Origin of the sequence: Paenibacillus sp. FSL K6-0276 (genome assembly GCF_037977235.1) — a bacterium.
In the GTDB taxonomy this organism is placed as follows: domain Bacteria; phylum Bacillota; class Bacilli; order Paenibacillales; family Paenibacillaceae; genus Paenibacillus_AQ.
In genome coordinates this window covers 576,200-806,885 of record NZ_CP150276.1, presented here as the reverse complement: position 1 = coordinate 806,885, position 230,686 = coordinate 576,200, and the positions used below count along the sequence as shown (strand labels likewise).

At 44.5% G+C, this 230,686-nt stretch carries 173 protein-coding genes, 3 rRNA genes, 6 pseudogenes and 4 riboswitches (2 of these 186 cut by a window edge); of the genes and pseudogenes, 41 read left to right on the top strand and 141 right to left on the bottom strand.

What is annotated here, in order from left to right:
• The 5 genes from MHH52_RS03600 to MHH52_RS03580 all read right to left on the bottom strand — a co-directional run.
• Window positions 1-1,932: the beginning of a carbohydrate-binding protein gene (locus MHH52_RS03600; protein ID WP_340006698.1), read on the bottom strand. Its footprint begins 2,319 nt before the window's first position; 1,932 of the gene's 4,251 nt are visible here — the first part of the coding sequence; its start codon is at window positions 1,930-1,932; its stop codon lies beyond the left edge, outside the window.
• Window positions 1,933-1,995: 63 nt separating this feature from the next.
• Entirely contained in the window at window positions 1,996-2,256 is a 261-nt protein-coding gene (locus tag MHH52_RS03595) for a hypothetical protein (RefSeq protein WP_340006695.1), read from the bottom strand.
• Window positions 2,257-2,428: 172 nt separating this feature from the next.
• Window positions 2,429-4,027 (bottom strand): ABC transporter substrate-binding protein, encoded by a 1,599-nt coding sequence (locus MHH52_RS03590; RefSeq protein WP_340006694.1) that lies wholly within the window; start codon window positions 4,025-4,027, stop codon window positions 2,429-2,431.
• Between the two features lie 314 nt (window positions 4,028-4,341).
• Complete coding sequence (locus tag MHH52_RS03585; protein ID WP_313640749.1) at window positions 4,342-5,247, bottom strand: carbohydrate ABC transporter permease; 906 nt, start codon at window positions 5,245-5,247, stop codon at window positions 4,342-4,344.
• Between the two features lie 25 nt (window positions 5,248-5,272).
• The gene (locus MHH52_RS03580; RefSeq protein WP_313640748.1) at window positions 5,273-6,262 is read right to left on the bottom strand and encodes an ABC transporter permease subunit; all 990 of its coding nucleotides are present in this window, start codon (window positions 6,260-6,262) and stop codon (window positions 5,273-5,275) included.
• A 247-nt stretch (window positions 6,263-6,509) separates the two neighbouring features.
• Here MHH52_RS03580 and MHH52_RS03575 point away from each other — a divergent pair, with 247 nt between their 5' ends.
• On the top strand, window positions 6,510-8,777 hold the full coding sequence (locus MHH52_RS03575; RefSeq protein ID WP_340006693.1) for a helix-turn-helix domain-containing protein: 2,268 nt from the start codon (window positions 6,510-6,512) through the stop codon (window positions 8,775-8,777).
• A 101-nt stretch (window positions 8,778-8,878) separates the two neighbouring features.
• On the opposite strand, the gene MHH52_RS03570 is transcribed toward MHH52_RS03575, so the two are convergent.
• From MHH52_RS03570 to MHH52_RS03545, 6 genes are all read right to left on the bottom strand, one after another.
• Window positions 8,879-9,835, bottom strand: coding sequence for an HAD family phosphatase (locus tag MHH52_RS03570; protein WP_340006691.1), 957 nt, complete (start codon window positions 9,833-9,835; stop codon window positions 8,879-8,881).
• Window positions 9,836-9,887: 52 nt separating this feature from the next.
• A complete protein-coding gene (locus MHH52_RS03565) occupies window positions 9,888-12,740 on the bottom strand; it encodes a glycoside hydrolase family 38 C-terminal domain-containing protein (RefSeq protein WP_340006690.1) in 2,853 nt (950 codons plus the stop codon).
• 296 nt (window positions 12,741-13,036) lie between these two features.
• Window positions 13,037-17,740: an Ig-like domain-containing protein gene (locus MHH52_RS03560; RefSeq protein WP_340006689.1), complete on the bottom strand. Its 4,704-nt coding sequence runs from the start codon at window positions 17,738-17,740 to the stop codon at window positions 13,037-13,039.
• Window positions 17,741-17,798: 58 nt separating this feature from the next.
• A complete protein-coding gene (locus MHH52_RS03555) occupies window positions 17,799-19,394 on the bottom strand; it encodes an S-layer homology domain-containing protein (RefSeq protein ID WP_340006687.1) in 1,596 nt (531 codons plus the stop codon).
• A gap of 671 nt (window positions 19,395-20,065) precedes the next feature.
• Complete coding sequence (locus MHH52_RS03550; RefSeq protein WP_340006685.1) at window positions 20,066-21,862, bottom strand: DUF1565 domain-containing protein; 1,797 nt, start codon at window positions 21,860-21,862, stop codon at window positions 20,066-20,068.
• A 211-nt stretch (window positions 21,863-22,073) separates the two neighbouring features.
• Window positions 22,074-24,443, bottom strand: a complete 2,370-nt coding sequence (locus tag MHH52_RS03545) for an AraC family transcriptional regulator (protein ID WP_340006684.1) — start codon at window positions 24,441-24,443, stop codon at window positions 22,074-22,076.
• A 223-nt stretch (window positions 24,444-24,666) separates the two neighbouring features.
• Between MHH52_RS03545 and MHH52_RS03540 the strand changes: the two genes are divergently transcribed.
• The 7 genes from MHH52_RS03540 (at window position 24,667) to MHH52_RS03510 (ending at window position 37,342) form a co-directional block, all read left to right on the top strand.
• The gene (locus MHH52_RS03540) at window positions 24,667-25,638 is read left to right on the top strand and encodes an ABC transporter permease subunit (protein ID WP_340006682.1); all 972 of its coding nucleotides are present in this window, start codon (window positions 24,667-24,669) and stop codon (window positions 25,636-25,638) included.
• A gap of 103 nt (window positions 25,639-25,741) precedes the next feature.
• A complete protein-coding gene (locus tag MHH52_RS03535; RefSeq protein WP_340006680.1) occupies window positions 25,742-26,629 on the top strand; it encodes a carbohydrate ABC transporter permease in 888 nt (295 codons plus the stop codon).
• Between the two features lie 50 nt (window positions 26,630-26,679).
• Window positions 26,680-28,281, top strand: a complete 1,602-nt coding sequence (locus MHH52_RS03530) for an ABC transporter substrate-binding protein (protein ID WP_340006678.1) — start codon at window positions 26,680-26,682, stop codon at window positions 28,279-28,281.
• A gap of 101 nt (window positions 28,282-28,382) precedes the next feature.
• The gene (locus MHH52_RS03525) at window positions 28,383-30,590 is read left to right on the top strand and encodes a hypothetical protein (RefSeq protein ID WP_340006676.1); all 2,208 of its coding nucleotides are present in this window, start codon (window positions 28,383-28,385) and stop codon (window positions 30,588-30,590) included.
• A gap of 15 nt (window positions 30,591-30,605) precedes the next feature.
• Window positions 30,606-31,820 (top strand): Gfo/Idh/MocA family oxidoreductase, encoded by a 1,215-nt coding sequence (locus tag MHH52_RS03520; RefSeq protein ID WP_340006674.1) that lies wholly within the window; start codon window positions 30,606-30,608, stop codon window positions 31,818-31,820.
• Window positions 31,821-31,844: 24 nt separating this feature from the next.
• Window positions 31,845-34,823, top strand: a complete 2,979-nt coding sequence (locus MHH52_RS03515; RefSeq protein WP_340006673.1) for a glycoside hydrolase family 2 TIM barrel-domain containing protein — start codon at window positions 31,845-31,847, stop codon at window positions 34,821-34,823.
• Between the two features lie 107 nt (window positions 34,824-34,930).
• Window positions 34,931-37,342, top strand: coding sequence for a glycosyl hydrolase (locus tag MHH52_RS03510; protein ID WP_340006672.1), 2,412 nt, complete (start codon window positions 34,931-34,933; stop codon window positions 37,340-37,342).
• Window positions 37,343-37,404: 62 nt separating this feature from the next.
• Here the strand turns inward: MHH52_RS03510 and MHH52_RS03505 are convergent, their stop codons facing one another.
• From MHH52_RS03505 to MHH52_RS03485, 5 genes are all read right to left on the bottom strand, one after another.
• Window positions 37,405-37,593 (bottom strand): hypothetical protein, encoded by a 189-nt coding sequence (locus MHH52_RS03505; RefSeq protein ID WP_340006670.1) that lies wholly within the window; start codon window positions 37,591-37,593, stop codon window positions 37,405-37,407.
• Window positions 37,594-37,659: 66 nt separating this feature from the next.
• Window positions 37,660-39,033 carry a hypothetical protein gene (locus tag MHH52_RS03500; RefSeq protein WP_340006669.1) on the bottom strand — a complete coding sequence of 458 codons (1,374 nt, stop codon included), beginning with the start codon at window positions 39,031-39,033 and terminating at the stop codon, window positions 37,660-37,662.
• Between the two features lie 156 nt (window positions 39,034-39,189).
• Window positions 39,190-39,393, bottom strand: coding sequence for a hypothetical protein (locus MHH52_RS03495; protein WP_340006668.1), 204 nt, complete (start codon window positions 39,391-39,393; stop codon window positions 39,190-39,192).
• 357 nt (window positions 39,394-39,750) lie between these two features.
• Window positions 39,751-40,320: a hypothetical protein gene (locus MHH52_RS03490; RefSeq protein WP_340006667.1), complete on the bottom strand. Its 570-nt coding sequence runs from the start codon at window positions 40,318-40,320 to the stop codon at window positions 39,751-39,753.
• Window positions 40,321-40,800: 480 nt separating this feature from the next.
• Window positions 40,801-41,871 (bottom strand): hypothetical protein, encoded by a 1,071-nt coding sequence (locus tag MHH52_RS03485; RefSeq protein ID WP_340006666.1) that lies wholly within the window; start codon window positions 41,869-41,871, stop codon window positions 40,801-40,803.
• Window positions 41,872-42,060: 189 nt separating this feature from the next.
• Here MHH52_RS03485 and MHH52_RS03480 point away from each other — a divergent pair, with 189 nt between their 5' ends.
• Both MHH52_RS03480 and MHH52_RS03475 read left to right on the top strand, forming a co-directional pair.
• Window positions 42,061-42,459 carry a (deoxy)nucleoside triphosphate pyrophosphohydrolase gene (locus MHH52_RS03480; RefSeq protein WP_340006664.1) on the top strand — a complete coding sequence of 133 codons (399 nt, stop codon included), beginning with the start codon at window positions 42,061-42,063 and terminating at the stop codon, window positions 42,457-42,459.
• 1 nt (window position 42,460) lies between these two features.
• Window positions 42,461-45,352 carry a DEAD/DEAH box helicase gene (locus tag MHH52_RS03475; RefSeq protein ID WP_340006663.1) on the top strand — a complete coding sequence of 964 codons (2,892 nt, stop codon included), beginning with the start codon at window positions 42,461-42,463 and terminating at the stop codon, window positions 45,350-45,352.
• Between the two features lie 376 nt (window positions 45,353-45,728).
• Here MHH52_RS03475 and MHH52_RS03470 read toward each other — a convergent pair whose 3' ends face one another.
• Entirely contained in the window at window positions 45,729-50,765 is a 5,037-nt protein-coding gene (locus MHH52_RS03470; RefSeq protein ID WP_340006662.1) for an AAA domain-containing protein, read from the bottom strand.
• Window positions 50,766-51,253: 488 nt separating this feature from the next.
• On the opposite strand from MHH52_RS03470, the gene MHH52_RS03465 reads away from it, so the two are divergent.
• Window positions 51,254-51,604 (top strand): hypothetical protein, encoded by a 351-nt coding sequence (locus MHH52_RS03465; protein WP_313641037.1) that lies wholly within the window; start codon window positions 51,254-51,256, stop codon window positions 51,602-51,604.
• Window positions 51,605-52,069: 465 nt separating this feature from the next.
• Here the strand turns inward: MHH52_RS03465 and MHH52_RS03460 are convergent, their stop codons facing one another.
• The 4 genes from MHH52_RS03460 to MHH52_RS03445 form a co-directional block, all read right to left on the bottom strand.
• Entirely contained in the window at window positions 52,070-54,484 is a 2,415-nt protein-coding gene (locus MHH52_RS03460; protein WP_340006661.1) for a restriction endonuclease-like protein, read from the bottom strand.
• On the bottom strand, window positions 54,456-56,645 hold the full coding sequence (locus MHH52_RS03455; protein ID WP_340006660.1) for an AAA family ATPase: 2,190 nt from the start codon (window positions 56,643-56,645) through the stop codon (window positions 54,456-54,458). The genes MHH52_RS03460 and MHH52_RS03455 overlap by 29 nt, the downstream gene beginning before the upstream one ends.
• Window positions 56,646-56,691: 46 nt before the next feature.
• Window positions 56,692-57,378 carry a nuclease-related domain-containing protein gene (locus tag MHH52_RS03450; RefSeq protein ID WP_313641035.1) on the bottom strand — a complete coding sequence of 229 codons (687 nt, stop codon included), beginning with the start codon at window positions 57,376-57,378 and terminating at the stop codon, window positions 56,692-56,694.
• 471 nt (window positions 57,379-57,849) lie between these two features.
• A complete protein-coding gene (locus MHH52_RS03445; RefSeq protein ID WP_340006658.1) occupies window positions 57,850-63,354 on the bottom strand; it encodes a DUF4855 domain-containing protein in 5,505 nt (1,834 codons plus the stop codon).
• A gap of 646 nt (window positions 63,355-64,000) precedes the next feature.
• On the opposite strand from MHH52_RS03445, the gene MHH52_RS03440 reads away from it, so the two are divergent.
• A complete protein-coding gene (locus tag MHH52_RS03440; RefSeq protein WP_313641031.1) occupies window positions 64,001-64,183 on the top strand; it encodes a colicin E3/pyocin S6 family cytotoxin in 183 nt (60 codons plus the stop codon).
• A gap of 417 nt (window positions 64,184-64,600) precedes the next feature.
• Here MHH52_RS03440 and rlmD read toward each other — a convergent pair whose 3' ends face one another.
• The 4 genes from rlmD to MHH52_RS03420 form a co-directional block, all read right to left on the bottom strand.
• The gene (gene rlmD / locus MHH52_RS03435; protein ID WP_340006656.1) at window positions 64,601-66,094 is read right to left on the bottom strand and encodes a 23S rRNA (uracil(1939)-C(5))-methyltransferase RlmD; all 1,494 of its coding nucleotides are present in this window, start codon (window positions 66,092-66,094) and stop codon (window positions 64,601-64,603) included.
• 80 nt (window positions 66,095-66,174) lie between these two features.
• Window positions 66,175-67,065: a diacylglycerol kinase gene (locus MHH52_RS03430; protein ID WP_340006654.1), complete on the bottom strand. Its 891-nt coding sequence runs from the start codon at window positions 67,063-67,065 to the stop codon at window positions 66,175-66,177.
• A gap of 183 nt (window positions 67,066-67,248) precedes the next feature.
• Window positions 67,249-68,025, bottom strand: a complete 777-nt coding sequence (locus MHH52_RS03425) for a CbiX/SirB N-terminal domain-containing protein (protein WP_340006652.1) — start codon at window positions 68,023-68,025, stop codon at window positions 67,249-67,251.
• Window positions 68,026-68,028: 3 nt separating this feature from the next.
• Window positions 68,029-68,319 (bottom strand): YerC/YecD family TrpR-related protein, encoded by a 291-nt coding sequence (locus MHH52_RS03420; RefSeq protein WP_313641027.1) that lies wholly within the window; start codon window positions 68,317-68,319, stop codon window positions 68,029-68,031.
• Between the two features lie 361 nt (window positions 68,320-68,680).
• Between MHH52_RS03420 and MHH52_RS03415 the strand changes: the two genes are divergently transcribed.
• A complete protein-coding gene (locus tag MHH52_RS03415) occupies window positions 68,681-69,241 on the top strand; it encodes a tyrosine protein kinase (protein ID WP_313641026.1) in 561 nt (186 codons plus the stop codon).
• 115 nt (window positions 69,242-69,356) lie between these two features.
• Here MHH52_RS03415 and corA read toward each other — a convergent pair whose 3' ends face one another.
• Window positions 69,357-70,316 (bottom strand): magnesium/cobalt transporter CorA, encoded by a 960-nt coding sequence (gene corA / locus MHH52_RS03410; protein WP_340006651.1) that lies wholly within the window; start codon window positions 70,314-70,316, stop codon window positions 69,357-69,359.
• Between the two features lie 544 nt (window positions 70,317-70,860).
• A complete protein-coding gene (locus MHH52_RS03405) occupies window positions 70,861-70,995 on the bottom strand; it encodes a hypothetical protein (RefSeq protein WP_340006649.1) in 135 nt (44 codons plus the stop codon).
• A 170-nt stretch (window positions 70,996-71,165) separates the two neighbouring features.
• On the opposite strand from MHH52_RS03405, the gene MHH52_RS03400 reads away from it, so the two are divergent.
• Complete coding sequence (locus tag MHH52_RS03400) at window positions 71,166-72,386, top strand: IS4 family transposase (RefSeq protein ID WP_340006648.1); 1,221 nt, start codon at window positions 71,166-71,168, stop codon at window positions 72,384-72,386.
• A 145-nt stretch (window positions 72,387-72,531) separates the two neighbouring features.
• Here MHH52_RS03400 and MHH52_RS03395 read toward each other — a convergent pair whose 3' ends face one another.
• The 7 genes from MHH52_RS03395 to MHH52_RS03365 form a co-directional block, all read right to left on the bottom strand.
• Complete coding sequence (locus MHH52_RS03395) at window positions 72,532-72,687, bottom strand: hypothetical protein (RefSeq protein ID WP_340006646.1); 156 nt, start codon at window positions 72,685-72,687, stop codon at window positions 72,532-72,534.
• A gap of 74 nt (window positions 72,688-72,761) precedes the next feature.
• Entirely contained in the window at window positions 72,762-73,754 is a 993-nt protein-coding gene (locus tag MHH52_RS03390) for an inorganic phosphate transporter (RefSeq protein ID WP_313640298.1), read from the bottom strand.
• 13 nt (window positions 73,755-73,767) lie between these two features.
• Window positions 73,768-74,385: a DUF47 family protein gene (locus MHH52_RS03385; RefSeq protein ID WP_313640297.1), complete on the bottom strand. Its 618-nt coding sequence runs from the start codon at window positions 74,383-74,385 to the stop codon at window positions 73,768-73,770.
• Window positions 74,386-74,587: 202 nt separating this feature from the next.
• Entirely contained in the window at window positions 74,588-75,688 is a 1,101-nt protein-coding gene (locus MHH52_RS03380) for a DUF3048 domain-containing protein (RefSeq protein ID WP_340006645.1), read from the bottom strand.
• A gap of 151 nt (window positions 75,689-75,839) precedes the next feature.
• A complete protein-coding gene (locus tag MHH52_RS03375; RefSeq protein WP_340006643.1) occupies window positions 75,840-76,616 on the bottom strand; it encodes a class III extradiol ring-cleavage dioxygenase in 777 nt (258 codons plus the stop codon).
• A gap of 85 nt (window positions 76,617-76,701) precedes the next feature.
• Complete coding sequence (locus MHH52_RS03370) at window positions 76,702-77,532, bottom strand: alpha/beta fold hydrolase (protein ID WP_340006641.1); 831 nt, start codon at window positions 77,530-77,532, stop codon at window positions 76,702-76,704.
• 196 nt (window positions 77,533-77,728) lie between these two features.
• Window positions 77,729-77,932, bottom strand: coding sequence for a hypothetical protein (locus tag MHH52_RS03365; protein ID WP_340006640.1), 204 nt, complete (start codon window positions 77,930-77,932; stop codon window positions 77,729-77,731).
• Between the two features lie 183 nt (window positions 77,933-78,115).
• On the opposite strand from MHH52_RS03365, the gene MHH52_RS03360 reads away from it, so the two are divergent.
• Window positions 78,116-78,781, top strand: coding sequence for a DUF1129 family protein (locus MHH52_RS03360; protein WP_340006638.1), 666 nt, complete (start codon window positions 78,116-78,118; stop codon window positions 78,779-78,781).
• Window positions 78,782-78,922: 141 nt separating this feature from the next.
• A complete protein-coding gene (locus MHH52_RS03355; protein ID WP_313640292.1) occupies window positions 78,923-79,864 on the top strand; it encodes a hypothetical protein in 942 nt (313 codons plus the stop codon).
• A gap of 85 nt (window positions 79,865-79,949) precedes the next feature.
• Here the strand turns inward: MHH52_RS03355 and ilvA are convergent, their stop codons facing one another.
• From ilvA to MHH52_RS03265, 18 genes are all read right to left on the bottom strand, one after another.
• Entirely contained in the window at window positions 79,950-81,212 is a 1,263-nt protein-coding gene (ilvA, locus tag MHH52_RS03350; RefSeq protein WP_313640291.1) for a threonine ammonia-lyase IlvA, read from the bottom strand.
• A gap of 161 nt (window positions 81,213-81,373) precedes the next feature.
• Window positions 81,374-82,669: an SEC-C metal-binding domain-containing protein gene (locus MHH52_RS03345; RefSeq protein WP_313640290.1), complete on the bottom strand. Its 1,296-nt coding sequence runs from the start codon at window positions 82,667-82,669 to the stop codon at window positions 81,374-81,376.
• 286 nt (window positions 82,670-82,955) lie between these two features.
• Entirely contained in the window at window positions 82,956-84,221 is a 1,266-nt protein-coding gene (purD, locus tag MHH52_RS03340; RefSeq protein WP_313640289.1) for a phosphoribosylamine--glycine ligase, read from the bottom strand.
• 24 nt (window positions 84,222-84,245) lie between these two features.
• The gene (purH, locus tag MHH52_RS03335; protein ID WP_340006634.1) at window positions 84,246-85,793 is read right to left on the bottom strand and encodes a bifunctional phosphoribosylaminoimidazolecarboxamide formyltransferase/IMP cyclohydrolase; all 1,548 of its coding nucleotides are present in this window, start codon (window positions 85,791-85,793) and stop codon (window positions 84,246-84,248) included.
• Window positions 85,794-85,954: 161 nt separating this feature from the next.
• Window positions 85,955-86,572, bottom strand: a complete 618-nt coding sequence (gene purN, locus MHH52_RS03330) for a phosphoribosylglycinamide formyltransferase (RefSeq protein WP_340009480.1) — start codon at window positions 86,570-86,572, stop codon at window positions 85,955-85,957.
• Entirely contained in the window at window positions 86,572-87,612 is a 1,041-nt protein-coding gene (gene purM / locus MHH52_RS03325; protein WP_313640286.1) for a phosphoribosylformylglycinamidine cyclo-ligase, read from the bottom strand. The genes purN and purM overlap by 1 nt, the downstream gene beginning before the upstream one ends.
• An 831-nt stretch (window positions 87,613-88,443) precedes the next feature.
• Complete coding sequence (gene purF, locus MHH52_RS03320) at window positions 88,444-89,940, bottom strand: amidophosphoribosyltransferase (RefSeq protein ID WP_340006633.1); 1,497 nt, start codon at window positions 89,938-89,940, stop codon at window positions 88,444-88,446.
• The gene (gene purL / locus MHH52_RS03315) at window positions 89,925-92,171 is read right to left on the bottom strand and encodes a phosphoribosylformylglycinamidine synthase subunit PurL (protein WP_340006632.1); all 2,247 of its coding nucleotides are present in this window, start codon (window positions 92,169-92,171) and stop codon (window positions 89,925-89,927) included. Before purL ends, purF begins: the two co-directional genes overlap by 16 nt.
• A complete protein-coding gene (gene purQ, locus MHH52_RS03310) occupies window positions 92,149-92,838 on the bottom strand; it encodes a phosphoribosylformylglycinamidine synthase subunit PurQ (protein ID WP_042124034.1) in 690 nt (229 codons plus the stop codon). Before purQ ends, purL begins: the two co-directional genes overlap by 23 nt.
• A gap of 5 nt (window positions 92,839-92,843) precedes the next feature.
• Entirely contained in the window at window positions 92,844-93,089 is a 246-nt protein-coding gene (gene purS, locus MHH52_RS03305; RefSeq protein ID WP_036680912.1) for a phosphoribosylformylglycinamidine synthase subunit PurS, read from the bottom strand.
• A 126-nt stretch (window positions 93,090-93,215) separates the two neighbouring features.
• The gene (locus tag MHH52_RS03300; protein ID WP_340006630.1) at window positions 93,216-94,106 is read right to left on the bottom strand and encodes a phosphoribosylaminoimidazolesuccinocarboxamide synthase; all 891 of its coding nucleotides are present in this window, start codon (window positions 94,104-94,106) and stop codon (window positions 93,216-93,218) included.
• Window positions 94,107-94,485: 379 nt separating this feature from the next.
• Window positions 94,486-95,781, bottom strand: a complete 1,296-nt coding sequence (gene purB / locus MHH52_RS03295; RefSeq protein ID WP_042124027.1) for an adenylosuccinate lyase — start codon at window positions 95,779-95,781, stop codon at window positions 94,486-94,488.
• 5 nt (window positions 95,782-95,786) lie between these two features.
• Window positions 95,787-97,022 carry a 5-(carboxyamino)imidazole ribonucleotide synthase gene (gene purK, locus MHH52_RS03290; RefSeq protein ID WP_340006629.1) on the bottom strand — a complete coding sequence of 412 codons (1,236 nt, stop codon included), beginning with the start codon at window positions 97,020-97,022 and terminating at the stop codon, window positions 95,787-95,789.
• Complete coding sequence (purE, locus tag MHH52_RS03285) at window positions 97,019-97,504, bottom strand: 5-(carboxyamino)imidazole ribonucleotide mutase (protein WP_340006627.1); 486 nt, start codon at window positions 97,502-97,504, stop codon at window positions 97,019-97,021. The genes purK and purE overlap by 4 nt, the downstream gene beginning before the upstream one ends.
• 212 nt (window positions 97,505-97,716) lie before the next feature.
• Window positions 97,717-97,818, bottom strand: a riboswitch (purine riboswitch).
• Window positions 97,819-98,094: 276 nt separating this feature from the next.
• Window positions 98,095-98,529: a universal stress protein gene (locus MHH52_RS03280; protein WP_042184737.1), complete on the bottom strand. Its 435-nt coding sequence runs from the start codon at window positions 98,527-98,529 to the stop codon at window positions 98,095-98,097.
• Window positions 98,530-98,569: 40 nt separating this feature from the next.
• Window positions 98,570-98,833 carry a DUF1294 domain-containing protein gene (locus MHH52_RS03275; RefSeq protein WP_042193264.1) on the bottom strand — a complete coding sequence of 88 codons (264 nt, stop codon included), beginning with the start codon at window positions 98,831-98,833 and terminating at the stop codon, window positions 98,570-98,572.
• A 110-nt stretch (window positions 98,834-98,943) separates the two neighbouring features.
• Complete coding sequence (locus MHH52_RS03270; protein WP_340006626.1) at window positions 98,944-100,182, bottom strand: MFS transporter; 1,239 nt, start codon at window positions 100,180-100,182, stop codon at window positions 98,944-98,946.
• Between the two features lie 93 nt (window positions 100,183-100,275).
• Entirely contained in the window at window positions 100,276-102,411 is a 2,136-nt protein-coding gene (locus tag MHH52_RS03265) for a DNA topoisomerase 3 (protein ID WP_340006624.1), read from the bottom strand.
• 127 nt (window positions 102,412-102,538) lie between these two features.
• On the opposite strand from MHH52_RS03265, the gene tsaA reads away from it, so the two are divergent.
• Complete coding sequence (gene tsaA / locus MHH52_RS03260) at window positions 102,539-102,985, top strand: tRNA (N6-threonylcarbamoyladenosine(37)-N6)-methyltransferase TrmO (RefSeq protein WP_340006623.1); 447 nt, start codon at window positions 102,539-102,541, stop codon at window positions 102,983-102,985.
• 50 nt (window positions 102,986-103,035) lie between these two features.
• Window positions 103,036-103,905: an AraC family transcriptional regulator gene (locus MHH52_RS03255; protein WP_340006622.1), complete on the top strand. Its 870-nt coding sequence runs from the start codon at window positions 103,036-103,038 to the stop codon at window positions 103,903-103,905.
• A 161-nt stretch (window positions 103,906-104,066) separates the two neighbouring features.
• On the opposite strand, the gene MHH52_RS03250 is transcribed toward MHH52_RS03255, so the two are convergent.
• The 19 genes from MHH52_RS03250 to MHH52_RS03160 form a co-directional block, all read right to left on the bottom strand.
• On the bottom strand, window positions 104,067-104,582 hold the full coding sequence (locus MHH52_RS03250; protein ID WP_340006621.1) for a hypothetical protein: 516 nt from the start codon (window positions 104,580-104,582) through the stop codon (window positions 104,067-104,069).
• A 76-nt stretch (window positions 104,583-104,658) separates the two neighbouring features.
• Window positions 104,659-105,414: an acyl-ACP thioesterase domain-containing protein gene (locus MHH52_RS03245; RefSeq protein ID WP_340006620.1), complete on the bottom strand. Its 756-nt coding sequence runs from the start codon at window positions 105,412-105,414 to the stop codon at window positions 104,659-104,661.
• Between the two features lie 238 nt (window positions 105,415-105,652).
• A 5S ribosomal RNA gene (gene rrf, locus MHH52_RS03240) occupies window positions 105,653-105,769 on the bottom strand.
• 146 nt (window positions 105,770-105,915) lie between these two features.
• A 23S ribosomal RNA gene (locus MHH52_RS03235) occupies window positions 105,916-108,844 on the bottom strand.
• 270 nt (window positions 108,845-109,114) lie between these two features.
• Window positions 109,115-110,672: ribosomal RNA gene (locus MHH52_RS03230) — 16S ribosomal RNA — on the bottom strand.
• The 16S, 23S and 5S rRNA genes sit together here, the layout of an rRNA operon.
• Window positions 110,673-111,038: 366 nt before the next feature.
• Window positions 111,039-111,848 (bottom strand): transglutaminase-like domain-containing protein, encoded by an 810-nt coding sequence (locus MHH52_RS03225; protein WP_313640657.1) that lies wholly within the window; start codon window positions 111,846-111,848, stop codon window positions 111,039-111,041.
• Between the two features lie 13 nt (window positions 111,849-111,861).
• A riboswitch (cyclic di-GMP riboswitch) is annotated at window positions 111,862-111,942 on the bottom strand.
• Between the two features lie 107 nt (window positions 111,943-112,049).
• A riboswitch (cyclic di-GMP riboswitch) is annotated at window positions 112,050-112,130 on the bottom strand.
• Between the two features lie 124 nt (window positions 112,131-112,254).
• Window positions 112,255-112,905 (bottom strand): class D sortase, encoded by a 651-nt coding sequence (locus MHH52_RS03220; RefSeq protein WP_340006618.1) that lies wholly within the window; start codon window positions 112,903-112,905, stop codon window positions 112,255-112,257.
• 34 nt (window positions 112,906-112,939) lie between these two features.
• Window positions 112,940-113,344, bottom strand: coding sequence for a GtrA family protein (locus tag MHH52_RS03215; RefSeq protein WP_340006617.1), 405 nt, complete (start codon window positions 113,342-113,344; stop codon window positions 112,940-112,942).
• Window positions 113,334-114,314 (bottom strand): glycosyltransferase family 2 protein, encoded by a 981-nt coding sequence (locus MHH52_RS03210; protein ID WP_340006615.1) that lies wholly within the window; start codon window positions 114,312-114,314, stop codon window positions 113,334-113,336. The genes MHH52_RS03215 and MHH52_RS03210 overlap by 11 nt, the downstream gene beginning before the upstream one ends.
• A 97-nt stretch (window positions 114,315-114,411) precedes the next feature.
• The gene (locus MHH52_RS03205) at window positions 114,412-116,190 is read right to left on the bottom strand and encodes a phospholipid carrier-dependent glycosyltransferase (protein ID WP_340006614.1); all 1,779 of its coding nucleotides are present in this window, start codon (window positions 116,188-116,190) and stop codon (window positions 114,412-114,414) included.
• The gene (locus MHH52_RS03200; protein WP_340006613.1) at window positions 116,180-118,234 is read right to left on the bottom strand and encodes a glycosyltransferase 87 family protein; all 2,055 of its coding nucleotides are present in this window, start codon (window positions 118,232-118,234) and stop codon (window positions 116,180-116,182) included. Before MHH52_RS03200 ends, MHH52_RS03205 begins: the two co-directional genes overlap by 11 nt.
• Complete coding sequence (locus MHH52_RS03195; protein ID WP_340006611.1) at window positions 118,231-120,210, bottom strand: glycosyltransferase family 39 protein; 1,980 nt, start codon at window positions 120,208-120,210, stop codon at window positions 118,231-118,233. Before MHH52_RS03195 ends, MHH52_RS03200 begins: the two co-directional genes overlap by 4 nt.
• Before the next feature lie 154 nt (window positions 120,211-120,364).
• Window positions 120,365-121,765: an NCS2 family permease gene (locus MHH52_RS03190; protein WP_340006609.1), complete on the bottom strand. Its 1,401-nt coding sequence runs from the start codon at window positions 121,763-121,765 to the stop codon at window positions 120,365-120,367.
• A 122-nt stretch (window positions 121,766-121,887) separates the two neighbouring features.
• A riboswitch (purine riboswitch) is annotated at window positions 121,888-121,987 on the bottom strand.
• Between the two features lie 183 nt (window positions 121,988-122,170).
• Complete coding sequence (locus tag MHH52_RS03185) at window positions 122,171-122,638, bottom strand: hypothetical protein (RefSeq protein WP_340006607.1); 468 nt, start codon at window positions 122,636-122,638, stop codon at window positions 122,171-122,173.
• Window positions 122,639-122,807: 169 nt separating this feature from the next.
• Window positions 122,808-123,251 carry a CPBP family glutamic-type intramembrane protease gene (locus MHH52_RS03180; RefSeq protein WP_340006606.1) on the bottom strand — a complete coding sequence of 148 codons (444 nt, stop codon included), beginning with the start codon at window positions 123,249-123,251 and terminating at the stop codon, window positions 122,808-122,810.
• Between the two features lie 589 nt (window positions 123,252-123,840).
• A complete protein-coding gene (gene pgmB, locus MHH52_RS03175) occupies window positions 123,841-124,476 on the bottom strand; it encodes a beta-phosphoglucomutase (protein ID WP_340006605.1) in 636 nt (211 codons plus the stop codon).
• Window positions 124,473-126,173 (bottom strand): glycoside hydrolase family 3 N-terminal domain-containing protein, encoded by a 1,701-nt coding sequence (locus tag MHH52_RS03170; protein WP_340006604.1) that lies wholly within the window; start codon window positions 126,171-126,173, stop codon window positions 124,473-124,475. The genes pgmB and MHH52_RS03170 overlap by 4 nt, the downstream gene beginning before the upstream one ends.
• A gap of 29 nt (window positions 126,174-126,202) precedes the next feature.
• On the bottom strand, window positions 126,203-127,552 hold the full coding sequence (locus tag MHH52_RS03165; RefSeq protein ID WP_313640669.1) for a glycoside-pentoside-hexuronide (GPH):cation symporter: 1,350 nt from the start codon (window positions 127,550-127,552) through the stop codon (window positions 126,203-126,205).
• 205 nt (window positions 127,553-127,757) lie between these two features.
• The gene (locus tag MHH52_RS03160) at window positions 127,758-130,292 is read right to left on the bottom strand and encodes a helix-turn-helix domain-containing protein (protein ID WP_340006603.1); all 2,535 of its coding nucleotides are present in this window, start codon (window positions 130,290-130,292) and stop codon (window positions 127,758-127,760) included.
• 233 nt (window positions 130,293-130,525) lie between these two features.
• On the opposite strand from MHH52_RS03160, the gene MHH52_RS03155 reads away from it, so the two are divergent.
• A complete protein-coding gene (locus tag MHH52_RS03155; protein ID WP_340006601.1) occupies window positions 130,526-132,103 on the top strand; it encodes a carboxylesterase family protein in 1,578 nt (525 codons plus the stop codon).
• A 182-nt stretch (window positions 132,104-132,285) separates the two neighbouring features.
• Here MHH52_RS03155 and MHH52_RS03150 read toward each other — a convergent pair whose 3' ends face one another.
• The 7 genes from MHH52_RS03150 to MHH52_RS03120 all read right to left on the bottom strand — a co-directional run bounded on the left by MHH52_RS03150 (window position 132,286) and on the right by MHH52_RS03120 (window position 142,664).
• The gene (locus MHH52_RS03150) at window positions 132,286-133,029 is read right to left on the bottom strand and encodes a GntR family transcriptional regulator (RefSeq protein ID WP_313640672.1); all 744 of its coding nucleotides are present in this window, start codon (window positions 133,027-133,029) and stop codon (window positions 132,286-132,288) included.
• A gap of 128 nt (window positions 133,030-133,157) precedes the next feature.
• Entirely contained in the window at window positions 133,158-134,336 is a 1,179-nt protein-coding gene (deoB, locus tag MHH52_RS03145; RefSeq protein WP_340006600.1) for a phosphopentomutase, read from the bottom strand.
• Window positions 134,337-134,752: 416 nt separating this feature from the next.
• On the bottom strand, window positions 134,753-135,466 hold the full coding sequence (gene deoD / locus MHH52_RS03140; protein ID WP_313640676.1) for a purine-nucleoside phosphorylase: 714 nt from the start codon (window positions 135,464-135,466) through the stop codon (window positions 134,753-134,755).
• Between the two features lie 244 nt (window positions 135,467-135,710).
• The gene (gene guaA / locus MHH52_RS03135) at window positions 135,711-137,249 is read right to left on the bottom strand and encodes a glutamine-hydrolyzing GMP synthase (RefSeq protein ID WP_313640674.1); all 1,539 of its coding nucleotides are present in this window, start codon (window positions 137,247-137,249) and stop codon (window positions 135,711-135,713) included.
• 159 nt (window positions 137,250-137,408) lie between these two features.
• Window positions 137,409-139,793, bottom strand: a complete 2,385-nt coding sequence (locus MHH52_RS03130) for a transglutaminaseTgpA domain-containing protein (protein ID WP_340006597.1) — start codon at window positions 139,791-139,793, stop codon at window positions 137,409-137,411.
• Window positions 139,762-141,192: a DUF58 domain-containing protein gene (locus tag MHH52_RS03125; protein ID WP_340006595.1), complete on the bottom strand. Its 1,431-nt coding sequence runs from the start codon at window positions 141,190-141,192 to the stop codon at window positions 139,762-139,764. Before MHH52_RS03125 ends, MHH52_RS03130 begins: the two co-directional genes overlap by 32 nt.
• Window positions 141,193-141,251: 59 nt before the next feature.
• Complete coding sequence (locus MHH52_RS03120; RefSeq protein ID WP_340006593.1) at window positions 141,252-142,664, bottom strand: polysaccharide deacetylase; 1,413 nt, start codon at window positions 142,662-142,664, stop codon at window positions 141,252-141,254.
• Between the two features lie 110 nt (window positions 142,665-142,774).
• Between MHH52_RS03120 and MHH52_RS03115 the strand changes: the two genes are divergently transcribed.
• Window positions 142,775-143,443 (top strand): DedA family protein, encoded by a 669-nt coding sequence (locus tag MHH52_RS03115; RefSeq protein ID WP_340009477.1) that lies wholly within the window; start codon window positions 142,775-142,777, stop codon window positions 143,441-143,443.
• A 113-nt stretch (window positions 143,444-143,556) separates the two neighbouring features.
• On the opposite strand, the gene MHH52_RS03110 is transcribed toward MHH52_RS03115, so the two are convergent.
• A complete protein-coding gene (locus MHH52_RS03110; RefSeq protein WP_340006592.1) occupies window positions 143,557-143,721 on the bottom strand; it encodes a hypothetical protein in 165 nt (54 codons plus the stop codon).
• 208 nt (window positions 143,722-143,929) lie between these two features.
• On the opposite strand from MHH52_RS03110, the gene MHH52_RS03105 reads away from it, so the two are divergent.
• Window positions 143,930-144,874, top strand: coding sequence for a YafY family protein (locus MHH52_RS03105; protein WP_340006591.1), 945 nt, complete (start codon window positions 143,930-143,932; stop codon window positions 144,872-144,874).
• 97 nt (window positions 144,875-144,971) lie between these two features.
• The gene (locus MHH52_RS03100; RefSeq protein WP_340006590.1) at window positions 144,972-145,283 is read left to right on the top strand and encodes a zinc ribbon domain-containing protein; all 312 of its coding nucleotides are present in this window, start codon (window positions 144,972-144,974) and stop codon (window positions 145,281-145,283) included.
• An 89-nt stretch (window positions 145,284-145,372) separates the two neighbouring features.
• Here the strand turns inward: MHH52_RS03100 and MHH52_RS03095 are convergent, their stop codons facing one another.
• On the bottom strand, window positions 145,373-149,656 hold the full coding sequence (locus MHH52_RS03095) for an acyl-CoA dehydratase activase-related protein (protein WP_340006589.1): 4,284 nt from the start codon (window positions 149,654-149,656) through the stop codon (window positions 145,373-145,375).
• 123 nt (window positions 149,657-149,779) lie between these two features.
• Window positions 149,780-150,286 carry a thioredoxin-dependent thiol peroxidase gene (gene bcp, locus MHH52_RS03090; RefSeq protein ID WP_340006587.1) on the bottom strand — a complete coding sequence of 169 codons (507 nt, stop codon included), beginning with the start codon at window positions 150,284-150,286 and terminating at the stop codon, window positions 149,780-149,782.
• A gap of 66 nt (window positions 150,287-150,352) precedes the next feature.
• On the opposite strand from bcp, the gene MHH52_RS03085 reads away from it, so the two are divergent.
• Together MHH52_RS03085 and MHH52_RS03080 are read left to right on the top strand one after the other, a co-directional pair.
• Complete coding sequence (locus MHH52_RS03085) at window positions 150,353-151,399, top strand: LCP family protein (protein ID WP_340006585.1); 1,047 nt, start codon at window positions 150,353-150,355, stop codon at window positions 151,397-151,399.
• A gap of 132 nt (window positions 151,400-151,531) precedes the next feature.
• The gene (locus tag MHH52_RS03080) at window positions 151,532-152,848 is read left to right on the top strand and encodes a glutamate-1-semialdehyde 2,1-aminomutase (RefSeq protein WP_340006583.1); all 1,317 of its coding nucleotides are present in this window, start codon (window positions 151,532-151,534) and stop codon (window positions 152,846-152,848) included.
• A gap of 77 nt (window positions 152,849-152,925) precedes the next feature.
• Here MHH52_RS03080 and MHH52_RS03075 read toward each other — a convergent pair whose 3' ends face one another.
• The 9 genes from MHH52_RS03075 to MHH52_RS03035 all read right to left on the bottom strand — a co-directional run bounded on the left by MHH52_RS03075 (window position 152,926) and on the right by MHH52_RS03035 (window position 160,707).
• Window positions 152,926-153,543 (bottom strand): hypothetical protein, encoded by a 618-nt coding sequence (locus tag MHH52_RS03075; protein WP_340006582.1) that lies wholly within the window; start codon window positions 153,541-153,543, stop codon window positions 152,926-152,928.
• 176 nt (window positions 153,544-153,719) lie between these two features.
• Window positions 153,720-154,271: a peptide deformylase gene (gene def, locus MHH52_RS03070; RefSeq protein WP_340009475.1), complete on the bottom strand. Its 552-nt coding sequence runs from the start codon at window positions 154,269-154,271 to the stop codon at window positions 153,720-153,722.
• Between the two features lie 100 nt (window positions 154,272-154,371).
• Complete coding sequence (locus MHH52_RS03065) at window positions 154,372-155,664, bottom strand: stalk domain-containing protein (RefSeq protein ID WP_340006581.1); 1,293 nt, start codon at window positions 155,662-155,664, stop codon at window positions 154,372-154,374.
• A 127-nt stretch (window positions 155,665-155,791) separates the two neighbouring features.
• Window positions 155,792-156,052: a hypothetical protein gene (locus tag MHH52_RS03060; RefSeq protein ID WP_313641204.1), complete on the bottom strand. Its 261-nt coding sequence runs from the start codon at window positions 156,050-156,052 to the stop codon at window positions 155,792-155,794.
• 15 nt (window positions 156,053-156,067) lie between these two features.
• Complete coding sequence (locus MHH52_RS03055; RefSeq protein WP_340006579.1) at window positions 156,068-156,952, bottom strand: inositol monophosphatase family protein; 885 nt, start codon at window positions 156,950-156,952, stop codon at window positions 156,068-156,070.
• A 237-nt stretch (window positions 156,953-157,189) separates the two neighbouring features.
• Complete coding sequence (gene uvsE / locus MHH52_RS03050; protein ID WP_340006577.1) at window positions 157,190-158,197, bottom strand: UV DNA damage repair endonuclease UvsE; 1,008 nt, start codon at window positions 158,195-158,197, stop codon at window positions 157,190-157,192.
• On the bottom strand, window positions 158,194-158,511 hold the full coding sequence (locus MHH52_RS03045; protein ID WP_340006576.1) for a hypothetical protein: 318 nt from the start codon (window positions 158,509-158,511) through the stop codon (window positions 158,194-158,196). Before MHH52_RS03045 ends, uvsE begins: the two co-directional genes overlap by 4 nt.
• Before the next feature lie 47 nt (window positions 158,512-158,558).
• Complete coding sequence (locus MHH52_RS03040; protein ID WP_340006574.1) at window positions 158,559-159,650, bottom strand: D-alanine--D-alanine ligase; 1,092 nt, start codon at window positions 159,648-159,650, stop codon at window positions 158,559-158,561.
• Window positions 159,651-159,672: 22 nt separating this feature from the next.
• Window positions 159,673-160,707: an amidase domain-containing protein gene (locus tag MHH52_RS03035; protein ID WP_340009473.1), complete on the bottom strand. Its 1,035-nt coding sequence runs from the start codon at window positions 160,705-160,707 to the stop codon at window positions 159,673-159,675.
• A 288-nt stretch (window positions 160,708-160,995) separates the two neighbouring features.
• Here MHH52_RS03035 and acnA point away from each other — a divergent pair, with 288 nt between their 5' ends.
• Window positions 160,996-163,737, top strand: coding sequence for an aconitate hydratase AcnA (gene acnA / locus MHH52_RS03030; protein ID WP_340006572.1), 2,742 nt, complete (start codon window positions 160,996-160,998; stop codon window positions 163,735-163,737).
• Window positions 163,738-163,871: 134 nt separating this feature from the next.
• Here the strand turns inward: acnA and MHH52_RS03025 are convergent, their stop codons facing one another.
• Window positions 163,872-164,615: an IclR family transcriptional regulator gene (locus MHH52_RS03025; RefSeq protein WP_313641210.1), complete on the bottom strand. Its 744-nt coding sequence runs from the start codon at window positions 164,613-164,615 to the stop codon at window positions 163,872-163,874.
• 273 nt (window positions 164,616-164,888) lie between these two features.
• Between MHH52_RS03025 and MHH52_RS03020 the strand changes: the two genes are divergently transcribed.
• The gene (locus MHH52_RS03020; RefSeq protein WP_313641211.1) at window positions 164,889-165,929 is read left to right on the top strand and encodes an alpha/beta fold hydrolase; all 1,041 of its coding nucleotides are present in this window, start codon (window positions 164,889-164,891) and stop codon (window positions 165,927-165,929) included.
• Here MHH52_RS03020 and MHH52_RS03015 read toward each other — a convergent pair whose 3' ends face one another.
• Entirely contained in the window at window positions 165,930-166,136 is a 207-nt protein-coding gene (locus tag MHH52_RS03015) for a hypothetical protein (protein ID WP_340006569.1), read from the bottom strand.
• 62 nt (window positions 166,137-166,198) lie between these two features.
• On the opposite strand from MHH52_RS03015, the gene MHH52_RS03010 reads away from it, so the two are divergent.
• Complete coding sequence (locus tag MHH52_RS03010) at window positions 166,199-167,377, top strand: Fe-Mn family superoxide dismutase (RefSeq protein ID WP_313641214.1); 1,179 nt, start codon at window positions 166,199-166,201, stop codon at window positions 167,375-167,377.
• Between the two features lie 119 nt (window positions 167,378-167,496).
• Here the strand turns inward: MHH52_RS03010 and folE are convergent, their stop codons facing one another.
• From folE to MHH52_RS02985, 5 genes and pseudogenes are all read right to left on the bottom strand, one after another.
• The gene (folE, locus tag MHH52_RS03005) at window positions 167,497-168,090 is read right to left on the bottom strand and encodes a GTP cyclohydrolase I FolE (RefSeq protein WP_313641215.1); all 594 of its coding nucleotides are present in this window, start codon (window positions 168,088-168,090) and stop codon (window positions 167,497-167,499) included.
• A gap of 45 nt (window positions 168,091-168,135) precedes the next feature.
• Window positions 168,136-168,387, bottom strand: coding sequence for a YneF family protein (locus tag MHH52_RS03000; protein WP_313641216.1), 252 nt, complete (start codon window positions 168,385-168,387; stop codon window positions 168,136-168,138).
• A gap of 135 nt (window positions 168,388-168,522) precedes the next feature.
• Window positions 168,523-169,713: pseudogene (gene queG / locus MHH52_RS02995) on the bottom strand (tRNA epoxyqueuosine(34) reductase QueG); the annotation flags it as partial.
• A 36-nt stretch (window positions 169,714-169,749) separates the two neighbouring features.
• Complete coding sequence (lepB, locus tag MHH52_RS02990; RefSeq protein ID WP_313641217.1) at window positions 169,750-170,358, bottom strand: signal peptidase I; 609 nt, start codon at window positions 170,356-170,358, stop codon at window positions 169,750-169,752.
• 190 nt (window positions 170,359-170,548) lie between these two features.
• Window positions 170,549-170,968: a GNAT family N-acetyltransferase gene (locus MHH52_RS02985; protein ID WP_340006565.1), complete on the bottom strand. Its 420-nt coding sequence runs from the start codon at window positions 170,966-170,968 to the stop codon at window positions 170,549-170,551.
• Between the two features lie 480 nt (window positions 170,969-171,448).
• On the opposite strand from MHH52_RS02985, the gene MHH52_RS02980 reads away from it, so the two are divergent.
• Together MHH52_RS02980 and MHH52_RS02975 are read left to right on the top strand one after the other, a co-directional pair.
• The gene (locus MHH52_RS02980) at window positions 171,449-172,057 is read left to right on the top strand and encodes a superoxide dismutase (protein WP_313641219.1); all 609 of its coding nucleotides are present in this window, start codon (window positions 171,449-171,451) and stop codon (window positions 172,055-172,057) included.
• Between the two features lie 829 nt (window positions 172,058-172,886).
• Complete coding sequence (locus MHH52_RS02975; RefSeq protein ID WP_340006563.1) at window positions 172,887-174,083, top strand: IS4 family transposase; 1,197 nt, start codon at window positions 172,887-172,889, stop codon at window positions 174,081-174,083.
• A 445-nt stretch (window positions 174,084-174,528) separates the two neighbouring features.
• On the opposite strand, the pseudogene mutY reads toward MHH52_RS02975, so the two are convergent.
• Both mutY and acpS read right to left on the bottom strand, forming a co-directional pair.
• Window positions 174,529-175,778: pseudogene (gene mutY / locus MHH52_RS02970) on the bottom strand (A/G-specific adenine glycosylase).
• Between the two features lie 177 nt (window positions 175,779-175,955).
• Window positions 175,956-176,354, bottom strand: a complete 399-nt coding sequence (gene acpS, locus MHH52_RS02965) for a holo-ACP synthase (RefSeq protein WP_340006562.1) — start codon at window positions 176,352-176,354, stop codon at window positions 175,956-175,958.
• Window positions 176,355-176,560: 206 nt separating this feature from the next.
• Here acpS and MHH52_RS02960 point away from each other — a divergent pair, with 206 nt between their 5' ends.
• Entirely contained in the window at window positions 176,561-177,382 is an 822-nt protein-coding gene (locus tag MHH52_RS02960) for an alpha/beta fold hydrolase (protein WP_340006561.1), read from the top strand.
• A 172-nt stretch (window positions 177,383-177,554) separates the two neighbouring features.
• Here MHH52_RS02960 and nadE read toward each other — a convergent pair whose 3' ends face one another.
• The 3 genes from nadE to MHH52_RS02945 form a co-directional block, all read right to left on the bottom strand.
• On the bottom strand, window positions 177,555-178,364 hold the full coding sequence (gene nadE / locus MHH52_RS02955) for an ammonia-dependent NAD(+) synthetase (RefSeq protein ID WP_313641162.1): 810 nt from the start codon (window positions 178,362-178,364) through the stop codon (window positions 177,555-177,557).
• 169 nt (window positions 178,365-178,533) lie between these two features.
• Window positions 178,534-178,968: a BrxA/BrxB family bacilliredoxin gene (locus MHH52_RS02950; protein ID WP_313641163.1), complete on the bottom strand. Its 435-nt coding sequence runs from the start codon at window positions 178,966-178,968 to the stop codon at window positions 178,534-178,536.
• A 114-nt stretch (window positions 178,969-179,082) separates the two neighbouring features.
• Window positions 179,083-180,804: an ATP-binding protein gene (locus tag MHH52_RS02945; RefSeq protein WP_340006558.1), complete on the bottom strand. Its 1,722-nt coding sequence runs from the start codon at window positions 180,802-180,804 to the stop codon at window positions 179,083-179,085.
• Between the two features lie 178 nt (window positions 180,805-180,982).
• Between MHH52_RS02945 and MHH52_RS02940 the strand changes: the two genes are divergently transcribed.
• Window positions 180,983-182,251 carry an NAD(P)/FAD-dependent oxidoreductase gene (locus MHH52_RS02940; RefSeq protein ID WP_340006557.1) on the top strand — a complete coding sequence of 423 codons (1,269 nt, stop codon included), beginning with the start codon at window positions 180,983-180,985 and terminating at the stop codon, window positions 182,249-182,251.
• Between the two features lie 63 nt (window positions 182,252-182,314).
• Here the strand turns inward: MHH52_RS02940 and MHH52_RS02935 are convergent, their stop codons facing one another.
• The 3 genes from MHH52_RS02935 to MHH52_RS02925 form a co-directional block, all read right to left on the bottom strand.
• Window positions 182,315-183,577 carry an ABC transporter permease gene (locus MHH52_RS02935; protein WP_313641166.1) on the bottom strand — a complete coding sequence of 421 codons (1,263 nt, stop codon included), beginning with the start codon at window positions 183,575-183,577 and terminating at the stop codon, window positions 182,315-182,317.
• Window positions 183,574-184,314 (bottom strand): ABC transporter ATP-binding protein, encoded by a 741-nt coding sequence (locus tag MHH52_RS02930; protein ID WP_313641167.1) that lies wholly within the window; start codon window positions 184,312-184,314, stop codon window positions 183,574-183,576. Before MHH52_RS02930 ends, MHH52_RS02935 begins: the two co-directional genes overlap by 4 nt.
• A 201-nt stretch (window positions 184,315-184,515) precedes the next feature.
• Window positions 184,516-185,856, bottom strand: a complete 1,341-nt coding sequence (locus MHH52_RS02925) for an MFS transporter (RefSeq protein WP_340006555.1) — start codon at window positions 185,854-185,856, stop codon at window positions 184,516-184,518.
• Between the two features lie 345 nt (window positions 185,857-186,201).
• Here MHH52_RS02925 and MHH52_RS02920 point away from each other — a divergent pair, with 345 nt between their 5' ends.
• The gene (locus MHH52_RS02920) at window positions 186,202-186,669 is read left to right on the top strand and encodes a MarR family transcriptional regulator (RefSeq protein WP_313641169.1); all 468 of its coding nucleotides are present in this window, start codon (window positions 186,202-186,204) and stop codon (window positions 186,667-186,669) included.
• A 198-nt stretch (window positions 186,670-186,867) separates the two neighbouring features.
• Here the strand turns inward: MHH52_RS02920 and MHH52_RS02915 are convergent, their stop codons facing one another.
• From MHH52_RS02915 to MHH52_RS02900, 4 genes are all read right to left on the bottom strand, one after another.
• A complete protein-coding gene (locus MHH52_RS02915) occupies window positions 186,868-188,319 on the bottom strand; it encodes an IS1182 family transposase (protein ID WP_340006552.1) in 1,452 nt (483 codons plus the stop codon).
• A 377-nt stretch (window positions 188,320-188,696) separates the two neighbouring features.
• A complete protein-coding gene (locus MHH52_RS02910; RefSeq protein ID WP_340006550.1) occupies window positions 188,697-190,205 on the bottom strand; it encodes an MDR family MFS transporter in 1,509 nt (502 codons plus the stop codon).
• Window positions 190,206-190,235: 30 nt separating this feature from the next.
• Window positions 190,236-190,790 carry a GNAT family protein gene (locus tag MHH52_RS02905; protein WP_340006548.1) on the bottom strand — a complete coding sequence of 185 codons (555 nt, stop codon included), beginning with the start codon at window positions 190,788-190,790 and terminating at the stop codon, window positions 190,236-190,238.
• Window positions 190,791-191,063: 273 nt separating this feature from the next.
• Window positions 191,064-191,336 (bottom strand): hypothetical protein, encoded by a 273-nt coding sequence (locus MHH52_RS02900; protein ID WP_340006546.1) that lies wholly within the window; start codon window positions 191,334-191,336, stop codon window positions 191,064-191,066.
• Between the two features lie 227 nt (window positions 191,337-191,563).
• Between MHH52_RS02900 and MHH52_RS02895 the strand changes: the two genes are divergently transcribed.
• Entirely contained in the window at window positions 191,564-192,043 is a 480-nt protein-coding gene (locus MHH52_RS02895) for a GAF domain-containing protein (RefSeq protein ID WP_340006544.1), read from the top strand.
• A 147-nt stretch (window positions 192,044-192,190) separates the two neighbouring features.
• On the opposite strand, the gene MHH52_RS02890 is transcribed toward MHH52_RS02895, so the two are convergent.
• From MHH52_RS02890 to MHH52_RS02880, 3 genes are all read right to left on the bottom strand, one after another.
• Entirely contained in the window at window positions 192,191-194,623 is a 2,433-nt protein-coding gene (locus tag MHH52_RS02890; protein ID WP_313641174.1) for a glycogen/starch/alpha-glucan phosphorylase, read from the bottom strand.
• 95 nt (window positions 194,624-194,718) lie between these two features.
• Window positions 194,719-195,822, bottom strand: a complete 1,104-nt coding sequence (glgD, locus tag MHH52_RS02885) for a glucose-1-phosphate adenylyltransferase subunit GlgD (protein WP_313641175.1) — start codon at window positions 195,820-195,822, stop codon at window positions 194,719-194,721.
• A gap of 122 nt (window positions 195,823-195,944) precedes the next feature.
• Window positions 195,945-197,108, bottom strand: a complete 1,164-nt coding sequence (locus tag MHH52_RS02880) for a glucose-1-phosphate adenylyltransferase (RefSeq protein ID WP_340006541.1) — start codon at window positions 197,106-197,108, stop codon at window positions 195,945-195,947.
• Between the two features lie 460 nt (window positions 197,109-197,568).
• On the opposite strand from MHH52_RS02880, the gene MHH52_RS02875 reads away from it, so the two are divergent.
• From MHH52_RS02875 to MHH52_RS02865, 3 genes are all read left to right on the top strand, one after another.
• Entirely contained in the window at window positions 197,569-198,252 is a 684-nt protein-coding gene (locus MHH52_RS02875; protein ID WP_340009471.1) for a response regulator transcription factor, read from the top strand.
• Window positions 198,249-199,832 (top strand): HAMP domain-containing sensor histidine kinase, encoded by a 1,584-nt coding sequence (locus MHH52_RS02870; RefSeq protein WP_340006540.1) that lies wholly within the window; start codon window positions 198,249-198,251, stop codon window positions 199,830-199,832. The genes MHH52_RS02875 and MHH52_RS02870 overlap by 4 nt, the downstream gene beginning before the upstream one ends.
• 309 nt (window positions 199,833-200,141) lie before the next feature.
• Entirely contained in the window at window positions 200,142-200,708 is a 567-nt protein-coding gene (locus MHH52_RS02865) for an FAD-dependent oxidoreductase (RefSeq protein WP_340006538.1), read from the top strand.
• A 384-nt stretch (window positions 200,709-201,092) separates the two neighbouring features.
• Here MHH52_RS02865 and MHH52_RS02860 read toward each other — a convergent pair.
• The 11 genes and pseudogenes from MHH52_RS02860 to MHH52_RS02810 all read right to left on the bottom strand — a co-directional run bounded on the left by MHH52_RS02860 (window position 201,093) and on the right by MHH52_RS02810 (window position 211,475).
• Window positions 201,093-201,877: pseudogene (locus MHH52_RS02860) on the bottom strand (UTP--glucose-1-phosphate uridylyltransferase).
• Window positions 201,863-202,515 (bottom strand): annotated as a pseudogene (locus MHH52_RS02855) (glycosyltransferase family 2 protein); the annotation flags it as partial. The pseudogenes MHH52_RS02860 and MHH52_RS02855, both read right to left, overlap by 15 nt.
• Before the next feature lie 78 nt (window positions 202,516-202,593).
• A pseudogene (locus MHH52_RS02850) lies at window positions 202,594-204,607 on the bottom strand (glycosyltransferase family 39 protein).
• Window positions 204,608-204,931: 324 nt separating this feature from the next.
• Window positions 204,932-205,477: a DUF1697 domain-containing protein gene (locus tag MHH52_RS02845; RefSeq protein WP_340006536.1), complete on the bottom strand. Its 546-nt coding sequence runs from the start codon at window positions 205,475-205,477 to the stop codon at window positions 204,932-204,934.
• A 27-nt stretch (window positions 205,478-205,504) separates the two neighbouring features.
• Window positions 205,505-206,323 carry an aminoglycoside phosphotransferase family protein gene (locus tag MHH52_RS02840; protein WP_340006535.1) on the bottom strand — a complete coding sequence of 273 codons (819 nt, stop codon included), beginning with the start codon at window positions 206,321-206,323 and terminating at the stop codon, window positions 205,505-205,507.
• Window positions 206,324-206,337: 14 nt separating this feature from the next.
• A complete protein-coding gene (locus MHH52_RS02835) occupies window positions 206,338-206,634 on the bottom strand; it encodes an antibiotic biosynthesis monooxygenase (RefSeq protein ID WP_340006533.1) in 297 nt (98 codons plus the stop codon).
• A 19-nt stretch (window positions 206,635-206,653) separates the two neighbouring features.
• Entirely contained in the window at window positions 206,654-207,280 is a 627-nt protein-coding gene (locus MHH52_RS02830; protein WP_340006531.1) for a hypothetical protein, read from the bottom strand.
• A 124-nt stretch (window positions 207,281-207,404) separates the two neighbouring features.
• Window positions 207,405-208,514: an endospore germination permease gene (locus tag MHH52_RS02825; protein ID WP_340006529.1), complete on the bottom strand. Its 1,110-nt coding sequence runs from the start codon at window positions 208,512-208,514 to the stop codon at window positions 207,405-207,407.
• Window positions 208,515-208,540: 26 nt separating this feature from the next.
• Entirely contained in the window at window positions 208,541-208,744 is a 204-nt protein-coding gene (locus MHH52_RS02820) for a hypothetical protein (protein ID WP_340006527.1), read from the bottom strand.
• A 14-nt stretch (window positions 208,745-208,758) separates the two neighbouring features.
• Window positions 208,759-209,904, bottom strand: coding sequence for a Ger(x)C family spore germination protein (locus MHH52_RS02815; protein WP_340006526.1), 1,146 nt, complete (start codon window positions 209,902-209,904; stop codon window positions 208,759-208,761).
• A gap of 2 nt (window positions 209,905-209,906) precedes the next feature.
• On the bottom strand, window positions 209,907-211,475 hold the full coding sequence (locus MHH52_RS02810) for a spore germination protein (RefSeq protein ID WP_340006525.1): 1,569 nt from the start codon (window positions 211,473-211,475) through the stop codon (window positions 209,907-209,909).
• Window positions 211,476-211,681: 206 nt separating this feature from the next.
• On the opposite strand from MHH52_RS02810, the gene MHH52_RS02805 reads away from it, so the two are divergent.
• Window positions 211,682-211,999, top strand: a complete 318-nt coding sequence (locus tag MHH52_RS02805) for an MGMT family protein (RefSeq protein WP_340006524.1) — start codon at window positions 211,682-211,684, stop codon at window positions 211,997-211,999.
• Here the strand turns inward: MHH52_RS02805 and MHH52_RS02800 are convergent.
• From MHH52_RS02800 to MHH52_RS02770, 7 genes are all read right to left on the bottom strand, one after another.
• On the bottom strand, window positions 211,996-212,697 hold the full coding sequence (locus MHH52_RS02800) for a DUF1361 domain-containing protein (protein WP_340006523.1): 702 nt from the start codon (window positions 212,695-212,697) through the stop codon (window positions 211,996-211,998). The two genes, MHH52_RS02805 and MHH52_RS02800, sit on opposite strands and share 4 nt — an antisense overlap.
• 134 nt (window positions 212,698-212,831) lie before the next feature.
• A complete protein-coding gene (locus MHH52_RS02795; protein ID WP_340006521.1) occupies window positions 212,832-214,610 on the bottom strand; it encodes a SulP family inorganic anion transporter in 1,779 nt (592 codons plus the stop codon).
• A gap of 99 nt (window positions 214,611-214,709) precedes the next feature.
• Window positions 214,710-215,036 (bottom strand): metalloregulator ArsR/SmtB family transcription factor, encoded by a 327-nt coding sequence (locus tag MHH52_RS02790; RefSeq protein ID WP_313639932.1) that lies wholly within the window; start codon window positions 215,034-215,036, stop codon window positions 214,710-214,712.
• A gap of 74 nt (window positions 215,037-215,110) precedes the next feature.
• A complete protein-coding gene (locus tag MHH52_RS02785; RefSeq protein WP_340006518.1) occupies window positions 215,111-215,488 on the bottom strand; it encodes a hypothetical protein in 378 nt (125 codons plus the stop codon).
• 201 nt (window positions 215,489-215,689) lie between these two features.
• Window positions 215,690-215,983, bottom strand: a complete 294-nt coding sequence (locus MHH52_RS02780) for a putative quinol monooxygenase (protein ID WP_340006516.1) — start codon at window positions 215,981-215,983, stop codon at window positions 215,690-215,692.
• Between the two features lie 27 nt (window positions 215,984-216,010).
• On the bottom strand, window positions 216,011-216,658 hold the full coding sequence (locus tag MHH52_RS02775) for a nitroreductase family protein (protein ID WP_340006515.1): 648 nt from the start codon (window positions 216,656-216,658) through the stop codon (window positions 216,011-216,013).
• Window positions 216,659-216,695: 37 nt separating this feature from the next.
• Window positions 216,696-217,124: a MarR family winged helix-turn-helix transcriptional regulator gene (locus MHH52_RS02770; protein ID WP_340006513.1), complete on the bottom strand. Its 429-nt coding sequence runs from the start codon at window positions 217,122-217,124 to the stop codon at window positions 216,696-216,698.
• Between the two features lie 185 nt (window positions 217,125-217,309).
• Here MHH52_RS02770 and MHH52_RS02765 point away from each other — a divergent pair, with 185 nt between their 5' ends.
• The gene (locus MHH52_RS02765; RefSeq protein WP_340006511.1) at window positions 217,310-218,089 is read left to right on the top strand and encodes a carbon-nitrogen family hydrolase; all 780 of its coding nucleotides are present in this window, start codon (window positions 217,310-217,312) and stop codon (window positions 218,087-218,089) included.
• Window positions 218,090-218,159: 70 nt separating this feature from the next.
• Here MHH52_RS02765 and MHH52_RS02760 read toward each other — a convergent pair whose 3' ends face one another.
• A complete protein-coding gene (locus MHH52_RS02760) occupies window positions 218,160-219,089 on the bottom strand; it encodes a hypothetical protein (protein ID WP_340006508.1) in 930 nt (309 codons plus the stop codon).
• Window positions 219,090-219,281: 192 nt separating this feature from the next.
• On the opposite strand from MHH52_RS02760, the gene MHH52_RS02755 reads away from it, so the two are divergent.
• Window positions 219,282-220,169, top strand: coding sequence for a CHAD domain-containing protein (locus MHH52_RS02755; RefSeq protein WP_340006506.1), 888 nt, complete (start codon window positions 219,282-219,284; stop codon window positions 220,167-220,169).
• 24 nt (window positions 220,170-220,193) lie between these two features.
• Here the strand turns inward: MHH52_RS02755 and MHH52_RS02750 are convergent, their stop codons facing one another.
• The 7 genes and pseudogenes from MHH52_RS02750 to MHH52_RS02720 all read right to left on the bottom strand — a co-directional run bounded on the left by MHH52_RS02750 (window position 220,194) and on the right by MHH52_RS02720 (window position 226,066).
• Entirely contained in the window at window positions 220,194-221,399 is a 1,206-nt protein-coding gene (locus MHH52_RS02750; protein ID WP_340006505.1) for a Ger(x)C family spore germination protein, read from the bottom strand.
• A complete protein-coding gene (locus tag MHH52_RS02745) occupies window positions 221,396-222,487 on the bottom strand; it encodes a GerAB/ArcD/ProY family transporter (RefSeq protein WP_340006502.1) in 1,092 nt (363 codons plus the stop codon). Before MHH52_RS02745 ends, MHH52_RS02750 begins: the two co-directional genes overlap by 4 nt.
• Before the next feature lie 27 nt (window positions 222,488-222,514).
• Entirely contained in the window at window positions 222,515-224,200 is a 1,686-nt protein-coding gene (locus tag MHH52_RS02740) for a spore germination protein (protein WP_313639955.1), read from the bottom strand.
• A gap of 219 nt (window positions 224,201-224,419) precedes the next feature.
• Window positions 224,420-224,844, bottom strand: a pseudogene (locus MHH52_RS02735) (pirin-like C-terminal cupin domain-containing protein); the annotation flags it as partial.
• Between the two features lie 8 nt (window positions 224,845-224,852).
• Entirely contained in the window at window positions 224,853-225,488 is a 636-nt protein-coding gene (locus MHH52_RS02730) for a ThuA domain-containing protein (protein WP_340006500.1), read from the bottom strand.
• Window positions 225,489-225,531: 43 nt separating this feature from the next.
• A complete protein-coding gene (locus tag MHH52_RS02725; protein WP_340006499.1) occupies window positions 225,532-225,675 on the bottom strand; it encodes a hypothetical protein in 144 nt (47 codons plus the stop codon).
• Entirely contained in the window at window positions 225,656-226,066 is a 411-nt protein-coding gene (locus MHH52_RS02720) for an SDR family NAD(P)-dependent oxidoreductase (protein WP_340006497.1), read from the bottom strand. Before MHH52_RS02720 ends, MHH52_RS02725 begins: the two co-directional genes overlap by 20 nt.
• A 227-nt stretch (window positions 226,067-226,293) precedes the next feature.
• Here MHH52_RS02720 and ytxJ point away from each other — a divergent pair, with 227 nt between their 5' ends.
• Both ytxJ and MHH52_RS02710 read left to right on the top strand, forming a co-directional pair.
• Entirely contained in the window at window positions 226,294-226,620 is a 327-nt protein-coding gene (gene ytxJ / locus MHH52_RS02715) for a bacillithiol system redox-active protein YtxJ (RefSeq protein ID WP_340006495.1), read from the top strand.
• Window positions 226,617-226,856: a glutaredoxin family protein gene (locus MHH52_RS02710; RefSeq protein WP_313639944.1), complete on the top strand. Its 240-nt coding sequence runs from the start codon at window positions 226,617-226,619 to the stop codon at window positions 226,854-226,856. The genes ytxJ and MHH52_RS02710 overlap by 4 nt, the downstream gene beginning before the upstream one ends.
• Window positions 226,857-226,958: 102 nt before the next feature.
• On the opposite strand, the gene MHH52_RS02705 is transcribed toward MHH52_RS02710, so the two are convergent.
• The 3 genes from MHH52_RS02705 to kdpB all read right to left on the bottom strand — a co-directional run.
• Window positions 226,959-229,283, bottom strand: a complete 2,325-nt coding sequence (locus tag MHH52_RS02705) for a histidine kinase (protein ID WP_340006492.1) — start codon at window positions 229,281-229,283, stop codon at window positions 226,959-226,961.
• 206 nt (window positions 229,284-229,489) lie between these two features.
• Window positions 229,490-230,098 carry a potassium-transporting ATPase subunit KdpC gene (gene kdpC / locus MHH52_RS02700; protein ID WP_340009470.1) on the bottom strand — a complete coding sequence of 203 codons (609 nt, stop codon included), beginning with the start codon at window positions 230,096-230,098 and terminating at the stop codon, window positions 229,490-229,492.
• Window positions 230,099-230,153: 55 nt separating this feature from the next.
• A protein-coding gene (kdpB, locus tag MHH52_RS02695) for a potassium-transporting ATPase subunit KdpB (RefSeq protein WP_340006490.1) crosses the window boundary here: on the bottom strand, window positions 230,154-230,686 show its end. It continues 1,501 nt past the right edge of the window; the window shows 533 of its 2,034 coding nt (coding positions 1,502-2,034); its start codon lies off the right edge, out of view; it ends in the stop codon at window positions 230,154-230,156.

Below are 230,686 nucleotides of genomic sequence, written 5' to 3'. Positions count from 1 at the left end.
GTTGATTAATGCATATTTTGCATTATAGCCGCCAACTTCAAAATTAAAATGCTGCGGATTTACGATTTTAACATTTCGCAATTCAAATCCGGAAGTACCCATATCCAGATTCATGCCATTGGGGGCGATGTCTGTCATGCTTGTATTTGCTCCCACATTGTCAATGACCATCTGATTGATATAGTTGGGCTTATAATTGGTTTGGCCCTGATATAAATAGCAGGCGAAGAATGCACCGTCATCTCCACCATCCTGCTGCATGTCATGCAGATAAACATATTCAAACGTGTTATGATGCGAATACAAATCAGTCATCGGATTGTAGTTCTTATCGCCGTTCGGAAAGGCAACGTTCGGATTACGGTTCCAACCTCCTGTTACAAAAATCCCTCTTCTTGGCGAGTTGTAGATTTCAAGATGCGAGAACGTATTATAGCCGGAATTATTGATGGTAATCCCTGCGGATTGACCAACCAGCTGTCCAATATCATGGATCATCGTATTGGTAACCGTATTATGATGGCTGTATCCGTCCCCGTTTGCGTCCCCGGCTACCCCGGGATATCCGCCTTCAATATTCACACCGCCATGTCCGGTATATTCGATCAGGGAGTTATTGATATTTGTATACTGGTTCGCTAGATAGAGTTCGATCCCGAACATGCCCGCATTTTTAATATGCGAATTGCTGATCGTGATGTTACTCGTATTGGTCAACGTAATGACACCAACCTGGAACTCCACTCTTTCGCTCTGCTCGGCGTATGACGGCTGTGTGCTTCCCGCCGCAGCCGGCGGATAATAACCTAATCCTGCACCAGCATCGCCCCAGTTCCACCCGTAGCTGTAGTAGTCCGAGAATTCCGTATCTTTAAATTCCAAGCCATTAAAAGTGATATGCGATACCATGCTTGTACGGGAAGCGCCTTTGATATCAATGATTTTCTGGACAGCAGGGATCACGATGTCCTGATTGTCAATGCTTCCTGAACCTGCTAGTGGATAGTAGTATAAATATCCCGTTTTTTTGTTGAAATAGTATTCACCGGGTTGATCCAAGAACCCCAGATTGCCCTGCAAGAAGTATCTTGCATTCGTACCGGTCTTATATTTGGGACGGTATGCCGCAGCATTATTCGGATTGGTTTTAAATTGAACAGTACGCGTAGAAGTATTAATACCAGCAATCGGGATGGTATCCGTCATCCAATCCCAATATCCGCCGTCCCACATATACACCTGTGCGTCTAAGTCGCTGCGTGTTTGCGCGTTCACTAATCCGGCTAAGGATACCGCATCAATATCGCCGGAGTTATAGATTAAGGTGCTGATTCCACCGCCGGCGGATCTCATATAATCCGTTTGAGAGGCAGGAAATCTAGGATCGACATTTAAATTACTAGTTCTGGCCATGACAGCCCTGGTATCGTTGACGTATAGTGTATTGAACTGAATCCCTGTGCCGACATAGGTTTTATAGACGTTCCCAACGGAACTGACGGGCAAGTCTGCATCGGCGCCTGTACGGGTTACCGGACTCCAAGCAGAGGTCACTTTATTGCCACCAATGAATTTCGCCGTACCGAGGCCGTCCAAATTCGTGTAGACAACATTATATCCATTGGTGCCCGAATCTCTTTCATCAAAGGAAATCGTGTTGTTTACGTAATAATTACCTGAAGCCACGTATACATTGATATCTCCTGTCATATTGCTGTTAATCGCCCTAACCACATCGCGGGATTTCGTAAGCGTAGCAAACGGCTGAGACTGTGTGCCCGGATTGGAGTCGCTGCCATTCGGGGCTACATAAAATGCCGTCTGAACGGCTGCTTGAACCGTGGCCGGAAAAACAGGTACTACCGTAGCAAAAAGCATGAAAAGACACATGACAAAGCTTGCTTTGTTGTACAGTTTGACATGGAATACCATGAGAAAAAACCTCCTATTCTTAAATCGTTTATAAATAAGGTCCTTCTCCTTTTAGAAATAAGGCTACTTCTGCACCAAAATATACTGTGCGTCTCGCCGCAAATATTCCGCCGCTTCGCTTGAAATATGCTTCCTAATTTGCGCCTGCACTTCATGTACAAAGCTGTTCAAATTGTTGTTCTTCAATTTGGCCTGAAGACTATTGGCAATGCCAGTATTGTCGATTTCTTTGTTGCTCGCAAAATATTTAACCAAAGCCTGTAAAGAATCGATGCTAGTTCCCGTCTCGAACTGAACCGTCTTGCTCACCTGATTGCCGACCATAAAAGGTCAAAGAAAAATTAGATACAGAAAAATGCGTACCTTCCTTTGATAATTTGCATTAACATTCTCCAAAAAGTGTATATTTCACTATGTTTTAAGATTTTTAAAATCAAAAAAATGAACCCCCTATCAAATGACTATTGTTCATGATAGGGGGCTATAATGTGCTCTCTTATTTACCGTTCGCTTTTCTCCATTCGTCAATTTGCTTCTGCTTTTCAGCAATAATGTCGTCAGCTCCGGCTTTTTTCAGTTTGTTTATAAATTCATCATAGTACTTGTCAGGTTCTACTGAACCGGAATTGAGCGTGTAGAGGTATTCCTTCAAGGTCGCGTCCACGTTGGCAATTTGGGTCTTCACAGGTTCCGAGTCGAAAACGAAGCCCATCACCGGGGATACCGTAGCCGTTTTATCAGCTTCGTAAATGATGGCCAGCATCTTCTCCTGAGTTTCTACATTGGTATTTTGATCCCACAGCATTCTGCCGTACGACTGTCCAATTTCCCACTCGCTATAATTAAAATTGTACATGTCCGGAATCATTTCAACTTGCTTCTCGCCTATTTTCTTGTAATCCTTTCCTTCTTCGCCGAAAGCTATAAGATGGAACAATTCATCGTTGGTATTTATCAGTTCAATCAGTTCAACCGCCTTCTCCGGATGCTTTGAATTAGCCCCAACCGCGACTAGAGCGGTGGAAGGACCATTTGCAGATATGAATGGCTCGGTGAACCTTTTGGAGTAAGAGTATACCTTATCCTCCACCGGCGCCATAGACATAAAGCTTTGAGCCTCCAACTCAGGCATATCAACCAGGTCAGGATACGGGTTGGCGTATAATGCAGCAATCCGTTTAGCTTTCCTATCCGGGACATAATCTTTCATCGTTGCGGCATCATTCTTGATGTATCCATTCACATACCAGTTTCTGAACGTCTTCAGATAACCCTTATATTCCTCCGTTTCATACTGGTTGAATACCTTAATATCCTTATCGTTAATCCTGATCCATCCGGGAATTTTATTGTCGGCTACTGCATCCATGCCATACATGATCGGCATATCTGCAAAGTTATCGGCTTGGTTGCTATATTCCCAAGGAATGATGCCGGGCTCTCCCTTTTTCACAGCATCCAGAAATGGGGTTAAATCTTCCCAATTCTTCATTGACTTCCAATCGAAATTATATTTGTCGGCAAAATCTTTTCTTAACTGTACACCTTTTGCTCCAGCCATTCCCCATACCTGATAGTTAATGGAACCGTAAATTTTTCCGTTTACTTTAACTCCATTCCAAATACTGTCGGGTACTCTTGATTTTGTCACCGGCGCGTACTGATCCAGCAGCTCAGTGATATCTTTATAGGCTCCTTTGGAGGCATTCTGGAAGTAGTTCAATTCTCCGAAGCTGCCGGTAAAGGCAAGGTCAAACGATTCTCCGGACGATATCATCAGATTTAATTTTTGCGGATACGCGCTCCAATCGGTAACGACAAGCTTTAACGTAGCATTGATCTTTTCCTTAATAATCTTATTTGCAGCCTCCATAATTCGATCCATATCTTTCACCGGAGAGTTTGCGATGTAAAATGATAATTCTACAGGCTCTTCTTGCTTCGCCGGTTCATTCGTGGGTTTATTCGTGGATTTATTCGTGGGTTCATTCGAAGGCGCTTCGGATTCGGATTTCGATCCACATCCGCTAAGCGTTAGAACCACAATGAACATGAATATGATTGAAGTAGTTAAAAGTTTTTTCAATTTAAACATATTGACCTCCTTTTTTCTCTTCAACAAGGATTTGTATGACCTATCCGTAACCCTGAGCTGTAAGTTGAACATTTGTAAGGAAGTTATGAAGAAGATCCTAAGAGGTATATTTCAACGCCACCTTGCCGCCTTATGGTATGTTCCCGGTAAGCATCACCTCCATCATGGTAGAAGCTATAGTGTTTCTCATTGCTATTTTCACATTACTGCCCGGAAGAATAGTTGCCTACCGAAAAAAGTATATTTTCCTTCAATTAAGAAACCATTAAACTCTTTAAAAAGGATACTTTTCATGAAATTTATGTTTTTGGGTTCTAAGCTTTCACAGCACCAAGTGTAAGACCCTTTACAAAATACCGCTGCAAAACCGGATACATTACAATAATGGGTCCAATCGAAAGGATACAGGCAGCCATTCTGGCGCTTTCTCCCGGAAGGATACCCACGGCCTTTTCAATAGATCTGGATGCACTGTCATTACTAAGTAAATACTGAATATTCGTTAATAAGGACTGGAGCAAATATTGGAGAGAATAAAGTTTGTTATTCTCGATGAAGAGCGCACTGGTAAACCAGTCATTCCAATAGGCGATGGCGATAAAGAGTCCGATCGTTGCAAGAACTGGAGTAGACAGCGGTAGTACAATCCGAAAAAAAGTGTTGAACTCCCCTGAACCGTCGATTCTCGCCGCTTCCGTAATGGAGTCTGGCAGTGCCTTGAAGAAGTTGCGCATGATCATTACATGCACTGGGGACAGTAGCAATACGACGATCAAGACAAACAATGTATCCTTCAAATGGAGATATTTCGTGATCAATATGTAATATGGTGCTAATCCCCCATTAAACAAAATCGTAAAGAATACCAAAAAGGCGATCTGATTTCTGTACCTCACCTCAGGTCTTGAAATGGCATACGACAACATGGAGGTGATAAGCAAATGAAGAATCGTACCAACGACCGTTACAAGGATGGTTATCTTGTATGCATTCAGGATGGATGTAGAGCCGGAGAATGCATACCAATAGCCCGCGAGACTAAAGTCTTTTGGGAAAAGGTGATATCCCTCTGTGATAATCGATTTTTCATGAGTTAAAGAAACGGACAGCACCATCCATATCGGAATGAGGCACATTAAACTGTAAATAATGAAAATTATATTGACTACAAGCTTCGTGAATGTTCCCCTTCTTTTTACTAGAGACAGAGACCCTTCCATATCAACACGCTCCTTCATCAGCAGTCTAGAACATTGCGCTCTCGGGATCATATTTTTTCACCAAATAATTACAGATAAGGACAAGGATCAATCCTACAACAGCCTGGTATAAGCCTACCGCTGAGGACATCCCGATATCATTCACGGTTCGTAATGCTCTAAACACATACGTATCGATGACGTCCGTCGTCGAGAATAATATCCCCGATTCCCGTGGCAACGTGTAGAACGCACTCCAGTCACCAAGCCCGCCGTTGAAAATTCTCCCCAGCGACAGAAGCGTCAGAATAATCACTACAGGCATCAAGAGCGGAATAGTCACATACCATGCTTTCTGCCACTTGCTAGCGCCATCTATTTCGGCCGCTTCATAGTATTCAGGTGAAATCCCTGTTATTGCCGCAACATAAATCACTGAAGTATATCCCACTTGCTTAAGAAGGTAGGCTAGCGGCATAATAAATCGCCAGTATGAAGGTTCTCCATACCACTGAATGGCTTCAAGTCCTAGTGATTCACGAATTCCATTCACTAGCCCCTGATCCGTATTCAGTAAGGTATAAACAATATACTCTCCTACCACCCATGATAGAAAAAACGGCATGAGCATAATACTTTTGTACAATCCCGTACGAAGCTTACTTCCTGTTTCCTGCAAGAGGATGGAAAACACAATAGAAATGCTCGTAACCAATCCTAGAATGACCAAGTTGTAAAAGATCGTATTAAAGGTAACTCTCCAAGCAAGATCAGATTCGAAGAAAAATTCAAAGTTTTTAAATCCGATCCATTCACTTGCCAGTATTCCCGCTACAGGATTATAGTCCTTGAAAGCAATAATCACCCCGAACATCGGTAAGTAATTGAATATGAGAATAAAAAGCAGTCCTGGCAAAACCATGACATAAAATGGCCAGCGTTTTACTATCTCTTTAAAAAAAGTGAACCGAAACCGGTGTTGAGGCTGTTTAAGCTTTCCCTTTACGACAGTTGTAGCTGGCATATTATTGTTCATAAACCTTCTCCTTCTTTCTAGAGTCACTCGAGCAACCTCATCATAGCCGTTTACTCATTTGCTTCAAACCGAAAAAAACATCGTTTTCTTTAATTCCTTGTGGACATCGTTTTATTAAAAAATATACATTTCATTAAATTTTTGATATTTAAACAGATATGGTTCAATATACTTATTTCAGGAAGGTAAGTGAGAGGGAACGTCGAAATATAATGAAGGCAGCACCAAGGAGGGGAGTGAATATACTATGGGTGTGCCTATAAAAAGCTTTAAACAAACAAACTTGTACATCAAAATGCTGCTAACTTTTACTGCAACCGTTACGCTGCTCATTCTAGGGTTGTCAGCCCTCTTGTATTACAATTACGTAAGAGCCTCGTTGGCTAACGAGAGCCGAAAAGACACTTCCATACTGTATCAAATTAGCTACAGTATGAATTACATGGATAGCCTTGCTCAAAAATTCATGTCTTCGGCCATTGTCGGACCTCACGTTTCCAATCTTTTGTATAATCCGAACGGAGACAAGATGCTACTCGATAATGCTCTACGAAATTTGGACCAGCTTGTCGTTACGACGGATTACGTTCATTCGGTATACACGATTTCTATACCTTTAGATCGGATTACCTCCACAGAAAACGGTGGTTACTATTCGCTCAAACAATTTTACGATCAAGATGCAGTAAACTTACTGCGGAATTGGGATACCCAATCTTCAACCACAACACCGATCGCTCGTAAAATTCCAAGCCCTAATTCGTTAACCAGAGTTGGAAACGTTTACACGTATGTGCTTCCTTACAAAACAAGTTTTGAAAAAAAACCGCGTGAAGCGGTTGTTGTTAACATTAAAGCTAATGTTCTACGGGAACTCATCGCTTCCTTAAACATCAAAACCTCCGTTACCGGAAACGATATTGTCGTGATCGACGCAAGCGGAACGGTGATAAATCACGCTTCGGAAAATATGTTCCTACGGAATATTCGGGATGAGGAGTATGTCCGGACCGTTTTAGCTTCAGAACAGGCATCAGGCAGTTTTAAATCGAATATCGATGGACAATCCTACAATATTACTTACGTGTCCTCAGAAACACCAAAGTGGAAATTTATAAGCCGAACTTCATACAAATCCTTCATGTCACCATTAAATGCCGTCAAATCGTCGACCATATTCACAAGTTTGATCGTACTGCTATTAGGGTTATTATTTTCATATATCATGTCGAGATCTTTATATTCTCCGTTCAGAAGACTTATAGAGAACGTTCGTCTTAAGAATGATGAATTGGAGCGTAAGCAGCGTGATCAACGTCAATCCCTAAAAAACAACTGGTTAAAAGAGTTAATCTTAGGCATTAAGGACGTCATCCACAAGGAGTTAAAATCCCAAAAAGCGGAACTCGGCATCAACATAGATTTGAGCGCTCCACTCCGGATGATTGTATTCCGGATTGACCACTATCCATTATTCCTGGACCGTTATAATGAGAGAGAACGTAACCTGCTGAAATATGGAATCGCTAACATTATTCAAGCGATTGCTTCAGCAAAATGCACAAGTGATGTCATTGATATGGATACCGATAAACTCGTGTTACTCTTACAATGTTCAGGATCGGATAATGAACAAGAACAAGGCATCATAGCGATGGTGCAAAGTATACAGCATTCCGTGTGTGAATATTTGCATTTCTCTCTTTCCGTTACGATCAGTGAGCCAATCGAATCCCGTGATCTTTTAAGCGAGACGTATTCTGACACGCTTACCCTTTCTTTAAACCGTCTGACAGCCGGACATGGCAGCATCATTACCCCCGCCTACCGAGCAGGCATCAGTGGAAGTCCGTTGTCTTTCCCTGAAGCAAAGGCTAGACTGCTTCTGGATTCGTTAAAGCTTGGACATATTGAGAAAGCAACGAGATACTATTACGAGATTGTTGAAAGCTTGAAAGGTACACCTTATGAAACGATGCTCTCCTCATTTATGCATCTTATGTTTATGATCAGCAGTTCCTTCCACTCCGTTGCAGACAACAACAATCCCCGTATATCGGGTGTATTTCGTACGTTTTACTCCGAAATAGACTCTTTTGAGATTATCGAAGAAATCAACCAGACCTTTGAATCTTTATTTGCTGAAATCAGCTCGACTATAGATGTCATGAAGTACAACAAACGCAATAACATCACCAGTCGCATCAAGAAAATGATCGAAGAACAATATCAGGATAAGAATCTAAGCCTAAACATTATTGCCGATGAACTTCAAATGTCCAAGGTATATTTGGGAAGATTATTCAAAGAAGCAACAGGTAAATCGGTTGCTGAATATATTACGGACGTACGAATGACTCGGGTAAAAGAATTGCTGAACAAAAACAATCTAACGACCAAAGAGATTTTGGAGGAATGCGGTTGGGAAGATTTGAACTATTTTTATACATTGTTCAAGAAGTATTTCGGAGTACCCCTCTCTCATTATAAGATTTCAATGAAAAACGATAGTTAACTAGGTTAAATCTGAATCCGATGGGAAAGAAAAAGCCGAACGAAAATCAGGAGTGGATACCTGGATTTCGCTCGGCTCAACGCTTACTAACTAAGGTATATTTAGGATGAAATTAACGGCAGTGCATCACAAAGATTATCATATTCTTTTAAGCATAAGGACTGCACTCCACTCTTTCTGATGTTTCCTCCATTGATTCCAATAGCTGAAAAACCAGCCAGCCTGATCGATACAACCCCGGCTGATGAATCTTCAAATCCCAATACATGTCCCTTGTCTTCTTCAGTTAGACCAAGTCCAACTCTTGCAGTTTCAGAATACAGCCATGGATGAGGTTTTGGGGCGAGCTCTCCCATCGTTCCTACTTGCCCTTTTACCAATGCTTGCCCTGCTGTAATGATCGCATCATAAAAATCTAGCGGTTCTCCCATTCCCAGCGTTTTGAAGGCAGATATGATCTCAGGCATCGCCTTATTATATAGGCCTGAAGTGACTAAACCTATTTTGATGTTTTTGGCTTTCAACTCATATAAGAAATCTTTAAGTCCAGGAGCAGGTGTGAATGCATCTGTCTTTCCCCTGCCATGCAGTATCTCATTCATTTCATATTCTGTAATTGCAAAGTAGTGTTTTCTTGCCTCTTCTACTGTCTGATTAGGGCAATATTTGTCTATACAGTATTGCAAATGCTCGGACACCGAATGCCCCGAAACATGCGGTTCATCACTAGCCTCTAATGTAAATTTAGCATTTTTGGTAAGTCTCGATACAGTCTGCTCTATAATCCACATCCAAAAGCTTTCACTATGCACACTTGTACCGTCTAAGTCCATCAGTATAGCTTTTGCATTTCCTTCATACTTCGGTTTATATACCGGATATATGGCTGGATAGCCCATTGCAGATTTTACATAACATAAGGTTTTATCTTCAAATAAAATAAATTCTACTTTTTTGTCAAGAGGAGTTAAAATTTCTTTAACTCCGTCTTTTCCAAGTTGAAATAGTCCATCTCCGCCAGTTTCAAGATTGATAAACCCAATTAATTCATCTTTCATATTATATTGTTGCAGCATTGTAATTTCCTTTCTATCTATCAGATTTTAAACTTTACGCTAGATCTAACTTCAGAGTTACGATCTTATTAGGCTTGATATTAAGTTCTACAGTGTTATCAATAATATTTAAACTTGAAGCGGCCATTTCTTCCTCATTCAGATTCGTCATGCACACGTTTTGTACATCACATCCAAAAATAATACTTCCACTTTGCTCCGTAGGATATGGGTTAAATAAACGTACAATGATGCTGTTGCTATCCTCAGCCTTTTTGATACAGGATACGCTTAACTTACCTGTTACTTGATAGAAGCTATGTTTAGGCGGCAGGATTCCTTCTGATTTCTCGACTAGCATCGCTGGAACACATGTCTGAACAGGCTTTAATGGAATATTGAAGCAATCCGCCATTTCACTTAGATCACTATTTTCCCAACTTGAATTCATAGGGCAAATCGCATAGTTGTACACCAGCTTTTGTTGCAATTGTCCACCCTCTTGATTTGGGAATACCCCTGCACTTCTCCATTCAGTACAGATAATATTTTTTACAGCTCTAAACAGAGTCATGGACAGCGTTCCATCTCCACCATCTTTATGTTCACAATCCGGCGATACACTGTATTCTCCTAAGCAATCGGTAACAATTCCAAAGCCCTTATGATCATCTGCTATACTCACAAAGTTCTGCAATGGTTGGGTTAGTAATTCATTATAATAGTGACCTCTGTCATCCTTAAGTGGTGTAACATCTCTGTTGTCTACTGTAAAATGCCCTTGCGCATCAACAGATCTCGCTCGGATTCCTGTATCAAACAGAACACTCATACGATGGTCTTTACAGTTATTATCGATCTCAACCTTAACTTCTACATTTTTGGTGTCTTTCTTTAATGTATAATAAGTCGTTATGGTCAAATGCTCTGTTTGTTCAGAACGCTCACTCTTGCCTCTTACATAGTTATCCGGACGATAGGCATATTTAGGTAACTCCATGGTAAGCTTAACCCCAATAGTAGCTGCAAGATTGCCATTCTCCATTAAGAAAATGCTGGCATTACAGCCTTTGCTGTTATACGTCTGATTATGATATGGAGGATAGTACATCCAATAATCGCCTACATCTCCCGTACTTTCAAAGTAATTGAGATTATCGAAGCAGTTTCCATTTTCTTTATCCAGAATGGAAATGGTTCCGTTCGGATTCACTTCAACCTTGATAAATTCATTTTGCATACATGTAGAAGATGTAGCTATTTCTTTCCCATCCGTTGTTCTAGTCTTTGCCCAAAATTCTGTTTTTCTACTAAACTCTACTTTATTGCACAATCTATATACCTTATAGCCGCCTGCTGGTATTTCTCCCGTATTAAATACTACACAATGACGGTCGGAGTAATAAGGGAACGGCCTTGTCTGAAGTTGTACCACTGGGGATGTTACCTCTGTTCTGGATATATGCTGCAACTCACATACATTTCCATCACAGTCCACAATGTCAAACTCCCATATATTTTGAACTTGCGGGGTATCAATATAGGCCTTTACCATTTCATTTCTTGGCTTTGCATATGGATTGAACACCACGAGTAATATATCCTCGCGATTATATTGTGACAGATCAATATGTCTGATCAGATCCTGACAGCTTTTATTGGATATCGCATTTGATATTTCCAAAGCTTGGTTTAATCGATAGAGTACATCGTCTACCGTTTTATCTTGGGTTACTCCATTTATGGAGTCATGCGCATGGGATAATAACATGTAATCTAAAGCTAATTGCAAGAATGACTCATCATACTTGCCACCTGCCATCATATTGGCTACAGATAAAGGCTCCGCCTGATTAAACATGCTGTTTTGAACCTTTTTATTCAGTGTTTTGATATGTGGTCTTGTCATTAGAGCATTCCCAGACAACGAGGTTGTTGGTCCGTCTCTCATTTCACCGTGGATCTCAATCAACTCATCCAAGCTGAGCTTTTCCTTGAGAATCTTCACATATTCTCCTAATGTGGAGCTTTTAAACTCGATGTCGTCAAATTGTTCATTGATTGCCTGTATCAGATTCATTAATTGAGGTTGAGCCGTTGTGGAATCCGTACCATCCATCATTGCTCTGTCATCTGGTATAAGTGTGTCCTTCATACTATTCCATGCCTTAGTAACCGCTTCTTTTATAACCTCTGGGTGTATTTTTTCTGTATCCTCAATCTTGAAATAGTCTTGTATATAGTTCTCGCTATCCGCCTGATGATAGACTTGACCATAATTCCCCATGTCAAAATTGTAGTCATCCGACTTGTAAGCTACACCGTTCATAATATGAATATAGGCATTCATAAAAAAGTTAGCTCTTGCATCTTCACCTAATCTTGTTGCATAGACGCTTGTACCATCCTTGCCTGTCCACTTGAACTCACAGTGTGGAGCTCGTTTTTTGTCTACATTCTTGGATACGATAACCGTATCTATTCCAAATTCCTTATAGATCTGCGGAAGCTGTGACGGCTGTCCCCATCCGAAGGACTCATAGCCGATATCCAAACAATTCCCTAGTTTTTCTGCCTCTCTTCTTCCCTTTAGAAGGTTACGTACGATGGATTCCCCGCTAATGGGGTAAAGGTCTGGCAAGGTATACCATGGCCCTACATCTATTCTTCCATCCTTAATCAATTTGACAAGCTTATCTCTGTTTTCTGGTCTTACCTGTACGTAGTCCAAAATAGGAATAACCTGTCCGTCTAGAAGAAATGTTTTGTAATCCGGGTTATTTTCTAAGGTCTCAATTAATTCGTCCATTAGCTTTACAAGGTACAATCTATTTTCCCATATAGGGTAACGCCATTCTCGATCCCAATGTGTATGGGGGATGATATATCCTGTCTTTGTTTTGTTCATGGTTCCTATCCCTTCCTTTATGAACTTTATCCTGAGTTACTTGCATTGTAGCCGTGCTGATCTCAAATCAGCAATCTCAAAAACTGAACTATTTGATGTTTTTTGCTTTTTCTACAACTTTAACTTTGTGCTGTAACTCATGTTTTTAATAATTCCTCTAAAAAGTCTCTTTTGTAGAAATCTCAACAGGTTAATCTACACAGGTTAAAATGTAAACAGCCCCGTTTCCATTAGGAAAAGGGGCTGTTTGGAAATTTATCACATTTTCACACTAGGGGTTCAGTAAGCTAGCGATCTTAGTTGCTTTTTATAAAAGCAAATACTTCAACACCAATGTTCTCTCCTATCAAGTTTGGCATTCCGCTTGTTAACCAAGTCTCTATTTCAGTACCTTGTTTCTGATAGGATATAGTAACTTCATTTTTTTGTGGCGCGATCATCACTACGGATACCTTAGCATTAACGCCTGTTCCTTCCGTAAATTGAACTACCAGATACTTACCCGTTAAATCATTACCTTTGTCCCCACCAATCGTAATATCACGAGTATATCCAGCTCCACCTGCAGTCTCATTACCAATTGCAAGTGTATATCCGCTTTCTGCACCAGGTGTATACTTAGGAATCTCCATCTTTAATACTTCACTCACAACATCACCGTTTTTAACCACAATATAAATATCTTTGGCAGTTACGGTTTTTAAGCCTTCTATACTAATTAGCACTAGTCCTTTTTTACATGGAGCACCGGCCTTACTAGTATCAATTACTGGTATTTTAGCTCCACTTTCAACTACTTTATAATAATATTGTCCGTCTTTACTTGTTGTAAATGAAACGGAAGCTGTAGTCTCACTTAAACGAGTCACTTGCCCTGCCGTTAATATAGGTTTAGGATCATTATTATCCTGTACCTCTACTACTTGCAAAATATCTCCTGCATATCCTTCTGCTGTACCAACTGCAATAATGGTACCTTCTTGTGCATATAAGGAAGTATCCAATTGTGCAAAAGTAAGTGGCAGCACTCTAGTGTCGTTTAGATACTGTGCATTTACTGTTGTCGCCAATTCTGGTGCTACACCAGCAAGAGTAGTAACATTACCTAGCTTATCAATTGATTTTATACCATCTACTGATACATTTACGCTAAATGTGCTTAATGTTCCTTTTAGATTTGCAAGCTGACCCTTTACTGTAAATGTACCTGGTTCTTTATACAATGATGGATTTACTGTATCCCAGTTCACTTTAGCAATCTGAGAATCACCATTATCAAAAGTAACTGTAACCTCTGCTGGTAAATTTGGAGCATGATCAACAACTGTTGATACATTATCTTCTAAACCTTCTATGGAAGTGATCTTATAATCCTTATTCATATAAATGGTATAGTCTTTACTTCCTGCTGAAGAAATTTCTGATAATATCAGAGCATTCTTACCATTAACTAATTGATCTGGTGAAATAGATGCACTGCCATCTACAAATGGAATCTCTTCGCCATTCAGCTGCAATTTAATCTCTGCACCATCTAGTACGATATGAGGTTTTTGGATTGTAACAGGGTTCTCAGCATGCGTTATAGCAGCATAATAAGTATAATAATCAGGATTAAAGTCGCCGTTTAATACCGCATTGCCTAGTCCGAGATCTTTCTCATAATCTACGTATTTAGGATTGGAAATGATCTCAATATCGTCCAGGTAAACATTTGCATTGATTCCTCCAAAGCCAACTCCACCTGATTTATACTGACCATCATTAGCAGAAAGCATTTCTTGTCCATCCAAAACAAAGCCAACTTTGCCATCAAAGGTTTGAATCTGCAATTTATGCCACTCATTCGGATTAAATCCTTCTGGCACCCCTACTTTACCTAATGATGTATCTGAGCTGGCACTATGTTTCGATATTTCAAAATAAGGTGTCCCCGCTGCAAAGCCAGTAGTTCCATTTTTATTCCTTCTGTAAACTACTTGATAGGATAATGGTGCTTTACCAGGTGTTAAACCTTTATTGGATGCCATTACATAAATCGTAAAGTTATCATACACACCACCAAGAACATCCGTTGTCCCCCATCCTTCAAATTTCCATTTCATATTGACCAGATAATTATTCCAAGGGGCATTCAATTCATAGAAATCATTTCCATCTCTAATCTCATCCTTTAAAACTTGATTTCCACTATTTCCATTATCATATACAACACTTGTTACAGATGGATTACCACCTACTTTGTCAAAAGCAGGAACTTCTCCATCTTCAAAATCCAGCATGAGTTGTTTCTTATTGACATCTGAACCATCATATGCTGGAGGTGCCGGAATATTGGATGGCGGGATTGGCAATGTTGCTTCGTTTCCTCCAAATACATAAAGCTCATCGTAGAAAGCTTGTCCTATGCCATTATCAGAACCAAGCGAGATATAATCAAATCCGGAAGCAGGTAAGGTTTTAACTAATTGATTATCAATATACAGCTTTACATCGGTACCTGATGTATAGTCGAACTTTAGCTCATGCCAACCAAAAGTCCTAACGATGACAGTAGGTTCCTTTTGATCTCCCATTTGAATTATATATTTATCTGCAGTATCATAATCCAAACCTATACCGATAATATTGCCACCATCATCTACTCGTGCAATGGATGAAACCCGAGCCGAATTTTGATGCCCTGAATCGTACGCTGCCAAATTATTATTTTGTCTGTCAAACATCTTAACAGTAACGACTTTATTCAGCATTTCAGGGAAATTCTTGTATACTTGACTTTTATCTAACAGTTCCAGACTTGATTTACCATTTATTGGTCTTTCAGACATGAATTCGGTTGAAATTTTTGCCTGACCATTTAGAGTTGACCAAGCCGTATCATCTAGTCCATTTTCAAAGTTCTCTTTGAAATAAATAGATTCTGGCTCTGTGATAACATCTCTATCTGTTAAATATTCCTTAGGATAATTCGATGTTACTCCAATTTTGTCATACTCCATCTTGGAGTCGTCAAATTCCTTAATATGATTTGCAATTTTCCCATAATTAACATTCGTATTATCAAACTTTATGACATCACCATATTGAAGAATCGTATTAACTTCAATATTAAAGTTCATTGGATTAGTCGCTTTAACATTGCTTAATTCTAACCCTGAGGCTCCCATATCCAAGTTAATGTCATTAGGCCCAAAATCAACCATAGTAGGATTTGGGCCCGTATTATCAATAATAGCTTGATTTAAGTAGTTAGGCTTGTAATTTGCACCCTTATACAAATAACATGCAAAGAAAGCTCCATCATCTCCACCATCTTGTTGAGCATCATGCAAATATACATATTCAATTTTATTATGGTGAGTGTACATATCCGTCATAATATTGAAATCTTTATCACCATTTGGGGCAGATACATTAGGGTTACGGCTATGTCCGGCAGTTAGAAAAATTCCTCTTCTTGGTGAATTATAGACCTCTACATGAGATACCGTATTATAGCTTGACTGCTGAATCGTGATCCCTGATGCCTGACCAATAAGCTCGCCAATATCATGAACAATCGTGTTCGTTATCGTATTATCTCTGCTATAGCCATCTCCGTTTTTATCTCCAGCCACACCAGGGTAACCGCCATCTACGCTTATTCCTCCATGACCTGTATATTCAATAAGGCTATCCTCGATCACTGTGTTTTGATTAGCCAAATAGAGATTAATTCCAAACATGCCTGAATTTTTGATATGCGCTTTGGAAATCGTAATATTTTTAGTATTCGTAAGTGTAATCACACCGTATTGGAACTCTATTCTTTCAGCTTGCTCAGCATAGGATGGTTGTGTGCTTCCTTTAGCCTCCGGAGGATAGAAACCTAAACCTGCTCCTGCATCTCCCCAGTTCCAACCATACGCATACCAATCCGTCGTATTTGTATCCTTCAATTGCAAGCCACTGAATTCAATATTTGAAACCATATGATCCTTATCTGAGCCTTCGACACGGATCACTTCTTTGACTTTAGGGATTATAAATTCATTTTCATTTATATTTCCTTCGGGATAATAATACAAATCGCCAGTCGTTTTATTGAAATAATATTCACCTGGAACATCCAAGAAGCCTAAATTTCCTTGTACAAAATATCTTGCATTTGTACCTGTATTATATTTAGGTCTGTACATTTCCGGTTTTCCTGGAACGGTTTTATAGGTAAGCTTACGACTTGCAGTATCAATTGCAGAAATTGGAATCGTATCTGTCATCCAATCCCAGTAGCCGCCATCCCACATATAAACAGAGGCATCTAAGTCTCCACGTACTTGGGCGTTTACGATTCCGTTAATTGACTCTTGATCAAGATCCCCATTTGTATAAATCAAGTCACCAATTCCGCCACCTGCACTTTTCATATATGGAGTTAAAGCGGAAGGGAAGTCTTTATACTTATCTAAATTTTGAGTACGCGCTAATGTTGCACGTCTATCATTTACATAAAGAGTATCAAAAATCACATCAGTGCCAACGTTAGTTTTGTAAACCTTACCTACTGCAGCAGCTGGTAAGTCAGCATCAGCACCGGTTTTTCCAACTAATTGCCAATCTGTATCAACAGGCTTACCACCGATAATTTCAGCACTAGCCAAATCATCTAAATTTCTATAGATGATCTTATGACCATTCGTACCAGAGTCGCTTTCATTGAAAGTAATCGTTTCATCAAGATAATATTTACCTTCTGAAATAAATACGTAAATATCACCTGTCATGTTCTGATTAATTTTTCGAACCGCATCTCTTGCAGCTTGTAAAGTTGCAAACGGCTTATCATATGAACCTTTATTTTCATCTTTTCCATCTGGTGACACAAAGAATTGCGCTTGTATTCTGTTAAGAGAATATTCTGTTCCTTCTGCTGCTTTAACACTAAAAGTAGGGACAAATAATGAAGTACATATCATACATAATGCAATCATGGAACTAAAGATTTTTTTCTTATTCATAATTGTATAATCATTCCCTTCATTTTACATTTTATAATGTTTGAGATGTTAATAGGGCTTATCTGTTATACAACTTATACAATATTACGGCAGCCTCAGCTCTTGTTGTCTTGCCAGTTGGATTGATCCTGCTGCCATCTCCTGTAATAATTCCTTCTTTAATTAAGGATGCTACACTATTTCGTGCATAACTTGCGATCTTGTCCGTATCATTAAATCTCTGAAGATCCTCATTGTTTCCTTCTACACCTGGTTTACCCGCAATTTGAAGTGCTTTCTCTACCATTACCATCATGTCTTGTCTACTAATTTGCGCACTTGGTTCAAATTTATTGTTTCCTAAACCAGATGTTATGCCTAGTGCTTTGGCTATAGCGACTTCGTTAGAGTAATGAGCATTTGCTGCGATATCATCAAAGTTTCCATTGATATCTGTTTTAAGTCCTAATGTATTTACTAGCAGCTTCAAGAAGTCTGCTCTCGTAATATTCTTTTGAGGAGAATAGGTTATTTCACTTGTTCCTCCTATGATGTTTTTGGAAGCTAGTACAGATATCTGTTTTTCTGCCCATTTATGCTTGGCGGTGTCTTCAAACGTTTTCTTTACAAAACCTATCGCATAGGTTCCATTCGCCACGCCATTTACAGTAACTTTGCCTGTTTCTTTGTTATATCTGCCATTTGAAACGATGGTCAAGCTGCCATCCTTAGCTACTTGATATACGACGATATGTTCATAATCTGCAGCTTCATTTCCTACAGGCTTGTAAGCAATGGCGATCTGAATATCCGCATTTACAGGCTTGCCTTCTTGTAACACAGATACTTGAATACCTGCTCTATTACCTATCGTTTCGCTTGCAATGGGTGTAAGGCTACTCTTATTCAGTGAGCTAATGATGACATCGACCTTACTATTCACATCTTTGGCTAGAGAATGAATCGTATCATTTGTTAATACAATGTCCCCAAAGCCAGTGCTTACTGTGACATCCATCTTTCCAGTCTTTGCTGCTATTTTCCCTACAGGGATCGTTACCGTATTTCGCTTCGCATTATCTGTAGTTCCTATTTTTATGGTGAGTTTCTTTACTCCAAGTTCATCTGTTGCAGCACTATTAATCGCCGAATCTACATGGTCATCTTTAATTTCAACACTTACATTTCCGTCCTTATCAGGCTTTACATGATCATAAGAGATGCAACCATCTTTAATTGTAGGCTCTTGACTCGGATTTGGAACCGGATTTGGCGTTGGTGTTGGTGTTGGTGTTGGTGCTGGTGCTGGTGTTGGTGTTGGTGTTGGTGTTGGATCAACCTTTCCAGTCAACGTTGCTGATGAAACCAATTTACCATCCATTCCATTCACATATACAATATGCTCTTCTACCTTTTCCAAAGCACCTGTCGTAATCAAACCTGAAATGGTACCATTCGCATTTGCTTGAACCTGTCCCATCGCTTTAAGGGTGTCATTTACTTTATCAACTACTCTTACCATATAATCCTTACTTGCTTCATATCCTTTACCATCTATAGCAACAACGCCCTTATTATAAGTTGCTTTTAGATTAGTAGAAGCTGCTAAACAATTTACAGGCAATATTGCTATACATAGTATTACTGCAAATATTACGGAGATTCGTTTACGCATACTCTATCCTCCCGATGTCTTGTTTAACGAACTTTAAATTACTTGATGCATATGCATATACAGAGAGTGTAGCGCTTACATTTTTTCTCACTGAAATTTTTAAATGTTTTGCTTTGCTGCAATAATCTTATTTTTTAATCCCCTCCCAGGTTGTTTGATTAAATAAATCAGCTATTCACAAAATATGCGCAGCTAAGTTACTTAGCATTGTAGCCGAGCTGATCTCTAACCAGCAATCTCAAAAACTGAACTATTTGATGTTTTTTGCTTTTTCTGCAACCTTAATTTTTGTGCTGTAACTCATATTTTTAATACATTCTCTAAAAAGTTTTTTGTAGAAATTTACATAGGGTAAAATTAAACAGCCCCGTTTCCATTAGGAAAAGGGGCTGTTTGGCATTGCGCTTGTTAACCAACTCTCTATTTCAGTACCTTGTTTCTGATAGGATATACTTCAACCATAAACAGCCTCTCTATAAGAAAAAGAGGCTGTACTTATAACTATGTGATATGAAATAAATCTGCTTAATTTCTACGAACACAACGCAATTTTTTCCACACTGGCTTATAAAGCTTACCTTCATAATCTTCTAAACCTTTAAAATCGATTTTGATTTCTGTCATATGATTGTTCTCCCTGTTTTGGATCCTACTTAGCTTAAAATTATGATTTATGCATGAGGCCAAACTTTTATAACCATCCGGCCCTCTCCCATCATTTCGAAAGGACCAGGGTAAGGATTACTTTCATCTCTTGCAACCCCTAAATAATCAGTGTCCAACCTAAACTGCTTGCCGTCAGTATCCTCATAAGGCAACTTCGATATCTGGGTTTGATCAAGGAGCTCTGTTGTTACTAATTTGCGGCTCTTTTGATTTTTCCAATCCATCTGACATGTCAGATGTAGATAAACAGAATCTTCTTCGATTACAAACTTGATACTCGGATCAAACCAGTCTGCTTCAAGTGGCGCCGTCTCGTGTATACAAGGTTTCGCTCCATTAAGAAACACGTTCCCATCCATAAATACAGAATAAGCCGCAGAATCATACTTACTTAACCCATTCTGATCCTTCTGAGCAACAACTAAATTGTTATATAGGCGGTCATCTCCGCATTCAAGCGTATGATGTCCTGCAATTTCAGTGGAATGTGCTCGAAGATATGGCGTAGAGCGGCCTAAGTCGGGCAATATTGAAACTGCTCCCATAAACAGATTATGAACGTAGGCTCCACCTTGAGAAACGTTCAGCAACATATCCTTGGAATCTGTAGAGAGACAAAGGTTATGATCCACCATAAACGGACCGTGATTGACTTCAACGAACAGATCACTTGTATAATTGTCATATAGCAGGTTCCTCGATACACGTGTTCCCTGAGTCATCCAGTCAAACCAAAGCCCAATCACCGAACGATAGATACGGTTGTTACTTACCAAAGTATCAATGGCGCCGTGAAACTTAATGGCGGCCATCTCCTCTCCTGTGAAGGAGCGCTGTACATGAATATCATGAATTATATTTTCAGTTATGACGCTGAAGCAAGCCCCCAAACTGCCGGCAATACCAGCCATCTCACAGTGAGAAATGGTATTACCTCTAACGATATGATGGCCGATTTGTTCTTTGTTCCAACCATTCCCCAATGCGCGATCAATCGTTCTGTGATAAGCTTCGGTGGTTGTCTCAGCATTATCCCACTCGTCACCATATTTGCCGAGGGAAATCCCCGTGCATCTCGAATGACTGATGACATTATTCTCAATAATCCACCCTTTGCTCCAGTTAGTTCCTATCAATGCAACCTGTTCGGCAGTCGGTGGAGCCCAAGGCGTTGCCGCATGACGCATCGTAAATCCTCTGACGGTTATATAGTTAATGCCTGACTGCTTCGGATAGAACACGGATTGTCTTACATTAATCTCAACTAATTCCTCATTCGGGTTGGAGTTGCCAAAATTAGCCCAGATCATCGTGTTCTGCTCGTCAACTGTTGCGAACCAGAGCATTGTGTTTCCTTCATGATGGATGACATCATTGAATTCCGCTGCTTCTACCAGCCAATTCCCGTTTAAATAAATCGCTCCAGTATGGTGATCCCGCCCCTTCGGAGTAAACCAATCCCCTTGAATAAGGTCAGCGTATGGATTAAATCCCTTAAAGAAAGAATTAGGTAGGATTACCTTCCACACATCCCCTTGCACCTTTTCCCAATTAGTAATAATTTCGGAGCCCTTTATTTCAACCTTTTCACCAACTGCGGCTTGATATACAATTCTATTATCATCCGATTCTCCTCCACACGGAGGATTGATTCTCTCCCGATAGGTGCCCTCATGTACAGTGATTACATCCCCCGGCAGCGCCATTTCAGCTACCGCTGAAATGGTTCTTAATGGAGCTGATCGTGTACCTTCCCACGAATCGTTACCCACCAATGAAACATGATATTCTATTCCTGACATACGTAATCACTCCTTAAATAGGATGTAAATAATTTAATAAAACATACATATTGTAGTCAGCGAGATTTCAAACCATCAATCTCAAAAATAGTACTTTATTATGTTTTTCTGCTTTTTCAAAACGAATAATTGTAACAAAAAAGCCCGCGTCTCCAACGAAAGAGATAAGGGCCGTTAATCAAAAATTTAATTATGCTGTACAAGCCTGAATTCAATCATCATCATCAACATCGTGTCCCAGATGCAGCCTGTATTCGCTGAGAGACATGCCAAAATGCTTCTTGAATCGAGTATAAAAATAATTGTTCCTTTCAAGGCCAATCTTCTCTATAATCACCGACAAGGTCAGATTGGTGCTTCGCATATAATCATCAAGCTTTTTCATTCGCAAATCAAAGATGTATTGTGCAATCGACTGCCCGTATGACGTTTTAAACAATCGACCTACATAATTCGGAGACATACGCAACTTTTCAGCAATTGAACTTAAACATAAGCCAGTATCGGAATATTCCTGTTCTACAATTCCGATAATGCGCTGAATTAAATAATCGTTATTGTTTGACGAGTTTTTTAACATCATTACCTTACTGCAGAGCTTTGTCAAAAAGGTATTCATTACATCATCGATATCCGTGCTCACTTCTGCATCTTGCAGATTGTGCAACAACTCCTGCAGAAATAGATCTTGATTATCCTTTATGGCAGGCATCTTGCTAAGTACACCGGAATAAAGACAATAAATCAAATATATAATGCATGATATGATTTCATTGTAAGAACAATTATACAACTGCTTTTTGATAGATTGATATATGACAACAACACCTTCAATATCTCCTTCAAGTACTTTTTCGATCAGCTGTTCTTCCTTCTTCACAGGTACATGGAAATCATCCATATTGATTTCATCCATCATATAAGGAGAAATAATGCATCCATGTCCATAACGAATCTTGAGTTGAATCGAACCCTTCATACTGTTATACATGCTAGGCAAATGTTCCATTCCCTTAAACAAGGTGCTGTACGTCATAGATAAAGATATACGAATAAATTGTTGCGTTTTACTTTGTACTTCGCGTAAATATCGCTCTATTTTTTCCTGCACTAACTTAAATTGCGTTACTTCTGCACAATCAACTAACACTACGAATTTATCAGAATCACAACTGAATATTTCACACGGAATTTCCTCCGCTATTTCTGCTGCAATATTCACAATGGCATAACGCAATGCCCAACGCTCTTCTTGACTATTTTCTGACCTAAATACACTGTAATTATCTATTTTGAATAGACACATACACAGCTGGTTGGAGGCGATATAATCCAAGTCCAGATCATGAAGCTTGTCCAGAATGGTATTCATCGAATACGTTGAACTTTCACTTAACAGGGAATTTAGTAAATCTTGTTTGGCAGCATAGCCGGTTTCGCGCATGAGTTTATCAAGCCGCAAATTTTGCTCCTTCATCGATTCAAATACCGATAGAATAACTTGAAATTCTTCCGTGTCAGACACGAGTGGATTGCTTTTTTCAGGAGCTTCCCCATTTATGATTTTCGTAATGGCTTGAATAGGATTGTTCAGTCTGCGTGCCAAGAACAGGCAAATGACCGCGCAAAAAATAAACACAGCTGCTACGATCCCCGCCGACACGAATGATGCGGTGATTACATCCTTGTAAATTTTTTTGAAGGGTGTAACGCCCATGATGTACCAGTTGTTTGCATTACTTTTACTGCTCGAAACAAGATAACTGATTCCGTCAATTTTTTGCACCTGATTCATATTGCCGTCCAGTTCCTGCGCTTTCCGGCCTAATGTCCGCACTTCACTCATGTCATGAGCAAAATCCGGTGAGAGGGCCATGCTTAAAATAGAACCGCCCGAGTCAACCACAAAAAAAGATGTTTCAGGAACTGAATCACTACTGTTAATCGCTTGGATAGAGTTCGTAAGCGCTTTTGTTCGAATGTTGACAACGATAGCATTTTTTAGGCCAGATTCCGTGCTCCCTGGTTCAAATAATATATATGAACACACATTTGCCGATTGTGTTGCTTCATCAACAGATGCCACAATGGGACGACCATGATAATCGGCCACAAAATTTTTGTCAGTTAACAACTTTGCAATCACCTGATCAGAAAATGCAGATGTTGATTGACGTTCACCGCTCCGTGAGGAATAAAACAAATCCAATCCCGCATTGTAAAGATACACACTGTCGATATCTTTCAGAGTCAGAAAGTGTTTGTCAATTACCCTGCTTGCTGCAATTGCAACACGCACATCATTCTCTTCCATGTTTAAATAGGAAATGATATCTTTGTCGGTGTAAAGAGCATTTCCAAATTTTTTGGCGGTCTCGTCGAGATAGGTGATACTGTAATTGGATTGAGCAATCAGTTTTTCGTTAAAGCCGTTAATTAATGAAATCGTAGTGCGTAAATAAGTAAATGACAAAAAAGTCGTAAGTAAAACAGTGATGATGAACGAGATAATCAAAAAAGAGAAAAAAGATTTACGTAGAAAGCTCGTACTACCTTTTTTGGTTTTATTTGAGAGCTTCATTACGACCTCCTAGTGACAGCTTCCTAGTATATATTGATCTTAATTATAGTTATAAATAAATAATACCTCAACGATTTATTACACTTTGTAGAAATCGCTATTTTTTAGAGATGCCCAGTGTTGAAAAACAAAAAGAACAACATATTTGTTTGTTGAACACCACCCCCCTCTTAGCTACAGTAATAGCAGACGTACAAACAATGCAGAGAAAGGGGGTGAAACAATGAAGACGATTACAAATGCAATTCCGAATCGCACGGGTAAGCCTCGCAGAACATTGCGCAGCGCGCGACGTCAGACGCCTTTCTATTTAATGATGGCACCCGGATTAATTTTTGTTGCGATCTTATTTTACATCCCGATGGTCGGCGTTATCATTGCCTTCAAAGATTACAATGCACGCGATGGTATTCTCGGAAGTCCATGGATGGACCCGCTATTCAAAAACTTTGAGTTTTTCTTTAAATCCGACGCTGCGAGAAACGTTACCTTCAATACACTTTTTTACAATGTAGTACAAGCAGTTGCCGTTACGCTTTGCGCATTGGCACTGGCTATTCTATTAAATGAAATAAAAAACAAATTTGTATCCGCTACCTATAAGGGATCGATTTTGCTACCGACCTTCCTCTCATGGATTGTCATCCAGTTCATTCTTTTCAGCCTATTGAGTGTTGACCGTGGTATTGTCAACAGCATGATTACCGAAAACGGCGGAGAGACCATTTACTGGTACAGTGAGCCGTCTTACTGGCGATACATCTTGCCAATTGCTTATATATGGAAGAACGTCGGTTACTATTCGGTGCTGTATGTAGCGGCCATTGCCGGGATTAACACCGACTACTATGAAGCTGCGCAACTGGACGGTGCTTCAAAGTGGCAACGTATTAAACATATTACATTGCCGCTTTTACAACCGACCATCATTGTTCTTTCACTGCTGTGGGTTGGGAAATTGTTCAATGGCGGTCTGGGTGACTGGAACGGATTCTACACGCTTCCAAATGATGCGGGTGCTCTTTACCCAGCAACAGACGTTATCGACACACTTGTATTCCGCTCGCTGAAAAAGGTCAATGACTACGGCATGGCGTCGGCAATTGGTTTATATCAAGCGGTAGTTGGTTTCTTCCTTGTGTTGATCTCGAATTACATCATTAAAAAGAAGGATCCCGATAGCGCACTATTTTAATCGATCCGAAAGGATGAAATTTGCACTTTCTGATCGATCTGCAGAAACGGAATACTGTCTTTGAAAAAAGACTTAAATCCGTTTCTAATTGGGAGGAAAATACATGCTTCTGAGAAAACTACATTTTTCAAAATTAGTGATTCATCTTACGTTTATTGCCATGAGCCTAGCCTGCATCCTTCCTCTGCTTTTGGTTGTATCCATATCGTTTACGGACGAGCGATCGTTGATGCTTGACGGATATCGCTTCTGGCCCCAAGAGTTCAGTCTGGCTGCTTACCAGTATGTATTCAGTGGAGCAGGCTCTATTCTAAATGCATATGCCGTTACGATTTTTGTGACGGTTGTCGGCACACTTTTACATCTGCTGATTACTTCCATGCTGTCGTATTCACTGACACGTCCCGAAGTGACTCACCGCAAAGCGCTCACTTTCTTTGTGTATCTTCCGGTTCTGTTCAACGGCGGTCTTGTTCCGCAGTACATTTTGCTGACGCGCATCCTGCATCTGAAGGATACCATCTGGGTGCTGATTATCGTCTATCTGGTGTCGACGGTTAACATACTGATTATGAAAAATTTCTTCCGTACGATTCCAGATTCATTAATCGAGTCAGCGCGTATCGATGGCTCGGGTGAAATCCGTACTTTTTTCCGGATTGCATTACCGCTTTCCAAACCGTCGCTTGCAACCATCGGTTTGTTTGTAGCCATTGCCTACTGGAATGACTGGATGACCGCATCATTGTATATTGAATCACAAAATCTACGCCCCCTACAATATCTGCTGCAATCTTTGATGAACAACATTGGATATTTGCAGTCGAACGCACAAGCTTCACAGTCAATGGAGGCTGCTATTGGAATGCTGCCTAGTGAAGGCGCGCGCATGGCAACTTGCGTACTCGCCATCGGCCCTATTATTTTGCTGTATCCTTTACTGCAAAAGTACTTTGAAAAAGGCTTGACAATAGGCGCTGTAAAAGAGTAATTTTACCGGTAAACCACCGGAAAATTAAATAAATATTAGGGGGAAATACAATGAAAAGATTTTCCGCAATTCTGTTGTCTGTAACGATGCTGTTTACCATGATGCTGACCGGCTGCGGGCAGAAAGAAGCAGGCTCTACCGACGATTCTGCTTCGGCTTCTGCTCCGGCTTCTGCTCCAACTGATGAAAAGTTGGTTGAGCTCAAATTCTACATGATGAACAGCCCTGTCAATGACTTTGACCGCGTCATGAAGAAAGCGAACGAAATCATTGGCAAAGAAATCAATGCAAAACTGGATCTGATTCTTGTAGACAGCAGCACATATGCCGAGAAAATGAACCTGATGATCAATTCCGGCGACGATTGGGATCTCAGCTTCACTGCAAACTGGGGTGGCATTAACTTCTTTGAAAACGCAGCCAAAGGTGCTTATGCTGATCTGACTGACCTCCTCCCTAAATATGCGCCTGAAACTTATTCCCGTATCCCTGAAGGACTGTGGGAAGGCGTTAAAGTAAATGGTAAGATCTATGGACTCGTGAACTATCAACAGTGGGGCACTGCTAAACGACAGGGCTTTAAGTTCCGTTCTGATCTTGTAGATGAAACCGGTTTTGACTGGAAAGCCTTGAAAGGCAAGCCTACAATTGAGGTACTCGAAAAGATCGGACCTTTCCTTGGCGATACTCTAGCAAAACACCGAGAAATGATCGGGTTTGAAACGAGCTCCGTTGAAAGTGAAAACATGTTTGCCAGCAATCCGCTGTTATGGAACATGGAAGCCGTAGGTGATACTAGCATCCCTGGCTGGATTAACCTTGACAATCAAGACAAAGTCATCAACCAGTTTGAGACGGAAGATTTTGCGAAGTACACTGAAATTATGCGCGACTGGTTCGTCAAAGGTTATGTTCGCAAGGATGGCGCAACAGTAAAAGATACTTCTCCTGACCGTAAAGCAGCCAAATTTGTCGCTGAGAAAACGGGCAGCTGGCCTGACAGCATTGAATATCCTGGTAATCCTGATGCCAGCAATATGTCTATGACTAAAAGCGCAGGTAATGCTCCTGCAGTAACCGTTTCCACCTCTCGCACGATGATTCCTGCGGGCGCAGCTTCTACTGCTGCTATTGCAATCAATTCCGAATCCAAACATATTGAAAAAGCTTTGCAGTTAGTTGAACTGCTCAACACCAACGATGAGCTGTACAAACTGATTACGCTTGGTGAAGAGGGCGTTGACTACAATTACGATGAAAATGGCAAGTTTACTATGGTTGAAGGCAAATACAATTTCAACTTTAACGAATGGCAAATTGGTCAATCTTACAGCCCTAACTTCAACCGTACTAACTATGACAAGAACAAAGATGGTGAGATTCAAAGAGAGACTCAAAAAATCATCTATGAAGCTGACAAAACAGCAGAAATTTCACCAGTATCGGGCTTCGTGTTCGATTCGACACCTGTAAAAACTCAGCTTGCAAACTGCTCTGCTGTTACCACCGAAATGATTCCGGCACTCAGCTCTGGTTCAGTTGACCCTGCTAAAGTATTGCCAGAATTCCTCAAGCGCCTGAAAGCTGCAGGTGTGGACGACATCATCAAAGAAAAGCAGGCTCAATATGACGCCTGGAGAACAACCAAATAATCTCGCACTCCTTTATGAAATCCGGTGTATTGCAATATCTTACACCGGATTTCTATTTAATAAGCGATAATAGAAAGGAACCCGCTATGCGTTATTCTCTTATGTGTAAATCCTTTAACGGCAGTGAAGTACTAGACTGTGAGAAATTTTCCGTGAATCTAGAAAACAGTCAATATACTTTTTCCCGCTACCCTTGCAGTGCTTCGATTACAACGCATACCCTGCCGCAGGGCCAACGTTTGGATATTACCTTGTCATTTCACGAAGAAACAATAGTTCCGATGAATTTTTCGTTTTCGATGGAGGCCGGGCAATGGGAAAAAGGCAACTATGTGTTGATGCCAGGTGCGGTTTATAATGGTAACCGCTTTACAAGCTTGCCTCTTCCCTATCCGCCTTATTATGCACCTCCCCAAAATAGCCCACTTACAGATGCCGAAGTCATAACCAGCATTCCTCATCTCGATATTGAGAAAACAGAATCGCGAATTTCTTTGCTTTCTGGTGATATGGCATCTTCTTTGTGCGGATTTTATGATCTCAACGATCAATCAGGTTCTGTCCTGTTAGGTGAGCATCAATGCGGGGGGTATTATACAGGCTTTACCGTCGATGAAAATCAAGTCGATCGCCAAGCCTCTTTTGTACTGTCCGTTCCGGGTGTACGCGAAAATACACAATATTTTTTTGGAGATCAAAACGACGGACAGGGCTTTCGTCCAGATGTCTCAGCTCCATCTCAGGATACCGGAGCTTTGTTCAAGCAAGGTGAAACATTGACTCTTACTGCTTGTGTCTTTCATTGGCAGCAAATATCTTTGCCTGACTTTTTCAAACAGGTGAATGGTTCGAAAACAACGTTGGAGATTCCGGAGCTTTTTTATAACGTTCCATTTTATAAGGCATATATAAGTATCAAAGAAAAATACCAAAGAGAAAACTTTATAGAAGAAGGATATTACTCCGTAGGGACCGATTGGAATATACCTCAACAGTGTTGGCAGGCAGGCTGGATTGGTGGAGGCATGAACAGCTATCCGTTCTTACTGGAAGATACATCCGAAGCACGGCAGCGCGCACTGTCTACCCTTCGCTTTATTTTTTCACGGTTGCAGCATCCCAGCGGATGGGTGTTCGGCATGTATGGAAACGGAAAATTTTATGGTGACGGCTTCGACAGTAACTCTGACACCATTTTGCTCGTCCGAAAAAATGCCGACTTGCTCTATTTCGTAATGAAGCAGCTATTGTGGCTTTCGGAGAATCACCACTCCACAATCGAGTTTGAGCAACCCGTAAAGGCTCTTTGCGATGCATTTGTACGGTTGTTCCGAAAATACGGGCAGCTCGGACAGTTCATTGATATGGCTACAGAAGAAATAGTAATAGGCAATTCTGCCGGAGCGTGTATGGCTGTAGGCGCGTTGGCACTGGCAAGCGAATATTTTCAGTCTGCGGAATACCTCGATGTCGCCGAACAGCTCGGTGAGCATTATTACAATAACTATTTAGTAAAAGGCATGCTGAACGGCTGTCCAGGAGAAATCTGTCAAGCACCGGATAGCGAAGCGGCCTTCGCCATGCTGGAAAGCTATGTCCAGCTGTATGAAACGACCCGAAAGAGCATCTGGCTATCCTATGCGGAATATACCTGTGAAATTGCCATGACATGGGTCATGAGCTATGACTTTGTGTTCCCTGCACACAGTACAGCTGCAAAGCGTGGTGTGCATAGCAGCGGCACGGTATTTGCCAACGCGCAGAACAAGCATTCTGCTCCTGGGATTTGTACACTTTCAGGCAACAGTCTTCTCAAGCTGTTTCGTTTTACTGGCAATGCAAAATATCTGCAGGATCTACATGCCATTGCACACAGTTTACCGCAGTATGTATCTCTGGCGGAAGATCCGGAGTTTACGCTTGAAAAGAAATATTTACCTCCAGGCTATATGAATGAACGTGTGCAAACAAGTGATTGGGAAGGCATGGAAACCCTTGGTGAATTCCTCTATGGCTCCAACTGGCCGGAAGTTTCCATGCTGCTTACGTTTGTGGAAGTACCCGGCGTCTATGTGGATTTTACCAGCCGCACTCTTCAGGTATTCGACCATGTGGAATGCTATGTTGCACAGTGGGATCAGGATTCCGTACACCTGAAATTGTATAATCCTACAGCGTACAGCACGATGGTTACGCTGCTTGCGGATGAATGCACAAACGCTCGGCGCTTAACGCATAATTACTTCGTTCAAATGAAAATGGTAACTCTTTCCGCTGGTGAGCTTAAACAAATCGAACTAAAAAAATAACAGGAGGTCCTTCTTTTGTTGAATATTGGTGTTATTGGATACGGCGTGCGGATCGACATGCTGATGGATGATTTGTTCGCGCTACCTTATGAAATCCAGATCAAGGCAGTAGCTGATCCCGACCATGAGCGCGTGCGGGCTTTAATGAAGAAAGACGGCTCCAAAGAATCGATGCACCAAATGGGAATCGATAAAATCGACGGACTTTTGCGCAGCTGCGAGATGAATCCGGATACCATTACCTTTTATACGGATGCGGACGAAATGCTGGACAACGAAAAACTGGACGGCGTGATCGTAGGTACGAACTGCAACATGCATACTTATTTCGCCAAAAAGGTGCTGGATCGCAATCTGCCGTTGTTTTTGGAAAAACCGGTGGCGACTACGATGGAGGATCTGAGAACGTTAGCCGACTGCGAAGCGAACGCAACGGCTCCCACAGTTGTTTCCTTCCCCTTGCGCGTCACACCGCTGGTGCAGGAGGTCAAGCGTATTCTAGATGCCGGCACGATTGGCAAGGTTGAGCATGTACAGGCGTTCAACGATGTTCCCTATGGATTTGTTTATTTCCACGACTGGTATCGAGATGAATCCGCTTCTAAGGGGCTTTTCCTGCAAAAGGCAACGCATGATATCGACGTCATCAACTATTTGCTGGGTGAAGAACCCGTGAACGTTTGTGCCATGAAATCCAAACAAATTTATAAAGGCGACATGCCTGCCGGTCTTCGCTGCAGCGAATGTGACCAATGGGAAACCTGTATGGACAGTACTTACAATATCACTCATGTGCGGAATGACACTCCGCGTAACGACTATTGCAGCTTTGCGGTAGACACCGGTAACGAAGACTCCGGGAGCATGATTGTGAAATACGAAAGCGGCATGCACGTCATGTATTCGCAGAACTTCTTTGCCCGCAAAGGGGCTGCGCGCCGAGGGGCTAGGTTATATGGCTATAAGGGCACCGTGGAATTCGATTTCGCCACCAATGAAATCAAAGTATTTGACCACATGAGTGATAAAGTAACCACTGTGCGTCTCGATGATCAAGGCTCGCGTCATGGCGGCGGTGATATTGTACTCATGCGGAATTTTGTACATCTGATGCAGGGCAGAACCACCGAATCCGTTGCCCCTTTGAAAGACGGGATTCGCAGCGCCCTTGTATGTCTGCAAGCCAAAGCGTTTTCCGAAAGCGATCAATTTTATCCTGTCACTTTATAAATCAAATGATAATGGAGAGATAGTATGAATTATAATTATCACCAGGATTTAAATATCGTTCGAGTGAACACAATGCCAGACCGGACTTATTACATTCCCTGTGCACCCAGCAACAACTCCATATCGAAAGAAAATAATGAGCGTGTATTGCTCTTGAACGGAAGCTGGATGTTTACGTATTATCCTTCCTTTGCGGAAGCTACTCTGGAGGGAGTTTCAGACAACGTCCTTCCGGTTCCGTCCAACTGGCAAATGTACGGATACGACAAGCATCAGTATGTCAACATTGATTATCCGATACCGTATAATCCGCCCTTTGTGCCAAAAGAGAACCCATGCGGTGTTTATAAGCGCACCTTCTCCGTGGAGCTTACAGAGGAAATACAGTTTTATTTGAATTTTGAAGGTGTGGATTCCTGTCATTATGTATTTCTCAACGGCGTATTTATAGGCTACAGTCAGGTCTCACATTCCACTGCGGAATATGATATAACTCCATTTTTGCAAGATGGTGAGAATGAAATCGCCGTTATGGTCTTAAAATGGTGCGACGGAACCTATCTGGAAGCACAGGATAAATTCCGCATGTCGGGCATTTTCCGCGATGTATATCTGCTGCAACGCCCGCAACATCATGTACGCCATTATGTTGTACAAACGTCCTTACAACAAGAAAGTGCCACGGTATCATTCAAGTTTGATGATTTCGGCACGGCGCTTGTTAAATCCGTTAAAATCCTGGACGCCGAGGGCAGGGTCGTGGCACAGGGCGAAACATGCGACGACACGCTTAGCCTGACTATAGAAAATCCTGTGCTTTGGAATGCCGAGCAGCCGTATTTATATCAGATGGTTCTTGATACCTTACAGGAGCGAATTATAGACACGATCGGAATTCGTACGATATCCGCTCAGGATAATGTGCTGCTTGTCAACGGTCAGCCGATCAAGTTCAAAGGTGTAAACCGTCACGACAGCTATCCCGATACCGGCTACGTGGCTTCGCGCGAGCAAATAGTACGGGATTTGCAGTTGATGAAGCAGCACAACATCAACGCTATTCGCACATCGCATTATCCAAATGCGCCGGAATTTTATCATTTATGCGATGAATACGGCTTTTATGTGATTGACGAGGGTGACATGGAAACGCATGGCGCATGGACAAGTCATGGTGATCGCGATAATGACTGGTATGCGCTTGTCCATCACGATCCGCGGTTTGAAACGGCTATTGTAGATCGTGTGCAGCGTCTAGTCACTCGCGACATCAACCGCCCTTGTGTAGTAATCTGGTCACTTGGCAACGAGAGTGGATTAGGTGCCAATACGTTAGCTGCTGTTGATGCTGTGCGGAAGCTAGACAGCTCACGTCTCCTTCATTATGAATCAAAAAACTTTATGCCTGAGGATCAGGGGAAATTCAACTTTGATATTCTGGATGTAGAAAGCTATATGTACCCTGATCTAGAATATACAGAAAAGCTGGCTCAGGAGTGCAAAAAGCCATTGATCTTGTGTGAGTTTGCCCATGCTATGGGCAATGGTCCCGGCAGTCTATCCGAATACTATGAGTTGTTCTATCGTTATGATGGTTTTGCCGGCGGCTTTGTGTGGGAATGGTGTGATCATGCCATTCTACAGTATGACTCAAGTGGCAATGCACAGTATCTATATGGCGGGGACTTTGGCGAAAAGCTGCATGATGGCAACTTCTGTGTAGACGGACTCGTTTATCCCGACCGTACGCCGCACACCGGCTTGATGGAGCTGAAGAATTGTGCCCGTCCTGTTCATATAACAAGAGCAGGAAATACATTCTCTGTAGAAAACAAGTTGGACTTTGCAGACCTCTCCGATGCTGTTACTATCGTCTGGTCGCTGGAGCAAAACGGTACTAAAATTGCAGAAGGTAGCATTGCTAACTTCAACCTTGCCCCGCACGCAAAAGTACCATTACCGCTTTCGCTGCCGCCTATAGACGGGGCTCGTGTTTATCTGAAATTCGAATATCTGCAAAAAAACGCTCATCCGCTCATCCCGGCCGGAACGTCGCTTGGATTTGATCAGTTTGATCTTTCCACAGAAGACATGAGTGTGTCCTTGCCTGTATCGCACTCTGCCGTAACGACTGAGCAAACCGAAACCGGATGGCTGATTTGTGGTGAAGCATTTTCTTATCATTTTAATACTGCACTCGGCACGTTTGATTCGTGTGTGATAAACGGCTTAGAGTGTTTTGCCAGACCAGCTGAGTTTGATATTTACCGCGCCCCTACGGATAACGATATGGGTGAGGCTGGGATTTCCAATTACAGCATCAAACATTCCTGGAAAAACCTACGGCTGGATGCGGCTTATACCTATACTTACGAAACATCGGTAGAACAATCTAATACTTGTGTTACCATTACCTGCCCTCTATCACTTGTAGCAGATCGCGCTGCTCCTTTCTGCAATATTCAAGCAGTTTATCATGTGTATGGAAGCGGAGCCATAGAAGTGTCACTGCATGTATCCGTCCGTCAGGACCTAGCCTATCTGCCGCGCTTTGGCATGCGGTATTTTCTGACCGAGGATTTTCAAAATTGTACCTATTTCGGCTATGGCCCGCAAGAGAGCTATAGCGATAAACACGCTGGTAGTTATAAAAGTATGTTTAACGCAACTGTGCCTGAGCTTTTTGAAAACTATATTTATCCGCAGGAGAACGGCTCGCACTATGACACAGAAGAATGTACACTCTCAAATGCGAATACAATACTTAAGGCATACAGCACAAAGCCTTTCAGCTTCTGCGCCTCGGAGTATACCAGAGAAGAACTGGCTGCCAAAAAACATCATTTTGAACTGCAAAAAAGTGGCTACACCGTCTGGAACATTGACTATGCGATGACTGGAGTCGGCTCAGGAAGCTGTGGTCCCTACACATTGGAACAATATCGTTTAAATGAAAAAGAATTTGTGTTCGACTATATGTTTATGCCTAGAAGAAACCTTTAAACAAAAGGAAGTAGGGTGTAACACTCCCTACTTCCTTTATATCTCCTTCCACACATTTGTAATTACATATGATTTATTTTAACAAATTTTATGTTGGAGGTTATCGAATGTCACAACAAAAATTCACCATGTATTTGATTCATCACAGTCACACAGATATAGGCTATACCGATTATCAAGAAAAAATAGAACTGCATCATATTTATTATATTAAAGAAGTCATTGATATTCTAAATGCCATTCATGCGGGGGAAACCAAGTGGGAAGGCTTCAAATGGAATTGTGAAAGCTTCTGGTGCGTAGAGAAATTCCTCGAAACCGCTGATCAATCCTATATCGATGATTTTATTAAATATGTCAAATCGGGTGAGATCGGACTATCCGGCAACTATCTCAACATGACAGAATTAGTTGATTATACCGTTCTAAACAATACAATCGCTCGCAGTGTAACAAGTATGGAGCGTTACTCGATTCAAATGACTTCTGCCATGACCGCTGATATTAACGGCTATGGCTGGGGATATGCTGATGCGCTATATGAGAATGGGATCCGAAACTTGATGTCCTGCATTCATACCCATCATGGCTACCACCCTTTATTCAAGAAGCAAATGCCTTTCTACTGGCAGTCGCCAAAGGGGAATAAGTTGCTTGTATGGAATGGAGAGCATTACCTGATCGGCAATGAGCTGGTTTGTAACGAATATGATTATGAGTATACGATTCATGATGGTCTAATGCATGAACACTTGAGTAGTTTCGATATGGCCGAAAAAAGAATCGAGGCCTATGTAAGAGTGCTAAGAGAGCAGCAGCATCCTTATGATTTCGTACCAGTCAGTATCTCAGGAATAATGAGAGATAACTCTCCTGCAAGTACCAGAATCATCGAATTCATTCATGAATACAATGCGATACACGGTCAGGAAATTGAGCTTCAGATGGTAACACTGGATGAATTCTTTGATATTCTAAACCAAGCTGAAGTTGAAATCCCAACCTATTCTGGCGATTGGACCGATTGGTGGGCTGATGGCGTAGGCTCTACACCAAATATCGTCCAGCATTATCGCGAAGCAAGCAGAAAGCTGTACGCTGCACGTCAGCTGGATCCGGATGGGAAAATTATAGGCAAAGAAGTATTCGACAGTACCGAGTACAATTTATTGTTTTATGCTGAGCACACTTGGGGTTATTCATCATCCATCGATGAGCCATGGCATCCGAATGTAAATAAACTCGATTTAAGGAAAAGCTTATTTGCGCTCAAAGCCAACGAATCTGCTTCAAGAGCTATCAATAAAATAACTTATTTCCATGGTGAAACTCCTACCTCAGTCCATAAGGAACTAACTTTTGGAGCTATTAATCCACATGACTTCCCTGTAATAGATGTCCTGAATGTTAGTTTGGAATCTTTATTTGGACACAAGCATTTTGAGATACTGGAGAAGGATACTGGTCTAGTTGTACCTCATCAAATCGGACATTATGCTCGTGGATACGAAATCAATATCCTAGTGAAGTTAGATGCTAAGCAAAAGAAAAGCTACGTGATCAGAGACATTGCCGCACCTCCTTTAATTTCAGCTGGTAATTGTGCCAAGATAGCAGTCGAGGGTGTAAACGATTTGGCAACAACATATGCCGAAACACTTCAGACGGGCTCAGTTGTAACTCCTTATAAACTGGAAAACAAGTTCTTCCGTATTCAATATGAAGAAGGACAAGGCATCACTTCGATCTATGACAAAATCAATGATAAGGAGCTAATCAAACCAACCAGCAAGTTTAGCGCCTTTACTCCAATTTATGAAGTAACGCCTGTGAAAACAACCCAGTACGAGGAAAGGCGCCTGATGGGACGCAACCGCAAGGCCGTGCATACGCAAAGAGATATCGGAAAACTCCTATCTGCCACTGTGTTAGAAGACGGACCACTTTATTCTCGTGTTGAGCTCGGTTACCAGCTGAAAGGCACCAATGCCAGCTCTCTTATCCTAACTGCATACAAAGAGATTCCTCGAATTGATGTCGATTTCCGCTTCCATAAAACAAGTGTGTGGGAACCGGAAAACTTGTATTTGGCATTGCCATTCACAACAGGCTATGACAATGAAGAATTTTGGGTTGAAAAAACGGGCACGATTTTCCGTCCAAGAATAGACCAATTACCTGGAACATGTACGGATTTCTATGCCTTGCAAGATGGCATGTGCTATCAGTCGTCGAACAGCTCTCTAATCATCACGACACCTGATACACCACTGATCATGATGGGAGATATCAAATCACATGAGATCAAATTATGTGGTGAAGAAGGTGTCAACAATATTGATGATGTATATGCATGGGTAATGAACAATTTCTGGGAAACCAATTTCAAAGTAGATTTAGGCGGATTCCATCAATATCGTTATTCCCTTCTGCTAAATGATTCGAATAACGTAGATGAAGCTTTTCAAGCCGCAAAAGCTACTAACTGTCCTGTTCTAGGATACTATTCTTTCATTTAAAAGCATATTGTACCAAGAAGAGGACATCTATGAATGATGTCCTCTTCGACGTGGGTCATGAGCTATGAAATGACAGAGGTTTGCCAACCATTCCGAACAGAAACCTCTAGCTCCAAACTACCCTCACGGCGTTCGGAATGAATAGGCATTGCATCGTCGCTTCCCGGATGCAAAATTTCGCACACGGCATGCCGCTCCTTCATGGCGAACTCAGGTAGTCGAAGAACAAGACGAACCGTTTCGTATTCCAAACATGTAAGCGAAATGAGGAAACTCTACCATATCAACTGCACTTTCTACGTGTCACGATATGCCCATTACGTGAGCTTTGATAATAATTTTGAACCGGTCATTTCCAGGTAAACTTCATGTTCCTTCTCCCATTGCTGGTATGAATCGATGTTTCTATCGATCAAATCAATAGTGTTGTCTACAACATGCTTGATTTCTTCAATGCTACGGTCATATATAAATGTAATGGAATCAATTTGCGTAAAACAGTATGCTACTTCCTTCATAAGTAAGTTCGCAATGTGACCTGCTTCTTCACTATTAAATTTTGAACGCAATTTCACAAAGTTGATATTCTTTTCCAACAAATTCTTGAAAAACCCAATAAAATTCTCGAAATCCTCCGCATTATTGCCTAGTTCTATTTCAAATAAAACTCGAAAGAATAAGTTCCAATTAAAATCACGATTGATGGACTTTAAGATTGTGCTGCCGATCATATTGCTAAATTCATCTTGAAAATATATATCCTTCTCAAATGTTATTTCACTAGTAAAGCAAACATGATTCCGACTGACATCATTCAACCTATTCAATGTTTTAACTAATGTTCCACTGTAGTCTCCTAGTTCTTCCGCATTATTAGATCGAAAAATATATTTCATGATCGTATCACTGGATTCTTTAAAATCCACGACAAGACCAATGTTATTTTCCATTTTTAATGAATAAATATCATAAATAATCTTTGACAGCAGCTTCTGGATCTGCCATTTCCGATTGGTAGGATTAATCGAATTTTGTTTATTGATTTGATTATCTACTGCCAATAGTTGACTATCAATCATCAAGAGATTTTTCTTAATCGACGTCATTAGGTTTTTTATAAATTCGTCTCCTAAGGTATAATTATTATTTTTGTAGATGACCTTGTGCTCAATCTCTCCCCAGAATATATTCACGAGAGATTTAATTTGCAATTCAAAGCTGATCTTTTTACCCTCATATTGACAATACCCGTCTATCCTGAATATTTCAAAACCATTTTTTTGCCGTTGAGGTTGTTCTCCTGCCAACTTTAATTTTATGTTTTTATTCGTGGAATTGTAAAAATACCCATCTTCATCTTGTTCATGAAAATGTTTTCTTAGTAGCTCACATATTTCTTTTTCATCTTCAATAAATCTGCATTCAATTCGTATCCCAATTAAATCTGACAGGCTCGAAATCAGTTGCTGTGGAGATGTATATTTTTTATAGTAGCCACTTCGAAGGATTTTTTCTTTTAGACTTGATGTAGATTTGACTCTGGAATTAACGTTCAAAGACCCTTCATTATAATCTTCTAATACTTTTTCAAAATATAACCGTATATCTCTGCTTGCTGCATTCAACTCATTTCTGGAATCCTCCAGATACTCTGTAACATTCTCTATAAAATTGAACAATTCTAATTCCATAAAACTCCTCCTTATGATTAATCATGACAAGCCTAAAGCTTCCCTGAATTAAAATCAGGATACCATCCTGCATCGATGGATGCAAAAGCAAAAGCCGTGTCTGATAAACGTATCTCCTGAGAGTCATTTCGCTGCATCTTGCTTTAATTTTTTTGTTCACACTGAATAAACTCCTGCTAAAAAACAGCCCTCAAACCCGCATTCCACCGTTGCTCGTATAAATAAAGCCATGCTACAAATCGAAGCTTTTCTCAATTTTTCACTTCTTTTTTCTATCACGACTTTATTATAATCTGAATAATGTCTTGATACAAAAACAGGGGAAAGGCTTGATGGATCTGGGTTTTCCCCGTTCTCCATTCGTCCCTCCCCCTATTCTACCACGTCTTTATTCGATTTTTAGCACGAGTTTATTTGTTATATCACGGGTTTATTTTTGGGTTACACATTCCTTACAAGTAATACGACGGACTCCACGTGTGTGGAGTGCTCAGTGTGAACAAACTTTATACGATGAGCCCCCATCAATGAAAACCGGCTACGAAAGATCTTAGTCTAACCCGATCCATATGTAGCATATGCGGACATCCCTCCCATCATCATAGCTTTTGTAAGATCATCTGCGGATATAAAATTACATGAAATTCGCTTCAAGAAAAGTCAAGACACTTCCTGACAGTGTATCTACTCTTGAATATTCAATGAAGTTATTTATTTTCATAATGTACTACGCCTTACTTCATAAAAATATTGCACAATTGGATGCTTTAACTTCATCTTCTCACTCATGTTTAAAATTCGCTTTTTTCCAACTCGTCTGTCCACTAAAGCTAGAATATTCAATAAGATATCATTGCTCTCTATGCTTTCCTCTATAGAAGTAGATAAAAACTTATTAGCTACAACGATAAAATTCGATTTACTTAATGATGTCTGTGCTGACAAAAGCTCCTTTGCAACTTCTGATATTTTTCTACTTCTTGCAATTACTATTAGACGATCCTCTGGGATGATCCCCTTACTATCTTTTCTAACCGCTTCAATTTCTTCATGGTTGATAGGAATTTGGAGATCTGAATCATTCTTAATCTCCTGCTCCGTCTGATACCATCTAATTGAGCTAGTTCTATCATTCATATTGAGTACGTTCTTTTTATCTACCGAAATATAACAACTCCCTGATTTATCAGGTAAATAACGGTAACTGGTTGCGCGGTATTCGACCCTTCCATATAATGCAGGACAGAGAAAACTCTCCAGTTGTTGCTTCAATTTGCTCCAGGACATATATCCTCCTATGTTCTATATTATAAATACCTGTTGAGGCAGTCGTTCTATTATCCATAATACAACCCCACTAAATACTAGCAATCTCACGTTTCTCAATTTCCTTCTGAATAGACTTATAAACGTAACGTAGTAGATCATATTAGTCAAATTAACAATACCCGATTCTCTGTCAGTATGAATAATCCCGTGCTACAAAACCTGAACAATATCTTGATATAAAAACAGAGGAACGGCTTGATGGATTTGGTTTTTGTCCCAATCTCCATTCATCCGATCCTCTAATTTATCACATCTTTATTCAATTTCTAGCACGGGTTTATTAAGGAGTTGCACCCTTATAAACCAACGAACGAACTGCTTCCACATGCATTGAATGTCCAGTGTGAACAAACCTTATACGATGAGTCTCCATCAAAGCTTGATACATGTCCGCTTGCGAGATAGCGTAGTCTTTTGAAGCTGATCTACCTGGTGCGTTTACCGATCTTGGCTCTCCACAACCACTATTTTCTCTCCCTTTATGAGTTCAGCGATAGAGTAGTATCGTGCACCAGAGTTATTAATCAATGGCTTGGGTAGATGCTTCAAATGAATTACACCTTTACTACAAAGATTATAGAAACGATACTCTTCTCCTGGATGATTAAATCCATAACCACCATTTATACGATTTGATATGTATTCTTTAATTCTAGTAGCAAAATCTATCTGTATACCTTCTAATAAAACGTCGAGAGAAGGAGACAACGGATCAAGAACAACTATCTCATCAATCTTATATAGAAACTCCATTTCTCCACCGCCACTAGATCTGAAAGTTATATATATTGGAGTTTTATATGAAAACCCTCTCGCAGTATGTGGGCATGCATGAACAAAATGATTCTTCGTTAACTCATGCGTCTTACCCGCTGCAACCGACAGAACTTCAACCTCGTAATATTTCATTCCTTTTCTCACCCCTTTAATAAAATCTATAAATTCTGTTGCAACAGTTACATCCTCACCTCTTCTAATCTCTTGACTAATTACATCGTTTATCATTTCTATAATGTCTGTCCAAGTAAGACTGACAAATCCATTCTCAGGGGGATGAAGCACTCTATACTTTGTTAAGGTTACACCTAGCTGAGGTACATTAGCATCGAGCGGAAAATTTGTTGGATCAAGATACGACTCCAGTTGTCTTGTGATATCCTTTTGCAGTACAGAAGCACTTACGCTCTTAGCTTCAATTACTATAACTAGTATTTTGGTGTTCCCATGGAACAAAGACAAAGTAATATCGCGTCTTATTTTCTTTTCTCCCGCTGATAACATTTCCGCATCTACTTGAACAAAATCAATTTCCTGCTTAAATTCTGCGTACCTATATTTAGTCAGACGATTAATTTCTTTTAGAAAGAGCTGAATCAAGTTAGGATATCTTGAAAATAGGTACGAGAGTCCTTTGGTCTGCTTCGTCTCTGTATCCCCATGTATCAAATCAAAAAAGGTTGAATGGTAATCCGTATTTCCTTCATGATAAAGACGTAGCATAGTTTTCATTATCGATTCTCCCATACATGATAAATAGGTTTCGTATTCACTAGATGCTATCATTCATTCGATGAATAGTCTGTCAGAAATCTTTCATAATATCCCTCAGTAGCCCAAAGCCCCATTACTATAATAGAATAGAATTATAAATGCAGAATTGATTGCATAAATACTAGACTGCATAACCGGAGGGAACTTATGAAAAAGCATATCTACGTAGTTGGAGCTGTCATCATCGAGAATAATAAGATCCTCTGTGCACAGCGCGGAGCTACTAAAACACTAGCTTACAAGTGGGAATTCCCTGGTGGCAAAATCGAAGAAGGCGAAACTCCTCAGGCTGCGCTGAAGCGCGAAATTAACGAAGAAATGAACTGTTCAATTGAGATTGGCGAAGAAATTGAAACTACTGTGCATGAATATGATTTTGGCTTTGTGCATCTGACTACTTTCTATTGCCACTTACTAAGTGGGAAGCCTACCTTAACTGAACATGTTGCTATCCAGTGGTTATCTGCTCATGAACTGATGTCACTAGATTGGGCGCCTGCTGATATTCCTGCTGTACACAAAATTCAGAAGAAGCTGACAATATAACATGGACAATCCTATTCAGCATTTAAAAAGCACCTTGAACTGGGCGTTTATTGACCAACAGCTAGATTCTTTAGATCAATACAAGCCTAGGCTTCTAGTCAACAATAAAGAGACCAGCGATTTTGTTCTTACCCCTTTGCTCGAAGAACTGGATCGCTGTCAGTCCTTTATTTTTTCCGTTGCTTTTATTACAGAGAGTGGACTAGCCACCCTGAAGTCTCATTTAGCTGATCTAAAAATGCGCGGAATATCGGGCAAAATCCTTACCTCAAATTATCTGAACTTCAACCAACCTAAAATTTATAAAGAGCTTCTAAAAATCACAAATGTTAACGTACGGTTGACGGATCTAAGTGGATTTCATGCCAAAGGATACGTTTTTGAGCATGAAGATCATTCCACTATCATTATGGGAAGCTCCAACCTAACCGCCGCTGCATTAAAAGCCAACTATGAATGGAATGTGAAGCTAACCTCTTTTAAACATGGAGGGCTCTTAGGACAGTTTCATAATGAATTCAAAAAAGTATGGGAAAACGCAGTCCCACTAACGGATAAATGGATTGAATTGTATCAAATTCTCTATGACGAGGTTCAAAAGGCAAACCGTAACCATCCATTGACGCTACCCTTAATTCCTGAAGCGATCCCGCAAACTGTTTTTAGTACAATTTCACCTAATAAAATGCAGCAGAGTGCGCTGATGAATCTACAAGCTCTTCGCAGCACTGGAGCGCAGCGAGGATTGGTCATTTCGGCAACAGGAACAGGAAAAACCTATCTCTCTGCTTTTGACACGAGGAACTTCGCACCAGGTCGAATGCTATTTATTGCACACCGAGAACAAATTTTGCACAAGGCAATGACTGATTATCAGCGAATTCTAGGGGGCAACGATAGTGACTACGGTATTTTATCCGGTACTAGTAGAGATACAGATGCCAAATACCTTTTTGCCACTATTCAGACGATTTCTAAACTCTCGACATTAACAAATTTTGATCCAAAGGCATTTGACTACATACTGATTGACGAAGTCCACAAAGCTGGAGCTCATTCTTATCTTAAAGTTATTGAGCATTTTGAACCTAAATTTCTACTCGGCATGACCGCTACACCCGAACGAACGGATGACTTCAATATCTATGAGCTTTTCGACTATAACATTGCCTACGAGATCCGTCTGCAGGAAGCTTTGGAAGAAGATATGTTGTGTCCATTTCACTATTTTGGCGTCACTGACTTTGAATATAACGACCAAATGATTGACGATACAACGATGCTCTCTCAATTGGTCACGAACGAAAGGGTTACATACTTAATCGAGAAAATCGAATATTACGGACACTCCGGCGAAACGGTAAAAGGGCTAATTTTCTGTAGTCGCAAAGAGGAGACCATCGAGCTATCCCGCATGTTAAATGCAAGGGGTTATCGCACAAAAGCATTAACAGGAGATGACTCTCAGGAAGTCCGTATGCAGTGTGTAACAGATCTTGAAGCGGGGAACCTCGACTATATTCTGACGGTCGATATTTTTAACGAAGGGATCGATATTCCTTGTATTAACCAAGTCGTAATGCTTCGACAAACCCAGTCTAGTATTGTATTTGTTCAGCAGTTAGGACGCGGTCTGCGTAAACACTCGGATAAAGAGTTCGTCACCATCATCGACTTTATTGGTAACTATAAGAACAACTATTTGATTCCGGTAGCCCTCTCCGGCGACAAGTCTCAGAACAAGGATAATATCCGTCGTCATATGAAGGACACTAGTTATATTAAAGGCGTCTCAACAATTAATTTCGAAGAGATTGCAAGGCAACAAATTTACCGATCGATTAGCAACAGCAATTTAACAGCGCTCAAAATCCTTAGAGAAGAATATTTCCAACTCAGAAATAGACTGAATCGAATCCCCCGATTAATCGATTTTATTGATAACGATTCGATCGATCCACTGATCTTTACTGAGGAGCACTTTAGCTATTATCACTTTTTGCAGAAAATCAAAGAAACCGTGCCACATCTATCCGAGCAAGAGAAAATGATTATAATGATGTTGTCCGCCGAGATTCTTAATGGAAAACGCAAATATGAAATCCTACTATTAAAGCTACTTTTAGCAAAAGATCAAGTTACCTATGAAGAATACATAAATGCCCTGCAAGAAAGGGGTTGCTCAACAGATTCCGAAACGATCGATTCGGTGAAACGTGTTTTAGACTTGTCTTTTTTCACTGAAGCAGTGAAGAAGAAATATGGAAACACCGCTATCGTGGAGTTCGCTCCGGATCAGTCCTTTAGATTCCACACGATGATGGCCCAGTCCTTACAGAACAACGCTTATTTCAGAGAAATGATCACAGATATTGTTCAAACCGCAATTCATAAAAATGAGCAGTATGTATGCAGCGAGCCACTAACTCTATATCAAAAATACTCCCGCAAAGATACCTGTAAATTATTGAATTGGCATAGCGACGAAAGCTCTACCATGTACGGATACAAGACGAAGCACAAGACCTGCCCGATCTTTGTAACGTATCACAAGCATGACGGGGTCGAAGCAAGTACGAACTATCAGGAGGAATTTGTGAGTCCACAGGTTCTGAAGTGGTCCACAAGAAGTAGACGAACCCTTGAATCCGATGAGGTTAGAACCATACTTGAGGCAGACCAACGAAACATCGACCTGCATGTATTTGTGAAAAAAGACGATGCCGACGGAACAGAGTTTTATTATCTGGGTAAAGCACATCCCGATCAAGAATGTGCTGTTCAGGCATCTATGGTCGATAAGAATGGTACTTCCATATCCGTTGTGCATATGAATTTGGTGTTGGAGCATTCGGTGGAGAGTAAGTTGTATGGGTATTTGACTTGGGGTTAGGATTAAGCTTTGCTTAATTATGATGGTATAGGTCATAGGTCAATAAATTCGATTAATGCCCTAGCCAGATGGTAATAAGGGGAATTAAAGATGACATTCAATAGAAGGACGTGGTTTTTCAAAAAACAAGATCTCAAGGTTGCTTGGGTTGAACTAAGTCTCAAAATAGCTAAACCGCAGTGTGAAGTTGCATCGTTATCTACATGAATATACTTTTAAAAAATGTGTGCCTCATCGGCTTAGTATTCTTAAAAGTAGCAACGATCTAGCATATTTTTTCTTACACGCTAGATTACTATGCTTGAGAAGTAATGAAAAAGACGACTACAACAGTCGTCTTTTTTCATTACTAGTATATTCATATTTAAATCCAGCTCTAGACAATCGAACTATCCTCCTGATATCCGCTATACCAAGCAGCCCTCCAACGAGTGTCATACGTACCTTCTTTCAAATAAGTAAACGTTACACCTCTTTGTTCCATTGTTGGCAAATGCCTGACCATCTTTAAGTCTTCTATTACCCAGATCATACCATCTTGATCTCTTAAATCTAGGAATTCAAGGCCATGAGACTCCAAATAGTTCGTCAAGCTGAAGGTGGATTCCGTAGAAGTCTCCAGTCCCCCAATCATTTGGGAATCGCTCCAGTAATGTACTTCCAACCCGGCAGCCGTTTCCAGTACCAAAAGCTCTTGTTCAAATGCCGCTTGTCTTTCTTCTTCTGCATCCCGCATTTCTTCTGTCCAATAGTAGACCAAATTCGGTTCCATACTAATTTCTCTGAAAAAGAATTTTTCAGCGTCCTCTTCCTCGGACTGAACGACAATTGATTGTTCTACTCCGAAGTCCGATGGAATTGAAGCGGCTGGAATCGGCTCCTTTTCGAGCTCCTGCCATTCCTGTCTAATTCGCGCCGCTCTATTTACTATTGCATCTTTAAGCATAGCCGACTCGGATTCTCCTGTATGCATGCCCATCTCCTGCTGGTTCAGCTCACGTGGTATGTTCAGTTCCTCTAACTTCCCGAACAACGGAAGCAGTGCCCTCTCCGGATGTCGGAAGAATTCCCCACCTCTGATCCGTACAAAGGTCCACCCAAGTCGCTCCAGTATGGATTGCCTGTCCATATCTTCCTTCAGCTTCTCCGCTGGATGCCATCTGTCCCCATCACATTCAACGGCCAGTCGCTTGCCGCCCCCTTCAATAACCATATCAATTCGATAGGCCCCCACCTTCCATTGGGGACGTACTCTATATCCTTCCTGCAACACACGTTGCATAACCTGTCGCTCGAACTCAGATTCAAGGATAGCTTCATACTGCTTCAAGGCTTCATCGGCGGCATATGGATTTCGGATATACTCAATTAATCGTTTTCGAAGATCGCCCTCTTTAAGTTGCGTTGAGGTATCAAGAGAATGAACAAGCCATATTTGATCACGAGCTCGACTAACGGCTACGTTATAGCGCTTTTTAGTTCGATTCCCGGGATCTGAAATTAGACGCAGTGGTACAGATTCTTCTGATGCATCGACCATGGACAGAAAAATAACATCTCGCTCGTCTCCCTGAAACTGCGCTGAATTTCCGCAGCGTATCTTTCGACGTTTGTATTCCGTGACTGGTATATGTTTCTGTAGATACTGATCAATTAGAATAGCCTGTTCTTCCCCAAGCAGGGTAATCACCCCAAAGGTAGCGTCCTTATACTCCTCTTGCTCAATGGCGGAAAGAATGAGAGAAGCAACTGCCTGCGCTTCCGTCTCGTTCTGTTTGTTATTTCTTACTCCGCTCTCAACACGGTACTCAACAGTATAAGGCTTAGTGGACACCCCACCTGCATCTCTAAGTGGTAGAATCGAACCATTATAGGACAAGCTGTTACTGAACTGGATAATCGGTTCTACACAGCGAAAATGTTCTCTGAGCTGCGTCATTCCCGCAAAGGAGGTTTTGGCTAAATCATAAATTGAAGTGCTCCCGTCATACAGGGCCGAATTAGGGATATCTTCCAGGAGAGTATCCATCAACCTTCTTGTCTCATCCAATCGCTGTCCGATTGCCTCTGGACTTACCTGTTCATCATCACCTACAACTACAATTTGTTTACCCAAATAAAGCGCCGTTAATGCCATAATATCCGCCTGGCTAGCTTCATCCACTATAACTACATCAAAATGGTTCTCAGAAGGATTGAAACTGTCTACCACTCTGTAAGTAGGCATAATCCAGACAGGAACAGCAGTTTGACAGATTGGCATAAGCTTACGGGCCTCGGCAAGAAGATGCGGCGCCGCTTTCCCCGTCCGCTTCCCTGCTTTTTTCATTAAGAGCTTCCAGCCATGGAGAGCGTTCTGCTGCTTAAGCGTAGTCTTTCGTGCGAGAGCGAGCCAAGCCTTTTTCTCGACCAGTTGTAGAGTGACCGATTTAAACTGTTTACGGATTCCCGCTAGTTCTTCTTGCAACTGTTGTGTAGAAATCGCCGCTCGTTGATCCAATTCCATATTTAATTGTTTAAGCAGCCAAATAGTCTGAACATCACTTAGAGCTTGAGCATCACCGTGAACTCCACACCTATTCCTAATCGCCTGTGACCAATCGGGAGCACTCTCTTCCAACTGCTGCAGCCATTCTTGTCGCTGACGAATCAGAGTACTTTTCCCCCATAATTGCTGTAAGGCACGATAAGCTTCTCCATACTTTTGCTGATTTAGCTGCACAATGCTTTCCTGAAGACTACTTAATATAAGTGAATGGGGTTCTGCTAGAGTACTAACGGTCTGTACCACTTCCTGAATACGACAGTTGACTATATTCCATCTCTCTGCGTGGATATATGAATTTATGATTTCTGGAAGTTCTTGCTCTACTAATTGCTGCAGATGAAGCCATTCGGCATTCTTGTCTATCGGAAGCGGCTTGGAATTATACAACGCACGCCACACAAGCCCTTCATTCTCTAAAATCTGTAACAGAGGATTGAAGCTTGATTGTCTCCAGTCCAACAAACCACGGATTTCCGTCTGAACGTTCTCCATATACTCTTCAGGCTGCGGCCCAAATTCGGAGAGATCGTAACCTCCTCTATCGGTTACCTGTCGTTTCCAACGAGCAATCGATTTAGAACGCTGATTTTGGTAACTAATGACCGTTAGTAGGGCATCAAGATAAGCGATATCCAACTCCTCGATCTCCTTGCCAGGAGGTACAATAAGTTCACAAGCCTTCTTCCATTGCCGCTTAAGTAGCAGCTGAAATGAATTTAGTTTCCCTCCATTTTCCAAGTGTCGCTTTATTTCATTCAGCACAGGAAGTAAAGTCTGCAAATCACCCTCGGTCAAATGTTCAAATTCATACTTGTATCTAGCAGATCTCGCTGTACGATATAGCACTAACCACTTCTCTACTTCTTCCAGCAATTCGATCCAGTCGTTCTTTTCATTCTCGTTAGTAAAAATCAGTTCAAGCTTCCAATCCTCATGATTGCCTATGACCAACGTTTGACGCAATTGCATAAGGACAGTACACAGCTTATCCGGTTGTATATCCATGTTTGTTGTCCAATAAGGTAAATGTTTATTCTTATCTGCGCTAAGCAACTTATGATGTTCTTGGACTAGTTCATTAAATTCTTCAGGAGTAATAAGCTTTTCTGTTTGAATAGATAAATATTTGAATTCATTCTCATCTTCTGCTGTAATCTCACCAGAGCTTATATATAGGCTATTCAATTCGGAAGGAGTAAGCGGAAGAGCATGACCTGCCACAATCCTTCCTGGGATTAAGTCCAGCGTTTCCTGTCCTGCTGAGATCATTTTCGCTGCTCTGGAAGGATCATACTCAGAACCCCAAAGTATAATTGGTCGATAGTCGCTCTCTCTAGAGATTCGAAGGCTACTGTTAATCACTTCGATCTGTTCCAGAATTGATCTGCGTTTAGTAGCTAGAACCGCTATATCCTGCTCAGTCTGCTCCAACGATATCGAACTTAATGTCGATGTTATGATGTCAATGGAGTTCTCCAGTTGCTTCTGACCGCTGACATCGTCCAATACGCTGACGCATAAATTTTGAAGGGGTCCGGCCACTTTATCACGCAGAACGCTTAGTGCTCTTGAGGTGTGGCTGGTTACAAGCACACTCTTACCTTCTGCTAGAAAATGACCAAGCAGGTTGGCAATAGTATGTGTCTTACCTGTACCTGGTGGCCCCTGTACCAAAACCGAACCAAACCGGCCCAGCTTCAGGGCAATATCCAACTGCTCCGAGTTTGCCTCTTTGGTAAATAGAATCTCCTCGTTCTCTCCATTAACATTCAAATTGGAATATGAAAAAGCATTTTCTGCCTGTGGTGCCGTTTCTATATCAATTCCGGTGATTCTGGCTATCGCCTGTGGAAAATCTTCTCTTTCATTTAAATCCTTAATGATTTCTTCAATCGCATGATCGAACCCAATAGTACGCTTACGCAAAAAAATCACTGGCTCTCTCCGAATGGACACTGCCTTATTCTCCTGACTTAAAGCCACTTCTTTACTACCATATGGCATAAATATGGCTTTAGCAGACAAGTGGCTGGATACCTTTTTTAAATAATTATCAGTACCAACATGTCCTAAGGGTGAACAAGGTAACTCCGACAAATCTTCGGTGCATTTTTTTATGGATTGCGAACTAACTTCAAGCGTATCTCTAAATAGAGCACTATGAAACATAGGCTCATCTTCAGTAGAAATCAGTGTAAACTCTGGAACATCCGGATTAAAAAACAGTTGGACCTTCTGTAGCAGTACGGGATGATGAATGGTTTCCGGCTGCAGCTCCCAGTGTAGTATCCCATCGCCAATCATTAGCTCCACGGAATCCTTTTCACGATCTATCCATGAATAGAGCATGTACAAATTCTCGAACAACTTAATAGTCTTACGTACGGGCCATTCATTTTTCTTCCATACTTCACGATCCTCAATCCATTTTCCCCAGATCTGTACTCTTTCTTCATCCTGATCGAAACGTTCCTGATATGCTTCATACTCCTCTAGATCCTCTTGCTCACGATAGCTTTCAAGACTTTCAATTCGATCCGGCTGCGTCTGAATTTTCTCCCAATCCGGCTTCAGCCAGCGCTTCAGTACCTCAGGTGGTTTCGGGCAGGGAGTCGGATCAGGTCTCCTAACGGTCAGCAAGACATCAGAAATCAGATCCTCTATACGTTCAGAAGGATTTATTTCGTCCACAAAATCACAGATTACATTGGGATTGCTCGGTAAATCCAAAAAAGATTGTGACCATAAATGACCGGAAATCCTTTTGATTACCGGCTGTTTTAGTTGATTCATAGCTTGCAGGTAGGAAAACACTTGAATAAGCTTCTGTTTAGCAGTACTGCGCTGATCCTCACTGGTTTCCATAAAAGACTTCCTTCTTTCTTTTGCGACAAAAATCCAGTTTTTAAGACTATTATAATATAAACACCCAGCCAAATGAGTATAAAGAATGTCCGTTTAACGATGAATATTGCCAGAAGGTATACAAGAAAAAGTGGATGACTTACTCTAGGGGAAAATCGAAGCTGAGGTCTAACCAGTATTATTCGAGAATATAGAGAAATTGTATCCCGTATAGAAGGTAGCGTGCACCAAACCTCTTCCTCGGATTGACAACCGTATTCACTCCAGTCACCACGGTACAATCTCATAAATTTTTCGCCATTTTTAGCTGCTTGTGCTACATTAGTAGGGTATTCCTATCTTGGTAATACTTTCAGCGTGTATAGCTAAGGATGAAGTTTCTTCCACTCACGAGTACATTGTGATGTTCAGCTACTAGCACTATGATAGATTTATATTTGCTAAAGCTACTTAACAACTAGAGTAACTACATTTCAAGGAGATTAAGGATGAAAAAATTAATTACAAGCGTTATGATGGTGTGCAGCATGCTAATAATGTCACAGATTGTGAGTGCTGCTAGTGTAATCCCAGAAAATGTATTGAAACACAAGTACCCTAAAGAAAAAGTTAAGTTGATCCAAACCACTGACTTGAACCACGATAATAAAATGGAAACGGTCATGCTCACTGAGTCTGGTAACTTTTTTTTACTTAACTCAAAAGGTCTGCTTGTGCTTATAGATACCGGAATTCAAGTGTATGATGATGGAGAAAGCAAGACAAGCTTGACTTTTAACCGTGACGCCGAAAGAACGACAGATTATAATTGCGGTCGATTATCTACCCTCAAATACTGAAATTTACGCATATCGTTTGCAGTACGGGACGCTAGTTAAGACGCTTGAAATGATGGGAGATCTCGGCGTCGAATTTGATAAGCAAGGTCGCATACATCAATATTGGAAAGATATTAGCAATTTTCAAAATGATGGTATATGGAGGCATGCAGAAGGTATTTATACTTGGCAACCATCTACAAACAAATTCAAACCTTCTGGAAATTACATGTTGCAATCAAGTTAAGTCTGATAGGAACACTGCATGATGTAGTGTCTTTTTTTATTTAGAATGAAGAAACTCTCTCACCACAAATAGGGGTAGCTAGAGTAAAGGGCTGAGTTTTCATTTCAGCCCCTCCTCATCAAAGCGTACACTATCTTAAAGATATTGCTAAACCAGCCGTTGATCTGGACCGCAAACTCAAAAAGAGGGGTCAAAATCATCTCTCACGTCTTTGTTAAGCAAACCCTATCACACTAACTTTAAATATTCCGAACTTCCACAACTTTCCCTAAGTCCACATACTGTTCATGATCCAACTTCACCTTCACTCTGCCCTTTCGGCGCTTCTCACGCCATTCACGAAGATCTTCCTCCGTTTCTAAACGGAGCTCTGCAATCTCCAAGGCCCGGTCCAGGATATACTTGCTCGTATAGAGCACCGTATAGATCCCTCGTCCTCCTAATGTAACAGGAGCTGTTAAACTCTCCCATTCCTCAATCGTAAATCGTACATACAGCTCTTCCTCAGTCCCAGGGCGACAATGAACCTCCTTAATCTCCTTACGCCGTAGCACCTTCCAATCGGAAACTTTTCCCACCCAGTGAATGCCCGTTTTTGCAGGATCAATAAACTTTTTTCTAGATTGGCACATGGCTACGAACTCGATCTGTGTAAGGATCTTTACATCCGAAAGGTTCTTTAATGGCATATGGTAAAAAGAATGCTGCCTCGCCACCGCCACTTGTTCAGGTCCACGAACAGAGCCGACAAGAACATTTTTACCCGCGAGTTGGTTGGCATAGTATTCTTTCGTCCCACGTGGACGGGTGGAACGCTCGTAAGCTTTTTCCGGACTATCCTGAATAATCTCATCTAAGAATTGCTCCACCAAGCTTGTAGAATTCGGTAGGAATGGCAAAGCGCCAATATTCAATAGCTCGATGCTTTTGTAAAATTGGTGGGTCTTATACCGCTCCTCATCCGGATAGGGAAATAACACATAGGCACCGAACATGCTTCGTTCGTATTCCCCCGAGCCTTTCTCCTGATACACTATGGCGTCTCGATAGCGGTGCATCGTGTTGATGTCATCCTCTTCAGGTCCAGGTTGTCTATAAGTCCCGTGATAGGAAGTGCCTTCATAAGCCGGATTTAACCGGTATTTTGCATCAAAAACATACTTGTACTCTTTGATTTTGCCAGCATCCTTCTTCTTCAGTGTCAGCACATTATCCGGACGCTGACTGAGCGTCGGTGTCTTATCCGAGCCAGGAATCGTATTATAATACAGGATGAACTGCTCCCCGTTAACTGGATTCTCGTACACCATATTAGCGCTCTGCGAGCGGTCAAGTGTAACAAAAATACCGTTCCGATTCACCTTAATAATATCTTGCTTCATCAGTTTATACTTCTGCCCCAAGAGCTGATTCAGCTTTAAGAAACACCAGTACTCATAGAGCTGAGCAACATCCTTCATGGATAAGCGGAACAGGTCACTTTGAATAGACAAGCCTTTGAGCAGCATGAGATAACAGCGATAGACTTCGCGGTATCCAGGGGCCATCTGCAGCACCAGCGTAACGGACATTTGCTTCAGCACTCCAGCCTCACGCAAGAAATCCATCTTGAGCACCCGCTCTAGCTGAGTGAGCATGGTGTCTAACCTTTTTATAAGTAATGGATCTGGGGTTCGGTTTTTAATCTTCCAGCGACTCTTGAGCTCTTTCAGCTTTCCATGAATGCGTTTCAGCATCCAGCGGATGAACCTGTTCTCATTAGTATCATAGGCGAGGCGTCTTCGTGTCTCCATTAAATGTGTGGCTGTGTAATTTCGGCTGCCGATGGTCAGGAATCCATGGTTCATGTCTTCTCTTAATCGTTCGGGATGCTTCGATAGCTCGCGGATATTTTCTCTTCCTGCCTTTTTGACCCGATTGGCATCCACTAATCGGCGGTCCTGGAGCAGAGCGTAATTAGGATTCTTGTTAATCCGCTCAACGGCATCCAAGAGCTGTCTAAAGACATGCTGTAGTATGGTAAAAAACTCCGTCAAACTCTGATGCTGCGTCTCCCGCAAGCCTGTTAGTTGGTAGGTTTTGCGCAAAAAATCAAAAGCCAAATTATAAATCTGCTCATTCACTTCATTTAAAATATTCTGGTAATCCAGCTTGTAATCCATTTTAGAGGGGAAGATCTCCATCTCTACCCGCAGCAAAGCCTGTCCCGAACTGCGGATCTCCCATTCCGTCAAACCGACCTCATTTCCAAAGTTCAGCACACCGGCATGAATAGACTCACCTAGGGGCTTAATTGCCTGCCGAAGCAGCACATTTTCATGATAAAAAGAGAGGCTAGCAGCGGTCTTCTTCTGAATCACCAGCTCATACGACTGTGTCTCATAAAAACAAGGGAAAACAGACTCCCCCGACTGCCAGTCCACCATCCCGTGAGCTTCAGGGGAAAATACTTTAATCTGAACATTACCAAGCCGTTCGGAGCAAACAAGCCCAAGCTGCGCATTCACCCATTCCTGACTAGAAGAACGATGAAGCTGCAAGGTCTCCACAGTAGGATGATAAGGCCGTCCTTGAAGAAAAAGCGTAAAAAGCTCCGTTTCTACACGGAGCAATTCTACCGTCTGATTAAGAGAGCCAGTATGAGGTGAATCCATCTTCCTCCAGCCTCCTAAGCATAAAAGCCAATTTACGCGCACTTTGTGGATGTTTGGCCGTAGGGGGAGTTTGTCCAGCAGCCCATCTCATATACAGCGGAGTAGCATCATCCATAAAAGCTGGGAAGTCTATCGTCACACCAGATCCGGTACCAAGAGCCCCTTTCATTAAGTTCAATAATACCCGGCGAACCGAAGAATGGCTCCCTTGAATGCGCGGCAGTATCTTTTGCAGCAGTTGCCAGTCAAAAGCTTCTTCCTCACTCATCAGCTTGTACCGTTCGTTATAGATCATATAGAAGCAAATCGCATCCCGCACCCGAAAACCTACATGAGCGTGGATATCCTCAAGCAAAGCATTGATCTTAACCAATCTCTCTGTCGTCCGGACAACAAGCTCTTTGTTGGTATCATAGGCATCCACTAGCTGCAAATAATCGGAGCGCAGAAAAAGATGATTCAGTTCGGCAGCGTCAGAGCTATCACTGGTCTCTACCTGCTCATTGAAATCCGGATACTGTTGCAGATTAATGTAATTGAACTCTAAGGTATTGGCTCGGTCCAGTACCTTTTTGCTAAAAGGATGTGTCGTTTCGTCCATGTTCACAGTCCCGATTAGGAACACATTCTCCGGGATACCCAGGCTGCCAAACTTCACTTGATCCTCAGACGTATCCAGCATGGTAGAAGATATGAGATCCTGTGTCTGGATCTTCCCCTCCTGCCAGTCCTGCGTTTCCAGCACACTTAACAGGTCACTGAAATAATGCTCTACCCGCGCCAGGTTCATCTCATCCATGCAGATAAAATAGGGCTTATGCTGATTCTCCGGCTTCCGCGCCTCTACTAATACTTCTGTGAGCGGACCCGGTTTGAACCTGCCCGAAAGATCCTTGTACCCCAGCAGATCCGCAGGATCACTCCAATCCGGCCGTACTGGGATCAAGGTAAACTGGCCGTTATTCCCCGTTGCACCAAGAGCCTCTGCAAACAGCTTCACCAACCGAGTCTTCCCCGTGCCCGATATCCCCGCCAGGATGACAAAAGGCTTAGTCTTTAGTGAGAGGTAAAAATTCTCAATAAGGTGCTCAGGGAAGAAGAAACCTTTTCGGAGGATGTGGGATTGGATTTGGTGGAGTAATGTTGTAATCGTAGAATCTGTCGGTGGTAAAATAGGAATCACCTCATGCGAGCTCTCCGTATTGGAGTCAGCCTCATCTTGATCTAGAATAGTAAAATCAGGCCAAGTGACCTCTGCAGTTAGCGATTGAAGGACTTGAAGTCCTTGTCCTGAAAAGCGAAACAAATATCCTTGATTAACTCCGCCTCCAGAATGAAGCGGACCTTGGGTTAAGTTCACTTGCATAATTTGCTGATTAAACTGTTGTAGCATAATGGGCGGAATGAGTTCCACATACTCTGTTCGAACCAAACGACCATCCTCTTGCCAGTTCGTATTGGCCATAGAGCCTGGCTTGGGTGCTTCCACCGCAGCATCTGTTACCTGGCTTACATAACGAATAGCTTTATTTGAATAATGGAGGATGATATCTCCTTGTTTAACTTCCTTCATCGTCTCCCAATGATATAGCTTTCGGCCTTGCGAATTCACTAGGGGAGCCCACAGAATCCCCTCTTCCTTCTCCGCTTGAATAGTCGTTCCCTGATTCACCCACCAAACATTAGGCTTCGACTTAAACGTTATAAACTCTAAACGGTATTCGAAAGGAACTCCTGTGGCAAAGAAATCTATGTATTCAGCTTGATCTTCAGGAACAACAACCTGAGGTCTCTTCGCATCATCTGCTTGTTGGTTCGTTCTCTCTTGCATAATGTAGGAATATGAATGCGAGAAGGTTTCAATTAACAAATTCTTCAACGTTTGATTTCCGTTATAGCGGAGTTGAAGGGCTTCCCGACCAGCAGATACTTGATCAATTTTAAATAATGTGGCTTCATAGTTCCGATCTTCATGGACCAGCTTAACTTTTCGCCCTTCACCTAAACTAGGCTGTTGACCTTGGTTAGCTTCCAAAAAATCCGGATGAAACTCAACTGGAATATGAGTGCCATCACGAAAGATGGAAAAGTCCACCTTTTTCCGACCAATTAGGTTAGGGATCTCTGTATCCTTCCACCAGCTTCGTAGTTGTTTGATCATTTATGTTAACTCCCTTAGTACAATGATAGATAACTCACAGGTATTTCTAGTTCTTCCCCTTTATTCTCTGTACATGAAGCTTGCGAATCTCCGCATCGGTTATATTGGCTTGAAGCAAATGCTCATAAATCGTTTGTATTTGCGCCGGAGAGATAGAAGGTTCAGGAGTTCCTGTTTTTAAACTGATCAGCTTCCTAGAGATAAACTCACTTAGTTCCACATCATAGACAACCAGTTCGTCCGAATGAATCTTCCGAAGCTCCGGATCAATACTGAACCGACATCTCATCGTGAATGAAACCATAGAAATGAACTTCACTGCAGCTATACCTTGTATCAGGCTCTCGATGGCCTTAATATGTCCATAGTTTTGCTTCAGCGGATTATACATCTTGTAACGATTGCTCACTGACCATTGTTGATCCGTTCGCCCACCTTTAATTTCTCCATTGTAATTTTTCGTCTCAATGACAAATAAGCAATACGGGGAAATAACGATATGATCAATCTGGGTGTAACCTGTTCGAGACTTGGGATTAGGGAGCATTAGATCGCTTAACGATATACACTCCTTAGGTAACTGGTCGAGTTGAATATTGATTTTATGCTCACCTAACTCTCCAATTCGTATGGAAGCAACCTTCGGTTTCGACTTGGGAGTTTGTGCCTTACGCACTGCCTGTGGTGGCTTAGTGCCGGATTTTTTAAAGAGAGACAATAGCGCTTTAAACATAGCAAAACCTCTTCTGATCTAGATTTACAATATGTATGGTTATTCGACAATATGGGAAGATATCCCTTTATTCAAATCATGAATGGAGGTCTGCCCTCTTTTTGGATGAACAGCATCTAAAAAAAACAAAAATCCCAAATATATATAAAGAAAAAAAGACTGTCGCATTGACAGTCCGAAGATAAGATATGCGTATATCCCCTTTGGTTCCGATACCTATGTGCTTTTCAGCTACCCACAGGGCATGTCTTAGTCCGAGAGAACTGAAGGGGCAGTAAAGGTCATCACCTCTGTACATAGAAACAAGCCGATTAGGTATAGACCCCGTGGTCTGGCACCTAATCGGCTTGTTATGTTACGCCTCAAACGTTCTTACTTCGGTTATTAGTATTACTCGGACAGATAATTCGATAACCGGTACAGGAAGTTTCAGCGCGGGTCGTATTGCTGCTTGGATGGATTATTTCTCCATTACTTATCGTGACCTTTACCCGGGTTTTCTTTTGAGTATTCAAAGGTCACTTTTACAGGCTCGCTCATATAGCCAGTCGAAAGATACGCCTCATTGGTTCCCTTTAAATTACCCGTAAGTTTGAATGTGAATTGGAAGCTTCCCGCGACTGTACTCTTCGTCTCATCTTCGAGATGAACCTTGCCTTTCGGATCAAGCACCTTCAACTTCACATTTGTAAGGACGCCATTCATCAGCAATCCATCAATCGTTACTTTTTTCGCTTCCTCGTCAACCTTTACTTGTATGCCCTCAATGCCCTTCACGTCTACAGCGCCCGAGAGGTTATAGACACCAAACTCGTAGATGGAATATCCGTAATCGGTTGCTCTTTTTATGCCTTGTAACTTCATGTATCTTGCCTTGACCGGGTTGAACTGAATCGTTTCTTTGCCATCATGCGCGGTAATAATTCCGTCATTTGGCATGACATTGATCCAGTTCTGCTTATCGTTCGACACAAGAAGTTTGTATTTATCGGCACGAGCATATTCCCAATCGATTCGAACCGTATCCATTTCCTTCACTTCATCGAGATCGACCAGGAACCAAGTATTATCCACGTATTCGCTCGCCCATCTTGAAGCAGGGAATCCATCGACGGCTTTAGCCGGTGCATAATTCGCATTATTGCCTTCGGTCGACGAAGCTTCTACCGTTTTATTCTGCGCCAAATTGCCTATTAGGTAATAGACGCTTTCCTTCAGCGTATTGTACGCCTCATCTTTTATCGTACCCGCCTTCTTGAATTCATCCAGCTTTGCGTTAAAGCCTTGGAGATACTTGGTGACTTGCGCTGCATCTTTCCCTTCATAGCGCTTCATCATTTCCAAATAGTTGTTCAAAGAACGCACCGTTGCAGAATTCGTAAATTGCTTCGCTTTTTCGAAGCGGTCGACTAACGCTTTCATACCAGATGCATTCGTCGTTGCTTCGATAACATATGACTTTGTCACCATACGCCCCGCCGTAACGGTAATGTTAAGCTCATGCTTGCCAAGCTTGCCTGCAAGCGGAATAACGGTACCCGCTGTATAAGGCTTGCCGTCATACGTCGCCGTCACTTTCGTCAGACCATCATCCGTTCTAAGCTTCCATGTAAAGGATACGGATTCTGAATCCGACAGTTTCATCCCGCTCTGGAACGGCTTGCCGTTCATCTGCACGTCTACCTCGGAAGGCGGAGCCTCGTTGACCTGATACGTTCCTTTAACAAATTGATACAGCCAGTCGTAAAGAACGCGCGTCGCTGGATCTTTACTTACCGCGGTGTTATAGACTGCATTGTTGCCTTGGTAATACGATTTGAAGCCATCCTTCATGAGCCCTGTCTTCGCACCGCTGTTCAAGTAATCGATATACCGCTCGCGGAACACGCCGTCCGTCAGCATCCGATCATCGAACTCGAGTTCATTGGACATGCCATACTGCTTCGCCAGATTCGCAGAATCCTCCAAGCGCTCGATATCCGTCGGCTCGAAGAAGTAGTTCGGCTGGATCGTCACCGCATCGAAGCCGACATCCTTCCACATGAACGCTTTATAAGCGAAGAAGTGCGGAATCCAGAAGAACTTCAGGTCCTTGCCGCTAATTTGCATGTCATGCAGGGTGCTGCTCACCGAACGGATCAGATCCGGTCCGGATTGGCTTGTGCTGATTTGCTCTTCGAACCAGTACATACCTACAAGCTCGAGGTTAGCGTAACCTTTTGCTTCCCATCTCGATTTGACTTGCTGCAGCCACCATTGAACTGCTTTTTCACGGTTCGCAAGGGCTTTCTCTTTGCCAACGGAATCATTGAAGTTCAGCGATTCTCCACCTGGTTCAATAGCTCCGAAATTAGTGATCGATTCACCTGGATCCGGAATCATGAGGACAACCTTTTCCTTCACGCCAGACTCGTTCAGCGCATCGGATACTTCCTTAGCCGCTGCGTTTAACGCATCCATATCGCCGCCTACCGCAAAGGTTTTATCCAGATACCATTTCCAATCTTCCAGATAAGCCCGCCCGCCGAAATCACGACCTGGATTTGGAGAGTTAATGCCAAGATACAGGACGCCGTCGAAGAGTCGATCCTTAATCTTGCCGTCCTTATCGACATAACTAATGTTCGGAATGATCCGTTCTTTCGTCCAGGTGCCTAAGTCATTCGCATATTGCCCGTTATACAAAAGTCCAAGATGCTCGATATCCGCTGTCGCTTCGCCTGCCGCCAAGAATTTCGGCGTCTGCGTTGGAACAGTTACGGCTCCGGCAGCTTTGCCGTCTTCACCGAGGATTTCAATCTCATCCACGAAGGTCATTGCACGCGTATGCATTGTGAATGTCACTTTCACATAGCGAGCATGGGCGATCTTCGCATCTGGGCCGATGGCTTTGATACCGTCCTTACTGCCATCCCATTTATAGGTCTCATCGTACGTTCCATCTCGCCAGAGTTCTTGTGTCGCGCTGTCCTTAAGCAATCCCCAATTCACTTTGTCATCGGAGACATACATCGAGACGGTCAGCGGCACGAGCACATTGTTGGTTGGCCAGCTTTCCAGGAAATGCGCTTTGATCTTCGAGATCGATTTCTTATCACCTAGATCAAACACGACTTCACGAGTTTTCTTCCGCAGATGTCCGACCCACGCCGGATCTTTAATATCCAACTTAGCGTATTTACCATCTGTCAGTTCCTTCTGATCATCCGGATACGCTGCCTCAGGCTCCTGCGACCAGCTATAAGGAAGCCCTAGCGCAAGATTGCGTTCCAGAGATGCCGGCTGACTATAAAGCGAATATACACCGAACTCATAGAAGGAATAACCGTAGAATGTCGCCCGCTTTACGCCTTCGAATTTGATGTATCTCGCCGTAACCGGCTTAAATTGAACCGTTTCTTTACCATCCTGCGCTTTAATAATGCCGTCATTCGGCATTACATTGGTCCAAATCTTCTTATCGTCCGATACGAGCAGCTTATACGTGTCGGCGCGAGCACCTTCCCAACTGATGCGAACTGTATCCATCGCCGTAGGCTGACCCAGGTCGACTAGGAACCAGTTCGCATCATCATAGTGACTCGCCCAGCGTGTCGCTTGGAATCCGTCCACCGCGTTGGATGGAATATAATTCGGACCACCATTTTCAATCGACGATACTTCAACAGGTTTGCCTTGAGCCAGACTGCCTGCCAGGTAATAGACGCTTTCCTTCAACATCGTATAGGCATCGCCCGCAATGTTCTGCTTCAGTTGATCCAGCTTCGCATTGAAGTTCTTCAGCGATTTCGTGAATTCGGCTGGGTTGACGCCTTCCGCCTGTTTCATCGCATCGAGGTAAACTTTAAGGGCCGTTGCATCGTTGTTATTCATTTTTTTGTCATTGACGTAAATGTCCACGAGCGCAATCATTGTCGCGGCATCCGTCTTCACTTCGAACGTAAACGATGTTTTCTTCGATTTCCCCGAAGTGACGGTAACATCCAACACATGCTTGCCAAGCATATTCTTTAACGTGATTTCCGTCCCTACCGTGTAAGGCTTTCCATCATACATCGCAGAAACTTTGATCACACTTGGATCGGCAACATCTTTAAGGTTCCATGTAAATTTCACTTTCTTGGAGTCTGCTAGAACTTCCCCTGCCTTAAACGGCTCACCGTTCATCTGCACTTCCACTTCAGGCGGAGCCGCATTGTTGACTGTATAAGTTCCTTTGACATATTGATGCAGCCAGTCATACAGGATCCGATTGGCCGGGTCTGTGCTCACGGCGCTATCATAAACGGCATTATTACCTTGATAGTAAGCGTTGAAGCCATGTTCCATTAACCCGGTTTCCACACCGCTGTTCAAATAATCGATATACCTCTCCCGGAACACACCGTCCGTCAGCATCCGATCATCGAACTCGAACTCGTTAGTCATCCCATAAAGCTTCGCGATGTTCGAAGCATCTTCAAAACGATCATAACCTATCGGCGCGAAGAAATAGTTCGGTTGGAGCGCTACCGCATCGAAGCCGACATCCTTCCACATATAAGCCTTGTACGCCAAGGAATGCGGAATCCAGAAAAATTTCATATTCTCCGCATGCACTTGCTCACTTACAGCTTTCACCAAGTCCGGACCGGCTGCATCGATGCCGATTTGTTCTTCCAGCCAGTACATGCCTACCAGTTCAAGATTCGGATATTTCCCCTCAGGCCAGAGCGACTTCACCTCATTGATATACCACTGCGTTGCCTTCGCACGATTTGTAAGCGCTTGCGAATTGTGGCCAGTAAAGTTGAGATTTCCGTCACCGAGATCTCCGAAATTGACTACGCCCTCATCCGGATACGGAATCATCAGAACAACCTTTGTCTTATGATTCGGTTCGCCGAGCTTCTGACCGACTTCTTTTGTCGCTTCATTCAACTGCTGCATATCGCCAGTTGCCGCAAACGTTTTTTCCAAATACCATTTCCAGTCTGCAAGAATGGACGGATTACCCGACCCCGCCCCGAAACTGCGTCCTTCTGGAGAGTTCGTCCCGAGATAGAGGATGCCGTCGAAGAGCCATGCCGTCGGATTATTATCCTTATCCACGTAACTGATATTCGGAATAATCCGGTCCTTCTTCCAATTGCCTATTCCAGGTTTATCCGCATAATGTCCGTTATAGAGCAGTCCAAGATCCTGAATGCCCGCCGTCGCTTCGCCAGGCGCCAGGAGCTTCGCCTCCTGCGTCGGCACGGTTACCGCTCCCGCTGCTTGCCCGTCTTGACCGATAATTTCAATCTCATCCACGAGCGTCATCGCCGAAGGATGCATGGAGAATGTCACTTTGACGTACCGAGCATACGCGATTTTCGCAACTGGGCCGATCGCTTTAATGCCGTCCTTGCTGCCGTCCCACACATAGGTCTCCGTGTATTTGCCGTCATTCCACAGCTTCTGCGTGGCATTGTCTTTGAGCAGTCCCCAGTTCACCTTGTCATCGGAGACGTACATCGATACCGTGAGTGGCACGAGTACATTGTTCGTTGGCCAATCTTCGAGGAAATTGGCTTTAATACCCGTGATAGATTTCTTCGCCCCCAAATCAAACACAACTTCGCGTGTCTTACTCAAATGATGTCCAATCCATGCTACGTCGGATCTATTGCTTGCCCCATATATACCATCCGTAAGTGTGTTGCCTTCATCCGGATAGGAAGCTTCCGGCTCTTGCGACCACTCATATGATAAGCCCGCTGCAAGATTGTGATATACTGCCCCATACACTGACGCAATAACACCCTCCGTACCCGCTCCCGGTAGGTCTGATGGATTCGTCACCTCGACCGGATCGGCTTCGCCCGGCGGGTTCACTGGTGTCTGGTCCTTTGTCTGTGTAGGCGGCAGCGCCTCTTCCGCTTGCGCGATCGGCATCATGGTTACGATCATGATCGCAACCATGACGAGAGCTACCCATTTTCTACTCCTCTTCATATCGTACTAACTCCCTTCTGATTCTTGAGTCAAGAAACATCAATCTCCTAAATGGTATGTGCTTCCATTTCAGCTTACCTCGATGCTCTTTCCTCCCTTCCGAGATTCCGACACGTCATAGAAGCTTATAACATATGTCAATGTCCTTATAGTAACATTATGAAAAGTGGCCTTTCTTTCAAATAGATAATTAATGACATTGGGTATACACTTGTTGACATGAAGGCCTTCACGTCGCGTTTTTATAGGTATAAAGATAGCGCTTACCTCCTTAGGTCCTACCTATTTGTAAAAATTTTGGCAATTAACATAAAACGTCTATTTTTTGTGGACGAGCACGGGGAATTAAATTTTATCAGGGATTCCCCTGAATAATAATATCCGATTATATATTGGATTCATTGGCTGGCTATATGCTTTCCCATTATATCTGGCCATTAATTAGAAGCGTTCGCCAACCACATATCTGCATAATAAAGCTCTTACGAAGTAGGTCTATGCCTATTATCCGTGAGGGCTTTTTCTCATTTATTAATGATCCTGCAAAAAGCAGCCCCATATGGAACCTTCGAGGTGACTTGGGCTTTTTTTGTTTCCACAAATTGCGGAAGCATGGCGCAGGGACAAGTTCAAGGAGAGAAGTGCAATGAAAGTAAAAACAGAGTGGAAGAAGGAGAGAATCTATACGGATGGTGACAAGTTTTATCACAAGGATTCCCTGCATGGAGAGGTAGAGATGTACAACAGTCGCAAAAAACATATAGGCGTTCTTACGGCCAAAGGCGATGTACATCCGAAAAAAGGAAAGGTGGAAGGCCGAGTACTGTAAGATAAATAGACCGGTCACAAAGTTCACAACACTAATAGCCCCCTGGACGGCAAAGACACTGCCATCCAGCAGGCTTATTCTTTATGCTTAGAGACGGGGGAAAGAATAAAATAGGAGAAGCTATTCGTATTTTTCGCTTTGGATCTCAAGTCAATACTTTTATTAACTATATATCTGCTTTTACAACTGTGCACGTTTCCAAGCGAAACTAAACAAACTGAGTCCCTATAAATACCGAACTCAGGCGAATAAATATTGCTCTTTATTTAGTGTCTACTTGACAAGGGTTCCTTCAAATTTCCTAGTTTCTTCTTTTCATCAGGCTCAAATCCGGTAGATTTTTACATCAATTTCACATCAAGTCTGATCTCCTCTATCTGTGCCACCAATGTTTCAATCTGTACCACACTGGAAAACTCAAGTAAGTAAAGGGGGTTGAATCACTGTTACATCCCTCACCAACAAAGCTACTGATTCTACATGCACCGTATGCGGGAACATATCCACCGGAGTTACCTCCACTGTCTTATACCCGCCATCCTCCAACACCCGCAAGTCCCTTGCCAGTGTCGATGGATTACACGATACATACACCACACGCTCCGGCTTCATCGCCAGAATCGTCTCCAAAAGTCGTGGATCGCAGCCTTTACGCGGAGGATCGACCACGATAACATCTGCCGTTATCCCCTGCTCTTTCCAGTTAGGGATTACATCCTCAGATGCACCTACCTCAAACACTACATTATCCATACTATTCAAAGTGGCATTCGCCCGCGCATCCTCTATCGCTTCACGTACGATCTCTACACCGTAGACCTGTTTAGCATGCTGCGCAAGGAACAATGAAATCGTTCCGATACCGCAATAAGCATCTATAACAGTCTCGTTTCCCGTAAGTCCTGCATATTCCACTGTCTTACCATAGAGAACCTCGGTTTGAGCCGGATTAACCTGATAAAAAGAACGGGCAGAAATCGCGAATTTCACATCGCCGATATAATCGTAAATAACATCGTTCCCCCAAAGGGTACGTGTTGTATCACCGAAGATTACGTTCGTCTGCTTAGTATTCACGTTCTGGCAGATGCTTGTAACAGCTGGGATTTCACGGCGGATCTCAGTGATCCATTCGTCCAGATGTGGGATGCGTTCGCCATTAGTGACGAGTACGACCATTATCTCACCTGTGCGGAAGGCTTTCTTTACTACGACATGACGCAGTATGCCTTTACCGGATTCTTCGTCGTAAGCAGTAATACCACGCTTCCGTCCGATTTCTTTCACCTTGCGCACAACGTCATCGTTATCTTCATGCTGAATCAAGCATGTTTCCATATCGATGATCCGGTGGCTTCCCCGCGCGTAAAAGCCACCCACAAGGCCACCTTCTGTTACACCGATCGGCACCTGAGCCTTGTTGCGATAGCGCCAAGGCTCGTCCATGCCCAGTGTTGGGCGGACGAGAATGCCCTCTGTCTGATCCGTTCCAGCGTCTCCGCCACCACCACTCACCTGGAGCTTCCCAATCCGCTCCAGGTTGTCCACCACCAGCTGCCGTTTCCACGCCAACTGGGCAGTGTAGTCCATATGCTGCAGCTGACAGCCGCCACACTTATCATAGATCTCGCAAGGCGCCGCGATGCGGGCGCTGCTCGCTTCTACCAAATTCAGCAGCTTGGCGTAGCCATACTGCTTCTTGGTCTTGAGCACCTTTGCCCGGACCTTCTCTCCGGGAAGGGCTCCCTGCACAAAAAGGGTAAAGCCTTCTACGCGGCCTACCCCTTCGCCTTCATGGGTCATGCCGATAATATCGAGCATAACCTCATCATTTTTATTCACAGGCAGTCCGGCGACAGGCGCCTTGCCGACTGGGCGGCTGGTGCTGCGTCCACTGCGGTGTTTACTCATTATTTATAGTTCACTTCTTTCATTATCATCGCTGTATAAACCCACGATATCTTCAATTATTCTTAGCCTTCCATCAAGCCTCAGTTATTCTCAGCAAAAATCCGCAAATGCTGTGGCAAAATCCGGAATCGCCCTGGCAGCTCTCCACCCAGTTCGCCGTCCAAGTTCAATTGGACATGTCCTGGAGAGATTACATCCATCGCATCCGTACGGAAATATATAACCTTCTTATCCTGCAAATGCTCGCCGCGAAGGGCTAATCTGACCAAACGGACAAACTCTGCTAGGTTGCATTTTTTAACCGCAATAACGTCTAACAGACCGTCATCGATTCGAGCGCCAGGAGCAAGCTTTTCGAAGCCGCCAACGGAATTCGTATTTGCGATTAGGAACAGCATGAACTCATCATGAATGACTTCCTGGCCATTGGCTCGGACGATTAGTTCCTGAGGAGATAGGCTGACCATTTTTTCAATACCCTTTAAATAATAAGCAAGCTGCCCTATCATGGTCTTCAGCTTACTGGGAACTTCATATGTCAGTTCGGTTAAGCTACCGCCGCCTGCAATATTAATGAAATAACGGTCATTTGCTTTACCGATGTCAATCAGACGTGACTCTTGGCTAAGGATCAGATCACAGGAATCCTCCCAATTCTTTGGGATCCCCATCGCACGTGCAAAATCATTTGTAGTACCAATCGGCAATACGCCGAGCGGGGGAAGATTAGGCTTCTCCGCCATACCATTAATAACTTCATTTAAAGTGCCATCACCACCGGCTGCTATGATCAGATCATAACCGCGTTCCACTGCATCCGCAGCAGCTAACGTAGCATCGCCTTCTCCGGTTGTTGCATGGCAGGAGGCTTCAATGCCACCCGTATCCAGCCGGTCCAAAATATCGGCGAGCCGCTTCTTCATTTCTTCCCGTCCAGAAGTGGGATTATAAATCAATCTCGCAGTTTTCATTACCGGAACGCCACCTGTTTTTTATAATAGAATAACCTAATTGATTATACCTAATTCGGACCACTACAATCAATATTAAAGGCCCTTTCGTGCAAATATTTCATTATATAGCAATTAATGACACATCGTTAGACTATTTATATGTGTATGCAGCAGATCCCGTATTATCCACGGATGTGGGCACTATTTTTCATGATTATTTCGAATTTGTTCGAGGAGTGTCTCTACCTGTCTCTCAATCCAATGCGGAAAAAGGGGGTGGGGCAGAAGCGTTTGACCGGAATACCTGTAAGTTAATCCATTAAGTTTGTTCGGAACCACATGCTTAGTGAAATAGCCTTCACTCAAAAAAAGCGGCGCCACCAGCACCTCGTGACCCTGCTCCTGCCAATACTCAACCTTGATTCTTACACTATCCGGATTCAACAAACCATAGTCGGCCGCAGCTACGCCGCTCACCTCACGCACACGTCCCGCCAGCGAAGAGATGCCTTGCTGCCAGCGCTGCCGGAAGCCGTCATATACGCTGCCATGACCCACAAGTAGAATCATCTCTCGCTTTGGTTCCGTAGACAGCTCACGCAGCTTGTCCCAGATCATTACAGCGATGTCTGGGTCATCGTCGATAGGATAACCGTAGTGAACCTTAGCTTTCACTGAGAACAGCGCTAAATCCGTCTCACGTTCAGGCTCAGGTTTGGCGCCTAGTGCATATTCTATTTCATCGACATGTGTACTTCCCGAAGAAACGAACAATGGGATCACAATAATATCTGTGACCCCAGCATGTTCCAGTTCATATATTCCATCTTGAATCAGACGGCCCTCTACCAGCTCTAAAAAAGAGACCACAACAAGAATCTCTTCACCTAGCGATAATCCGCTTACAGCTTCTTCCACGATCGAAACCCAAGCCTCGTCGCGGGAGCCGTGACTGATAATAAGTACGCCCGGCAACATAAATTAGCGTCCCAGACGTTCCAACGTTAATTTATATCCATCATTACCGTAGTTCAGACAACGTTTTACACGGGAAATCGTAGCTGTGCTTGCACCCGTCTCTCCTTCGATCTGGTTGTAAGTCGAGCCTTTGCCGAGCATACGCGCTACTTCCAGTCGCTGCGACAGCGCTTGAATCTCGTTCACAGTGCACAAATCATCAAAGAAAACGTAACATTCTTCCATATTTTTTAACGTTAAAATAGCGTCAAATAATTGGTCGATACTTTTATCGTTTAGCTTCTTCAGCTGCATAAGATTATCATCCCCTAATGTGTCTTTATTGCTCTACTATATTGCACTAGAGCGCATTTTTCAAGCATTAACGATTTCACGCTGTAAAGAGTGAAATCGATGGACAAACGTCCACCTGTGACGCACAGTAATTATGTACCAAAGTACGTTCGTTTCTTCCTACATAAGAATTAGCACCTACACTATAGTACTACATAAGCGCCGAAAATCAAGTATGTACACGCTTTTTTCACTTCTCAAGCACGATTATAGGCATTCGCCCTTTTCCGCTCCTATCCCGGGTAACCCGGGCATTCGTCTATACCGTATGTTCGCCCATGACATACAGTATAGCAAACCACTAACAAAGGAATGTGATATTATGCCTGATCATTACTATAATCATTCCCGCCGGGGCCAGCGTTCACTGTCCGATACGTATAATGCATCTGCCTACCCCGGCCTCAGTCCATATGCACCTTCATCCCTCCCAGGAGAGAGCGGTATCCTTCCCGCTTTAGGAGCAGAAGCTACCGCTGAAACGGCGCTAGCGCTTCCCGTCGCTGAAGCCACAACAAAAGCCAGTGGCGGTCTTGCCGGACTGCTTAGCGGCTTAGGCGGCGGTGGCGGAATTGGTGGGAATATGGAGCAAATCAAAGGTATCATCGACCGAATGGGCGGCATTGACGGGATCGTAAACTCTATGGGTAAAGTGCAGAAGGTGATGTCCGGCTTCCAGCAGATGGCTCCAATGGTTAAGCTCTTAATGGGTAGCTTCGGCAAAGGAAAAGGGGCAGCAGGCGCATTAGCAGCCGAAGAAGATGCCGCTCTGTTCAGCCCGAATCGACGCAAAAAAAGACGTTCCACCTCACAACGTCGCAAATCGTCCACAACCACACGCCGGCGCTCTACTCCCTCTACCGGAAAACGTCGCCGCAAATAGCGGTGACGTTTTCTAGCGTGCCTACGGCCATTGCTAGATAGGCATTACAATCAGAAAAACAGCAATTCTCGGGAGAAAGAGTCTTGCTGTTTACGTTTACGTTTACGTTTTATTTTTACTTAAACCATCCACTACGCCGGAACCATCTGAACATACCAACGCCCACCACCAGCATAAACAGCAGAACGCCAAAATAACCATACTTCCATTCGAGTTCAGGCATCACCACAAAGTTCATTCCATAGATCCCGGCGATCAGCGTCAGCGGCATGAATACGGTGGTGATTACTGTTAGTGTTTTCATAATCGAATTCATCCGGTTAGAATTGAGGGAAATGTAGCTATCACGTAGATCCGCGGTCATTTCTCGATCAGCCTCAATCATATCAGACAGTTTTAACAAATGGTCATAGATATCGCCAAAATAAATCCGTTCCTCGCCATTGCTCAGGACATGCTGCGAATTTACGATCCGGTACATCAAATCGCGCATCGGCACAATCGTCCGCCGCATCTTTAGAAGCCTTCCTCGCACATTAAACACTTGGCTCATCAAATCCTCGACCGACTCACTGCTTCCACTGCTCTCCAGATCAGCAAGCTCGTCCTCTAAACTGTAGAGGCATGGAAAATACTTATCTACCAGCTTGTCCATTACTGTATAAGCAGCCGCCATCGGACCGCCCGACCAGCCTTTACGACTATGTATTTCACGCTTCACCTGTTCCCAGGCTTCGTTCATCTCTGACTTTTCTTGATGATGATAGGATACTAGATAATTCGCGCTCAAAAAAAGGTCAACCTCTTCAGCGTCCAGCGTATTCTCATTCAGCGCATGCAGCACAAAAAACTGCACTTCCTCATAATGATCCAGCTTCGGCCGCTGCAGCACATGCATACAGTCCTCAATCGCCAAAGGGTGAAAATGAAAATATTGATCCAGCAGCAGCGTCTCCTCTGCCGTAGGTGTAGCAAAGTCTGCCCATATCCATGCATAATCCTCCCGCCGGATATCTTGTAGAGGCATCTCTGTCAGCACCTCACCTGTATGCGTGACTGCAAGTGTACGTATCATAAAATGTTCCTCCGCTTCATCTTCTTCCATGCATCTATTGTACCGCATGAAGAGGAGTCTTCCAAAGATGTAAAAACAACCATCTCTCCGCTATCCCACAGTTCGGGGTTTCCATCGCTCTACCGATACCAGTGCCATAATCGCAATAATACCTAAGCTACCGTTTATTACCGCTATTTGACGGAACGTTTGGTTGTAAGGAGTACTGAGGTCTAACAATGATTATTTGAGCTTAACCAGACTGACTTAATTTTGTCGAAATATCTGTTTATCGCCTCGCGTACGCTTATTTTTTTGTATCACAGTTTCCACTTTGATCCTATTAACCGTTTGTGGTTAAAAGATTCAATTACTCTTTAGTAAGTGTCGTTCGTCATCTTTTTGCTTTGATCAGTCAGCTCATAGTGTATATAGCGATGCTCCTCCGTGGCAAGTAAAGAATGGATAAAGTAAATAGAGTTGGGTTGGGTTATCACTGAACTGAATCGAGTCGTATCGAGTGATTTGTTTAATGATTAGTTAGTTTAGATTCTAACCCTCCCGCCTAAGATTCGGTAGATGCACAAAAAACGATATCTGGAAGTTCGCTTGAAATCTGCCTTACCCCATCTTTAACACTATCGGCTGTATAAGCGAGCCTCTGCAAATCTGAGGCATTTATGCCCTTCTTTCTGCTCATTCGACGTAATTAAGCACTAGCCTTGCACCAAACCTGACATGAGAAAAATGGATAAAATAATTACCATATTATGAATATAATGGTGTCTTTTCTCTGGTAGTCCATAAAAAAATCCCCTAATGTTAAGGAATAGGCAGGTTACCCATTTCCTCATCAAAAGGAGAATTCGCATGGGTATCGTACCAGACCAAACCGTTATTAGTCAATGTCTTCAATTGTTAGATTTACCAGAAACACTCTGTGACATCTTAGATTATCGGGCTCAAAAGCTTACCGTTCGCGGCGCAATTTTTCTTTTCATCGAAGCTCAATTAGCTCGGCGTGAAGAGCCTATTGCCATAGAAGAGCATTTACGTTCTAATGAAAATTTGCAGGCTCTAGTAGGAACAACATCAATTAGCGCCTCCCGTTTCTCACGTAAATTGAACGAATTACCTACGTTTCTGCTTCAGTACGCTTTTCAAGAAATCAATCGACGTATTGCACAGACTTTGCGAGAATCATCCCATGTACAAGTGCGAGATTTAAAAAAGCTAACGATCATCGACTCCACCACCATCTCTTTACCTAACTTTCACGGTCAGTGGGCCTACTGCAGTAAAAAGCAAAATAGCGTAAAAATGCATACCTACCTCTGCGCAGATTTTCCGGATATGGCTTATCCAAGCAAAGTTATTTTATCGACGGGAGCTGTAGCTGACTCGGAAGTGACGATCGAACTTCTCACAGATAAAAACACAACCTATGTGATGGATCGTGGATACATTAACTATGCTTTTTTCAAGAAATGGGCAGAAGCAGAAATTCGTTTTGTTGCGCGAATACAGACAAATAGCAAGACGAAAGTTATCCATGAACGGCCTATTCTAGAAGAAGACTACGGTCTTTTACGAGACGCCGATGTCGAAATGGTGGTTCCTAAGGAGCCTGATCAAAAAGTAACACTGCGATTGGTTGAATTCAAAGATGATAAAGGCCGACTCTATCGCGTGGTTACAACAAGGTGGGAGATCTCGGCACGAGAAATCGCAAACTTGTACCGAGATCGCTGGATGATCGAGCTTTTCTTCAAATGGATGAAGCAGCACCTTCATCTAGCTAAGTTATACAGTTACAAACCCGATGCTGTATGGAACCAAATCTACATGACACTTTTGGCCTACGGCCTATGCATCCTAGTAAAGTTGCAAACGAAAACAACAAAAAGTACATGGGAAGTGCTAAAGTTAGTTCGCATTTACGTGATGGAGAGCTGGGAAAAATTTCTTGTGGCTTTAAGCAGGCAACCCGCCCGAAGTTCGAAAGGACGTCAAAAGAAGAAAAAGAGTGGGCGGCCTCGTATTCATCCCATCAAGAAAAAAGCGCTGAAAAAGATACTTGAACAGATCTAAATACAATTGAAGTATATATTTGAAAAAAATGGTGATTTGTCTATGTGTATTTGACTGTTACTGTTTTTTCTCTTCTTCGATAAAAGATAACTGTAAAAATATCCCTTATTTATTTTGACGCGCTGATGTCAGCTTTTTTGCAAGGCTAGTGGTTCATTTCCCCTCCAGCGCCCAATTCCGTCATTTCTACGGGATTTATACCGTTCTCTCCCCAATAGAGGGAAGCGTCGATCGCTGGAGCAACAAAATCCTTCCTTCCTTCCTTCCTTCCTTCTGTCTGTCCATCCGTTCGTCCATTCATCTCCCCCACCACCCACACAACAAAAAAAGATGTCCGCAGCCATAGGCTAACTGACATCTTTTTATTAAAGGGATTTAAAAAATGATTTTGAAAATCAGACCAGCTAATACCGCACTGATTGGAATCGTGATAAACCAAGTGATTACAATACGTCCGGCTACTCCCCATTTCACTGCGGAGAACCGTTTCGCGGAGCCAACACCCAAGATCGCCGAAGTGATCGCATGAGTTGAGCTGACTGGCAAATGTAACAGCGTTGCGGTGAAAATAACAGAAGCCGCGGAAATATCGGCCGCGAAGCCGTTGATCGGTTCGATTTTGAAAATCTTCGTTCCCATGGTCTTGATAATCTTCCAGCCACCAATGGAGGTACCGAGCGCCATAGCCGTAGCTGCAGCCACTTTAACCCACAGTGGGATAAAATCCATATTCTCTTGGTGTCCCGAAGTTACGAGGGCAAAGGTAATGATCCCCATCGCCTTCTGCGCATCATTCGTACCATGAGTAAACGATTGTAATGCTGCCGTCACAACCTGCATAGAGCGGAAGCCCTTGTTAACCGAGTGCGGACTGCGTTTTGCAAAAATCCATTTCAAGATCGTCATGATAATATAACCGATAACAAATGCAATCAGTGGGGAGAAAATTAACCCCTCGACGATTTCAACGAAACCACTCCAGTTGATATAGGACGAACCTGCTCCAACATATACCGCACCAGCCATAGCACCGATCAGCGCGTGTGAGGAGGAGGAGGGAATCCCGAGCCACCAAGTGATCAAATTCCAAATAATCGAAGCAATCAGCGTTGCTATTATGATATCAAGACCGTTATCCAGTATGGTGGGGTCTGTGATACTTCCGCCGATCTTTTTGGCTACGCCCGTAAACATCAAAGCTCCGACAAAGTTCATCGTAGCTGCCATTATAATAGCTGTACGAGGTTTTAACGCACGTGTAGAGACAGCGGTAGCAATTGCGTTGGCTGTATCATGGAATCCATTAATAAAGTCGAATGCAAGTGCGAGAAATATAACTATTCCAAGAATCCATATCGATGTTTCCATATTCTAGTGCCCCTTATGAGTTGCGCATGATGATCGATTCCAGCATGTTGGCTACATCTTCACATTTATCTGTAGTAGTCTCGAGCCGCTCATATAATTCTTTACGCTTAATCAGCTCAATCGGGTCTTTAACGGTTTCAAACAAAGCTTTAGTACAAATACGAAGCACTTCGTCCCCTTGATTCTCAAGGTCATTCAGACGGATCGTATATTCACGAATCGCCAGCAACTTCTTCTGGGAGAGCAAATGAACCGCTTTTTGGATTTCATAGGCACTCTGACGAAGGATTTCGGCGAATTGTACAATGTATTCATCCGGGTCCAGCAGGTTGTACATATAGAAACGTGAGGCAGATGCCTCCAAGCCATCAATGACATCATCCATGCTTGTAATCAAGTCCATAATGTCGTCACGTTCAAGTGGCGTAATGAACGTCTTGTTCAATTCCTTAATTACGGTGTGCGTGTAGGTATCACATTGGGATTCGTACTTCTTCATCTCTGCAGCGAAATTATCGACATTATTCCGGAGATCAGTGATATTTTGAGCAAAATAATCTGCAGCTTGGACAATCGTATCCGCCATATTTTCTAGCGTCTCAAAGAATATGTCCTTTTTTCTCAACTTCATTGTTTTAAACCCCTTTACATAATATTACCATGAGTACAGAGCCACCCATATGTAAAAAGCATGAAAATGAATGACAACCCTTGTTATCTTAACATATCCGTAGAAGGTATAGAAGCTATAGAAATGAACTTTTTCACACTCTATTAACACTTACCCTTAATTCCGAACACAAATCTGCATATGACTGGATATTCCGACTTTCTTAGGTTGCACTATCTACCCCGCCGTATACCACATGACTGCTAAATGAAGGTGCATTAGGGACGACCAAAATATGGGTGATTCCTGGATACATCAGCGCCTCTTTGCCATCCTCTTTTACAAACCGGATCACATCATCTGGCTCACGCGACCATCTACCCTTCGTGACCTGTCCCCGCTGAAAGAGTAGCGCTTCCCCGCCAAGCTCCACATCAACCTGAATTCTTCCAACATCATCAAGCACTTTATGATCGGCTCCCATCACCATCACATTTGCCGCTTCTACTGGCTTATCGTTATTCAGATCCAAATGCGGCTTGCCATTCACATAACGCTGATAGGTCTGGTGCTGAGTATCGTATTTATAGTCAATTTTATAACTTTTAAGTAAGAAGTTTACGCTAAATTCAGCGGCTTGCACTCCGCCTGTTGGTATGTAATTTGGATTGTTAAAAAGATACCCCGGCACCTTCACACTTTTCGCAAACCCGAGCTTCTCGGCACCTTCCCGCAGCTTTGCTGCATTACTATAGAGATTATGGGGAGCTTTACGTGCTTTGTCCCGCCAGAAATAGGCTCCGGCACGACCGATCTCGTCCATATCTGCTTTTTTCTCTTTTTGCAAAATCGCATAAGCCGCCGGACTCCCTCCGGCATGCACTGTCACACCACCGTAGCTCTCGCCAATATCCAGCAGATAGGGGCGGATACTGCGAATAGGTCCGATTTTGACCACTCCAGTATGGCTCTGAAAAATACCAATCAACCGCGTGATGCCACCTTCAGCAAGGATCTCATACAAAATATCCGCTTCACTTACCCCCGACTGTGGCCGGGCAGCTGGAGCATTATTAATCATAACGGCCAAGGGACGTGGGAGACTGTCTTTAGAAACCGGAAGACCTGTCAATCCAGATACGAGCTCAGCAGATGGATCTGTAGTAGGCGATGGTTGGATAGTTTCAATAGGCGCAGGATCTGCGGTGGGTTGCTGTGTCGGGGCAATTTCATTATTGGCACTCTGTGTTCCGCAAGCGGAGAGCAATAAGGTAGTCAGTACAATGGCAGATAGCAGACGGGAAGAAGAGCAATTTACTTTCATCAGCTTGTAGTTCCTCCTAAACTTTTATGTATCTTAACTGGTTTCTTCCATTTAATCACAGCCAGTCCCATTTGTCTTGATCAGCTTGTCCCTCTTTGCATTAAAAAGGGTGCAGCCGATCTCGGCTGCACCCTGCATGTATCTTATCCATTTAGTCTAGCTTCCAGCAATTGAGGCTTAATGTCCCGTATTGGTACTCTTGAAATTTCCGTTCTGCCTTCCTGCTGCCATCCGCTGTTCCCATCGCATAAAAGAGAGGTGCAAAATGCTCTCTTCCGTAAGATGGAACCGCATCTCGTACATGCGGAGCTTTTTTCTCATAAGCAAACAGTGAAGGCAAATCCCAGGATTCTAAACCCTTGGCAATCCACGCATCGAATTCAAGCGCCCACTCTTCAGGCTGATCACTTTCATTAAGCATCCGCAAATTGTGAACAAGTCCACCGCTTCCTATCAGCAGTATGCCTTCGTCACGCAGAGGGGCTAGCATCCGCCCGATATTGTACTGCTCCTTGGGAGAACGCAGCGAATCGACGGATAAAGCGACTACTGGAATATCGGCTTGCGGAAATATTTTTTTCAGTATCACCCAGACTCCATGATCGAGTCCTCGCCCCAGAACGGGCTGATGTGAAAGATTGTTACCCTTGAAGAGCTCAGAAATCCGCCTGGTGAGAGCCGGATCGCCTGGGGCTGGATAGGTCAGCGTGTACATTTCTTCAGGGAATCCGTAGAAGTCGTGTTGAGTCTCATGCTGCTCGTCAATGGTGAGTAGCTGTTCGGGGCTATCCCAGTGCGCTGAGAATACTACTATCCCCCGTGGCGTCTCTAGTTCTTGACCAAGTCGCTCCAGAAAACGGGTATACTCGTTATCCTCCAGTGCGAGGAGCGGAGAACCGTGCGCGATAAAAAATGACGGTAATTTCATAGGATGCCAACCTCCATAACCCAGTATATGGTGTGCATCTTTATTTTACCGCTTATTTCAAGTTATTGCGAGTAAAGACCATCACCTATATCATCCAATTTTGCCACTCTGTCTGCACATGCTCCTGCTCGTTCATCCACTCTCTTGTCCGCTTAAGCAGTTGCTGCTGTGCTGGCCCAGAAGAAAAGGTATGATCGCCTTGAAAAATGATCTCTTTATCGCAACGTCCCTCAGGGCGCGTCCAGAATAATTTTTGATAAAGAAAAGCGTAATCCACGGGGATGACATCGTCAGACGTACCATGAATTACGAGTACATCACCGCTGAATTTGCTAGCCTCTTGGAAGGGCTGGAAGGCTGCCAAAGAATTGAAATACACCGGCGTGAAGGAGTAGCCCACGTAATCCGCTGATCCATTTTTCACCGATCGATCATACGCATCCCGTCCTACGATCTTCACAATATCATTGAAGGGGTATCCCACGGAGGCCCAGAGCACGAGATTCTTTACGCAACGGTCACGAATACTTGTCAGTAGCGCAACCGCGCCACCCAGGCTGTGGCCAATGAGCGTCACACGCTGTGGATCCACATCAGCAGAGCTAATTCCGTAATCGAGCACAGCTCTAGTCTGGGCGATCATCGACTCCATATCCTCACCGCCGTAATTACCACTGCTCTCGCCGCAGCCCGCATAATCAAAACGAATGACCATATACCCGTCTTGCGCCAGCTCACGCGCGGCTTTGACAAAGATACGATCAGTTCCAATCCGGTTACCGACAAACCCATGGCAGATTACAGCTAATGGCAATCTGTCCTTGCAACGTGTGGAAGTTCCCTTCTCTTTAATCGGATAATGGATGCTCGCTGTCAATTCTTCGCCGTTATGCCGAATTACAATATTCCGTTCCATTGCCGTAACCTCCTATATTTAAAATTTATTTTAATTTATTAGAATTCCGATTAACTTAGTGTGAATTATATTCTTATTATAAGGTTTTCGTTCTTATTGTCAACAGGAAAGGGACAGTAGAACGTCAAACAGCCAGTCTCCAAATTACGAAGGCTGGCTGTTTTTCAAACTCATGATGAGCTTCCAGGGTCGTCAATCAATCGTAGCTGTCGTTAAACATCCCATGGGTTTCTTGACTGCCTTCCCAATCGTTAAGCACACCCTCTGCTCCAGCTTCTTCCGTAGAATCCCACATGCTGAATCCATCGGAGCCGCCCCAATCCCCCATTGAATTATTGGGCTTAGGCTCGAAACCGTTGCCCATGAATCTTCCTTGTTCTTTCTTGTTCTCATGTTCCATAAAGCTCCCAACCTTTCCCAAAGCTATATTGATCAAGCAACAACATTATCAGTGTTCACTCTTATAAAAGGATTATGCATAGGAAAATAGAAATGCTTGTCCTTGCGCAGACCTGTCAGGCAAACGTATACTCTAGGTTAAAGACTATACCGATTAACACTACTGGAGGTTTACATCCATATTATGAAAGTGAAAGATATGATTAAGGAAAATAACGCCCTGCGTGAGCAGATGACGCCTTTCAATCGGTCATATTTTGAAGATATGATCCTAACGATGCGGGCCAGTCGGGTAGAAGCACTCCGCGCAGAGGAACTTTTACTGGATGCAGCCAAGTTGCTTCTGAAAGAACAACGTAAAGGGAAAAATGCTAAACAGGTATTTGGCGAGAATCCGGATGATTATTTTAAAGAGATCATAGACAGTGTTCCTACACGCCCAGCGCGCAGCAAATGGAACTATTACTTGATGATTCCCTGCGCAGCTCTGACTTGCCTTTTCGGGATATTAGCTATAGGTGGGCTTTTCTTGCAATGGACTACCGGATCACCCGGGATGTTCGAACAGATCAGCCTCTTCACACTCTTCGCAGTGGGGGCAGGCTCCATTATCTTGATCGAACTCATTATGAAATGGATTTCCTCCTTGTCTGAGAACGATGCACCTAAAGCCAAACCATTTGATATCAAGGGCCTTGGCATCTATATCGCAATCGCCGTAGTTGCCATATTCATTGGCATATTCCTTGATCGATTGTTTCCGGTCATTACATTATCCCCATGGGTAAGCTTAATTCTTTTCCTCATCGGAGGAATTGGACTAAAGTTTATATTTTTCAAACAAGAATAAACGACGTTGTCGTCTATTAAAGACGATAACCGTTTCTCGTAGAAATATAAGGATATTATAGTTGCACAACATATAAATTCTTATATTTAAATAAATGTTATGCTCCACCCGCATTCCATTCGATAGACAGGGGGAACTTCCATGATTAAGAAGCAATATATTCTTTATTCTGTTCTAGCAGTTACATTGGGACTAGGCGTTGTACCTATGGGAACGATTCGCGCTGAAGGCGCTGTCAGCCCTCCTGTGGGAGGCGCTAAGGCAAATCCCCTTACAGCTAACAATAATCATGCGGAGGCTGTCTATAAAGCTGCACTACCGTTGCTGTCTTCCTCTGGCAAGTTACCCGAAGCCATTAAGTATTTGAACACCAATATGTATGCGGTTGGTTCATATCGTGCAACGATGATGACACTGAAGCTTGAGAATCTGCACAAGGCGGCGCTTCAGGTATGGGAGAGTAAATTCAGTACCAGCGATGTTCAGCGGAAGCTCACCGCCATATATAAGGCTGACTCTAGCATGAAGACCCTTGCCGATACCTCTCAAGATCTCACACTGCGTACGCTGCTGAAGAGTGCCAGCGAAAGTGGATATAAACTGGAGACTGCGGAGGGCACTTTTTTCCCGGTGATTGATTACGGGGCCTACCGCAAATATAAACTTTACGTCACCAATGATATCAGCGCTTATATATCAATCATGGCCACTGAATCTGATCTGCCCTCCTCCAAGGACAACGGGCTAGTCATTGCTTGGACCGAGGTAGCTGCGCGTGCACTATCTCAAGAACAATTTATTCAAAATCATCCGAAATCGAACCGAATTTCTGCCGTGAAATCCTTATACTCTATGTATGTTAATAATACGTTCTACGGTCAGAACAACACGCCCCTCTTCCATTATGACAATCTAGAGATGGACCTGGAGGCGCAGAAAGCCTACTCCGGCATTCTGACCAAGAATAACGACAGCAGTCCATTCCTGCAAAAACTAGATGGCTTCATGAAATTGATGAAGGACAAAGATTATAAATTAAACGATGAAGTCGAGCAGTACCGTAAGACTACATTGCCACTCTAGTGTGACACATAAAAGGCCCGCCCCATTCGTTCTGGGACGGGCCTTTCTATGTTCATTAACGGAATGATTAAAGTGATGAAAGAAATTAGATAAGGATGTTAAAGAGATTGGAATCCTTATTGATCTCTACATAATCGACGCCCTTCTGCTGCATCCGTTCGATGAGAGGTTCATAGGCTTCCGTTGACAATAATTCAATGCCTACAAGCGCTGGACCATTCTCTTTATCATGCTTCTTGATATACTCGAACCGGGTAATATCATCGTGAGGCCCAAGGATTTCGGCCAAGAACTCACGCAGGGCACCTGCCCGTTGTGGGAAGTTGACCATGAAGTAGTGCTTTAAGCCTTCGTATATCAGTGAACGCTCTTTGATCTCCTGCATACGGTCAATATCATTGTTACCACCGCTAATGATACAGACGACCGTCTTGCCGCGGATTTGATCACGGTATTGATCAAGTGCAGCGATAGGTAAAGAACCCGCTGGCTCAACCACTATAGCATTCTCGTTATACAGTTCCAGAATGGTGGTACAAGCTTTGCCTTCAGGCACCATCACGATGTCATCCAGATGGCGGGAACAAATATCATAAGTCAGTCCACCGACGCGCTTTACAGCCGCTCCGTCTACGAACTTGTTAATTTCTTTTAGAGTTACCACTTCGCCAAGCTTGATCGCTTCAGTCATTGAAGCGGCTCCCAGCGGTTCCACGCCAATCAACTTAGTGGATGGACTCACCGTCTTCACATAAGTGGCTATTCCAGCCGCCAGGCCGCCCCCACCAATCGTTACGAACATAAAATCAGCAGGATTGTCCAGACTCTCCATCACTTCCATCGCAATCGTTCCATTACCTGCAATAATTCTCGGCTCATCAAATGGGTGGATTAACGTCATACCATGATCTATACAAGCTTGTAGCGCTTCATCATAAGCATCATCGAAGGTATCACCCTTCAGAATGACCTCAACAAACTCGCCACCGAACCGCCGAACTTGCTTAACCTTCTGGTTAGGTGTAGTGCTTGGCATATAGACCTTACCCTTAATTCCAAGTGCCTTACAGGAATAGGCTACACCTTGTGCATGATTTCCTGCACTCGCGCAGACAATCCCCTTAGCTCTATCTTCTGCAGATAAACTACGAATCATATTATAAGCTCCGCGGATTTTGAAAGAACGGACAATCTGCAAATCCTCGCGCTTCAAATATACATTGCAATCATACTTGGCCGACAGTACGGCGTCACGTTGTAGTGGAGTCCGGATAATGACCTCCCGCAGTACGTGATGAGCCCGCACTATATCTTCCATTCCTACGATTCGATCTTCCTCTTCTCTCATAACCCTCTCGCCTCACTATCATCTATTCATTCTACTTCTTGTAACATACTCTCCCAAGGACATTTTTTCAAGCATTGTCCGCTGTACGCAATACAAAAAAGAGACTACAGGAATCTCCCATAGTCTCATCAAGTTCATGTACGTTCAAGATCTGTAAGCTACTAATCCTGTTGCTTCAGCATCCACTTCAGCAGATCAGGTAGGCTTGTCCACAAACGCGAGTGTACAATAACATATTCGATAGCTTCATTAGCGTCGCCCATCCCCACAAAATCCGGTAGGTTATGCGGCAATCTTTTGATCCCTAACAGATAATCCGGCACATGCTTGTTCACATTCCGCGCCACGCGGTATAGCATTTTTAGTTGGGAAGTAATCCCATTCTTCTTATATTCTAAGACCATACGGTCGTAAGCTACTGTTGCTGCAGCATCTTTTCCGAATTTCTCCAGCACATGTTCCGTCTCTGTCAGCTTGTTGCTGTAGAGGTATGCTGCGGTCAGAAGGTAACGTGCACCTGTGTTATCTTCTGGGTTAAGCGCTAAAATATGCTCAAGCGTCTTTGCGGCTTCTTCCGCATTTCCGCTAAACCAGCAAGAGTCAGCGTAGCTTTTGCAGATTCGAATGTATGAACGCGTCTCGTGGAGGCCCCAGAAAAGTCCTTTGTTCTCAGCGAAAAAGGCTTCTCCCAGCTCGCGTTCACCCGCATCCATCCCTGCTTTCAGAAAAGCACGGGCATCTGTTTCGTTCTCTGCTTCCTCAGCCAAAATGAGATACGCATCCGGACTGTCCGGATAGACCTCTAGTGCAGCTTCAGCTAACTGTATCCGACGCTTGGAAGAGTTGGTTTCCATCGCCTTTTGCAATAGCGCCTGCTCCTGATCCTTCGGACTGCCTGAGACATTCAGCAAAAGTAATTCTTCCTCCGCACCGCCCATACCATATTCCTCAATATAATTGAGCATCTCTTTGACTTTTCTAGAGATGGTAGGCGTAGTAACCTCATGTTTGGTAGCAAGATCCGCTTGTGTTAGTGAGAAGCCATATTCTTCAGACAAAATAAATTCGATCGCCGCGCAGAATGAGCCCATTTTCTTCACAGCAGGCTTAGTCTTACGGGAATAACCATTCCAAAGAACAAGAGCTTCCCAAATAAGCTCTCTATCATAGCTTTCTCTCATGCTCTCAATAAGGTGCAGTGCCAGTTGTTCATGTGCTGGATGCTCCCATTTCAGATCACGTGCAACCATCTTTTTGAGTTTAGCTAGGGTAAGTTTAGCTTCAGGGCGTACCGCGGATTCCGGCTTCTCAGCCACAGTCTCGCTTGTTGCCGCTTCTTCCTTTGTTACAAGTTGCATGATGGACTCTATTGCAGAAGTTTCTTTACCAAGACAGCATTTCTTATATTTTTTCCCGCTTCCGCAAGGACACATGTCATTTCTTCCAATCTTACTCAAAACGAATTCCTCCTTAAATCTGTGAGTAGCCATTCGCCATAAGCGTATCGCTAGTATGCACTATAAGTATCATCATTTCCAGGCACGAGGCATCCTTTAAAAGGTTACTTCACAAAGTCTGAAGGACTCCGATTTAAAAGGGCCTTCCCATGATCGGAAAGACCCTTATCTGTATATATCCGCACATTTTCCCCCGTACGTGTAGTATTATAGCACTTCTTCTATCACTTGTCAGTCCTTTTTTAGGACTTTAAGCGCAAAAAATGCTAGATACAGTTCTTTATCCTTATACCAAAGCTTTCATAGCGATGTCGCTGCGGCTTTGTTTCCCAGAAAAAGAAATCCCTTCAGCCCTAGCGTAAGCTGCAGCACGAGCTTCAGCAATCGTGGCACCCAGGCCTACCACGCCCAATACCCGACCGCCATTCGTTAGCCAGCTTCCGTCTTCACCACGTGCCGTACCGGCATGGAAGATTAGCCCTCCTTGGCTATCTTCAAGCCCTTCAATCGGCACACCCTTTGGATAATGACCTGGATATCCTCCCGAAGCGAGAACTACGCATACAGCCGCTTCGTCGCTCCATTCAATCTCGATATTTGCAAGTCTACCCTCAGTGACCGCCAGAAAGATTTCTAGCAAGTCACTCTTGAGTCTAGGCAACACGACCTGAGTCTCGGGATCACCAAAACGAGCATTAAATTCAATCGTCTTCGGTTTACCCTCTGGAGATATCATCAGTCCCGCGAACAGTACACCGCTGAATGGACGTCCTTCGTCCACCATAGCTTTTGCTGTCGGCTTAATGATGGTCTCGATCGCTTCTTGGATAATGACCTCATCAATATGTGGTAAAGGCGAATAGGTACCCATTCCACCGGTATTAGGACCTTTATCCCCATCGAACACGGGCTTATGATCCTGAGCAGCAGCCATAGGACGTACCGTCTCTCCATCGACAAAAGCCAGAATCGACATTTCCTGACCAGCTAGAAATTCCTCAATAACAACCTGAGCACCTGCCTCACCGAATACCTTAGTAACCATAATATCAGCGAGCGCTTGCTCTGCTTCTTCCAACGAATAAGCAACTGTCACGCCTTTTCCAGCGGCCAGACCATCTGCCTTGATTACGATCGGCAGCGGTTGTTCCCGCAAGTAAGCTAGCGCAGCTTCATAATCGTCGAATTTTTCATAGGCTGCTGTCGGAATATTATATTTATGCAAAAGATCCTTCATAAAGGTTTTGCTGCCTTCGATCTCCGCCGCATTCTTGCGTGGGCCAAACACAGGAATATCCTGCGCTTCAAAAGCATCCACAATCCCAGCAGCGAGTGGATCATCTGGACCGATTACAACAAGACCTACTTCCTTCTCTTTCGCAAAAGCCGTCAGACGATCGAACTCAAATACTCCGATCGGCACACATTCGGCTAACTGCGCAATCCCGGCGTTGCCGGGTGCGCAATAGATTTTACCTGCCTTGGGGCTTTGGGATAGACTCCAAATAATCGCATGTTCCCGGCCGCCGCCGCCAACCACTAAAATATCCATCCGAATATGATCCTCCTCAGCGTTCTAGTGTTTGAAATGACGGACGCCTGTGAAGACCATTGCAATACCATACTCATTAGCGACCTTAATCGATTCTTCGTCTTTAATGGAGCCGCCTGGTTGAATAACCGCGGTGATGCCAGCTTTTGCGGCCATTTCAAGCGTATCTCCCATTGGGAAGAAAGCGTCGGAAGCGAGTACGGCTCCCTTAGACTTCTCGCCAGCTTGTTCAATTGCAATTTTAGCAGCACCCACACGGTTCATCTGTCCTGCACCAACGCCGACAGTCATATCATCAGCAGCCAGCACAATCGCATTAGATTTCACATGCTTAACTACTTTCCATCCGAACAGCAGCTGTTTCAATTCTTCTTCTGTTGGCTTGCGATCAGTAACGACTTGCAGATCATCCGCATTCACAGAATGCACATCGCTCTCCTGTACAACCATTCCTCCATCAATGGAGGTTACTACGAAACTGCTCTTACGTGCGCCAGCCGCGCTAAGATTGCCAATTTTGAGCAAACGGAGATTCTTTTTCTTCGTAAGGATTTCCAGTGCTTCATCCGTAAAGCCTGGTGCCAATACGATCTCGAGGAAAATATCTTTCAGCAGATTCGCTGTGTCTGCATCAATAATGCGGTTCGCTGCTACAATTCCGCCAAAGATGGAAGTTGGATCCGCGTTGTAAGCTTTTTGATAAGCTTCGTATACACTTTCACCCACACCTACACCACAAGGGTTCATATGTTTAATCGCTACGACAGCAGGCTCTTCGAATTCTTTCACGATTTGCAGTGCTGCGTTAGCATCGTTGATATTGTTATAGGACAATTCTTTGCCATGCAATTGCTCAGCTGCAGTGAGTGTATCCAGTGCCGCCAATGGCTTGCGATAGAAGGCCGCTTTTTGATGCGGATTCTCACCATAGCGCAGATCCTGGATTTTCTCATAAGTCACAGTGTAGCGCTCTGGTAGAGGCTCGCCAGTAACATTAGCCAAATAATCGGAAATCAAGGCATCGTAAGCCGCCGTATGACGGAACACTTTTGCCGCAAGACGTTTGCGTGTTTCAAGCGTTGTATCTCCACCTGCGAGAACCTCTTCAAGTACAGTAGCGTAGTCATTAGCATCCACCACTACACTTACAAAAGCATGGTTCTTCGCCGCAGAACGCAGCATCGTAGGTCCGCCGATATCGATATTCTCGATCGCTTCCTCGTAGGATACGTCAGGTTTTGCGATAGTTTCCGCGAACGGATACAGATTCACAACGACCAGATCGATGTAGTCCAGACCAAGCTCCTTCATTTGACGCGTGTGTTCCTCGTTATCACGAACCGCAAGCAATCCGCTGTGTACAGCAGGGTGCAAGGTTTTGACACGTCCGTCCATGATTTCTGGGAATCCTGTCACATCGGAAATACCGATGACTGGAACACCTTCTTTAGCCAAAAGCGTGCTTGTTCCACCTGTAGAGATAATTTCTACGCCTAATGCAGACAACTCGCGGCAAAAATCCACGATACCTTGTTTATCCGATACGCTGACTAGCGCTCTTTTGATACTCACTTTGAATAGTCCTCCTTCGGGTTGTACGTGCGATTTAATATGAAGAAAACCCACAACGCGACACATAACGCCGCTTATGCAATATTTCCCGAGAAATACCCTGAAACATCTCGGTCTGTCACCAAATGTCGATCCAAAACTCCGAATTGCTGCGGTGCAGCTTACTTTTCGCGGATAATCGTCTTTCTTCCACTCAGTTCCACTTTCCCGCTGGCAAAAGCTCCAACCACTTCGGGATACAATTCATACTCAACCTTATGAATGCGTTCTGCTAATGAATCCGCTGTGTCGTTATCCAACACAACTACGCTGCGCTGTGCAATAACTGGCCCGGTATCCATGCCTCCATCGACAAAATGCACAGTAACTCCTGTCAACTTCACGCCGTAATCCAGTGCTTGCTGGGTCGCATCTTTTCCCGCAAAAGCTGGCAGTAACGAAGGGTGGATGTTAATAATTCGTCCAGCATAAGGCGTCAGTAGCACCGGTGTAATGAGACGCATATAACCTGCCAGCACAATCAGCCCAATCTCCCGCCGCTGAAGCTCTGCAACAATCTCTGCTTCGTAGTCTTCACGGCTGGCGAAGTCTTTTGGCCGCAGCAAGAGGGCGGGAATTCCCGCATCCTCCGCACGCTTTGCTACAGGTGCCTCCGGCTTGTCGGATACCAGCAGCTCAATAATGCCATCACCAAGCAAGCCCGCTCTCTGTGCATCGATTAGTGCAGCAAAATTACTGCCTTGCCCAGAAGCAAAAACAGCGATTCGACTCAATTGCATCACACTTCAGCTCCAGTAAAGGTTACTTTGCGTTCCCCTTCTGTCACTTTACCGATAATATAAGCCTCTTCTCCGCTCGCTTTCAGCAGTTCAAGAGCACGTTCTCCATCAGCAGCACTAACTACCAAAACAAGTCCAATTCCCATATTAAAAGTAGTAAACATATCACGGTTGCTTACGTTACCTTTATTTTGCATCAACCCGAAGATCGGCAAAATCGGCCACGATCCGTAATTAATCTCCACATCTACACCGTCAGGCAATACGCGCGGGATGTTCTCGATGAATCCGCCACCCGTAATATGTGCCATTCCTTTTACCGGAAGCTGCTCCAGCAGTGCCAGCAAAGGCTTTACATAGATCTTAGTTGGTGCAAGAAGTACATCTACAAGCGGAGCTCCAAGCTCTGGAAGTACATCATTCAGACCATAGCCATCTTCCTCAAGCAAAAGCTTACGCACTAGCGAGAAGCCGTTACTGTGCACGCCGCTAGAAGCCAAACCAATCACTGTGTCTCCCGCTGCGATATTAGCGCCTGTTACAAGCTTCGCTTTGTCAGCTACGCCAACTGTAAATCCAGCGATATCATACTCACCTGCTGAATACATACCCGGCATTTCAGCTGTTTCGCCGCCAATCAGCGCACAGCCTGCTTGGTGACAGCCCTCTGCGATTCCTGCTACGATTGCTTCGATTTTCTCCGGCACGACTTTGTCGCAAGCCAGATAATCGAGGAAAAAGAGCGGCTCTGCGCCTTGCACTACAATATCGTTCACGCACATAGCTACAGCGTCGATCCCAATCGTGTCATGGCGATCCGCCGCGAACGCGATTTTGAGCTTTGTACCTACACCATCGGTTCCCGATACGAGCACTGGCTCTTCATACTTATCTTTATTGAGGCCGAACAATGCACCGAACCCACCTAGATCCGTCATTACTTCTGGACGGTAAGTACGTTTTACATGCTTCTTCATGCGTTCTACCGCTTCGTTGCCAGCCGCAATATCCACTCCGGCGTTTTTATAAGCTTCCGACACTTGGGACACCTCAATCTATAATAGTTTAGAGCGCTTTTGCGGGGGCATTCGGGATGACCTCTTGTTTGGTGGTTATGGGGAGTTATTACAAGGAATGTTTGGACTTCCGATCGCTGTTATGTTTGGATTTCCTGATTTAAACCGCTCTTCGCGGTAGAAATCCAAACATAAAGGCGAACGCTAACGCTTCTACAGTTCCAAACTTCCTCTCCATAACTCCCGCTAACCACCGAGGTCAACCCTACTGCAAGCCGCAGTGCGCGCCTTGCACACGGACCTCAAGACCTCGGCGCATGAGCTAAGCCATGCGCCTCCTTAGTGAAACAAGCGGGTCCCGTATTTGCGCAGCAAACAGGGACGAGCTTGGCGAGCTGCTCTTGGCGCTTAGAGCGCAGCCGAGCGCCTCCTTTAGCGAAACAAGCGGGTCCTGCATTTGCGCAGCAAACAGGGACGAGCTTGGGAAGCTGCTCTTGGCGCTTAGGGCGCAGCCGAGCGCCACCTTAGCGAGACTAGCGGGTCCTGCATTTGCGCAGCAAACAGGGACGAGCTTGGCGAGCTGCTCTTGGCGCTTAGGGCGAAGCCAAGCGCCTCCTTAGCGAGACTAGCGACGAGCTTGGCGAGCCAGTCCCGGCGGCGGTAAGCAACCGGGGGGCGGAGCGCCGTAAAGCGTGTCCCGACCGTGCGAAGCACACAGGGACAAAGCGAGCACCTGCACCCACACCCTCTTAGAAAGTTATAACAAAACTCCTACCGCCGAGCTTTCGGGTGGCCGGAGGGCAGAGCCCTTCGGAATCCCCCTTAGCAAGGGGGACTTAGGGGGATGGACCTACGCTAGCAGCCGCATCCGTCCTTCTCCGCCCCGCCAAAATCAACCTGAGTCGGGTAATCATTATCGAAGCAGGAAAGGCATAGCCCGCCTTTGTAATCATCTTTGTTATGACCACCGATGGAAGAGATTAAGCCTTCCGGCGACAAGAACGCCAAGGAATCGGCATTGATCTCTTCGCACATTTCTTCAATCGTTTTGAATGAAGCGATGAGATCGCGGCGGTCTGGGGTATCAATGCCGTAGTAGCATGGATTCTTAAACGGCGGCGATGTAATCCGCACGTGAACCTCAACGGCTCCAGCCTCACGAAGCAGGTTAACGATTCGGCGTGAAGTCGTGCCACGCACGATGGAATCATCGATCATGACGACACGTTTACCATCTACCACACTGCGCACAGCGCTTAGCTTCATTTTCACACCTTGCTCACGCAGCTCTTGACTCGGCTGGATGAAGGTCCGGCCGGTGTACTTGTTCTTAATGAGCCCAAGCTCATAAGGAATGCCCGTCTGCTCTGCATATCCAATCGCTGCCGAAATACTGGAATCCGGCACTCCAGTTACGAGGTCAGCATCTACGAAAGCTTCTAATGCCATTCGGCTACCCATCCGCTTACGAGCGGAGTGTAGGTTAGAGCCGTTCATATCACTGTCAGGGCGAGAGAAGTAGATATACTCCATCGCGCACAGCGCTTTACGTTTGGGCTCGGTAAAACGGTCCTCTAAAAGTCCATTTTTATCGAGCACGAGCAGTTCGCCAGGTTCGATATCGCGAACCAGCTGCGCTCCAATGACTTCTAAGGCGCAAGATTCGGAAGCAAAAATATAGGCATCGCCGATCCGTCCCATTACAAGCGGACGCAAACCATGAGAATCCGAAGCGACAATTAATTTGTCATTCGTCATGAGCAGAAAAGCAAACCCACCAACCAGTTGTTTTAGCGCATCCTTTGCCGCTTCAACAAAATCTTTTGGCGAACGCGCAATCAGATGCGCCAGCACTTCTGTATCACTCGTGGTTTGAAAGATCGATCCGCTTTGCTCTAGCTGTTTACGAATCAACGGTTCATTTACTATGTTACCGTTCGTAGCAATCGCCAAATCGCCGTCACGATATTTGAATACGAGCGGCTGTGCATTGGTTAAGCGACTGTCTCCACTGGTGGAATAACGTACATGCCCAATGGACATGTCTCCAACTAGTGAGGCAATTTTGTCCTTGTCGAATACTTCTTTTACTAACCCCATCCCGCGGTGATAGTTGAAATCACGACCATCTGCTACGCAGATGCCCGCACTTTCTTCCCCACGGTGCTGTAAGGCGTGCAAGCCGTAATAAGACATGGACGCCGCTTCCGGATGTCCGAAGACCCCGAAAACGCCGCATTCTTCTTTTAATGTGTCAAAAATATCTCCCGAGCCCGTTCCTTCATTGTAAAAGTCACCAGTCCACAGGATAGGAGTCTCCTGCTCTTTCCCGGTCTTTATTTCATAAGACATGGAATAGCATCCTCCCAAACGAATTTCAATTCTGCTACAGCTTCATCTAATACGGATGCACCGTCCAGATTTACGCGCAGTCTGTCTCCACCTACAGTTCCGATGATTTCCACTGGAACACCGCTGGCAGCAATCGCTGCTTTCAGCTCTTCCGCATGCTCAGGCGCTGCTGTCAGCACTATACGTGATTGGCTCTCACTGAACAATGCTACATCGGATCTAAGTCCATTAGCAGAAAGTTCAACGTTCGCACCAACGCCACCGCTGATACAACTCTCTGCAAGTGCTACGGCAAGGCCACCTTCGGACAAGTCATGTGCCGAACGCACCAGACCGCCGCGAATGGAGCTAAGCACTGCGCCAAGCAGTTTTTTCTCAGTATCTAAATCCAAAGCTGGAGGACGACCTTCGGTTACACCATGAACAGCGTATTGGAACTCACTACCACCAAGCTCAGCTTTTGTCACGCCTAGCAGAAGGATAGAGTCTCCTTCTTGTTTAAATCCTTGAGTCGTAATATGATCCGTATCCGTTACTAAACCAACCATACCGACAACCGGCGTTGGGTAGATGGATCCCGTTGTATTTTCGTTATAAAGACTGACATTCCCACCGATAACCGGAGTATCCAGCACACGACAAGCTTCAGCCATACCATCAACCGCACGTTCCATTTGCCAGAACACATCAGGTTTCTCAGGGTTTCCGAAGTTTAGGTTATCGGTAATAGCCAACGGTTCAGCACCAGAACAAACGATGTTGCGAGCCGCTTCGCTGACTGCAATACGTCCACCCACTTCAGGATCAAGATAAACGTAGCGACCGTTACAGTCCGTGGTCATCGCAAGTCCTTTACGTGTACCATGAATGGTAACTACAGCCGCATCAGATCCAGGTCGAACAGCCGTACTAGTCCGAACCATGTAATCATATTGGTTGTATACCCATGCTTTGCTTGCTACGGTTGGTGATCCAAGCACTGTACGCAGTGCGCCGCCTAGATCGGTAACTTCCGCGTAACGAAGCGTATCTACCGATTCATTTCCCACATAATAAGCAGGAACCTCAGAAGGTTTGTTATACACTGGGCACTCGTCCACGAGCGCTGTTACTGGCATGTCGCCGACAACCTCACCGTGATGATACAGCTTCAAGCGACCATCATCCGTAACTTTACCGACCTTACAGCAGATTACACCCCAGCGCTCAAAAATCTCTTGCGCCTGAGCTTCATCCTTCGGTTCAACTACGAACAACATCCGTTCTTGCGATTCCGAAAGCATCATTTCATAAGGGGTCATCCCGTCTTCACGTTGTGGTACCTGATCAAGATACAGTTCAAGACCGTTACCCGCTTTACTTGCCATCTCAGCACTAGAGCAGGTAAGTCCAGCCGCACCCATATCTTGAATCCCAATAACGATGCCGCTATCGATCAATTCCAGGCAAGATTCCATTACGAGTTTCTCCATAAATGGATCGCCTACTTGGACAGCTGTACGTTTAGCTTCTGACTCTTCACTTAGTTCCACGGATGCAAAAGTAGCCCCATGAATTCCATCACGTCCAGTAGGAGGACCTACGTAGAAGACTGGGTTCCCTACACCTTTAGCAACACCACGTTGGATTTTGTCATGATCGATCAGACCCACGCACATTGCGTTAACAAGAGGGTTGCCGTCATAACTATCATCGAACATGATTTCGCCGCCCACGGTTGGAATCCCGATACAGTTACCATAACCAGCAATACCAGACACCACATGCTCGAACAAATATTTCACGCGATCGCTTTCCAGCTTGCCGAAACGCAAGGAATTCAACAATGCGATAGGTCTAGAGCCCATGGAAAAAATATCACGAATGATGCCGCCCACGCCTGTTGCCGCACCTTGGAAAGGTTCTACCGCAGAAGGGTGGTTATGACTTTCGATTTTGAATACAACCGCTTGGTTGTCACCGATATCTACAATCCCTGCACCTTCGCCGGGTCCCATCAGGACACGCGGACCAGTAACTGGGAAACGTTTCAACAGTGGCTTAGAGTTCTTATATGCACAGTGTTCGGACCACATTACGCTGAACACACCGATTTCAGTATAGTTCGGCAAACGTCCCATAAAAGACTTGATGAGCTCATATTCGCTGTCCGACACACCGAATTGGCTGTAAATTTTCTGCTCTGCGATCTGTTCTGCGGTCGGTTCCTTAACGGATACTTGCTGCGTCATGACGATCCCTCCAAGTCTTCAGTATGGATGTAAACATCCGTTTGCCGTCCTCTGAACCAAGTAAACTATTAGCCGCGCGCTCAGGGTGAGGCATCATGCCGACTACATTACCCTGCACATTACTAACACCCGCAATATCAGCTACAGAGCCGTTTGGATTATCGCTATATGTGAACACAATCTGATTGTTAGCTTTCAATTCTGCTAAAGTCTCTTCATCACAGTAATAGTTGCCTTCACCGTGAGCGATTGGGATGATGATTTCTTCATCCTTAGCATAGTCAATAGTAAATGGGGTTTCGTTATTAACAACCTTAAGCACTGTATCATGACAACGGAACTTCATTGACATGTTACGACGCAGCGCGCCTGGCAACAAACCAGCCTCAGTAAGAATTTGGAACCCGTTGCAAATGCCTAGCACGAATTTCCCTTGCTCTGCTGCTTTAGCAACTTCAGCCATTACAGGAGCAAATCTTGAAATCGCGCCGCAACGCAGGTAATCACCATATGAGAATCCGCCAGGAACCAAAATGCAATCATACGCCGACAAATCTGTCGCTGTATGCCACACATAATCGACTGGTTCGCCGAGACTGTCCTCTACCGCCTTGTAGCAATCGATATCACAGTTAGAGCCTGGGAAGACAAGTACAGCAAATTTCATGTCGTTTAGTCCTCCAATTCGTAGCGGTAATCCTCGATCACCGTGTTGGCAAGTAGCTTTTCGCACATTTCCTTGAGACGCACTTCTGCTTCAGCACGGTTATCCGTGTCCAAAGTCAGCTCCATATATTTCCCAATACGCAAACTTTCAACTTCTTGAAAACCTACCGAATGAAGTGCTCCTTGCACCGCTACACCTTGTGGATCGAGAACGCTTTTCTTAATGGTGACATATACCGTCGCTTTTAACATATGCTTATAGTTCCTCCTAAATTTTTATGTGTATATACTTTCAGAAAGCTGAAACTCTACTAAAGTAAATCTAGCTTCAAAAACATATACTTAATTTATTCCCATGAGTAAACACACTATGTTGAACTATAAAGACTTGCCAGTAAGACGATGATAAATGTCCAAATAACGTCGAGTAGTTTCTTCAACTACTTCTAATGGAAGTGGATCAGGTTTGCTATTTTTGTCCCAGGAGGATGCAGATAGATACGTACGAACAGGCTCTTTATCCATACTATCAATTTCGATATCAAGAGCGTATTTATCCTTGGCCCAGAAACGTGAAGCATCCGGCGTAAAAATCTCATCAATCAGAATCACCTTGCCATCCAGCAAGCCGAATTCGAATTTGCAGTCTGCAAGAATGATACCCCGCTCAGCACAGTACTCTCTAGCAAAAGCGAATAACTGCAAACTTTTCTCCTGCAGCTCAAGTGCTAGATCAGCACCGATTAACTCCTGCATCTTTTCAAAAGGAATGTCCTCATCATGGCCCACATCATTTTTAGCCGCAGGGGTAAAGATCGGCTGTGCCAGCAGCGCGTTTTTGCGCAAGTCTGCAGGAAGCTCGATGCCATTCACTTTGCCGGTTTCTTGATACTGCCTCCAGCCCCCACCAGTGATGCACCCACGCACTACACATTCGATATCAATTCGCTCCGCTTTGCGTACCACCATAACACGGTTTATGAGCGCCTCTTTGTCCCTAACGATGTCTCCGAGCAGATCCACATCGATATGAACGACATGATTCTCCATTAGCTCTTTGGTTTTTCCAAACCAGAACGCACTCAGACGGTTAAGCACATTTCCCTTTTCAGGTACCGCTGGGTCTAGCACATAGTCAAAAGCAGATATCCGATCCGTGACGACGATCAGTACATTCTCCCCTATATCGTACAGCTCACGAACCTTCCCTTTATAGAGCAGCGGCGCATTGATGAGTTCCACGGCTGTGGATACGGCCGATGATGTCATGACCTTTCCTCCCTTGAACTAATGATCTTGATTTATATCTGCGTAAAAGTCGCTCCAAGCTCGAATTATTCTTCCGAGGAGTTGTGAAGTCTGAAATAAAGATCTGGTTAAAACGGGACCACTGCGAGAAATGTTTGGACTTCCGATCGCTGTTATCCTCAGATTTCTTGATTTAAACCGCTTCTCGCGGTAGAAATCCGAGAATAAAGGCGAACGCTACGCTTCTACAGTTCCAAAAATTCTCTTCGTTCCCTCTTCAACCCTAATCCATATTGCAAACCTCATACCATCCAGCTCTACTGAACAATTACGCTCTTTCCGCAACTCTTCCGCCTATTTATTGCTACGTTCCTTAGTTCACCACTAACCTATCTTTTTTTTAGATAAGCTCTAACTTGCGGAAGATGGTATCCACATGCTTAAGGTGCCACGAAGGGTTAAATGCATCTTCAATTTCTTCTGGGGTAAGAACGTTAGTAATCTCAGGTGTAGCTTCCACGATATCACGGAACTGTTTTTGCTCTTCCCAAGCTTGCATAGCACGCGGTTGAACGGTATCGTATGCTTGCTCACGGCTAAGGCCTTTGTCGATCAGTTTAGTCAAGATCCGACCGGAGAAAGGAACACCGAACGTGCGGTTCATGTTACGTTTCATATTCTCTGGGAATACAGTCAGGTTCTTCACGATATTTCCGAAACGGTTCAGCATATAGTTGAGCAGCATCGTCGCATCCGGAAGGATGATACGTTCCACGGAGGAGTGCGAAATGTCGCGTTCATGCCAAAGTGGTACGTTCTCGTACGCTGTAACCATATGTCCGCGAATGACGCGGGACAGACCGGAAATGTTCTCACAGCCAATGGGGTTCCGTTTGTGAGGCATAGCGGATGAACCTTTTTGGCCTTTTGCAAAGGCTTCTTCCACTTCGCGAATCTCACTCTTTTGCAGGGCGCGGATTTCAGTAGCAAATTTGTCTAACGAAGTCGCTACCAAAGCAAGAGCAGCCATGTATTCAGCGTGACGGTCACGCTGCAGAGTTTGGGTAGAGATTGGAGCTGGGCTTGTGCCAAGCTTGCGGCAAACAAATTCTTCTACGAAAGGATCAATGTTGGCATAAGTACCAACCGCTCCGGAGATTTTACCGAACTGCACACCATTCGCAGCATGGCGGAAACGCTCCAGGTTACGTTTCATTTCTTCGTACCATAGTGCCATTTTCAGACCGAAAGTAGTTGGCTCGGCATGAACACCATGCGTACGGCCCATCATCGGCGTATCTTTGTAAGCAATAGCTTTATCTTTAAGGATCTCAATAAAATTGATGATATCCTTCTCTAGAATCTCATTCGCTTGACGTAGCAAGTAACCCAGCGCCGTATCTACCACGTCAGTAGAAGTAAGACCGTAGTGTACCCATTTACGTTCTGCGCCAAGGCTCTCAGATACCGCACGTGTAAATGCGATTACGTCATGGCGTGTTTCTTGTTCTATTTCATCAATACGTGCGATGTCGAATTTAGCATCTTTACGCAGTTTAGCTGCGTCTTCGTGAGGGATTACTCCCAGTTCAGCCCATGCTTCACAAGCGCAAATTTCAACTTCCAGCCACGCTTTGAATTTATTCTCCTCCGTCCAAATAGCTCGCATCTCAGGTCTACTGTAACGTTCGATCATATTCTTTAGTTCCTCCAAAGTTTAGATTGCTCCACCCAGGATAAGCCGTCTCCGGTATCCTTGCAGAGCAGATTGATATGGCCCATCTTCCGGCCGGTCTTACTCTCAGTCTTGCCATATATATGAAGCTTAGGTACAACACCCAGCTTATTATCTTTTTCGTCTTGTGTACAGGTCGCTTTAATTGCTCCGTCCAAATGCTGACCTAGTACATTTACCATAACTACAGGTGTCAAAAGCGTTGTATCGCCCAGCGGCAGATTACAGATCGCCCGGACATGCTGCTCGAACTGTGAAGTCGCGCAAGCATCCATGGTGTAGTGTCCAGAGTTATGCGGTCTTGGTGCCAGCTCATTGACGAACAATTGTCCGTCCTCTGTGACGAACATTTCCACTGCCAGCAGTCCAACTGCATGAAGTCCAGCGATTAATGTCTCTGCCAATTCGCATGCTCTCCGCTGAATATCCTCTGATACTCTTGCAGGTACAATAGATAGATGCAAAATGTTATTCACATGAATGTTCTCAGCAGGCGGAAAGCTCTTGACCTCCCCAGATGCACTGCGTGCAGCAACGACAGATATTTCACACTCAAAAGCTACGAATTTCTCAAGCACCAGCTCCGGCACAACTGCTCCGGGTGCTACTTGCTGGAAGGCTTCTTCCAGCTCTTCCTCCTGTCGAATCACGGCTTGACCCTTGCCGTCATAACCTCCTGTGGCTGTCTTTAGCACACAAGGTAGCCCAAGTTCAGCCGCCGCCACTTTCAGCTCCGCAAGGCTATCCACCTTACGGTACGGGGCGACGGGTACGCCTGCCGCTTCGATGGCGGCTTTTTCACGCAGCCGATGCTGCGTCGTATACAGCAGCGCGCTGCCCTGTGGCACGTACGATTCCTCCGTCAGCAGCGCGGCTACGCCCGCGTCAACGTTCTCGAACTCGTACGTGATGACGTCCGCGCGGCGGGCTAGCTCCCGCGCCGCGTCCCGGTCGTTATACGCCGCCGTGATCTGCGGCGTAACTTGCCCACAGGGCGCATCCAGCGCAGGGTCCAGCGCCACGAAGCGGTAGCCCATGGCGCTGCCAGCCAGCGCCATCATGCGACCGAGCTGCCCGCCGCCGAGCACGCCGACGGTCGCGCCGGGCAGTAGCGTCCGGACGGTGTCCGTGCCGGACGCATCAACAGCGGCTGGCGAAGCTACGCCGCCAGCCTCCGGCAGCTTCAGCTCGTCCGGTCTCATAAGCTGTCGCTGCTTTCAAGTACTTCGTCGCGGATCGCATCCCGCCGCAGCTGCGCACGCTGCTGCACTTCTGGATCGAACGCTCCGATAATCTGTGCAGCCAACAGGCCTGCATTAACAGCGCCTGCCTTACCAATCGCTACCGTTGCCACCGGAATGCCTCCAGGCATTTGCACGATGGAGAGAAGCGAATCCAGCCCATTAAGCGCCTTCGACTGCACTGGCACTCCAATCACAGGCAGGATTGTCTTTGCTGCCACCATACCCGGCAAATGCGCTGCGCCTCCCGCTCCCGCAATAATGACGCGAATGCCACGGCCCGCTGCTTCCTCCGCATAGCTGAACATCAAGTCCGGCGTCCGGTGCGCGGATACTACCTTCTTCTCATAAGATAATCCCAGCTCTTCAAGCACCGCACAAGCGTGCTCCATCGTATCCCAATCCGATTTACTGCCCATGATGACAGCTACCTGCACAGACATGATTCGACCTACCTTCCGATCACTAGTATGGATATCTTTATCTTGTAAATTCTAATAAAAAAAGCCCGATGACCAGACGCATATTGCTGCGGGAGGATCGGACTAGTAAAGAAATTAGGAAAAAAATAATCCGCATGCCTATCACTAAGCTGGCATTAAGCGCGGAAAATGGCACAATGCATCACTCCGTCACCCGGACCGCATTGCCGCATTCTATCATCCTATTTCCTCATAGTCCGGTAATTTACGGTTCCCGGGTAGAAACTTCCGGGCCATATCCCCGGTTTTATACGAGTTGCTCATGACATCAGTTTAACAATCCCCTACATAGGATGTCAACTCAAACACGAACATTGATATATTCCAATTACTAATTGTTCGCTTTTGGGCGTATTTGAATTCTCAATAGCCACTTATTGGGATGATAAAGACTTCTTTCCGTACACTCCTAGCTCTAACAACACATGTTATATTAACTGTAAAATATGCTTCATCGGATTACATATAATGACTTTATTAGATTCATATTCAGTCTTTTAGTTTCTTAACAATGAAAAAGGAACGCCATCAGCGTCCCTTTTAACTTTATATTATTTTACTACCAGCACTGGAATGCGAGCGCTTTGTACTACATTGTGGCTCACACTTCCCAGGACAAATTCACGTATTCCGCCAAGTCCGCGGCTGCCGATAACAATAACATCTATAGCATGTTCCTTAGCATATTTCAAAATTACTTCAGCAGGAGATCCTTGTAATAGCTCAACCTCAGCATTCAAGCCTTCAGCCTCAAGGCGTCCCTTCACTTCTTCCGTAGTCTGCACAGCTAAATCATAATATTCTTTATTTACTGAAGCTGGTAGTGGTGCAAGAGCTTCTCCGATAAAAAATCTTGGGAATTCAAATGCGTGTACGACATGCATCGTAGAACCTGGAGTTACTTTTGCGAGTTCAATTGCGCGCTCCAAAGCCTGATTGGAAGCCTTAGAACCGTCATAGGCGAGTAAAATTTTAGAGAATAACATGTACGCCACCTCTTTTTCTAGTTTGTAATCATAATGACTATCACCTTAAAAAATAGCTGTACAAAAAAATATTCAGCAACAGAAGTAACGGAATTCCGATCCTAAAGGACATATGTCGCGTCTTGTGGCGCTTACGATACATGGCAATCAGCACGCCTAGTGCCCCGCCCATAGCTGCCAGCAGAAAAAGTGTCTTCTCAGGTACACGTTCTCGCCGTTTACGGGCTTTGTTCTTGTCTTCGGACATAACTACATATCCGATTATATTAATTACCACAAACCACAACATTATAACCTTGACCATTCTCCCGGGCTCCTCCTTGCTTCCTATCTATCTCTATTATATTCCTCTTTTTCACAAAAAACCAATCATCCTTACAAGCTCTGATAACTTCGTTGCCCACCTCTTAGGTTTCATTGCTTCGCATCCTTCATCCATACCCAGGACAATATCGCAGCCAATGCCGCCGCAATCCCGCCCAACCAGAACCCCCCGGTCAAACCATACAGAGCGCTCATCCATCCTGCCACGAACGGGCCAGCCGACATACCTATCGCATAAACAGCCTGATAGAAGCCCATAGCAGTTGCGCGTTTATATGGATCTACTTCTGACACCGACTTGCCTAGCAACAATGGAAAAATAAGTCCCTGCATAAATCCATTTCCTACTTGAGTCAAACAGAGCATTGCTAACGTCGGCATAGAAGGAATAAGAAATGTAAACAATGCACTTCCCGCGAAGCCTAGGAGAAGCGTTCCCCTGTCTTCGAGCAGCCTTCCGAATAGCCGTGAGCCGTAGAGCGTCGCGACAGCATGCGGAATCATAAAAGCGAGCGTTAACCAGCCCAAGCTTTCTTTGCTTGCTCCAATATTCAAAGCTTGGTTCGGAGTATATCCGAACATCGTAATGAATAGCACACAGTGTGCCAATACAGACAGCAGTGAGACTCTTACCAGGAGCGGCTCCTTCATAACACCCGCCAGATCCTTGATCTGTATCGCACTTTGCCGTTTCTCCTGTTTTTGTTCAGGCAATCGCAAAGCAAGTAGCAGTGCTGCAATCGCTACAATTCCGCCAATCAGAAACGGGGCATTCCAGCCCCAATGTTCCACCATATAGCCACTGATCATCATGCTCATCAATTGGGCGATTACCGTAGTGAATTGCAGCATCCCCATCGCTTTTCCAGCTTCCTCTTTCGGGAAATATCCCGCGAACATCACAGTATACACAACCCATGCCGAAGCCGCTATACCGGATACAGCACGCGCCGCCAATGCCCAACCAGGCTGCACCCCCCACATAAAAAGAAAGCAGCTAGCTCCGCTCGCAATCAGTCCTAGATAAATAAACGGTCTCCGCCGATTCAAATAATCCGAACCGATGCCAATCGGCAAACGGAACAGAATCTGCATTAAACCATATACGCCAAGCACCATGCCCACCATAAAATACGATGCACCCAGGTGCTCTACATAAGGTGAAAGCACCGGAACATAAATATAAGAAGAAAACCAGAACATAAATACAATAACGAGAAAGAAAAACCTACTACCTCCCTGCCCCTGTGGACGATCTCCCGCTTTCAACTGATCCACTTGCTGTTCAGCTGCCACCCTGATCACCTGCTCTATGTATTTGCTTAACATTCTAATTCAGAGCCTACCCGTAGACCACAAAAACTTACTTGGACAGAAAAAAGACTGCTGAGCGCACTCAGCAGCCTTCATTATTTCAATACTCTACTTATCCTTCTTTTGCCCTTCAAGCGCTGCTTTCAGCAGCTCCCCAAGGTTAGAACCCATGCTTTCTTGCTTACTATATTGCTGGACCAGCTTTTGCTGTTCACGTTTATTAACATGCTTGTGATCCTTATCCAAGGTTTCTGTGATTCCACAGCCTAGACATTGTACGAACATGCCTGCTTTACCTTCTTTAAGCTCCATTTTCTTATGGCACTGTGGGCAGCGGCGATTCGAAAGTCTTTTCTCACCGGCACGGGTATAGCCGCAGTTATCTGCAGGACACACAAGCAGCTTGCCCCGTTTGCTCTTCTTCTCGAGTAGTCTTGTACCGCATTCCGGACAATTACTGTTAGAGACATTATGCGGTTTGTATTCTGCTCCACTAGTTTTGACACCTGTTACCAGTTCCTGTGCCATACTGCGTATGCCTTGTAAAAAGAGCTCCGGTTTCCCTTGACCACGCGCTATTTTCTCCAGCTCAGCTTCCCAGCGCGCGGTTAGATCCGGTGTCCGTAGCTGAGTGGATACCAACTCGATGAGCTGCTTACCTTTTCCTGTCGGATGCAGGAGATTTCCTTGACGCTCAATCGTATCAGAGCTTACCAGCTTCTCGATAATATCCGCGCGGGTCGCCGGGGTTCCGAGGCCGTGCTTCTCCATTTGCGTCAACAGCGAAGCTTCATTATAACGCTTCGGTGGCTGTGTTCGACCAGCACGCACCATACAGCGGCCAATCGTCACAGTAGCCCCTTCGCGCAGCTCAGGCAGCTTTACACTGCCTGCAGTCGGCTCGTCCGCAGATTCGTCATCGTCATCACTACTCATATCTCCGCCGTATACTTCACGCCAGCCGGCATCTTTTACCGTCGTCCCTTTGACATGGAAGCTTTCCCCTTCCACATTGACGGTTACAGCTACCGCATCATAACGAGCTGGCGGATAGAACAAGCTTATAAAACGCCGCACAATCAGATCATACAACTTACGTTCCTCAGTACTCAGGCCATTTAACAATACGGTCTGTTCTGTAGGAATAATAGCGTGGTGATCGCTGACTTTACTATCATCCACGATCCGCTTCGTGATCGGCAGCGGTTTACGCAGCAGTGGACGTGCCAATGTTGCATATGGACCAACAGCCACACTGTCCAATCTTTCCTTGAGTGTGCCCGTCATATCAGAAGTCAGATAACGGCTGTCTGTACGCGGATAAGTGACGAGCTTGTGCTGCTCATACAGCCGCTGAAGCACACTGGAGGTCTGCTTCGCGGAGAAGCCGAACTTCCGGTTCGCATCACGCTGCAGTTCAGTCAGATCATAAGCGAGTGGATGAGGTTCACTTTTCTCACTCTTCTGTACCTTAATAATACGGCCGCTGCGTCCAGTAAGCTTATCCTTTAGAGTTGCCGTCTTATCCTTTTCGAATATCCGACCATCTCCGTTACCGGCCCGCCAAGCCGCTTGGAAATCTCCGAAATCTGCAGTCAACGTCTCAAAATCAACGGAACGGAAACCAGTAATCTCCCCTTCGCGATCCATAATCATCCCTAACGTTGGCGTTTGTACCCGTCCAGCTGAGAGGGGCGAACCGAACTTGCAAGTCAAAGCTCGCGTAACATTCAGTCCAATCATCCAATCTGCCTCTGCGCGGCAACGTGCAGATTCATACAGACGATCAAACTCACGACCTGGACGGAGCTTTGCGAATCCTTCTTTTATCGCTTTATCCGTCTGAGAGGATATCCATAGCCGCCGGAACGGCTTTTTCCATCCTGCCATATTCATAATCCAGCGTGCTAGCAGCTCCCCTTCACGAGCAGCATCTGTAGCAACAATAAGCTCCTCAATGTCCTGACGTTTCATTAGATGCTGAACAGCCTTGTATTGCTGGTTAGTCTCCCGCAGCACCTTCAGCTTGGTCTTCTCCGGTAAAATCGGCAAATCCTCCAAGGCCCAAGTTGCAAACTTTTTATTATAATCCTCGGGCTCTGCCAGGCCGACCAAATGCCCCAGCGCCCAGGTAACCACATATTTTGGACCTTCAATATAACTCTTCTGTTTATTATTACATCCCATGACTCGTGCAATCTCGCGTGCAACAGACGGCTTCTCCGCCAATACTAATACCTTCATAACGCTCCCCTTTCCACATCAAATTTCATTATAGCATTAAATGAATGTTAGCAAATATCGTCAGGCTTTACCGTAGGACTCCGTTATACACTAGATAATATCTGATACCCGAAAGGAGTCATAGTCAATGAATGAACAAGAAAGCTATAATATAGTACCTATAGGATGGGTTACAGGTATGCCACATAATTTGCGACTTGAAATCAAACCGGAATTTAGCCCGGCACTTAAAGGTTTATCTCAGTTTAGTCATTGCCAAGTCCTTTGGTGGCTGCATGAGTTTGCAGATGATCATTTCCGCCAGACTACACAGATTCCCCCCCCTTATGACGCGACATTAACTGGAGTATTTGCTTCCCGTTCCCCTATTCGCCCTAATCCAATTGGGCTTAGTGTAGCAGCAATCCTGTCTGTCGATGTAGACTCTGGAATAGTAGAGGTGGCCGGGCTTGATGCATATCCTGGCACACCGATCCTCGACATCAAAGCCTATTTTCCTAGTGCAGATCGCGTAATGGAAGTGACCGTTCCCGATTGGGCTGCTAATTGGGGGGACTGGACAGCAAATAATTGAAGTAATCGTGTTGGACACCAATTCTATTAACTGTTATGGGAGGACATCTCTTGAACAATCGCCAACTAATCATTCAAGCATTAGATCTCATTGAGGATCGATTAACAACGTTTCTTCCTGTAGCTGTCCTCTCCAAAGAAATGGGGTATTCACTTTATCATTTTACCCGTCTATTTCAAGCGGTCACTGGGATAGCACCCGGCGACTATATATCCAGACGCAAAATCACTGAGGCAGCCTTGGATATTCATCGAATGCCAGAACGCTCACTCCAGGACATCTCATTAGATTATAACTTCAATAACTATGAGACCTTTACTCGCGCTTTCAAAAGAATGCTGTATACAACTCCTACCCTTGTCCGTAAAAGACTTACTGAAACGAAACTCCCTTTGCTGCCTAGACTATATGAACAGGATCTACTTAAAATAACTCCGGATAGTGATATCTTCCCCCAATCCGTTGATTTCAGGGAAATCATACTTCAGGGACCCGTAGTTAAAGTAGACCATGATTTCTCCGTCATTTCTGATACTTGGCCTTCGCTTTTCAGCAAGGTAGCTACTATATCTGATAGAATACAACCTGAAAAATATTATCAGCTTGGTTTCTGGCCAGACGATTATGAAAGTAATGGATTTTCGATCATGTGTGCTTGTCAGTTAAACCCTACATATGCGGACAACAATCGGGAATTTCCCATTCAAATCTTGCCCCCCATACGCTATCTAAAATTCATCCACAAAGGTCGCTCTTGTGATATCCCTTCTACTTATAAATATATTTACGGAATCTGGCTGCCGAAAACAGAATACAGAATATCCCTCCCTTTTGAATTGGAATATTATGGTGATCTATATCTAGGACCAAACGACGAAAACTCGGTGAGTGAAATCTACATTCCATTAGAACTTTTATAAAAAAAGAGTCCGTATCTGCTATGCAGAAACGGACTCTTCTTAGCTTATTGGATTAACAGTTACTCTTGCTGCACCTGAATCGTTTGTTCAAGCCGTTTATAGAACGTTTTTATTCTTTGACCCTCAGCATCTTTCAAAAGATTCAAATCCTATTTTATCTACTATAAGATGTGGTATAGTCGGATACAAATCGTATCCCTGAAAGTACGGTTCAATGATGTTACCTTGATCATCTTATCTTCTATCTGATAGAACACTTCCGTTGGACTATACTCCCCTGTTTGTTCTGGCGATACAGGAACTTCACCCATACTATTAATAACTATTCTAGTCGTTGCTGGCGTAATATCTAGATTCTGAACGGTATAACTAAACGAACCTCTGCTCTTCGTTTGATATGGAGTAAGCCTAATAACTTCCTCAGTTACTTTTTTCACGGGTACTTGAAACACAAATGGCTCTTCGATTTGGGCTACAGGTACACTTACACTTAACTCAAACTCAAATCCAAATAACTCGGTGTTTTGAACCTCATTAAGTTCTAATAAAAGTGTGTTCGGTTGCCCGTAGATATCGCCTGTTCTTGAAGAACCAAACCTCACTTCTTCCCCACCAGGGAGTTTAACTACAGGCATTCCAAGCAACCCTTTTACAGATTGATCAAAATCATTATTCAAAAAGTTAAAAAGCGACTGGCCCGATTGAAGTTTGGAGTAATCGCTTCTATAATAATATTCCATTTATATAAATTGCTTACTTATCAATGTTCTTCAACTCTACACATGCTTCAAAAAATACAGTATCACTATTCTGCCCACGTACAAATATTCCATCATCCGTTACAGAAGTGCGTAAAATAGATAGTTCGTCCCCGAACTTTGCTTCGTTTAAATAAGTAATCTGGAAGCGTTTGAGCTCAGCACTATCCCATTCCGATAAAGTAAGCGCATCACTACACAAATCACCATATCGTGCATTATTCAAATGCCCGTTAGTGTCGAGACCACTGTATCTAACACAGTATTTGTAAACTTCTTCCAACTTTATATCAGAGGGAATTGCTACTTTATTAGGAAAATCTCCTACTGAATCACCACTATAGTGCTTAAGCTCAACAGGGAGCGCATTAGGTCGAAGGATCTTCCTTTTCTCAATATCCACTAATGCCCAAATCGTGCGGGCTGTAGCGATCTCAATACCATCTCCATCAAAAATACGATAATCGCGTTGCCATAGCGCCCCTTTGGTTCCTTTACTCCAGGTACGAACACTAAGCTGATCATTTGGGCGAGGAATACGCTTAAATTCAAGATCGAGCGTAATCATCATCCAGCCCATTCCCGCATTCAAAATCTCTTCCATACTTATCCCCAACTTACCCACTGCGGAATCCGCTGCACGCTGCATGATATCCAAAATAAAGGATAACTTGCCTTTCGATCGATAATCTGTGTCACTCGCATGAACAGAAAATTGCTCTATCCACACAAGATTAGTATTGTTCTCCATTGTTTATCCTCCTGCCATGCAAAATATCCTTGCATTCACTTGAAGTATCCACATATACCACTACTCTATCCACATAAATTGGGGACTACTTTCAATTTTGAATAAATTCGATTCTTTCATCCACATGTTAGTAACTTTTATGAATCCATTATTTCCTCAAAACTTATCCACATTATTCGAAATAGACGATAAAGGGAACAAAAAAACCATTGTTGATAAATCAACAATGGCTTCGTGTGCTTGGCAACGTCCTACTCTCCCAGGACCCTTCGGTCCAAGTACCATCGGCGCTGGAGGGCTTAACGGTCGTGTTCGGGATGGGTACGCGTGGAACCCCTCCGCTATCGCCACCAAACGGGCATTTGCGGTACAAATGCATTATTCAGGTCTCAGCATCGCCAAATGCTGAAAACAAATTCATCATCATACAGCCACTAGGACCATATGGGTTAGAACTTGATTCCTGAAAACTGAATCCGAATCGAATTTGCGTTTTAAGTATAGGATAAGCCCTCGACCGATTAGTATTGGTCAGCTCCATGCATTACTGCACTTCCACCTCCAACCTATCTACCTCGTCGTCTTCAAGGGGTCTTACTAATTGGGAAATCTCATCTTGAGGGGGGCTTCACGCTTAGATGCTTTCAGCGCTTATCCCGTCCGTACGTAGCTACCCAGCCATGCTTCTGGCGAAACAACTGGTGCACCAGCGGTACGTCCATCCCGGTCCTCTCGTACTAAGGACAGCTCCTCTCAAATTTCCTGCGCCCACGACAGATAGGGACCGAACTGTCTCACGACGTTCTGAACCCAGCTCGCGTACCGCTTTAATGGGCGAACAGCCCAACCCTTGGGACCTACTTCAGCCCCAGGATGCGATGAGCCGACATCGAGGTGCCAAACCTCCCCGTCGATGTGGACTCTTGGGGGAGATAAGCCTGTTATCCCCAGGGTAGCTTTTATCCGTTGAGCGATGGCCCTTCCATGCGGTACCACCGGATCACTAAGTCCGACTTTCGTCCCTGCTCGACTTGTAGGTCTCGCAGTCAAGCTCCCTTATGCCTTTGCACTCTTCGAATGATTTCCAACCATTCTGAGGGAACCTTGGAACGCCTCCGTTACTCTTTAGGAGGCGACCGCCCCAGTCAAACTGCCCGCCTGACACGGTCCCCGTACCCGATTAGGGTACTAGGTTAGAACCTAGATACGATCAGGGTGGTATCCCAACGGCGCCTCCACCGAAGCTTGCGCTCCGATTTCTACGGCTCCCACCTATCCTGTACAGATCGTACCCAAATTCAATATCAAGCTGCAGTAAAGCTCCATGGGGTCTTTCCGTCTTGTCGCGGGTAACCTGCATCTTCACAGGTATTAAAATTTCACCGGATCTCTCGTTGAGACAGCGCCCAAGTCGTTACGCCATTCGTGCGGGTCAGAATTTACCTGACAAGGAATTTCGCTACCTTAGGACCGTTATAGTTACGGCCGCCGTTTACTGGGGCTTCGGTTCATAGCTTCGGGTTACCCCTAACCACTCCCCTTAACCTTCCAGCACCGGGCAGGCGTCAGCCCGTATACTTCGCCTTGCGGCTTCGCACAGACCTGTGTTTTTGCTAAACAGTCGCTTGGGCCTTTTCACTGCGGCCCCCTCGTGCTATTCACACTACCGGGGCACCCCTTCTCCCGAAGTTACGGGGTCATTTTGCCGAGTTCCTTAACGAGAGTTCTTCCGCGCGCCTTAGAATTCTCTTCTCGCCTACCTGTGTCGGTTTGCGGTACGGGCACCTTCTCCTGGCTAGAGGCTTTTCTTGGCAGTGTGAGATCATGACCTTCGCTACTGTAATTTTCGCTCCCCATCACAGCCCAGCCTTAATGATGTGCGGATTTGCCTACACATCAGCCTCACTGCTTAGACGGACATATCCATCAGTCCGCGTCACTACCCTCCTGCGTCACCCCATCGCTCATAGCGGATTACGGTGGTACAGTAATTTCAAACTGTTGTCCTTCGACTACGCCTTTCGGCCTCGCCTTAGGTCCCGACTTACCCTGAGCGGACGAGCCTTCCTCAGGAAACCTTGGGCTTTCGGCGGATCAGATTCTCACTGATCTTTTCGTTACTCATACCGGCATTCTCACTTGTATGCTGTCCAGCGCTCCTTACGGTACACCTTCAACCCACATACAACGCTCCCCTACCCCAGATACATACGTATCTAGCCATAGCTTCGGTGGTGTGTTTAGCCCCGTTACATTTTCGGCGCAGAGTCACTCGACCAGTGAGCTATTACGCACTCTTTCAATGGTGGCTGCTTCTAAGCCAACATCCTGGTTGTCTGTGCAACTCCACATCCTTTCCCACTTAACACACACTTGGGGACCTTAGCTGATGGTCTGGGCTGTTTCCCTTTTGACAATGGATCTTAGCACTCACTGTCTGACTCCCGGCAATAAGTATATGGCATTCGGAGTTTGACTGATCTTGGTAACCCTTGCGGGCCCCGCAACCAATCAGTGCTCTACCTCCACTACTCTTATACCGAGGCTAGCCCTAAAGCTATTTCGGGGAGAACCAGCTATCTCCGAGTTCGATTGGAATTTCTCCGCTACCCCCACCTCATCCCCGCATTTTTCAACATGCGTGGGTTCGGGCCTCCAGTGCGTGTTACCGCACCTTCACCCTGGACAGGGGTAGATCACACGGTTTCGGGTCTACGTCCACATACTAAATCGCCCTATTCAGACTCGCTTTCGCTGCGGCTCCGTCTTCTCGACTTAACCTTGCATGTTAAACGTAACTCGCCGGTTCATTCTACAAAAGGCACGCCATCACCCATAGATAGGGCTCTGACTTTTTGTAAGCACACGGTTTCAGGTTCTATTTCACTCCCCTTCCGGGGTGCTTTTCACCTTTCCCTCACGGTACTGTTTCACTATCGGTCGCCAGGTAGTATTTAGCCTTAGCAGATGGTCCTGCTGGATTCATACGGGGTTTCACGTGCCCCGCACTACTCGGGATCCGTCTCGGAGAGAACACAGTTTAGGCTACAGGGCTTTTACCTCTATCGCGGGCCTTTCCAGACCTCTTCGCCTACCATATTCCTTTGTAACTCCATGTGAGACGTCCCACAACCCCTAAGAGCAAGCTCTTAGGTTTAGGCTGTTCCGCGTTCGCTCGCCGCTACTGACGGAATCACTATTGTTTTCTCTTCCTCAGGGTACTTAGATGTTTCAGTTCCCCTGGTCTGCCTCTACATCTCCTATGTGTTCAGAGATGAGTAACTGCGAATTACCACAGCTGGGTTTCCCCATTCGGACACCCCCGGATCAAAGCTTGCTTACAGCTCCCCGAGGCAGTTTCGTTGTTCGCCACGTCCTTCGTCGGCTCCTGGCGCCTAGGCATCCTCCGTGTGCTCTTATTAGCTTAACCTCAATTTTCTCCGTATGAGAAATATTGCACATTGAATGAATTCAACACACTTTACTTCTTTCGGATTCCATTGTATTCACTAATAACATTTACTTGTTTGCACAAGTTGCTAAAAGATGTTCTAAAACGCAAATTCGTTTCGGTATCCAGTTTTCAAGGATCAAGTTTAAAGATGAGAGCTTAAACTCTCAAAACTGAGCAACGAGTGAGTATTTTGGAAGTTTAACTTCCGATTTGAATGTTTCCATTGCAGGAAACGATTCTCCATAGAAAGGAGGTGATCCAGCCGCACCTTCCGATACGGCTACCTTGTTACGACTTCACCCCAATCATCTACCCCACCTTCGGCGGCTGGCTCCCTTGCGGGTTACCCCACCGACTTCGGGTGTTGTAAACTCTCGTGGTGTGACGGGCGGTGTGTACAAGACCCGGGAACGTATTCACCGCGGCATGCTGATCCGCGATTACTAGCAATTCCGACTTCATGCAGGCGAGTTGCAGCCTGCAATCCGAACTGAGACCGGCTTTGATGGGATTGGCTTCACCTCGCGGTTTCGCTTCCCGTTGTACCGGCCATTGTAGTACGTGTGTAGCCCAGGTCATAAGGGGCATGATGATTTGACGTCATCCCCACCTTCCTCCGGTTTGTCACCGGCAGTCACTCTAGAGTGCCCAACATTACTTGCTGGCAACTAAAGTTAAGGGTTGCGCTCGTTGCGGGACTTAACCCAACATCTCACGACACGAGCTGACGACAACCATGCACCACCTGTCTCCTCTGTCCCGAAGGCCGCCACTATCTCTAGTGGATTCAGAGGGATGTCAAGACCTGGTAAGGTTCTTCGCGTTGCTTCGAATTAAACCACATACTCCACTGCTTGTGCGGGTCCCCGTCAATTCCTTTGAGTTTCAGTCTTGCGACCGTACTCCCCAGGCGGAGTGCTTACTGTGTTAACTTCGGCACCAAGGGTATCGAAACCCCTAACACCTAGCACTCATCGTTTACGGCGTGGACTACCAGGGTATCTAATCCTGTTTGCTCCCCACGCTTTCGCGCCTCAGCGTCAGTTACAGCCCAGAAAGTCGCCTTCGCCACTGGTGTTCCTCCACATATCTACGCATTTCACCGCTACACGTGGAATTCCACTTTCCTCTTCTGTACTCAAGCCACCCAGTTTCCAGTGCGACCTTAGGTTGAGCCCAAGGTTTAAACACCAGACTTAAATAGCCGCCTGCGCGCGCTTTACGCCCAATAATTCCGGACAACGCTTGCCCCCTACGTATTACCGCGGCTGCTGGCACGTAGTTAGCCGGGGCTTTCTTCTCAGGTACCGTCACTCCGATAGCAGTTACTCTACCGGACGTTCTTCCCTGGCAACAGAGCTTTACGATCCGAAAACCTTCATCACTCACGCGGCGTTGCTCCGTCAGGCTTTCGCCCATTGCGGAAGATTCCCTACTGCTGCCTCCCGTAGGAGTCTGGGCCGTGTCTCAGTCCCAGTGTGGCCGTTCACCCTCTCAGGTCGGCTACGCATCGTCGCCTTGGTGGGCCGTTACCCCACCAACTAGCTAATGCGCCGCAGGCCCATCCCTCAGTGACAGATTGCTCCGTCTTTCATTCTTTCTTCAGGAGAAAAAAGAAATTATCCGGTATTAGCTACCGTTTCCGGTAGTTATCCCAGTCTAAGGGGCAGGTTGCCTACGTGTTACTCACCCGTCCGCCGCTAAGTTATTTTGAAAGCAAGCTTTCAAAGTAACTCCGCTCGACTTGCATGTATTAGGCACGCCGCCAGCGTTCGTCCTGAGCCAGGATCAAACTCTCCAATTAGTATTGAAAAGAGCGATATGCTCATTTTGAAACATCTGACGAGAAAATTAATTCTCTAATTCGGATTTCACTTTCGTGATTTCCTACTCACTCGTTGTTCAGTTTTCAAAGATCAAGTTCTCGTTGACGCCGTTTAATGTCTCAGCAGCAACTCTTATAATATATCACGTTACTCTCAGTAATGCAAGCTTTTTTTCGAAAGCCGTTTATCAAACTCTCTCAAAACTGCCTGTACGCTGTCTAACAACGCTTAACTATAATAACCTATCTATTCATAGAAAAGCAACCCCTAATAGAAAATAAACAACCAGCTTAATCATTAAGCTGGTTGTTTATTTAATAGAGTTATGATTCTAGCAATGCAAATTAATAGTATTTTGCTGCAGTATATTTACTTGAAGCCTTAATGAAATCCGAATTCTTTTTACTCTTCGCTGCCGATGCATCTACCGTGGTATCAATAGTAACCCATTTCCCATCCATCAATACTTCATTCCATGCATGGTATTGCGTAACGTAGCTAGTATTCCCCATCACCAATTTAGCAGGAACATCTACACTCCGTAGCATTGCGGCAAAAAGAGAAGCATAATCATAGCAGATTCCTTTTTTAGTATTCAAAGTGTTATTAATGTTCGGAATGTAATCAGTCGTTACGTTATTAGCAAGAGAATAATCGTACTGTACATTAGCAATTACATAGTTATAGATTGCCTTAACTTTTTCTTCGTCTGTTGTTTTGCCTTGTGTAAGCTCTTTAGCCTTAACGATCGCTTTATCAGAAGAACTCCATTTCACATTCTGAACGGAGCCCAAATATACGGAATTCGAGTCATTCATAGTTAAATCTACTACTTCAGAATAGAGAGCTTTGTATTTATTACCCGTTGTGTTCTCGAGAACAGAAACTTTATAAGTCCCATTTCCTTGTTGCAAAGGGAAGTCCTCAGCTTGTCCAGAAGCATATAAATTATATGTATAGCTACTGTTATCTTTTGTGATCATAAGTTTAATTCTTTTATCCTTTGGAATATCGTAGTTAATCCCGATTACACCTTGATCCAATTTCGATGTATTCAACCAGTTCGAATCTACACTCGCGGCTTGAGCTGTGCTTACCGGAACCGAAGTAATCAGTACGAACAGCGCCACCATCATAAAATAAACTTTTTTCACGGATAAAACCCCTTTCGGTAGCTGGCTGCCATCCTTTCGGGAAGGCCCTTTAGCTTTGCGTCCCTACCTTTCGATAGGTTTGCCGTTATCGTATAAGCTCTATCTGTCCTAATTTCACTAGACAAATTAATAGAATCAACCAAGTAGAACTATGAATCTAAAATCCTTACATATTTTATAAAAACAAAAAAAGCCTCTTCATTCGGTAACTGGCTGCCATCCTTTCGGGAAGGCCCTATAGCTTTGCGTCCCTACCTTTCGATAGGTTTGCCGTTTATCGTGTTTAGCTTTTATAATATTATACTACCATATTTATCCTCGTAAACAAGAACAAAATTACTAGATTTGCCATTATTTTATAATTATTCCTCTGTATTTGAGTTCTCTTGTCATTTCTCATCTACTATTAGGAAAGCTTGGCATGAACAATCAAACGATGTGTAGGATCTACTAGTGGGTCACACGTAATTAGGGTAAGAATCTTATCCTTGTTATTCCCATCAAGAACAGATATATCACTTGGATCTACAACTGAAATATCATAAACCTCGTAATTATATACCTGATCGCTCGTCTTTACCGTGATCGTATCCCCAATAACAACCTCATTCAATCTATTAAACAATCTGCCCGTAGTTCTAGCTCTATGAGCTGCTATTGCGGCATTTCCTATTTCTCCAATTGGAGTCGTTTCTTTCATATGGGCCGCCGCGTGTTTCATATTCGCTTTAGTAGCCCCTTCTAATACAGGTAGCTTCAGATCAATCTTATCGATCTCAATTAATGCAATTACCTTGCCACCAACTTCAATTTCTGGTTCTGGCTTTTCTGTTTCTTGAGGCTGTGCCTGTGCATCTAGAACCGATTCCTCTGCTAATAGCTGAGTAACTTCGGCATATCTGCTCTTCAGATCAGGCAGTGGAGTACTGTCGCTGGTGCTCAGTTCAGCCGATTCTAACAGCTTCTCCTGCTGCCAGTCGTTATACCATTCGTTGGCTTTTGGATAAAGCATGATAAGGATCCCCGCCAGTATGAGCACATACGAGAATTTACGCATGATTTTCACCTCCGTGTATTGGTTCTACTGAAATTCAGAATACCCATTTACGACTTCCGAAGAAATTGATAATCACCGTGACGAACGTAACCAAAACCTTAGAGATCAACACTTGAATGCCTAGTTTGTCTGTCAACAGATGCATTAGCAACAGCGATATTCCGAGCACTACCAGATTCAGCACGATAAACTTTAGCAACTGTACCTTATCAAAACCCTCTTTATTGCCACGATTGCGATCCCGGAAGGTTACTTTTTTATTCAAAATAAAGCTGTTCGCTGTTCCTGCACTATAAGAAATCACCTGTGCCAAGGCGTATACCATCCCAATAGAGTTCAGTAATGTGAAGATCACGAAATCTATGAGGGTATTTACCAAACCTACAGCATTAAATTTAAGGAACTGTATGAAAGCTGACCGCAAACTCTTATCTGACATCTTTGTAATCCTTTCGGCGATCCACTAATTCATCGTTATGATATCCTTTAGTCTCACTTACAATATATAGCGGTCTATCCTTAGACTCGTCATAAATCCGTCCAATATACTCTCCGATTACACCTAGTAGCATCAGAACGATACCATTAAAGAGCAAATTGACACCTACAATGGAAGCCCAACCCGGAACCGTCCATGAGGTGAAGAAGATTCTTTGAAATAATACGAAGAATAAATAGAGAAAGCTAGAAAAGGATAGAAAGAATCCAACATACGTAGCAATCTTAAGTGGCTTATGTGAAAATGAAGTGATACCATCCAGCGCAAAACGAATCATTTTCTTAAGAGGATATTTGGTTTCTCCTGCAAAACGTTCTTCCCGCTCATATTCCACCATGGTCTGCTTGAAGCCGACCCAGCTCACCAAACCTCTGACATAACGATTCTTTTCCTTGAGACCCCGTAAGACATCGCATACCTTACGATCAATAAGACGAAAATCGCCTGTATCCGTAGGAATGTCTACACTTGTCATGCTGCTGAGCAGTCGATAATAGAGCTTCGCTGTTACCTTTTTGAACATAGTTTCTCCGCGGCGCTTCAGCCGCTTAGCATACACAACATCGTAGCCTTCTTTCCACTTCTCGATCATTTGTAAAATGACCTCCGGAGGATCTTGAAGGTCAGCGTCTATAACAACGACCGCTTGACCTTCTGCATAGTCCATGCCAGCTGTTATCGCTACCTGATGTCCGAAATTACGCGAGAAGTCAATCAGCTTGACGCACTCATCTCGATCACTGATCTCCCGAATCATCTGGGCCGAACGATCACGACTCCCGTCATTGACGAATACTAGCTCATAAGTATCTCCGCATTCGTCCATTACTTTTTTCAAACGTTCATAAGTAACGCTAATTACTTGCTCCTCATTGAACATGGGTACAATTACACTATATCTGGCTTTCACCTTTATTCCTCCTACAAGCTTTATGGAGCGTTACATCTTCCTATTCTTCATAATAACGCTGTAAGCATAAACTTATTGTTATAGATTCTTTTAAATCTTAGAAAACCCAAGAAGGGAACCAACGCAGCATGTCCTTCACATAATCTCCGCTAACCTGCATCCCTGATAATACTGGGTAGAATGCGACAAAGAGCAGTAAAGCAACAACCACATAGGCATAACGAACGTAACGAGCCTCAGGAAATTTACTATCTAGCAACTTCATTATATATACAATACCAAGAATCATAAAAGGTACCATAGCAAAATAATGGTAGATAAAGGTTTCTCTTGGGACAAGCATCCACGGAACATATTGTGAGAAAAAGGCGATCCAGATCATATACAGGTTCTTATCTTTGCGTTTCAGCGTAATCCACAGCGTTGCCAGCATTGCAAAAATACCTGTCCACCAGATAAGCGGATTACCCATAGTCACTATACTGCTGACCTGACCTTGCGGCAATCCCTCACTCCCACTGAAGAACCAGACAGGTCTCTTCATAAACGGCCATTGCCACCAGGAGGACGCAAAAGGATGTGTAGCTACAAGCTGACTGTGATAGTTGTACATGTTCTTTTGGGAATCAATCAAGCCTTTTATAGTAAAGCCCTCTGCGGATGCAGATAAACCCGGAACAAAAGATAAACTATAAATAATTACCGGTATGATTACGAAGAATGCAACACAAGTAGCTAAAGTAATGATGGTATTCTTCCAGAACGAATTTACGACTTCGCGACAGGTGCTTAACAGTTCCTTGTCTTTGATCTTCCCTTCCGCGAGCAACCGTCCTGATGCTTGATATTCTCTGTAGCGCTCGAAGAGCGAGATAGCTAACATAATAGCCAGCCCAGCTCCTCCGTACAGAACAATCCACTTGGAGGCGACACCAATTCCGAAGAATAAACCCGACCAGAATAACGGAATCAAGGTTTTTCTTAAGGGCTGCCTGAAAAAATTCATAGTGTAATATCGCTGCATGAAATAAAACATCAGCATGATGAAGAATACTCCGTATACATCGATCGTAGAGATTCTTGTTTGTGTGAAGTGCATGAAATCCAGTGCGAACAATCCTGCCGCAAGTGCAGCGTATTTGCTCTTTTTAAATAAACGCATTGCCATCACATAAATGAGAGGCAACATGGCAATCCCGAACAATGTTCCGATAATACGCCAGCCGAATGGATTGACTCCGAACAGTTCCATCCCTACCGCGATCAACAGCTTGCCTAGCGGTGGATGCGTGTTCTCGTAAGGCACAATCCCGTGCGTATATTCATAAGCCGTTCGTGCATGATAGATCTCGTCAAAATAAGTGCTGTTCATAAAGTTAGAATATTCCGGAATGAGTGACTGTTCATCAAAAAGATTGGCAGGTACTCCTCTTTTAGCGACTGCATTAGCATCCGGTGTTACACCTGCAATGGGAAGTGGTACTCTTTCTCCCCCCTGCTCATAAAAGGCCATTTCATTCAAAGTGAATCCCGGAGATGTAACTGTAAACTTTACGTATCTCGCTGCAACGTTCAGAGGCTGGCTTTTCCAGATGAAGACATTCCCAACATCCTCACTTACATCCAATGGGCTACTCCAGACATCAGGAGATTCGCTGAATTCGAGTTTAAACTTCCCTGTGCCCACGCCACCAAAAATATTGACTCGCTCTAATTGTTTACTCTGCCCTAGATCTACATAGAAGCTCTCACCGCTGGCGGCAGGCTCCCACAATGTTTCTGGAGATTTAGTAGAACCTAGATTATATAAAGCAATCGCCGCGTAAACGGCTGTAATGACAAGTATACATATCCAATCATAACGCTTAAACTTCATCGCTCAATCTCCCTCCCCTCTGGTGCGGTCTTATTTGCTCGACGATTTTTAGGTCTTCTTCATATTTTTCTTCAGGTGTTGGTGGTGCTGGAAGAGGCTTTATTCCCTTGCGAACATACACATCGTAACCGATATACAGCATATATAGCAGCAGTGCAAGATTAGCTATAGCAGTGAGCAATACGATTCCATCGGCACCTGGGTTAATACCTGCATTCAAATGTGTTAACGTGTAAGCCACATTAATATACTGCGTTAAGCTGAACCCGAGAAATAGTGATAAAAAGCGACGATCTCGACTTTCTATATAAGTGAACATACAGAGTATAAGAGCAGGGAACATGTAACGTTCATGCATTTTAGTTCCAAGCACAAAGACCACCACAATGAGCACCATACCGATAAAATAGGATTTGGACAGGTCCAAGCGATCCTTTTTAAAAGAATAAAACGCCGCAACGGCTACTGCCACCAGAATAAATATGAAGCCCCATACGCGGTATGTGATGCCTAGCCAGGTTAGGTCAAGAGATGACCACAGGGGATCAGTCAGTGCATACAGGTTAAATGCATTCACAGAAGAATAGGGATAGGAAGATAACGTACTCTTATACAGATTAATAAGGCCAACTAAACCACCGTTATTCCAGAAAAATGGTGCAGCAAGCAATCCGAATACCCCTAATCCATACAAAGCCCCAAAACCAAGCTGCTTCCAAGCACGGTGATGATAGAAAGCAAACAACAATACCGGTGTGAATATTAACGCTTGTGGTTTAATTAAAGTTGCTAACGCAAACAAAATCGCGGATTGAACAAACTTTTTGTTCGCAGCACCATGAATACTGAGCAACAGGAAAATCAAAAAGAACGAATCCGCTTGTCCCCACGCCGCTGAATTAACAAGCACCGCCGGATTAAACAGAAATAATAGCGTTAAGCCAAAAGCGATCCCTGTGCCAAGTTTTTTGCGAGACATTTGATATATGAAGTAACCCAGCACCAAATCAGAAATAATCGCTGGTAGTTTGAACAGCAAATTCTCTCCACCCGAACCATGCACAAAGCCAAATACACCGCGAATAAGACTAAGCATGTACAAAATATACAAATAACCAGGAGGATAATCAGCAAAATACCCTTCTTCATAAAACTTGCCTGGACCTAAATCAACCATACGCTGGCCCCAAGCTATAAAGGTATTCATGTCATTCTGATAGCCTTGAGCAGTCAGACCAATCCAGACCCTTAGGATAAAAGCAATTCCGATGGCAATGCTAAGCCATTTGGAATATACATTCTCAGGTTGCTTCATAAGCTTCTCACTGCGGAATGCCTTTGTATAAAGCACTGCAAAAAATACACTGAAAAGCGCTGAGATCAGCAGCATCTTGGTTGGAGACACTTTATGCGGTGTGTCCGCTTTTTTATCACCAGCATCCTGACTAACTGCTGCACTATCCAGCGAAATGACGTTGGCCCCTTCGGGAGCAGCGTCTAATTTTTCAACAGACAAATCATCAAAATAAGCCTTACCTTGAATCAAGCTAGAGTAGCCACCCAGACTTGCACCTATGCCGAATTCTTTCTGTTTAGGTCCTGTCTGGCCTATGTATTCAAGATACTGCCACTCTCCTGCCGTATCCGTTACGCTGGGATAACCCCCACCTATTCCAACGGCAAGTATATTAGCGCCCATTCCCTCGCCTGTGGTACTTACTACTTTGATCCATCCAGAGATTTTATAATAACTATCCGGCGTTGCCTTAATCGTCTGCACCCATTTCAAATGATTGGGTTCGATATTCTCTATGACTGCTGCTTTACTACCGGAGTGAACCTCGTCCGATTGGATTGAAAGTATGCCAGAGTTGTCTCCTGAAATCCACATATCCTTAGTCCAGTTAGAAGGAGCATCCTCTCCCCCCTCCTCAAATCCAGGGTTCTGCAATAGATTCCCATCTGCATAAATGCTTGTTACAGGAAGCAAAAACAATAACAGCATCAATACAGTCACTGCGGCCGTACGTGTACTCTTGATCATCGTTCCAACCTCACCTCGTCTATGTTAATCCAGCCATTACCGCCATTAATAAAAACTTCAGTTTGTTCATTTTGACTGATAGATACCATTGGAAGTGTAAGCTCTTGATAGACCTCACTAACAGGTATTTCCGTCTCCGCCCGCACTACCCCATTAACTCGGACGCCAACTTTTCCTCCCTCACCCCCGGCACTAACCATTATAGCAAGCTTATATTCTCCAGGTTCTGCTATTCTGATAGATTGTGTAATGGTTTTGTCAAATCCCGGATCAAGATAGGCCAAATAACTTCCATTATAGGGATTATTGGTCGCCACCCCCGTACCGGATGAGAAGTTCCAGCCTGATATCCCCTCTTCAAATCCTCCATTTGTAAATTCCGAGATTTCCTCTACTGCTCCAGTCTTAGCCGTCACAACCGTGTAGTTGGCAAAGCGTTTAACCGTATAATTATCGCTTTCAGCAGGAATGGAATCACCATTCCAAAAGATATATGTCGCTGTCTCTCCCGGAACTATGCTTGAATTTCCAAATATATATCTCCCAAAGGAAGATACCTGCTGAAATGCACCTCCAGGATTAGAATAATTAACAGTGTTTAAGAAATCATAGGGATTGATCTGCTCATAAAAAAGGACATAAATATAGGGCATGTTAACTTTATCAGTCACGTAAATGTTCCCAACACTCTCTTCAGAAGCATATTGTATAGCCTCACCGAAAGAGTCATAGAACGCTGGTCCGATCTGTTTAGGATAATCACGGAAATAAACTGTAGTGAATAGAACAAAAAACAAGCTAAAGGTTACAGCCGAAAGAATTCCTAGTACTTTCACTTTCTTAATTAACCACATAAACCCTGCAACAAGCATCAAAATGATCGGATAGAAAATAACATTAATCCGATTAATATTCACGTTCGTAACAAAGGTCATCAGCACCGAAACAAACAACCAAAGGAGAACAACGATCGGTCCCGTTCTCTCACGACCACGGTTCCGTAATGTTGTTAACGTAACTATAAGTCCTAGAAGCACAAAGGGTAACGCAATCGGATAAGCGTATCCATAAGGTGAAATCGAATTCCAAGGCAAACCATCAGATCCACTAATCAATATCTTCATAAATTCTCGAAAATTGCTCAATGCTGTATGTAATAGTTGCCCACCAAATATCGATGTTACCTGATCCATTCGTGGTGTTGTCAATCTCGGAATAGAGAAGATCGGAGTAGAAATTCCTTCTAGCGACAATCGATTGATCACAACAAATAAGAAGATTGGCAGTGCCAACAAGATAAACAACGCAATGTTCCATAGAATGGTCCGAAGCTGTAATGCTCTTTTATAGAATAGAAGAATTCCAGTACCTAAAGCAAATATCGGCACAAAAAAATAGGATGTACCATAAGCATAGAGTGAAAGAGCAAGCACAATAGTAAATCCGTAAAACCACTTAGGAGTTTGAAAGGACTTAAGTAACATATAAACGGAGAACAGAATCATGGTGGGGAATAAATTGGATTCCAATGCCCATCTTGACATCATAATATGCCAAGGATTAATTGCGATAAAAAACATGGCTGCAATTCCGGCAGTTCTGGAATTAAATAGCTCTTTGGAAAGAAGATAGAATACGAGCATACCCAGTAGGCCCATGATTAAGCTAACAGCACGTACAGACATTGGAGTGAGTCCGAACAATAATATGAAGGGCATTGATAAGTAAGCGTAAAGTGCATTCTGTCCGCTTCCCCAAGCGATGAGATGAATAGGCAAATGAACACCATTGCGGTCTATCCCATAATGAAGGATAGCGTAAGCATCATAACCTATAGATGCCTCATCCTGATTCAAGCCGCCTGGAATAGAACCAAAGTAAAGGATACGAATCACAGCCCCCAGCAAAAACAATAAGAGCGGCCAAGGATTGTTCTTGAAATAAGAATACCAATTGCTAAACCTTGTGGACAACATTCATCACCTCTTCAACAATATAATCTAAATATTGGATGATGGAAAGGCAGAACATATAACAAGTTAAACAGGAGAATACATAATCGAAAATAAAAAAATGGCCCCCTCTGTTATGAGGGAGCCGCTGAATGCACATCAGTATACTATATATATGTTAGCCCTCACTACCAAGAAATGCATAACGGAGAACAATCAGGATCGCAAGTACCCACATCATCCAGTGAATATCGTATTTCTTCTTACCAGCAAGGTTAGCTACAGAAGCAAGGATTACATAGGTTACGATACCAAAGGAAATACCGTTAGCAATATTATAAGTGAAAGGCATGATAACAAGGGTAAGGAACGCTGGAATCGCAACAACCATATCTTGAAAATCAATTTGACGGATCGATTGTGCCATTAGCACACCTACGACGATCAATGCTGCAGCTGTGGCAGATCCAGGAATAAGAGCAACCACTGGAGCAAGGAACAATGCTAGTAAGAAACATACGCCCGTTGTTACGGCTGTAAGACCCGTACGTCCACCTTCAGCAACACCTGCCGCACTTTCTACAAAAGCAGTAGTAGTCGAAGTACCCAGTGCCGCACCACCTGCTACAGCAACTGCATCGACAAACATTGCATTACCTACACGTCTGTTACCTTCTTCAGGGTTATCCATAATACCTGCGCGTTGAGCCGTACCTACAAGTGTACCAAATGTATCAAACAACTCTACAAATGTGAAAGTTGCAATCGCTGAAACAATTCCTGTGTGCAGGATACCATCCCAGTCAAATTGGAAGAAGTTCAATTGCGTGAAGTCAGGAACCCAAGGTGTTTTCGGACTGGACAGTGCACTGAAATCAACTACGCCCATAAACATAGCAGCGACAGTTGTTCCCAAAATACCGAACAAAATCGCACCTTTAACGTTCAGTACCATCAGGATGGAGATTAGAAGAAGTCCGATAATTACCAGTTGTACATTGGAATTCTCTAAGCTACCCATGTGAATGATAGTTTCAAAGGAAAGGACGTCCGTGAATGTGTTAGCGGGAATGTCTTTACCAGCTTCAACACCAATCGTCATAAGTCCGCTGTTCTTAAGACCAAGGATTGTAATGAACATCCCGATACCTACTGTAATCGCATGCTTCAAGCTGTCAGGGATTGCAGTTAATAAGATCTGCCGTACTCGAGTTACAGTTAGCAAGATAAAGATCAGACCGGAAATAAATACAGCTGTCAGACCCATTTGCCAAGTGAATGGATGCTCTGATGTGGCGGAAGATAGAATTACGGAAGCAAAATATGCATTAAGTCCCATACCAGGTGCCAATGCCACTGGAAAGTTTATGAACACGCCCATTGCGATGGTGAAAATACCTGCAGCCAGCGCGGTCGCTAGAAATACAGAGTACCAGCCCATATCAATACGGCCAAATGCTGTTAAAGTACTCGGATTAACCGACAGAATGTAAGCCATTGCCATGAACGTGGTCAAGCCCGCCATGATCTCTGTACGTACTGTAGTGCCGTTCTCTTTCAACTTGAAAAACCGATTCAAATTGTTCTCCCCCTAAGGTATGTTGTGTCTGACAGCAACAAAAAAGCCGGTATCTGTAGACACCGGCTCGAAAAAAAGAGTAGCACCCATGACCATAGCCCTAAACTCAGGACAATGCGGATTGCTCTGCTCTTCTTAATCGTAGCCAGGTCATTACGGTGACCTCGTAGAAACTTCCAGGCCAATTCCCGGAAATATACGAAAGAATTATGTTGTTGTGCTCTATCATTTTAGGTGGATATCATAGGAGTTGTCAATGACAAAAAGCGAACATTTTCGACTTTATTTTTTCCATTGTTCGTAAATCATACATTTCCATGCTTTTATCTACCCTCAAATCCCTTCTAGTTGTGCAGCTTATTAACTATCCAATCAATTTTCGGATGGGTATATTCCCCTATAATTCTAGTTATTGATTTTAGTATGCTTATAACTATGCCAAGAATTAGCTAAATGCCCTATCGCTAAACAAACGACTGCAATACTCAGCCAAATGGATTTGCCCCAAATCGCTGCTAGTCCAAATGCACATACAGGGAGAACTGCCATCGGGATCGGAATAAATTCTAACGGGTCCCATAATAATTTAAATTGCCGCCCCTTAACGATATATCGAAGCCAAAGACCATAATAAACAACGATAAACAAGACGATAAAGGCAGCTATTACACCAAATTTCACCTGTTGAAAGTTATCCTTTGAGATCGCAAGAATACCTATACACCCTAATTGACCTACTCTCTCAAAAATTGTATAGACAGTTCCTGCATCTCGCACATCAGCGGGTACATTTTCAGGTGGAAACTTAATCATTTGAAAACTAGGTGCAAGGATGATTAATGCCATTAGTGTGCCGAGAAGTGAAAATCCCATACTAGTTTCTCCCTACGCTAACTTTTTCCCATTTTATCAAATTTATCTAGAGCAACTATATAGCGTCTATCACATTTTTGGAATACAAAAAAGAACTGCAGCCCCTTGTTTTATAAGGAGTTGCAGGTGATTAATGAGACTCTGTCGTAAACGATCCTATTGGATTAAATTAGCGAGTGGATGCCCAAAAGGCCAACCCAAAAAGTGTCCAGTCATTCATTACATGCACTATAAACGATGTCCAAATATTTTTAGTCTTAAGGTATGGATAGAGCAAAACGATACGTGCAATACCAATACCAATAATGGCTTGAACACTATTCCAATTATACGTTTGTAAATGGTATGCACCAAATAAAATCGCTGATCCTACGCAAGCTAAGATTATCGCAGACTTTCTACTCATTTTAAGTTTTTTAACTCCAAAAGCTAGAATGACTAAGAATGGAAGTATCGTTATTAATTCTTCGCCAAACAGCATTGGGATCATTTTCAAGAACGTCGGAAGTGCATCGGCAAAATTACCATTGAATCCTTCACCTACTGGATTAGCGCTCACAGAAAACAATTTCGAAATAATGTAACCAACAGTAAATGTCACAATAAGATTCACAATGTACGTTCCAAGAATTAAAAGAATATCTTAATATGAGGCCTACGCCCCAGGACGAGATATCATATGTGTAATGCTAACAAATATGATTCACGAATTAATTATAATCAATAAAATAAGCTACACAGAGATCTTACTCGAGAACTTAAATAATATTAGCAGTCAATATCAAACGATATTCTTTAAGATTATATATAAGTATTATAACGGCCTAATTAATATTAAAAGGAACAACAAAGAAGAAGGAACAAAGCTTGCTCAATCAGCAATTGATGTATTATACGAATTCGACCAACCCTATCAAGCAAAAACATTGGAGTCATTATTGTCGCAGATCTTAGATTAGATTTTAGTGAAAGTCCTATATTCAAGACTTTTTAGCTAGTTGGCAATTCATAATAATCTAATCGTTGCAGGTGGTTTCGAAGTAATGTCATAGACGATACGCGCCGAGATTCTCAAGCACATCCGAAGGAATACGTACCCAGTTGGCAAGATCAAATGCAAATGACATTGGAAGCTACAAAAGAAGCTAAGACCGGATGATCTTAGCTTCTTTCAGGATTCAACTTCATAATTACTTCGTATTTTAGATCAGCTTGAGCAGTTGATCTATTCGTTGTAGCGTAAAGGTCGCATCCTTGCTGTTCATCGCGTCACCTACCGCTGCAACTTGCATTCCTGCATGGACGCCTGCTTGCACTCCGGCTACCGCATCTTCGACAACTAGGCATGCGGATGCATCACATTCCAGCCGACTTGCCGCGAGCAAGAATACTTCCGGGTCCGGCTTACTTCTCGAGATTTGATTACCGTCGACTACGACGGCGAACCGATCTAACAAGCCTACTTGTTCAAGAATGAACCGCGCATTTTTACTGGAAGACCCTACAGCGGCGGCGACCCCCTTCGTCTTTAATCCTTCCAAGGTCTCCGTTACGCCGGGTAAGATGTCAGCGGGAGAAAGCTGCTCCAGAAACTTGCGATAGATTGCATTTTTCTCCTCTGCTAACGATTGCTTCTGCTCATCTGAAAATTGCTGGTCCGGAGCACCGGACAAAATAATATCCAGACTCTCCATCCGACTCACGCCGCGCAACCGGTTATTGACCTCCTCGTCGAAAGGAATGCCTAGCCGATCTGCGATTTGCTTCCATGCCTTATAATGAAAATGATCCGTCGATACTAGTACACCGTCAAGGTCAAATATAACGGCACGTATCATAGTCTGGCTTCCCAATAGCCGCAGAATGGATCGACCGGATTGGTTCCTTTAAACTCGGATTTCCCTTGCATTTTGTCAACGATCGCATTCAAGGAATATTCATTTCCTGAGTATGCATTGATGAACGTCGGAATACGCGGCACATCCTGCAAATGGAACGGATTCGCGACGGATACGAACATCGTTGGCAATTCTTTAATAAACCATGGAATATCCCCACCGAATGGCGGTGTATAGTTAATCCGCAGATCTGTCTTATTGCTCGCTGTTGCGTAGTTCGCGAAGTAAAGCGCGAAGTCGTATTGCTTCACATAATCCCGAACCGACTTGAACATGGATTGCATGTCCATCGAATCATGGACGGTAACTTCAAATCCAGCAGCACGCAGCTTCTCTACGAATGGTTTATGGCATCCTCCCGCGGAGAAGCTTCCTTCTTCATCACCTAACACGACAACCAGCACTCTCTTATGCGTTTCCGGTGTAACCGGCAGTAATTGCTGCGTATCTTTCACTAACGTTACGGATTGGTCAGCGCAAGCCTGTGCCCATTGGTGATGCTGCTCAGAGCCAATGATCGCTAAAGCTGACTCATCAGGAACCAAGGTATTCGTACGATCTTGTTCATTCAATCTTAAAGATGCCTTCAAGCCAAGAATACGCGTTACAGCTTGGTTCAAGCGTTCTTCCGTCAGAATACCGTTACGAATACCGCTTAGCATATACTCTCGATCTTCCTCGAAGTTCCGATTGAAGAGGAAGATATCGCATCCCGCAGCAATCGCTTTCGGTACAGCCAGCTCACGGCGTTCTGCTATTGTAAATCCGGCCATTAGCGTAGCATCACTGACGATGACGCCGTTAAAGTTCAGCTTCTCGCGCAGCAAATTCTGTAGAATTTCCGGCGACAACGAACTTGGCAACAAATCCTCATCCTTTAATCCTGGATTAAAATGACGTTGGTAGGCTGGCTGCAAAATATGTCCCACCATAACCGTATTGGCGCCTTCATCAATTAACGTCTGGTATACATGTCCGAAAGTCGCATCCCACTCTTCTATGGAGAGGGAATTTATCGATGTCAGCAAATGCTGATCCCGGTCATCGACCCCGTCACCTGGAAAATGCTTAATCGATACTGCCATACCGTTCTCATGGGCTGCCTTCATGTAAGCAAGTCCCATATCAAGCACGGTCTCTGGACGATCGCCAAAGGTACGAACATTCGTAATCGGATTGCGGAAATTCATATTAATGTCGACAATTGGTCCAAAGGACCAGTTCAATCCCACGGCTCTTCCTTCACTACAAGCCACAGTTCCTAGCTTATACGCCATATCCGGATCATTCGTTGCCGCCACTTGAAGCTGTTTCCCGAAGTAAGTTCCTTCCGTTGCAACCCCATCTCCCCCATTTTCCAGGTTGGCAGCGAGGAGCATCGGTATTTTACTGTTCTCCTGCATGGCTTGATGCGCTGAGCGAATCTCTTGCGCCGGACCCGGACGATACATTAATCCGCCTGGCTGGTATTTCTTCACCATATCGATTAAAGCCGCGTTGTCACCCATACCTACCGGGCAAAAGAGCTGTCCGACTTTTTCTTCCAACGTTAAGCCTTCTAATGTGTCTTGTACCCATGTAATGTCTTGTTCGTTCAGGTTAAACGGTTTCTTCGTCAAATCTACTTGATATAGCATATTCTTTTCCCCTCTCGATATCCTGAAATTTACAATACTGGATTATTGCGCGCTTTCAAATCCGCGAGCATTTGGCTCTCTTCTTTATCTAATGTATAGAACAATAGTGCGATAATGGCTAACACGTAACAAACAATAGGAATCCAAATAAAGTTCAAATCGATGGCTCTAAGTGCCGAAGCATTCTGCACTGCTCCCGCTTTATAACCGCTAAGTCCAAGCATCCAGGCGGATAACGCGCCGCCAATACCCATACCGAATTTCACACCGAAGCTTGAGGAAGCTGTCAACAACCCTTGTGCACGAACCCCTGTTTTCCACTCGCCGTAATCTACGGTATCCACGATCATAATAAACAACAATCCGCCTGCAAAACCGCCGCCTAGACTAACAACGATGCTTCCCGCAATCAATACTGCGATACTGCTCGCTTGATCTCCCATGAACATGATCAATTGACCAATAATTGAAACGATTAATCCAAATATCAAAATATTCCGTTTACTGAATTTTTTGGTTAAGAATGGTACGAGAACTAAGGTCACAAGCATAAGCATGTTCAACGCCATGAACACTGGAATCAGGTCCGGTCTTTCGATTTTATACGTAAAATAATACGTTGTTGTCTGCGTCTTCATGATGTTCGCTATCCAGAAAATAAAGTTTAGGAACAACATGATGACCCACGGCCAATTGCCTTTGATCGCCTTGATACCCTCTTTGACTGGTAAAGATTTCTGACTAGAAGCGGATACGACACGCTCTTTCGTATTGAAGAATGCATTGATGAATAGCACAAATGCAATCGATGCAAAAATGATCATCGTCAAGCTAAAGCCTTTGGCATCATTGCCTTGACCTAATTTATGGACAATCGGCAATGTAAATGTCGTTACGGCAATCATCCCTACCATTGCGAATAGCATACGGACCGTAGCAATAACAGTTCTCTCTTGCGGATCACTCGATAGACTCGGCAGAATGGAAGTGATCGGCAAATTGATCCCTGCATATAAAATCCCTAATAGAATATAGGTCACGTAAGCGTATGCAATTTGTCCTGACGAGCTAATATCCGGTACAGAGAACGTTAGCACCGCGACAACGCAAAATGGTAAGGCTAACCATAAAAACCACGGACGTGATTTTCCCCATCTGGTATTCGTCTTATCGATCATGATCCCGAAGAAAGGGCTGTCAAAAGCATCGATAACCCGGGCGATTAAAAATAATGTACCTACAGCAGCCGCACTCATTCCGATCGAATCGGTGTAGTAGAATAACAGATAGGTTGTTACTACTTGAAAGACTAGATTGGATGCGGTATCGGTAAGTGAATAGCTGATTCTTTCAAACCATGGTACTTGTTTAGTTGACATGTTGTTACCTCCTACTCATTATCATGCTTTCATTATAGTAAGCGTTATCAAAACAAACTTCCCGTTATTTATCCCTATACCATCATGGATTTAACCTCTTTGAAACCTGCTTAACCTTTATAAAATTGTTGTAAGGTCAAATATGAACCTGTCAGAAGACAAAAAAAGACCCCTACATGCCTTGCTAGGGATCGTTAATGACATATTAGATTCTTTTCATTTCATACAACTGGACTTCATGCGGTGAAAGCTCTGCTTTGAGATTAAATTGTTGATCGATGAGTTGAACGAAAATTTCCCGTTTCGGCTGGCTTGTGCTCCTTAGGTAGGCAATATCCTCCGAATGAAGATGCTTGGGGTGTCCCATGTCCACCCAACGATCGAAGGAGCTGCCCCATTGCCGGTTTAACGATGTTTTGCGAATCTGATAGCTGCCTGGCGCAAGGCACGACAATTCCAAGGTAAGCTCGAGCGGATCATTATGCTTGAAAATGCGGTATCGGTCGTATTCATTCAAATGAGAGACGTCATTACGACGATACAAGGCATCTGTATGTACATAATGGAATAGGAGTACCTGTATCTCATTCCCTTGTCTCGTAATACAATAGTTCTCACCGCGCTGGATCATCTCAGAACCTAATTTGGCAAGAATTTGATAAGCGTGATAAGCAGCTTTCTCAATCCCGTTGTTCGTCATCAGCCCGAGTCCGCCGTGAAACACTTGATTCGGTACAAGGAACTCTTCCAGAAAATCCGTACACGTCCAATAACAAAGACTATCGACTTGGTCGATCGTATCGATGACGTTCTTCACGATATATGCGGATTGATAGCATGTATCATGAATCAAGTCTCGTTGGTTACCGCTCGAATTCCACTCCGTCAAGTGAATTTCCTTGATATTTGCTCCTGATTCAACAACAATATCACGCGCTTTGGCGATGACTTGCGATAGATAATCTTCAGCCGCCGACAGCGTCCAATATTTCGACATTTCCTCTGCCGTCCAAACGAATTCCTCCGATATCCCTCCATCCAGCTGCATCGCATCATAAAAAATCTGATCGAACGGGTAGCTATGGAACGATATAAAGTCGGGCACACAATGATTTTGCATGCAGAAGTACAGAAAATCCTGTAACCAAGTATCATTAAGAATCGTAGGAGACAACAAACTTGGACCCCCGATTCTCATCTTCGGATACTTCCTGATGACTTCATGGGTTGCCTGATAGAAGGTGAAATACTGCTCTTGAGTCCCGCTCCAGAAGGAGACGACATCCGGTTCATTCCATACTTCAACATACCATGTCGTCATCTCTTCAACGCCGTATCGCTCGATGCAGTGGTCTATCAGTGCTTCGACGAGCCCCATCCAGCGCGTTAATTGATTGGGATAGCTGACATTGCTCTTTTTCACGAAAATCGTCGCATCTCCGGACGCCAGCTTCGAAGGCATAAACCCGAGCTCGATGAACGGCTTCAGGCCAATGCTTAGGAAAAAGTCGAATAGCTGATCCACATAAGTAAACAGATAATACGGCTCGCCCCGTCCGTTCTCATGATACACCATCATTTCGTCGTCGAAGATCCCATGAAACCGGATATAGGAGAACCCGATATCCTTCTGAAGTTGAGTCAGCTGCCGCTGTACCTCTCCGAATAACCCTTCTTTTGCTTTACCAATCGAGGTTAATCTTCGCCAGGTATGCATAAGCGGCGTTGCAGTATTTGCATCGAGGTCGATGCTCTCCGTCTTTACGATCATTTTGTCTTGCATAATAAAGTCGGATTTCTGCGATTCGCTCGGTAAATATTTGAACAGCTCCTTAAAGGCGTCCTGCTGATTCATTTCCAGATAATTCGGGGTCTTCGATGCTCCGGCTTTCGCATGAACGGCCATATCGTCTGCTTGCTTCATACGGTACTCTCTTGGTGTTGATCCGTAAAAATCTTTGAATACCTTATTAAAGGCTTTGATACTAGGAAATCCGTTATTCAGTGCCACTTGGGTAATCGTTAAATCACTGTAAGTCAGTTCAACTAACGCATACTCCAGCCGCACACCGTTAAGATATTGTGAGAAGGTCGTACCTAAATACTTTTGGAAAAATCGAGACAGGTAGTGCACAGATAAAAATTCTTGCTCAGCGATTTCCGTTAGCGAGATGGGTTTCGCATAATTGTGCTGGATGAACTCGGTAATGGCCAAGAGGCGATCCATAAACTTCACATCGGGTGATGCCTCTTTGCCCTGCAATGGATTGGAATAATATCTAACGAGATACGCCATGAGCCGGAACAACAGGCCTTTCAGCTCCAGCTCATAACCCGGTGCTTGTTTCGTATATGTCAGCATCATGTACGCCAATATTTGCCGGATCGGATCGAACTCTGTCTGGTGCTGATGGTCGTATAGGTAAGAATCACAATGGAACTGGAGCTCTTTTATCCCTGCGAACTGCTCTTCTATATAAGAATGAGACACCTGCAGCGCTAAGATCAAGCTGTTCTCATCGCCGCTGATCGAATGAACCTCTTTCGAATTAATGACGGTAATGGCTGATTCGTGCAGAAGATGCCGCTCTTGTTGCCGAAACAACTCGATCGTGCCCTTCAGGACAAAGATGATCTCTAAATTCTCATGCCAATGCATCTGCACATGATTCGGGCGATGAAGCAATAACCGGAACGGAATATAACGATTGGTTGTGATGACCTCATAGGTAGTTTTCATATAGGTATTATTCCACATTTTTTTCGTACTTAGCAATCAGCTGGAGGGAAGTGATGAATTTTGCTGCATAAGGGAATATTGACTTTTTTATCACGATTATTTTCTTATCCTGAAGTCAGACCTGCTGGATTCCAGAAAAGAAGCAAAGAATAAGGATAAAGCAGATAAGTTTCCTATATTTTCACGATCCTTCTCTTATTATAATGGGACTATCTTATGTAAGGAGGATTTCGATGATGACAGCAAAAAATTTCGTATGTTCCTCAGCAGAACCCATTGTACAGACCAAAGCCGGAAAAATTAGAGGCTTTCAGGTAAACGGCACGTATACCTACCACGGTATCAAGTACGCAGATGCCCAGCGTTTCCAGATGCCCACAGAGGTATCCCCATGGGATGGGGTTAAGGATGCATTGGCTTACGGTCATGTATCTCCCATGCTAACCCAGGATCATCCCGTCATGGAAGTGCTGGTTCCTCACCGTTACTGGCCTATGGATGAGAATTGCCAGTATCTGAACATCTGGACCCAGAGCCTTGAACCGCAGGCTAAGAAGCCTGTTATGGTATGGTTACACGGGGGCGGTTTTGCAGCTGGCTCTTCCATTGAACAGGTAGCTTATGAAGGAGACAAGCTTAGCGAGTTCGGCGATGTGGTTGTAGTAACCCTAAATCACCGATTGAATATTCTGGGGTACATGAACCTTTCTGCTTTTGGAGATAAATATGTCAATTCCGCCAATGCAGGAAATGCCGATATGGTAGCAGCTCTGAAATGGATTCAGGATAACATTGCAGCTTTCGGCGGCGACCCGAAAAATGTGACCATCTTCGGACAGTCTGGCGGCGGTATGAAGGTATGGACACTGATGAATACTCCGGCTGCAGACGGCCTGTTCCATAAGGGTGTTATCCAGAGCGGATTAATCGATGGATTTTTGGACACTAGCAAGACCGATGGCACCGCCATTGTAAAGGCACTGTTGGCAGAGCTTAACCTGGGTGAAGACGAAGTGGAACAATTGGAAACGATTCCTTATCCTCAGTTAGCTGCAGCTTATAATAAAGTTTCACCGACGCTCGCAATGCAGGGGGAATACATTGGTGGCAATCCTATGCCTAATGAATTCTATGTAGGCGACCCTAGAGAAGTGGGCTTTACCGAGCATGCGAAGACCATTCCGGTGTTAATTGGTACCGTATTTGGTGAGTTCGCTTTTGGCCCCGGCGTTCCGAACAAGCAGGAGGTGTCCGAGGAAGCCACATTGGAGATGCTGACCCAAAAGTATGGCAATCATACGGAGGAGTTGGTCACACAGTTTAGGGAAGCGTATTCGGATAAACACTTGTCCGACCTGCTGTTCTTGGATCCTTTCTTCCGCATTCCGACCAAGGACTTTATTGAGAAGAAATCCGTACACGGGGAAGCTCCTACCTACTCCTACTTGTTTGCTTATGAATTTCCTTTTGAGGGCGGCAAGTCAGCATGGCACTGCTCTGAGATCCCTTTCGTATTCCATAATACGGAACGCGTTCCCGTTTGCCTCATTCCGGGTGTTTCGGATCGGTTGGAGGAACGCATCTGCGGTGCTTGGGTAAACTTTGCACGTTATGGCAACCCCAACATCCCTTCTCTGCCAGAGTGGCCGGCAAGTACACCGGGAGATGAGGCAACCATGATTTTTGACCGCAGCTGTACAGTAAGACACAATTTTGATCATGCGTTGATGGAAGCCTTATTGAAAACGAACCCGAGACTGCCCTTCTTGCCAAGCGCTGAGGAGGAAGAGGAAGGTTTTATCCTGCATTAATACATCGTATGAACAGCAGAACGTATAAAATCCGCGATAAACTCGTTGATTAGGGTCAAAAAACCTCCCTTCTATCTGTTAAATAACGCAGATAAAAGGGAGGTTTTTTCAATTAATTATTATTCCCACTCAAACGTTGCTGGTGGTTTCGAAGTTATGTCATACACGTTTTAGGTTAGCCTTTAACCTTTAGTTATATTTAATTTTATATTCGAGAACTGCTGTGGAATATAAAATTTATTATACATTAACGGATAATCTGGCTCTGTTTTGTCGTAAAGGGTTTCTAGTAGTAAAAAGCACTCGTTCTGGCCTTTTAATTTATCTTTCGAATCCGCTAAATTAACGGTATGCGTATATTTAATTTCAATATTTCCATGGTTAGCATCTACATAAGCCTGGTTCTCTAGAAAGTCCAGCATTCCCTCATTATTATCAAGATCCAAGGATAAACTTTCTACCGTTTGCATGGACATAAAAGTAAAAGCATAAGCATGTAGCTCGCCTCCCTTTCTATACAAACGTTCTAAAGCTACAACTGTAGATGAATCCCTTTTTAATACTTGTTTTGTATGTTCCGTTTGCGGGTCTATCCGATAATGTAAATCGATTTGGTCAAATGTGCTGATATGGCATTTATGCATAGGGTTACTTAATTTCTCTAATTGTATGTCCTCTTGTTTATAAGAAGATTCAAGTACAAAGTTTCCCTTACCACGTACATTTCTTACTAATCCATCATCTTGCAAAAGAACTAAAGCTTGCCGTAAAGTTGCGCGACTAACCCCTAGTTTTCTTGCTAAATCCGGTTCTGAAGGAAGCTGACTACCTACGAGGTATTCTCCTTTCGTAATCTGAAGAAGAAGCTCATCATATACATTGATATAAAGCGGCCGTTTCAATTTATCTAATTTATGTGTATTCATTCATCTAGTGTCCTTTTCTCCCCATTATGACACATCATTTTTCAGGCGACAAGGAATGTCATTTTCTGCTTCAATCATAACGTAAAAACCTCCAAAAAGGATTTTTGGAGGTTTTTATGTTATATCAATTATTTAAGAAATTGCAAGAAAGACTCACCATTGTCTGGCATATGAACATCAAAATTATCTGCTATCGTTGCACCAATATCAGCAAAAGTATCATGCTCAGGTAGTGCACCACTGTCCCTTAATTGTTTGGAATAGACTAGAACAGGAATAAATTCACGCGTATGATCTGTACCAGGGAAGGTTGGATCATTTCCATGGTCAGCTGTAATAATTAATAGATCATCTTCTCGCATAGAATCCAATACCTCATCTAATCGCTTATCGAATTCCTCTAATGCTCTTCCATAACCTTCTGGATCACGACGATGACCGTATAAAGCATCGAAATCAACTAAATTCAAAAAGCTCATTCCAGTAAAATCCTTTTTCATGACTTCAAGCAGTTTATCCATGCCATCCATATTGTCTTTCGTACGAATGGATTCTGTAACTCCTTCGCCATCGAAAATATCATTGATTTTACCAATGGCGATTACATCATAACCTCCGTCTTGCAAGCTATTCATGACGGTTTTATGAAATGGTTTTAAAGCATAGTCATGACGATTGGAGGTTCTCGTAAAGTTCCCAGGTTCGCCTACATAAGGTCTCGCGATGATACGACCAATTAAATAGGCTGGGTCTTTTGTGATTTCCCGAACTTTTTCACAAATATCATATAACTCTTCTAATGGGATGATTTCTTCATGAGCTGCAATTTGTAGAACCGGGTCAGCAGATGTATAGACAATCAGATCCCCTGTTTTCATTTGATGTTCGCCATATTCATCAAGAATAGCCGTTCCACTTGCAGGTTTATTCGCTACTACTTTTCGTCCAGATATGTCCTCGATCTGTTTAATCAATTCGTCGGGGAATCCATTTGGATACACATTAAAAGGTTGATCAATACTTAATCCCATGATCTCCCAATGTCCCGTCATTGTATCTTTTCCGACTGATTTTTCCTGTAATTTAGTATAATAAGCAAGTGGTTTACCTGCTTTCGGAACACCTAAGATTTCTTCAATATTGGACAGACCCAATTTGGCTAAGTTGGGCAGATTCAATCCGTTCATATGTTCTGCAATGTGCAATAGGGTATGGGAGCCAACATCGTTAAATTGATCCGCATCTTTTCCTTCTCCAATGCCTACTGAATCCATGACGATCAAATGTACACGTTTAAATTTCTTCATTTTACCCTCATCCTTTGTCTAGTACTTGAGTACGCCCTTCTGATTTCCGACCCAATAAAAGCCCAAATAAATAATAGCTAATCCTGCAATGGCTGCAAGAACGATAACGATACTGCTGTAATTCAATGCCGCCTGGTCCTCTGTTACAAAACGTAAAAATCCGAATTGTAAATCCTCTTATCGATTAATAAGTATCCAAATGGATATCATAGACAGAGGTTAACAGGAACGACAATGTATTCAGCGCATAGACAGCGTATAAAGAGTTAAGAATAAAGGCCACAATTAATGCAAATAGAAATTGTTTATTTTTAAAGAAATCAATAGTAATAAAAGCATTTTTATTTTTACTGATATAGAGCAAGCAAGAATACAATCACAGATACCACGAAGAGTATCACATAGAAGGAGGTTATTTACGCTAATTCTAATGCGATCTCCATCATTTTAGTAAATGCAGTTTGGCGCTCCTCCGGAGAGGTCTTTGCTCCTGTAATAAGATGATCACTCACGGTTAGAATGCATAGCGCATTTACACGTGCTTGGATAGCATTCCAATAGAGCGCTACAGATTCCATTTCAACGCCCAAAATCCCTACATCTTGCCACTTTTTATTAGCTGTCGAATCCGCATTATAAAATATTTCACTGGATAAAATATTACCAATATGAACTTGTTGTCCTTTATCATCTGCTATTTTCTTAGCCTTTTCCAAAAGCTCAAAGGAAGCCGTTAACGGATATTGTCCTGGTAAATTATATTGATGACCATAATTGGAATCCGTTGCAGCTCCCATACCGAAAATAACATCGTATAGCTCAATGTTTTCTTGCATCGCACCACAAGTACCAATTCTGATTAAATTCTTAACTCCAAATACATTGATTAATTCCCAAGAATAAATCCCCATGCTCGCTGGACCCATTCCCGTACCCATTACAGAGATTTTCTTCCCTTTGTAAGTACCGGTATACCCTAACATTCCTCTTACCTCGTTAAAGCACTGGTAATCTTCTAAAAAGGTTTCCGCAATAAACTTTGCTCTTAAAGGGTCTCCAGGTAACAGAATCGATTCAGCTATCTCTACTCCGTTCGGTTTAATATGAGGTGTCTCTTTGGTAGTAGTCATCATTTTGATTGGCTCCTTTAGTAGAAAAATGTACTTGTTTATCTTGTCTGTTTTTTAGACAAGTACAATTTATCATAACTTTTCGAGTGATGCAATCCCTTTCAATAAAACGCATTCATGACAGATTTGTGAAAAATAGTGTCTCCTTAACAACCATTTACTTGGAAAATAAAAAAACTCTCTTTTATTTGCTAAATAACGCAAATAAAAGAGAGTTTTTTTGAAATCTATTGTTGCACCGATCCTATTCCCACTCAATCGTTGCAGGTGGTTTCGAAGTTACATCGTACACGATACGGTTTACGTTCTCTACTTCGTTAACGATACGTACGGAGATCTTCTCAAGCACATCCCAAGGAATACGTGCCCAGTCAGCAGTCATACCATCGATAGAAGTTACTGCTCGAATGCCTACGGTGTAGGAATAAGTACGAGCATCCCCCATAACACCAACACTCTTCATGTTAGGCAAGGCTGTGAAGTACTGCCAAATCTCACGGTCTAATCCAGCCTTAGCAATTTCTTCACGCAAAATATAGTCCGAGTCACGCACGATAGTAAGCTTGTCCTCTGTTACTTCACCCAATACACGGATAGCAAGACCCGGACCTGGGAAAGGTTGACGCCAAACGATAGCATGTGGCATTCCAAGCTCTTCACCTAATTTACGAACCTCATCCTTGAACAAGGTATTCAGTGGCTCGATCAAGCTGAATTTCATATCTTCCGGCAAACCGCCCACATTGTGATGGGATTTAATCGTTTGAGCCGTAGCTGTTCCGCTCTCAACAATATCAGTATACAACGTACCTTGTGCAAGGAACGCGAAATCTCCGAGCTTAGCCGACTCTTCATCAAAGCAGTAGATGAACTCATTACCAATAATTTTGCGTTTTTGCTCTGGATCTTCAACGCCAGCAAGTTTGCTCATGAAGCGCTCGCGTGCATCGATTTTTACTACATGAATATCGAATTTGCCTACGAATGTCTCCATAACACTTTCGGCTTCACCTTTACGCAAAAGACCGTGATCAATAAACATACAAGTTAATTGGTCACCGATTGCACGGTGAATTAGCATTGCGACCACGGAAGAGTCAACGCCACCACTAAGTGCGCAGAGTACTTTTTTATCTCCGACTTGGTTACGAATATCTTGAATGGCTTCATCAATAAATGATTCCATCGTCCATTTACCTTCGCAATCACAAATTTGATACAAGAAGTTCGAGATCATCTCATTACCATGAACAGAGTGACGCACTTCTGGGTGGAATTGAACAGCGAACAATTTGCGCTCATCATTGCTCATAGCGGCAATTGGAGCACTTTCAGTACCTGCATCTAGCTTGAATCCTGTAGGAAGTTCAACCACGTGGTCACCATGGCTCATCCATACAGTCTGGCGGTTCTCAAGCCCAGCCACTAGTGTAGTTTCTTGTGCGAAATCAATATCAGCTTTGCCGTATTCACGTTTAGCGGAGCGTTCCACTTTACCGTCAAGCTGATGAGCCATTAGCTGCATTCCGTAGCAAATACCGAAAATTGGTACTCCTAAATCATAAATAGCTGGATCTACATGTGGTGCATCCTCAGCGTATACACTGCTAGGACCGCCAGAGAACACAATTCCCTTAGGCGAAAGTGCTTTAATCTTGTCTACTGGCGTATTGTACGGCAAAAGTTCGCTGTATACTCCTAGGTCCCGAATTCTGCGCGCAATAAGTTGGTTGTATTGTCCCCCAAAATCGAGAACGACGATAATTTCATTTGGCTTATTCATTACGAGCCTCCCTTGATTATTGGATTCATTATACTCATGGTTAATTCTCATCGTCAAGGAAAGGAGAGCACACTTCTCATAATAGGAGAGAGCTAAACTTCAAGAAGAACATTCCTTTCCATGGAAGGAATTGTATAGAAGAAACAGCTGTCTAGCCGATTAAGTTAAACGAAAGGTGATGATCAGACATTCGCGTATAAACGCGGCTGCATCAGAAGTAGTATGCCCACTGATCTCAACGGGAGATGCTGGCACTGCAGGAATTCCAGGAATTTCAGACATTGCAGACATTGCAGACATTACAGGAATTTCGTTCGCGGGATCTGCCGCGACGATCGCTGAAGGCGCGGGCGCGGGCGCGTACGCCAGGGTCTCCCACTGGCGTACGAACTGCCGGACGGCTGCGCTTAGTCCGGCATCGTAAATCTGCAGGGAGTCCACATACTCCCTGCCAGTGACACCGGGCGGCGGCGGTCCAAACCGCTCCGCCAGCCCGTGCCAAGCTAGAGAGGCAGCGCGCAGCTGCCTCTCGCGGCTCATGCTGCTGGCGCTACGCGCTACCAGCAGCAGAGCCAGGCTACGCCGCCAGCGCCAAGCGGCGGCGGCGGGAAGCAGCGCCGCGGCAGCGAGCGGCGCTGGATAGGTCCCGCCCGCCAGCGGCAGGGCGGGCAGGCCCGCGCTTCGCGCAGCTTGCGGCGCGAGCGAGGCTGCCGCAGGCAGCGCCGGCGCGGCGAAGCCGGCGGCAAGCACTGGGCCCGGCGTCGGGTCGAATGGGACCCAGCCGGCGCCAGCGAAATAGACCTCCACCCAAGCATGGGCATCGCCCTGGGTGACCGAATACTTCGCCGGCATAGTGTCGTCCAGCAGGGTCCCTGGCCCGTAGCCTTGGACATAACGAGCAGGGATACCTGCACTGCGCAGTAGTATGGCCATAGCTGTAGCAAAATGTACACAGTAGCCCTGTTTCTCCTCAAATAAGAAGTGATCGACAAAGTCAGATCCGGACGGTGGAACCGTTGTGTTCAACGTGTAGGAAAATTCATTTTGTAAGTAATCCTTAATGGCAGTTACGGAGTCATAGCGGTTACCAGAAGAAGCTGTAAGCTTCTCCGCCAAATTTCTCACACGTACGGGTAACAAATCTGGCAATTGCAAATACTTGCCCTTAATTTCCTGTGGATCGTCGCTACTTAAACCACGAAGCAGCACTGGATCACTCTCAGGTAGTAAGGACTCGACTGTATATTCTGTGATTCGTGCAGAGCCTATCGAATCTGGCAGACGAAAACTCTCTCTGTCCATATTAGCCAGAACATATCCCAGCTTACTGCCGTTGGTGAGCCCAATCGACTCGACATCCGTTATTATTCCCGCATTGAATAAAGGAATCCCCCCAGAAGAAGGGGTGGCAAATTGTATCCGCTGTTGAAGTGTTTGCTTCCTCTTATCGCTGCTTAGCGCCGATGAAGGATGCTTTGAAAGGCCGGACAGATTAAGCGGCGCAAACTCTTCGCCCCCCCTGATCCATCGGCGTCCATCATAGTAAGCAATGCTCTCACCTCGCCAGTAAGTACGCTCGCTAGTAATAGCGGTAAAGACAGGTTCAGTACTGCGGGACAACGGGGCACCGAGTTCACCGTCATTAGAACTATACCCTGTTGTTCCTGAAGAAATAGACTCCTTATCTTCTGGCAAATGCCCTGAAGCCCAAGTCTGCAGTTTCTGAAATGCCGATTGGAGCGTAAGCTCGCTGGCTGGTCTTGCCCCAAATAGCTGCCCACCGAACCATGCCGTTGTCATCACGACTATAGCTGCTGCCAAAGTCAGCGCTCCCCAACGCGCATAAGGCAATGGAGTAACACCCTCACGCTCCCGAAGACGCAGCAGTCCACTCATCGCCTGCATCCAATAGATAAGACCCATCGATATCACAATATCCATAGTGGTATTGACACCAAACGCCATATCCAAGACCAATAAATAAATGATTGTAACAGCTGTGAATAGCACCGTACTCCCTCGGAAGAGCGCAAGATGCTGCACTGAGGATACCAATAGCCCCCAGCCTACAATCAATATCATTAGCCTGCTAATCTCACTTATCCGAGAGACATGTCCTGAGAGAAGCAGAATGAGATCATTCGGAATTTCGGCCGCATAAATCCCAAGCCACCCTATCCCTTCGCCTCCACTGCATAAGTAAAACCACGCAGTGACAATTATAAGAAATTGGATACTTAACAGTATCCACCCTGGAATCTGAAATATCCCCCATAGCAGCAGCACTGCCGCCAATAGCATTAGAACTTGTAGCATATTGGCAGTATCTTCCAATAGAGAAGACCTATATAAAGGGAGTAACCATTCAACAAATAGCCCCATAATAGCCAAAGAGAACAGCAAACGATAGTACAGAGGCACTTTTCTCTGCTTATCGGCATGACTGTTCTCCATTTGCCCCAAATTGAACCGAAAGCCATTCATAGACAGTTCTGTATCACCCGGTGTTCCCTTAACGTAGCGTTGGTTTTCCGGACGATTCATGGTACTCTACCTCCCTGAACCTGAATGCTGGAAATGCATCATCCAGACAAAACATTCGTGCTCCGAGACGAGCCAAACTGTCCCCTATAGTTCCCTTCACAGGCTGTCGAGTCTCCAGTACCTTAGCCTCTCCATGCATCGGTGCCGGTTGGTCCCAGGCATAATAAAGTTCAACTTTCACACCCTGCACCAAGAACTTGGCAATGACCTTGGCAGATTCCGCTTCTAATCTTCCCGTAATGATGGCTACCGTCATCCCTGGAATCCAACCTCGGGAAGCATCTTCTAGCAGCTGAGACAGGTTTCTAGTTCCATCCGGTGAAATTTCAGTCAGAATGTCCAGCACTCTCCCTGGAATTTTACCCAGCCCTTCATGTCTAGCCATACCTTCTGGCCAACCGCCGCTAAACAACTGAACATAGGCGCCTGAACGCTCAGCAAATAGCATAAGACCCATCGCTGTCGACACCGCTTTCTCAAATGTCGGAGGCAAATCATTTCGGCTTCCACGAGGCATAAGAGCATCCGTAGGAACTTCGTAGCTGTGTGGATCATTAGCCAACACGATACAGGTCATTCTTGCCTTTTCCCGCTCCGGAACTTTGCTCTGCAGCGCTCCCGTTCGCGCACTATTCTTCCAGTGAATTCGGCTAAGTGGATCCCCTGGCTCATAATCCCTTGATTCCAATGCTTCATCACTGCTGCTTCTTCCCCGTCTAGAGTACATGGTGTCTCCGGTCATAAAACCGCTATCTGGCACAGTTCCTCCAAAGTATAAAGGGGCTGGCAGCACTTTAAAACTCTGTCCTCCATCCGGTTCAGATCTACCCGTAAACCAACCCGGGAAGTCCCCCCAAGTTACTCTACAGCCCAGCAAGTGATGATTCCCACGGGATATATTTTCAATGGTGTATGTGTATGAAAAAGAACGTCTGAATCCAGGAAATAGCAGCTTTTGATGATGGCTGTCCCCCCAATAATCGGCAATGGTCATCCAAGGGAGAGGCAACCGAGAAGAGAAACTTAGCTGTACCTTCACATGAAGTGTATTTCCGGCCATCGGCCTTGCAGGAGTAATCGCGCGAACCAACTTTATCGTCCGCGGACCCGAGAGTTGAAGTACAAGTCCACCAAGCATAATAATGCCAATAACAATCAGGAGAAACAGCAGAGACGGGCCTCCTCGCCAAGCATATAAAGCACCTATAATTCCAGCGACGGTCAACATCCGTAACCATTCAATCAGAGCACTTCGGCTACGCGGATAAGAGAAGCTTTTAACACTTCCGGCATCTTTCTTCTGTTGATCAATTAGTGATGAAGAGGACAATGGAACACCCATCCTTTGGTCATAGACTTGTTCCCAACTCAGGAACTTATTACTATCTATTCTTCCCATGAAAAAGGGTGCCCAGACATTTGTTTTTTTCTTTTTACTAGACAGCTTCAGCTCTTCTTTCAGAATGTTTTTACCCGGCGTTCCACTTCTGTAACGCTTATATTAAGCGGAGGATGACCCGCTGTCTCAAGCAACTCTCGTAGCGATACCCAAATCGATCCACCAATCATTTCCACCCTCGCGTCGATTGTCTTTTGAACATTATCAGGAAGGTTTAGAATCAGATCCTTGTTCGCCACGTCCGCGACGATATCTTTTCCGTTCCAAGTAATTTTCCCACTTCGACTGTCAGCATCCCAGCTAACTCGCCCTCCAAGCCGTTCAATTACAACACGAAGCGGAACCATATACTGTCCATTTTGCACGGAATATTCCCCTGGCTTCAGCTTCGTCTCCAGCTTCCCTACCTCTAGAACCAGTGGCTTCCCAGGAGAAAATAGTTCCGCATTCGGTGTGATATTTGATGCAATCCAAGCTTCCGAAGGCTTTAATCTACCCAAATTACTGGCTTTTGAAGAGACTCTGAATTGTACAGGTTCTACCGTTTCATCCAATATGCCAAAGTCGTATCCAGCAGCCTTATAACGCGCAATAATGTCCGGCAGCGCTTTGACGCTCTCTTGATGGCCGCCCCCATCATGTAGCAGCAGAATAACCCGAGAAGACTTCATATCCATTGTCGATTCTTTCAATATTTCTGAGGCTGGTACGCCTTTCCGTTTAGAATCGCCGCTATCCACCGTCCAATCCATAACCATATAACCTGCTTGCTTCAACAAATTGAAGTAGGTATTATCAAAATGATCATAGGTTCCACCTGGGGCGCGGATAAGCTGCGGACGAACCCCTGTAATCCCCTGAACAATTTCTTCCGTCTGTTTAATTTGACTCCAAAATTCCGTGAATCCGCTATATAAATCATGGTAATTATGATTATAGGTATGATTACCAATGGCATGGCCCTGTTCCCATATGGAGTCAATGAGTTCAGGGTGGCTTTTCGCTTGGTTACCAAGGACGAAAAAGGTTGCCTTCACACCTTCCTGATGTAAAATTTCAAGTACATTGAAGGTGTTCTCGCTTGGTCCGTCGTCAAATGTAATATAGACTGTTTTTTTATCTTTTTTCACAGCCGTGATTGCAGATTTCGTGGTCGAAACCTTGGATATTTTCCCCACCCCACTTGCTTGCGGGCTTTGAGCCACAGTAAGGGCTGTACTTGAAGAGGAGTGAACTTCCGGAGATGCAGATGCGAGTGGTATTGCTACAGAGGGCAAATCTTGCATCGCCGCTGCGGTAAGCTTATTCTTAACAGATACAGACTCCGCGCTAGCGGGCTGCAATGATCGGAGCTCCCATGAGCTTAAATTTTTTCCTAAGCTCCATCCTAACATTACGATGAATATTACAACCATAACGAGCAATCCGCTGATCAACTTTCGGCGGCTGTGAACGCTTTTGTTACCCTTCATCTCTTCTCTACCTCCAACATTCTATTGGCCTAAAAGCCATTTGGTAGATTGTATGAAGACAAGCTGTAAAATAGAATAAGGCAACTGCCCCTTGGAGAGTGACTAAACTTATGGAAATGCTGAGCTTTATACAAGAATTATTCACTAAATATGGATATAGCGTATTATTTTTCGGATTACTTCTAGAGTTCGTTGCCTTACCCTTTCCCGGAGAGACCACTATGGCGTTTGCCGGCTTCCTTTCCTATACCGGAAAGCTTGATTTCTTTACTTTAATTGTAGTTGCTTTTGCAGGCACCACAGCTGGGATGACCCTCACCTATTTTGTCGGACTAAAAGCCGGTATGCCCTTTATCCAGCGATATGGAAAATGGTTTCTATTTTCACCTACTAAGCTAGAGAAAACACAGAAATGGTTTGAGAGATACGGCAGCTTTCTTATTTTTATCGGTTATTTCATTCCAGGGGTACGTCACTTTACTGGCTATTTTGCTGGTATTATCGCGCTTCCCTTCCGTAAATTCGCCCTTTATGCTTATAGTGGAGCGATTTTCTGGGTAGTGCTGTTTCTTAGCATCGGAAAGGTGTTTGGTCCACAGTGGATGGGCATCTTCCATTTGTTCGAGTCATATGCGCTTTGGATTATCTCTGGTGGTGCAGTAATAGTAGCTCTTGTGATCATTTACCGTTACCGCAAAAACATCCGCGCCCGTCTCTTCCCCCGCAAAGCTGCTATTGAGATTCAGGCTCAGGATAAAAAACCTTCCAAAGGGCGGTGAAGTCACCGCTCTTTTTAAAAATATAAGACATAAAGTATAAGTTTTACACCTATACTTTATGTCTTATATTTCTCGCTTAACGCTTATCGTCCTTATAAGGACGCCGAAGGCGTTTATGCTTGGAATCGCTGAAGTCCTTTCTTCTTGCTGCGCACCAACGCATACCCTGCCAACAATATAGCAATTCCGGATATTCCCGCTCCCCCTGCAAAGCCTAGCGTCCGAGGCTCCACCCATTCTAATAGCCACCCCGCGAGCAGCATAGATAACCCAAGCAATAGACGTGAATATCCCTTCTAACTTTTAAAAATAACAACAGCCGATTGGTTGCCCATCATTGTAAACCCCACTTCATCTATTTACATAAATATCTAATTAGATATTAATCAAATCATTAATTTGTGACAATGCTTTATTTCCAAGGATTTGCTAAGATGTAGTACATCATTACATAACGAAATTATTCGTAAAGGAGGGTTTTGCCTTTTGAAAATTGATCGACTGCTCTCTATCGTCATTCTGCTAATGAACCGGCGTCTCATTCAGGCGAAGGAGCTCGCCGACATGTTCGAAGTGTCCGTGCGCACGATTTACCGTGATATCGAAAGTATTAATGGAGCTGGAATTCCTATCGTCACCTATCAGGGGTCGGGTGGTGGCATTGGCCTTATGGAAGGGTACCGGTTAGACCGCAATGTATTAACCGACCGCGAGCTGGCTGATATTTTCACCGCTCTGCAAAGCGTCTCCTCATATGGCGGAACTGAACACACCCTTCTCATGGAAAAGATCAGTAGCGTTATCCCGCCCTCACAGTCCGCCGCTTTCCGAAGCAAAACGACCCAGCTTATCATCGATTTTTCTCCCTGGGGGCTTCAGCCTGTTCTAGAAGAGAAGATTGCGACATTAAAAGAAGCACTGGAAGAAAACAGGACTGTAGCCTTTGATTATGTAAATGCCGAGGGGCAAACCAGCCAGCGTTCTGTCGAGCCCTATACTTTAGTCTTAAAAGGACAAACATGGTACTTATATGGTTTTTGTCTGCAACGCCAGGATTTCAGATTATTCAAGCTACTTCGTATGAAAGGACTCGTTAAAGAAAACAGGGAATTCATAAGAGAAGATAAGGATATGCGTGAGCTGCCTTGGAGCACTGATTATCAGAGAGTGACTTCAGCCGCAGTAGTGTCGCCAATCCTTCTGCACTTCACAGCTGAAGGCAGACATCTCGCGGAAGATCGCTTTGACTCCACTGAGCTTCAGCCGGACGGACACGGCGGATATAACGTCTCCATCCATTATCCCGAGGACGGATGGCTCTATGGCTTCTTGCTCAGCTTTGGAACGTCCTTAGAAGTGCTAGAGCCGGAGCATATTCGTCATAAGCTGGGGGAGCTGGCTTTTGGCGTTGCCAAAAAATATACAACCTAACTCTAAACCTGACGGTATGTCGTCAGCTTCATAGCTCTATAATGAACTTAAAGCGAGTGTTCATAAGCTTCGCATACTTTTAAAAGGAGTGCTGAATATGGAACAAGAACATGTAGGGCAAGAGCAAGGCAAGCTGAAATTTTGTCAAAGCTGTGGGATGCCCATGCCTACTGAGGAATTACTTGGAACGAATCAGGAAGGTGAAAAGATCGAAGATTACTGTGTATACTGCTATGAAGATGGAGCATTTAAACAGCCTGACATTACGCTGCAAGAAATGGCCGACATTTGTACAGGATACATGGTTCAAGAAGGAATGGACGAGGCCGTCGCCCGTAAATTACTCGCCGAACAACTCCCTCATCTGAAACGTTGGAGAGAAGAAACCGCCTCCTCTTCAAAGAACTAATATTCAGCACAAAAAAGGAGCGTCCTCCCGAACCTTTACGGTTCATTGGCCACTCCTTTTTCATTCTTTTTGACGTTGCCTTAATAAGCTCAGGTCAAGCTGAATGAGCCTTCAAGTATGGTCTGCTGTAGAGGTTTAACTGAGTGTTCTAAATCAGATAAAGCATTCCCTTCCTGACTGCTAGCAATCGACATCATCAGCTTGATCCTATTCGCTTGGTTAACTACACTAACTCCAGCATCATAATCAATGGCGACGATATTCGCGCCCGGATATAATTCCTTAAGGCCCTTAATCATCCCTCGTCCAGTAATATGGTTAGGCAAGCAGGCGAACGGCTGAATACAAGCAATATTATTCACACCATTATCCAACAGATCCATCATTTCTGCGGTCAGGAACCATCCCTCACCCATCTGATTTCCTACGGACACTAGTCGGCTGGCCTTCTCAGCAAGACCATAAATATTCTCCCGTCCTTTAGCCAGTCCCGCGTCCTCAAGCGCAAGTTTAATCGGCTTACGGTAAATCTCCAGATAGGAGATCAGCATAGGATTAATGTATCCCAGCCGTTTGCTTTTGCCGAATTGTTCGGCTTTGTAGATCGGATTATACACGCAGTAAAAGATGAAATCCAAGAAGTCCGGCATTACCGCTTCCCCGCCCTCAGCCTCAATCCTCTCGATGATGCGGTTGTTGGCATCCGGGTGGAATTTAATTAGGATCTCTCCCACAATCCCCACTCTCGGTTTCGTAATTCCTGTAACGGGCAGCTTGCAGAATTCCGCAACGATTTCGCGAATCAGGTGTTTGTATTCTCGGAACGAGAAGGTGGATAAGCTAGCCTTGCTGCGCTCCATCCCTTTGCGGAATAGAACTTCTGCACTTCCTGGAACAACCTCATACGGCCTAAAATGGTTTAGCATCCGCATCATAAGGTCACCATAGCAAGCCGCAGCAATCAATCGATTCGCCAGCTTAAGACTGATACGGAAGCCTGGCTGATTCTCCATTCCAGAAGCATTAAGCGAAATTACCGGAATTTGTTCGAGGTTAGAATCCTTTAGGGCTTTACGCAGCAGAGAAATATAATTCGTCGCCCGGCAACCTCCGCCCGTCTGTGACATGATCACAGCAGTACGATTCGGATCATAATCCCCGCTCTTCAGTGCCGACAGAATCTGCCCAATCGTTACAATTGCGGGATAACACGCATCATTATTAACAAATCTCAAACCTTCTTCCGTCTCTTTAGGTCCGGTGGTCTCAAGTATCTTGAGGCGGTATCCCGCATCTCGGAAGACCTGCTCAAACAATTCAAAATGAATGGGCGACATCTGCGGCGCAAGGATAGTGTACGTTTCTTTCATTTCCTTTGTAAATGCAACATTAACCTGTACTTTAGGCGACTTCTGTGGCTGCACCTTACCTTTTTCCCGCTCACGCATCGCTGCCAGCAGCGAACGCAGCCGAATGCGCGCCGCGCCAAGGTTGCTGATTTCATCGATTTTGATCAGCGTATATACTTTGTTATGTCTTTCCATAATGTCTTGTACGGCATCACATGTAATCGCATCAATTCCACAGCCGAAGGAAGTTAGTTGAACAAGCTCTAGATCGGTTCGGACTGCGGCAAGGCGGGCTGCTCGGTACATGCGGGCATGGTAGGTCCACTGATTAACAACCGCCACACCCCCTTCGCTGCGATCCAGATGGCAGACAGAATCCTCTGTCAGCACGGCGAGTCCCATCCCGGTAATCATATCTGCTATACCATGGTTAATTTCAGGATCCGCATGATAAGGGTGACCACAGAGAAGTATTCCCTTGTTCCCAGTGCTGGCAAGATACGCAAGCGTCTCTTCACCTTTAGTACGCACATCACTTTTGGCGCGATCAGCTTCTGCAAGTCCTGCCAGCACAGCAAACGCAATCTCTTCTCTCGGAATCCCAGTAAATGTCTTCACGAGTCCCTTGGTTAGCGCAGATCTATCGTCGAAGGTCAGAAACGGGCTGACAAGCGTAATTCCATTCTCCTTTAACCCATCCATGTTATTGCGAATGACTTCAGGATAAGATGCGACCACCGGACAATTGAAATGATTATCCGCTGCTTCATCTTCTTTCTTCTCATACACCACCGCAGGATAGAAAATAAAATCGACACCTTTACCAATCAAGCTCTGCACATGTCCGTGCGCCATCTTCGCAGGATAACATATCGATTCTGAAGGAATCGTATCCATCCCAATTTCGTACAACTTCTTGCTTGATTTAGGAGAAAGAATAACCCGATAGCCAAGTTTGGTGAAAAAAGTGTGCCAAAACGGGTAATTCTCGAACATATTCATCGTACGTGGAATACCGACGGTGCCCCTTCCTACGTGGGCCTCCGGTAAAGACTCATAGTCGAAAAAACGTTCATACTTATACTGCATCAAATTCGGCAGTACATTCTTCTCTCTCCTGCCTCCTGCACCACGTTCACAGCGATTGCCTGTAACGTAGAAGCTCTTATCCGGGAACCGACTGATCGTTAGCGCACAGTTATTTCCACAGCGACCACAGCGACCTGAGGATACCTCGTACTTAAAGTTGGCTAGTTCCTTCGGTCCAAGTAGCGTACTGATCCCGTTAACCTCCGCTTGCTCACGAGCAATCAGTGCACAACCGTACGCTCCCATAACTCCAGCAATATCCGGTCTGACTACTATTCTCCCCGTCAGGCGCTCAAAGGCGCGCAGTACGGCTTCATTATAGAAGGTGCCGCCCTGAACAATAATATTTCGCCCCAGGTCCTCAGGATTGCGAATTTTAATTACTTTTTGCAGAGCATTCTTAATCACAGAATAGGCAAGACCTGCCGAAAGATCGGCCAGCGACGCGCCTTCCTTCTGAACCTGCTTCACTTTTGAGTTCATGAATACCGTACATCGCGAACCCAAATTAACCGGTTTGGTCGCTTCAAGCGCTGACTTGGCAAACTCCTCGATACCCAGCCCGAGCGCAGAGGCAAAGCTCTCCAGAAAAGAGCCGCAACCTGCCGAACAGGCTTCATTGAGCATCAGACTGTCGATAGCGCCACCACGGATTTTGATGCATTTCATGTCCTGTCCACCAATATCCAGAATAAAGTCTACCCCCGGCATGAACTTAGAAGCGGCCTTGTAATGAGCAACTGTCTCCACTTCACCTCCATCGGTCCACAAAGCGGCTTTGATTAGTCCCTCACCATAACCTGTCACATAAGAACCTGCAATATGACATCCTTCAGGCAGAACCCGATACATTTCCTTCAGCGCCTCACTGACAGAATACAATGGGTTACCCTTGTTGCTGCCATAAAAGGTATATAGAATTTCATCAGCAGAACCAGTCAATACGAGTTTGGTTGTCGTTGAACCAGCATCGATCCCTAAATAGCAAGGGCCGCGATAAATAGCCAAGTCTGATCTGGCAGCAGAGGCTTTACCATGACGAAGACGGAACGAAGCAAGTTCATCGGTGTTATCAAAAAGCGGCGGTAATTTAGCATCCTCGGCCCGATCCGCTGTAAAATCCACGGCCGCTATTCGCGCTAGCCAACCTGAAAGCGGCAAAACAGTAGAATCCGCTTCAGTAAGTGCAGAGCCAATCGCTACGAAATACTGCGACCGCTCAGGGAACAGTATTTCCGACTGCGCAAGTTCAAGCGTCTCCGCAAAACGCTGACGTAGGGCTGGCAGGAAGGTTAGCGGACCGCCAAGGAAAGCCACCCGTCCACGAATCGGACGGCCGCAGGCGAGACCGCTGATCGTCTGATTGACGATACTCTGAAAGATAGAGGCTGCCACATCCTCCCGGCGAGCCCCTTCGTTCAGTAGCGGCTGCACATCGCTTTTGGCGAATACACCGCAGCGTGAAGCTATGGGATAGATTCGCTCATGCTTCTCCACCAACGCGTTTAAGCCCGCTGGGTCGGTCTGTAGCAGCGATGCCATCTGATCGATGAATGCTCCCGTTCCGCCCGCGCAGGCTGTATTCATACGCTGTTCAATGCCGCCTCGAAGATAAATAATCTTGGCATCCTCTCCACCCAATTCAATGGCCGTATCGCATTCCGGGATCAGCTCGCCAATCGCCTTTGTACAGGCGATCACCTCCTGAACGAACGGTACGCCTCCCAGTTTGGATAAAGGTAAGCCTGAGGAACCGCTTACAGTAAGGGTCGCGCCTCTCTCTGGAAATCTGATCTGTACGTCAGATAGAAGAGAGAGGGCTGCTTTTTTTATATCGCTATAATGTCTTACATAGTCCTGATAAACAATAGTGTTACGCTCTATGACAACCAATTTCGCAGTAGTTGATCCGATATCAAGGCCAATACGCAGCATTACCACTACACCACCTCGTCTTGCTCCAAATTTGAAGCAATTATGAGGAAACTATATCATGACAACACCTTATGAAAGCTGTTAAAAATGTAACAGACTTTTACAAAAAGTTATTAACAAACTTTATGATTTGGAAATCCCTGCTATAGTAGATGCTACATGACCTTTCACTCGTACTTTCCGCCATTCTTCGACTAAGATCCCCTGCTCATCAATCAGAAAAGTAGTACGTACAATTCCCATGAACTCTCTACCATAGAGCTTCTTAAGCTGCCATACACCGAACATTTCACTGACCTTATGATCCTCATCAGACAACAGTGGAAAGGGTAGACTATTCTTCTCCGTAAATCTCATATGCGAGGCCAAGGGATCTGGACTGATACCTAGAACAACCGCACCAAGCGTAGTAATCCGGTCATGCGCGTCCCGGAATTCACAGGCCTCCTGCGTACAGGCTGGTGTCATATTTTTAGGATAAAAATATAGAATGACCTTTCGGCCCAGGTAATCACTTAAACTAATCTCTTGCCCACTGGAGGACGGAAGGGTGAAATTCGGTACTTTTTGTCCAATAGCTACTTCGTTCAAGTTATATCCACTCCTTCTTGATATTGGTGGATTGAGCATGAATTGCGCGTATCCCCAAAAGAAATTATAATGTAGAGAATGTGAATGCGAAAGGAAGAACGAGAAATGCCACCTAGAAAGAAAAGGCACGCAAAGACTGGTAAGTCAAAAAAGAAACCGCTGCTTTGGACACTGGCCATTATACTCCTCCTTATTATCGGTGGGGCCATTTACTTCTTTACATCCATCTACACTGAGCTTGGAAGCATGTCGAACACCGAGAATTCACCATTCAAGAATGCTGAAACCGTTGATGTTGACACTCCAGAACCTCCAAAGTGGGAAGGTACAGAGCCTGTTAATATACTACTAATGGGCGTAGATGCCCGCGGTGTCAAGAAGGGGGAAATTCCTCGTTCCGATACAATGCTCGTCGCCTCACTTGATCCCGTGAAGAAGAAAATCAGCGTATTCTCAATTCTTAGAGACACTTACGTTCCGATTCCAGATCACGGCGAAAAACGTATTAATTCAGCTATCATTTATGGACCTAACACGGCGATGCAAACCGTAAGTGATCTGCTCGGCATCCCGATTCAATATTATGTCTACACGGACTTCCAGGGATTCATCAAGTTAGTAGATGCCGTTGGTGGTGTAGATTATGAAGTCGAGAAAGACATGGTGTACAAGACCATTGCAGACGGTCCCGAATATGACATTGATCTTAAAAAAGGATATCAGCATCTCGATGGTAATAAAGCCCTGCAATATGTACGTTTTCGACATGACGCTACCTCCGACTTCTCTCGGACCGAGCGCCAGCGTGCATTTCTCAAGGTTGTGGCTGACAAACTGATCCAGACCACATCCATCATCAAGCTACCGAATATCTTGTCTCAAGTTACGCCTTATATTGAAACCAATCTGTCAGTAAATGATATGTGGAAGCTGGCAACCGTTGGGTACGATAGCACCATGGGGGGGAGTGAGCAAATTCCGCCGATGGATCTGCTCAAGGAGGAGACCACCAGTGACGGAGCTTCCGTTATAGGCATTCGCAGTGAGAAGAAATTAAAGGAATTTGTTCAGGATACCTTAAATGGACCTGAGCCAACACCTACACCTTCACCAGAGACTACTTCAAATAGTAATACTAGCGGAACCAAGTAAGGATCTGACAAGCAATTTTCACAGTAGACACAGCAGGAAATCACAGTTACTTGGTATAATACGGGCGGACAGCGGAAATACCGTTGTTCGCCCGTTCCCATGAGCATCGACAAACGAAAGGATGATCACATTATGAATCGTTCCACATCAGAGCAACTTTATCATGAAGCCCTTCAACATATCGTCGGAGGTGTGAACAGCCCTTCCCGTTCCTTCAAGGCCGTTGGCGGCGGCGCACCCGTATTTATGAAACGTGCCAGCGGATCTCACTTCTGGGATGAAGACGGCAACGAATATATAGATTATCTACAGGCTTATGGACCGATCATTACCGGCCATGCTCATCCTCACATTACGAAAGCAATTACCACTGCGGCAGAAAATGGTGTTCTTTACGGAACCCCAACCCAGCTCGAAATTAAGCTTGCTAAAATGCTAAAAGAAGCTATTCCATCTATGGATAAAGTACGGTTCGTCAATTCCGGCACAGAAGCGGTTATGACTACGATTCGTGTGGCTCGTGCTTATACAAAACGCAGCAAAATCGTAAAATTCGCTGGCTGCTACCACGGCCACTCCGATCTGGTGCTCGTAGCAGCAGGATCCGGACCTTCTACGCTTGGTATTCCAGATAGTGCCGGTGTTCCAAGCAGTATCGCACAGGAAGTAATCACTGTTCCTTTTAATGATCTGGATAGCCTACGAGAGGCACTAGAGAAATGGGGCGAAGATGTCGCCGCTGTAATGGTTGAACCGATCGTCGGTAATTTCGGTATGGTTATGCCTAAACCTGGTTTCCTCGAAGGGCTATGCAAATTGGCTCATGATAATAGCTCACTCGTTATTTATGACGAGGTCATTACCGCTTTCCGCTTCCACTATGGTTCCACACAAACGTATGCAGGGCTGGATAACCATGAAGACATTACTCCTGACCTTACAGCACTCGGCAAAATCATCGGTGGCGGCCTGCCTATCGGCGCTTATGGCGGACGTAAGCATGTAATGGAACAAGTAGCTCCACTCGGACCGGCCTACCAAGCCGGTACAATGGCAGGAAATCCTGCGTCCATTTCTGCCGGGATTGCCTGTCTGGAAGTTCTGAGTGCAGAAGGTGTATACGATGAGATGGAACGTCTTGCGATCCGTCTTGTCGACGGACTTCAGGAATCGGCAGACCGTCATGGCATCCCACTGACGATCAACCGTATCCGTGGCTCATTCTCTACTCATTTCTGTAATCATCCGGTGACGAATTATGACGAAGCTCAGGATACAGATGGCGAAGTGTTTGGCAGCTTCTTCCGGCATATGCTGAACCGAGGCATTAACCTTGCCCCTTCGAAGTATGAAGCTTGGTTCTTAACGACAGCACATACCGATGCGGATATCGATGCTACGCTTATTGCTGCTGAAGAATCATTCCGCGCTATGGCTGCTGAGAAATAAGACATTTTTTACAGCCACTAAGCATACTAAAACCTACCACCAAACTTTTGGTGGTAGGTTTTTTTGAATAAGCTGAATCAAAAATCAATTTGCTTGTCCAATATAATCTCCGTCATTGCAGGTCCAAACATTCGGTCTTCTCCGGGTATTAAGGCAAATTGAACCGTATCCAGATCCGTTGGCAGCGGTGGCGAGACCAAGAACTGCATTTGTGTATGGGCGCCCCCTCCGTGACCTCCATGCGACTGGATTTCATAGGCTGCCTCACTTATAATTTCCAATGTTAGAGCGGGTCTAAGATGAACGCGCTCCACCGTTTCCTTTAAATACTTGATCTCCACAGTAACTATACTGAGCGTTTCATACTGCATAGCATGTGTAAGTGTATACTCGCAATCTTCGAGGACTGTCCGCTTCACAATCGGAAGTACACCGAGTAGTAAGCCCGGCTCTTCCCAATATTTTCGTCTGGGCACAGCCTCATTCAGACTGTGTATATACTGTACAATCTGAGAAGTGTCCATCTCGAATCTAGTTGACCATTCCTCAAGGAGCTCACTCTCGGGGGAAAACCGTTTTTTGCCTGTTATAGCTTTACGTTCCTGAATCAATGATAAAATCTGCTCATCAATCTTCTTAACCTCATCATTATATTCATTGACCACGCCTCTTATTGGCATTTTACTCCAACCCATTTAAAAGCCTCCTTCTGATCCTAAAATTAATTTTTACCCATTAGCTATATGGTACCTCCCATGGATTAATTTGTAAAATAACTGAAATCATTCAATCTTGCAGATAGCAAAAAAAAGCATGTGTTCCTCAGCTTTATGCTGCAAGATCACACGCTTTATGATTCAGAGATTTTCTTTTATTCGTACAAGTTACGGATTTCCACTCCCTGAGGAAGCTTGAATGGATTCTCCTTGTTGATTCGGTCGTAGAACATGATCCCATCGAGATGATCAATCTCATGCTGAATGATGATAGCTTGGTAGCCCTTAAATTTAAGGACCACTTCCTTACCCTCAAGATCATATCCCTTCACCTTCACAGATTCGTACCTTGGTACAAATCCATGCACCGGTCGATCAACGGACAGACACCCCTCGCTCTCCGGTAAGTACACCATGGTTAGTGAGTGACTGATGATCTTAGGGTTAACCCAAGCATGCTCTACAATCCTCCCTCTTTCGTCCATAGAATACATCACGAACATACGCTTCGTAAGGCCGATTTGATTCGCTGACAGACCTACGCCAGAGCGTAAATTGTATTCTTCGGAAATCTCCGGGTCCTGACTGTTCTTCAGAAACTGAAGCATACATTGCAGAGTCTCACGATCCTCCTCCTGTAAAGGAAGCTCTACTGGCCCAGCTACGGTACGAAGCACGGGATGACCTTCCCGTACAATATCATCCATATTGATGATATATTCAGCACTAAATTTTGAACTAGACAATATTCCATCCACCTTTGCCTTACGGGCTTAATTTAAAGTACTTATGATATAGTATGTAGATTTATGGATTTATGAAAGCAGTTCGCAGTTTGCTACTATAATTCACATCGAATCCAAGTCCGGTCGCCAATGCGGCAAGGGGAAGATAAGTTTTATCTTCTTTGCCTACCTTTTGCAGAAAAGCAGGGGTATCAATGGCTACATTCTGTCCATTAACCTTAATAAATTTGCTTCCAATCGTGATTACAACAGTCCGTCCACCGTATTCAATAGTCGCACTGGATGTCTTATTATCCCACTTTCCGTTAGCTCCTACGGCATTTAGGATATCTTTAAGCGCCAAGAAGTTCTGACCATTCCTAAGGATGGGCTTATTCGGTGTATTTAACTCTACGCCCTTTACAACAATCGACATCGGTACAGTGTCCGTAGCCATCGCAGCTACAGTGGGAATGCGGTATTCCCCCCATTGTAATTCAGCAAATACTTTTGCAATGGTCTCGTATCCGAGCTGCGTAGGGTGAAAATCTGCTTGTCCTGCCCCGATAATATGCGTGAGTGATCCCTCTGAGCCGGCAAACTTTGCCGCAACATGAGCTACTAATACCTTTGCTCCCTCTTGATTCATACTTGCAGCCACACGATCTGCCGAATCCGTAAATTTCGCTGCTGCGGTCATCAATTTAGTGTACATCGCACCAAGAGCGATCTTAGGAGCAGGCTGATATTGGTCAGCCAGTATAATTGTTGCTTGAGGATTTATCGCACGAAGATTCTCAAGACTTACCTTCACATTCATATTGTAATCCGCTAGCTTCTGCTCCAGCTGAGATTCGAAATCTGTATCCGTCAACTCCTTAACCTGTAAGAAAAGACGGCTTACATCATTCCCCCCAATTGTAATCGTAATCAGATCGGCTTCCTTTAACTCTGATGCGATCTGCGGGGTTAACTTTACGAACTGGTCTATCCTTGGATCTGGAAGACCTGACTGAATACCTTCAGCTGTAATCGCTGAGCCGTCCTTGATGGCTCCTGTGTAATTACGTAATCCAGCAGTGGTCAGACCTAGAATACCATAATTGGTAAGCTCGCTCCGGCCATGATACCAACCCTGCTCCAGCAGTCGCTCCGCATAGCCGTATGGCTTGGTATTCACATCCTTCATTCCTGGCTCGTATCCAGCAGTAATCGAATCGCCAAGAGCTACGATGCGAAAGACATCCTGACCCAAGTCTTGTGTTGCAGACGTGTCAGCCGCATTTGCCGATCCGGCACCTACGCCAATCAGCACAGATAACAAAAGCATACTGCTTGTGCTAGCTGCTAAAATTCTTTTCCACTTGCTTAGCATCGTATCCCTCCCAAAATGTTCTAATTCTCATTCTACCATCCCTGATAGCAACGCAAAAGAGCGGCCTCCCATATTCGGGAAGCCGCCCTGCAAATCACTATTTTTTTCACAGCTGGAAACGAATGTATTATTCTTTATCTGAATCCTCTTGCGGCTTCAAATTCTTCCCGGCACGCTCCAGATATTTATCATAACGATCGTCTAGTTCATGTCCAATCTTACGATAACGCAGCGTCTCCTCCACAATAGGATCCATTGTGGTCTGGATACGGATTTCATACTTCGGAGAGATTTCACGGATTTCTTTAGCTATACGGTCGCCCTGTTCCATCTCGCCATCTACCAACATTTCACTTAGCTTGCGTTCCAGATCATCCTTCTCGCTCATGATGCGTCGTCCTCCCTAAAGCTTATATCCTGTTGCTTCAGCATTCTTCAGTGACGAAACCAAATATTCGTGAATATGACCATTACTTGCTACTACATGACGAGTGCCAATATCGTATGGACGCCCAAGAGTATCCGTAATTCTGCCCCCTGATTCAAGTACAAGCAGCACTCCGGCTGCACAATCCCAAGGGCTTAAGCCTACTTCCCAGTATCCATCTACCCGACCTGCTGCCACATAAGCCAAATGTAGAGCAGCCGAACCTCCTGCACGAATACCACGAATCTGTGGAAGAATGCTCTGCAGTCCTGCCATATTCACAGGTTGTGCAAATTCACGATCTGGCGGAAAGCCCATAGCAATCAAACTGTCTCCAAAAACGTTCTCCGTAGAGACTGAGGTTGGAACACCATGCATGTAGGCTCCTTTACCTTTTTCAGCGACGAACATTTCATCACGAATCGGATCGTAAATGACACCAACCGTTAATTCTCCACGAATCACTAAAGCAATGGAGACACAGTAAAAAGGAAATCCGTGTACAAAATTAGTCGTACCATCTACAGGATCTACAATCCACAGATATTCATGCTCACGAGCTTCTTCCAGTGCAGCGGTTGCTGCTGCTGCTCCCGGAGACACGCCTTCCTCACCGAGGATCGCATGGTCTGGATAATGCGTCAAGATCAACCTGCGGATCATCTGTTCAACGCCTTTATCTACTTCCGTAACCAGATCCTGTGCTGATGTTTTCGTATTAAGTTCCTTCACCAGGCCCTGTCTGCTCTTTATCCATTCTCCTGCTTTGGCAGCAGCATTAATGGCTACCGCCGTATGTCCCTTGCTCGTTACAACATAGGGTTCACGTTCTTTCTTACCCTCTGGTTTTAAAGGACTCATATCTTCACTCCGCTTCCTTGAACATAATCGCCATTGGCATGAAATTTAAAGCAATCCTATTCACAATACCGTTCAATACGCCAAAACGTTACCAAAGTTCCGCCATAAGGATACCCAATTCTCATATGATCCCTTGAATATTATTCATAATAAGTTTCATTCAACGTACCCTATTTCACGCTACATATCAAGTCAAGATAGGACCCGAATTCTGGCCTATTCCCTTATTTTCATTGTTTATGGTTCGATAATCACACTTGCCCCATTTAATACGGAGATTCCGTTACCAGCTTCAGCCAGCTCCTTCATAGCCTCCATCAACCCAAACAATGCACCATCTTTTAGTTTAGCCTCAATCATAACATCGATAGCAGGGGTATCTGCAGCAATACGCTTTAAAAAGGCTAGTAACGGCGCAGGCTCCACGCCATCTGCATGACTGCGAGGATCAGACGGACTGCGCGGACTGGATACATGAATCTTAGGTGGCAAAAGTTCTCCCGAAGGGACGTCCTTCTGCGCAAGCGCGCTTCGCCATGTCTGCTGAATATCAGGCCACAGCTCCCAAGGGAGCTCTCCTTCATTATTCACCCATTGGTGGTGAATATCCAGCACCATCGGCAGTCCTACACTCTGGCAGACCGCTAGTGTCTCAGGGGCTGTAAAGGTCTTATCATCATTCTCCAGCGTAATACGCTCTTGCAGCGCTACTGGCAACTCGCGGAAATGCTTCTCGAACCGCTTCGCTGCCACCAGCTTGTCCCCGTAGGCTCCGCCAATATGAATATTGTTCTTCGCCATTGCAGGAAGTCCCATGGCATCCAGCATGTCCGTGTGGTTCTGTAAATCCCGTATAGAACTCACCAGCACCTCAGGACGGGGTGTACTAAGCACTGTAAAGTGATCTGGATGAAAGGACACCCGCATCCCATTCTTCTTCACATATTGCCCCACCTCCGCGAATTCCTCAGCGAGCGAGGCAAACGGATTCCAGTCCTGCAAATCAGGATGCGTTGCTAGAGGAATCAACTTGGAGGTGAGACGATACACCAAGATGTCCGAAGCAATATTATGCTTCATCAGTCGCAGCGTATTATGCAGATTCATCCGAGAGATGTTCTCCAGACGCCGAAGTGCCGCTTCACGGTCATCCAACTTCTTGAAGGAGGTCATCGTCATGGTCTTGGATGGGGAGCAGTCTTTAATAACGGTGGACATCGCTACATATCCAAAGCGGACAATCATCCCTGCGGTCCAAAAAACATTTCTTCAGCCAGTGCAGTTTGCACTCTGGACTCTTCTTCATTCAATTTACGCACCAGTTCCATTTCTACCGCTGTAACCTCATGTCCTTGAAAATTAATCTCTGCAATTGAAGCTGAGATTTTGACAATCGCTACAGCTACATTCTCAGGTGTGTAAGCAATCACCTTCTGACCCGTCGGATACACGCGGAAACCCTGCTTCACCATTTTGGTACGCCCATACTCCAGCAGCTCGTACAGCTCTTGTTCATTCTTGAACTTGCAGACGGAATTGAATTCTGTTTGAAAACCCATAATTCTTCACTCCTTTCCAGTCGGGATGATCCCGATAATAGCTTCAATTACTCGTTGTCATACTTAAGACCTTGTTTGAAATTATAGCGCTCTAAGGCTAACTCAATCATACGGTCTAACAGAGCTCTATAGGATACACCTGTCTCACGCCACAATAGCGGATACATGCTGTAAGGAGTGAAGCCAGGCATCGTATTCACTTCGTTAATTAGAATTTTACCATCCGATCTCCGCAGGAAGAAGTCTGCCCGGGTAATCCCGCTACCCTCAATTGCTCTAAAAGCGGTTATCGCGGACTCCCGCAGACGATCAGCAATTTCAGAATCTACTGGCGCAGGAATCATCATTTGCGATTTGCCGTCCGTATATTTAGCTGCGTAGTCATAATATTCTCCAGAAGAAACGATTTCACCCGGAACAGAGGCCTCTGGCTCATCATTTCCGAGCACACCGACCTCTACCTCACGAGCATCCACGAATTCCTCAATAATGACTTTAGTGTCATAACGGAAGGCAAAATCTATAGCTTTTACAAGACTTTCCTTATCAGAAGCCTTAGAAATACCTACACTTGAGCCCAGATTAGCAGGCTTTACGAATACTGGATACCCCAGTTTATCCTCTACACCCACAATCAACTCATGACTTTTTCTTTTCCAAGCGCTGATGTTAAAATAACAATATTCACACTGATCCAGACCGGCATCAGCAAACAGCTTCTTCATGACAACCTTATCCATACCTGCCGAAGAGGCAAGAACTCCAGCACCAATGTAAGGGATATTAGCCATTTCAAACAACCCTTGAATCGTTCCGTCCTCACCATAGGTGCCGTGCAGTAGCGGGAACATGACGTCAACAGATTTTTCCGCACCGGATAGTCCACTAAATACTACATTCAAGGCTGTGCCCATATCTTCCGTTGCATCTGAAAGCTTGAGCTGCTCCACCTCACTGTAAGGTGCCGATAACGTCTCTCCGACTTTCCACAAACCCTGTTTTGAAATGTAAAAAGGGATAATCTCATATTTATCGTAATCAAATGAGTTCATCACGGCAAAAGCCGTCTGTAGCGATACCTCATGTTCTCCGGATTTGCCCCCGTACACCAGTCCTACGGTTAGTTTTGCGTTCCCCATACCTTTATAACCTCTTTCTGTCTTATAAATAGTCGTTAATATGAAAAAAACGGTATTTCGTTTGATCCGTCCATGCGTAGGAATCACGATAGTCCCAGAAGCGATGACGACTGCTAACTGTACGTGCATTCACAAGCGGCATGCCACCAGCATCAAAGGCTGTGACGATCGTGCTGTGCTGATATTGCCCGTTACCATCCCAATCATATTGAATGATATCGCCCAGCATCAATTGCTCCGGCCGCTCCATGACTTCCGCACGCAAGCCACTGCTCCGGCTAACACTCAAATAGCGCTGCAGACTGTCTGATACAGCCCAGCTATAGCTCCACCATTCTTGTTTTCCTTGGTAGCCTTTGTACCACCAGCCCGTTTCTCTTTTACCAGTATAGTTGATAGGCGCTCCCCCTGCAAAGAGGCACTGGGAGACATAATTCGTACAATCTACCTCAAACGTTTCGAACTCCGGATTACCGTCTTTCCACCAACGATCAGCATAAGCCACCGCTTCTTCACGGTTGTAGCGAACCTCTCTGGAGCCATCAATCTCCCCAAGAATATTCCGGTTTAGAAGGGGCTGTGATGGCAGCGGAGCAGGCAAAGCTTCCCCCCATTTGGACAACCTGCCAGATAACTCCACCTCAGCTCTATGAACCGTATTTCTTTCTGGAATGCTTCTTTCTATTGCAGCGATTTCCCAGCCCCCTCCGTCCCGCACAAAGGTCAACCGCTCCAGCTCAACCCTATCCTCGCGGTGGTTAACGCCTCCTTTTTCATAATAGAGTGCACTATGCAGCGTAACCTCTGCTACCACCTCAGTCGGAGTCTGCCGGACGGTCCGTAAAGTCTTTACACCTGTTTCCCCTCGCAGCGGAGTTATCCCACGAGCGTTATACCATTCAGCAATACGGCGTGAACGTTCCCCTTGCTCCACCAGAAAGCGTGGATCTTTAACGGATACGGAAACTGTTTGCGATGAGGACTTAGGTTCTACCCTGGCCTTATTCACTTGATCTACATAAACATATAGACTTTGCTTCCACTGTTGTTCCATTATACTCGCACCCCTTCATTCCCTTTTAACTACTGCTCTATGTATATGAAAGGAAACAGGCAGCTATACAGATCGCTTCAATTTACATAGAAGGGCGTAACTCGAAATGATATACAGTATCGATGGACTGGCAGCAAATCATTTTTCTGCGCATTATCTGGGCATTATCCGGGCGTTATTCGGGCTTTATATATAGGAAAAAAAACTTTACTACCCTCTTTGTAACCGTTATAATTAAATAACATACAATGTGAAATTGAGTTTCAATAGATGAAACAAGGAGGCGCACACATGCCAAGCAAGGATCATTTCTCGTTGGCCCGCACCCTGGAATCAGGTGGCAAATCTTATCGCTATTATGATCTTAATTCCCTTGAGGAACAAGGATTGGGCTCTATTTCATCCCTGCCTTTTTCGATCAAAGTATTACTTGAGGCGGCTGTTCGTCAGTTTGACGGACGGGCGATTACAGAAGAACATGTGAAACAATTGGCTGACTGGTCAGGCGACATTGATCGCAATAAAGAAATTCCGTTTATCCCTGCTCGTATCGTACTTCAGGACTTTACTGGTGTTCCGGTAGTCGTAGATCTGGCAGCTATGCGTGATACTGTAAAGAAAGCTGGCGGAGATCCTAAACAGATCAACCCGCTCGTTCCGGTTGACCTTGTTATTGACCACTCTGTTATGGTCGATGCTTTCGGCACTGCAGACGCTTTGGAATACAATATGAACGTGGAGTTTGAGCGCAACGAAGAACGTTACCGTTTCCTTCGCTGGGCACAGACAGCTTTCAATAACTTCCGTGCGGTTCCTCCAGCTACTGGTATCGTGCATCAGGTAAATCTAGAGTATTTAGCTTCCGTAGCCACTACTAAAACTATCGATGGCGAAACTGTCGTTTATCCAGATTCCCTAGTTGGAACTGACTCCCACACTACGATGATCAATGGACTTGGTGTCGTTGGTTGGGGTGTAGGTGGTATTGAAGCTGAAGCAGGTATGCTCGGACAACCGCTCTATTTTGTAACTCCTGATGTTGTAGGATTCAAGCTTACAGGCAGTCTTATCGAGGGTGCTACGGCAACCGATCTTGCACTAACAGTGACTCAAATGTTACGTAAAAAGGGCGTAGTCGGTAAATTCGTCGAATTCTACGGTCCTGGTCTTGCTAACATCAGTCTGGCTGACCGGGCAACAGTTGCCAACATGGCGCCAGAATACGGAGCAACTATCGGTTTCTTCCCTGTAGATGAAGAGACACTTGCTTATCTACGCAGCACAGGTCGTCCAGATGATCTGGTAGAGCTCGTTGAATCTTATTACAAAGCACAAGGCATGTTCCGCACTTCGAATACGCCAGACCCTGAGTTCAGCGATGTCATTGAGCTTGACTTGGCTTCTGTCGTTCCAAGCTTAGCTGGACCAAAACGTCCGCAAGACCGGATCGAACTTACGCATATGAAAGAAAATTTCGAAAGCATTATCCGCACACCTGTAGACAAAGGCGGCTATGGTCTCAGCGATGAGAAGATCGCCCAAGAGGTTGATGTGCAGCATAAGAATGGCACCACAAGCAAGCTCAGCACAGGTGCAGTCGTTATCGCAGCTATTACGAGCTGTACGAATACTTCTAACCCTAGCGTTATGCTTGGAGCAGGTCTACTGGCTAAAAAGGCCGTAGAACGCGGTCTGACCAAACCTGCTTATGTTAAGAGCAGCTTAACTCCTGGATCTTTGGTAGTTACTGAATATCTGGAAAAAGCAGACTTGCTGAAGCCACTCGAAGCTCTGGGCTTCTACTTGGCTGGCTATGGCTGCGCTACCTGTATCGGCAACTCCGGTCCTCTACCTGAAGAAGTTAGTCAAGCCATTACTGACAATGACATAACTGTAGCCGCAGTAATTTCCGGTAACCGTAACTTCGAGGGTCGCGTACATGCTCAGGTTAAAGCAAACTACCTAGCTTCCCCGCCGCTCGTAGTCGCTTACGCACTGGCTGGTACCGTAAATATTGACTTGCAGAACGAACCGCTTGGATTTGATCCACAAGGTGAGCCAGTATTCCTGAAGGATATTTGGCCAACTACTGCTGAAATTCGTGAAGCAATCGGTCTCTCCCTTAGTCCGGAGATGTTCCGTCGTAAATACGAGAATGTATTCACTGCTAATGAACGTTGGAATTCTATCCCTGTTCCACAAGGCGAGCTGTATGAGTGGGATGACAACTCCACGTATATCCAGAATCCGCCATTCTTCGAACATCTGGCAGACGGTCTGGGAGACATCAAGGATATCAAGGATGCACGCGTTCTGGCGTTGCTTGCTGATTCCGTAACGACCGACCATATCTCACCTGCAGGTAATATCTCTACCTCTGGTCCTGCCGGCGAATATTTACGCGATCATGGTGTAGAACGTGCAGATTTCAACTCCTACGGCTCACGCCGCGGAAATCATGAAGTCATGATGCGTGGTACATTCGCTAATATTCGGATTCGTAATGCAGTAGCTCCAGGTACAGAAGGCGGAGTTACAACCTTCCTGCCAAGTGATGAAGTCATGTCCATCTATGACGCTTCCATGCTGTATCAGGACGCTGGACAGAATCTCGTCGTTATCGCCGGTAAAGAATACGGCACAGGAAGCTCGCGTGACTGGGCGGCCAAGGGTACGCTTCTGCTTGGTGTCAAAGCCGTTATCGCTGAGAGCTTTGAGCGGATTCACCGCAGCAATCTAGTCGGTATGGGCGTGCTTCCACTGCAATTCCAAGAAGGCCAAGGCTGGAGCAGCATCGGGCTGACTGGACGTGAGACCTTCAATATTACTGGACTTGATAACGAGGTGCTACCAGGACAAGAGCTCACTGTCACCGCAACTCGCGAAGACGGTACTCAGTTCGATTTCCCTGTCACAGCACGGCTCGACAGCACAGTTGATATTGATTACTATCGTAATGGTGGTATTCTACAAACTGTGCTTCGTCAAATGCTGGCGGATGCAACAGATTCTTCGGCTGTGTCGGTAGAATAGATTTAACAAGAGAAAGTACAAGGGAGTGCCTTATAGCCATTAGTGGCTAGGGTACTCCCTTGTCTTATTATATTTTAGATGCAAAACGGCCAGCCTCCGATCATCCGGAGACTGGCCGTTCTTCTCATATAGGGCTATGGAATCATCATGCCCATTTCACTTGCTACTTCCTTCAAGATTGCGGCGTACTCCACTAACGTATCCCTAGACAGCCGACTGACCGGCCCTGACAGTGATAACGCCGCGATCACATTTCCACTACGGCCCGTGACAGGCACTGCTACTGCGGCCGCACCGGGCTCTCGTTCCTCGAAACTGGTGGCATACCCCAGCCGGATAATCTCACTAAGCTGATCTTTGTATACATCCTTCTCAACGTAATCCGGCCACTCAGGACTCTGAAGCAGTTCTCTCAACACCTCAGGTGGTGCATAGGCTGCCAGCACTTTACTCGACGCACCTACAGATAACGGCAACCTCGCACCGATCTGTGCTACTCGACGAATGGCCTGCTGGCTCTGTACCGCCTGAATACGCACGCGCTCAATGCCGTCCCGTAAGTAAAGACTGACCGTCTCTCCGAGTCGATCCCTTAGCCTTTCCATAGATGGTAGTAATACCGCTGCCGACTCGTCAAAAGCAGGCAGATGCGTGGACAACTCCCAGATTCGTATACCCAGCCTATATTTTTCTGTCGCCGGATTGCGAATGAGAAAGCCCTTTTCCTCGAGTGTTGCCAGCAATCTGTGGACTGTACTCTTATGTAAGTCAATCTTCGATGCGATCTCCGTCAACCCTAAATCACTGTCCTGCGTAAAACAAAGTAATATGTCGAGCGCACGTTCTACCGCGCGTACCGTTAGCTTTCGGTCCTCCACAGTAATCCCCCCTCGTGTTTCATCAAATGAAACGCGGTTACATTATAATTAACTCTATCTTAGTGCAAAACTCTACGGAAAGTCCAGTATATTCACTGAGACGGAAAAGACTGGCCCGCACTTTACAGTTACATTACAAAAGGGTCCAATTCATTGACTTTGTAAGGGCTTCAACTTACGATAAACATATTAAAATATTACTGATGCTTTAGAATCATTTTCGACAAATTATCCTAGGCACTAGTACTCACATCATACTTAGGAGGGGACCTTATGGATCTGATAACCAGCCAAACCGGCACGTCAGTCTCCCGTCGTCCTAAACTACCTAAACAGGGCAGTTCATCACGACTATCGCTGCGGATGATCCGTGTTAAGCATATTATCGTTGCATTGCTATTATCAATATTTTTCTTTTTAGTATTTTGTTTTGTCTCGCTTCATGGCTACATCGCTTGGGTACTATCCAATCCAACGGTCGCTCCACTGTATTCCAATCCTATGATTGCCAAAGGTCTTGCCTACGAGGATGTAACCTTTCCCGCTAAGGATGGTAGTCGCATGATGGACGGTTGGTATATTCCAGTCGAAGGAGCCACTAAGACAATAGTGTTCAGTCACGGCTACGGTGCCAACCGCGAAGAGTCTTGGGTACCTATGTACGATCTCGCTCACTATGCACACAGCCTAAATTTCAATGTTCTGATGTTTGATTACGGATTTGCTGCCCATGGTAACAAAGATATTGCAACCGGTGGCAAAAAAGAATCCCAGCAGCTTCTTGGCGCCATTGATTTCGCTAAGGAACACGGAGCTGAGGAGCTCGTCGTTTGGGGCTTCTCCATGGGTGCAGGTACAGCACTGCAAGCTGGATTAGTATCTGAGGACATCGACGCGATGATTCTGGACAGCACCTTTTTATTAGAACCAGACACGCTGTATCATAATATTAAGCAGAATATCGATCTGCCGCGCCAGCCTTCCCTGGCAATCATGGAAATGCTGTTCCCAGTACTGAACGGTACAGGACTAGATCAAATTCCTTATGCAAAGGTCAAATCCAAGGACTATCCTTTCCCTATCTTATTCATGCATGGTACCAAAGACGATAAAGCCCCTTACCCTATTGCCGAAGAACTAGCAGCGAACCAGCACAATCCGTTCTCCGATTCATGGATCATTGAGGGTAGTCATCATGAGCTGTTGTTCCGTGAGCACCCCCGTGAGTATTTGCGACGGGTCTCCGCTTTTTTAGGGAATGTTCATCTGGCCAAAACCAATAATGGTAATCAGCCAGCAATGGCAAGTAATTAACTAAGCACCCATTTCCACCTCTGCACTCTGATGGGTTAGCTGGTTCAACCATTTACAACGACGGAAACGTACGTAACCTATAACCCAACCAACAGCCTCTTCCAGGGACAGAAAGAAGTATACCCGAAGAGGCTGTTTCCATCCCCAGGATAGCAGAAGCCCAAGGGGCACCCCGAGTAGCCAGGTTATCTCTTTTATGTTCTTCATAAGCTTACAAGAGCGTTCATATAATGGACTGATGAAGACATATCACGGGAGGTTTTCTTGGCATGCTATATGTATACGGGCCGATGCTGCCAGTACGTATTCTAGAAGAAATCGTATTTTGGAAGACACAAGAGAAAGAGCATACCGAGGTCATCAAAGCCATCGTGCCTAAATTGGAGGAGCCTTATGTTAAGCTCCTTGATGAATGGGCCGTTGTTTTCGGTGCAACTGAGCAGGCGGCACAGCAGCTATTGAATGCTGCCCTTTCGCCTTCTCCTCCGAATCAGGCAGAACTCACTGCGGAAACGGAGAAACTGCTGCATATCTCCTGCACTCAATCACAAGAATTCGTACGGCAGCTCTTTGCCATCATGGAGAGTAGCGCAGCGGTCAAAGCCGTTCCCCTTGCAACCACTGTAATCCTGCATATTATTCGCGAATCGGAATACTTCCTCGCCGTACTGCAAACACTGAGCTCGCCCGGAAAGCTATCGCAAATCATGAGGGATTATACGGAGGAATATGTCGTAAGAATCGACACAGAAAACATCACGCGAAATGATACATTCTCTTCTTCCACTGATAATGCTCCTGATATCCGCGATAAAAATGACCCGGTTCCCATTGGCGGCCATACGCTGCCTCCTTTGCCTTATGCTTATAATGCACTAGAACCGTATATTGACGAGAAGACTATGAGAATTCATCACGATAAGCACCATCAAAGTTATGTAGATGGATTAAACAAGGCTGAAGTTAAACTAGCCGATTCCCGTAAGAACGGTGACTTCGATCTCGTTAAACATTGGGAGAGGGAACTAGCCTTTAATGGCGCAGGCCATTATCTCCACACGATCTTCTGGAACGTGATGTCTCCTCAAGGTGGGGGGCGCCCAACCGGAGCGTTGCTGGAAGCTATCGATCAAAGCTTCGGAAGCTATGACAGCTTCAAGAAGCAGTTCACCGAAGCTGCGAATAAAGTAGAAGGTGGCGGATGGGCCATTCTCGTTTGGAGTCCACGCAGCCATAGACTAGAAATTCTTACTGCAGAGAAACATCAAAATTTATCGCAATGGGACGTTGTCCCGCTCTTGGCCTTGGATGTATGGGAACACGCCTACTACCTGAAGCATCAGAATAATCGCGCTGATTATATTAACGACTGGTGGAAGGTTGTTAACTGGCCATATGTGTCAGAGCGTTATGCTGCTGCTAGTAAACTGGCATGGAAACCCTACTGATATAACTGCATATAGCAGGAACCCTCATTTATAATCTCCAGTAGACCCAAAAGGGCCCATCGTTCACATGAAGTGAATGATGGGCCCTTCCAATTTCGAGGTATAAACACCTCAATATACTATTCCTTAATCAAGCTCAGAAACTCCGCACGAGCGGCGGCATTCTCCCGGAAGACTCCTCTAGTAGACATGGTTACCGTCTTGCTGCCTGGCTTCTTCACTCCACGTGCACACATACAAAGATGTTCACCTTCCACTACGACCATAACGCCGTGAGGGCCTAACACCTCTGTCATTATATCCGCAATTTGCGTCGTAATGCGTTCTTGAACCTGCAAACGCCGACTCACAGCTTCAACAAGGCGAGCTAGCTTGCTTAGCCCAGCAATACGTCCGCTCGGAATATACCCAATATGCACTTTACCGAAGAAAGGAGCCATGTGATGCTCACATTGGCTGTAATAGACGATATCCTTAACGATCACTAGCTCTTCATGAGACTCATCAAAAGTAACGCCGAGCGCCTCGCGGGGATCTATCGAATAACCGCCGAATATCTCCTCGTACATCCGCGTAACACGTGCTGGTGTTTCCAGCAGTCCCTCACGGCCGGTATCTTCACCGATTAATTCTAATATTTTCTCAACGTGATACTCGATTTGCTCACGGTTCTCAGAAACTTTACCGTTCACATATTCCTTGATGTTCCCCATGATGTCTCCCCCTTCCGCACCCGTATACATTCTATCCGGACCCGGTTACTTACTTCTACGTTTATTCCCTTTAGCTGCTCCTGGGCGGGCGCCTGCCTGTCCCTGAGTCTTCATCATTTGCTGGGCACGCTGCATTTGTTTCCCATTCAGGTTATAGCCCATTTGTTTTGCAACCTTTTGCATCATTTCAGGATCATTCTGCATAGTTGTCATTTGTCTGCGTAGATAATACACACCGATGAAAAATCCACCGATAAGACCTACGACCAATGTAATAATAGGTAATGCGATATTCATCTAAAGCCCACCTCTACACTCTATTGTCTGCATCGCCATATGGCGCGCGAATCTATCATAGCATTTCGAGAACTGGACAGCAATTGGGAATATACAACCTGTCTATGATCTTTTCCCTTCATTAAGTCCCCCATCCTCTTGTGCCTTCTTCCCACTAAGCAGTACGTCCTGCGCCCGGCTCAGCATTTGCCTTACCATGTCATGCTCCTCGCGCTCTAAAGCTGATTCTACGGCAGCTAGAGCCTCCTCACTACCGATGCGCCCCAGTGCCCAAGCAGCAGTGCCTCGCATCTCAGGCCGCGGCTCTTTCAGCACAATTTCTGTTAGCTTTGGCACAGCACCCGCTTCCTTGAAATTACCCAGGGCGATGATCGCATTCCGCTGCATTGGCTTTTTCCCTCTCCAGGCAGCAGAGCTATTACCGAATCTATCCTTAAATTCGCGATTACTGAGATCAAGGATCGGCAATAGCAGCGGCTTCACGATCTCAGGGTCAGGAAGCATCTGAGGGCGATGATTCCAATTCTTCCCCCTATTCTTGGGACATACAATCTGGCAGGTGTCACAGCCGTACAGACGATTGCCAATCTTGGTCATGTATTCCTCACTCAGAAATCCTTTGGTCTGCGTCAGATAAGAGATACAAGCCTGTGCATTAAGCTGCCCCGGACCCACCAACGCTCCAGTTGGACAAGCATCAATACACTTGGTACACTCCCCGCACCCTTCCTCGACAGCCTCGTCCGGAGGAAAAGGAATGTTCGTGACCATCTCCCCAAGATAAATCCAAGACCCCCATTTAGGAGAAATGATGGAACAGTTTTTGGCGCTAAAGCCAATCCCTGCTCTTTCCGCTACCGCTCTATCTACCAGTACACCGGTGTCCACCATACTTTCCAGCACAGCCTCCGGTACGCGCTCACGAATAAATTCTTCTAACTGTCCTAGTGCTTCTCTTAGCACATGATGATAATCCCTACCCCATGATGCTCGGGCGAGAATGCCTCTACGTGCACCTGGCTCAGACTTCGGAGGGTTCTCCATTTTAGAGGGATAGGCCACAGCAATCGAAATAATAGACAATGGCTTGTCCCCAGAACTCAGTGCGGGAATCGTCCTTTTATCCAGATCCGGTTCCTCGAAACCAGAGTCATAGCCCTTGTCTCTATGGTCTTGCAGAATATTTTTCAAATATAAAAAAGGCTCTGCAGTTGTAAACCCGACATCATCAATACCGAGTGACGACGCAGCCTCCTTAATTTCAGCTTTGAGCTGTGCCCACTTGGAAGGCGGGGGAGCATAAGGTGACTGAAATGTATTGTTCATTTCCGCCTTCTCCTTTTCTTATCGTCTATGACTTTCTTATAATCCTTTCAGTTTAGACAGCGGCCACCATATATAATCCGCCCTGCCTACAATCATGTCCTGTGGGATGGAGCCGAAATAACGACTGTCTTTGCTTGCTGAAGCATGCCGGTTATCTCCCATGACAAAATAGCTTCCGCTTTCCACGGTTAACGCCGCAAAATCCGGGTCTTCAATCTCGGTATCTATATAGGGCTCATTCACTATTTTTCCATTTACATATAACTGGTGATCCTTTACTTCTATGATGTCTCCAGGTATGCCAATGACTCGTTTCACTAAAAACTCCTTCTGACTGGGTCCAGTGCTCGGATCATGAAGAATGATGACATCCCCGTGTTTCGGGTTTACAAACATCAATGAAAGCTTATTAATGAAGAGCCTCTCACCTTCCACAAGCGTTGGCTGCATAGACTGGCCTTTAACCGTTGATATATTGAACACAAAAATATTAAGAACCGACATCACCGCAAAAACAACTACCGCCGTAAGCAACCAATCCTTCAATTCCTCGGCTAAACGACCTCCAAAGCCTTTCTTTGATCTGGATGTTCTATGTCTTTGCTTCCGATTTCGCATATACTCTACTTGGGGCTCCTGACTCAATATGTCACCTCTTATTCTCGATTATTGAAGTCTATACTTGCAGATATTATAACAATAAAAAAGCATATCTCCCAGCCATTAGCAATGGACTTCTGGAAAATACGCTTGAGTATGAATGAAACAGACTATATCGTCAACTATAGTTCTTTATTTAGAAAATGCTTCCGCTTACGCAGCTAGGTGATCAAAATTACCCAACAATGCTCAGCTTCCGGACCGATTTGAAAATTTGATTCTCGCTATATCCCATAGCTTCATATAATGGCAAAGCAAAAGAATTATGCTCATCGACAGCAACGTAGATATCACTGACCTTACGAGCTTGAAACCTGGATTCCATAGCCGATACCAGACTTCTACCGACTCCTCTGCGGCGATAATCGGGATGTACAGCAATCCGGAAATAACAACCGTGGTTTTTCTCAATCGTACCAATCAGTGCTCCAACAATTTCATCTTCATCTTCCGCAACTACAATGAGATCTGAATCCCATGAAAGCTGCCTGGAGAAAGGCTCGATAGTGTTCTCGAAACATTCTTCCGATAATGCGGTTTGCAGCAAATCAGTCACAGGGCTAACGTCGCTTAATTGAAAGGAACGAACGTGCATTCTTTAAAATCTCCCTTGTCTATGGCTTATGAATTTAACAAAAAGAAGGGGTTCCCTTAACATTGAGAAAATAAAAAAAAAGCATCAAATACCGAGGAATACCTGCTTTTAAATCTATTAAAGCACACTTTTCTCGTGATATCATCACTTTTCTTTTGAAAGCGCTTAATATCAAGCGTTTACATTTTGAGTGAGATTCATTGTTTCATTATAAGGGTAATTATAATGATATATGTCTATGGGGTGAAGGCTCTACATTTTAACATTTTCAATACAATTGTAAATCCTGTTTACACTCCCATCATACTTTATAAACATTTGTGTTTGTTTAGTGTTGCATTATTGGTCTAGATACTGTTTAATTAAAGTATCCTATTGGGCGATACCCTATAGTACATATCAACAATAAAGAATTTTGACGATAAACCGCCAGAGTTCTTTATCTATACAAATTCTAATATACTCAGGAGGGATTTTTCCATGGCATTTCAATTACCGGCACTTCCTTATGCAAACAACGCACTCGAACCACACATCGACGCATTAACGATGGAAATTCACCATGACAGACACCATAACACATACGTGACTAATCTGAACGTAGCTTTGGAAAAGGCACCTGAATTGCAAGGCAAAAGCATCGAAGAACTTCTTACAGATCTGAACGCTGTACCAGAAGCTATCCGTACTGCTGTTCGCAACAATGGTGGTGGACACGCTAACCATACCCTGTTCTGGGAAGTTATCGGACCAAACGGCGGCGGCGCACCAACTGGCGCATTGGCAGAAGCTATTGATAGCGAGCTAGGCGGATTTGATAAATTCAAAGAAGATTTCGCAGCAGCAGCAACTACTCGTTTCGGCAGTGGCTGGGCTTGGCTAGTTGTTAAAGATGGCAAACTGGCTGTAACAAGCACACCTAACCAAGACAACCCAATCAGCGAAGGCGCTACTCCAATCCTCGGACTTGATGTATGGGAGCACGCTTACTACCTGAACTACCAAAACAAACGCCCTGATTACATCAAAGCGTTCTGGAACGTAGTGAACTGGGAAGAAGTTGGCAAACGTTACGAAAGCGCGAAATAAGGAATTATATTACGGATAAAGTCATAGCTCAATAGGCTGTAACTTCACCGTTTAACTAAGCATAAACAAAGAAGGTATCTCCTAGCCCTATGGGCTAGGAGATACCTTCTTTTGTTTAGTTAGGAGTGTGGTTGGTTAACAACGTGGTTCGTTTGAAAGATAGTTCGTTTGAAACAGCATTCGCTAGAAACAGGGTTCGTTTAAAACAAACAGAGTAGGTCATTATCCTCAGACACCGCATTTTTACGTCGCTTGAATGGTTGGCGATAGACTGGACTTGGTTCTTGGTTCTTGGTTCTTGGTTCTTGGTTCTTGGTTCTTGGTTCTTGGTTCTTGGTTCTTGGTTCTTGGTTCTTGGAACATATGATTCATTTAGTAATGGTTGGACGAGGATCGAAAAATGAGAATTGGATGCGGATCAATGAATGAGGACCGGCCCACCCTTTGTCGTACCGCTGTTGGACAGACCCGCGAATGAGTCATCGTGCCTCTGATAAGGGAATAGCTCCCTCTAATTCTGCTCATATACACTATAAATACGAGTAATTAGGGAAAAACTCCCTCTAAATCATCCATTCCGGAGCATAATTCAGGTATCGACCCAAATTATAGGGAGTTTTCCCTAAAAACATCAAATCCAGGCCCTTTCGGCCCTAATTTTAGGGAGGAATTCCACTAGCCTTGCATCAAACCTGACATGAGAAAAATGGATGAAATAATTACCATATTATGAATATAATGGTGTCTTTTCTCTGGTAGTCCATAAAAAAATCCCCTAATGTTAAGGAATAGGCAGGTTACCCATTTCCTCATCAAAAGGAGAATTCGCATGGGTATCGTACCAGACCAAACCGTTATTAGTCAATGTCTTCAATTGTTAGATTTACCAGAAACACTCTGTGACATCTTAGATTATCGGGCTCAAAAGCTTACCGTTCGCGGCGCAATTTTTCTTTTCATCGAAGCTCAATTAGCTCGGCGTGAAGAGCCTATTGCCATAGAAGAGCATTTACGTTCTAATGAAAATTTGCAGGCTCTAGTAGGAACAACATCAATTAGCGCCTCCCGTTTCTCACGTAAATTGAACGAATTACCTACGTTTCTGCTTCAGTACGCTTTTCAAGAAATCAATCGACGTATTGCACAGACTTTGCGAGAATCATCCCATGTACAAGTGCGAGATTTAAAAAAGCTAACGATCATCGACTCCACCACCATCTCTTTACCTAACTTTCACGGTCAGTGGGCCTACTGCAGTAAAAAGCAAAATAGCGTAAAAATGCATACCTACCTCTGCGCAGATTTTCCGGATATGGCTTATCCAAGCAAAGTTATTTTATCGACGGGAGCTGTAGCTGACTCGGAAGTGACGATCGAACTTCTCACAGATAAAAACACAACCTATGTGATGGATCGTGGATACATTAACTATGCTTTTTTCAAGAAATGGGCAGAAGCAGAAATTCGTTTTGTTGCGCGAATACAGACAAATAGCAAGACGAAAGTTATCCATGAACGGCCTATTCTAGAAGAAGACTACGGTCTTTTACGAGACGCCGATGTCGAAATGGTGGTTCCTAAGGAGCCTGATCAAAAAGTAACACTGCGATTGGTTGAATTCAAAGATGATAAAGGCCGACTCTATCGCGTGGTTACAACAAGGTGGGAGATCTCGGCACGAGAAATCGCAAACTTGTACCGAGATCGCTGGATGATCGAGCTTTTCTTCAAATGGATGAAGCAGCACCTTCATCTAGCTAAGTTATACAGTTACAAACCCGATGCTGTATGGAACCAAATCTACATGACACTTTTGGCCTACGGCCTATGCATCCTAGTAAAGTTGCAAACGAAAACAACAAAAAGTACATGGGAAGTGCTAAAGTTAGTTCGCATTTACGTGATGGAGAGCTGGGAAAAATTTCTTGTGGCTTTAAGCAGGCAACCCGCCCGAAGTTCGAAAGGACGTCAAAAGAAGAAAAAGAGTGGGCGGCCTCGTATTCATCCCATCAAGAAAAAGCGCTGAAAAAGATACTTGAACAGATCTAAATACAATTGAAGTATATATTTGAAAAAAATGGTGATTTGTCTATGTGTATTTGACTGTTACTGTTTTTTCTCTTCTTCGATAAAAGATAACTGTAAAAATATCCCTTATTTATTTTGACGCGCTGATGTCAGCTTTTTTGCAAGGCTAGTGGAGGAATTCCCTATAATTAAGCCGCGGGAGTGAAGTAAGCGATCAGAGGCGCATACCTCACTCTCTCTTCACACAACCCATACATTTAATTTACTTAACATTCAATAAATTTAGTAATTCAACACACTCAACACACTCAACACATCATCGCATTCAACACATTTCTTACTCCAGATATTTCGGATATATTTCATTACTTCATCTACTTAAGCATACTTTACATCTGGTACTTCTCATATATCTGCTACTACTCATATATCTCACACTTCTCTTACTTCTCTGACTTTGCTTGTTCTTCCTGTTCATCGAAATAAAGGTTCAGCAGCTTCAAGAAGACATTGGAAAGGCATAATTGGCCATGTCCTCACGGGTGATCCAGCGAACAGCTCCGCTATCCTCTGGACTAGCGGTACCGTCCTCAAATCTCTCAATGGGATTGCTGCTGTCCACCTCTGGGAACAGCCCCGTATCCGCGTTGTACACCGCCCGTCCTTCTGCCGCCATTGACAGCGGAAGGGCGTCCTCTTCCCTGCAGCGATATACCTGCAGGGTCCACACAATATGGCTGAAGATATGCTCAGCAGCCATCCAGTGCTCCTCAGGCCGGGCAGAGATCCCGGCCTGCCGCAGTGACCGGCGCAGCCGGTCCAGCGCCGCGGCCTCCGGCAGCCGCGCGCTCTTGGCGCCGCCTTCCGCTGGCGGCGCCTGCCAGTGCGGCAGCTCCCACATGCGGGCTAACAGCCCGCTTTGTGGCCGCTGCCGGATGAGCACTTGGCCCGCGTGGGCACCGCGGCCCTCGATTAAGGCCGCCAGCCGCTCCTCTGGGCGCGGCGGCTTCGCCTTGGTCTTGACGGGCAGCGAAGTCTCGCAGCCCGCCAGCCGCGCGGCGCAATGCTCCATCACCGGGCAGGTTAAGCAGCTCGGTGATTTCGGGGTGCATACGAGCGCCCCGAGCTCCATGAGCGCCTGATTAAAAGATGCAGCTTCTCCCTCCGGGATCAGCTCAGCCGCCAGTCGCTCCATTTTCACGCGGGTGGGTCCCTTAGCGATATCATCCTCGATGAGGAAGTATCGGGACAACACCCGCATCACATTACCGTCCACCGCAGGTTCTGGTCTGTTAAACGCGATACTGAGGATGGCCCCTGCTGTGTAAGGACCCACTCCCTTTAAGCTGAATACCGCCTCACGGTCGTTCGGCACTTGCCCACCATAAAGCTCCTTCACCTGCTTGGCTGCATGTTGTATATTACGCGCACGGGAATAATACCCTAAACCTTCCCAACACTTAAGTACATCCTCCTCAGGCGCGTCAGCGAGAGACTCCACCGTCGGAAATCGTTCTATAAAACGATTAAAATAAGGGATCACCGTGTCTACCCTTGTCTGCTGCAGCATAATTTCAGAAATCCAAATATAATAAGGATTACGGTGCCTGCGCCATGGCAAATCGCGTTTCTGCCCTTGATACCATTCCAGCAAATGATAACTGAAAAATTGCTTGGCCTCCCGCAGCTCCAGTTCTTGTTGTTCTTGTCGTTCAGCTTGATCTTGCAAATCTTGTCCTTCTTTTAAATCTCGCCCTTCTTCTTGTTCCTGCAAATCCTGTCGTTCTTCTCGTTCTTCTAGTTCTCGTTGACCTTGTAAATCTTGTTGTGTCATTGTAACTCTCCTTGCCCTCTATTATCACGGTTCAATTCATGAACCTAACCCCTCCACAACCGCAAAAGCCGAAGCCAAATCACGGCCATGTGTTATCGTAAGATGAATGGTATACTTTTGTCCTTCAGGCAGACCTAATCTGCTCCAGGCTTCGCACGATAAGGTGACTTCTGGCTTACCTTTACGGTCAGGTAATATCTCAATATCCTGAAAACCAACTACATTGCCGATGCCACAGCCTAAGGCTTTCACAACGGCTTCCTTGGCAGCAAAACGCCCTGCTACGAACTCAGCCAATCTTCCACCTCGTTGCTCAGCAAGTTGGTACTCACGCTCCGTTAGGACACGTTGGTTAAATTTCTTTCCCAGTCCCCTATGCATTACCTCTGATATTCGTTCAATTTCTAACACATCATGTCCAATTCCGTAAATCAAAATTTCACGCTCCTTATGGACGTGTATCCTATACTACTTCAATAATGGTATGATCCTCATACAGGTTGTTCATTTCTTATAAAAATTATAGTCCAGTAAGATTCTTTCTGCTATCTTAAAAGAAAATACTTTGGAAGTCTATCCAGCATCGTCGTGGTGGACTCGCTGATTTACTTCATTTTTATATATAGAGAGGGGATTACCCTATGAAGCATCGTAATTTCAAAATACCTGCCGGAGATGATGCTGTTCTCCGCTGCTCGCACTTTCCTGCCCAAGGAGTGCCTAAGAGCCTTATAGTTATTGCGCACGGTTATAAGGGATTCAAAGATTGGGGGATGTTTCCTTACATTGCCACTACTCTCAGCCATGATCATGAAGTGATTACCTTCAACTTCTCTCATGCTGGAATCGGAGAAGATCTACTAAATTTTACTGAGCTTGAGAAATTCGCCCGCAACACCTATCGTCGTGAGCTGAAGGATATGGAAATCCTATTGTCCTATCTTAGCCAGCATCCGAAATTCGGAAGCCTGCCCTTATTCCTTCTCGGCCATAGTCTCGGAGGGGGAATTTGTCTGGTCTACACGCTTGACCATCCCAATGAAGTTAGCGGGGTCATCTCCTGGAACGGGGTTACGAAGCTCGATTTGTTGACAGAAGAGCAAAAGCAGGAGATGAAGGAAACAGGACGAACCCATGTTCTTAATGGACGTACTGGCCAACAAATGCCGCTAGATGCTGTTATTTTAGAAGATATGGAGAACCAAAAAGAACGTTATAATATCCTTGAACGTATGAAGACAGCGGCCTTCCCGGTTGTTCTTATTCAAGGGAGTCAGGATGGAGCACACCTCCGGCAAGGATCTGAGCAACTCAGCAAACTCCGACCAGATATTAACTGGGTGCAGATTCCTGAGGGTAATCATACCTTCAGCACTGTGCATCCTTTTGCTGGCACCACTCCACAATTGGAGCTTGCGATTGCTTCTACCACTGATTTTATCAATCAATTGCTTGCCAAATAGTTATTCTTACTGCTTATCGATCTCACAAAATATCCCCACAAAGTGAGGCTTTGCTTTGATGAGTACTCAGGTACTTTGCGGGGGCCCCAAATATATACTTTCTGATATGTTAAAAACCGCCACGAGTTCTGCAACTACGCAGACCCCGTGGCGGTTTCTAGTTCAACGTATTCTAAATTCCAGGAATGACATTGCGCTTATGCGCCGTTCTCCGGTAATAATTCTCGAGTTTCTCCGCTACCTCAGGGTTAACCTGTTTGCCTTCCAGATAGTCGCTATTATCGTCATAAGTAATGCCCAGCTCGGTTTCATCCGTCTGCCCCGGCCACAATCCTGCCGTAGGTGCTTTTGTGACAATATCCGCAGGTACACCAATATGAGCTGCTAATTGACGAACCTGACGTTTGTTAAGTGTAGATAGAGGTGTAATATCTACAGCGCCATCCCCCCACTTGGTGTAGAAGCCCGTAATGGCTTCAGAAGCATGATCCGTTCCAACTACAATCAGATTATTCTCAAAGGAGAGCGCATATTGCATAACCATACGTGTTCTCGCTTTAACATTTCCCTTGCCTTGATGCGTCATATGGCGATGCTGGCCGAGTGACTTGAGACTATGCTCAACTTCAAGCGCAATTTCATTTACAGCTTCCTCGATATTAGTCTCCACTGTATGGGTTAGATTAAAAGCTTTTGCGACATCGTAACTGTGCTGGATATCCTCTTGAACACCATATGGCTGGAATACGCCAAGCGTAATATACTCTGTGCCTTCCTGTGCCGACAGCTCGTCCGTAGCCTGTTTACAAAGGCCCGCAGCTACCGCGCTGTCCACCCCGCCACTAATAGCGATCAATAATCCCTTGGCACCTGCCTTCAGCACGTACGATTTTAAGAAATCAACTCGTTTACGCACCTCTGCTTCTACATCAATCGTTGGCTTCACGCCAAGGTCAGCAATAATTTCTTCCTGTAAACTCACAAACCACACCCCGTTCCATCAGAAATGGTTCCATATCCATCAAAATATCCATACCAAGTGAAGCTCTATGCTTCTAAGTATATTCTATCCCATTATCGCTCTTATATTTTGAAAAATCCCGCAACAGCCGAATTACTGACTGATGCGAGATTATATGGAATAACTGTTTTTACTGGCAAAAACGATCAAAGACTTCTTTCAATTCAGCAGCGATTTCAGCAGCCGATCGATTTTCTACACTATGGCGTTCAATAAAGTGAACGAGCTCTCCATCCTTCATCAATGCGATGGAAGGTGAAGATGGCGGATAAGGAGCAAAATATTCACGTGCTTTAGCAGTGGCTTCTTTCTCTTGACCTGCAAACACTGTGAACAAGTGATCCGGAGCGATTTCATTTTGCAATGCCTGAGCTACACCAGGACGACATTGTCCAGCGGCACAACCACAGACCGAATTCACGACTACAAGCGCCGTACCCTTTGCGGTAGGAAGAGTGGCTTCCACCTCTTCTGGAGTCATAAGCTCCTGAAACCCAATGCTTGTCAGGTCATCACGCATAGGCTGAATTGAATCTCTCATATATTGATTAAAAGACATGGACATTTCTCTGCACTCTCCTTCACTATTTAACTGTTTTGTCAGATAACATTACAGCAGTACTTACTAACTTTATTATACATTCATACTCTGTGAAAGCAAGAGATGCTACAGTATCATTCAATCCGCAAGCGTTGCTCCGATATATTCTTCCTTTACTAAAGGGAATGAGATGGTAAATACCGTACCCTCTCCTTCTACAGACTCTACATTTATTTTACCGTTATGCCGTTCCACAATACTGTGACACAAGGATAACCCTAGACCTGTTCCCTCACTTTTCGTTGTAAAAAAGGGTGAAAACAACTTCTCTCGTTGACTTTCCGAGATGCCGATTCCTCTATCCCTTACAATCAGCTCCACTTTATCCTGAGTACTATGTGTTTCAAGTGTCAAGACCCCTTTAGGTCCCATAGCTTCCATACTGTTGCGTCCTAAATTAAGGATGAGCTGCTTTATTTCCCGAACGTTTAACTCCAATTCGTGAAGTGATGCGTTCAGCTTTAGCTCAACACTTTGACCACGAAGATTAGCATCAGCCCATAGCAGCGGACTAACTTCTTCTATAATACGGTGTAATAGCACCTTCTCCTTATCAGAAATCCGGCTCTGCGCCAGTGATAGGAAATCATTAATAATGCTATTCGCCCGATCCAACTCCTCGAGCACGATCTGATAATAAGAATCCAAATCATCTGAACTTTTTTCTCTCATCAGCTGCAAAAATCCACGAACTACCGCCATAGGATTACGAATCTCATGGGTAATTCCAGCTGCCATCTGCCCTACCAAGCTCAAACGTTCCACATGATCCAGCTCTGAGCGAAGTTTCACTTCATTAGTAATATCCTGCGCAATGAGTACCACTCCACCAGATAATTCTATGTTCTTATGTACTAGCGGTGCTGAATAAATTCGATAAATCCGCGAGCCATGAATCATTCGTTCATGGGAACGCCGTTTATGCTGAATGTTATCCCGTACCCGCATATATGCCTCAGCATCCGCTGAACCGTTAAAAAATCCCCTGACCGGCTTGTCAATAATATCTTCCCTTCTCAAATTGGGATAATGAATTCTTATCATTCCCAACATACAATCATTAAGGTCAGTCACAACTCCGTGATCATCCAGGGACATAATACTGAGGGGCACTACATTTGTAATCTGCTGCAGCTTCTCAGACTCCCACTGAAAATTATCACTTATACTTTCCATTTGTACTTTTGCCTGCCATCTACTCCAGACCATTTCAACAAAATACACAAAAATACCGCCCAACGCGATGGTGAAAAAAAGATACACAGTAATCAAAAACGACTCGCTAGAATGGGCTTCATATATATTTTTTCCACCTATAATAGGTACAAGTGCAATGAACAACATATTCGGACAAAGAACCATCCATAACATACCTATCTTCTCTACCACTGTGCCTTTCTTAAAAGGCTTAGCTATCCCAAACAGCAACGGATATAATAATATTCCTGAATTTAATATCATATTACTTATTCCTGTTGGCTCTGAAATGAAAATATTACAGACGAGAAAAAAGATGGACAGCAGAATGCCTGAACGTAAAGTTCCATATAAAATCCCAATGTAAGCAGGGAGCATTCCTAAATTCAAATAAGTAATACCGAATAAAGTCGTCGAGAGAAGAGAGCACAGGATCAAGCTTAGCGTACACGCGAAAACCAAAAAGGTTTGATTATCCAGGAAAACACCTTTTTTTCGAGCCACAAGCCCTCGGTCCACCCACCATTGAATCAGAAAAAGAAAGGAGCATGCTGCCGATATTTGCAATAAAATATCCTTAATTGCGCCAATAATTACAATCACACCCCAAAATGGACAAATTCCCCTACATGTCTAGATTAAAGCACAGGATCACTCTCCTGACAACGATTATCACGAAGCCGGCGGACAAGACTGGTTACATGAGAGTCAGAATGGTATGATTCCGTTAGGAAAACACGGAGTATCACCCGTGTCTTAACATGTAAAGGAGTATAATTTCATGAGCAACTACGATGTGATCGTCATAGGGGGCGGCCCTTCGGGATTGATGGCAAGCGTGGCCGCAGCAGAACACGGGGCATCCGTACTACTAATCGACAAGGGAGCCAAGCTAGGACGAAAACTCGGAATATCTGGTGGCGGACGCTGCAATGTAACGAACGTCAAGGAGAGAGACGAGTTAATCTCCCATATCCCGGGAAACGGACGTTTTTTGTATAGCGCCTTCGACCATTTTAATAATCAGGACATCATTGCCTTTTTTGAAGGCTTAGGCATTGCATTAAAGGAAGAAGACAACGGACGGATGTTTCCCGTTTCAGATAAGGCCTCCAGCGTCGTCTCCACCTTGATTAACAAAGTACGGAGTCTAGGCGTGCAGATTATGACGGACAGCCCCGTCTCAGAAGTGCTATATAATGAAGGTACTGTTAAAGGAGTCCGGCTGAGCTCAGGTAAGTCCTTCTCCTGCTCTGCTGTCATCATCGCCACTGGAGGGAAGTCTGTACCACAGACCGGTTCGACTGGAGATGGCTACCCTTGGGCGGAAGCCGCAGGACATACGATTACGGAGCTGTTCCCGACTGAGGTTCCGATACTTTCACGAGAAGAGTGGATCAAGTCCGGTGAGCTGCAAGGACTGTCGCTACGCGATGTTGCGCTTACTGTCTGGAATCCCAAAGGAAAGAAGGTCATCTCCCATCGTGGAGATATGATTTTCACCCACTTTGGATTATCTGGCCCAATTGCACTGCGCTGCAGCCAATTTCTGAGACAGGTCCAGCGTAAATCTGGCATAGACACTGTTGAGATGTCCGTCGACCTCTTCCCTGATTTGAACTCACAAGAAGTGGAATCACTGCTGCAGGACAAGCTGGAGCAGGAGCCGAAGAAAGCAATCCGCAATTCGCTGAAGGGGCTACTGCCAGAACGTCTCATCCCCCTCTTGTTAGCTAAAGCTGACTTGGATGGAGATATAACGGGCCATCATGTATCCAAGAATGGATTGCTTGCGCTAGCAGGTATCTTGAAACGGATGCCCGTTTATGTACACGGTACCCGCTCTTTATCCGAAGCCTTTGTTACGGGCGGCGGGGTAAATCTGAAGGAGATCGATCCCAAAAGAATGGAATCTAAGCTTATGCAAGGGCTATTCTTCTGCGGAGAGGTACTCGATATTCATGGTTACACTGGTGGCTACAATATTACAGCCGCCTTCTCTACCGGATATACAGCAGGCAAACACGCTGCTGACCTTCGACTGAGGTAATTCAATACAACTAAAAACAGCGTGACTTGAGATGCTTCTCAAGTCACGCTGTTGTTCTATCTATTATTCTTTCCCTAAGCGAAACGTACCAAATATTCTACTTATAAAGAGTCCCACCATGTATCCAACCGGAACGAACAGTACGAGCCCATACCAACTATATAACGAAAGACAGATTATAGCAGAACAAATCATTGTAAAGGGAAGCAATAGGATAGGGACTGCATGCATACCCGCTTCAGCTTTTTGTTCTTTCGTAAACGGTAGTATTCCAACGAAATCATCTCCAGCAAAGAGCGACCAGAACGAGAACAGCCAAAAGGTCATGAGAGATGTTAATACTACAAATCCCAGCCATTTAAATCCCGATGGAATGATGAGGATCGCTACGGCGGACACAGCTGTAAAGGCTAAGTAGAGCTTCAAATGGGCTGGATTCCGTACGAGTGCCTTAATCGCTGCCGCAGAGAAACGGCTCTCGGCAGTCTTTGATTTAAGTAAAGGCTGTGACTTCCGGAAAATCCACGGCTTATGGCGAGTCGGGCGAGGTTTATCCAGAACATTGCGGAGCAATAGGGCCGCTATCTTCATCCGCTGCTTGTAGTCTTCGCGGACATCGTTCATGAATGTCCCGCGCATCACTAAACGCCGCCGGAAAGCTATTATTGCAACGACAGTAAATAGAACCGCACTCAACAGTATGAAGAGCGGGCGATCAATCCAAAGGATAGCTACTCTGAAAAAAATAGCGTTCGGAACTGAGATCGCCAGAAACAGCCACAGCCAGCGCCGCCAACCTTGCTTCTGAACTTTTACAAGATGTCCAAGTAACTTAACACACCAGCTGCACGCCAAGGTCAGAGCGAACAGCGCCCATACCTCCGATGACGTCATTTCAAATCCCCGAATAAGAAAAGGCAACAATAGTGCAAAAGCTACACAGAACTTCAGCGAGGTTACAATCAGGCTGTAGATCAATCCGCGAAATATGATCGTATTTATCCATCGCTCCCGCTGTCTAAGAAATAATAGATCCCCTTCCTGCAATAATAGCACCAATCCCCCGTTGCAGATCAGGAGCACTAATAATGAAGGAATGAGCATAAACGGCAAATTTGCAGTCCAAGCTGGTAGCGCCTCGTTCCAGAATCCGTAATATAAACGCCCTCCCAGCAGTCCGCCGGGAATAAGAATATATAAGAGAACGGTCCAATCAGCCGCCGTACGGATAATAGCCGATTGCTCACGCCAATGAGAGAATAGCCGACGTCTGAATAGTTGTTTGGAGTTAGAAAAAGAAAACGCCCGCTGTCCCTGCTTACTCATGTCAGTTCGTCGAAGCAATCAAACAACGACGCCTCCGGCAGTCCAGCATAGTCACGTATATCTTCGAGTGTTCCAGAGGCGGCAACCTTCCCCCCGGAGATCAGCACGAAATCATCGCATATCTTCTCTGCAGTATCCAGTACATGCGTTGACATTAATACACCAGCTCCACGCTTCCGCTCCGCTTCCAGCAGCCGCAGGAAATCTTTAGTGGCGCGAGGATCTAAACCGATAAACGGCTCGTCCACAATATAAACATCCGGCTGTACCAAAAAGCCAAGCATTAGCATCATTTTTTGTTTCATGCCTTTAGAGAATCCGGCTGGAAGATCATTGCGTACATGGCCCATACCAAACTGCTTCAGCAGCCTCTCCACAGTTTCTTCGAACTGCTCGTACTTCAGTCCATAGGCAGCGGCCGCCAAATCCAAATGTTCCCACAATGTCAAATCCTCATAAAACACAGGTTGCTCCGGTACATAAGCATAAGATTTATTAACTCCACTAAAGGACACCTTAGCCTTTGTATTCTTCAGCAACCCGAGCAGTGTCTTGATGGTTGTACTTTTCCCAGCACCGTTAGGTCCGATCAGTCCGAGCAACTGCCCTCGCTTCACCTGAAATGAAATATCGAATATGCAAGGGTCTCCCGCTTCATAGCCAGCCTCATCGATCTCAACATCGAGCACAATGTCGTCGTAGCTCTCGGTATCCACCGTTAGTTCTACTTTCTCCATATTCTCCATCTCCTAGATATTTCTAATACATATTATTATAAATTGCATTCTCTATTACGTATATGAATGATATTCTAATGGTCAACAGATGAAATGACAACTTATCTAATCGTACTATATATTCTTTCTGAAAATTTGCAAGCTGCTTTTTTCACAATAACTATCTCATCCCTTCTCATAGCAAACAAAAGAAACCTCCCGTCAAAGGGAGGTCTGTCCTACAAGGTCTATGTTATTCGTCGCTACTATTCCTTCCTGCTTCTTGATAGCAGCTTCATCCCGGCGTTCAATTTTGCCACGCAGCATTAACAGTCCCAGCCCCAGTAGTCCTGTAAGCAGACCAGATAGAATAAAAGCAGACACAGGACCCGATGCTGTCACTAATGCTCCACCGGCTACAGGTCCTAGAATAACCGCCGCGCTTGTCAGACTGCCTATGGTCCCAAATACACGACCCGTATATTCTGCAGGTGTCCGTTGCTGTAACATCGAATTGAAGGGTATAAACGCTAGTCCTGCACCCACACCAGCAAACATGAAGGACCCAAACAAAGCAATGTTCATCCAGATTCCGGCCTGACCGTGAGCAGTTACGATCCCTGCACTCGAGAAGACGACTCCCATTATTACAGCCCCTAATCCCATAAAGATAAGCGGATGCTTGCCACTGCCTATCCGGCTTACAAGCAGTGTTGATAGCAAGGTTCCAAAGCCACTGGCCGCTACACACCAGCCTAGCAAATCACCATTCACACCTGGAATCTCCCGGAATAACGTTACAATCTGAGAGTCACCAATTTGCAGCATTAGTAGCACCAGCACCAACGTAACAATGCCGCAAAGCACTACAGGCATTCCTGCAATCACATGCAGACCAGCCGACATTTCTTGGCGGAAGGATTTACGTACCTCCGTCTCCTCTGTGCTTGCTTTCGCGTCCTCCTTCTTTATCGCAGCTATGCGAGGTAATCCAAGCAAAATGATCGCCGATAAAATGAAAGTAGCTGAGTCAATCATGTAACAAGCAGCTATGCTGAATGCTGCGACCAGCAGTCCACCGAGAGCTGGACCCACAATTTTGGTTATCTGTTCTATCGATGAGCTAAGCGCCATGGCTTTATCCATCTGAGCCGCAGGAACAAGTTCCTTTATCTTTCCGCTTTTAGCCGGAGAGAACAGTACATCCATAAATCCCTTAGCCAGCAGCAGCACATAGACCTGCCACAGTGAACCTGCAAATACCAAGCAGACAACAATCCCGACACGGGCTATATCCGAACCAATCATTAGTGCCTTGCGGTTGAAACGATCGCTTAAATAGCCTGCAAACGGTCCTCCTAACAGCAGAGGCACGGCCATACATAAAGATAGGGTTGTAATTTCCCACGGTGTAGCATTCCATTTGAATCCTACCATCGTCAGTAGTGCTAGTATATGCAACCAGTCCCCTACATTCGATACGAGCTGTGCGGTGATAAGCAGCATGAAGGGCTTATTCGCGGTTAGCTTACTTTCTTTTAAATCATGAATCTGGTCCTCCATCTTCACTTCACTCCCCGTTACTATTTCTCAATGAAGTAATAGTAAAATATTGGAGATTGTCATTCATCCGTCTAGAGGCGTAAATAGCGCTTGAACCGGAGGATGAAATTGTTATCCTTTCAGAGACTGAAATCAAAAAAACGTCCAATTTCATCATCTTCAAAAAATTGTTTGATTTTTAATAATTAAAAGTTGCTCATTGTGACAAATCACATGTTCTTCATTCGCTCTTTCACGTATTCTATTGTTATCTCAAAGTTCGTTGCACAGGTAAACCGTGCACTAATAAATATGATTACAGACGTGCGACGAGTTCACATGATTAACGATAGAGGGTGGAGAAGCATGATACAATCTTATGAACGTGATACACAATTAACTCTACATTTGTACCGGGTATTTGCCAAATCATTCAAGAGTATTAATGAGCATGCTGTTACCGGCAGCAAAATTGAAGGTTTTAATCCTACTGCCTTTGCAGTCATGGAAGTGTTGTACTATAAGGGACCACAGCCAATTCAACAAATTGGCGCCAAACTGCTGCTACAAAGCGGCAACGTTACTTACGTAATCGACAAGCTCGAAGAACGCGGCTATTTGCAGCGCAAGCCTTGTCCAAGTGATCGTAGGGTGATTTTTGCGGAACTGACTGCGGAAGGCGAACGTCTCATGAATGAGATGTATCCGAAATACTCAGAGCGTCTTCATCTTGCTTTCAGCGGACTGAATGATGAAGAGAAGGAACAAATGATTGTTCTGCTCAAGAAGATGGGTCTGCAAGCTGAGAAGCTTTCCCCTATTCCCCGTAAGTAGGGCTAGAATCTAGGCTGCTTTTTACTTCATATTTGTTAGACAAGCTGTTATCGCACGAAGAAGCCCGACCGGCATATGCCGAGGCCACTGAAAAACGTGTGTTTTAAGAATCTGTAAAATGAGCTTAAACAGCTAAAGGCGAATTCCCCTCCATTCTGAGTGAGAATTCGCCTTTATTTTATGTATTCCTCATGCTCTTTACTTTAATAGCGTCAATATTCTTTTGAGATTTACTGCAAATATAGCCATTGCTCCTTGCATGTGCATGCCGACGAGACCTGAGGAAGATGCCACATCATACCCATGTCTGTGTTTTAGTTCACTATTCTTTGCTTCAATTTTATAACGTTCTCTTGCCTTCTCTTTAAAATATTCACTTTCTTGGAAAGTTTGCTGCTCACTATGCTCCGTGGATTTGATGCTCACTGAATAGGTTTTTGATTGTGCTCCCTCTTTATAACATCCTTCTTTGTAGGGGCATTGCTTACACTTATCGATATCAAAATAATAAGTATCCTTTTGATTTTTTCCTACATTCTTTCTCCCCGTACGTGCCCTACGAATTGCCATATGCCCTGCTTTACAAACGTACATCCCTGCATCTTTATTAAACTCAAATTCATCTTCTTTTTTACGAGTACCCTGAGTAATCTGCGGATGTAATTTGGATATGAGTTGCAATTCATTTTGTTTGGCATACTGAATATTTTCTTTCTCAGAATAGGCTGTGTCGCCAATGACTGTATCGATATCCATGCCCGTTTTGCGACTTTTTTCGATTAGTATTTGGAGTTGTTTCCCATCACTTTTTTCACCTGTTGTAACTACGGCAGCTGTAATAATACGTTCTTCATTCATTGCAATATGTGTTTTATAGCCAAAAAAAGAAGAGTCGGCTGTTTTGTGACCCACACGTGCATCTGGATCATTAGAAAATTGAAGGTGCTCCACGTGATCTTCTACGATTTCCTTTAAGTAGTTCAACTTTTCCTTTACCTTTGGATATTCGCGGATACTTTCTTCTTTTTCCACGGCGTCAATTACTTTTTGGCAATAGTCCAGTTCATCCACTAATTCGTTTGTAGTTGTTTTTGGCGGGAATTTATCTTTCATGTTTTCATTGATTTGATAAACGGCCTTGCGCAACAGCTTAGACTTCTCCATCAATATTTCTTTGGGTGATTGCTGATTGAATCGTGATTTCGTGTGGGTAGCATCCACAATAATTGCGCGGCTTTTAATGATTTCTTTTTCCAATGCAATTTCCACCGTTTTTTGAATCAGCATGTCGAGCAGGTTCACATCTTTCAACCGAAGTTTACGAAACTTCGTGAGTGAACTAGGATTGATGACCTCGTCTTCAGGCGCCATATCTAAGAAGTATTTGAGCGACATGTCATATTTAGAACGTTCTACGACATCCACATCGGATAAATCGAAAATCGATTTTAGTAATAAATACTTGAACATACGAATAGGAGGCACGGCATTGCGACCATTATCTAGGCAATATTTATTCTGTAATTCTTCATGAACAAAAGAAAAATCTACGAGGTCATTTATTTGTCGTAGCATATTATCTTTAGGTACGACGATATCGTAAATCGCCATAAATGGACTGAGGTTAAGGGATTGTTGGTTTGAAATCATCCGAGTCACCACCTGAAATTAATACAATCATTATACAGCAAAACAGGACACCCATCCTCGAAAAGATCGAGGATGGGTGTCCTGGAATGGAGTTTTCATGGGCCTCCAAAAGGCGCCTTTATAACTTGAACTTAAAACATTAGAGGGGCGTAGCGAAGGAGAAATTTGGAACTGGAGGAGCGATAGCGACCGCCTTTGTCTCCGGATTTTAACCGCTAACAGCGGTACAATTCAGGAAATCTGGAGACAACAGCGGCCGGAAGTCCAAATATTCTCCGTAGTTACGACTGACTCCTTAAATGTATGATCTAGAAAGAACTTTTTCAGTGGCCTCGCATATGCCTGGTCGGGCTTCTTTATGTTACTTAGATAATGAGTTATGCCTTTTTCAAGGACGACGAAGCATCCTCTACCGAAGGCACACCCTTGCGCAAACCCCAAGATATTACTAACGACAAAACAGCGAAAACTGCCATCACGATAAATAGTGAATGAAGTCCCCCTTCAAGTGCACCACGCAAACTGTTTGATACTTCACCGGACAGGTTAGTTCCTGTATGTGAGCCGAGCAGCTTATTTATATCCTCACCAGTAACGTTTGAATCCGGTTGTTTTCTCAACAGCTTATCAATATTCAAGTTCAGCCAGGAACCGAATATAGCCACCCCAATGGTCTGACCCAGTGACCTTGTAAATGCATTAAGCGCTGTGGATGCACCACGTTGATCATGCGCAACCGAGGACTGAGCGATAATCGTGAAGACCGTAGAAGAATATCCGAAGCCTACTCCACAGACCAGCATCAAGCATAAGAGTATTAGCTGCGAAGACTCCCCAGTCAAGAAAGCCAGACCAATAGCCCCGGCAGCAATCATCATCAATCCAAGCATTGCCGTTCGGCGAGAACCCGCTCGCAGAATCATCCGCCCACCTGCTATCGATCCAAACATCCAACCTACAGACATCGGTGCAAGCAGCAAGCCTGAGATCGCAGCGCTTTTTCCAGATACGCCCTGTACCCATAGTGGGATATACGTAGAAAGTCCAATAATTAATGTGCTAACAAGCAGGTTAGCGCCTGTTGATACCGCGATGTTACGGTTTGAGAAGAGGTTCAGCGGAAGCATAGGCTCTGGAGCTCGGCGCTCCACAAACAGAAATAAGATTAGCAGGATGACCGCCGCTCCCAGTGTTGCGAGTAATAGTGGAGAGGTCCATGCCAAGTTCTGTCCACCCGTCGAGAGTCCAAAAAGTAGGGCACCCATGCCTGCTGTGAACAGCAGAACTCCCGCCACATCGATTTGTGTCTTCCGACGTACCTTCTCTTCCTTCAGGTAGCGCGCAATAAATACCATTGCCAATACGCCAAACGGCAGATTGAATACAAATACCCAACGCCAGCTTAAGTAATCTACCACATAGCCACCAAGCAGTGGCCCTACCAAAGAGGAAATCCCCCATACAGAGCTTAGCAACCCTTGCGTCTTTGCTCTCTCTTCAATGCTGTAAATATCTCCGATAATGGTAAAGGTCATTGGAATAAGTGCTCCCGCACCGATCCCCTGTATCGCACGAAACAGGATCAGCTGTTCCATACTTTGCGATATTCCGCATAATAATGATCCTAATAAAAAAACAGCCGCTCCCCACATGAACACAGGCTTGCGTCCGAACAGATCACTGATTTTGCCGAAAATAGGTGTTGTAATAGCCATTGCCAGCAAGTATGAAGTAAATATCCAGCTCAGCCACTGCATCCCCTGAAAGTCGCCTACAATCGCCGGTCCCGCTGGCCCTGTTACCGTCCCCTCAATAGCGGCAAGAAAGGTGGCCAGTAATACTCCTGTTAATATTAATTTGCGTTCTAAATCCCCTGTTGACTTCAATGTTCCATACCCTCTCTTTATGTATTAAGTTCAATGCCACTCCTCGCGCAGTAGAGCATGGAGAGTAACATCCTGAAAGCCGGAAAGGGTCTGCCGATATTGACGTAATACGCCTTCCTTCTGAAATCCAAGCGCATAAACCAGCCTCTCCGCACGGATATTATCAGGATGACAGAGCGCTTCTATCCGATTCAAACCCATAATGTTGAAGCCAAAATCGAGTACAAGCCCTAGCGCTTCTTTCATATATCCAAGCCCCCAAAAGGCAGGCGACAGATCACAGCCAATTTCACCACGGTAAGCTCCCTGAAGCTGCCAATGGTTATAACCGCAGCTACCTATAACTTCATCTCCGGGTCCAATAATACTCCAACGTAAGCTCTCCTCTTCCTCAGCCATCTGTAAAAGAAGAGCAATAAGCTGCTCCGTTTCTTCTATAGAGGACAATGCTGGAGCACCCAACCAGTTAGAAACTTCCGGATGAGACCAAACCTGAAATAATGCTGAAGCATGCTCAGTAGTCATAGCACATAATTTTAATCTTCTACCGATCAGTGTAGGTGTCACTCCATTGCATAAATACAATTCTCCGCTCCCCCTTCAACTTATCAATTATACATCATTCAAGAGTATATCCTTAAGCTAAAAGTTCTAATTTCTTAACATCTAACATGCAAGCAAAAACGCCTTTGGCGTCCCCATAAGGACAGTTAGCGTTTATGCGAGAAATATAAGGATAATGTATAGCGTGAAACTTATACTTTCTTATATTGTAAAAAACGTCTGAATCAGGCGGCACACTCACCACTTGATCCAGACGCTTATTTTTAACATTCAATATTCAATCATTCCATTCCGTCAATTCACGACTTCACTACACAACACCTGAAGTTTGGCTCGAATATCCTTGAACTCTTCAATTCCAGTGCCGGTAATACTGTACCCTTCGCTATGTGCAGTCAGAAAGTTGTCCATCGTAAGCTTTTCCAATTCCTGTTTCACTTCGCGTTCTCCTACACGATACCCCATGGCTTCCAGTCCGAGCAGCATCTCCGAGATCGTCACATCTTTATCATGTGCACAATAAAGCATGTGGATTCCTATGAACAAGTTCTGTACATCGGCGCGCATATTCCACTCCTTCTGGCTACAAAGCCTTCGGTATTTACTCTAGCATTACCCTATGACAGATCATTGGAAACATCATTGTAAGGGTTCAGTGCTTCAGTAACACCATAGAGGATTCCAATAAATTACAAAATAATGTTATGGCTTGACGTACCCCGCAGAGCTATAATATGTTGTTAGTTACAGTTGTGGTTTCATATATACTTTAAAGTACAGGAAGGTGATGCTTCATGTTTCAAGCTATGCCTTATGATGGAACACGCGGCGAGCAGTTTGAAGCGGTTCTACTCCAACTCGAAGCATTGATGAAGGATGAGCCAAGTGCTACGGCCAATCTAGCTAATGCTTCGGCACTTCTTAAACACACTCTGCCGGATACGAATTGGGCCGGTTTTTATTTATTTGACGGTAAAGAGCTAGTACTTGGACCTTTTCAAGGCCTCCCTGCATGCATTCGAATTCCGCTATCTCGCGGCGTGTGCGGAACGGCAGCAGCAGAGCGACGCACACTTGTAGTAGGAGATGTGCATGAATTTCCAGGTCATATTGCCTGTGATGCAGCCTCTAACAGCGAAATTGTTGTTCCTTTAATAAAGGATGATCGCCTGCTTGGCGTACTTGATATCGACAGTCCACTCAAGGACCGCTTTGATGATGAGGAACGCCGGTTTCTAGAACGGTTTGCAGCTTTAGTATCGGAAGCTATCTAAAAATTTCCCCACAAAGTGAGGCTTTGCTTCGATGCGTACTCAGGTACTTTGTGGGGGCCCCCAAATATATACTTTCTGATAGGTTAAAAAAAAGCCGTCTCATTTGTAGGAGTTACCTACTTATAAGACAGCCTATTTATGTTGATCCTACAGTCGAACTGGACTAATGTTCCAAATTTCAGCTGCATAGCGACTAATTGTGTTATCACTGGAGAACTTACCAGAATGACCAATATTAATAATGGACTTCTTCAGCCATTCCTGCCGGTTGCGGTATGCCCGATCAATTTCGACGTGCGTCTCGACATAACTGGCGAAATCCTTAAGTACAAAAAATTCATCGTTATTATCCAGAAGGGAGTGGAAAATGCTCTCAAATTCCGTAGCATGGCAGCATATGGGTCCTGGTTTGATTAGCTGATCCAGTACTTCTTTCACACGACTATCCCCATTGTATATATCACGGGCATGATAACCTCCATGCTGGTAGTAATCCATGACCTGCTCAGCACGAAGTCCGAACAGGAACATATTGTTGTCTCCCACCATCTCATGCATTTCCACGTTTGCGCCATCCATCGTACCTACCGTCAACGCACCGTTCATCATAAACTTCATATTACCGGTGCCTGATGCTTCTTTGCTAGCTGTAGAAATCTGCTCACTGATATCCGCGGCAGGAATGATCTTTTCTGCTAGAGATACCGAATAATTCTCAAGGAAAAAGATACGAATCTTCCCCTTAACATCCGGATCTTTGTTGACTACCTCCGCAACTGTATTAATCAATTTGATAATCCGCTTTGCCAGATGATAACTTGGCGCTGCCTTTGCTCCGAATATAAACGTGCGCGGGACCATATCCATCGAAGGATTATCTTTGATTTGATTATACAAATGCAAAATATGCAAAATATTAAGCAACTGGCGCTTGTAGGCATGCAGACGTTTCACCTGAACATCAAAGATAGAATCAGGATCGACATGTACTGAATGCTTACTGTAGATGTACTCTGCAAGACGCAGCTTATTCTGGCGCTTAATACTGGCTACTTGTTCCTGGAATGAAGCATCCTCACAATATTTAATCAAGCCAATCATTTCTTGAGGATGGCTCACCCAACGGGTCCCTATCGATTGATTGATCAAATTAGCCAGATCTGGATTGGCATGCAGTAACCATCGCCGATGGGTGATTCCGTTCGTCTTATTATTGAAGCGGTGTGGATACATTTCATTAAAAAGTCGCATTTCGCGCTTCATCAATATTTCCGTATGCAGCGCCGCCACCCCATTGACACTATGGCTAGCTACAATCGCCAGATGAGCCATCCGAACTTGATCATCATGAATAATCGCCATCTGTGCAATTCGATCCTGATCGCCCGGATAACGACTCATAAGCTCGCCACAGAAACGGGCATTGATCTCTTCAATGATGAGAAAAATACGCGGTAGCAGCTCCCTAACCATTTGAATGGGCCATTTCTCAAGCGCTTCGCTCAGAATTGTATGATTGGTGTAAGATACCATACGCGTCGTGATACTCCATGCCTCATCCCATCCTAAACCATGTACATCCATCAGAATCCGCAGCAGTTCAGGAATCACCAGCGTTGGATGTGTATCATTAATATGAAGAGCTACCTTGTCAGGCAGTGATTCTATAGGGAGCCCAAGCTTGGCATAGGTCCGCAGAATACTTTGCAGCCCCGCGCTGCAGAGGAAGTACTGCTGCTTCAAGCGAAGCAGCTTGCCTTCGTATTGGGAGTCGTCCGGATAAAGGAACTCCGAAATGGATTCTACAGAACGCTTATACTCCAGAAATTTATGATAGTCCGTCCCGGCAAAAGAACCAAATGTTCTAGATGGCTGAGTGATGGACTCTGCACTCCAGTTACGCAGCGTATTCACATGCCGGCGATCTGCGCCGATGATAGGGACATCGTAAGGAACTGCACGAACAGCCTCATATTGAGTATGATCGAATACGAGCCGCCCGTTCTCTTCGCGGGTCTCAATAACCCCCCAGAACCTTACTTCAACCTGCTTGTCTTCGCGGCGCACTTCCCATACATTATCATTCTGCAGCCAGTAATCAGGCAGTTCCACCTGATAACCGTCAACGATCTTCTGCTCGAACAGGCCATATTTATACCGTATTCCGCAGCCATGCCCTGCATATTGCAAGGAAGCCAATGAATCAAGGAAGCAGGCTGCCAAACGACCGAGACCTCCATTCCCTAACCCAGCGTCCGATTCTACCTCCTCTATATCCTGCAAACAAAAACCAAGGTCAGCTAAGCCCTCACGAACTACAGCCAGCACACCCATATTCAGCAGATTGTTCCCCAGAAGCCTACCGATCAAGAACTCCATTGAAAAATAGTAGACCTGCTTATCTTTATCGATCTTATATTTCTGGTTGGTTTCTGCCCAATTTTTCCCGGCGTTCTCGCGAATCATGCTGCCCAGTATTTTATAGACATCGGCATTCGAGGCTTCCTCAAGCGGTTTACCTAATTTACCGATGAGGGTCTCACGGAATACCTGTTTGAAAGATTCTTTATCGTTAAACAACAGTAGGTCCTCCTGACAAATGCTTTTTTTAGAAGTGCAGTAGACTGTGTCATTAGATCAGATAGGTATACTGCTTAGTTCATCTAATCCAGTCGTTAGATCTTGCTGCTCTTGGCGATGACGAATGGACGTTTGCTATCTCCAACAAGAATTCGATTCTTACTCAAATGTACGTCTTTATCCATGATCACATTCTCAATAACAGCATTCTCTTCGATGACGCACTTTTGCATAATTACAGAGTTGATGATCTTCGCTCCCTTACGTACCTGAACCCCCCGAAAGATCACGCTGTTCTCCACCGTTCCACCTATAATGCAACCGTTAGCCACCAGCGAATTGCTGACATTAGCACTCTCCAAGTATCGGGTTGGAGCTTCATACTTAATCTTCGTCTGTACCGGACTTTCTTTGAACAAACTGAAGTAATTCTCCTGCTGGAGCAGTTCCAAACTGTTCTTATAATAACTCTCTAATGAATTAATTACGGCATGATATCCATGATATTCGTATGCGGCGATATTAAATTTGTGTCGGTTCTTCTGAATCACATCACGGAAAAAATAACTCTCTCCATGCGCAATACAATGCTCCACCTGCTCCAAGAACAGTTTCTTCTCCATAATGAAAATATCCAGATATAAATTAGGATGGTGTTTCTCATGATGGATGTTAGTCACCTTATTCTCTTCGTCCACTTCAATTCGCTGGCATAGATCATGCTCAGGCTGCAATTCTTCTATCTTTTTGTATACTACTGTAACGTCGGCCCCCTTCTCCAAATGGTAGCTGTATAAGTCTTGGAGATCGATAGTATTGATATGCTGGCTACCGGAAAACACGATATATTTAGCAGATCCCCGTTTAAAAAGATCCAGATTATTATGATAATGCTGTAAATCCCCGAGAGAAGTATCCGTTGGATCGTTCCAGTCTGGAGGCAAAATAAATAATCCCCCATGCTTACGATTCATATCCCAGGATTTTCCGTCACCCAAATGGTCCATCAGGGAACGGTATTTACGGCGGACAAACAGGCCAACGCTCTCCAGGTCTGCACGCATCATATTAGAAAGCACGAAATCAATCAATCGATAACGACTGGCAAAAGGTACGGCTGCACCACAGCGGAAATAAGTGAGTTCATTTAATTTGTCGAGTTCATGATCCAGATTAATTACACCCATGAGTTGCTTCATCGGAATCCACCGTCCTCTTATAATTTATAAGAAAGTATAAGTTTCACGATATACTTTATCCTTATAAATCTCGCATAAACGCTTACCGTCCCTTGAAGGACGCCGAAGGCGTTTTAGCTTGATTATATGGTTTTGGCTACAACTGATTTTCGCTTCTTGCTTTTATTGTCGATCAGCAGAATTTCATTCTCATTCTCCCGTTCGATGCCTATTTCCATATAATCGTCGATTATCGTATTCTCACTAATAATCGCTTTATGAATGCGTACGTTCTTGCCGATCTTAACCTTAGGCATAATCACGGAATCCGTAATTACACTGCCTTCACCCACTTCTACGCCATAAAAGAGAACAGAGTGATTCACTTCTCCGTGCACAATGCAGCCTTCATTAATAATGCAGCCTGACACTTTCGCACCAGGGGCAACATATTGGGCAGGTTGATTCGGATTACGTGTAAAAATGCGCCAGCTGGGATCGTTTAGATTGAGTGGCGGGTTGTCGCTCAGCAAATCCATATTCGCTTCCCATAAGCTGGTTACAGTACCTACGTCTCTCCAGTACCCTTCAAAAGGGTACGCAAATAAGGAGTTTCCGTCTTCCAGCATTAAAGGAATGATATCCTTGCCGAAATCGTGGGAAGAACCTATATTTTCTCCGTCCTCCAGTAGATGCTTGCGGAGAATCTCCCATTTGAAGATATACACACCCATAGAAGCTAGCGTACTTTTTGGTTGAGACGGCTTCTCCTCAAATTCGTAAATTTTCAGGTCGTCCTCCGTATTCAAAATTCCAAATCGGCTGGCTTCCTCCAGCGGAACGTCAATTACAGAAATCGTGCAATCGGCGTTTCTTTCCTTGTGGTATTGAAGCATAGCGTGATAATCCATTTTATAAATGTGATCACCGGACAGAATAAGAACATGCTCTGGATCGAATTGATCCACAAACTTAAGATTCCGATAAATCGCATCGGCCGTTCCTCGATACCAGCTGCTTCCATTCTCGCGTTCATGCGGTGGCAATACGAATACCCCACCGTTCTTACGGTTCAAATCCCAATCGCTGCCTACTCCGATGTAAGAATGCAGTATGAGCGGCTCATATTGAGTCAGCACACCAACTGTATCAATACCTGAATTGGAGCAGTTACTTAAAGGGAAGTCGATGATCCGATAGGTCCCTCCAAAATAAACAGCGGGCTTGGCAAGCGATTTGGTTAAACCTTTCAATCTTTTGCCTTGGCCTCCAGCCAATAGCATGGCTACCATTTCCTTTTTCTTCATGGAAAAGCCTCCCTTGACTTATGGGTAATATGAAGTTCAGCAAGCACAGGTTGAATGAACAGAAGTTCCAGAAAGAAGTGAATTAACAAGAAATACACTTGAAAGAAATGAGCCTTGATAGGAAGATGGACAAAGTTGAAAAAACGAGGAAGGAAATTTAACACGACAGGATGATCTAACCTAAAATGGGTAACTTTCTCCAAAATAAGGAGATTATCCTTATTGTAAAGTGTTCTATATCCATCGTCAAAACCCTTTATCACATTTTCGAAAATCCGAATTTTTTAACCTTGTTTGTTATTAAACACATTAATATTACTTATAACTAAATTAACTCCTTTGAATCATCATGAAAGAAGATTGCTCATTTAATCGTAAAGCAAAGGGACCGATCTTCAGCAAACGTTCAACCGGATATGTCATGATGTAGCTATCTATCACTGATTTGGAGGTACCTATGATGAAAGCAACTCAAGGCGTTCGACTACTGCTCGTAGATGATGAGCCTCATATACTACAATTTTTAGAACTGGGTCTACTTAACGAAGGATTCGAAGTCAGAACCGCACCCGACGGAATCACAGCCATCTCAGTCGCTGCTGAGTTTAAACCACATGTAGCCATCCTTGATGTCATGATGCCCGGCATGGATGGATTCGAGTTATGTCATTACCTACGTTCCGAAGAGACAGAAATAGCTGTTATTATGCTTACTGCAAAGGATGAAGTGGACGATCGAGTCAAGGGACTCACGATTGGTGCTGACGATTATATGGTCAAGCCCTTCAGCTTCGATGAATTGCTTGCCAGGATTCAAGCACGACTACGCAATCAGTTTCCGGGTCTGCTAGGCGAGGTCCGCTGCGGTCCGTTCCGAATTGACAGCCGTCGAAAAGAAATTCGCTTCAAGGAAGAAGTACTTGAACTCTCCCCCACGGAATACGAGTTACTGCAGTATCTCGTTATTAATCACGGTCTCGTACTAAGTAAGCCCATGATTCTTGATAAGGTGTGGGGCTATGATTTTGGCGGTGAGGAAAATATCGTTGAAGTCTATATCCGTTCGCTTCGCGAAAAGCTCGGGGATAAGGAGCACCGTATTATCCGTACCCTGCGGGGAGCAGGCTACCGGGTGGATCTATGAGTACGCGCATCTCTAAATGGTTTCGTAAGCTGCCTGCACCACGTTCTCTGCGCAAGCAGCTTCTAGCCATTTCGCTGTTCATTCTATCAGGATTGCTACTGCTAATCGGAGTATTACAATATATACTCATGCGGGATTTCATATATAGCAATAGAGCGGAGTCTATGGAAGCGCAAATACGTTCTGTTCCCCGTGAGATGTTTTTCAACTTTTTCAATTCCTATGACGAGGACACTACAACTCCGAATGAGGGAAACACCGAGCATAGTGGCAATCTACCGGGGGAAAGAAACGGCGTAAATAAAATGCCCGATGGCTTGCGAACCGACGAGAATAGGCGCCCGCTCTTGCTGGATGCCCATACGACCATCGCCATTTATAGCTCGGATGGCACCTTCAGGGACTTACAACAATTGACTTTATCTGATTCAGCCGCGCCTAGATTGACGAATGAACAATACAACAACCTGCTCATTCATACCACGGATAGAGCAACAGGAAATTACAAGCTCATACAAGCAGAAGACGGCACTGAACATCTAGCCATATTCGTGAACCTCTATAGACCTGGAAATACTAGATTGCTGCTGCAAATGAGTGTGAATACAGGGCCGCTTACGGATGTAATCATGCAGCAGTTGATGATCTACGCAGGTTTGTCAGTTATTGCTTTATTGGCTGGCTTCCTCCTATACTTGCCTGCCCTTCGAAAGACGCTGGTCCCTCTTTCAAATATGGGAGAGTCTGCTGAGATCATTGATGCCGGTAATCTGAATATCCGGTTTCCAATTAACCAAGGGCAGGCCGAGATCGACAAGCTGGCTCATTCATTCAATGGTATGCTCGAACGTCTCGAAATATCCTTTCATAATGAACGGGAAGCCATGGAACAGATGCGTCGCTTCGCTGCCGATGCTTCACACGAGCTGAGAACTCCGCTTACCTCGATCCACGGTTTTCTGGAGGTCTTACTGCGGGGCGCCGCCGACAACAAAGAACAGTTATACAATTCATTGCGAAGCATGCATGGCGAATCGAAACGGATCAACAAGCTGGTGGAGGATTTGCTTCTGCTCGCTCGGATGGACGGTGCCCCCCAACTGCGGATGACGGATCTGCTTCTCGGAGAGGTCATTTCCGAAATGAAGCCTCATCTACTCTTGTTGGCAGATCACCGCAAGGTTACTTTTGATATCTCTTATGGCATCCGTGGTAAATATGAACCCAATAACATCAAGCAGGTGATTCTGAATCTTTTCCACAATGCAGTTCAGCATACGGATGCAGAGTCTGGCACCATTTATCTCTCTTTACATGCTAGAGGAGACGAAGCTGTTCTAACTGTGCAGGACAACGGCTGCGGGATTTCCGCAGAGCATATCCCACATATATTCGATCGGTTCTACCGCAGCGATTCCTCTCGCACACGTAAATACGGTGGATCTGGACTGGGCCTTTCCATTATAAAATCTATCGTGGAGGCACATCACGGCAAGATTAGTGTAAGCAGCACCCTCGGTGAGGAAACAACTTTCGAGGTTACCCTTCCTTGTGAGGAAGGATTAGCCAAGAGAGAGTAACAAACGTTATAATAGTTGGTAGACTTAAGCGTATGTCTACGATGCAAGTTTTGCTGTGTAGTCCATTCTGAGGAGCATCGCTCCGCAAAACTTAAGTCTATGCTTTCGATGCAAGTTTTGCTATGTAGTCCATTCTGAGGAGCATCGCTTCGCAAAACTTAAGTCTATGCTTTCGATGCAAGTTTTGCTATGTAGTCCATTCCGAGGAGCATCGCTCCGCAAAACTTAAGTCTATGCTTTCGATGCAAGTTTGCTATGTAGTCCATTCTGAGGAGCATCGCTTCGCAAAACTTTTAGGAGGTCAAAAAAATGTACGAAATCGCCGTAATTGGAGCCGGTCCTGCCGGTGCAAGCGCAGCCCTATTCGCCGCCAAGGCGGGCAAAAAAACGCTGCTGATCGACAATGATAAGGGCATGACCCGCAGAGGATGGTTCGAAAATTTTTATGGAATTTCCAAAGTAGGCGGCCCTGATCTCGTTGAAACTGGACATAAGCAAGCCGTCAAGTTTGGCGCTGAGCTGGTAGCGGAACAGGCGATCAGCCTCACCTCCAGCGGCAACGGATTTGTCATTGAAACCGAAGACGGAATCATTTATGAAGCGAAACACGTCATTCTTGCAACAGGTGCCCTTACGGATCTAGCCGCTAAAGCTGGCGTGGAGACTAAAGATGGCACAGAGCCAAGAATCAAAACAGTAGTCGCTGTTACTCCAGAAGGCAAAACAAATGTTGAAGGCATTTGGGCTGCAGGTACTGTTGCCGGAGTAAGTGTACATGCCATTATTACGGCAGGCGATGGTGCGAAGGTAGCGATTAATGTGATTAGCGAGTTAAATGGTGCACGTTACGTAGATCATGATGTGCTAAAGGCTTAATCATTTACTGACAAGAAGAAACGACGTTGTCGTCCATAGATCCGGAAACGATTCTTAGGAATCTGTTCTCCGGATTTTTTATAACAAAGGATATAATTGTACTTAATGCAGCTATTTCATACATTAGCACCCCTATGACTCTTTTAAGTGTAGTTTGTGCAACTAAAAACAGCCGAAAAGAATATTCCCGTTGGATTATGATGAAATAAGTGTATCAAGTACAACTAAGTCGATTCGTAGCGGTCTGATGCGATTTTTAATTGTATAAAGTACACTTATCTACTCACTCTCTTTGTCCCAAACGCAAAAAAACTGCTCCAAACCAACCTAATCTAACCGCCGCATGACGATGTTATGGTCGTTTGGAACAGTCTCCTTCAATCCCTAGCGCGTACCCCAAGGTAACGCCCCCACTTTTTCACTTTCCCTCAGACTAGCAGCCAGCTTCTGCAAATACGGAACTAGTAATGGACGCAACTCCTCACGCATCAATCCGACCTCCAGCGTAGCCTGAATATAGCCGAATTTATCACCAATATCATAACGTTGCCCGATCAAATCCAGCGCCAGCAGACCTTCATTCCGGCATACCTCATGCAATGCATCTGTCAGTTGATATTCTCCGCCTGCTCCACGCTCGAGCTTAGCCAGCACCGAAATATCGAAGATTCCAAAATGTAACGACCCATAATAGCATTCTCTGAAGGCGCCGTTTCCGGAGAGGGCTTCTCCACCAAGCCTTTTACCTCATGGACGCCTTGTAGAGAACCGCTAGATGAAATAATTCCGTATTTATGAACCTCCTGCCGTGGTACCTGCTGAACACCGACGATGGTCTTCTCCTCTTGTTCATACAATCGCATCATTTGCAGTAGCGCCAGGTCCTCAGAGACCATGATATCGTCACCGAGCAGAACAGCGAAGGGCTCATCCCCAATGAACTGTTCCGCACAAAGGATGGCGTGACCTAGTCCAAGCGGCTCTTTTTGCCTAATGTAATGAATGCTGGCCAGTTCACTAATCGCTTGGACTTCACGAAGCAGCTCCTTTTTGCCTTTTTCCAAAAGCGTCTGTTCCAGTTCCACTGATTTATCAAAATGATCTTCAATCGACTTCTTGTTACGGCCCGTCACGATGATGATGCTCTCAATGCCGGAGAGCTTGATCATGCGTTTCAGCGGATATTTTGTTTCTCCAGCCAGTCGTTCATCGCGTTCATATTCAATGGTTTTTTGTCGAAAACCGACCCAGCTGACTAGCCCACGTACGAACCGATTTTTCTCTGGCAGGCGTTTGAGTTCTTCGCAAACCTTACGATCTATGAGACGAAAATCCCCCGTGTCCACAGGAATAGAAATATCGGTTGAATAACGCAGGACTCTATAAAAGAGGCTGGCCGTCCACTTTTTGAACAGGGATTCGCCGTTTCGCTTTACCCGTTTGGCATATACAACTTCATACCCCTGCTTCCATTCCGCAATCATGTCCAGAATCAGTTCTGGCGGATCTTGCAATCGGCATCAATAATGACAACTGCATTCCCTAGGGCGTAATCCATTCCGGCAGTAATAGCGATCTGATGTCCAAAGTTACGAGACAAATCGATCAGCTTCACACTCTCATCCCAGTAGCTATATTCCTCAATCATCTGGGCGCAATTGTCTGTGCTGCCGTCATTTACGAAGATCAGTTCATACACTTCATTGGTTAACCCCATTACTTTTTTGATTCGTCTATATGTCTCCTGAATAACTGCCTCTTCGTTAAACATCGGTATGATAATGGAATAGCGCACGTTGGTGCTCATGAGCAGCTCCTCCTTAAATTTGAATAATGAAGCATACCGAATAAGTCTGACAGCACGCCTCACATGATTAACACTCGCCTAGTTTATTGTAACTTTGTATAACGTTCCGTTGTTCCCAGCGTCGCTTCCTGCCCAATCGCTTGATGGAACCTCTGTACCATTCTCCGTGATCCAAGTCGTCAACTCGGAGCTACCCCCACGTCCGCCACCCATACCACCGCTATTGATCAGGAAGTATTTCACCTTTATCAACGATATAAGGAGCTGCTGTGCCATAATCCAATGTAGCAAACAGATAAGGCTCCCCAGTATTGTTCTCCTCCAAATAGGACAACAGACTCTCATTCGCACTTGTGGCGCTATTACGCCCAAAATTGCTTGTATTGCCGCCCATCCCCCCTTTACCTTCACTACTACTTGGCCCTGCCTCCGGGGTTTGACTGTTCAGGCCATAAGTAATTGGAGTAGCTGCCCAATAGAGAGGCCCGATTAACAATACTAGTACTGCTGCAATGCTTGTCGCGTAAATAAATGGCTTCTGTTTTCCTTTGAGAATCACCAGCACCAGCGAAACAATTATACCTGCAGCCAGAATCCCAATGGACCAGCCACTACCAATCGTATCGTCATAAGGATGCACGATGTACCACTGGAAACCTGCTGTAACCAGCGTTGCGGCTGGCAATAGCCAAGACAGCAAACCAGAGTGCTCGCGATATAGGGTCCACAGCTTAGACCATCCTGCACCGACTAACGCTGCAATCGGCGGAGCCATCATCACCAGATAATATTGATGGAAGAACCCCGCGATACTGAAGAACCCCATAACGGGAACAAGCCACGCTAACCAGAATAGAGCTTCCTTATGAGCTTGAGTAAAGTTCTTTCTCCGCAGATTGGCGAACAATCCAATACAGCCTAGCAATACGAAAGGTAGCAGCCAGCTAGCCTGCCCTGACAGCTCTGATTGGAACAGACGCAGTGGGCCTGCTGTTCCTGTATTGAACATTCCGCCCCCGCTGTCATTCATGCCACCGCGATTTCCTCGCCCGCCGTCGTCGCCGCCAAATTGACTTTGACTGTCTGTTCCACCAGGAGGTTGACCTGTTGAACCTCCATCATTGTCACCAGTCTGGCTATTCGAGGTCGAATTTGTGCCTTGCCGGCCCGAAAATGCTCCACGTCCACCATCAGTGTCATTATTACCGCCTGACCCATTCATAGCAGGCATCTCGCCATTCATAGCCGGCATCTCACCGTTCATAGCGGGCATCTCACCATTCGCTCCCGGCATTCCACCTCCGCCACCACCTGCCCCGCGATCCCCCGTCAATCGGGCAACGCCATTATACCCAAAAGCAAGATTCAGCACTGAATTGGTACCACTGCTGCCGATATAAGGTCGTTTGCTGGCGGGAATCGCATCCACGATCACTGCCCAGGATAAGGAGACTACAAGCAATATTGCTGTGGAGGCTGCCCATACTCCCGTCTTCCTCTTCCAGTTCACTTTGGAAGCCAAGACATAAAAGAGATAAAAAGCCGGTAGAACCATATATGCCGGCAGCATCTTCTCGTTAAACCCAACACCGATTATCGCAAATGCGGTGAGAAGACTGCCCATCTTGTTGCTCTTCGTCCCTTTAAATAGAAACCATGCCGCGAGTAGAAGGGTGAATACAAGCAGCGCATCAATATTGTTCGTCCGGCTGACTGCCGCTGCTACCGGAGTAGTCGCCATGACTAGAGCCGCTAAACGTGCTGCCGCTCTGCCGAAGGTAGGCTTTACTAGCAAGTATAGGAGTTACACAGAACCGACGCCCCCAAGGGCTTGAGGCAAAATCACACTCCAGCCATGCAGCCCGAAGATAAGTGCGCTAAGCGTCTGAATCCAAAAGGTGACCGGTGGTTTATCCACCGTTACTGAACCCGCGGAGTCCAATGAAGCGAAGAAGAAATTATGAAAGTTCTGCAGCATACTCCCCACTGCGGTGGTGTAGTATGTATTCACATAGTGGTCATTCCAAACTCCATAACCATACAAAAAAGCAGCAAGTATTAAAATGAGCCATAGTATAAGATCCGAGCTTATTTTTTTTGACCCAACTCATCTCTATCCACTCCAATCCTTTGATCGTTCTATATTCCGGCAGTTCTGTGCCCCCGGCTCAATCTTTCCGTAGGTGTATTATTTCACCCCTACCTTAACTCTCACTGAGTGCACGCTGAATGTTTGCTGAATATATAAGGCTGCCGGTACGCAAAAAAAAGCCCCACAAATGTGGAGCCTTTCTGTTCAAATCCTAATCCAAGCAAAAACGCATACGGCGTCCCCAAAGGACGGTAAGCGTTTTTGCGAGAAATATAAGGATAATGTATAGTGTGAAACTTATACTTTCTTATATTTTAAAATAGGCTATTCCATCCTGCTCATAGTAACGAGCTTATTCACCGTATTCCAGTTGCGTGCTGTAACAGTCATACCCAGTATTTTGTCAAAAGGAACCTTAAAAAGCGGCGATTGGCTCACACTGACGTCATATAAGATGTACATCTCTCTGCCGACAAAATGCATTTTATCCGGTCCATCTTCATAAATACGCAGCTTATCCAGCGCTTCAATCGAGGGTTCAGCTGGCAGAAAAGAGACATACCATCTTTTGAAATCCTCTGGTTCTGATAGCTGAAAGGGATTATTAGCGATTACCTTCTCCATCTCAGCCCGTGTACGAATTATAACAGAGACCTCAAAACCAAACACCTCTTTAATCTGGCGTTCCATGACTCCGGTAAGCAGACTCTCCGATTCCTCATCACTCTCAAATAATACATTTCCGCTCTGAATATACGTTCGTACATTGTGAAAGCCAAGGGACTGCAACATCGTCTTCAGATCCTGCATCTTAATGATTTTGTTGCCGCCGACGTTAATGCCACGCAGCAGCGCAATATAGGTATTCATGGAAGCACACTCCATTTCTTGTAATAATCAACTTAGGCCCACGGTTACGGTTTGAAGACGTTTACGAACTTCTTTTACTAGAAGCTCCTTCTCCGGTGGCGGAAGTCCTTCCACCAGACGCGCGGCAGCGATCGGCAGAATCCAGCAGTCTACGTCCTCATAGGTGAGTCCTGATAAACGGAGATACTCCCGAATATATCCCTTGGTTAATTTTTTTCTAATAAAACCTATCATCATTCTCGATAAAGCTGCGGCTCCAGGGGGCATAGCTCCCATGCTGAACATCACCACAGATCGCGCAGCATCACCTGCTGGTTCTCCCACCACGCCAGTCATCCAGTCAATTACCCAGAGCTCATCGTCCATAAGCACATTATCAGGATGGAAATCTCCATGGCATAAATGAGTTCCTTCCGGTAACTTCTCCAGATAGCTCAGAATGACTGACTTCTCATCTTCACTAAGCATAGGAGCCCCTATGATATTCCACTTTAACATATCCTTCTGCTGTCCGATCTCCTCGGTAATTTCAAGCTTATGCAAATCAAAGTGAAGCCCCGCCATCATTCTGGCATACTTACTAACCTTCCAAGGCTTCTCCCCCATCACCTTTAGCAGGGAGGGACCTTGAATTTGTTGAAATACGATACCTTGTCTTGTCTGTTCAGAAATGAGTTCAAAAGGCTGCGGTGTCCGAACGCCCTGCGCATGCACAAACTGGCTGATGGTATATTCTCGGCTAATGTTCTGCTCTGAAACATCCTCCCGGTACAATTTAAGAATCCTCTGATCCTCATGCTGCCATATCTCCGCTGTTCTGCCTTCCCCGACAAGCTTCGCTTTCACTCGGCTTCCTCCATTTAGTCCAGATTAATACAGGTAAAGTGCTCAACTACCGGAAATGGATCGTAGTAATGGTGCAGCAGTGCCTTCCATTCCCGATACTGGCTAGATTCTCTGAAGCCTACAGTGTGATCTTCAAGTGTTCTCCACTTCACAAGCAGCAGATACTTATGATTGTCCTCCAAGCAATGTTGGAGTTCATGCCCCATATAGCCCTCTATGGAGGAGATTAAGCTCGATGCCTCCTTGAAGCTTTTTTCAAATTCAGTAGTCAAACCAGGCTTCACTTGCAACATTGCAGCTTCCAAAATCATAATCAGAATCCTCCAAAGGTTATGTATTTAAAGCATCACGGAAAAATTCATGATAAAAATTAATAATAACAAGCAGAATGGCTAGTGACTCGTTGACCTGCCCTACCTCAAGGCTATGATTAACATCATCGATTCTATACACCTTTAAATGATGGAGTCTGCTAATTTCACCGGAATGCTGTTCACTAAATAAAGGATCGCTTCCGCCATAAATAACACTGCCTTGACTCTGCTGGATCAGAGGTATCGCCTCAGGTAACGGTGTTATATATAGATGAGAAGTCTTTTTCTGGATTCCCAGCTCTTCTGCAATTTTCCCTGCAATAACCGCACCCACGCTTTTACTGATAAATAGAACCTTTTTGTATTCAGGAAGAGATGCAATGGCCGCCTTACATTCCTGAATGAGAATAATCATTTCATCACGCTTAAACCCTACTCTCGCACTCTGGTAGCCGTACTCAAGTAGCAGGACGTCGCAATGATGCTCCCGAGCTGCTTTGGCTGCATAATCCAGCAGGGGGCGCTCAGCCGAATAATTCTTGCCTGGAAAAATAACAGCCAGTGCCTTAGATCCTTGAGTGATATATTTATGTCTAACCTCTCTCCCCCAATAAGAGGACATAATGATATTGCTGACGTTCATACCTGTTTCCCTCTCTTCTAAAACAACCATTCTATGTATCTATCATTATAGCTAACTTATGTTTAGTTTTAAAATCAAAGAATTCCTAATCTCAACTAGAGATCAGGAATGATCGAAAGTAGGCCTATTGTTGTGACACTGACTGCTGCTTATGTTTACTCCTAATAACCATAATCTCAGCGCATATCCATAATGCCAGTGGAATAATCACCTGAAATGGAAAGGCATAGAATTTATAAATATGGTAGAAAAAATACTGCATTTCCATCATGTCCTTGTACACAAAATCGGCAAAATAAATCATGAGCAGTCCCAGCTGAAGCACAACGGAGCGATAACTTTTTAACTTGAATACTTTAGCTACTCCGCAGCTAGCTACATACAGACATAAGCTCGCTTTTATGAAGGTTGTGATTACAAATACAACAGCTGTGGAAGCCTCAATTCGGGACAGAAAATCACCTACATTAATACGACTCGCAGACACATAAGAGGGAAAATTCAGACTGGACACTACTTCAGGGCCGAGCATCAATAGATTACGTAGCGTAGCCGAAAGAATAATCATCCCAGAAATCAGTACACCACCAAATAATATTTTCTTACCTGCGGCTTTGTTCGATATAGTACTAAATGCCCCCAGTATTATTATAATCTCTGCAAATGTAACAGAACATGTACTCAGAGTATCGCTAAACACCGAATACCAGCCTTTATCAACTAAAGGGAGTACGTGATGATATTCCAGCTTTGAAATAGATAATATGAAAATAATCAAATTGACAACTATAGTAAATAGAAGCAGAAGTTTCGCACTTCTTCCCAGCACCTCAATCCCCGCCTTAACCACCCAAACGCACAATAACCCAAGACATAGCATAGGAACAAGCATCGGTGTTTCAGTCAAAGCGATCAATCTACTGAATTCTCCAAAGACCCTAAGAGCCAGTGCCCCCAGATGGAAAGCATACCAAATATAGAGACAGGAGATCATTCGCCCGAGAACTCTTCCATATACAGCGATCAGCATATCAAACAGATCCTTACCCGGAAAAAGAACATGAAGTCTTGCGTATATCAGTATAAGAGGAACTACAAGTACCATGGCAAAAAGTAGAGCGATCCACTTGCTGTTACCGGATTGTCCTAGCAAGCCCATAAATATGGAAGTTCCTACAGTAAACAAAACCGTAACGCTAATCATATGCCCTACAGGAATGATCTCCTTATTCATACACTTTCTCCTTTTAAGCTTGTTCCCTAAAATAGCTTCTTGATCCAATTTGCAATTAGTGGTGAAGGGCTGGGAATCGACCACTTCATGGACAATTCAATAGCAATACCAAATGAAACTAGACATAAGGCTGAACAAACCCAAAAGTCCCGCTTCATCCCCTGCTTTAACAATCCGTAAGGATCGAACAATACGATAACCACATAAACAAGAATAACTATTACAACCACTTCATCACCTATTTTTAATGAGTCTGGATAGATCTAGAGGTTTGCCCACTACTCTTAATAATCACTTTGGAATTTACAACAACGTCCAATTCGGAAAATTCCTGTCCCCAGTTTTCCTTAACTTTCTTCCAGGTTTGCGGCATTCTCTCATGCACAAGCTCTCCAAACCCAAAAATATCGGCATGATAATCCTGCTGAACCCTATGGATGACGGAAAGGATCCGCTTCTGTAATTCCTTTCCGGCCCGCTTCTCAAGAACGTTCTTGCTATCAATATTATTGAATTCTTCCGGAGTCATTACCTCATCCAGTCCGACTTGCGTTTCTGTGTTAATTTGCATTTGCAATTTGCCATCGATCCATACTGGCTTTACTTTTGTTTTATTGGACAGAATCTCAAGCGAAAAGGCAGGTTTTCCTTGTTCATCATTTAAGGGTAGCACCCCACCCTCGATTTGATTTATGGCAAACAGCATATATTTCGTTTCTTCACCGCTGATCGTGCCAACCATTTTATCCATTCTGAATATAGCTGTCCCACTTACCTGAGCATTTTTCGTCTTATTTTGTTCATGAATATTAATAAGTGGAGCCATTGCAAATTCACCAGAAGCCTCTAACTTATCAATGAAATCCCAAATTTCCACGACGGGAGCCGTACTGACATTCTTCTCAGACCTCATCTGTTGTGCTAGTGCAAAGGCTGTAATACTTTCCGTTACACTGCTTAGACTGATCACTTCCTTAGCCGTCTTCTCTTTAGAGACGAATATGTATACATCCGATCGTGTCTCTGTATCTCTGTTATACCAATCAATCACTTTGATAACTCCTTCCCGGGCTACCTCTTCACTGAGAACAATCGCTTTGGAATGACTCCAAAATAATTTTTTTCCTGTTATGGAGATTATTCCTCGCGCAATCTCAAAAATCGTCTTGCCAGAGAGTGTTAGTATTTTAAATCCAGCTGGACTTGATTTCATCCCTTCCTTCGTATCCACAATCTCTACCGTTACCGACAGTTCCCCTTCAGATTCGCCCTTGTCAATCCCCACCCCGGCTACAATCGATATATCATCCACTTCAGAGTAGTTCCAACAGCCAGTTACACTTATAAGAAGGATCAGGGATATAAAGGCCAGGATTACCTTTTTTAGCATGTTCATGGCCTTCTCTCTATTTTACTGGACCCTTTTCTCTTCCTGTTTCGTGCCCCGATCATCGCTGGACGCAGATGCATATGCCACCACGGTGCCCTGATCGCTGTATCTTTAATATCCTGCGGACGGATAGAGCCTATCCCAAGCATGTATGATACCCCAAAGGAGCGCAGACTCATCAAATGAATAACAAGCCCGAGTATCCCGAGAAAGTACCCGTAAACCCCTAGCATAAAGCTTGCAATTAGTAGAAGTGCTCTTACTACAATTAATGGACCCGTCAATCTAGGATTGAGCAGCGTCATAATTCCGGTTAAACCGACTACAATAATCATCGGAGCACTTACTAATCTTGCTTCTACGGCCGCCTGCCCTAACACAAGAGCCCCTACGATACTGATCGCCTGTCCAATATAGGTAGGAATCCGTTCTCCTGCCTCTCTTAGGATTTCAAATATCGTTAACATGAACACTGCCTCTACTACTGTCGGAAAGGGGACTGCTACTCTTGAAGTAGCAATGCTGAGCAATAACTGGGTCGGTATCATTTCCTGACTGAAGGTGACCAAAGCCACATAAAGTGCGGGAATACTAATAGACAGAAAAGCTCCAACCATTCTTAGCATTCGGTTAAATGAACCAAAATAATAGTTAATGTAATAATCAGAGCTTGCTTGAAAATTTTCCACAAATAGATAGGGTACGGTCATCGCATACGGACTACCTTCTATGAGTAAGGCCACTCTACCCTCCATCATTTTACTGACTAAGGAATCCGGTCGTTCTGTGCTTCCTGTCATTTCAAAGGGTGAAAAGGGTTCGTCTCTTATTAATTCCGAAAGATATGCCGTATCCAGAATAAGATCTATATCCACCTGCTTAAGTCGATCCTGCAATTCTTTAATAATACTTGGTGATGCCAGGCTTTCCATATAGCAGATACATATCTGTGTGTTGGAACGTGTCCCGATCTGGCTAAAAATAAACTTCAGATCAGGATCTTGTAGTCTTCGACGGATTTGAGTCAGGTTAACTAGCAGCGATTCTGTAAATCCTTCCCGCGGACCATAAACACTTTTCTCGGTGACTGGCTCCGTAATAGCCTTTGTCTCCCAGCCTTGTGCATTAATATTGAGAACACCAGCATAACCGTCGAGCAGCAATAAAGTCTTGCCAGCTATAATCGCACTGATCATTTCATTCAAATCTGTAGAGGCAACCACATCAGTAATGTTAATGACCTGCGTCCGAATCTTCTCCATCAGTTCAGCTGTGTTGCCATCATCCATTCTGGTGAAATCAAAAGCCATCAATGGCTTAATAACTCCCTCCTGAATCATATGCTTGTCAACCATCCCGTCAACATAGACTAATCCGAAGCGAAGACTTTCACTGTACTCATTATTTAGCACTCTGATTCTAAGGGTGCCATCATCCTTGAATATTTGTCGAAACAGGTTCATCATTTCATCTAGCGATTTACTCGGAGTCTGCCCAGACGTTGTATTTTTTTGAGAATCTTTGCTGTTACCTCCTGCTGTCTGTTTCTCCACAGTAGTCACTCCTGTCACAATAGGTCTCCTAGAAATTATCCCCCGTCTCACTAAATACTATCCGCCAAAATTATACTGAAAAGGGATCAACTTCTTCGCAGGGGAGAGTAACCTCCATCCGTTAAATATATAAAAAAGCCGCTTTAGCGGCGGCTTTGCTGTTTGTTTATGATTGTAGTGATCATCTGGTATAATTTGATGAAAATAAGAGATAGGAGCTCCCTATGACACCATTTACGGAACAAGTGATACGTATCATACAGTCCATACCAGAAGGTAAAGTGATGACCTATGGGGGAATTGCCCGCGCGGCGGGAAGCCCAAGAGGCGCGAGGCAGGTTGTTCGTATCCTTCACTCCATGAGTAGAAAATATAAACTTCCTTGGCACCGGGTCATCAACGCCAAAGGAATGATCTCCTTGACTGAAGATGAGTCTAGTTCCGTCCAGAAACTTTATTTGCAGGAAGAAGGGATTATTTTTGATGAAAAGGGCGCGGTAGATCTAAAGCAATTTCAATTTGATCCGGAATGTATGGATTAACCTCGTTTACCCTTGGAGATCCGCCCTCTTTCACCGGTTCCAAGACCATTTAGCAAACAGTACATCGTAGAGTAGATGACCAGCAATACAAAGGCAATAAACAAGCTAAAAAATACCGACTGACGATTCAAGCTATCCATAACCAGTTGATACAACTGATGCCGGTCTGTCAGTACGTCCCAGCTATTAAGCCTGTAGACTCGGCCAAGCAGTACACCATACCCCCCAAGCACACATGCTGCGAGTACGAATACCCAAGAGAATAGCAGGCTGCTTTTGCGATAAACAACCGTCTGGAATTGATATAAAGAGAAGAACCCGGTCAACCAACCGCTCCATGTGAATAACAGGAGGGTAACCATGTCATACCAGTAACGATTCTGAATGGTGCCATCCACGATGTATCTGCTTTTTCTTATCGTTAGATGCACCAGATCCGTCATGAGATAAGGCGCGTTCGGAAAGAACAGTAGCCAAGCGACGCCTAGCGGAACAAGCAGTAAGCCACCTATCTTCCTTTTATCCAGTTCATAAGCAGCCATAGAGAACAGGAACGGAATCCAGGCCAGAAACAAATTCCAGATTAAGAAAGCATAAAACGAATCCGTCTGAAGTGACACTACACGATATACGGCCAATGTCGCCACAGACAGACCTGCCAAGAGCATAAACACCTTTGGATAATTCAATTCCTTCATGAGCTTATATTCTCCTTATCGATATAGTTTACATTTAACTTATACCCAATTGTACAAATTTGGCATTCTCAAGTCCAATTTGAATACAAAAGCCCGGACGCAGGAACGTCCGGGCTGACTCTTATCTATTTAACTCAGAGACCACCATTTAGTTCTGGTGCAATTACAGGTTTCTTACGCCCTTTCAAGCCACGCAGACCCCCTGCATCTTCCATACAGGAGAATGCAGAACACTCCCTAAAAGCGGCATGACTACATCCAATGCACTTGCTGTAATCGATGCTGCTAAGTGCATCATTAATCGCTTCTCCGGTATGCTGATAAAACTGCGCCTCACCTATGGTGTCATACAGTCCAGTTCTCTTGAGTAGCTCAAGCGGCTGTGGCTGAATGCCGGAGATCATTAGCTTCCCTCCAACTGCTTGTAAATGCCGCACCAGTTCTGCTAAATTGGATTCTCCGGTGGTATCCATGAATGGTACTTTTCCCATCCGCATTAATATAATTCTGGGTTGATCCGAGCCATAGCTTGGCATCGTATCATCGAATCGATAAGCAGCGCCAAAAAACAGCGGACCCTCCACCGTGTAAATTCCAATTTGCGGACAATCATGACTCTCCGTAACCATATGTGCCTCTACCTTAACGGAATTTGGATCAGGCAGTACTTTGGTTACCAAATGAACCTCTCCCATTCGTTTCACAAACAGAATGACCGCAAGAATCAAACCCACCTCTACAGCCAGCGTTAAATCTGCAAATATCGTTAGCAAGAAAGTGATGAATAACACCAAGGAATCGCCGGTTTTGATCTTAAGCAAATGAATAAATTCTTTGCGTTCACTCATATTCCAGGCAACCACCATTAAGATAGGTGCCATTGCAGCCAGAGGAATACTAGAAGCATAGGGTGCGAACAACAGGAGAATTAGAAACACCACAACACCGTGAACGATCCCTGAGATCGGAGAAACACCACCACTCTTGATGTTCGTTGCTGTTCTAGCAATTGCACCTGTGGCCGGTATCCCTCCGAACAATGGAGCGGCAATATTCGCGATTCCCTGACCTATCAGCTCACGATTGCTATTATGGCGGCTACTCGTCATTCCATCAGCTACGACAGCGGATAACAATGACTCTATAGCACCGAGCATCGCGATGATGAAGGCCGGACGAATCAGCATTGTAATCCGTTCCCACGTTATGTTCGGAAATCGGAAGCTTGGTAATCTATTAGGAATATCTCCGTAAGCAGAGCCAATCGTAGTCACCTTGCCGCTAAAGAATAGCGCAGCTATCACAGTCGCGCACAGAAGGCCTACCAATGATCCAGGTATCTTCGGAGCGAATCGGATCGCTAGGATGACCACGGCAAGACAAATCACGGCGGTCAGGATACTGTATCCATTCACCGTCGATAGATGAAGCCCAATCTCTTTCATATTATCTACAAAACTCTCGTGCCGCTCTATATCCCTTAAACCAAGGAAATTAGCAATCTGTCCGGTGAAGATAATGACCGCTATTCCCGCTGTGAACCCAATCGTAACCGGCCTCGGAATAAACTTAATCAATACACCTAGTTTTAATAATCCCATGAGGAGTAGAATAACCCCTGCCATCATCCCTGCTATTAGCAGGTTCTCATAGCCATACTCCATTGCAATGGCGAACAGAATAGGAATAAATGCACCTGTCGGCCCACCAATCTGAAATTTTGAGCCCCCGAACAATGAAATACATATCCCCGCGACTATCGTTGTATAAATTCCATACTCCGGTTTTACACCGGAAGCAATAGCAAAAGCCATCCCCAAAGGAATGGCAATAACACCGACGATTGTCCCCGAAATCAAATCCTTACGAAATGCATTCATGTTGTAGCCTTTATACCGGCCCCACCCTGTCATGATCAAACCTTCTTTTCTCTAAATATCTGATTATTTGAATATAAGAAAAACATTACTCTAGGACGCGACTGTTGTCAACGCCCAAATAACGTTATTCATTTATTCGCTGCGCATACCTTCGAGCAATGAAATGGTATTCACCAGATGGTTATCAAATATTTGCTTGGCAACGACTAGAAGATCTTTAATCAGAGGATCACGTAACGAATAGATCACTGTGGTGCCTTCTTTTACACTGGCTACTACATTCTTAGCACGTAAAACAGCTAATTGCTGGGATACAGCAGAGCCTTCCGAACCTAGAATCGCCTGCAGTTCATTTACATTCTTCTCGCCTTCGCTGAGCAGCTCCAGAATACGAATACGCATTGGATGAGCCAGCGCTTTGAAGAATTCGGTCTTAAATTGCTGAATTTCGGTGTTCATGAACTTCTACTCCTCATGCTTAGCTTTCTGAATCTAATGTTATCTTTGTATGTTATCTTAGTCGCTGAGAAGCGTCAAATACTCAAGGGGTAGATTCTCACATCACGGACCTGTAATTCTACAAACACACCAAGTGCCATAGGTTCACCGAGACACTCGAACATCACTAACCCTTCACCCATTCGCAAAAATCCCGTTCCGTCTTCTTCAATATTCTCCAGCACACCTGTAAAAACAACCTTATCTCCCTCTAACCTGATATTGAACTCACCAGCAGATACAGGCAGAATATCCACCCATCTCATGAACAGCTCCGAAAGCTCGAATTCCACATCCGTTTCCGTCCCTGGCTTCACAGGAGCACCGCACCAGATTCCCCGGCCCTCGCCGAAGTCTGTGAGAAAGAATACCTCGTCCTTTTTTGAACCATTCTTTGTGATTTTTATTTTCATAGCCAATACTCCACCCTAATTATTTATAACGATCATTATACATGACAATTGGCCAAAATTATCAAATGTAATTCTGAGTAACCCTGTTCGTTTCCTTCTTATAAACGGTGGGAATATAAAAAACAGGGATGCCCCGCAGCCATTGTGGCTATGGACCATCCCTGTTTAAGATTAACAGGATTCACTAAGAATGGAGATATCTTATTTCACTTGTTCTGCGCTAAATACTTTTACGTCTAGTGGCGCAGCCAAGAATTCACCCGCTTTAGCTGAGAACGCGGTAAAATGAGGGCTCGTATTGTGGCTAGATACCGCTTCAGCGTCGCGCCATGTCTCAACCATAATAAATGAATTTGCTTCTCCAGCATTCTCATACAGCTCGTAAGAGAGATGTCCCTCTTCAGCGTGAGTAGCAGAGAGTAGCGTTTTAGACTCAGCCAAAAACTGTTCGCGACGTTCCGGATTCACTTTTAGTACAGCATGGATAATGACCATTGTTTATTCCTCCTTAGGTGTGAAAAATTATTTCCACTCAGCAATCTTATCGATAGGCAAACGGACAGATGGATAACCTGCATCAACAGCCTTACCAATGGAAAGTAACATCACAGGAACATAACGATCTTTGTCCATGCCAAACGCTTCTGCGATTTGATCTTTCTCATAACCACCAATTGGGTTCGTATCGTAACCATGTGCACGAGCAACCAACATCAACTGCATCGCAACAAGCGCACCATCGATGAGCACGGTGTCTTTGTTAACTTCACGTGGCAAATTAGAGAAGTGAGCGGATAATCTAGCCAATTGGTTTTCTTTTACTTCAGCAGGCATTAGTCCACGTTCAACAGCTGTACCATAAATCTCCTCAGCATAATCGAAATTGTTCAAATCACCGAAAATGGCAATCATAGCTGCAGAGGTCTCAACCTGTACGTTATTAAAACGAGCGAGAGGTGCTAAAGTAGCTTTGGCTTCATCACTTTCAATGACGAGAAACCGCCAAGGCTGCATGTTCACAGAAGAAGGTGCAAGAGTAGCCTCAGTAAGAATCTGTGTCATCTCTTCTTTGCTGATCTTAACGGATGGATCGTATTTGCGGATAGAGCGACGACCCGTAATAATTTCTTTAAAATCATTTGTTTGTGTGTTTGTTTGTGTAGCGTTCATGTGTGTATTTCTCCTTTGAGTGTGTAATTTTGTATGGTTACAACAGATTGATATTAGATTGCAGACGATTAAGCATATCTATGAGCACTGTTCGCTCCTGATCGTTAAAGCCAGTAAGCAGAGTAGCGACAAATCGCCTCTTCTCTTCGCTATATTGAAGCATTCTTTCCCGCCCTTGATCCGTTAATGAGACCAATGTAACCCTGTTATCTACTGGGTTGTTGCGGCGAGTGATCGTTCCGCTTTCTTCCATCCCCTTCAAGTGCCGAGTGACGGCGGCCGCATCTATATCCATGCCCTTTTGCAGAGTAATTTGGCTGACTTCATCTACCTGGAATAGTTCATGCAGGAGGCGAAGCCGTGTGGGACTGATCCCAGCACATCGTTCGAATTTCGGACAGATTCCCTTGTTCAATGCCTGCAGCAGTTCAAATATGCGGTCTTCCTCAGGATAGTGCTCCGTCAAAATATACCTCCTCCCCAAAATTAATTGCATGCAATTGTTTTGTATGAAATTATACTAACTCATAATAATTGACCCGTCAACTAATATATCAAATCCTTTTTTAAAAAGCAACATTGCTTATCCCTTTTGCGTGCTATACTCTTCAAGAAGAAACGACTTATATTTGGACAAAAGAGGTGAGTCCTATGAGAATATCGCTTATTCAGCTGGATATAGCATTTGGTAATCCCACTATGAATTATGCTGCCGCAGCATATAAAATTAGTGAAGCAGCTGCTGTGGCTCCCGATTGCCTTATCCTCCCTGAGCTTTGGACCACTGGCTATGATCTAACCAGACTAGAAGATATTGGCGATCCAGAAGGAAAAATTACCAAGGAATTCATCTCTAGCTTGGCTAAACAATACAGCATCAATATCATCGCTGGTTCAGTAGCTAGCAAGCGTGCTTCCGGTGTAACCAATAGTATGTTTGTATTTAATCGATCAGGAGATCTCGTTGGCGCGTACAATAAGCTGCATTTGTTTCAGCTAATGAATGAACACCTGTATTTGCAGCCTGGAGAAGACAAAGGACTCTTCACATTGGAAGGTACGTTATGTGCGGGGCTGATCTGTTATGATATCCGATTTCCAGAGTGGGTTCGGGCCCATACTGCGCAAGGAGCGGAAATCTTGTTTATCAGTGCAGAATGGCCTCTCTCTAGGCTGTCCCATTGGCGTGCGCTACTGATCAGCCGAGCCATCGAGAACCAATGTTATGTGGTAGCTTGCAACCGTGCAGGCAGCGACCCTGCCAATATCTTTGCTGGGCATTCCATGATTATTGATCCTTGGGGAGATATTTTATGTGAAGCTTCTGAAGCGGAAGAAATCCTAACGGGGGATATCGATTTACATAAGGTGCGTGAAATTCGAGCGCAGATTCCGATTTTTGCAGACAGACGTCCGGACTTATATGATTAAAAAGGACGTTACGGTTGCTGGCCCTTCGCCAGATTTCCGTTACGTCCTTCTTAACTATGCTCAAACCCTTTTATCCTTGGGAATAACGTTCATGCAGGACTCGCGCAGCATCCAGAACACGCGGATCTTCGTAGTCCAAGACATAACCCGTCTCCTGCTTCAACATATCAGAGGATTTAAGCACCACTCCACGGCGGGCTAATGCTTGTTTAATGCCTTCGGCAAATACTTCAGTGGCATTTGGTCCACCTAGTTCACCAAGTCCAGCAATCGTCTCTGGACGAACCCGCGGATAAGATAATGCCGAGTCTCCTCCAGATGCTTGCTCATAGAAGTCACGAATGAGTTCACCGCGTTCTAGTCCCGAACCTGAAACAACAACAAATGCATGCACGAAATAGGCATTATTTTGTCTGCGCTGGGCAATGCCGCAAAATTTACGCCCACCGATAGCCAGATCGAAGTCACCAGGGCAATAAGAACCAACAATCTCACCAGCTTCAATTTGTGCTGCAGCCTGTGGATGACTTATAGCAACCGCATCAGTGATCAAAGAAGCCAGAAGCTTAAAGTCATCATGAAAGTCCAGTTTTCCGCGCCCTTTGGGCAGAACTAGCGAAACATTAACAATTCCATCATCCAGAGGCACCGCAGCACCACCGGAATGCCTTACCGCTGTACGAATCCCTTGCTGCTCCAGCATAGCCATCGCTTGAGCCGCGTACGGAAGCTTGCTGTCCCGTAGTCCGAGCGCCACGCCCCCAGAATGACTCCATAGATGCAGACAAGGAGGAACAAGGCCCGCTCCGACATCCCTGCAAAGGGTCTCCTCAAAGGCGAAAGGGATCAACATCTCCCCGGAGCCCCCTGCTTCCGCATCTTTACTATTATCCTTTAGGATCAGATGCTGAAAAAGTCCCATTTCTGAAGGAAGTCCGATGATTTCCTGCCCCCTATCGAAAGATCCATTGATCATTGAATCATACTCACGAGTATCCACCGATTCCCCTCTTTCCCGAATTGTCCGTCAAAATAATGATAGAGATATTGTACCCGATTGCCCCCATTGCTGCGAAAACAGAATTGAAATGAGGTTATTATAACGCTATCCTTATAGTATACGAACGTGCCCCAGATCGAATAGGGGTAACCTTAGTTTCATGCTATACACAACGTTAAGGAGTGATGCCGCATGACGGTGGACCAGCTGATGAAGGAACGACAGTTAACCAAGACAAGACAATGGGAACAGGCACTTAACCTGCTGTATATTGACTTTTGGGATTACAGCCATGATGCACTTAGCAAATTCGATGGTGAGGACATTCACCAAGCAAGAGTAAACTGCCGCAAGCTATTAACACTGCTATCCATTCTCGACCCTGGTCATGCTTTGGGACTGTATCCCCTATTTGAGAAAGCCCAAAAGAGATTAGGCAAAGTCAGAGATGCAGACGTTCTCATTGAATCGTTTAAGACCAAATGCAAACAGGCTAAGGAAGTCGGCGATACAAAGACAGCAGAACTGTTAAAGGCTGTGATCGACCACCAAAAGGACAAGCGCAAAACTTACCGTAAGAAGCTGGCCGATGAGCTGCCTAAGCTAATCAATGAGGATCTGGATGAGAAGTGGAAAACCTTCCTAAGCGAACAGCTTGAGGCCCGAGTAGCAAAAAAGGATGTCAACGTTGTCATGCGTGAACTCGAGGTAGCTTACGAGCAGAAGAAAAAAGCTTGCAAAGCCATATTTCGTGGGCATGATGCAGAATCAGAAGCAGCCTTCGACTCGCTGCACCAGCTGAGAATGGCCGCTAAGGAACTGCGATATACCGCTAGTGCAGCTGCTTTTGCGTTAAATCAGAAATTCCATGCCCATGAGGAAATATATAAACAGATTCAAGATCAACTTGGCCTGATTAACGATAAGCGTCTTTGGCTGGAAACACTAAACGCTATTGGACGTGAAGAACTGGATATCGGCAAAAAAACATGGAATACCTTCACTGCTCAATTAAAAACCGAAGTCCTCGATGCGCTACATCAAAATGATGTCATACCTATCACAAATCAGACGAAGTAACTCTGAATCGTTTATAAGCTCTCTCTATTCAGCCGCAGTATCTGATGCACCGTATTCTTCAATATTCAGGTTTACTTCATAGGTAATCGGAATTTGGCTGAAGGTTTCGTCCCAGTTATCCTTGACGCTCCGCCATACGGCTGGATGTTGAATACGTAGACTGGTGCCGAAACCGGCAGCTTCGGTATGCAGATCCTTCTGCATTTTCTTCACAGTGGTTTGCACCATTTCTATGACACGCTTCTGCAGCACAGCTTTATCCTTCTTTACAATTCCGTCGTGTAATTTCTTCGATTCCTTGCCAAAGACCTCAGCATATCTACCTGTAGATTTTATTTTTACGTCAAAAGAGATCTGCCCATTGTTCACATTGGCTTTGATCTTACTATGCATAGATTTAACTTCGTAGGTTATGAGGTTATTGTTATCCGGATCATACGTTTTAAGCACTCCGCCTATTCCCTTTCCGGTCAGCCAGACCATTCCCTCCAGCTCCGATTCATCCAAAAATCCGACAAGCTTCCCCGTTGACCCTTTGATTACGCCTGCTCCTGCTAACTTGGTCTCCTTATCAAAAGCAATAACATTTTGCAATAAGAAGCTTCTCTTTCCCTGCAACGGGCCAACTACTTTAGCCAGAGATACCGGCTCCAATATCCCCATATTCCGATCTCTGTTATTGTAGATCCCTTCAAGTACAAATGCAGGGGTCTGACCCGGCAGTGCATTTTCCAATACATCTTTGGCTTTTCCCTTGCTGACAAATAACATAATACTGGGACGGATATTATCATCCCGAGTATAGAAATCTATTAGCTCAGTAAGGTTCTTAGAACGCGCGAGTTTTTCACTAATCACAATGACCTTTAGGTGATGACCAATCGGAGTGCGTCGAGTGCGCAGTGAAAGCTGCCGTATCGCTTCAAAGATAGAATCGCTAGTTTCACTCATATTATAGTAATTCTTAAAAGAGGATGAACTTGCAGAAGACTTCATTATGGCCCCTCCCGACCCTTGTGGAATCGTAAATTGATAGGTACTTATTATTTTTGCAGACTTCGTATGATTCCCACCTTCCAGCTTAGCTACCTCCTCATCTCCTGTCTCATCCGCACTGTCCAGTGCAACGCCAATCATCATGTTTAATTCCTCAATAGGTGAGCTACTCCAGCAGCCAGACAACAGGATACATAGTACAGAAAGTACGATCCACATCCTCCATTTTCTCATGAAACAGCCCTCCGGAAGTATGTGATGATTAATAGTGGTAACGGAAGCAATCCGAATAGAATAAGCATACAATCACCGATACCTGTTCCTAAAGCAAACAGAGCATTCACATTTGGAGGAATCCTAGAAATTACATAGGCAACCGGAAGTATAGCCAGCAAACAACTTTGGAACCTTTTATGAAAGATTTGAGACAATCCTAAAGCCGCCGCATAAATTGTAATACAAAAGGTACAAAAGATCTGCATAATCCAGATCACCAATAACAACGACTCAAACCTTTCAAAAAGGAGATAGTTTACTTCAAAACTTCGTATAAGATCGAGAAACGGCCAAGTTCTTGTTATCACTCCATCTACAGAAAAGACGCCAATGGTCACTATAACTGCTAGGCTATAAAATATCGTCGATATACATGTTCCAGCTATGATTACCTTTACTGCTTTTTGAGGCTTATCCATAAAAGCAACAACGAACAACATCGCTTCACCCGCTGTAAAGGTTAGGACGGTTGGCCTGATCCCTTTCCATACGGGTTCCAATCCATCTCCAAGGACTGGAAGTAGATTATTGAGATCGAAAACTTCTAAACTAAGCAGACAAACCCCCAGAAACACTGTCCAGGTAATCGGAACAATAAGTCTGCACATGCTAGTGATAGCATTAATTCCTCCTCTGCATAAGTAGAAGGCAATCCATATAAAAGCAGCCATAATAGCCCAAGGAGGTGTTCCCTCCAGTAGAAAAAAAGATGTCACCTCCTGCACCGAACGCACCTCAAAGCCGGCGATGCAGAGAAAATACCCAATGACTCCTATTGCGAGAACCGATCCGAGTGGCTTGCCGATGATCTTCCCGATATATTGAAAGAAAGTCTGGCCTGGGAACCGTTGACTAAGTTTCACAATGATCAATCCTGATAGAAAGGAGATTACTCCCCCTAAAAAAACAGATATCCATACATCTGGACTACCGCTAGCCTCTACAATGGTTCGAGGAAGCGTAAGTACCCCTGCCGCAATTGTATAATTGGCTAGAATGATCGTCGCTTGAATAGCAGTAATTCGGTCCTTTACCTCGGCGCTCATGATCTCTTCCTCCTTTACCTAGACTTCTCACCCTTTACGCAAGGGGTCCTTTGGTTTCAACAACGTAGGGCGCCCTGTTAGAAATTGCAAAGGCATACGGAATATAAAATCTTTCCAATTCACTGTCTTATTCGGAACTGCCAGACCAAGATAAGGAACACCAAAGCTCTTCAGCTTAATTAAATGACTACTAAGCAAAAGAAAAAACAGTACAACTCCGTATAATCCAAAGATCGCTGCAAAAAACATGGCTGCAAACCGGAGCATACGAAGCGTCATCCCAGCACTATACATTGGCATAGAGAAGGAAGAAACAGCCGTAAGCGAAACTACAATGACTAAGATTGGGCTCACAATTCCAGCTTCTACCGCAGCTTGCCCGATGATCAGACCGCCGACAATCCCCATTGCCGGACCGATAGGTTTAGGCAAGCGAAGTCCAGCCTCTCGTAAGATTTCAATCGCGATTTCCATAATCAATGCTTCAATTAATACAGAGAAGGGTACGCCTTGCCTGGAGCTGATTATGGAAATGGCCAGCTTCGTTGGGATCAATCCTGGCTGGAACGAGAGGAAGGAAATATATAGTGCCGGCGCAAAAAGGGATATCGTTGCCGCAAGAAAACGCAAAAGACGTAGCAGCGACCCTACCATCCAGCGATCGTTATAATCCTCTGGAGATTGCAGTAACATCCCGAAGGTAACCGGCATAATCAATGCAAAGGGTGTACCATCAATTAAGATAGCCACTCTTCCTTCCAGAAGTGCTGCCATTACGCGGTCCGGCCTTTCCGTATTCTGAATCTGCTGGAAAGGGCTGTAGCTATTATCTTCGATTAATTGCTCGACATAACCAGATTCTTGAACATCATCTATATCTATCGTTCTAATTCTTCGTTTAACCTCTTCTACAAGTTCATCATTCGCAATATCTTTGATATAAGTTAGGATCAATTCCTTCTGCATTCTCTTTCCTACAGTAAAAGAAATCATCGCTAGTTCTGTACTCTGCCCGTGTCTACGCAGAATTGCCGTGTTATCACTTAATGTCTCGTTAAATCCGCTTCGCGATCCCCGCAAGACTGCTTCAGATTCTGGCTCCTGAATCCCTCTTGTATTCCCCTTCGGACTACTGAGCACAAAAGCCTCTGATATCCCATCCACGAGCAGCACTGCAGATCCAAATAACACCTTCTGTAGGGAGAGGTTTGCATTATCCGTATGCTCAATTTCTGATATGAGCAATATCTCATGGATGAGAATATCTTGTAGATCTTTCGCTTCTGGTATGGCATTCATATCCTTAAAAGGCCGATACGCATTCATTAACGGCTTCAATATATTCTGATCCATTTTGTCTTTGTCCGTTAGCCCTTCTACGTACAAAAGCGCTGCCCTGGTCTTTATACTTCCGATTCGCAATTCCCTTACATTCACATCGTGCATATCGGCACTGATCTCTTTAAATTTCTGCAAATCCTCCTTTAAATGACCACTATAAGTTATTGCTACATCCGTATCCTTAGTTACTTCATCCGAGCTATTCTGCTCCTTAAGCCCTTCTAAATTGCTTGTTCCTCCAGATGCTTCTGCGTTAGGAACACCTCCACCTTTGCTGCCAGTAGCTTTTTTGGCTCTAGTGGTTAACCTGTCTTCTTTAGCTTTAGCCCAGCTTATTGTACGCAGTAGGATGAACGGGACGCAGAAAATCATAATCCCTTGGAAAACCACGCTCCAACTAGGAATTAATTCTATTACCTCATGCCACACCCTTAACACCTCCTTTATAGCTGTGACCGTATTTTTTACCGAAAGTGGATAATTCATGCATATAATATTGGAGAAGTTAAAGTTACAGAAAGAGGCTCCACAAAAGCCATTAGCTTCTGTGGAGCCTCTTTGTATTCAAAAATTCAGATTGCGGCATAGCTGTTATTTCAAAAAAGTTCCTTGTCGATACTCACTGAAAGCCTCGGTAATTTCTCTTTCCGTGTTCATTACGAACGGTCCTCTAGCGACTACCGGTTCATGGATGGGCTCACCAGCATACAGTAATATTCGCAGCTCCTCAGTAGCAGTAATATCTATTTCGCTTTCTCCGCTACCGCCTTCACTCAACCATAAAACCTGGCCTTTGGAGGCATTGATGTTATTGTGACCAAATGTCCCCTTACCCTCAAGAACATAGATGAATCCATTGTAATCGGAATATAATTTAGAGTTGGAGCTTTCACGCCTCCGGAAGAGCCGGAAAAAACTTTAATGATTGCCCCTTCCTCTTGTCGTACAGGCATGTCTTCACTTTTCAAGTTCTGATATCGAGGTTTTGTCATTTTGTGAGCTTTGGGAAGATTGACCCTACGTTCTACAATAATCCTGCTGCCCAAAGCCCACCTCTACGAATCATTTGGCGAAATGGCTCTACCGAGAATGAAGGCAGATGGTGCCCTGGCATTAAATAAACAACCCGGCCTAAACCAAATTCGTGACACCAAGCCGCTTGTCTCATCGCTCCCTCATGAGGATATTCTGCAAGCACTGTCGTTTCGAAATAAGGATGCATCTCAAAATAATACGGCTCGTCATCAATCACAAATTCTTCTATTCCCTGCATAATGGGATGCTCCCGTGCTGGTATGGACATCTGTAGAGCAGTGAACTCTGGATGATGGGTGAAATGTGCTCCCAGTAGGGCACCAAGCTCCTGATTTCGTTGTAAGGAAATTCCGTTATGTACCACTAGTAGTCCGCCCCCGCCAGCCACATAGGATAGCAATGCACCGCTTTGTTCCGCCGGAATTTTGTCATCAGAAAATTCGGTATAGGAGATTACCAGCTTGTAGTCAGACAACGTTTCTTTATTGAGCAGCCCATAATCCTCTGAAGAATACACCTGCATATCATTGGCTAGAATTTGTTCAATCTCCCGATCCACTCCAGCAAATGGGTGATATTTAACCTCCGAGTAACTTCCGAGTGCAAGTGCTTTTAGTGTAGACATTGGATCAGCGCCTTTCTTCTTATATTTTTTTGAGACATCCGTCCTACCAAGGCCACGAGCTGCCAAACAAATCAAGATAAGCCGGTTCCTCGCCCAGATACTTTTTATACTCCAGAACAAGGTTCACAATCTGACCCGCCGACGCTTCCGGAGAAATATCTGCTTGCTCATTCTTCTGGCCATGCATATATGTCTGCATCCAGCCAGGATGAAACACCATGACTTAACGCGCCAAGCGTATTTACATTATAAATTTCTGCCATGCCCTCATCATCCATATCTACCAGCATCGTAGCATCATCAGCGGAATGAATAATACCCGCATTATTAATAATGATATCGACATATCCAGTTTTGCTTGCTATTGCTCTTGCAGCTTGCTTTACATTGTCTTTATTGCTGATATCAAGGGGGATAAGTTCCAGCTGTTCAGGATACTGTTCTTTAAGCGCTTTCAATTCTTCTGATTCTTTCATATATTGTCCTGCAAATACCGTGAACTGTTTTGCTAGCATCGAACGTACAAGAGACAGTCCGAGGCCCCGATCAGCTCCGGTCACACATGCAACTCTCTTCATTCTTATGAACACTCCTATCTCCTAGCGATATGGTTAGGCATGTTGCTTCTTTTCACCTTAGCATGCTATATCTTTTTTTTCAACGCGATCGGTTTCAGGTATGGCTTCCCTTTGTACAGGCCCTTCAGAATCCTTTTTGTTTTAATTTTGATCTATGTTACAATCATGATTACAGGTTGTTAACAACACAATTGTTAGCAAATAACGATCCCAGGAGGGTGATATCTATGTCTATTCAACAACTCCATACGCTGGAGGATCTTGAGCAATATGTAGCTAAGCCTGGCAAGAAACTGCTGTTTAAACACAGTACTACCTGCCCGATTAGTGCTAAAGCTAATGAAGAGTTTCAGGCTTATCTGAAGGATGCGGATACTGCCGCTGCAGTGGTCTTAGTCATCGAGGATCGTTCCGTTTCCAATCAAATTGCTGAGGAATTTGGCATCAAACATGAATCTCCACAACTCTTCCTGCTTGAGGATAATGAGGTTCGCTGGAACACTTCGCACTGGAAGATCACAAGAGACGCGATCAAAGAGGCTGTGAACCAATGAGTGAGTCAGTGATTGTCTATTCAACCGCAGGCTGCAGTGACTGTAATTTGGTCAAACAATATCTCACTGAGCAAGGTGTTCCTTTCGAAGTAAGAGATGTTATGACCAGCACAGTCTATCAAGAGGAAGTCGAGAAGCTTGGCTTCATGGGTATTCCTGTAACCGTAGCAGGAGATCAAGCCATCAAGGGATTTAATCTTCCTGCGCTCAAAGAACTCATCGAAGCTGCTAAATAATTCAGCTATTAAACTATTCAGTACATGATGTAATTCATATGTGCAAAAAGGGTATCCTCACGGCCAATTGGCTTGGGAATACCCTTTTTCATTAGTCATAGTCTATGGTTCCTCACGTTTGAGATCTGCCACGACCAGTACATCCACGTTTCTGGCAGTACGTAGAATCTGCTTGGTAACATCGCCGCGAAGACTTTTTCGCAGCCATGAGCGTTGTGACTGACCGATAATAATCTGAGTGCTCTGCAAAACTTGAGATCTTTCAAGCAGCAAGGACGCCACTCGTGCGGGGAGCACGTTAGGAATCATCTTAAACGTTCCACCCAGTCGTTCCGTCAATTCCTTTAAATCATTTATACGTTTATCATAAACGGGTCCATTTTGTTTAAATTCCTGCACATACGTAACATACCAGCAAGCTTTTAGACGATATGCAATCCGAAAACCACGCCGAATTAAGCGCTCCGCATGATCCCCCAAGGTGATACACACATAAATGACTTCCTGACGCCGCCAAGGCCCCCGCAGCGAACCGACACGTTCCCAAGATTCTAGCCGTTCATCTACATCGTCAGCAATTTCCCGCAGCGCCAACTCCCGGAGGGCGATCAAATTCCCGATTTTGAAAAAAGCCCCCAGCGCCTGATCCACCTTGGCCATTGCATAGATTTTCCCATCCTTCATCCGTTCCTGGAGTGTCTTAGGTGATACATCAATAAGTTCTACCTCGTTAGCCCGCTGTAGAATGCTATCCGGAAAGGTCTCTCTTACCCTAACTCCAGTAATTTGTTCTACTGCGTCATTCAAGCTTTCTAAATGCTGAACATTCACTGTAGAGATCACAGATATTCCCGCATCCAGCAGCTCCATAACATCCATATACCGCTTCTTATGTTTGCTGCCTGGCATATTAGTATGAGCGAGTTCATCCACCAGCACGACTTCAGGATTACGCTTAATGATTGCTGCCGTATCCATTTCCTCAAGGACAGTCCCTCGGTACTCCATACGTAGTCGCGGAAGGATCTCCAGTCCACCGATTTGTTCAAGGGTTTCTTTGCGGCCATGCGTTTCCAGCAGTCCAATAACGACATCGATCCCTCTCTTCAAAAGATCGTTCCCTTCACGCAGCATCTTGTAAGTCTTGCCCACACCGGGAGCCGCACCAATATACACCTTAAATGTTCCTCCGCGAATCGCATCGATTTTATCCTTTACTTCCTGACTACTTAACCTGTGATAGGCATCCGCTTTCCGTTCATTACGACTCTGCCGGGTTGGAAGTACACGTTCTCCCTCACGGTCTGCGCGATCCGCCACGAAGAACACATCCACACCCCGGATTTGCTTCATTAATGAATTGGCAATCGAGCCTTTCCATAATTCCTGCCACGCGGTCTGCTTGGAGTGCCCCATAACGATTCGAGTAATATTATGCCGGGTTGCGTATTTTACCAAGAGACGAGGGATCTCCCTCTTCGAACGAAAGGGTATCTCCTCCATAGAGGCCCCAATCTTCTCGGTCAGCTTCCAGAGAGATCTCTTAAAGGTAGCTGCTTCCTTAGATAGGGTGAGACCTTGCCTCCAGAATGACACCACCGCCAGATCCCCGTTTAACCGTTTGGCGATCTGCTGTCCACGGCGGATATGGATCGAGCCATTCCAATAATACTGTGCGGATACTAAGACTTTCTCTGCGATCCCCGAAGCTCCCTGCAGCCCTTGTTCTTCCCGGTGTTTCTCCAGCGAATCATTAACATCCTCAGCGACCATCCGAAGTGCCAGCTCCCGCAGCTTGCTTAAATTGCCTTTGTTAAAAAGTGATCTCTGCTGGTGCTTACCTAAATGTCCATCGGACAAGCGTTGAAGTATCTTTTCCGGGGTCACATCAATTAGGACGATATCATCTGCAAGAGTAAGCACTTCAGCGGGAAGGGAATGCTCTACCTCAATCCCGGTCCACTTCCGCGCTAGATCCGCAGCACCCTCCAGTTCATATACGTTTACAGTTGTGATGACACTGATCCCATTACTCAATAAATATTTGATATCGTCCAGCCTTCCAGCCCTTTCCGCACCCTCGCGATTCTGGTGAGCCAAGCCATCTGTCAGCACAACTTCTGGATTACGTGCCACAATAGCTTCTACATCAAGATCCTTCTTCTCAATATCCTTCTGAAACCAATGGATACTCGGTATCCGTTCGAGGTCGCCCAGCTGATCCTTAGTTTCTGGACTCTGATTCGTCGAAACCGCACAGATCACGACATCGATTCCCTGCGCTTTAAGCGCCTGGCCCTCACGCAGCATCTGATACGTCTTGCCCGATCCACTGACCGGCCCTATATAGATCTTCAGACGCCCTCGATGCAGCTCATAGATAGAGAGCAGCAGTTCCTCCGGCGTCTTCCTCCGGTATGTTCCCATCAAGATCACTCCTTAACATAACCCCGTTCATACATGAACTCTTCTCTGCTTAGGAAGCAAGAAGAAACGGCGTTGCCGACCTTTAAAGATGACAACTGTTTCTCGTAGAAATATAAGGATGGTGTATCGTGTGTAACTGATACTTTCTTATATTTGAAGATATCCCTGCCCGATTCAGAGGAATCTGGCAGGGACATTTGCTATATTTATTTGTTCGATAGTTTTTGAAGATCCATGTTCAGCTTCAATACATTTACCCGTTCTTCACCGAACAACCCTAGGTCGCGACCTTCAGTATGCTTGTTCACGAGCTCTTCCAACTGCGTGGCAGGAATACCAGTTAAATTGCTAATCCGGGGAATCTGCACGATAGCCGAAGCAGGCGTGATATGCGGATCAAGCCCCGAACCTGAGTTGGTTACCAAATCTACCGGCAATTTGCTCAATGCTACATCCGGGTTATCGAGCTGCCACTGTGTGATAAAATCCTTCGTCCGCTGTAGCATATCCGGATTGGATGGAGCGTAGTTATTGGAGCCTGAAGCTTCCGCTTTATACTCAATGCTGGACACACGGCCATGGAATAGAGCGGGGTCCGTAAAGTTCTGCCCGATGAGTTCCGAGCCTACAACTACTCCAGCATCATTCTTAAGCAAGCTACCGTTCGCTTGCGATGGCATCAGAACCTGAGCAATCGCTGTAGTCGTCAGAGGATAGATCACTCCGCAGAGAACAATAAAGACTAGACTTAGTCGTACAATAATAAAGAAGTAAGCACCTTTCGATGATGACAGCTGCTCTTCAGCGTCCTCAATGGAGTTTCTATTATTCACGATACTCTCACCCTTTCAATGATTAGTCAATACGTCGTTAAATCCATACACTTACGATCATATCAATGAGCTTGATGCCCGCAAAAGGTACAACCACTCCGCCTAGCCCATAGATAAAAATATTGCGTCCGAGCAGCTTCGTAGAGCTCATAGCTTTATACGAGACTCCCTTCATAGCCAGTGGGATGAGCAGCGGAATAATAATAGCATTGAATATTAACGCGGATATTATAGCCGAGCTTGGTGAGCCTAGTCCCATTACATTCAGGGCTTCCATTTCAGGAATGGCGAGCATGAACATCGCTGGAATAATGGCGAAATACTTCGCGATATCATTCGCGATACTAAAGGTTGTTAACGCGCCTCGTGTCATCAGTAGCTGCTTGCCAATCGCTACGACTTCTATGATCTTCGAAGGGTCGGAGTCCAAATCAACCATGTTTGCCGCTTCCTTAGCAGCTGTAGTGCCGCTGTTCATCGCTAACCCCACATCAGCTTGAGCAAGGGCAGGGGCATCATTTGTACCATCCCCTGTCATAGCAACCAACTTGCCTTCGTTCTGTTCGCGGC

Coding starts and splice junctions, on each gene's coding strand:
- MHH52_RS03595 (WP_340006695.1), bottom strand. CDS start 2,256: ATGGTCGGCAATCAGGTGAGCAAGACGGTTCAGTTCGAGACGGGAACT.
- MHH52_RS03590 (WP_340006694.1), bottom strand. CDS start 4,027: ATGTTTAAATTGAAAAAACTTTTAACTACTTCAATCATATTCATGTTC.
- MHH52_RS03585 (WP_313640749.1), bottom strand. CDS start 5,247: ATGGAAGGGTCTCTGTCTCTAGTAAAAAGAAGGGGAACATTCACGAAG.
- MHH52_RS03580 (WP_313640748.1), bottom strand. CDS start 6,262: ATGAACAATAATATGCCAGCTACAACTGTCGTAAAGGGAAAGCTTAAA.
- MHH52_RS03575 (WP_340006693.1), top strand. CDS start 6,510: ATGGGTGTGCCTATAAAAAGCTTTAAACAAACAAACTTGTACATCAAA.
- MHH52_RS03570 (WP_340006691.1), bottom strand. CDS start 9,835: ATGAAAGATGAATTAATTGGGTTTATCAATCTTGAAACTGGCGGAGAT.
- MHH52_RS03565 (WP_340006690.1), bottom strand. CDS start 12,740: ATGAACAAAACAAAGACAGGATATATCATCCCCCATACACATTGGGAT.
- MHH52_RS03560 (WP_340006689.1), bottom strand. CDS start 17,740: ATGAATAAGAAAAAAATCTTTAGTTCCATGATTGCATTATGTATGATA.
- MHH52_RS03555 (WP_340006687.1), bottom strand. CDS start 19,394: ATGCGTAAACGAATCTCCGTAATATTTGCAGTAATACTATGTATAGCA.
- MHH52_RS03550 (WP_340006685.1), bottom strand. CDS start 21,862: ATGTCAGGAATAGAATATCATGTTTCATTGGTGGGTAACGATTCGTGG.
- MHH52_RS03545 (WP_340006684.1), bottom strand. CDS start 24,443: ATGAAGCTCTCAAATAAAACCAAAAAAGGTAGTACGAGCTTTCTACGT.
- MHH52_RS03540 (WP_340006682.1), top strand. CDS start 24,667: ATGAAGACGATTACAAATGCAATTCCGAATCGCACGGGTAAGCCTCGC.
- MHH52_RS03535 (WP_340006680.1), top strand. CDS start 25,742: ATGCTTCTGAGAAAACTACATTTTTCAAAATTAGTGATTCATCTTACG.
- MHH52_RS03530 (WP_340006678.1), top strand. CDS start 26,680: ATGAAAAGATTTTCCGCAATTCTGTTGTCTGTAACGATGCTGTTTACC.
- MHH52_RS03525 (WP_340006676.1), top strand. CDS start 28,383: ATGTGTAAATCCTTTAACGGCAGTGAAGTACTAGACTGTGAGAAATTT.
- MHH52_RS03515 (WP_340006673.1), top strand. CDS start 31,845: ATGAATTATAATTATCACCAGGATTTAAATATCGTTCGAGTGAACACA.
- MHH52_RS03510 (WP_340006672.1), top strand. CDS start 34,931: ATGTCACAACAAAAATTCACCATGTATTTGATTCATCACAGTCACACA.
- MHH52_RS03500 (WP_340006669.1), bottom strand. CDS start 39,033: ATGGAATTAGAATTGTTCAATTTTATAGAGAATGTTACAGAGTATCTG.
- MHH52_RS03495 (WP_340006668.1), bottom strand. CDS start 39,393: ATGGAGAACGGGGAAAACCCAGATCCATCAAGCCTTTCCCCTGTTTTT.
- MHH52_RS03490 (WP_340006667.1), bottom strand. CDS start 40,320: ATGTCCTGGAGCAAATTGAAGCAACAACTGGAGAGTTTTCTCTGTCCT.
- MHH52_RS03485 (WP_340006666.1), bottom strand. CDS start 41,871: ATGAAAACTATGCTACGTCTTTATCATGAAGGAAATACGGATTACCAT.
- MHH52_RS03480 (WP_340006664.1), top strand. CDS start 42,061: ATGAAAAAGCATATCTACGTAGTTGGAGCTGTCATCATCGAGAATAAT.
- MHH52_RS03475 (WP_340006663.1), top strand. CDS start 42,461: ATGGACAATCCTATTCAGCATTTAAAAAGCACCTTGAACTGGGCGTTT.
- MHH52_RS03470 (WP_340006662.1), bottom strand. CDS start 50,765: ATGGAAACCAGTGAGGATCAGCGCAGTACTGCTAAACAGAAGCTTATT.
- MHH52_RS03465 (WP_313641037.1), top strand. CDS start 51,254: ATGAAAAAATTAATTACAAGCGTTATGATGGTGTGCAGCATGCTAATA.
- MHH52_RS03460 (WP_340006661.1), bottom strand. CDS start 54,484: ATGGATTCACCTCATACTGGCTCTCTTAATCAGACGGTAGAATTGCTC.
- MHH52_RS03455 (WP_340006660.1), bottom strand. CDS start 56,645: ATGATCAAACAACTACGAAGCTGGTGGAAGGATACAGAGATCCCTAAC.
- MHH52_RS03450 (WP_313641035.1), bottom strand. CDS start 57,378: ATGTTTAAAGCGCTATTGTCTCTCTTTAAAAAATCCGGCACTAAGCCA.
- MHH52_RS03445 (WP_340006658.1), bottom strand. CDS start 63,354: ATGAAGAGGAGTAGAAAATGGGTAGCTCTCGTCATGGTTGCGATCATG.
- MHH52_RS03440 (WP_313641031.1), top strand. CDS start 64,001: ATGAAAGTAAAAACAGAGTGGAAGAAGGAGAGAATCTATACGGATGGT.
- rlmD (WP_340006656.1), bottom strand. CDS start 66,094: ATGAGTAAACACCGCAGTGGACGCAGCACCAGCCGCCCAGTCGGCAAG.
- MHH52_RS03430 (WP_340006654.1), bottom strand. CDS start 67,065: ATGAAAACTGCGAGATTGATTTATAATCCCACTTCTGGACGGGAAGAA.
- MHH52_RS03425 (WP_340006652.1), bottom strand. CDS start 68,025: ATGTTGCCGGGCGTACTTATTATCAGTCACGGCTCCCGCGACGAGGCT.
- MHH52_RS03420 (WP_313641027.1), bottom strand. CDS start 68,319: ATGCAGCTGAAGAAGCTAAACGATAAAAGTATCGACCAATTATTTGAC.
- MHH52_RS03415 (WP_313641026.1), top strand. CDS start 68,681: ATGCCTGATCATTACTATAATCATTCCCGCCGGGGCCAGCGTTCACTG.
- corA (WP_340006651.1), bottom strand. CDS start 70,316: ATGATACGTACACTTGCAGTCACGCATACAGGTGAGGTGCTGACAGAG.
- MHH52_RS03405 (WP_340006649.1), bottom strand. CDS start 70,995: ATGAGCAGAAAGAAGGGCATAAATGCCTCAGATTTGCAGAGGCTCGCT.
- MHH52_RS03400 (WP_340006648.1), top strand. CDS start 71,166: ATGGGTATCGTACCAGACCAAACCGTTATTAGTCAATGTCTTCAATTG.
- MHH52_RS03395 (WP_340006646.1), bottom strand. CDS start 72,687: ATGAATGGACGAACGGATGGACAGACAGAAGGAAGGAAGGAAGGAAGG.
- MHH52_RS03390 (WP_313640298.1), bottom strand. CDS start 73,754: ATGGAAACATCGATATGGATTCTTGGAATAGTTATATTTCTCGCACTT.
- MHH52_RS03385 (WP_313640297.1), bottom strand. CDS start 74,385: ATGAAGTTGAGAAAAAAGGACATATTCTTTGAGACGCTAGAAAATATG.
- MHH52_RS03380 (WP_340006645.1), bottom strand. CDS start 75,688: ATGAAAGTAAATTGCTCTTCTTCCCGTCTGCTATCTGCCATTGTACTG.
- MHH52_RS03375 (WP_340006643.1), bottom strand. CDS start 76,616: ATGAAATTACCGTCATTTTTTATCGCGCACGGTTCTCCGCTCCTCGCA.
- MHH52_RS03370 (WP_340006641.1), bottom strand. CDS start 77,532: ATGGAACGGAATATTGTAATTCGGCATAACGGCGAAGAATTGACAGCG.
- MHH52_RS03365 (WP_340006640.1), bottom strand. CDS start 77,932: ATGGAACATGAGAACAAGAAAGAACAAGGAAGATTCATGGGCAACGGT.
- MHH52_RS03360 (WP_340006638.1), top strand. CDS start 78,116: ATGAAAGTGAAAGATATGATTAAGGAAAATAACGCCCTGCGTGAGCAG.
- MHH52_RS03355 (WP_313640292.1), top strand. CDS start 78,923: ATGATTAAGAAGCAATATATTCTTTATTCTGTTCTAGCAGTTACATTG.
- ilvA (WP_313640291.1), bottom strand. CDS start 81,212: ATGAGAGAAGAGGAAGATCGAATCGTAGGAATGGAAGATATAGTGCGG.
- purD (WP_313640289.1), bottom strand. CDS start 84,221: ATGGATATTTTAGTGGTTGGCGGCGGCGGCCGGGAACATGCGATTATT.
- purN (WP_340009480.1), bottom strand. CDS start 86,572: ATGCAATTGAGTCGAATCGCTGTTTTTGCTTCTGGGCAAGGCAGTAAT.
- purF (WP_340006633.1), bottom strand. CDS start 89,940: ATGTCTTATGAAATAAAGACCGGGAAAGAGCAGGAGACTCCTATCCTG.
- purL (WP_340006632.1), bottom strand. CDS start 92,171: ATGACGCAGCAAGTATCCGTTAAGGAACCGACCGCAGAACAGATCGCA.
- purQ (WP_042124034.1), bottom strand. CDS start 92,838: ATGAAATTTGCTGTACTTGTCTTCCCAGGCTCTAACTGTGATATCGAT.
- purS (WP_036680912.1), bottom strand. CDS start 93,089: ATGTTAAAAGCGACGGTATATGTCACCATTAAGAAAAGCGTTCTCGAT.
- MHH52_RS03300 (WP_340006630.1), bottom strand. CDS start 94,106: ATGACATCATCGGCCGTATCCACAGCCGTGGAACTCATCAATGCGCCG.
- purB (WP_042124027.1), bottom strand. CDS start 95,781: ATGATCGAACGTTACAGTAGACCTGAGATGCGAGCTATTTGGACGGAG.
- purK (WP_340006629.1), bottom strand. CDS start 97,022: ATGAGACCGGACGAGCTGAAGCTGCCGGAGGCTGGCGGCGTAGCTTCG.
- purE (WP_340006627.1), bottom strand. CDS start 97,504: ATGTCTGTGCAGGTAGCTGTCATCATGGGCAGTAAATCGGATTGGGAT.
- MHH52_RS03280 (WP_042184737.1), bottom strand. CDS start 98,529: ATGTTATTCTCTAAAATTTTACTCGCCTATGACGGTTCTAAGGCTTCC.
- MHH52_RS03275 (WP_042193264.1), bottom strand. CDS start 98,833: ATGGTCAAGGTTATAATGTTGTGGTTTGTGGTAATTAATATAATCGGA.
- MHH52_RS03270 (WP_340006626.1), bottom strand. CDS start 100,182: ATGTTAAGCAAATACATAGAGCAGGTGATCAGGGTGGCAGCTGAACAG.
- MHH52_RS03265 (WP_340006624.1), bottom strand. CDS start 102,411: ATGAAGGTATTAGTATTGGCGGAGAAGCCGTCTGTTGCACGCGAGATT.
- tsaA (WP_340006623.1), top strand. CDS start 102,539: ATGAATGAACAAGAAAGCTATAATATAGTACCTATAGGATGGGTTACA.
- MHH52_RS03245 (WP_340006620.1), bottom strand. CDS start 105,414: ATGGAGAACAATACTAATCTTGTGTGGATAGAGCAATTTTCTGTTCAT.
- MHH52_RS03220 (WP_340006618.1), bottom strand. CDS start 112,905: ATGCGTAAATTCTCGTATGTGCTCATACTGGCGGGGATCCTTATCATG.
- MHH52_RS03215 (WP_340006617.1), bottom strand. CDS start 113,344: ATGTCAGATAAGAGTTTGCGGTCAGCTTTCATACAGTTCCTTAAATTT.
- MHH52_RS03205 (WP_340006614.1), bottom strand. CDS start 116,190: ATGAAGTTTAAGCGTTATGATTGGATATGTATACTTGTCATTACAGCC.
- MHH52_RS03200 (WP_340006613.1), bottom strand. CDS start 118,234: ATGATCAAGAGTACACGTACGGCCGCAGTGACTGTATTGATGCTGTTA.
- MHH52_RS03195 (WP_340006611.1), bottom strand. CDS start 120,210: ATGTTGTCCACAAGGTTTAGCAATTGGTATTCTTATTTCAAGAACAAT.
- MHH52_RS03185 (WP_340006607.1), bottom strand. CDS start 122,638: ATGGGATTTTCACTTCTCGGCACACTAATGGCATTAATCATCCTTGCA.
- pgmB (WP_340006605.1), bottom strand. CDS start 124,476: ATGATACGTGCCGTTATATTTGACCTTGACGGTGTACTAGTATCGACG.
- MHH52_RS03170 (WP_340006604.1), bottom strand. CDS start 126,173: ATGCTATATCAAGTAGATTTGACGAAGAAACCGTTTAACCTGAACGAA.
- MHH52_RS03165 (WP_313640669.1), bottom strand. CDS start 127,552: ATGTCAACTAAACAAGTACCATGGTTTGAAAGAATCAGCTATTCACTT.
- MHH52_RS03160 (WP_340006603.1), bottom strand. CDS start 130,292: ATGAAAACTACCTATGAGGTCATCACAACCAATCGTTATATTCCGTTC.
- MHH52_RS03155 (WP_340006601.1), top strand. CDS start 130,526: ATGATGACAGCAAAAAATTTCGTATGTTCCTCAGCAGAACCCATTGTA.
- MHH52_RS03150 (WP_313640672.1), bottom strand. CDS start 133,029: ATGAATACACATAAATTAGATAAATTGAAACGGCCGCTTTATATCAAT.
- deoB (WP_340006600.1), bottom strand. CDS start 134,336: ATGAAGAAATTTAAACGTGTACATTTGATCGTCATGGATTCAGTAGGC.
- deoD (WP_313640676.1), bottom strand. CDS start 135,466: ATGACTACTACCAAAGAGACACCTCATATTAAACCGAACGGAGTAGAG.
- guaA (WP_313640674.1), bottom strand. CDS start 137,249: ATGAATAAGCCAAATGAAATTATCGTCGTTCTCGATTTTGGGGGACAA.
- MHH52_RS03130 (WP_340006597.1), bottom strand. CDS start 139,793: ATGAATCGTCCGGAAAACCAACGCTACGTTAAGGGAACACCGGGTGAT.
- MHH52_RS03125 (WP_340006595.1), bottom strand. CDS start 141,192: ATGGGAAGAATAGATAGTAATAAGTTCCTGAGTTGGGAACAAGTCTAT.
- MHH52_RS03120 (WP_340006593.1), bottom strand. CDS start 142,664: ATGAAGGGTAACAAAAGCGTTCACAGCCGCCGAAAGTTGATCAGCGGA.
- MHH52_RS03115 (WP_340009477.1), top strand. CDS start 142,775: ATGGAAATGCTGAGCTTTATACAAGAATTATTCACTAAATATGGATAT.
- MHH52_RS03100 (WP_340006590.1), top strand. CDS start 144,972: ATGGAACAAGAACATGTAGGGCAAGAGCAAGGCAAGCTGAAATTTTGT.
- MHH52_RS03095 (WP_340006589.1), bottom strand. CDS start 149,656: ATGCTGCGTATTGGCCTTGATATCGGATCAACTACTGCGAAATTGGTT.
- bcp (WP_340006587.1), bottom strand. CDS start 150,286: ATGCTCAATCCACCAATATCAAGAAGGAGTGGATATAACTTGAACGAA.
- MHH52_RS03085 (WP_340006585.1), top strand. CDS start 150,353: ATGCCACCTAGAAAGAAAAGGCACGCAAAGACTGGTAAGTCAAAAAAG.
- MHH52_RS03080 (WP_340006583.1), top strand. CDS start 151,532: ATGAATCGTTCCACATCAGAGCAACTTTATCATGAAGCCCTTCAACAT.
- MHH52_RS03075 (WP_340006582.1), bottom strand. CDS start 153,543: ATGGGTTGGAGTAAAATGCCAATAAGAGGCGTGGTCAATGAATATAAT.
- def (WP_340009475.1), bottom strand. CDS start 154,271: ATGGATGATATTGTACGGGAAGGTCATCCCGTGCTTCGTACCGTAGCT.
- MHH52_RS03065 (WP_340006581.1), bottom strand. CDS start 155,664: ATGCTAAGCAAGTGGAAAAGAATTTTAGCAGCTAGCACAAGCAGTATG.
- MHH52_RS03060 (WP_313641204.1), bottom strand. CDS start 156,052: ATGAGCGAGAAGGATGATCTGGAACGCAAGCTAAGTGAAATGTTGGTA.
- MHH52_RS03055 (WP_340006579.1), bottom strand. CDS start 156,952: ATGAGTCCTTTAAAACCAGAGGGTAAGAAAGAACGTGAACCCTATGTT.
- uvsE (WP_340006577.1), bottom strand. CDS start 158,197: ATGATTGTCCGCTTTGGATATGTAGCGATGTCCACCGTTATTAAAGAC.
- MHH52_RS03045 (WP_340006576.1), bottom strand. CDS start 158,511: ATGGGTTTTCAAACAGAATTCAATTCCGTCTGCAAGTTCAAGAATGAA.
- MHH52_RS03040 (WP_340006574.1), bottom strand. CDS start 159,650: ATGGGGAACGCAAAACTAACCGTAGGACTGGTGTACGGGGGCAAATCC.
- acnA (WP_340006572.1), top strand. CDS start 160,996: ATGCCAAGCAAGGATCATTTCTCGTTGGCCCGCACCCTGGAATCAGGT.
- MHH52_RS03020 (WP_313641211.1), top strand. CDS start 164,889: ATGGATCTGATAACCAGCCAAACCGGCACGTCAGTCTCCCGTCGTCCT.
- MHH52_RS03015 (WP_340006569.1), bottom strand. CDS start 166,136: ATGAAGAACATAAAAGAGATAACCTGGCTACTCGGGGTGCCCCTTGGG.
- MHH52_RS03010 (WP_313641214.1), top strand. CDS start 166,199: ATGCTATATGTATACGGGCCGATGCTGCCAGTACGTATTCTAGAAGAA.
- folE (WP_313641215.1), bottom strand. CDS start 168,090: ATGGGGAACATCAAGGAATATGTGAACGGTAAAGTTTCTGAGAACCGT.
- MHH52_RS03000 (WP_313641216.1), bottom strand. CDS start 168,387: ATGAATATCGCATTACCTATTATTACATTGGTCGTAGGTCTTATCGGT.
- MHH52_RS02985 (WP_340006565.1), bottom strand. CDS start 170,968: ATGCACGTTCGTTCCTTTCAATTAAGCGACGTTAGCCCTGTGACTGAT.
- MHH52_RS02980 (WP_313641219.1), top strand. CDS start 171,449: ATGGCATTTCAATTACCGGCACTTCCTTATGCAAACAACGCACTCGAA.
- MHH52_RS02975 (WP_340006563.1), top strand. CDS start 172,887: ATGGGTATCGTACCAGACCAAACCGTTATTAGTCAATGTCTTCAATTG.
- MHH52_RS02960 (WP_340006561.1), top strand. CDS start 176,561: ATGAAGCATCGTAATTTCAAAATACCTGCCGGAGATGATGCTGTTCTC.
- MHH52_RS02950 (WP_313641163.1), bottom strand. CDS start 178,968: ATGTCCATGTCTTTTAATCAATATATGAGAGATTCAATTCAGCCTATG.
- MHH52_RS02940 (WP_340006557.1), top strand. CDS start 180,983: ATGAGCAACTACGATGTGATCGTCATAGGGGGCGGCCCTTCGGGATTG.
- MHH52_RS02935 (WP_313641166.1), bottom strand. CDS start 183,577: ATGAGTAAGCAGGGACAGCGGGCGTTTTCTTTTTCTAACTCCAAACAA.
- MHH52_RS02930 (WP_313641167.1), bottom strand. CDS start 184,314: ATGGAGAAAGTAGAACTAACGGTGGATACCGAGAGCTACGACGACATT.
- MHH52_RS02925 (WP_340006555.1), bottom strand. CDS start 185,856: ATGGAGGACCAGATTCATGATTTAAAAGAAAGTAAGCTAACCGCGAAT.
- MHH52_RS02920 (WP_313641169.1), top strand. CDS start 186,202: ATGATACAATCTTATGAACGTGATACACAATTAACTCTACATTTGTAC.
- MHH52_RS02915 (WP_340006552.1), bottom strand. CDS start 188,319: ATGATTTCAAACCAACAATCCCTTAACCTCAGTCCATTTATGGCGATT.
- MHH52_RS02900 (WP_340006546.1), bottom strand. CDS start 191,336: ATGCGCGCCGATGTACAGAACTTGTTCATAGGAATCCACATGCTTTAT.
- MHH52_RS02895 (WP_340006544.1), top strand. CDS start 191,564: ATGTTTCAAGCTATGCCTTATGATGGAACACGCGGCGAGCAGTTTGAA.
- glgD (WP_313641175.1), bottom strand. CDS start 195,822: ATGAAGCAACTCATGGGTGTAATTAATCTGGATCATGAACTCGACAAA.
- MHH52_RS02880 (WP_340006541.1), bottom strand. CDS start 197,108: ATGAAGAAAAAGGAAATGGTAGCCATGCTATTGGCTGGAGGCCAAGGC.
- MHH52_RS02875 (WP_340009471.1), top strand. CDS start 197,569: ATGAAAGCAACTCAAGGCGTTCGACTACTGCTCGTAGATGATGAGCCT.
- MHH52_RS02870 (WP_340006540.1), top strand. CDS start 198,249: ATGAGTACGCGCATCTCTAAATGGTTTCGTAAGCTGCCTGCACCACGT.
- MHH52_RS02865 (WP_340006538.1), top strand. CDS start 200,142: ATGTACGAAATCGCCGTAATTGGAGCCGGTCCTGCCGGTGCAAGCGCA.
- MHH52_RS02845 (WP_340006536.1), bottom strand. CDS start 205,477: ATGAATACCTATATTGCGCTGCTGCGTGGCATTAACGTCGGCGGCAAC.
- MHH52_RS02835 (WP_340006533.1), bottom strand. CDS start 206,634: ATGATTTTGGAAGCTGCAATGTTGCAAGTGAAGCCTGGTTTGACTACT.
- MHH52_RS02830 (WP_340006531.1), bottom strand. CDS start 207,280: ATGAACGTCAGCAATATCATTATGTCCTCTTATTGGGGGAGAGAGGTT.
- MHH52_RS02825 (WP_340006529.1), bottom strand. CDS start 208,514: ATGAATAAGGAGATCATTCCTGTAGGGCATATGATTAGCGTTACGGTT.
- MHH52_RS02815 (WP_340006526.1), bottom strand. CDS start 209,904: ATGCTAAAAAAGGTAATCCTGGCCTTTATATCCCTGATCCTTCTTATA.
- MHH52_RS02805 (WP_340006524.1), top strand. CDS start 211,682: ATGACACCATTTACGGAACAAGTGATACGTATCATACAGTCCATACCA.
- MHH52_RS02800 (WP_340006523.1), bottom strand. CDS start 212,697: ATGAAGGAATTGAATTATCCAAAGGTGTTTATGCTCTTGGCAGGTCTG.
- MHH52_RS02795 (WP_340006521.1), bottom strand. CDS start 214,610: ATGACAGGGTGGGGCCGGTATAAAGGCTACAACATGAATGCATTTCGT.
- MHH52_RS02790 (WP_313639932.1), bottom strand. CDS start 215,036: ATGAACACCGAAATTCAGCAATTTAAGACCGAATTCTTCAAAGCGCTG.
- MHH52_RS02785 (WP_340006518.1), bottom strand. CDS start 215,488: ATGAAAATAAAAATCACAAAGAATGGTTCAAAAAAGGACGAGGTATTC.
- MHH52_RS02780 (WP_340006516.1), bottom strand. CDS start 215,983: ATGGTCATTATCCATGCTGTACTAAAAGTGAATCCGGAACGTCGCGAA.
- MHH52_RS02775 (WP_340006515.1), bottom strand. CDS start 216,658: ATGAACGCTACACAAACAAACACACAAACAAATGATTTTAAAGAAATT.
- MHH52_RS02765 (WP_340006511.1), top strand. CDS start 217,310: ATGAGAATATCGCTTATTCAGCTGGATATAGCATTTGGTAATCCCACT.
- MHH52_RS02755 (WP_340006506.1), top strand. CDS start 219,282: ATGACGGTGGACCAGCTGATGAAGGAACGACAGTTAACCAAGACAAGA.
- MHH52_RS02750 (WP_340006505.1), bottom strand. CDS start 221,399: ATGAGAAAATGGAGGATGTGGATCGTACTTTCTGTACTATGTATCCTG.
- MHH52_RS02745 (WP_340006502.1), bottom strand. CDS start 222,487: ATGAGCGCCGAGGTAAAGGACCGAATTACTGCTATTCAAGCGACGATC.
- MHH52_RS02740 (WP_313639955.1), bottom strand. CDS start 224,200: ATGATTTTCTGCGTCCCGTTCATCCTACTGCGTACAATAAGCTGGGCT.
- MHH52_RS02730 (WP_340006500.1), bottom strand. CDS start 225,488: ATGTCTACACTAAAAGCACTTGCACTCGGAAGTTACTCGGAGGTTAAA.
- MHH52_RS02725 (WP_340006499.1), bottom strand. CDS start 225,675: ATGCATGGCCAGAAGAATGAGCAAGCAGATATTTCTCCGGAAGCGTCG.
- MHH52_RS02720 (WP_340006497.1), bottom strand. CDS start 226,066: ATGAAGAGAGTTGCATGTGTGACCGGAGCTGATCGGGGCCTCGGACTG.
- ytxJ (WP_340006495.1), top strand. CDS start 226,294: ATGTCTATTCAACAACTCCATACGCTGGAGGATCTTGAGCAATATGTA.
- MHH52_RS02710 (WP_313639944.1), top strand. CDS start 226,617: ATGAGTGAGTCAGTGATTGTCTATTCAACCGCAGGCTGCAGTGACTGT.
- MHH52_RS02705 (WP_340006492.1), bottom strand. CDS start 229,283: ATGGGAACATACCGGAGGAAGACGCCGGAGGAACTGCTGCTCTCTATC.